This is a genomic window from Gordonia sp. CNJ-863 (genome assembly GCF_001942325.1).
In the GTDB taxonomy this organism is placed as follows: Bacteria; Actinomycetota; Actinomycetes; order Mycobacteriales; family Mycobacteriaceae; genus Gordonia; species Gordonia alkanivorans.
This window is the reverse complement of sequence record NZ_MKKG01000066.1, coordinates 57672-219175: the sequence shown is the minus strand read 5'-3', so window position 1 is coordinate 219175 and position 161504 is coordinate 57672. Positions and strand designations below refer to the sequence as shown.

Annotated in this window: 130 protein-coding genes and 8 pseudogenes (1 of these 138 only partly in view); 74 read left to right on the top strand and 64 right to left on the bottom strand. The window is 67.7% G+C overall.

The genetic code is table 11. The features are described 5' to 3' along the window. From BJF87_RS26455 to BJF87_RS22660, 4 genes are all read left to right on the top strand, one after another. Window positions 1-8888 (top strand): non-ribosomal peptide synthetase (locus tag BJF87_RS26455; RefSeq protein WP_139319575.1); only part of this gene is annotated, 8888 nt, incomplete at its 5' end. Further along, window positions 8798-18124 carry an amino acid adenylation domain-containing protein gene (locus tag BJF87_RS27000; RefSeq protein ID WP_396246813.1) on the top strand — a complete coding sequence of 3109 codons (9327 nt, stop codon included), beginning with the start codon at window positions 8798-8800 and terminating at the stop codon, window positions 18122-18124. The genes BJF87_RS26455 and BJF87_RS27000, both read left to right, overlap by 91 nt. Before the next feature lie 69 nt (window positions 18125-18193). Next, entirely contained in the window at window positions 18194-18421 is a 228-nt protein-coding gene (locus BJF87_RS22665; RefSeq protein WP_075863961.1) for an MbtH family protein, read from the top strand. Between the two features lie 287 nt (window positions 18422-18708). Next, window positions 18709-19023, top strand: coding sequence for a hypothetical protein (locus tag BJF87_RS22660; protein ID WP_075863960.1), 315 nt, complete (start codon window positions 18709-18711; stop codon window positions 19021-19023). 142 nt (window positions 19024-19165) lie between these two features. Here the strand turns inward: BJF87_RS22660 and BJF87_RS22655 are convergent, their stop codons facing one another. Together BJF87_RS22655 and BJF87_RS22650 are read right to left on the bottom strand one after the other, a co-directional pair. Then, window positions 19166-19819: a DUF4190 domain-containing protein gene (locus BJF87_RS22655; protein ID WP_075863958.1), complete on the bottom strand. Its 654-nt coding sequence runs from the start codon at window positions 19817-19819 to the stop codon at window positions 19166-19168. A 79-nt stretch (window positions 19820-19898) separates the two neighbouring features. Next, window positions 19899-20417, bottom strand: a complete 519-nt coding sequence (locus BJF87_RS22650; protein ID WP_075863957.1) for a DUF4878 domain-containing protein — start codon at window positions 20415-20417, stop codon at window positions 19899-19901. A 155-nt stretch (window positions 20418-20572) separates the two neighbouring features. Between BJF87_RS22650 and BJF87_RS22645 the strand changes: the two genes are divergently transcribed. Together BJF87_RS22645 and BJF87_RS22640 are read left to right on the top strand one after the other, a co-directional pair. Continuing rightward, on the top strand, window positions 20573-21649 hold the full coding sequence (locus BJF87_RS22645; RefSeq protein WP_075863956.1) for an LLM class flavin-dependent oxidoreductase: 1077 nt from the start codon (window positions 20573-20575) through the stop codon (window positions 21647-21649). A 154-nt stretch (window positions 21650-21803) separates the two neighbouring features. Continuing rightward, entirely contained in the window at window positions 21804-22643 is an 840-nt protein-coding gene (locus BJF87_RS22640) for a glycosyltransferase family 2 protein (protein ID WP_075863972.1), read from the top strand. 18 nt (window positions 22644-22661) lie between these two features. On the opposite strand, the gene BJF87_RS22635 is transcribed toward BJF87_RS22640, so the two are convergent. Continuing rightward, window positions 22662-23669, bottom strand: a complete 1008-nt coding sequence (locus BJF87_RS22635; RefSeq protein WP_075863971.1) for a pirin family protein — start codon at window positions 23667-23669, stop codon at window positions 22662-22664. 46 nt (window positions 23670-23715) lie between these two features. Further along, entirely contained in the window at window positions 23716-24471 is a 756-nt protein-coding gene (locus BJF87_RS22630) for an acetoacetate decarboxylase family protein (protein WP_075863955.1), read from the bottom strand. Between the two features lie 420 nt (window positions 24472-24891). On the opposite strand from BJF87_RS22630, the gene BJF87_RS22625 reads away from it, so the two are divergent. Together BJF87_RS22625 and BJF87_RS22620 are read left to right on the top strand one after the other, a co-directional pair. Further along, on the top strand, window positions 24892-25542 hold the full coding sequence (locus tag BJF87_RS22625; protein ID WP_035755171.1) for a LuxR C-terminal-related transcriptional regulator: 651 nt from the start codon (window positions 24892-24894) through the stop codon (window positions 25540-25542). Window positions 25543-25767: 225 nt separating this feature from the next. After that, complete coding sequence (locus BJF87_RS22620) at window positions 25768-26145, top strand: LuxR C-terminal-related transcriptional regulator (protein ID WP_035754971.1); 378 nt, start codon at window positions 25768-25770, stop codon at window positions 26143-26145. Between the two features lie 44 nt (window positions 26146-26189). On the opposite strand, the gene BJF87_RS22615 is transcribed toward BJF87_RS22620, so the two are convergent. From BJF87_RS22615 to BJF87_RS22585, 7 genes and pseudogenes are all read right to left on the bottom strand, one after another. Continuing rightward, window positions 26190-27194 carry an alpha/beta hydrolase family protein gene (locus BJF87_RS22615; RefSeq protein WP_075863954.1) on the bottom strand — a complete coding sequence of 335 codons (1005 nt, stop codon included), beginning with the start codon at window positions 27192-27194 and terminating at the stop codon, window positions 26190-26192. A gap of 124 nt (window positions 27195-27318) precedes the next feature. Then, the gene (locus BJF87_RS22610; RefSeq protein ID WP_035754977.1) at window positions 27319-28143 is read right to left on the bottom strand and encodes an anti-sigma factor; all 825 of its coding nucleotides are present in this window, start codon (window positions 28141-28143) and stop codon (window positions 27319-27321) included. Beyond that, window positions 28136-28744 (bottom strand): ECF RNA polymerase sigma factor SigK, encoded by a 609-nt coding sequence (gene sigK, locus BJF87_RS22605; RefSeq protein ID WP_035755173.1) that lies wholly within the window; start codon window positions 28742-28744, stop codon window positions 28136-28138. Before sigK ends, BJF87_RS22610 begins: the two co-directional genes overlap by 8 nt. Window positions 28745-28791: 47 nt before the next feature. Next, window positions 28792-29573, bottom strand: a pseudogene (locus BJF87_RS22600) (ABC transporter permease). Next, window positions 29563-30788, bottom strand: a pseudogene (locus tag BJF87_RS22595) (ATP-binding cassette domain-containing protein). The pseudogenes BJF87_RS22600 and BJF87_RS22595 overlap by 11 nt, the downstream one beginning before the upstream one ends. After that, a complete protein-coding gene (locus tag BJF87_RS22590) occupies window positions 30766-31023 on the bottom strand; it encodes an MbtH family protein (RefSeq protein ID WP_035754988.1) in 258 nt (85 codons plus the stop codon). The pseudogene BJF87_RS22595 and the gene BJF87_RS22590 overlap by 23 nt, the downstream one beginning before the upstream one ends. Beyond that, window positions 31023-44812: pseudogene (locus BJF87_RS22585) on the bottom strand (amino acid adenylation domain-containing protein). Before BJF87_RS22585 ends, BJF87_RS22590 begins: the two are co-directional and overlap by 1 nt. 571 nt (window positions 44813-45383) lie before the next feature. Between BJF87_RS22585 and rplN the strand changes: the two are divergent. The 4 genes from rplN to BJF87_RS22565 are packed head-to-tail and all read left to right on the top strand — an operon-like array spanning window position 45384 to window position 46863. Beyond that, window positions 45384-45752, top strand: coding sequence for a 50S ribosomal protein L14 (gene rplN, locus BJF87_RS22580; protein ID WP_005197644.1), 369 nt, complete (start codon window positions 45384-45386; stop codon window positions 45750-45752). A gap of 2 nt (window positions 45753-45754) precedes the next feature. Further along, entirely contained in the window at window positions 45755-46072 is a 318-nt protein-coding gene (gene rplX / locus BJF87_RS22575) for a 50S ribosomal protein L24 (RefSeq protein WP_005197643.1), read from the top strand. Window position 46073: 1 nt separating this feature from the next. Then, window positions 46074-46676 (top strand): 50S ribosomal protein L5, encoded by a 603-nt coding sequence (gene rplE, locus BJF87_RS22570; protein WP_035754990.1) that lies wholly within the window; start codon window positions 46074-46076, stop codon window positions 46674-46676. A 1-nt stretch (window position 46677) separates the two neighbouring features. After that, on the top strand, window positions 46678-46863 hold the full coding sequence (locus BJF87_RS22565; protein ID WP_005197641.1) for a type Z 30S ribosomal protein S14: 186 nt from the start codon (window positions 46678-46680) through the stop codon (window positions 46861-46863). A gap of 349 nt (window positions 46864-47212) precedes the next feature. Here the strand turns inward: BJF87_RS22565 and BJF87_RS22555 are convergent, their stop codons facing one another. Next, window positions 47213-50632 (bottom strand): hypothetical protein, encoded by a 3420-nt coding sequence (locus tag BJF87_RS22555; protein WP_075863953.1) that lies wholly within the window; start codon window positions 50630-50632, stop codon window positions 47213-47215. A 375-nt stretch (window positions 50633-51007) separates the two neighbouring features. After that, the gene (locus BJF87_RS22550) at window positions 51008-51463 is read right to left on the bottom strand and encodes an SRPBCC family protein (RefSeq protein ID WP_075863952.1); all 456 of its coding nucleotides are present in this window, start codon (window positions 51461-51463) and stop codon (window positions 51008-51010) included. A 206-nt stretch (window positions 51464-51669) separates the two neighbouring features. Between BJF87_RS22550 and BJF87_RS22545 the strand changes: the two genes are divergently transcribed. Further along, window positions 51670-52527 (top strand): ParA family protein, encoded by an 858-nt coding sequence (locus tag BJF87_RS22545; protein WP_035754993.1) that lies wholly within the window; start codon window positions 51670-51672, stop codon window positions 52525-52527. Then, window positions 52524-53014, top strand: a pseudogene (locus tag BJF87_RS22540) (hypothetical protein). Before BJF87_RS22545 ends, BJF87_RS22540 begins: the two are co-directional and overlap by 4 nt. Window positions 53015-53044: 30 nt before the next feature. On the opposite strand, the gene BJF87_RS22535 reads toward BJF87_RS22540, so the two are convergent. Next, the gene (locus tag BJF87_RS22535; RefSeq protein WP_006360210.1) at window positions 53045-54454 is read right to left on the bottom strand and encodes an AIM24 family protein; all 1410 of its coding nucleotides are present in this window, start codon (window positions 54452-54454) and stop codon (window positions 53045-53047) included. A gap of 330 nt (window positions 54455-54784) precedes the next feature. Between BJF87_RS22535 and BJF87_RS26205 the strand changes: the two genes are divergently transcribed. Beyond that, window positions 54785-54925 carry a hypothetical protein gene (locus tag BJF87_RS26205; protein WP_158037581.1) on the top strand — a complete coding sequence of 47 codons (141 nt, stop codon included), beginning with the start codon at window positions 54785-54787 and terminating at the stop codon, window positions 54923-54925. A 17-nt stretch (window positions 54926-54942) separates the two neighbouring features. Here BJF87_RS26205 and BJF87_RS22530 read toward each other — a convergent pair whose 3' ends face one another. The 12 genes from BJF87_RS22530 to BJF87_RS22475 all read right to left on the bottom strand — a co-directional run bounded on the left by BJF87_RS22530 (window position 54943) and on the right by BJF87_RS22475 (window position 69266). Next, complete coding sequence (locus BJF87_RS22530; RefSeq protein ID WP_075863970.1) at window positions 54943-56424, bottom strand: sugar transferase; 1482 nt, start codon at window positions 56422-56424, stop codon at window positions 54943-54945. Between the two features lie 104 nt (window positions 56425-56528). Beyond that, window positions 56529-57212: a GAF domain-containing protein gene (locus BJF87_RS22525; protein WP_075863951.1), complete on the bottom strand. Its 684-nt coding sequence runs from the start codon at window positions 57210-57212 to the stop codon at window positions 56529-56531. Window positions 57213-57266: 54 nt separating this feature from the next. Beyond that, complete coding sequence (locus BJF87_RS22520; RefSeq protein ID WP_075863950.1) at window positions 57267-58475, bottom strand: lipase family protein; 1209 nt, start codon at window positions 58473-58475, stop codon at window positions 57267-57269. Then, window positions 58472-59737, bottom strand: coding sequence for a hypothetical protein (locus tag BJF87_RS22515; RefSeq protein ID WP_075863949.1), 1266 nt, complete (start codon window positions 59735-59737; stop codon window positions 58472-58474). The genes BJF87_RS22520 and BJF87_RS22515 overlap by 4 nt, the downstream gene beginning before the upstream one ends. Next, on the bottom strand, window positions 59724-60830 hold the full coding sequence (locus tag BJF87_RS22510) for a glycosyltransferase (protein WP_075863969.1): 1107 nt from the start codon (window positions 60828-60830) through the stop codon (window positions 59724-59726). Before BJF87_RS22510 ends, BJF87_RS22515 begins: the two co-directional genes overlap by 14 nt. Continuing rightward, on the bottom strand, window positions 60820-62265 hold the full coding sequence (locus BJF87_RS22505; RefSeq protein ID WP_075863948.1) for a hypothetical protein: 1446 nt from the start codon (window positions 62263-62265) through the stop codon (window positions 60820-60822). Before BJF87_RS22505 ends, BJF87_RS22510 begins: the two co-directional genes overlap by 11 nt. A gap of 112 nt (window positions 62266-62377) precedes the next feature. Further along, the gene (locus BJF87_RS22500) at window positions 62378-63475 is read right to left on the bottom strand and encodes a cellulase family glycosylhydrolase (RefSeq protein WP_075863947.1); all 1098 of its coding nucleotides are present in this window, start codon (window positions 63473-63475) and stop codon (window positions 62378-62380) included. A 53-nt stretch (window positions 63476-63528) separates the two neighbouring features. After that, window positions 63529-64623 (bottom strand): glycosyltransferase family 4 protein, encoded by a 1095-nt coding sequence (locus BJF87_RS22495; protein ID WP_075863946.1) that lies wholly within the window; start codon window positions 64621-64623, stop codon window positions 63529-63531. Next, a complete protein-coding gene (locus BJF87_RS22490; RefSeq protein ID WP_075863945.1) occupies window positions 64620-66146 on the bottom strand; it encodes an oligosaccharide flippase family protein in 1527 nt (508 codons plus the stop codon). Before BJF87_RS22490 ends, BJF87_RS22495 begins: the two co-directional genes overlap by 4 nt. Further along, complete coding sequence (locus BJF87_RS22485; protein WP_084813253.1) at window positions 66143-67108, bottom strand: glycosyltransferase family 1 protein; 966 nt, start codon at window positions 67106-67108, stop codon at window positions 66143-66145. The genes BJF87_RS22490 and BJF87_RS22485 overlap by 4 nt, the downstream gene beginning before the upstream one ends. A gap of 32 nt (window positions 67109-67140) precedes the next feature. Beyond that, window positions 67141-68541 carry an O-antigen ligase gene (locus tag BJF87_RS22480; RefSeq protein ID WP_075863943.1) on the bottom strand — a complete coding sequence of 467 codons (1401 nt, stop codon included), beginning with the start codon at window positions 68539-68541 and terminating at the stop codon, window positions 67141-67143. Window positions 68542-68666: 125 nt separating this feature from the next. Continuing rightward, window positions 68667-69266, bottom strand: a complete 600-nt coding sequence (locus BJF87_RS22475) for a DUF4262 domain-containing protein (protein ID WP_075863942.1) — start codon at window positions 69264-69266, stop codon at window positions 68667-68669. A gap of 132 nt (window positions 69267-69398) precedes the next feature. Here BJF87_RS22475 and BJF87_RS22470 point away from each other — a divergent pair, with 132 nt between their 5' ends. The 13 genes from BJF87_RS22470 (at window position 69399) to BJF87_RS22410 (ending at window position 80857) form a co-directional block, all read left to right on the top strand. Beyond that, window positions 69399-70124 carry an EthD domain-containing protein gene (locus BJF87_RS22470; protein WP_075863941.1) on the top strand — a complete coding sequence of 242 codons (726 nt, stop codon included), beginning with the start codon at window positions 69399-69401 and terminating at the stop codon, window positions 70122-70124. A 254-nt stretch (window positions 70125-70378) separates the two neighbouring features. Next, the gene (rpsH, locus tag BJF87_RS22465) at window positions 70379-70777 is read left to right on the top strand and encodes a 30S ribosomal protein S8 (protein WP_006360199.1); all 399 of its coding nucleotides are present in this window, start codon (window positions 70379-70381) and stop codon (window positions 70775-70777) included. A 13-nt stretch (window positions 70778-70790) separates the two neighbouring features. Continuing rightward, window positions 70791-71327, top strand: coding sequence for a 50S ribosomal protein L6 (gene rplF / locus BJF87_RS22460; RefSeq protein WP_006360198.1), 537 nt, complete (start codon window positions 70791-70793; stop codon window positions 71325-71327). A 3-nt stretch (window positions 71328-71330) separates the two neighbouring features. After that, a complete protein-coding gene (gene rplR, locus BJF87_RS22455; RefSeq protein WP_006360197.1) occupies window positions 71331-71735 on the top strand; it encodes a 50S ribosomal protein L18 in 405 nt (134 codons plus the stop codon). Between the two features lie 46 nt (window positions 71736-71781). Then, window positions 71782-72429 carry a 30S ribosomal protein S5 gene (rpsE, locus tag BJF87_RS22450; RefSeq protein ID WP_005197623.1) on the top strand — a complete coding sequence of 216 codons (648 nt, stop codon included), beginning with the start codon at window positions 71782-71784 and terminating at the stop codon, window positions 72427-72429. A 2-nt stretch (window positions 72430-72431) separates the two neighbouring features. After that, window positions 72432-72611: a 50S ribosomal protein L30 gene (rpmD, locus tag BJF87_RS22445; protein ID WP_005197622.1), complete on the top strand. Its 180-nt coding sequence runs from the start codon at window positions 72432-72434 to the stop codon at window positions 72609-72611. Window positions 72612-72614: 3 nt separating this feature from the next. After that, entirely contained in the window at window positions 72615-73055 is a 441-nt protein-coding gene (gene rplO, locus BJF87_RS22440; protein WP_006360196.1) for a 50S ribosomal protein L15, read from the top strand. Between the two features lie 200 nt (window positions 73056-73255). After that, window positions 73256-74584, top strand: a complete 1329-nt coding sequence (gene secY / locus BJF87_RS22435; RefSeq protein WP_035754997.1) for a preprotein translocase subunit SecY — start codon at window positions 73256-73258, stop codon at window positions 74582-74584. After that, window positions 74581-75135, top strand: a complete 555-nt coding sequence (locus tag BJF87_RS22430) for an adenylate kinase (protein ID WP_035754999.1) — start codon at window positions 74581-74583, stop codon at window positions 75133-75135. The genes secY and BJF87_RS22430 overlap by 4 nt, the downstream gene beginning before the upstream one ends. Window positions 75136-75157: 22 nt before the next feature. After that, complete coding sequence (gene map, locus BJF87_RS22425; protein ID WP_075863940.1) at window positions 75158-75952, top strand: type I methionyl aminopeptidase; 795 nt, start codon at window positions 75158-75160, stop codon at window positions 75950-75952. Window positions 75953-76138: 186 nt separating this feature from the next. Continuing rightward, on the top strand, window positions 76139-77128 hold the full coding sequence (locus BJF87_RS22420) for an aldo/keto reductase (protein ID WP_075863939.1): 990 nt from the start codon (window positions 76139-76141) through the stop codon (window positions 77126-77128). A gap of 262 nt (window positions 77129-77390) precedes the next feature. Next, complete coding sequence (locus BJF87_RS22415) at window positions 77391-78683, top strand: alpha/beta hydrolase family protein (RefSeq protein WP_075863938.1); 1293 nt, start codon at window positions 77391-77393, stop codon at window positions 78681-78683. Next, entirely contained in the window at window positions 78680-80857 is a 2178-nt protein-coding gene (locus BJF87_RS22410) for a bifunctional lysylphosphatidylglycerol flippase/synthetase MprF (protein ID WP_262339109.1), read from the top strand. Before BJF87_RS22415 ends, BJF87_RS22410 begins: the two co-directional genes overlap by 4 nt. A gap of 80 nt (window positions 80858-80937) precedes the next feature. Here the strand turns inward: BJF87_RS22410 and BJF87_RS22405 are convergent, their stop codons facing one another. Continuing rightward, on the bottom strand, window positions 80938-82365 hold the full coding sequence (locus BJF87_RS22405) for an alanine--tRNA ligase-related protein (RefSeq protein WP_075863966.1): 1428 nt from the start codon (window positions 82363-82365) through the stop codon (window positions 80938-80940). A 147-nt stretch (window positions 82366-82512) separates the two neighbouring features. On the opposite strand from BJF87_RS22405, the gene BJF87_RS26200 reads away from it, so the two are divergent. Next, window positions 82513-82662, top strand: a complete 150-nt coding sequence (locus tag BJF87_RS26200) for a hypothetical protein (RefSeq protein WP_158037579.1) — start codon at window positions 82513-82515, stop codon at window positions 82660-82662. Here the strand turns inward: BJF87_RS26200 and fdhD are convergent. The 5 genes from fdhD to BJF87_RS22380 form a co-directional block, all read right to left on the bottom strand. Next, entirely contained in the window at window positions 82652-83512 is an 861-nt protein-coding gene (gene fdhD, locus BJF87_RS22400; protein WP_075863937.1) for a formate dehydrogenase accessory sulfurtransferase FdhD, read from the bottom strand. The two genes, BJF87_RS26200 and fdhD, sit on opposite strands and share 11 nt — an antisense overlap. Before the next feature lie 16 nt (window positions 83513-83528). Continuing rightward, window positions 83529-83978, bottom strand: coding sequence for a D-aminoacyl-tRNA deacylase (dtd, locus tag BJF87_RS22395; protein WP_075863936.1), 450 nt, complete (start codon window positions 83976-83978; stop codon window positions 83529-83531). A gap of 54 nt (window positions 83979-84032) precedes the next feature. Continuing rightward, window positions 84033-84533 carry a hypothetical protein gene (locus BJF87_RS22390; protein ID WP_075863935.1) on the bottom strand — a complete coding sequence of 167 codons (501 nt, stop codon included), beginning with the start codon at window positions 84531-84533 and terminating at the stop codon, window positions 84033-84035. 146 nt (window positions 84534-84679) lie between these two features. Continuing rightward, window positions 84680-85423, bottom strand: a complete 744-nt coding sequence (locus tag BJF87_RS22385) for an SIMPL domain-containing protein (RefSeq protein WP_075863934.1) — start codon at window positions 85421-85423, stop codon at window positions 84680-84682. Then, window positions 85420-85812, bottom strand: coding sequence for a phage holin family protein (locus BJF87_RS22380; protein ID WP_006360182.1), 393 nt, complete (start codon window positions 85810-85812; stop codon window positions 85420-85422). The genes BJF87_RS22385 and BJF87_RS22380 overlap by 4 nt, the downstream gene beginning before the upstream one ends. Window positions 85813-86107: 295 nt before the next feature. Between BJF87_RS22380 and infA the strand changes: the two genes are divergently transcribed. The 8 genes from infA to truA all read left to right on the top strand — a co-directional run bounded on the left by infA (window position 86108) and on the right by truA (window position 90863). Beyond that, window positions 86108-86329, top strand: a complete 222-nt coding sequence (gene infA, locus BJF87_RS22375; protein WP_004023539.1) for a translation initiation factor IF-1 — start codon at window positions 86108-86110, stop codon at window positions 86327-86329. 119 nt (window positions 86330-86448) lie between these two features. After that, on the top strand, window positions 86449-86562 hold the full coding sequence (rpmJ, locus tag BJF87_RS22370; RefSeq protein ID WP_005207978.1) for a 50S ribosomal protein L36: 114 nt from the start codon (window positions 86449-86451) through the stop codon (window positions 86560-86562). Between the two features lie 210 nt (window positions 86563-86772). Further along, on the top strand, window positions 86773-87141 hold the full coding sequence (gene rpsM, locus BJF87_RS22365; protein ID WP_006360180.1) for a 30S ribosomal protein S13: 369 nt from the start codon (window positions 86773-86775) through the stop codon (window positions 87139-87141). After that, on the top strand, window positions 87141-87548 hold the full coding sequence (gene rpsK / locus BJF87_RS22360; RefSeq protein WP_004023536.1) for a 30S ribosomal protein S11: 408 nt from the start codon (window positions 87141-87143) through the stop codon (window positions 87546-87548). The genes rpsM and rpsK overlap by 1 nt, the downstream gene beginning before the upstream one ends. Window positions 87549-87572: 24 nt before the next feature. Further along, window positions 87573-88178, top strand: a complete 606-nt coding sequence (gene rpsD, locus BJF87_RS22355) for a 30S ribosomal protein S4 (RefSeq protein ID WP_006360179.1) — start codon at window positions 87573-87575, stop codon at window positions 88176-88178. Between the two features lie 89 nt (window positions 88179-88267). Next, window positions 88268-89320: a DNA-directed RNA polymerase subunit alpha gene (locus BJF87_RS22350; protein WP_005197582.1), complete on the top strand. Its 1053-nt coding sequence runs from the start codon at window positions 88268-88270 to the stop codon at window positions 89318-89320. A gap of 81 nt (window positions 89321-89401) precedes the next feature. Continuing rightward, a complete protein-coding gene (gene rplQ, locus BJF87_RS22345; RefSeq protein WP_006360178.1) occupies window positions 89402-89968 on the top strand; it encodes a 50S ribosomal protein L17 in 567 nt (188 codons plus the stop codon). A 19-nt stretch (window positions 89969-89987) separates the two neighbouring features. Continuing rightward, on the top strand, window positions 89988-90863 hold the full coding sequence (gene truA / locus BJF87_RS22340) for a tRNA pseudouridine(38-40) synthase TruA (RefSeq protein ID WP_075863964.1): 876 nt from the start codon (window positions 89988-89990) through the stop codon (window positions 90861-90863). Here the strand turns inward: truA and BJF87_RS22335 are convergent. The 3 genes from BJF87_RS22335 to BJF87_RS22325 all read right to left on the bottom strand — a co-directional run bounded on the left by BJF87_RS22335 (window position 90860) and on the right by BJF87_RS22325 (window position 93171). Beyond that, a complete protein-coding gene (locus BJF87_RS22335) occupies window positions 90860-91477 on the bottom strand; it encodes a TM2 domain-containing protein (RefSeq protein WP_075863933.1) in 618 nt (205 codons plus the stop codon). The genes truA and BJF87_RS22335 overlap by 4 nt on opposite strands. A gap of 68 nt (window positions 91478-91545) precedes the next feature. After that, the gene (locus BJF87_RS22330) at window positions 91546-92052 is read right to left on the bottom strand and encodes a hypothetical protein (RefSeq protein ID WP_006360175.1); all 507 of its coding nucleotides are present in this window, start codon (window positions 92050-92052) and stop codon (window positions 91546-91548) included. 48 nt (window positions 92053-92100) lie between these two features. Next, entirely contained in the window at window positions 92101-93171 is a 1071-nt protein-coding gene (locus BJF87_RS22325; RefSeq protein ID WP_006360174.1) for an alpha/beta fold hydrolase, read from the bottom strand. A 192-nt stretch (window positions 93172-93363) separates the two neighbouring features. Between BJF87_RS22325 and BJF87_RS22320 the strand changes: the two genes are divergently transcribed. Continuing rightward, the gene (locus BJF87_RS22320) at window positions 93364-94035 is read left to right on the top strand and encodes a DedA family protein (protein WP_006360173.1); all 672 of its coding nucleotides are present in this window, start codon (window positions 93364-93366) and stop codon (window positions 94033-94035) included. 9 nt (window positions 94036-94044) lie between these two features. Here the strand turns inward: BJF87_RS22320 and BJF87_RS22315 are convergent, their stop codons facing one another. Beyond that, the gene (locus BJF87_RS22315) at window positions 94045-95535 is read right to left on the bottom strand and encodes a MinD/ParA family protein (RefSeq protein WP_075863932.1); all 1491 of its coding nucleotides are present in this window, start codon (window positions 95533-95535) and stop codon (window positions 94045-94047) included. 430 nt (window positions 95536-95965) lie between these two features. On the opposite strand from BJF87_RS22315, the gene BJF87_RS22310 reads away from it, so the two are divergent. The 13 genes and pseudogenes from BJF87_RS22310 (at window position 95966) to ahcY (ending at window position 106592) form a co-directional block, all read left to right on the top strand. Then, window positions 95966-96352 carry a hypothetical protein gene (locus BJF87_RS22310; protein ID WP_075863931.1) on the top strand — a complete coding sequence of 129 codons (387 nt, stop codon included), beginning with the start codon at window positions 95966-95968 and terminating at the stop codon, window positions 96350-96352. Window positions 96353-96360: 8 nt separating this feature from the next. Continuing rightward, window positions 96361-96675 (top strand): YbaB/EbfC family nucleoid-associated protein, encoded by a 315-nt coding sequence (locus tag BJF87_RS22305; RefSeq protein WP_006360170.1) that lies wholly within the window; start codon window positions 96361-96363, stop codon window positions 96673-96675. A 57-nt stretch (window positions 96676-96732) separates the two neighbouring features. Then, window positions 96733-97041 (top strand): type VII secretion target, encoded by a 309-nt coding sequence (locus tag BJF87_RS22300; RefSeq protein WP_035755030.1) that lies wholly within the window; start codon window positions 96733-96735, stop codon window positions 97039-97041. After that, complete coding sequence (locus BJF87_RS22295) at window positions 97038-98381, top strand: hypothetical protein (protein WP_075863930.1); 1344 nt, start codon at window positions 97038-97040, stop codon at window positions 98379-98381. The genes BJF87_RS22300 and BJF87_RS22295 overlap by 4 nt, the downstream gene beginning before the upstream one ends. Next, on the top strand, window positions 98378-98689 hold the full coding sequence (locus tag BJF87_RS22290) for a PE family protein (RefSeq protein ID WP_006360167.1): 312 nt from the start codon (window positions 98378-98380) through the stop codon (window positions 98687-98689). The genes BJF87_RS22295 and BJF87_RS22290 overlap by 4 nt, the downstream gene beginning before the upstream one ends. A gap of 85 nt (window positions 98690-98774) precedes the next feature. Further along, on the top strand, window positions 98775-99839 hold the full coding sequence (locus tag BJF87_RS22285; RefSeq protein WP_035755035.1) for a PPE domain-containing protein: 1065 nt from the start codon (window positions 98775-98777) through the stop codon (window positions 99837-99839). Then, entirely contained in the window at window positions 99836-100642 is an 807-nt protein-coding gene (locus BJF87_RS22280) for an ESX secretion-associated protein EspG (RefSeq protein ID WP_035755037.1), read from the top strand. Before BJF87_RS22285 ends, BJF87_RS22280 begins: the two co-directional genes overlap by 4 nt. Window positions 100643-100760: 118 nt before the next feature. Beyond that, complete coding sequence (locus BJF87_RS22275; RefSeq protein ID WP_006360164.1) at window positions 100761-101075, top strand: WXG100 family type VII secretion target; 315 nt, start codon at window positions 100761-100763, stop codon at window positions 101073-101075. A 31-nt stretch (window positions 101076-101106) separates the two neighbouring features. Continuing rightward, entirely contained in the window at window positions 101107-101403 is a 297-nt protein-coding gene (locus BJF87_RS22270) for a WXG100 family type VII secretion target (protein ID WP_005197550.1), read from the top strand. 203 nt (window positions 101404-101606) lie between these two features. Continuing rightward, the gene (locus BJF87_RS22265; RefSeq protein WP_006360162.1) at window positions 101607-103184 is read left to right on the top strand and encodes a sodium-dependent transporter; all 1578 of its coding nucleotides are present in this window, start codon (window positions 101607-101609) and stop codon (window positions 103182-103184) included. After that, window positions 103184-103363, top strand: coding sequence for a methionine/alanine import family NSS transporter small subunit (locus BJF87_RS22260; protein WP_035755039.1), 180 nt, complete (start codon window positions 103184-103186; stop codon window positions 103361-103363). Before BJF87_RS22265 ends, BJF87_RS22260 begins: the two co-directional genes overlap by 1 nt. Window positions 103364-103487: 124 nt before the next feature. Beyond that, window positions 103488-105026 carry an amino acid permease gene (locus tag BJF87_RS22255; protein WP_035755041.1) on the top strand — a complete coding sequence of 513 codons (1539 nt, stop codon included), beginning with the start codon at window positions 103488-103490 and terminating at the stop codon, window positions 105024-105026. 91 nt (window positions 105027-105117) lie between these two features. Further along, window positions 105118-106592, top strand: a pseudogene (gene ahcY, locus BJF87_RS22250) (adenosylhomocysteinase). Between the two features lie 114 nt (window positions 106593-106706). On the opposite strand, the gene BJF87_RS22245 reads toward ahcY, so the two are convergent. After that, window positions 106707-107456, bottom strand: a complete 750-nt coding sequence (locus tag BJF87_RS22245) for a hypothetical protein (protein ID WP_075863929.1) — start codon at window positions 107454-107456, stop codon at window positions 106707-106709. A gap of 129 nt (window positions 107457-107585) precedes the next feature. After that, on the bottom strand, window positions 107586-108218 hold the full coding sequence (locus BJF87_RS22240) for a dTMP kinase (protein ID WP_075863928.1): 633 nt from the start codon (window positions 108216-108218) through the stop codon (window positions 107586-107588). Between the two features lie 98 nt (window positions 108219-108316). Between BJF87_RS22240 and mtrA the strand changes: the two genes are divergently transcribed. From mtrA to lpqB, 3 genes are read left to right on the top strand one after another with little or no spacing between them, the layout of a single operon-like run. After that, complete coding sequence (gene mtrA, locus BJF87_RS22235; RefSeq protein WP_004023513.1) at window positions 108317-108994, top strand: MtrAB system response regulator MtrA; 678 nt, start codon at window positions 108317-108319, stop codon at window positions 108992-108994. Next, window positions 108991-110661 carry an MtrAB system histidine kinase MtrB gene (gene mtrB, locus BJF87_RS22230; protein WP_075863927.1) on the top strand — a complete coding sequence of 557 codons (1671 nt, stop codon included), beginning with the start codon at window positions 108991-108993 and terminating at the stop codon, window positions 110659-110661. The genes mtrA and mtrB overlap by 4 nt, the downstream gene beginning before the upstream one ends. Further along, window positions 110658-112421, top strand: a complete 1764-nt coding sequence (gene lpqB / locus BJF87_RS22225) for an MtrAB system accessory lipoprotein LpqB (RefSeq protein WP_075863926.1) — start codon at window positions 110658-110660, stop codon at window positions 112419-112421. The genes mtrB and lpqB overlap by 4 nt, the downstream gene beginning before the upstream one ends. Window positions 112422-112443: 22 nt before the next feature. On the opposite strand, the gene BJF87_RS22220 is transcribed toward lpqB, so the two are convergent. Then, a complete protein-coding gene (locus tag BJF87_RS22220; protein ID WP_035755051.1) occupies window positions 112444-113112 on the bottom strand; it encodes a ComF family protein in 669 nt (222 codons plus the stop codon). Window positions 113113-113496: 384 nt separating this feature from the next. Between BJF87_RS22220 and hpf the strand changes: the two genes are divergently transcribed. The 9 genes and pseudogenes from hpf (at window position 113497) to BJF87_RS22175 (ending at window position 125393) form a co-directional block, all read left to right on the top strand. Continuing rightward, entirely contained in the window at window positions 113497-114318 is an 822-nt protein-coding gene (hpf, locus tag BJF87_RS22215) for a ribosome hibernation-promoting factor, HPF/YfiA family (protein WP_035755053.1), read from the top strand. Between the two features lie 175 nt (window positions 114319-114493). After that, a pseudogene (gene secA, locus BJF87_RS22210) lies at window positions 114494-117312 on the top strand (preprotein translocase subunit SecA). Window positions 117313-117366: 54 nt separating this feature from the next. Next, window positions 117367-117972, top strand: coding sequence for an Rv3235 family protein (locus tag BJF87_RS22205; RefSeq protein ID WP_035755057.1), 606 nt, complete (start codon window positions 117367-117369; stop codon window positions 117970-117972). A gap of 48 nt (window positions 117973-118020) precedes the next feature. Continuing rightward, window positions 118021-119496: a wax ester/triacylglycerol synthase domain-containing protein gene (locus BJF87_RS22200; protein ID WP_075863925.1), complete on the top strand. Its 1476-nt coding sequence runs from the start codon at window positions 118021-118023 to the stop codon at window positions 119494-119496. 78 nt (window positions 119497-119574) lie between these two features. Continuing rightward, the gene (locus tag BJF87_RS22195) at window positions 119575-120141 is read left to right on the top strand and encodes a DUF6912 family protein (RefSeq protein WP_006360149.1); all 567 of its coding nucleotides are present in this window, start codon (window positions 119575-119577) and stop codon (window positions 120139-120141) included. A gap of 81 nt (window positions 120142-120222) precedes the next feature. Continuing rightward, entirely contained in the window at window positions 120223-121338 is a 1116-nt protein-coding gene (locus tag BJF87_RS22190) for a ferredoxin reductase (RefSeq protein WP_035755061.1), read from the top strand. A gap of 108 nt (window positions 121339-121446) precedes the next feature. Further along, a pseudogene (locus tag BJF87_RS22185) lies at window positions 121447-122564 on the top strand (GNAT family N-acetyltransferase). 234 nt (window positions 122565-122798) lie between these two features. Beyond that, on the top strand, window positions 122799-124127 hold the full coding sequence (locus BJF87_RS22180; protein ID WP_075863924.1) for a fatty acid desaturase: 1329 nt from the start codon (window positions 122799-122801) through the stop codon (window positions 124125-124127). 69 nt (window positions 124128-124196) lie between these two features. After that, window positions 124197-125393 (top strand): acyl-CoA desaturase, encoded by a 1197-nt coding sequence (locus BJF87_RS22175; protein ID WP_075863923.1) that lies wholly within the window; start codon window positions 124197-124199, stop codon window positions 125391-125393. On the opposite strand, the gene rsgA is transcribed toward BJF87_RS22175, so the two are convergent. The 4 genes from rsgA to BJF87_RS22155 are packed head-to-tail and all read right to left on the bottom strand — an operon-like array spanning window position 125347 to window position 128324. Then, window positions 125347-126390, bottom strand: coding sequence for a ribosome small subunit-dependent GTPase A (gene rsgA / locus BJF87_RS22170; protein WP_006360144.1), 1044 nt, complete (start codon window positions 126388-126390; stop codon window positions 125347-125349). The genes BJF87_RS22175 and rsgA overlap by 47 nt on opposite strands. Then, window positions 126387-127652 (bottom strand): 3-phosphoshikimate 1-carboxyvinyltransferase, encoded by a 1266-nt coding sequence (gene aroA / locus BJF87_RS22165; protein WP_075863922.1) that lies wholly within the window; start codon window positions 127650-127652, stop codon window positions 126387-126389. The genes rsgA and aroA overlap by 4 nt, the downstream gene beginning before the upstream one ends. Window positions 127653-127709: 57 nt before the next feature. Next, a complete protein-coding gene (locus tag BJF87_RS22160) occupies window positions 127710-128093 on the bottom strand; it encodes a VOC family protein (protein ID WP_006360142.1) in 384 nt (127 codons plus the stop codon). Then, a complete protein-coding gene (locus BJF87_RS22155; protein ID WP_006360141.1) occupies window positions 128094-128324 on the bottom strand; it encodes a hypothetical protein in 231 nt (76 codons plus the stop codon). Between the two features lie 185 nt (window positions 128325-128509). Here BJF87_RS22155 and BJF87_RS22150 point away from each other — a divergent pair, with 185 nt between their 5' ends. Beyond that, window positions 128510-128881 (top strand): cupin domain-containing protein, encoded by a 372-nt coding sequence (locus tag BJF87_RS22150; protein ID WP_035755066.1) that lies wholly within the window; start codon window positions 128510-128512, stop codon window positions 128879-128881. 174 nt (window positions 128882-129055) lie between these two features. Beyond that, a complete protein-coding gene (locus BJF87_RS22145; RefSeq protein WP_075863921.1) occupies window positions 129056-129544 on the top strand; it encodes an NUDIX domain-containing protein in 489 nt (162 codons plus the stop codon). A gap of 138 nt (window positions 129545-129682) precedes the next feature. On the opposite strand, the gene BJF87_RS22140 is transcribed toward BJF87_RS22145, so the two are convergent. From BJF87_RS22140 to BJF87_RS22055, 18 genes are all read right to left on the bottom strand, one after another. After that, a complete protein-coding gene (locus BJF87_RS22140) occupies window positions 129683-130300 on the bottom strand; it encodes a TetR/AcrR family transcriptional regulator (protein ID WP_035755070.1) in 618 nt (205 codons plus the stop codon). A gap of 22 nt (window positions 130301-130322) precedes the next feature. Next, window positions 130323-132170 carry an FAD-dependent oxidoreductase gene (locus BJF87_RS22135; RefSeq protein ID WP_006360137.1) on the bottom strand — a complete coding sequence of 616 codons (1848 nt, stop codon included), beginning with the start codon at window positions 132168-132170 and terminating at the stop codon, window positions 130323-130325. A 138-nt stretch (window positions 132171-132308) separates the two neighbouring features. After that, window positions 132309-133847 (bottom strand): PH domain-containing protein, encoded by a 1539-nt coding sequence (locus tag BJF87_RS22130; RefSeq protein WP_006360136.1) that lies wholly within the window; start codon window positions 133845-133847, stop codon window positions 132309-132311. Then, on the bottom strand, window positions 133834-134352 hold the full coding sequence (locus BJF87_RS22125) for a PH domain-containing protein (protein ID WP_006360135.1): 519 nt from the start codon (window positions 134350-134352) through the stop codon (window positions 133834-133836). Before BJF87_RS22125 ends, BJF87_RS22130 begins: the two co-directional genes overlap by 14 nt. A 53-nt stretch (window positions 134353-134405) precedes the next feature. Beyond that, window positions 134406-135167 (bottom strand): SDR family NAD(P)-dependent oxidoreductase, encoded by a 762-nt coding sequence (locus BJF87_RS22120; RefSeq protein WP_075863920.1) that lies wholly within the window; start codon window positions 135165-135167, stop codon window positions 134406-134408. A gap of 68 nt (window positions 135168-135235) precedes the next feature. Further along, window positions 135236-137050, bottom strand: coding sequence for an acyl-CoA dehydrogenase (locus tag BJF87_RS22115; RefSeq protein ID WP_075863919.1), 1815 nt, complete (start codon window positions 137048-137050; stop codon window positions 135236-135238). Window positions 137051-137378: 328 nt separating this feature from the next. Next, window positions 137379-139160, bottom strand: coding sequence for a sigma-54-dependent Fis family transcriptional regulator (locus tag BJF87_RS22110; protein ID WP_075863918.1), 1782 nt, complete (start codon window positions 139158-139160; stop codon window positions 137379-137381). Window positions 139161-139401: 241 nt separating this feature from the next. Continuing rightward, entirely contained in the window at window positions 139402-141057 is a 1656-nt protein-coding gene (gene groL / locus BJF87_RS22105; RefSeq protein ID WP_075863917.1) for a chaperonin GroEL, read from the bottom strand. Between the two features lie 46 nt (window positions 141058-141103). After that, window positions 141104-142129 carry an NAD(P)-dependent alcohol dehydrogenase gene (locus BJF87_RS22100; RefSeq protein ID WP_075863916.1) on the bottom strand — a complete coding sequence of 342 codons (1026 nt, stop codon included), beginning with the start codon at window positions 142127-142129 and terminating at the stop codon, window positions 141104-141106. Window positions 142130-142132: 3 nt separating this feature from the next. Further along, on the bottom strand, window positions 142133-142933 hold the full coding sequence (locus tag BJF87_RS22095) for an iron-sulfur cluster assembly protein (protein ID WP_035755079.1): 801 nt from the start codon (window positions 142931-142933) through the stop codon (window positions 142133-142135). Continuing rightward, entirely contained in the window at window positions 142930-143976 is a 1047-nt protein-coding gene (locus BJF87_RS22090) for an amidohydrolase family protein (RefSeq protein WP_035755081.1), read from the bottom strand. The genes BJF87_RS22095 and BJF87_RS22090 overlap by 4 nt, the downstream gene beginning before the upstream one ends. Before the next feature lie 160 nt (window positions 143977-144136). Then, window positions 144137-144475 carry a propane 2-monooxygenase effector subunit MimD gene (gene mimD / locus BJF87_RS22085; RefSeq protein ID WP_187346536.1) on the bottom strand — a complete coding sequence of 113 codons (339 nt, stop codon included), beginning with the start codon at window positions 144473-144475 and terminating at the stop codon, window positions 144137-144139. 5 nt (window positions 144476-144480) lie between these two features. Next, on the bottom strand, window positions 144481-145599 hold the full coding sequence (locus BJF87_RS22080) for an aromatic/alkene monooxygenase hydroxylase subunit beta (RefSeq protein WP_035755085.1): 1119 nt from the start codon (window positions 145597-145599) through the stop codon (window positions 144481-144483). 30 nt (window positions 145600-145629) lie between these two features. Then, window positions 145630-146670 (bottom strand): 2Fe-2S iron-sulfur cluster-binding protein, encoded by a 1041-nt coding sequence (locus BJF87_RS22075; protein WP_035755087.1) that lies wholly within the window; start codon window positions 146668-146670, stop codon window positions 145630-145632. Between the two features lie 136 nt (window positions 146671-146806). Next, window positions 146807-148444, bottom strand: coding sequence for an aromatic/alkene/methane monooxygenase hydroxylase/oxygenase subunit alpha (locus BJF87_RS22070; protein WP_035755187.1), 1638 nt, complete (start codon window positions 148442-148444; stop codon window positions 146807-146809). A 188-nt stretch (window positions 148445-148632) separates the two neighbouring features. Then, window positions 148633-149772 carry a LuxR C-terminal-related transcriptional regulator gene (locus tag BJF87_RS22065; protein WP_075863914.1) on the bottom strand — a complete coding sequence of 380 codons (1140 nt, stop codon included), beginning with the start codon at window positions 149770-149772 and terminating at the stop codon, window positions 148633-148635. 32 nt (window positions 149773-149804) lie between these two features. After that, window positions 149805-151187: an FAD-binding oxidoreductase gene (locus BJF87_RS22060; RefSeq protein WP_075863913.1), complete on the bottom strand. Its 1383-nt coding sequence runs from the start codon at window positions 151185-151187 to the stop codon at window positions 149805-149807. Window positions 151188-151610: 423 nt separating this feature from the next. Beyond that, the gene (locus BJF87_RS22055; RefSeq protein WP_035755095.1) at window positions 151611-152804 is read right to left on the bottom strand and encodes an aminotransferase class I/II-fold pyridoxal phosphate-dependent enzyme; all 1194 of its coding nucleotides are present in this window, start codon (window positions 152802-152804) and stop codon (window positions 151611-151613) included. Window positions 152805-152864: 60 nt separating this feature from the next. Here BJF87_RS22055 and BJF87_RS22050 point away from each other — a divergent pair, with 60 nt between their 5' ends. After that, entirely contained in the window at window positions 152865-153338 is a 474-nt protein-coding gene (locus BJF87_RS22050) for an NUDIX domain-containing protein (RefSeq protein ID WP_006360120.1), read from the top strand. On the opposite strand, the pseudogene BJF87_RS22045 reads toward BJF87_RS22050, so the two are convergent. Further along, window positions 153335-154312: pseudogene (locus BJF87_RS22045) on the bottom strand (IS481 family transposase). The gene BJF87_RS22050 and the pseudogene BJF87_RS22045 sit on opposite strands and share 4 nt — an antisense overlap. Window positions 154313-154509: 197 nt before the next feature. Between BJF87_RS22045 and BJF87_RS22040 the strand changes: the two are divergent. Then, window positions 154510-154704 carry a hypothetical protein gene (locus BJF87_RS22040; protein WP_075863912.1) on the top strand — a complete coding sequence of 65 codons (195 nt, stop codon included), beginning with the start codon at window positions 154510-154512 and terminating at the stop codon, window positions 154702-154704. A gap of 18 nt (window positions 154705-154722) precedes the next feature. Here BJF87_RS22040 and BJF87_RS26985 read toward each other — a convergent pair whose 3' ends face one another. Beyond that, window positions 154723-155049 (bottom strand): hypothetical protein, encoded by a 327-nt coding sequence (locus tag BJF87_RS26985; protein ID WP_262339100.1) that lies wholly within the window; start codon window positions 155047-155049, stop codon window positions 154723-154725. A 29-nt stretch (window positions 155050-155078) separates the two neighbouring features. After that, window positions 155079-155360, bottom strand: coding sequence for a hypothetical protein (locus BJF87_RS26980; RefSeq protein ID WP_262339099.1), 282 nt, complete (start codon window positions 155358-155360; stop codon window positions 155079-155081). Between the two features lie 353 nt (window positions 155361-155713). On the opposite strand from BJF87_RS26980, the gene BJF87_RS22030 reads away from it, so the two are divergent. The 7 genes from BJF87_RS22030 to malQ form a co-directional block, all read left to right on the top strand. Then, on the top strand, window positions 155714-157087 hold the full coding sequence (locus BJF87_RS22030; protein WP_075863911.1) for an oxygenase MpaB family protein: 1374 nt from the start codon (window positions 155714-155716) through the stop codon (window positions 157085-157087). Window positions 157088-157184: 97 nt separating this feature from the next. Then, window positions 157185-158051: a ParA family protein gene (locus BJF87_RS22025; RefSeq protein ID WP_075863910.1), complete on the top strand. Its 867-nt coding sequence runs from the start codon at window positions 157185-157187 to the stop codon at window positions 158049-158051. Between the two features lie 119 nt (window positions 158052-158170). Next, complete coding sequence (locus BJF87_RS22020; RefSeq protein WP_081724863.1) at window positions 158171-158620, top strand: lipoprotein LpqH; 450 nt, start codon at window positions 158171-158173, stop codon at window positions 158618-158620. Window positions 158621-158826: 206 nt separating this feature from the next. Further along, window positions 158827-159102: a GlsB/YeaQ/YmgE family stress response membrane protein gene (locus BJF87_RS22015; protein WP_035755099.1), complete on the top strand. Its 276-nt coding sequence runs from the start codon at window positions 158827-158829 to the stop codon at window positions 159100-159102. 127 nt (window positions 159103-159229) lie between these two features. Continuing rightward, window positions 159230-159883 carry an NAD(P)H-binding protein gene (locus tag BJF87_RS22010; RefSeq protein ID WP_006360113.1) on the top strand — a complete coding sequence of 218 codons (654 nt, stop codon included), beginning with the start codon at window positions 159230-159232 and terminating at the stop codon, window positions 159881-159883. A gap of 4 nt (window positions 159884-159887) precedes the next feature. Next, window positions 159888-161306, top strand: a complete 1419-nt coding sequence (locus BJF87_RS22005; protein ID WP_006360112.1) for an FAD-binding oxidoreductase — start codon at window positions 159888-159890, stop codon at window positions 161304-161306. A gap of 12 nt (window positions 161307-161318) precedes the next feature. Then, window positions 161319-161504, top strand: partial view of a 4-alpha-glucanotransferase gene (gene malQ, locus BJF87_RS22000; RefSeq protein ID WP_084813249.1) — the 5' end (the start) only. 1989 nt of this gene lie beyond the right edge of the window; only the first 186 of its 2175 coding nucleotides appear in the window; the start codon lies at window positions 161319-161321; its stop codon lies off the right edge, out of view.

The window sequence follows — 161504 nt, the reverse complement described above, 5'->3', positions numbered from 1 at the left end:
TGCCGTTGTCGTTTGCGCAGCGGCGGATGTGGTTCATCAATCAGTTCGATGCGTCTTCGGGTGCGTACAACATCGTGGCCGGGTTGCGTTTGACCGGTGACCTCGACACCGACGCCCTGCGCGCAGCGGTCGGTGACGTCATCGAACGTCACGAAGTGCTGCGCACCACGTATCCATCGGTGGACGGCCAACCGGTGCAGCAGATCTGGCCCGTCGACCGGGCGCGCCCCGCGCTGGATTGGGCCGACGAGACCGATCTCGACGCGCTGTACGCCTCTGCGGCGCGAGGTTTCGATGTCACCGCGGATCTCCCGGTACGGGTTCGTTTGCTCCGGGAGGCAGCCGACCGTCACGTCTTGGTGGTGGTGCTTCATCACATCGCCGGTGACGCCGAGTCCATTCGGCCGCTGGTCACCGACGTCGTCGTCGCGTACGACGCGCGCCGACGCGGTGAGACCCCGCAGCTGGCCCCACTGGCGATCCAGTTCGCCGACTTCGCCGTCTGGCAACGCGACGTCCTCGGCGATGCCGACGACCCGTCGTCGATCGTCGGACGGCAGGCCGGCTACTGGCAGGACCAGCTGGCCGGCTCACCCGACGTGATCGACCTCCCTGCCGACCGTCCGCGTCCGCGGGTTGCGTCGATGGGCGGCGCGTCGGTTCCGTTCGAACTACCCGCCGACGTGGTGACACGAGTCATCTCGGTGGCGCGTGAGCGCGGCATCACTCCCTTCATGGTTCTCCACGGAGCCCTCGCCGCCCTGATCTCTCGCCTCGCTGCGGTGGACGACATTACGATCGCGACCCCGGTCGCGGGGCGCGGCCGTCCGGAACTCGACCCTCTCGTGGGCATGTTCGTCAACACCCTCGTCCTGCGCACCGGCGTCGAGCCGTCGATGACGTTCGACCGTCTGCTCGACGATGTGCGCCGGGTGGACCTCGACGCTTACGCGAACGCCGACGTACCGTTCGAATACCTCGTCGAGAAACTGAACCCGGTCCGCTCGCAGGCCTTCGCGCCGCTCGCCCAGATATTGCTCAACGTCCTCGACGACACCGACGAACCGGTGTCGCTGGCCGGATTGCACATCGCACCGATGCAGACCGGCGACCGACCCAGTCAGTACGACCTCACCGTCGAGGTCCTGCAGGGCGCGGAAAGCTCGGCGTGGAGTGGCGTCATCCGCTACGCGACCGACCTGTTCGACCCGGCCACCGTCGGCACCTTTGCCGACCGGCTGCTCCGAACCGTCGAGACCCTGGTCGCGCGGCCTGACTCCGCGATCGGCGATGCCCCAGTCTTCGGCGACGTCGACTCGGAGGTCTCGGCCTGGTCCACCGGCGACCGGGTTCCGCTGCCCACCGCAGTGCTGCCGGATCTGCTCGCAGCCCAGGTGGCACCGAACGCACGGCGTACCGCACTCGTGTCCGGCGACCGCGAGATGAGCTACCGAGAGTTCGGTGCGCGTGTCGCGGAGACCGCGCGGGAGCTCATCGCGCGGGGAGTCGGACCAGACGTGGCCGTCGCGGTGTCCATTCCGCGTTCGGTCGAGATGCTCGTCGCCGTTCACGCCATCGTCACCGCCGGCGGACACTATGTGCCGGTCGACGTCGACGCGCCCGAGGACCGCGCTCGCTACATGCTCGAGACCGCCGACACGCGGCTTCTGCTGGTGGCCGCCGACGCACCGGTCTGGTCCGGTACCACCGACGTGGATCGCATCGTGATCGACTGTTCCTCCGAGGTGGACGTCGCGACGCCGGCGGTCACGGACGACGAGCGTGTCGCCCCATTGAGACCAGCGTCGGCCGCCTACACCATCTTCACGTCCGGATCGACCGGACGTCCGAAGGGTGTGACGGTCTCCCATGAGGCGATCGTGAATCGTCTGCAGTGGATGCAGTCCCGGTACGCCCTCAATGCGGCAGACGCGGTCCTGCAGAAGACCCCGTACACCTTCGACGTGTCGGTGTGGGAGTTGTTCTGGCCGTTGCTGACCGGCGCGCGACTCGTGATCGCCGAGCCCGATGGACACCGCGACCCGATGTACCTCGCCTCACTGATCGCGACGCAGCGGGTCACGACCCTGCACTTCGTGCCGTCCATGCTGTCGACCTTCGCCGACGTTCTCGCAGGCCAGGACTCCGCGGATCTCCGTTCGGTGCGGCAGGTCTTCACCTCCGGCGAGGCGCTCGCCCCGGCGGTGGCGGGGACCGCACTCGAGTTGCTGGCCGGAGCGAGCCTGCACAACCTGTACGGTCCGACCGAGGCTGCGGTGGATGTCACCGCGCACGAGGTGTTCGCCGGTGATCCGGCGATACCGATCGGTGCCCCGGTGTGGAATACGAGCGTCCACGTCCTCGATGCACGCCTGCGCCCGGTCCCGATCGGGGTGGCAGGTGAGCTGTACCTCGGTGGCGTTCAGCTGGCGCGCGGCTACGCCGGCCGTCCGGATCTCACCGCCGACAGGTTCGTCGCAGCACCTTCGGGTGCCCCCGGGCAGCGGCTCTACCGCACAGGTGACCTCGTTCGGTGGGCACGCGAGGGGGAACTGGAGTACTTGGGGCGCACCGACTTCCAGGTCAAGCTTCGTGGTCAGCGGATCGAACTGGGCGAGATCGAGGCTGTGCTTGCCTCCGCGCCCGGGGTGGTGAACGCCGCAGCCGCGGTGGTGTCGGCTCATGGTGGCGAACAGCTCGTCGGCTACGTCTCCGTTGCCGGGGCGGTCGATCTGGACGCCGTCAAGACGGTTGCAGCCGAGCATCTCCCGGAGTTCATGCGACCCACCGCATGGGTGGTGCTGGACGAGATGCCGCTGACCACTTCGGGCAAGATCGATCGAAAGGTGTTGCCCGCGCCGGTCTTCGAGGCCGCGGAGTACGTGGGCCCCGAAGACGAGAAGGAGTCTGCGATCGCCGCGGTGGTCGCCGACGTGCTCGGGGTCGAGAAGGTCAGCGTTGTCGAGTCGTTCTTCGACCTGGGCGGCAACTCGCTCTCTGCGACCCGGGTCGCCGCGCGGGCCGGTGAGATCTTCGGTGTCAATCTCGGAGTGCGAACGATCTTCGACGCGCCATCGGTGCGTGAGCTCGCCGCCGCGGTGTCCGAGCAGGATGCGGCGCTCGCACCCATCGTCGCAGTGGACCCGCGACCGGAACGGATACCGCTGTCCTTCGCCCAGCGACGCATGTGGCTGGTCAACCAGTTCGACACGGATTCGGCTGCCTACAACATCCCGACCGTGCTGCGTCTTACCGGTGACCTCGACACCGACGCTCTGCACGCGGCGATCGTCGGTGTGGTCCGCAGGCACGAAGTCCTGCACACGTCATTCCCGGCCGTCGACGGCGAGCCGTACCAGAAGATCGGACGCGCATCGACGATCGCAGCCCGGTTGGACTGGGACGTCGTGGACTCCGAGGAGGAGATCGCCGGGGCCGTCGACCGCGGATTCGACGTCGCCAAGCAGTGGCCGATCCGGATCCGGTTGTGGCAGGTCGACGACGGCGAACACATCCTCGCGATCGTCGTGCACCACATCGCCTTCGACGGCGAATCGATGGGCCCGTTCGTCTCCGATCTCGTCGCGGCGTATCTCGCCGAGATCGAAGAGCGCGACCCCGACCTCGCCCCGTTGGAGGTCCAGTTCGCCGATTTCGCGATCTGGCAGCACACCGTGCTCGGGGCGTTCGACGACCCGTCGTCGACCGTCGGCGGACAGCTCGACTTCTGGAGGAGTGCGCTGGCCGGGCTCCCGGACCTGGTGGAGTTGCCCACCGACCGTCCCCGGCCGGCAGTCGCCACCCGGCAGGGTGATCGGGTCGAGATGTCGATCCCCGCGGAGATCGCCGACCAGATCGGCAAACGGGCCACCGAACTCGGTGTGACACCGTTCATGGTGGTGCACGCGGCGTTGGCCGCCATGGTCGCCAGATTGTCGGCGAACGACGACATCGCCATCGGCACACCCGTCGCGGGCCGCGGCCAGGCGGTGCTCGATCCGCTCGTCGGCATGTTCGTCAACACCCTCGTCCTGCGTACCCAGGTCGACTCGGGGGCGTCGTTCGCCGATCTGCTGGACCGTGCGCGCGCAGCCGATGTCGAGGCGATGTCGAACGCCGACGTCCCCTTCGAAGTGGTCGTCGACGCGCTCCGGCCGACACGATCGGATGCGTTCGCGCCGTTCACCCAGATCTGGCTCACGTTCGACCAGACTGCTCTGCCCGAGCTGGCCGGTTCAGATCTTGCGGCTGGGGAGATAGCCGGCCTGCAGGTCGCGCCGGTCATCACCGGCTCGGTCCCGGCCCGCGTCGATCTGCTGGTCGGAGTCGTGCCCGGCGAGGGCGACTGGCGTATCGCGCTGCTGTACGCCACCGACCTGTTCGAGGCGACCACCGTGCTGACCTTCGGCGACTATCTCGTCGGAATCCTCGAGGCGGCACTGGCGGATCCGTCGGTGGCAGTGGGTGACCTCCCCCTGCGGGCGCGGGACCACGGTGGCCCCGCGGCGGCCCAGGCGCCGGAGTCCTCCTCGGTCGCCGGAGGCGCCGGCTACCGGGTACTCGATCCGCTGGAGGGCACAGACCCAGAGGTACTCGCCGTCAGCGGTCCGAGCACCGCACCGGTCCTGCTGCGGGAGATCTTCGCCGAGGCCGCCACGACCTGGGGACCACGCCAGGCAGTCGTCGACGCAGAGGGAGCGACCCTCACGTACGCGCAGCTCGACGCAGAGTCCAACCGGCTGGCCCGATGGCTGCTACGCCGCGGGGTCGGGACCGAGACCCTGGTCGCCCTCGCCATCGGCCGCTCCGCCCGGTTGTTGACCGCGATCTGGGCGGTGGCCAAGACCGGTGGCGCATATGTGCCCATCGATCCCGACTATCCGTCCGAGCGGGTCGCGGCGATGGTCGAGGACTCCGGAGCCGTTCTCGGCCTCAGCGTCTCAGGGTCCGGCGAGCTGCCGCGGGGCCGGTTCGGCAGCTGGGAGCGTCTCGACGATCCCGGCGTCGTCGCCGAGATCGAGACGATGAGCGCCGATCCGATCGTCGATGAGGAACGGCCGACACCGACGCGGGTGCACAACACCGCCTACGTGATCTTCACGTCGGGATCGACCGGGCGGCCGAAGGGTGTCGTCGTCACCCACACCGGTCTCGCGAACTTCGCCGCCGAGGAACGGAAGCGTTCCAGCGCAGACGAATACAGTCGCGTGCTGGGCTTCGCGTCGCCGAGCTTCGATGCGTCGGTGCTGGAGTACCTGCTGGCGACCGTCAGCGGTGGTGTCCTGATCTACCGTCCGAGCGAGGCGGTCGGCGGGCCGGAGCTGCAGGACTTCATGATGCGGCAGGCGGTCACCCATACGTTCTTGACGCCGACGGTCCTGTCCACGTTGCAGTCCACGGCGCTGCCGGCCCTGCGCGTCGTCTACGCCGGCGGCGAAGCGGTGCCTCAGGCACTCAAGGACGACTGGGCGACGATGCGTCGGATCCAGAACCTGTACGGCCCGACCGAGACCACCATCGGTGTCACCATCAGCGAGCCGATGCATATCGGTGCGCCGGTGTACCTGGGCCGTCCGATCGACGGCGTCGGGCTGCTGGTCCTCGACAACCGGCTCAAGCCTGTGCCCGTCGGAGTGCCCGGTGAGCTGTACGTCGTCGGACACGCCATCTCGCGTGGCTACCTGGACCACCCGGCGCTGACCGCGGTGCGGTTCGTCGCCAATCCGTACGGGATTCCCGGGGACCGCATGTACCGGACCGGTGACGTCGTGCGGTGGCGCAAGGACGACTCCGGCCAGGTCGTACTCGAGTACTCGGGCCGCAGCGACGACCAGGTCAAGCTGCGCGGTCTACGCATCGAACTCGGGGAGATCGAGAGCACGCTGACCTCGCACCGTGCCGTGGACTCCGCGGTGGTGGTCGGGGTCGGCGGGTCGGTGGCAACGGCGCTGGCCGCATACGTGGTCGGCGACCGCGACTCGATCGATGTGACCGAACTGCGGACACACCTGTCCGAACGGCTACCGGCGCACATGGTTCCGGCGTCGATCACGGTGCTTGACTCTCTGCCGCTGACACCGGTCGGCAAGCTCGACAAGGCCGCACTCCCAGAGCCGGTCATCGAGGTGGGGGAGTACGTCGCCCCGGCCGACGATGCCGAAGCCCATGTCGCCGCGGTATTCGCCGATGTGCTCGGCGTGGAACAGGTGTCGGTCACCGACTCGTTCTTCGATCTCGGGGGCAATTCTCTGTCGGCGACCAGGGTCGTCGCCCGTGTCAGCGAACGCCTCGGCCGGCCGGTCTCCGCGCGTGACCTGTTCGATGCGCCGAGCGTGCGTGCCCTGGTGGCCGGCACCGCTGGACGTGACGCCTCGGGTCGCGAACCCCTGGTCGCGGGTCCGCGCCCGGTCCGCATCCCGCTGTCCTACGCCCAGCAGAGAATGTGGTTCATCAACCAGTTCGACACCACCTCACCGGCGTACAACGTGCCCGTCGCATTGCGGGTGGCCGGTGACCTCGACCTCGACGCGCTGCATGCCGCGGTCACCGACACGGTGGCACGACACGAGGTGCTGCGCACCGTCTTCCCCGCCGAGGACGGCACCCCTCACCAGCAGGTGCTCGACGTGGATGAGGCCGCCCGACGCCTGGACTGGCGGACGGCCGGGAGCGCCGACGACATACGTGCCGCTGCCGTCGAGGGTTTCGACGTCAAGCGCGATCTGCCCATCCGGGTCCGGGTGGCCGAGGTCGACGCCGGCGACCACCTGGTGCTCCTCGTGACCCATCACATCGCCTCGGACGGCGAGTCGGCCCCCGTCCTCGCCCGCGATCTGGTCACCGCATACGCCGCCCGGGTCAGCGGCCGGGCACCGGAATGGCGGGCCCTCCCGGTGCAGTACGCGGACTTCGCCCTGTGGCAGCGCCGGGTTCTCGGAGACCCGGACGACCCCTCTTCCGTTCTCGCGGCACAGATCGAATACTGGCGGGGGCGCCTCGTCGACCTGCCTGAGGTGTTGCCCCTGCCCACCGACCGCCCACGGCCGCCGGTGTTCGATCCGACCGCGGGCCGGGTCGACTTCACCATCGAGCCCGCGGTCATGGGCGCGGTGGGTGAACTCGCCGGTGCCGTCGGCGGGACACCGTTCATGGTCGTCCACGCCGCGCTCGCCGCGACCCTCGCACGCGTGGCCGGGACCGACGACATCGCGGTCGGCGCGGCCGTCGCCGGACGTGGCGAGGCCGCACTCGACGAGATGGTGGGCATGTTCGTGAACACGGTGGTGTTGCGAACCGTCGTCGACTCTGCGGAGTCTGTCCGCGACTTGCTCGCCCGCGTTCGGCAGGAGGATCTCGACGCGTTCGCGCACGCCGATGTGCCATTCGAGCAGATCGTCGAAGCGATTGCGCCGCAACGATCCACCGCGCATGCACCGCTCTTCCAGGTCGGCTTCAACTATCTCGTGGAATCCGACCAGGAAGACATCGCCGAGGCACTCACGTCGTTCGGGGTGGGCTTCGAGGAAGCCGCCGCCCCCGCGACGAAGTTCGACCTCGCCTTCGCTTTCACCGAACGTGCCGGTGAGTCCGACGCCCGGGAACTCCGCGGTGAGGTCTCCTTCGCCGCCACACTTTTCGACACGGATACCGTCGACCGTTTCGTCGGTGTGCTCCGCCTGGTCCTGGCCGCGATGACTGCGGATCCGGACCGACCGGTCGGGGAGATCGCCATCGTCGACGACGAGACACGCGCTCGGCTGGCGCCTGTGGCCCTCGCCCGTACCGAGGGTGTCCAACCGGCCACCTTGACCGACATGCTCGCCGCGCGAGACCTCGACCTCGATCGCCCCGCGGTGATCGAGGGGGACCGGGTCATGACCTACCCTGAGTTCGAGGCGGTGACCAACAGGTTCGCCCGAGAACTCATCGAACGTGGCGTCGGTTCGGAAATTCCCGTAGCAGTTGGCATCTCGCGGTCCATGGAGTCGGTGATCGCGGTGTGGTCGGTCATCAAGGCCGGCGGCGCCCACCTTCCGGTGGATCCGCGGCACCCCGCCGACCGGATTCGTCACATGCTCACCGATTCGCGGGTGTCGGTCGGTGTGACCGTCGCGGGCGACGCGGCGTCCTTCCGTGGGCTGACCGACACCGACTGGGTGGTGCTGGACGATCCCGCGACCGGCGCCCGGATAGCGGGTCGGTCGGATGCCCCGATCGCCGACGGTGAACGCCTGGCGGCGGTTCGCCTCGACAACCTCGCCTATCTCATCTACACCTCGGGATCGACCGGGCGGCCCAAGGCCGTGGCGGTTTCCCACCGCGGCATCGCCGACCTCCTCTCCCGGCAGCTCACGGTGTCCGGGAAGGGGCCCGACGTGCGGGTGCTGCACGTGGCGTCACCGAGTTTCGACGCTGCGTTCTTCGAGTTGATGTGGGGTTACCTACCCGGTTTCACGACCGTGATCGCGCCGGCGGATGCCTATGCCGGCGAACCTCTGGCAGAGGTGGTCACGGCGGGCGGCGTCACCGACATGGTTGTCACGCCGTCCGTTCTCGGGACCCTGTACCCAGAGTTGATTCCCACGGTCCGTCACCTCCTGACCGCAGGCGAGCCCTGCCCGCCTGAGCTGGTGGCCCGCTTCGCGAACCTGAGTCCGATCTGGAACTTCTACGGTCCCGCCGAGGCCACGGTGCTGTCCACCGTCGGCGCGATGGTGCCGGACCGTCCGATCACGATCGGGCGCCCGATCCCCGGCTTCGCGTGGTGCTCCTCGACAATCGTCTGCAGCCCGTTCCCGTGGGAGTCGTCGGCGAAATCTACGTCATCGCCGATGGCGTCGGCCGCGGATACCTCCATCGACCCGATCTCACGGCCGCGCGCTTCGTAGCCGCGCCGTTCGCGTCCCCCGGCACACGCATGTACCGGACGGGCGACCTCGCTCGCTGGACCGTCGACCACGAACTTCTCTACGCAGGACGCTCGGACTTCCAGGTCAAGATCAACGGTCAGCGAGTCGAGCTGGGGGAGATCGACGCCGCGCTGAGCGAGGAGCCGGGAGTCGATCAGGCGTTCACGCTCGGGATGGACAGTCCGACGGGGACCAAGCGCCTCATCGGCTACGTGGTGACCACGGAGCCTGCCGCCTTCGACGCCGAAGCCGCGCGGAAGCGACTGGCCGGGCGGCTCGCGGAATACATGGTGCCGTCGGCGATCGTGGCAATGGACGAGGTTCCACTCACGCCGACGGGCAAGCTCGACCGGACGGGTTTGCCGGTCCCGGGAATCGTCGACAACGACACCTTCGAGTCCCCGGCCACCCCGACCGAACAGGTCCTTGCCGACGTCTTCTCGATGGTCCTGGGTGACCCCCAGATCTCGGTTACCCGTTCGTTCTTCGAACTGGGCGGCGACAGCATCATGTCCATCCAGTTGTCCTCGCTACTCCGTGCCGCTGGACTGACCGTCACCCCGCGGGACATCTTCGAGTACCGCACGGTCCGGGCCCTGGCCGCTGTCGCCCGTAGTGGTGAGGGCGAAGTCCTCGCCGAATTGCCTGGTGGCGCAACCGGTCCGGTTACCGCGCCCCCGATGGCGCACTGGTTGCTCGAGCATGCCGCCACCCTCGCCGACATTGCCGACTTCTCCCAGTCGGCGGTACTGGCCCTACCCGACGTGTTCACCGAAGAACAACTCGCCCAAGTCATCTCGGCGGTCGTCGCCCACCATCCGATGTTGTCGGCGACGTTCGCGGTTGACGACGACGGCGTGCCGGTCCTGACCGCGGGCGGGCCGTTCGACGCGACAGCCGCGATCAGCATGATGGAGACCTCGGCACGACCCGGCGAGACAGAGTTCACTTCCACCGTGCTCGATGCCCACCGGCAGGCCCTCGGCCGACTCGATCCTGCGACCGGCACGATGGCGCAGTTCGTCGCGCTCCGGCCCACCGATGGGGAGAACGGCCGTCTACTCGTCGTGGTCCACCACCTGGCCGTGGACGCGGTCTCCTGGCAGGTGCTCGTCACCGATCTCGCCACTGCATGGGCTCAGGTGGCCGCCGGTGCGGTCGTGGAACTGCAGCCGGTTGGCACGTCGTTCCGCCGGTGGGCGGACGTACTCGCCGGCCTCGCCGACTCGAGCGACGCCGACCGGGCGTTCTGGAGCCGCCAGCTGCCCGCGGGGCCGCAGGCGTGGGCACCCCTCGATCGTGCCCGGGACAGGATGTCTACCGTCCGGAGCCTGGCCGTCGAGGTTCCCGCGGATGTCGCCGAACCGTTGCTCGTCGACGTACCGGCCGCCTTCCGATCGGCCGTCGACGACGCACTGATCGCAGCCCTCGCCGTCGCCGTCGGTGCGTCGGGAGAACTCGGGTCGGTACCGGTGCTGCTCGAAGGACACGGTCGGGAGGAGGAGGTCGCGCCGGGCGCGGATCTCGCCCGCACCGTCGGCTGGTTCACCTCGATCATGCCGATCGAAGTCGACGTGGCCGGCAGTACTCCCGCTGACGCCGCGGCACTGGTCCAGCGTGTCAAGGCGGTCAAGGAGACACGCCGGTCCATGCCTGCCCGGGGCCTGTCCTTCGGCTCCGCCCGCTACCTCGACCCCGCGTCGGGTCTGCGCGACCGGCCGCTACCCGAGGTGAGCTTCAACTACTTCGGCAACACCGCGGCGGCGGTGGAGAACGGTGACCTGGTCCCGTTCACCCCGGTGCCCGAGCGCTACAGCCTCCCGCCGACCGCATCGGGGGCGATGGCGGTCTCCGCGGTGCTCTCGGTGAACGTGTCGACGATCGTCGTCGACGGACGCCGAGTGCTGCACGCCGAACTCACCTTCCCGTCGGCGGTCCTCGACGACGCCGAGGTGACCGAGATCGCCGGTCGCTGGCTCGAGGCACTGCGGACTCTCGTCGGCTGGGTCGGCGACGGCGGCGTCCCGGGCCGGACTCCGTCGGATGTCTTGGCTCCCGGGCTGACCCAGGCGGAGGTCGACGATCTCACCGCACGTTTCGGCGACGCCGAGATCTGGCCGCTGTCCCCGCTCCAGCGCGGACTCTTCTATCAGGCCGAGCTGGCAGCGGAATACGAAGCGGCGGACGTGTACGTCACCCAGGCCACGCTGTCACTGCACGGGACGCTCGAGCCGGACCGGATGCGTCACGCGAGTCGACTGTTGCTCGCACGCCATGCGATCCTCCGGTCGGCCTACGTGCGCACGAACGCCGGAACCGTCGTCGCAGTGGTCCCGCCTGAGGTCGAGCCCGAGTGGTCGGTGGTCGATCTGCGCGATGTCTCCGCCGCCGAACTCGACGACCGCCGGAACGCGGTGGCCGACGCGGAGCGGGAATCGCGGTTCGAGATGGCGCGGCCCGGACTCATCCGCTTCGCGCTGATCGCCGAACCGGGCGACCGTCACAGCCTGGTGATCACCAACCATCACATCCTCCTCGACGGGTGGTCGGGACCGCTGGTGCTCACCGATCTCCTCGTCGCCTACTTCACCGGGTCGATCCTGACCGCGTCTGATGCGTCAGGTTACGACGCATTCCTGCGATGGTTGGGCCATCGCGATCGCGACGCCGGACTGGCGGCCTGGCGCGAGACCCTTGCCGGGGTAGAGGGTCCGACACTCGTCGCCCCGACACAGATGTCGCCGGAGCAGCGGCCCCTTCCGCGCGATCTCGCGGTCGAGCTCGACGCGGCGGCGGCAGCGTCGCTGACCGAGCTAGCACGTACGCGAGAGTTGACCCTGTCCGTGGTGCTGCAGACCGCGTGGGCGGTCCTGTTGTCGCGTATGACGGGGCAGCGGTCGGTGGTGTTCGGCGAGACCGTCTCCGGCCGGCCCGCCGATCTCGACGGTGCCGAGGCCATCGTGGGGCTGTTCATCAACACCCTGCCGGTCGCCGTCGACGTCGACCCCCGCGCAACGGTTGCCGACGTCATGGGACGGCTACAGCGCGCGAAGACCGCGGTGCTGGACCACCACCACATCGGACTCGCCGAGATCGCCGCGGCGATCGGGGAGAGCGCTCTCTTCGACACCCTGACGGTGTACGAGTCCTATCCGGTCGATACGTCGAGCGCGGCGGACGCCGTCGCAGGCGGTGAACTCGAGGTCCGCGGTGTGTCCGGGCGCGACGCGACGCATTACCCGCTGACCCTCGCCGCGGCGCCGTCGGCGGGTGGTCTCACGCTGACACTGAAGTACCTGCCGGACGTGTTCGACGAGCCGACCGTCGCCGGCTTCGCCGCGGTCGTCCGTCGGCTACTGGGATCGTTCGCCGCCGACCCCGAGCGCATCATCGGGCAGATCGAGTTGCTCGACGCCGAGGCGATGACCGCACGGCTCGCGGTCACGGGTGCGACGCCGGCCCCGGTGCTCACCCTCCCCGAGATGCTGAGTGGCTCCGCGGCTCGCCATGCGTCGTCGACCGCAGTGATCTACGACGGCAGTGCACTGACCTATGCCCGCGTCGACGAACTGAGCAACTCCCTGGCCAGGATGCTGATCGAGCGCGGTGTCCGCGTGGAATCAATGGTGTTGTCGGCCTTCTCCAGGTCCGACCTGATGTACATCGCGATGTGGGCGGTGGCCAAGGCCGGCGGGGTCCTCACGCCCATCGACCCGAAGTACCCCAGCGATCGGGTGCGGATGGTCGTCGAGGACAGCGGTGCGGCACTCGGCCTGGCCGAGGCCGCGAGCGTCGAGTCGCTCCCGGCCGGACCCGAGTGGATCGTCATCGACCACGCTGCCCTGCAGACGATCTCGAACCGGTGGCCGTCCGATCCGGTCACCGACGCCGACCGTGGGGCGCCGATCCGCCCGCACAACGCCGCGTACGCGATCTTCACCTCTGGTTCCACCGGACGCCCGAAGGGTGTCATGGTCAGCCACACCGGCTTGCGCAACGTCGCCGACGGTCTACGCGACAAGCACCGTTCGGGCCCCTCGTCGCGGTGGCTGGCAGTCAGCTCACCGGCCTTCGACGCCACGATGCTCGAGGTACTGGGCGCGTTCCCGAACGGAGCCACCCTGGTGGTGTCACCGGCGGACACCTACGGCGGACCGGAGCTGACGCGTTTCGTCGACGAGCACCGAACCACTCACGCGTTCCTCGTCCCCAGTGTCGCGGCGACCATGCCCGATGTCGCCGATGGTGTACTCACGAACCTCATGCTCGGGGGCGAAGCGGTGCCCGAGACCGAGGTCGCCCGGTGGGTCACACCGGATGGCGGGCGCACCCTGTACAACGGGTACGGCCCCACCGAGACCACGATCATCGCGATAACTGCTCGCGATCTCCGGCCAGGTGCGCGTGTGGTGATCGGCGATCCGATGCCCGGTGTCGCCCCTCGGGTCCTCGACGAGTCCCTGCACCCGGTCCCGGTCGGCATGGCGGGCGAGCTCTATCTGGCGGGGCCGGAGTTGTCGCGCGGCTACGTCAACCAGAGCGGGCTGACCGCCGAGCGATTCGTGGCGGACCCCTACGGCGAACCGGGGTCGCGGATGTATCGCACCGGCGATCTCGTCAAGTGGCGGTCTGACGATCAACTCGAGTATGTGGGTCGCACGGACTTCCAGGTGAAGGTCCGCGGTCTGCGTATCGAGACCGGCGAGGTCGAGTCGGCGCTGTTGCGAGTCGAGGAGGTGACCGCGGCGGCAGTCATCGCCGTCGAGCGCCCGGCGGGCACCGCACTGGCCGGTTATGTCACGCTCTCCGGCGGGGTCGACAAGACGCCGGGGCAGATCCTGTCCGAATTGGGGGCACTGTTGCCCGCCTACATGGTCCCCTCGAGTCTGATGGTGCTCGAACGGATTCCGCTGAACCCGATCGGCAAGGCCGACCGCCGGGCTCTCCCGGAACCCGAGTTCGCCTCCACCGAGACGGTGGCGCCGCGGAACCCGTCGGAGGAGGCGATCGCCGCAGTTTTCCGCGAGGTCCTCGCGGTCGACGATGTGTCGGTGACGGCGTCGTTCTTCGACCTGGGTGGTAACTCCCTGTCGGCGACCCGGGTCGCCGGACGGCTGTCGGAACTGGTGGACCGTCGAGTCGGGGTGCGCGATCTCTTCGATCATCCGTCGGTTGCCGAACTCGCCCGGCATCTGCCCCCGCCGGACGGAACCGGTGTCGCGCCGATCGTCGCAGGGCCACGGCCTGAACGTGTTCCCCTGTCACTGGCGCAGCAGCGCATGTGGTTCATCAATCAGCTCGACACCACGTCGCCGGCGTACAACATCCCGACCGGACTGCGTCTGCGGGGGCCGCTCGACGTCGACGCCCTGCAGGCCGCGCTCGGCGACGTCGTCGAGCGCCACGAGGTGCTGCGGACGACTTATCCGTCGATCGACGGCGACCCGGTCCAGGCGATTGCCGAACCGCGAGACGCCCTGCGCGATCTCGATTTCGCCGTGGTCGAATCCCAGGAGGAACTGATCGCCGCCGCGACGCGAGGTTTCGACGTGACAGTCGACTCCCCGTTACGGGTGCGCCTGTTCGCCGAGACCTCGGACGGGCGATCGCATCTGCTGGCCGTGGTCGTCCATCACATCGCTGCCGACGGTGAGTCCATGGGACCGTTCGTGCGCGACCTCGTGGTCGCCTACGAGTCGCGCCGCACCGGATCGGAGCCGAACTGGGCGCCGCTGCCGGTGCAGTTCGCCGACGTCGCGCTCTGGCAACGCGCCGTCCTCGGGTCCGTCGACGATCGCCGATCCGTTCTGGGACGACAGCTCGACTACTGGGTCGAGCACCTCGCCGGCATTCCGGACGTCATCGACATCCCCACGGACCGCCCGCGTCCCGCCGTCGCCTCGCAGCGCGGGGCCCTCGTGGAATTCGAGGTGCCGCCCGCCGTCGCGGACAGGACGGCACAAACCGCGCGACTCCTCGGTGTGACACCGTTCATGGTGGTTCACGCAGCGCTCGCCGTGCTGCTGTCGCGACTGTCGGCAGACGACGACATCGCCATCGGCACGCCGGTCGCGGGTCGTGGCCGGCGGGAGATCGACGACCTCGTCGGAATGTTCGTGAACACCCTGGTTCTGCGCACTGAGGTGAGGCCGGGAACGACTTTCGCCGAGCTGGTCGACCAGGTCCGCACGACCGACCTCGACGCGTTCGCCAACTCCGACGTGCCGTTCGAGTATCTCGTGGAGAAGCTCAACCCCGTCCGGTCACAGTCGTTCGCGCCTCTGTCCCAGGTGATGCTGACATTCGGTCAGCCCTCGCCGTCCGCGCCGGACGCCGACGTGGACGGGGACGACCTGACTGTCGAACCGGTGGCCCCGGCCGACTATCCGGCTCAAGTCGACCTCACCTTCGGGATCACGACGGCGGGATCGGGCGATCCTTGGCACGGATCCCTGATCTACGCCACCGACCTCTTCGACGCCGCGACGGCCGAGCGCATGGCTGACCAGTTGGTACGGGTACTCGACAGCGCCACGGTGGATCCCGGCCTCGCGGTCGGCGACGTTCCGGTCTTCGACCAGGACACCGCGCAGGTGGCCGAGTGGGAATCTGGACCCGACGTGTCGGTGGCGCCCGCAGTGCTACCCGATCTCGTCGGACGACAGATCGCCGCCACCCCGGACGCGACCGCCCTGGTGGTGGAGGGCCGGGAGGTCTCTTACGCTGAGTTCGGTGGACGCGTGGCCCGTCTGGCGCGAACCCTGATCGAGCGGGGTGTCGGGCCAGACGTGCCGGTGGCAGTCGCGATTCCGAGATCGGTCGAGCTCCTGGTCGCCGTGCACGCCGTAGTCGCCGCGGGCGGACACTACGTCCCGATCGACGTGGATGCGCCGGCGGATCGGCTGCGCCATATCGCGACGACCGCAGGGGTGCGACTGGCCCTGGTGGCCGGCGCAGGAGAGCAGCTCCCAGACCTCGATCTGGACCGTGTCGTCGTCGACTGTGACGAGCCCGTCGGACGCCATGCACCCCGTTGGGTGTCGGCCGAGGAGCGCACCGGCGTCCTGCTACCGGACCACCTCGCCTACACCCTCTTCACCTCCGGCTCGACCGGGCGTCCCAAGGGTGTCGCGGTCTCGCACGCGGCGATCGTCAACCGCCTGGAGTGGATGCAGGGCGCCTTCCCGATCGCCGGTGACGACGTGGTGCTGCAGAAGACCCCGGTGACGTTCGATGTGTCGGTGTGGGAGCTCTTCTGGCCGTTGATGACCGGCGCCCGACTGGTCATCGCACGCCCGGACGGGCATCGGGATCCGCACTATCTGGCCCAGGTGATCGCCGACCAGGCGGTGTCGACCCTGCACTTCGTCCCGTCCATGCTCTCGACATTCCTCGAGGTGATCGGGCCGGACGGCGTCGGACGTCTCGACTCCGTTCGGCGGCTGTTCACTTCCGGTGAGGCGTTGCCGGTGTCCGTGGCCGCGGACGCGTCGACGAGGCTGCCGGAGGTGAGCGTGCACAACCTCTACGGGCCCACCGAGGCAGCGGTGGACGTCACCCATCACCCGGTGTCGGCGGGCGACACCGTCATCCCGATCGGCGTACCGGTGTGGAACACGACGGTGCGGGTTCTGGATGCGCGATTGCGTCCGGTACCCGTCGGGGTCAACGGTGAGCTGTACCTCGGAGGTGTGCAGTTGGCTCGTGCCTACTCGAGTCGCGCCGATCTGACGGCCGACCGCTTCGTCGCCGATCCGTTCGGTGCCCCGGGCGCACGTCTCTATCGCACGGGCGACCTCGTCCGGTGGAACGAAGGCGGGCAGTTGGAGTACCTGGGCCGCACCGATTTCCAGGTCAAGCTACGTGGTCAGCGCATCGAACTCGGTGAGATCGAGTCGGTCGCCGCATCGGCTCCGGGCGTCGCGCACGCGGTCGCGGCGGTCGTGGAGGCAGCCGGCGAAGAGCGCCTGGTGGGTTATGTCGCCGGGGCGGACCCCGCAGCCGTCGATCTGGACGTCGTCAAGGACGTCGTGGCCCGGGGCCTACCCGAGTACATGAGGCCCACTGCATGGGTCGTCCTCGAGGAGATGCCCCTCAGCGCGGCGGGCAAGATCGACCGGAAGGCTCTCCCGCAGCCTGTTGTAAAGCCGGCGGAATACGTGCCGCCGGCAGACGAGACCGAGTCGCTCATCGCCGAGGTCGTCGGCGAGGTTCTGGGGATCGAACGCGTGAGCGTGACCGAGTCGTTCTTCGACCTCGGTGGCAACTCCTTGTCGGCGGCGCGCGTCATCGGACGATTGCGTGAAAAGACCGGTCGTGCGGTCGATCTCGCGTGGCTCTTCGCAGACCCGACCGTGAGAGGTCTCGCCAGCCGTGTGCTCGCAGATCTCCGGGCCGAATCGTCGGCCGCGCTGACCGGTGACATCGTGATCCCGCTACGGGCCGAGGGACGGGGTGCGCCACTCTTCTGTGTGCATCCTGCAGGCGGTCTGGCGTGGTTCTACGGCGGTCTGGCGCCATATGTGGCGGACCGGCCGATCTACGGCGTACAGGACCCGCACGTGGTGACGGGTGAGGAACCTGCCGATTCGGTCGTGGAGATGGCGCGTCGTTATCTGAGCGAGATCCGCGCGGTGCAACCGACCGGCCCGTACCACCTGCTCGGTTGGTCTCTCGGTGGTGTGATCGCCCAGGAGATCGCGGTGCAGATCCAGGCGTCCGGAGAGACCGTCGGGCTCGTCGCGCTCATGGACGCGGCCCCGTCGGTGGCCGATCTCGCCCGCGATGATCGCACGGAGTCCGAGCCTGATGTGGCCGAACTGCTCGGGGCATGGCGGACACTGTTCGATCTGGAACCCGCCGACGGAGGGGAGGCGACGCCGGAACAGGTCGCCGAGCTGATCCGGACCCAGCTGCGGGCCACCGGACTGCTCGACGACGATCAGATCGACCGGATCATGACGAGCTTCCGCGTCGCCGACACCGTAATGGCCGAACACACGCCGTCGGCGCTGTCGGGTGACGTCGTCGTGTTCACCGCCATCGCCGACAAGGAGAATCCCGCCCGGGTGGCGGCGAGTTGGCGACCTTACGTCAGCGGCGACGTCGTGAACCACGACGTCGACGTCCCCCATCTCGGCATGGCCGATGGAGCGGCCCTCGCCCTGATCGGTCCGTTGTTGGACAAGGCACTTCGGATCTTGCCGGCACAGTGACCAGAAATGAGACCCTGGTGACAGAGTCTCGAGCAGAACGACCGAACCCAAAAGTGAAAGGACAAGACCATGACCAACCCATTCGACGACGAGAACGGTCGCTTCTACGTGCTCGTCAACGACGAGAACCAGCATTCGCTGTGGCCGACCTTCGCGGACATCCCAGCCGGATGGACCAAGGTGTTTGGCGAGGACAGTCGCGCTGCGTGCCTCGAGTACGTCGAGCAGAACTGGACGGACCTCCGGCCGAAGAGCCTCATCGAGGCCATGGAAGCGGACAAGGGCGCCGGTTCCTAAACCGCTTTGTCCGGTATCGATCTACCGGAATGTCGGGACGATCGCGCGTGAATAACAAGTTAACCAACGATTCGCAGTGCACTACCGTAACTAGAACCCCACCAGTAACATGAAGTTGCATTTTCCTCGCAGATTTGCTTGTGGAATGTGCCACAGATGCTGAAGTAGGAGTCCTCAAATTCTTTGAGGTAGGGCACACTGTGTGGAAGGGCCGCAACGTACCAACGTCTGGGGAGGCGAGGACGCCGCGGTCACGCCGAAGTGGCGGGGGGAAAGGTAGTTTGACCATGGACGATCTGCTGCACGACATTCAGAATCGTGGTGCGATCACGCCGCATCTCACTGCGGTGCGGTTGGGCGACAAGGCGCTCTCGTACGGGGAGCTCGCTGACAGTATCGAGGACTACGACACGGTGCTTGCCGACCAGGGCATGTCTCACACCGCTGCGTTTTACGCGGCGCTGATGCACTGCGTGCCCGCGCTTGCCGACATCGAGCCCGCCGAGGCCCGGCTGCAGGTGATCGGTGAGGTTCAGGCATGGCTCGGGCGTGAGCGCGGGGAGGTCGCCAGCGTGCGCCCCCGCCTTCGCGCTGTCAGCTAGGCCCACAGCACGCAACGTCTCGACGACGAGACCCGCCCGGTGACACCGGGCGGGTCTCGTCGTCTGGGACTACGTTCGTTTTGCGACGATTCGCGGGAATCTGTATTTGCGGGTGCGGGTGCTGCGAACTGGCGGTGTCGGTTCAAAGACCGAAAATCAGTGCCAGGACCAAAATGATCGGCCCGCCGACGACGACACTTCCGGCGCCACAGACGATTCCGGTGACCGCGCGACCGGTGCCTCTACGTGTCGCGGGTGCACGGCTGACCTGTCTGATCCCCACGATGCCGGCGACGATCGCGACCATTCCGAGAATTGCCCCGAGTCCGAGGACGAGGGTCATCGGAACCGCGATCAAACCGGTTGTCAGCGCCAGCGATGCGGCGGGCGCTACCGTACGGCGTACCGTCGGCGACGAATACGGCAACGGTCGGAAAGCGGGAGCCGGCCGGAAATCGATGATCGACACCGGCCGGCGAGTCGACGGTCGGGCGGGTCCGCTCGAGGTGATGCCGAGAACGGGGTTCTGGTCGGCGGAGATCTGCAGGTCCCAGAAGTCGCCCACTGGCGGGAGTGCGGCGTGGTCCGCCGGTGCCGGGCGCACACGCGGCTCTACGCGTGTGACGGGCCGCGGCGAGGGCCCAGGTGTCTGATGTTCGGCAGGAGGCGCGGCCTCTGCTGCGGAGTCTGACGCCGCGGGAAGTGAGTTGTCGTCGAGATCGTTGACCGCGGGCCATCGGTCATGACGTTCGGTGATCGCCGGTGGGAACGGCTGGGTGGGAATGTCGACGCGCACGGCACCTCCTCGCTCGACGGCTCGCTGGACGGGCCGTACCGGGGCGAGTCTACCGGCGAGGAGGAAGTGCCTGCCGGTGTCAGCGTCCGGTGGCCATTCCGGCGAGCTGGGTGACGGCGTCGGCGCTGAGCTTCCAGCCGCCGTCGGCGTCGACATAGGTGAGCTTGATGTCGACCGGGGCCGGGGCATGCGGGCTGGCGACCGAGACCATGGCGACGGCCTGCTTGTCGCCGTCCTTCGAGACGTCCTTCACGGTGTAGACCTCAGGGGTGTAGCCGGCGACCGACGAACCCTTCGCGAAGGCGATGACCGCAGCCTTGGTGGCGGGCTCCGAGGTGTCGACGACGGTGTCGATCTCGTCGGCAGGTGTCGCCGGGTCGACGGCCTTGCGCAGAATGTCCTGGGCCCTCGAGTCGCTGAGGCCGGTCACCTCGTCGATCGCGTCACCGGCGGCGGTGGAGACCTCGGACGCGGCGGACTCAACTGCAGTCGACACCTTGCTGGTGGCCTCGTCCACGTCCTCAGATGAGCAGGCGGTGGCAACGAACAGCGCGGACCCGGCCATGGCGATGGCGGCGACGGACTTCCGGATCTTCATTGATTCCCCTTCATGCGACGCCTCCGCGGATCGGCACCGCGGAGTAGTGAGCCAACACTAACCCAGCGCTGAGACGGAATTAATCGGACCGCGGTCCGGTTATGCTGGGCGAGGCTGCCAGAGCAGCAGGATCGGCACGCAACGGGAGGCGCGACATGCAGTTCGGAATCTTCAGCGTCAGCGACATCACGACGGACCCCACCACGGGCAGGACCCCCTCCGAGAACGAACGGATCAAGGCGATCGTCGAGATCGCCAAGAAAGCCGAGGACATCGGCCTCGACGTGTTCGCCATCGGGGAGCACCACAACGAGCCGTTCTTCTCGTCCTCGCCGACGACGACCCTCGCCTACATCGCCGCGCAGACACAGCGTCTGCAGCTCAGTACGGCGACCACACTCATCACCACCAACGACCCGGTGAAGATCGCCGAGGACTTCGCCATGTTGCAGCACCTCGCCGACGGGCGCGTCGACCTGATGCTCGGGCGCGGGAACACCGGACCGGTGTACCCGTGGTTCGGTCAGGACATCCGCCAGGGCATCCCGCTCGCGATCGAGAACTACCACCTGCTCCACCGTCTGTGGACCGAGGACGTGGTCGACTGGGAGGGCCGGTTCCGTACCCCGCTCACGTCGTTCACCTCGATCCCGCGCCCGCTAGACGGCGTCGCGCCGTTCGTGTGGCACGGATCGATCCGCAGTCCGGAGATCGCCGAGCAGGCCGCGTATTACGGCGACGGCTTCTTCGCCAACAACATCTTCTGGCCAAAGGAACACTTCCAGCGGCTCATCGCCTTCTACCGCGAGCGGTATGAGCACCACGGACATGGCAAGGCCCATCAGGCCATCGTCGGCCTGGGCGGGCAGTTCTTCATCAGACCGCGCTCGCAGGACGCAGTGCGCGAGTTCCGGCCGTACTTCGACAACGCACCCGTCTACGGTCACGGCCCGTCGCTCAAGGAATTCACGTCGCAGACCCCGCTGACGGTGGGCAGCCCCGCCGAATTCGTCGACAAGACGCTGTCGTTCCGCGAGAGCTTCGGGGACTACCAGCGACAGCTGTTCCTCGTCGACCATGCGGGCCTGCCATTGAAGGTTGTCCTCGAGCAGCTCGACCTGCTCGGCGAGGTCCTGCCCGAGCTGCGCGAGGGGTTCGCTCAGGGTAGGCTCGCCGACGTTCCCGACGCGCCGACACACGCGTCGCTGGTGGCCGCGCGCTCACGAGTATGAGACTCGCCGCTCCCTATAGGCAGCTGGGTATGCCGAGTCTACCCGGACATTGTGCCTGGTCCGGAATCCTCCGCCTCGCCTAAGCCTCTCGAACTTGGTAAGGTTCGCTAAGGAGGGGAGGTCCGAAAAGCGGGATTTGCGACTGGAGACCAGGATGCCGAAGCTGAGTGTGATCATTCCCGTCCTCGACGAAGAAGATGCCATCGGACCCTGTCTGGAGGCCATAGCTGCTCAGACCTATCCGGTGGACGAGTGTGTCGTCGTTGACAACAACTGCACGGACCGCACGATCGAGATCGCGCGAACCTTCGAAAATCGCCTACCCCTCAGGATCGTGGCGGAGAAGCGGGCTGGAGTTGCCTGGGCTCGTGAGCGAGGTTTCGAAGTTGCCATCGGTGACCTGTTGGGGCGCATCGACGCCGACACCCGTCTAGAACCCAACTGGGCGCAAACCGTCGTGGATTTCTTCGAACAGCGACCGGATGTCGCGGCGGCGTCGGGCGCTACGTATCCGTATGACGTCCCATTTGCCGGCTGGTTTGAGCGCAGAGTCAGGCGCATGGCGGATGCGGATCGCGGACGCGAACGAGAAAACTTATACGGCGCGAACATGGTCGTCCGCCGGGAAGATTGGGATTCGACCCGTGCCTTGCAGCTCCTCGAGACCGACTTGCTCGAGGACGTCGATCTCTGTCTGGCGTTCAAGAAGAAAGGCAAGGTCATGTGGTGGCTACCCTCGCTGGTTGCCTCGCAGTCCTATCGTCGGGTGAAATCTTCGCCGATGGCCAGCCTTCGATACGCTCTGGCGGCGCCGCGCACATACCTGCGTCACCGCGAGTACAAGACTGCTGCTGTGATCACCGGTCTCATGCCGATCTCTCTGATAGTCGGGTGGTCGTTCTGGATCGTGCTGCTGCCTTACGACATCAAGACCCAGACCTGGCACTGGCGCAATGTATTCGCCGGCCAGGGACGGGTTCTGCCGATGGACTGATCGGCCGAGCCGCGCCCGTCAGGCGCGGCCCGGCGTGTTCGTCCGTGGCCGCAGCCGCGAGTGCGGCAGTGTGGGCGCGGGAAGGTGCTGGATGTCTCCGTCGTATCCCTGTACCTGTCCGAACCGTTCGCTGTGGGCCATCCACTCCTCGCGGAATCCGACGATCTCCTCATGCGTGCGACCGATGAAGTTCCACCACATCACGATGTCCTCGCCGAACGGGGTGCCGCCGAGGAGGATCACGCGGGCCACGTCGTCGGAGACGTTGGTGAGCGTCAGTCGCGACGCTCCCACTCCGACGTAGCCGAGTTCGGTGCGCTGTAGGGGAGGGGTGCCGGTGTCGGCGACCTCGATCGTCCCGGCGTCGACGAGGATGCCGTGTTCGAAGGCGGGATCGACGTCGAGGTCGAGGGTGGCGCCGGGCGCGAAGTCGAGCTGGGCGCCGAGCAGTGGCGTGAACGTGTGCACCGGTGACCGGGCGCCGAGCAGCTCGCCGAGGAACACCTTGGCCGTGACCCCGTCGAGCACGATGTCGTCCGGGCGGTGATGGGCGAAATCCCGTGGGGTGTCGACGGCATCGGCGGGAAGCGCGGTCCACAGCTGCACCCCGTGCAGGACCGTGGTCTCCGGCGTCGACACCTCGGTGTGGGCGATGCCGTGTCCCGCGGTCATCAGGTTGATCTCGCCGGGGCGGACCATCGCGTGGTTGCCCATCGTGTCGCGATGCTCGACCTCGCCGGTGAACAGCCAGCTGACCGTCTGCAGGCCGGTGTGCGGATGCGGTGGTACGTCCATCCCGCCGGTACTCGCCACGTCGTCGGGTCCGTAGTGGTCGACGAAGCACCACGCGCCGATGAGTGACCGCGACCGTTGGGGGAGGGTCCGGTGAACGGTCATCGCGCGCGGACCGCCGAGGGGTACGTCGCGTGCGGTGAGCACCTCGAGGCGAAGGTGCCCGGACCCGGTCGCACTCTCGGCGTCGGTCCGGCATTCGACCTCGGCCGGCTGGGTTTCCAGATTGCTCATGATGGCCATTCTCCCCGGCGTCGGGGATCGCGGTGCCCGGAAAGACTCAGACGACGGTCGGGTTCTCGAATCGCATGGTGATCTTCTCCACCGAGCTGGTCATCAGTGCGTGCCGGCCGAGTCGGAGTGAGCGGAGTTCGGCGGCGATCGGGTGGTCGCCGAGCGTGAGGCTCGCCCCGCCGAGGCGCGTGCGGGTCCCGCTCACCGATGTCAGCCGCCAGGGGGTGAGCCGGGTGACACCGTCGAGCTGGGAGTAGGCGTGCAGGACGGTGTCGGCGGTCGTGTCCGGGACCTTGATCCCCGGTTTGATCCGCAGATCCGCGATCAGCGCGCCGTCGGCCTCGAGTCGGCCGTGCCGGGCCGACGAGGTGTGGTCGACGTCGAACTCGGCCAGGGTCTTGGGGAAGCCCCAGATCCCGCGCCCGGCCGCGAGGGTGAAGTCGCCGTCCACCGGGAGTCGGTGCACGAGGGCACGTGCGTCGCTCTTGGCGAGAGAGCGGAGCGCCCGAAGAGGCGAGGTCGGGGGTTGCGAGGGGTCGTCGACGAGGAAACAGACACCGAACTCGTTGTACGGCCCGAGGTCGCCGTCGACGTAGTCGACGAAGACCAGCATGCACATCGCTCGTCCCGGTCGGATGCGCAGCGGACGCAGGGTGCCGGGCCGGGCGGACTCGCTGTCGATCGCTCGCTGGACCGCGGCCGCGTCGGCGGTGAAGCCCGCGACGAAACACTGCGCATGCCGGATCTCGACGGGCATGGTCACCGTGGTGCCGAGGATGTCGTGGGACGAGGGTGCGGTCACCGGTACTCCTTCTACTGCTCTGACGTGGGGTCTGCTGGAACAGATCGATGCAAGAATAGAACGTGTTCTAGTCTTGCACGGCCAGGGTGCGGGGGCGTCGGAGAAGGCGGATGTCCCCCATCCTGTGGACACCGAAGGCGACGAAACGAGACGGATTGTCGCAGGTCCGGGCCGAAAAACGGCCGGTGTCCGACTTGTCGTATACGGTTCGCCTCGTGTGCGGACGCGCCACACTGTGTAATTGCTGAGAGACGGTGAACGCCGCACGGTGAGCCGACGAAAGGGGGCGTCGTCGATGCCCGAGGGTAACGTCGCATCGCCGCACCGAACGGGTGCCGCACCGAGCCGGATGTCGACAGCGAGGTGCGCACGGTGACGGCGAACGATGTGGTGGCGGAGGATCGTGTCATCCGGGTGGGGATGATCGACGATCACCGCTCGCCGATCTGGGGGATCGAGCGGGTGTTGGACCCGGTCGACGACATCTCGCTGGCATGCTCGGCGTCCACGGTCGCGGGCGTGCTCGCGGGGATGCCACTCGACGTCGTGCTGCTCGATCTGCGCCTCGACGACGGCACCACACCCAGAGAGAACGTCAACACGCTCTCCGCGGCCGGTGTCGCCACGGTCGTGTACACATCCGGTGAGCATCCGGCGCTCCTGCGTTCGGCAGCCCGGGCGGGCGCTCTCGGAGTGGTACTGAAGTCGGCCGAGGAGTCCGTCATCATCGACGCGATCCGCGCGGCCGCCAAGGGGCGGGCGGTCCTGACCACCGAGTGGGCCGCGGCCATCGACGGTGACCCCGAACTGGCCGCGGTCGATCTGTCGCCGCAACTGCAGAAGGTGCTGGCGCTGTACGCGTCGGGGGAGACCTCTTCTCGGGTGGGAGCGGCCCTCGGGGTGTCCGCGGAGACGGTGAACGAGTACCTCAAACGAATTCGTCAGAAGTATGCAGACGCCGGCAGGCCGACCCGGACGAAGGTCGACCTGTTCAAGCGTGCGGTGGAGGACGGCTGGCTCCCGGTGCCCCAACGGCACCGGAGTCGTGGCGCTTCGGATCGTCGACAATAGGTCGATCCGGATCGGGCCCAGGGACTGTCCGGTTCGGAATCAGTAGGCAGACAAGGGGAATGGTGGGGAATCAGTGGGCGATCGGCGCCGGAACAGTAGGAGTCCCCATTTCTGGGTCTACCGGGCGACCGACAGCAGCACTACTTTCAGATCATTGGGAATTACGCGTGGAGCGTGCGGCGTCGGGGGACGTGGGCGATGCGCCAGAAATTAGGGGATGGACCAGTGACGGCCACTTCAGAGTTCTACCGAACCGCACAGTCCCGGGGGGCCGTGGACCAGCGCCGTGTCGGCTCGCCGGAGTCGATGCTCCACAACGGGATCACCCGGCTTTCGGATTACCGCCCGGCCGTCGACCGTGCACCGGCGGCGCTGCCGCGGCCGAGCCTGTCCGACCGCGAGGTCGAGGTTCTGCTCGGCTGGCTCGCTGCCGAGTCGAAGGAAGAGGCGGCCGCCCGGCTCTTCATCTCGGCGTCGACCGTGAGTACCCACCTCGCACGAATCCGTGCCAAGTACACCGCGGTCGGCCGTCCGGCCCCGACGAAGACGCACCTCTTCGCCCGCGCCCTGCAAGACGGATACACCAGCCTCGATCGCTGGTGACCGACCCGTCACACGCGCGGCCTGCGGTGATCCCGGAACGGGGGTCAGCGCAGGTCGCGCGCCAGTTTCGGCCAGGTTGCGTACAGGTCGTCCTGCCAGTAGCCCCACGAGTGGGTACCGGTGGGACGTAGATTCACCTGGACCGGCAGCCCGAGTGCGCGCATCCGCTGCACCATCTGACGGGTACAGATGTCGATGGCGACCTCGATGCCGCCACCCACGACGGCCTGGTTGACCAGGTCGAAGGCGCTGCCGTCGATACTCGGATCCCCGAGCTGCTCGTGCGAACCGGGCAGGCCGGTCCCGCTGGTCATGTACACCTTGGTCCCCCGCAGCTTCTCGGCGTTGAGGTATGGGTCGTTCGCACGCCACCCCGGTCCGCTCAGCGGGCCCCACATGTTGACCATGTTCGCCCCGCCACGATCCTCGACGACCATCCGGATGTACTGCTGTCCGGCCGGATCACTCGTCCGGGCACAGCCGCTGAACGCGGCCACGGATCGGTAGAGCCCCGGGGCGGCGATGGCCAGATTGAGCACCGAGGTCCCCGCCATCGAGATACCTGCGATGGCGTTCGCGCCGGTGGTCGGGAACTCCTCGTCGATGATCGGCGGGAGTTCCTCGGTCAGGAACGTCTGCCACTTGTTGCGGCCGAGTACCGGATCGTCACGCTGCCAGTCCGTGTAATACGAGAAGGCGCCGCCGATCGGCGTCACCACGTAGGCGTTCTTGTCGGCGAAGTACTTCTTGTATGTTGTCCGGGCGTCCCAGGTCGCCGAGTCCTCGCCGCCGCCGGCCCCGTTGAGCAGGTACAGAACCGGAGCCGGTCGAGACCGGTCGCGTGGCGTGAGGACGGTCACCGCGACCGACCGGTCCATCGCCGCCGAGTGCACCAACAGCGTCGTCTGCTGGGGGTCGTCGACGTAGCGGTCGATGACCCGCGATCCGGGTTCCGCGCCGGCGGGTGATGCGGATACGAAGCCGTGCGCGGCGAGTAGCACCGTCACCGTCAACAGAACCGTCCGGAACCGTCCGCCGTTCACGCCCACCGCGCCCCACCTGTCTTCTCTGATTCATCCCACCTCTGCCGACGCAGGACGCGCCGGCCGGCGAAATGGCCCCGCCGTCAGTGTAGGCATCGTTCGCAGGCGTACTCGGCGATACGGCCTCGGCTCAGAGACGGACCTGGGCCAGGATCGGCGTGGTCGGCTGCGGGGAACCGCCCGCGGGCTCGATGGTCACCGCCAGCACCTGGGCGTCGCCGAGCCCGTCGACGACGACCGGTTCGGTGTCGCCACCGGGGATCAGACCGGCCGGGACCGGTTTCTCCGCTCCGCCGACCAGCCAGAGCTGAAAAGTGCTGTCCGGTGAGATCGGACGGCCCGGATCCCGGATGAGGGTCACCGCGCGGCCGGCGGTCTCGGAGGTGATGACGGTGATCGTGCCGCGGTCGTCCGCCAGGGGTTCGGCGGTGATGGTCGCATCACCGGCCGCGAGAACGGTGAGGACCTCCTGCTGCGTCTCGCCGACCGAGGTCGCGGCGGGCGAGGGTTCCGGTGCCGTGGTGCGGCCGATCAGGACGCCGGCGCCGAGAGCGACGACGACGGTCACCGCGGCGGCGGCGAGCACGGCCGTCGTCCGCTGTGGACCCTGTCGGCGTCCGCCGATGGGCACGGGCTCAGGAATCGGAGGCGGTGTCGGCGCATCGAATCCGGCGGCCCCGTCGAAGACGTGGGTCAGTACCCGACCCCGAAGGCCGGAAGGCGTCTCGAGTGCGTACGTGCTCGAGAATCCGGCCATCGCGGTGTGGATCTCGACGATCCGGTCCTCATAGGCCGATCGTGCGTCCGGCGGGAGCGCGGCGAGTTCCCGTTCCGCGCGGAGGGTCTCCTCCGGAGTCAGAGCGGAAACGGCATACAGCTCGATGTGATCGTCGAGCCAGGCAGACATGCGGTCATCGGGATCCGTGTCAGTGGTTGTCATGGTCAGTTCAGACATCCTCCTGCGTCCCCAAGCACTGTTTCAGGCGGCGTAGGCCGTCCCTGATGCGTGACTTGATGGTGGGCAAGGGGGTCTCGGTCTGCTCTGCCACCTCCGGATAGGTCAGACCGCCGAAGTAGGACATCTCGATGGAGCTTCGTTGCAGTTCCGTGAGCTCGCCGAGGCACGTCCGTAGCGTACGCGCCTCGTCGGCGTGGACAACCACCTCGAGCGGAATGTTGCGTGGAGTTTCCACCGAGGCAGCGCCGTAGTCGGACATCCGTTCCTGCTGGAGTTGCTCGGTGCGCACGCGATCGACGGCGCGACGATGGGCGATGGTCATCATCCAGGTGAGGACCGACCCCCGGGCGGCGTGGTACTGGCCCGCCTTCTGCCAGTACTGCAGGTAGGCCTCCTGCACGATCTCCTCCGCGTATTCGCGGTCGCGGACGACGCGGAACGCGAGCCCGTAGATGCGCGAACTCGTCAGGTCGTACAGACGCGTGAACGCGGCACGGTCCCCGGTGGAAGCCGATTCGAGAAGATCGCGCAACAAACGAGATTCGTGTCCACGTCCGTGGTCCGCATCGGGGGTCGCGCTGCCGTCGTCCGATGTCACCTCTTCACCGTAACCGGAATGGCCGGGAGTTCTCCGGCGATCCGCGATCACCGGTTTGCTGACCTTCGGTAAAGGACAAGGGACACAGGGACGCACACGGCCAGGATGACCAACGACGAGCCCACCGCATACCCCACGGCATGGTCGGCGACCCACCCGGTCGCGGTCGGGAACATCGGTGGTGCCTCGTTCCCGAACAGCTGACGGCAGGCGGTCGCGACGGCGGTCACCGGGTTCCATTCCGCGATGGTCCGCAGGGGTCCGGGGAGGCTCTGCGCGGAGATGAACGCGCTCGACAGGAATGTCACCGGGAACATCCAGAGAAAGCCTATGCTCTGTGCCGCTTCGACATTCGGCGCCGCCAGGCCGCTCACGGCACCGACCCAGCCATCGCGATGGCGAAGAGTCCGATGATGCCGAAGGCGATTGCGGCGTCGGCGGCGCTGCCGTAGATCCGCCAACCGATGGCCAGTCCGCAGGCGACCATCACCGCCAGTCCGACGGCGCCCAGGAGCATGTCCGAGGTGACCCGGCCGCTGATGACGCCCAGTCGGGTCATCGGCAGTGAGCGGAGGCGGTCGATGATCCCGTCCGAGGTGTCGTTCGCCAGGCCGACAGTGGTGAAAGCGGCATTGAACACGACGGTCTGCGTGAAGATCCCCGCCATCAGGAACTCGCGGTACGAGCTACCGCCGAAGGTCGCGCCGAAGACATAGGCGAAGAGGAAGACGAACATCAGCGGCTGGATCGTCGCGCTGATGAGAAGTGTCGGTATACGTTTGACGGTCAGTAGATTTCGTTCGACCAGTACTGCGGTGTCAGTGAACACGGGCTCGCTCCGATCGGCTGGGCGGAATGTCGGTTACGTCCGCGTCGGTGTCGTCTGTTCCGATGACAGGTCCGGCAAGACCGTCGACTGCCTTGCCATCTATGTCCGGTTCGGCGACCGTGAGGTACGAATCTGTTGGTGCGTCGGTGATCTGGTCGACAGTTGGAGGTTCGGTATGCCCCCGATCGGTGAGTGTCAGGAAGACATCGTCGAGCGTGGGTGTCGAGACGGATGCGTCGACGACCACGATGCCGGCCGTGGACAGCGCCCGGACCGCGGCGACCGCACTGCGGGTGCCGTCGTCGACGGGAACGGACCAGCGCACGGAATCGATGCCGATGTCACCGTCCGCGCCCGATTCGAGGCGTTCTGCCGGTCCGACGCCGATGTCGGTGAGGGATGCCGAGACCCGCGCGTCCGCGTCGTCCGTATGGGGGACAACGACTTCGACGGTGAGTATTGATCCACCGGTGGCGGACTTCAGCTCCGCTGCGCTTCCCTGGGCCCGGATCGTGCCGTGGTCGATGACGGTGATCTCGTCGGCGAGGGCGTCGGCCTCCTCGAGGTACTGCGTCGTCAGCAGGACCGTCGCGCCCGAGCTGACCTGCTCGGCGATGACCTCCCACATCTGGCGTCGGCCGCGCGGGTCGAGTCCGGTCGTCGGTTCGTCGAGGATCACCAGTGAGGGGCGATTGATGAGGCGCCGGCGAGATCAAGGCGACGCCGCATCCCGCCCGAGTAGGTCCGCATCGGTCGGTCCGCGGCATCCGCGAGGTTCAGCTCCGCGATCAGTTCGCGGGCACGTTCCGATGCCACCGCACGTGGTTGCCCGTACAACTGACCGACCATGCGCAGATTCTCGAAACCGGTCAGGTTCCCGTCCACGGCGGCGTACTGGCCGGACACCCCGACGATCTTCCGGACCGCGCCGGGATCGGCGATGGCATCGATGCCGTCAACGATGACCGAGCCCTCGTCGGGGGTCATCAGCGTCGCCACCGCGCGGACCGTGGTCGTCTTGCCCGCGCCGTTGGGGCCGAGGAGCGCGTGCACGGTTCCGGTGGGGACCGAGAGATCCAGGCCGTTCAGGGCGTGGACCCGCGGGCCGCGGCCGAACAATCCGGTGCGGAAGGTCTTCTGCAGCCCGCGGAGCTCCAGCGCATACGGTGACGCCCCACGGTCAGGGGTGTTGTCAGCGATACTGTGTCGCCCCACGGGTGACCTCGCTTCCCTTGTCCTGTGCACTTTCCATCGTCCGGATCAGGCTGGCGGGCCGCATGTCTCGCCAGTTCTGTTCGACGTACTCGAGGCATTCGTCGTGACCGGACGGGCCGAAGACGGTCCGCCAGCCGTCAGGCACGGGTGCGAACTCCGGCCACAGCGAGTGTTGGTTCTCGTGGTTGACGAGCACCCGGAAGACTCCGTCGGTGTCGTCGAAGGGATTGGTCATCACTTCTCCTGTCGTGTGGCGGACGCCGGTTCTCCCGGCGATACACCAATGGCATGTACCCAGTCGGACACGTGCTCGGGCAACATCATTCGTGCGTGCGTGCTGTGCGACTCGATCTCGACGACCCGTCCGGTCACCTTCGAGTACCAGGCCTCGACGGCGGGCGCGCCGGGCTGGGGGTCGACGGTGGCGGTGACGAAGGTCAGGTCCCCGTCGTAGACACGCGGCCGCCACCTCTCCGCCAGCGGTGAGGCGTGGCGGAACACCTCGTGGACCGTGCCAGGGTCTCCCGCGTGAGACCACCGAGCGCTCCGCCCACCGAGGAGATGATGCGGTGGGCATCGGCTACCGTGAGTTCGTCTGTGCCGGAGAACTCTTCGCTGTCGATGTTGAGACCGAACTCGCGCATCAGGTCGGTGATCGACGCCTCCGCGTCGAGGTCCGGCCGCTCGGAGATGACGTAACTGTCGAGCACGACGAGCCGGGCGACCTCGTCGCCGGCCTCGCGCAGCTGAACCGCCATCTCGTGCGCGATCAGTCCGCCGAGCGACCACCCGACGAGGTGGTACGGACCCTCCGGTGAGACGGTCCGGATCTGCGCCACGTATTCCGCGGCGAGGTCGCCGATCGAGCGTGGGCAGCGCTTCCCGGACAGTGCCGGATGCTGCAGTCCGTACAACGCCCGGCCGGCGGGCAGGTGGGGCAGGAGCGAGGTGAAGCTCCAGGACAGCCCGATCGCCGGATGGACGACGAACAGAGGTGGCTCGCCGGGATTCTCCGTGGTGTCACCGCGTTGCCGACGCAGCGGCAGGAGCACGTCCAGCCCCGCAGTGCCGGACAGTTCCGACGGATCGGTCGGCGCCGCCCCGTCGATCCCCAGTGCCGCAGCGAGTTCCGCCGGGCTCGGCGCGCCGAACAGTGACTGCGCGGACACCTGGCGGCCGGTCCGTTCGGTCAGGCGTGCGGTGACGGCGGTGGCCAGCAGGGAATTGCCCCCGAGGTCGAAGAAGCCGTCGTCGGCCCCGATCGTGTCCGGGGCGACTTCCAGGACCTCGGCGAAGACCTGCGCGATCGTCGTCTCCCCACCCGGGGTTGGTGCCCGACGGGTGGCGTCATCGGTGGGTGCGGGCAGCGCCTTGCGGTCGAGCTTGCCGGTGGGGGTCAGCGGGATGGAGTCGAGCAGCGTCACCGAGGTCGGCACCATGTGCCGGGGGAGCCGGCGACTCACGCGGCGTCGGAGATCGGCGGGTTCCGGGGCGGCTCCGTCGGTCGCGGTGACGTAGCTCCGCAGCGTCGCCGCCGCACCGGTCCCGTCGACGAGGGTCACCGCGAAGTCGACATCCGGCTCGGTCGTCAGGGCGTCGTCGATCTCGCCGAGCTCGATCCGGAAGCCGCGGACCTGCACCTGGGTGTCGCCGCGGCCCACATAGACCAGTCGCCCGTCCTCGGTCCAGCGGACCAGGTCGCCGGTGCGGTACATCCGACGCCCGGCGAAGCGCGGGCCGGTGACCATCGGTGCCGGCACGAAACGGGTCGAGGTCAGGCCCGGCCGGCGATGGTAACCACGCGTGATCTGCGGTCCCATGAGGTAGAGCTCGCCGACCACCCCGGCCGGGACCGGATGGAGACGCTCGTCGAGGACGAGCGCGCCCACTCCGTTGTTCGGCCTGCCGATCGTCAATTGACGGTTGGGCGTGAGGGATTCGCTGCCGGTGATGATGATCGTGGTCTCGGTCGGACCGTACACGTTGATCAGGGTGCGTCCGGGAGCCCAGCGCCGGACCAGGTCGGCGCCGTAGTCCTCACCGCCGACGGCGAGCGCCCGCAACGAGGGCACCGCGGCCGGCGACATGCTCGCCACGGCCGCGGGCGTGATGAACGCATGGGTGACCTGCGCAGAGTCGATGACGTCGCTGAGGGCCTCACCGCCGTAGACCTGCGGACCGACGATGACCAACGGCGCCGAACCGGCAAGGGCGAGCAGCATTTCCAGGACCGACGCATCGAAGCTGGGCGACGCGAAGTGCAGCACCCGCGACATCGGACCCGGGGCCATCCGGTGGGCGAGTTCGTCGTGCACCGGACGCAGCCCGGAATGCGGCACGAGCACACCCTTGGGTCGTCCGGTCGAACCGGACGTGTAGATGATGTAGGCGAGCTGATCGGGCCGGATCGTCGAGCCGCGTTCGGAATCGGTGATCGGCGAGGGTGACGAGTGCTGCAGCCGGGTCATCGTCGACGCGTCGTCGAGAACCAGCAGCGGTGTCGGATCCCCGGCCATCCCGGCGGCGATGGATTCGCCGGCCGCCGCGGTCGTCACGACGAGCCGTGCACCACTGTCGCCGAGCATATGGGCGATCCGGTCGGCGGGATAGGTGGGGTCGATCGGCACATAGGCCGCGCCGGTCTTCACGATGGCCCAGATCGCCACGAGGGACTCGATCGACCGCTGCACGGCCATTGCGACTACGTGTTCGGCGTCCGCGGCGCCGACGCCGCGACCCAGCAGGACGCGGGCCAACCGGTTCGAACGGGCGTCGAGCTCTGCGTAGGTGATGGTTTCGGGTGACTCCGGCGAGCCCGCCATCGCCGCCACACCATCGGGGTTGCGTTGCACGGCCTGCGCGAACAACCGGTCGAGCGTGGTCGGCATCTGCGCCGGACGTCCGAGTGATGGTGTGCGCTCGGCGATCTCGAGCGGGTCGGTGATCCGGATGTCACCGATCGGGCGGCCCGGGTCACCCAGCATGCCGCGTACGACCCGCATCAGGCGCGTGGCCAGGAGTTCGGCATCCTGTCGGCGATATCGAGCGGTGTCGTAGGTGACCTGGAGGGCGGCGTCGCCGTCGCGTATGCCGGTGATCGTGAACTGAAGGTCGAATTTCGCTTCCGGGGAATCGAATTCGGCGATCGATGCGCGGAGTCCGGCATCCATCTCGATGGTCGCCGCCGGCAGGCCGTCGGCCGGAACCCCGGTGTTCCCGGCCGTGTAGTCGTGGACCGACAGCGCGACCTGGAACAGCGGATGCCGTCCGGGGGTGCGCGGCGGGTTCAGCGACGCGACGATGTCGTCGAACGGCAGGCCGCGGTGGTCGAGTGCGTCGACGTCGGCGTCGCGAACCCGGCGGACGAGTCCGGCGACCGTGTCGGCCGCCGCCAGACGCGTCCGCAGCGGCACGACGTTGACGAACATGCCCACCACACCGCTGTAGTCGTGGTCGGTGTCGTGGCCGATGCGATTCGCGACCGGGCTGCCGACGACCAGATCGTTGCCGAGGCCGAGCCGGTGCAGCAGGATCGCCAGCGCCGTGTGCAGCACCGAGAACGGCGTGGTCGACTGCTCACGGGCGAAGGCGACCAGGCCCGCTCGCGTGTGTGCCGGAAGCCCGAGACTCACCGAGCCCGCTCCGGACTCGGATGGCTGTGCGTCATCCGTCGGCGGCGCGACGGTGGTCTCCGCCGGGGCATCGGCGAGGGTCTCCTCCCAGAAGCGGAGGTCGTGGGCGAGGCTCTCGGCGTCGGCACTCTCGACCGCGTGGTCGCGGTAGTCGACGTCGGCCGGGGGCCAGTTCTCGGTACGGCCGCGTCGACGTTCGCCGTAGGCACGGGTGAGGTCGGCCACGAGGATCGGCAGCGACGCGCCGTCGGCCGCGATGTGATGCAGGACGAGAACGAGTACATGTTCGGTCTCCGCACTCGCGGCCGCGCTGTCCGAGACGAGTGCTGCGGTGATCGGCGCGTGTCGGGCGAGATTCATGGGCCGGGTTGCGTGCCGGGCGATCTCGGCGGCGACGTCGGTCGTCCGCTGCACGGTGAGGTCCCCCACCACTGCCTCCGGGTCGTCGAGCACGCGACCCATGGGGCCGTGCTCGCCGGGTTCGAAGACCGTGCGCAGGCTCGTGTGCCGGGCCACGATGTCGACGAGTGCGCCGCGCAGGGCCGGCACGTCGAGTTCTCCGCGGAGGTGCAGCACGAAAGGCATCAGGTACTCGGTGGACTCCGGGTTCGCGGTGGCCATCGAGTGGAGCCGGCGCTGGACGGGCGCCAGCGGGAACCGCTCGGGTCGGACCGGAATGCGTTCGGATGCGTCGGATGAACCGGCGTCGGCCGCGGCCGGTGCACTTACGTTCCAACCCTCCGGGAGCGTGAGCAGCGGCGCCAGCGATTCGGGTGTCGGATGGTCGAAGACGTCGCGGACCCGGAGCCGTTCGCCGACGTGGACCCGGTTGATCCGGCTGACAAGGGTGGTCGCCTGCAGCGACGTGCCACCGAGGAGGAAGAAGTCGTCAGTGGCGCCGACCTCGTCGGGACGGAGATCGAGAACGTCGGCGAGGATGTGCGTCAGCGTGGTCTCGGCGAGAGAACGCGGAGCCCGTCCCGTCGACGACAGTGCTGTCGTGGCGGGATCGGGGAGAGCGCGATGATCGAGTTTTCCGTTGCGGGTCAACGGGATCGAGTCGAGCACGACGATCGCGGACGGGACCATGTGACGCGGGAGTCGCTGCCTGACGGTGTCGAGTATGGCTGCGATGTCCGGCGCGTCGGCCGGGTCGGTGAGGGTGACGTACCCGACGAGCACGGAGTCGGCCCCCTGCCCGCGGACGATCGTCGTCGCGAAGTCGACACCCTCGGCTGCTCCGAGCGCGGCGGTGACCTCGTCGAGTTCGATACGGAAACCGCGCACCTTGACCTGGTTGTCGCTGCGGCCGTGGTAGATCAGCGATCCGTCGGCGTCGCGCCGGACGATGTCACCGGTGCGGTACATGACGGTGCCGGAGCCGTCGGGTCGGGCGACGAAACGGGCGGCGGTCGGGCCGCGCCGGTCGAGATAGCCACGGGCGACCCCGGGGCCGCTGATGTACAGCTCACCGGGGACGTGATCGGGCACCGGGCGCAGGCGATGGTCGAGGACCAGTGCGGTGCAGTCGACGACCGGGGTGCCGATGGTGATCGGCGTTCCCGGACGGAGCGGCTCCGACATGACGGCGACGATCGTGGTCTCGGTCGGGCCGTAGGAGTTGATGTAGCTGCGGTCGGCTCCCCAGCGCGCCACCAGCTCCGGCGTGGAGGCCTCGCCTCCGACACCGAGTGTGCGCAGCGCAGGGAGTGGATGCGGCGCGGCGGTGGCCAGCGCAGCCGGGGTGATGAACGCGTGGGTGACCGCGTGGTCGTCGAGGAAGTCGACGAGTTCGTCGCCGCCGTAGATCGTCGACGGGACGATCACCATCGTCGCGCCGACCTCGAACGCCAGGAGGAACTCGAGCATCGCGGCGTCGAAGGCGGGGGAGGCGAAGTGCAGCGTGCGGTCTCCGGGCGCCACCCGGTAGCGATCGCGTTGCGCTGCACCGAATGCAGCCAGGCCGCGGTGGGTCACGCTGACGCCCTTGGGTTTTCCGGTGGACCCGGAGGTGTAGACCACATAGGCGAGCGAGTCGACGTGGCGCGGACCCGCGAGCGAGTCGGCATCCGGGGTCGGGTGCTCCCACGGGACAGCCAACATGCCGGGGGAGGCCCACCAGATCTCCTGCGGCACATCCGCGAACCGGTCCGCGGTCGTGATGCCCAGCCTCGCCCCGGAGTCGGCGATCATGTGGGCGATCCGGTCGGCGGGGTATCGGGTGTCGACGGGGAGGATCGCGGCCCCGCTCTTGGCGATCGCCCAGGTCGCGATCACCGACTCGATGCTGCGATCGAGTGCGACGGCGACGACGTCGTCGGTGCCCACCTCGAAGGCCTGCAGATTGTGCGCCCAGATCGTCGAGATCTCGTCGATCTCGGCGTAGGTCAGACTGCGATCGGAGTCCTCGACGGCCACCTGGTCGGGACACCGGCGTGCGGTGGCCGTGATGATGTCGGCGAGGTGACGCGGCGTGATCGTGGGCTCGGCGTTGGGTTGCCGGGCCGCGATCGCCGTCGTCGCCAAGGGGAGATCGTCGAGGGGGACGTCGGGATGTGCCGTCGCGGCGTCGGCGAGTTCGGCGAACATCCGGGCCAGGGCCTCGACGCGACCGCGGGTGTGGACGTCGGTGGCATAGGTGAACCGCGCACGCCCGTCCCGGATGCGGAGCTCGAGATCGAAACGGGCCACGCCGGTGTCGATCTCGTCGGCGTCGATGCGGAGGTCGGAGATCCCGGAGTCGCCGTCGAGCGGACCGGATGTCCCGATGCCGGTGGAGGCGTCGCTCGTCTGGGCGTCGAAGGCGAGCGCGATCTGGAAGATCGGATGCCGGCCGGTACGAGGCGGATTGACCATCGAGACAATCCGCTCGAACGGCATGTCGGACTGCGACAGCGCCTCGAGGTCACGGTGTCGAACGGAGTCGAGCAGCGCCGTGAAGCTCTCGCGACCGTCCACCGGTGTCCTCAGGACCACCGAGTTCACGAACATCCCGACGACGTCGGCGAGACGGGGGTCGTTGCGCCCGGCGACCGGAGTGCCGATGACGATGTCGGAGGCCGCGCCGCCGACATGGGTGGCCGGATCGGCGTGCAGACGGTGGAGCAGCGCCGCGAACAGCGCGTGCACACTCATGAATTCGGTTGCGCGGCCCGGGGAGACGGCCATCAGCCGGCGACGGATCTCGGCGCCGAACTCGACCTCGACGACCTCGGCACGTCGCGTCTGTCCGGTCGGGGCATCGGGGATCAGGATGGGCCCCGCGTCGACCCCGTCGAGTTCGCGCCGCCACCATTCCGCGAGCTCACCGTGATCGGCGAGGTTCTCGGCCTGCCACCGCAGGTAGTCGAGGTAGTCGATCGCGGTGTCGGGTCGGTCGGTACCGGTCGCGTCACCGCGACCGAGTTCGGCGTAGGTGCGGGTGATGTCGCGGTGAAGCGGGATCATCGACCATCCGTCGGCGGCGATGTGGTGGATGACGATCGACAGCCGGTGGTGCATGGCGTCGCCGTCGATCCGGTGCAACGCGGTCCGCAGCGGGAGGTCGGCGGTCAGGTCGAACGGGCGGCCGGCGAGAGCACGGGCCAGGTCCGGCCACTGCGCCTCGGTGGTGTCGGTGACCGCGAGGTCGAGAGTGACCGCGTCGGCGGGGCACACGTCGAGAACAGGCCTGCCGTCGAGATCGGGATAGACGGTTCGCAGCATCACGTGACGGTCGACGGTCCGCCGGATCGCGGTGGCGAGCGCGTCGACGTCGAGCCGGCCCCGGAGGTCGAGCGCGAACGCGATGGCGTAACCGGCTGTCGCCGAGCCATCTCCATCAGCGACCTCGCCGATGGCGAGCTGGTTGAGGAACCAGAGCTGCTGCTGGGCCGGGCCGGGCTCGACGGGCGCGTCGGGGTCGTGCACGAGACGGGGGATACGCGTCTCGTCTGTGTCCGGCCGGCCGGTCTCCCGCCCGGGCACGAGCCGCGCGATGGCGGCGACGGTCGAATTGTCGAAGACCTCACGTACCGGTATCCGGTGTCCGGTCAGGTGCTCGAGCGCGCCGACGATCTGGGTCGCCAGCAGCGAGTTCCCGCCGAGGTCGAAGAAGTCGTGGTGACGGCCGACGGTACCGGGTTCGAGGTCGAGGCGTTCGGTGACGAGGTCGGCCACCGTCTGCTCGATCGGTGTGATCGGTGCGACGTACACGACGCCGGTGTTCGCCGGCAGGGTCTCCGGTGCGGGCAGCGCGCGCAGGTCGACCTTGCCGATCGGTGTCGTCGGGATCTCGTCGAGTTCGACGATCGTCGACGGGATCATGTGCCGCGGAAGGCGATCCGACAAACGCTCACGCACGTCGGACGCCGTGTCGGAGGTCCCGTTCGTCATCGTCACATACGAGACGAGATGAGCGCGGTCGCCCTCGCCGTGGGTGGTCGTGACCGCCGCACGCACCGCGGCGTCGGCGACGAGCACGGCGTCGATCTCGCCGAGTTCGACACGGTGGCCGCGGACCTTGGTCTGATGGTCGGCGCGACCACGGAACTCGAGCTCGTGATCGGACGTCCAACGCACCAGGTCGCCGGTACGGTACATCCGCTCGCCCGGATCACCGAACGGGTTGGCGATGAACCTCTTCGAGGTCAGCGGCCGCACCCCGTGATACCCGCGGGCGAGATGCTCACCGGCGATGTACAACTCGCCGACCGCGCCGGGGGCGACCGGCTGCAGACGTTCGTCGAGCACGAGCGCGGAGACACCACGGATGGGCCGTCCGATGGTCAGCGTCCGGTAGTCGGGTTCGATCGGCGACGACACGGCGGCGACGACCGTGGTCTCCGTCGGGCCGTAGGCGTTGAACAACCGTGGCCCGCTCGACCACGTACGCACCACCGCCGGGTTCGGATGCTCGCCGCCGATCACGAGGGCCTCGAGTTCGGGGACGTCGTCGGGCGACATGGTGGTGAGCACGGACGGGGTCAGGAAGGCATGGGTGACATGGCCTTCCCGCATCAGCTCGGCCAGTTCGGCGCCGCCGACGATGCCCGGCGGGATGATGTGCATCGTCGAACCGGCCGCGATGGCCATCAGGATCTCGAGCACCGACGCGTCGAAACTGGGCGAGGCCATGTGCATGGTCTGGCTGTCGGGGGTGATCCGGTACTGCGTGACCTGCTGCGCCGCGAAGTCCGCGAGACCGCGATGACTGACCACCACGCCCTTGGGCGTGCCGGTGGTGCCGGACGTGTAGATCAGGTAGGCGGGCTGGTCGACGTCGAGCGGGCTCGGGCGTTCGGCGGACGACACCGGCGCGGCGGACTTCTGGCGCACCGCCGCGATGACCTCACCGTCGTCGAGAGCGAGAGTCTGCGGGAGATGCCCGGGGTTGCTTGAGGATTCGTCGGCCAGTGCCGGCCGCGGGTCGGCGGACCGGTCGGTCAGGAGGAGGCAGGAACCGGAGTCGGCGAGCATGTGCGCGATACGCGCCGCCGGGTAGGCCGGGTCGACGGGCACCCACGCGGCTCCCGACCGGGTCACCGCCCACATGGCGATCATCCAGTCCACGCCACGGGGGAGCGCCACCGCGACATGACGTTCGGGTCCGGCGCCCCGTTCGATCAGCAGTCGCGCGAGCCGGTTCGACGCGGCGTCGAGATCCCGATACGTCAGCGACCGGGTGCCGTCGGTGATGGCGACCCGATTCAGGGAGGAGGCGGCGGCCGTGGACAGCAGCGTCGTCAGATGTTCCACGGGTCGGCGGCCCTCACCGACCGCGGGCACGAGATCGAGTCGCTCGTGCAGGTCGAGGACCGGGAGGTCGCCGACCGCCGAGCGTGGCTGGGCGGTGGCCGCCTGGAGCAGGCGGTCGAGCCGTGACGAGAGCGCGGTGACCGTGGACCGGTCGAACAGTGCGGTGGTATAAGCGATCTCGAGACCGATTCCGGCGGGCTCCCCGTCGGTGTCCTGCACCTCGGTGAAGGTCAGCTGGAGGTCGAAGGTGGTGTGGCCGGTGTCGACCCGCGACGCGGTGGCCGCGAGGCCGGCGAAGTCGAGGCGGATGGCCGAACGGTCCTCCAGCGCGAGGGACACCTGGAAGAACGGATGGACATGCGACGACCGGTCCGGGTTCAGTTCGGTGACGAGACGGTCGAAGGGCAGTCCGGCGTTGTCGAAGGCGTTCAGGTCGACGTCGCGCACATGCGTCAGCAGGTCGACGAAACCGGCGTCCTTGTCGACCTTCGTGCGCAGTGCCAGCGTGTTGACGAACATGCCGACGAGGCCGTCGAGGTCGGCGTCGCCCCGGCCGGCGACGGGAGTTCCGACGACGACGTCCGACGATCGGGACAGCGACCGCAGCAGGGCGGCCACGGCGGCGTGCAACACCATGAACACGGTGGAACCGGTGTCGGCGGCCAGTTCTCGGATGGCGCGGTGTGTGTCGGTCGAGACCGTGTGGGTCACCGACGCGCCCGATGCGTCACCACGGCCGGTGCGCGGGCGGTCGAGCGGCAGATCGGTCTCGCCGGGGGCGTCCGCGAGTGTGGCGCGCCAGAAGTCGAGTTCGGCGGTGGCGTCGGCACTCTCGGACAGCCAGGCATGGCGATCGGCACTGACCTGCGAGTAGGTGACGGGCAGTGCCGCCCAGTCGGGGTCGTTGCCTTCCCGCCGGGCGCGATAGGCCGTCGCCAGGTCGCCGGCGAGGGGTGCCAGTGACCATCCGTCCGCGGCGATGTGGTGGACCACCACGGTGAGACGGTGGTCGTCGTCGGAGGTACGGACGAGTCGCGCACGGATCGGCAGGTCGGCGCCCAGATCGAAGGTCTGCGCGGCGAACTCGCGGTCGGGGAGATCGCGCACGTCCTCCGTCCGCAGGACCGGCAGGTCGACGGTCACCGTGTCCGGCGATCGTGGCGACATGAAGGCGATGCCGGCCTTTTCGACGACGACGCTGCGCAGCGGTTCGTGGCGGACGATGACGTCGGTGAGGGCCTGCCGCAGGGCGTCGGTGTCGAGGGAGCCGACGAGTCTGACGGTGAAGGGCATGTTGTAGGTGGCCGCGCCGGCCGGATCGAGGCGGGTGGCGAGCCACAGCCGGTGCTGTGCCGGTGACAGGGGCACCGGTGAGTAGGCGAGGACGGGCGAACCGGTGCGAGGGGAGGTGGTCCCCGGGGAATCGTCGACTCCGACACCCAGTTCGGTGAGTGCGTCGACGATCCCGCCGATGTCCTCGGCGTCGAAGATCGTGCGGATACCGATGCGCCGGCCGGTCGCCTTCGACAGACGGGAAGCCACCCGGGTCGCGGACAGCGAGGAGCCGCCGATCGCGAAGAAGTCGTCGCGCAACGAGATCGGTGAGCTCCCCGTCGGATCGGGGTCCAGTCCCAGGACATCGGCGACGGTGCGCACGACGAACCGGTCGAGGGCGGTTTCCGGGGCGACGAACTCGCGGTCGGTGCGGAGTTCCGGCCGGGGGAGCGCCCGGCGGTCGAGTTTGCCGTTCGCGGTGGTCGGGAGCTCGTCGAGCACCATGACCACCGTCGGGATCATGTGCCCGGGCAGGGCTGATGCCAGTTCGGTCCGGAGCTCGCGGGTGTGCAGGTCGGCGGCGCCGCTGACGTAGCCGACGAGGACGGGTCCGTCGGCGACGAGATCGTCGCGGACGAGGACACCCGCGGCAGCGACTCCGTGCAGAGAGCCCAGCGCCGACTCGATCTCGCCGAGTTCCACCCGCTGGCCGCGGATCTTCACCTGGGAGTCGGTGCGTCCCAGGTACTCCAGTTCACCGTCGTCGTTCATGCGGACCAGATCGCCGGTGCGGTAGAGACGTTCGCCGCTTCCGTCGGGGGAGGCGATGAAGCGCGCTGCGGTGAGGTCGGGCCGCGCCCGGTAGCCGCGGGCGAGCTGGACGCCGCCGAGGTACAGCTCGCCGACCGCGCCGGGCGGCTGCGGACGCAAGCGGTGGTCGAGGACGTGGACGCCGGTGTTCCACACCGGTCGGCCGATGGGCACGACCGGGACGTCCGCACGGCAGGCGTCGTGGTGGGTGACGTCGATGGCCGCCTCGGTGGGGCCGTAGAGATTGTGGATCGGTGCAGAGGTGAGTGCCGCGGTCGCACCGACCGTGCCCGGCGTCAGTGCCTCGCCGCTGGTGAAGATCTGGCGCAGCGACCCCAGGGTCGTCGTGGCCCGCCGGTGTGCACCGCCAGGGGTGTCGGCGTCGGCGGAGAGGGCCGCCGAGAACGCGGTGAGCATCGACGGGACGAAATGCACCGTGGTGATGCGGTGTTCGTCGATCACGTCGCGGAGATACCAGGGGTCGCGGTGTCCGTCGGCGGATGGCACGACGAGGGCGGCCCCGGTGACGAACGGCCAGAAGAATTCCCAGACCGATACGTCGAAGGTGGCCGGGGTCTTCTGCAGTACGCGGTCGGATCCGTTGAGGGGATACCGCGCCTGCATCCATCCGAGCCGGTTGACGATCGCCCGGTGGGTGATCGCCACGCCCTTGGGCTTGCCGGTGGAGCCGGAGGTGAACAACAGGTAGGCGGTGTTGTCGGGGCCGGCGACCGTCACCGGGTCTCGTCGGTCGGGGTTCGCGCGCAACTCGGCCAGGCTCGCCTCGCCGATGATCAGATCGGGGGCTGCCACCGCCAGGATGTGCTCGAGACGGTCGGCCGGCTCATCCGGGTCGACCGGGACGAAGGCCGCGCCCGCCCGGACGACGGCGTGCAGAGCCAGCACCTGATCGAGGCCGCGTCGGAGCTGGACGGCAACAACGCTTTCCGCTCCGATGCCGCGATCTTGAAGCGCCGCTGCCAGTGATCGCGTTCGTCGGGCGAACTCGGCGTGGGAGAGAGGGCTGGACTCGGCCGGATCGCGTGGGTGCGCCGCGACGAGGACCGGCGCCTCGGGGTGGGCCGCCGCGGCCTCGTCCAGCAGGTCGACGAGCGTGCGCTCGCCGAGCTCGACATGTGCACCGGTGGTGCGCTGGGGCAACTCCGCGGCTTCACACTCGCGCAGCACGCTGACATGCGACACCGTGGTCTCGGGCGTGGCGGTGACGAGGGCTTCGAGGAACTCGACGAGTCGGCGGTGATGGGTGACGATCTCGTCGTCGGAGTAGATGTTCGGATTCGCCTCGAGGTCGACGCTCATGCCGCCGTCGAGGCTGTCATAGACGTTCACCGACAGGTCCTCGATCGGGCCGGTGGACAACACGTTCAGCTCGCCGTGCACGGGCCCGAAGTCGATGTGCTGGAAGAACAGCATCACGTTGACCAGCGGTCCGAAGAACCCGCGGCGCGCCCCGGCGGCCCCCAGGATGTCCGCGACGATGTCCTCGTGGCGGAACTTCTGGTGCCGCACGGCGTTCTTGATCTCTGCGTTCACCGAGGCCAGCAGATCGGCGACGGTGGCATCGTCGTCGAGAACGACGCGTAGGGGTACGACATTGGAGATGAGGCCCGCAGAGGTGCGCAGAATGTCCCGGTCGCGCGCCGCGACCGGAAGACTGAGGACGGCCTCGTCACGGTCGGTGAACCGGGCGACATAGGCGGCGACAGCGGCGGTGATGACCGATGCCGGCCGCACCCGGTGGGCCCGTACCAGGGAGCGGATGCGGTTGACCAGGTCGTCGGCGAGCACTGCGGATCTGACCGTCGACAACGGGGCCGCCGGACCGGAACGCCTGGTCAGAGTGGCCGACTCGGGCAGATCGGCCAGATGCTGCGACCAGTACTCGCGATCGGCGAGGAACTTCTCCGACGCACGGTAGGCGACGTCCATCGCGGCGATCTCGGCCATCGTCGCGGTGTCTGCCAGTGGAGGCGGGGCATCGTTGACGATTGCGGTGTAGTGCGACGAGACGCGGAGCATCAGGTACATGGCGGCATAGCCGTCGTACCCGATGTGATGCCCGCGGCAGTACCAGATCGAATGTCCCGGACCGATTTTGAGGAGATGTGTGTCGAGGAGGGGGTCGGAGAACATGTCCGGACTCTTCGACCGGTGGTCGTCGATCCAGGCCAGCGCGGCTGCACGCGGGTCCGCGGCGTCGCTGAAATCCTGTGTGCCGACGACCAATCGGCGCGACCGGTCGATGGTCAGGGTCGGTTCGGCGTCATCCGCCGGGGTCAGCCGCAGCATGGAGGCTTCGGTCTCCAGCTCGGTCAGCGTCGTCGCGCGCTGGAGGATCTCGGGATCGATGTCCACCGGAGCGCCGTCGGAACCCGAAGTGTCGCCGCGGAACTCGATGTACGCGTCGATCGTCAGCGGCACATCGGGTTCGAGCTGCTGGGCGTAGAAGATGCCGCGCTGGGCGGCTGTCATCCGAATCGTGGGGTCGGGGTCGGGGTCGGACGTGCTCTCGATATGTCTGGTGTGCCGGATCGTGTCTTCAGTGGTCACGCATGCCTCCCCTGTGGACGGGCGCCTGGCAGCCGAGAGCCGAAGTCGTGAGAAGGCCAGGTCGCGCGTGTCGTGCTGGACGTCGGAACCCCGATGGCGTGAACACTGTGGTCACGCTCGGGTCGAAGCAGATCCCCCCGGACTCGTCACACTTGTCGGGTGCCCCGCCGGCCGCAGGTCTGCTTCCTGCGCTCCGGACGGAGAAGCCGTACTGATCGCTCGCGGTTTGAATCGCTCAGTGCGGGCTGGTCTCGTCCCATGGGTGCTTCGTGTGGCGCACCGGGCCAGATGGGTCCGGTTCGGAAAAGATTTGCCCGCTTCGGGTGGTTGCCAACCGTCTGACGGGGGTCCGCAGCACGGATTTGGCTCCCACCTGCACGTTCCCCTACACTTGTGGGGTTGCCTGCGGCACTGCTGTGTCGCGAATCGGCTCACGAACCCACTGGGCGAAGCGTCCAGGTGTCACAGCCTGGAGGAAACCCCAGGCAGGCGTGTGTTCGGTGGCAACGGACCGTGTGCGTCGGGTCGGAAATCCGCCGTACATAAGAAGCCAGGTCAAGGAGACTAACGAGTGATTCAGCAGGAATCTCGCCTGCGGGTCGCCGACAACACCGGTGCCAAGGAAATCTTGTGCATCCGCGTGCTCGGCGGTTCCTCGCGGCGCTACGCCGGCATTGGTGACGTCATCGTCGCCACTGTCAAGGACGCCATCCCCGGCGGCAACGTCAAAAAGGGTGAGGTCGTCAAGGCCGTCATCGTGCGCACCACCAAGGAGCGCCGTCGTCCGGATGGCAGCTACATCCGCTTCGACGAGAACGCCGCCGTCATCCTCAAGGGTGAGAGCGACCCCCGCGGTACCCGCATCTTCGGCCCGGTCGGCCGCGAGCTGCGTGAGAAGAAGTTCATGAAGATCGTGTCGCTGGCACCGGAGGTGATCTGAGCATGAAGGTTCACAAGGGTGACACCGTGATCGTCATCTCGGGCAAGGACAAGGGCGCGAAGGGCAAGGTCATCCAGGCCTTCCCGAAGACCCAGCGTGTCCTCGTCGAGGGCGTCAACCGAATCAAGAAGCACACCGCCGCGTCGGCCAACGAGCGCGGTGCCTCCTCCGGCGGCATCGTGACCCAGGAAGCCTCGATCCACGTCTCGAACGTGATGGTCGTCGATTCCGACGGCAACCCGACCCGCGTCGGCTACCGCGTCGACGAAGAGACCGGCAAGAAGGTCCGGATCTCGCGCAAGAGCGGGAAGGACATCTGACATGACCTCTACCGAAATCGAGAACGGCTCCGCCGGGACCAAGATCCAGCCGCGCCTGAAGACTCGCTACCGCGAGGAGATCAAGGGCCAGCTGAACGAGCAGTTCGAGTACCCCAATGTGATGCTGATCCCCGGCGTCGTGAAGGTCGTCGTGAACATGGGCGTCGGCGACGCCGCCCGTGACGCGAAGCTGATCAACGGCGCTGTCGAGGACCTGGCCAAGATCACCGGTCAGCGTCCGGAGATCCGCCGCGCTCGCAAGTCCATCGCGCAGTTCAAGCTGCGTGAGGGTATGCCGATCGGCGCCCGCGCGACCCTGCGCGGCGACCGCATGTGGGAGTTCCTGGACCGCCTCGTGTCCATCGCACTCCCGCGTATCCGCGACTTCCGCGGTCTGTCGGACCAGCAGTTCGACGGCAACGGCAACTACACGTTCGGTCTGAACGAGCAGTCGATGTTCCACGAGATCAACATCGACAACATCGACCGCCCGCGGGGTATGGACATCACCGTCGTGACGTCTGCCCGCACGGACGAGGAAGGCCGCGCGCTGCTGCGTGCCCTGGGCTTCCCGTTCAAGGACAACAACGTTAAGGACAACTGACATGGCAAAGAAGGCTCTGGTCAACAAGGCCAACAAGAAGCCCAAGTTCGCCGTGCGGGGCTACACCCGATGCAACAAGTGCGGTCGTCCGCACTCGGTGTTCCGCAAGTTCGGCCTGTGCCGAATCTGCCTGCGCGAGATGGCGCACGCGGGCGAGCTCCCGGGCGTGCAGAAGTCCAGCTGGTGACTTTCACCCGAGGCTGACGCTTTGACGAACGGCCCCACCTCTTCGCGGAGGTGGGGCCGTTTGGCGTCGATGGGTCATCGATGGTCTGGAACTCCGTGTCCTTGTAGGTGTCGACGCGGGTGAACTCTCCTCGCCAGTCCACCGTGCGGCCGAGGACGCTTCTTGCCTTTCCACTGTGCGCCGACCGCGACCGGATCGTCGGAGAGCGGGGTGATCTCCACGGTGCCGGGAAGATATGCGGCAGATGTTCTCTGGGGCGGTGGAGTACTCCCAGGCGGTTTCGACGGGTTGCTCGATGAGGACGGATGCGCTCGCTTAGAGCATGATTGAACCTGAATGGACGCGTGCTCTAGGTCGCCCGTTCCGGTGTGGACTGTTGGCGCGCAGTCTCTCCGGTCGTTTCAAGGGAGTCGACCGGCATGAGCGGGATGCTCACCGAGATCACCGTCGACGAGCCGTGTTCATCGGAGACGAGAACGGCGAAATCGTGGGTGGTCGGCCCCGGCGTCGCTCGTCGTTGGTCCTCCGTCGGCGTGAAAACGAATGTGCCACTGCCGGAATTGAGCGCCACCTGGGTGTCCGTGGTCAGGTAGCTCAGGGCGCAGGAAGCGCAGGCCGCGTCGGCCACCGACCCCGACACGGTGCCGGTATCCGGGTCGACGTCGTCAATGGTCGGGGTGACGTCGAACACCATGGCCGCGGCGGGATCGGCGGCGTGGCGCCCGCCGCCGTTCGCCATCTGAAGCGGGCGGATCGTCGTGGCGCCGGCATCGCCGGTGAGCAGGATGACGTCGTCGTCGAGCGTGAGGACGGGCCCGTGCGTCGAGTGGCCGTAGAACTCACCGGCCTCGACGGCCGGGCCGTCGGGGTGGAAGACCACCAGAGTCGTCTTCGGCCAACGGGTTTCGGGACAGAAGCGGGTGAGCGGCAGGTATGTGCGGCCGTCGTGTGCGATCGCCGGGGGGCCGGCCGGTTCGCCGACGACGGGCGCGGACACCGCGGTCGCGGAGTCGGGGTGTACGACGGCGAGGGAGATCAGTGGGTCCCCACTCGCCGGGTCGGTGGTGAGCATCGGAAGATGGGCGGCGCCGTGTCGGTCGAAGTGAACCGAGACGGGGGTCCCGTCGACGCGCGTATCGCCCGTCGTGCCGTCTCCGCAGATGACCGTCACGGTGGTGATGTCCTCGCCGTCCGGCGTGAGGGTCGTCGCCGTGAGGAAGACGGTGCCGCTCTCGTCGGCCCGGACCCATGCCTGCCCGATGCCCGCGGTCATCACCCTGGATTCACCGTTCGGCGAGATCCCGACGACGGTGTTCTCCCCGGTGAGGGTATTCGCCAGCGGGAGGTAGAGATGGTCGTCGGGTCCGGCGACGGCGTCGGAGTCGCTGGTGCCGGGAAGGACCACGGACCATCTGCGCCCACCGGAGTGCGCCGCGGTGACATGGACCGAATCGGGTGACCGGGAGACCACGTAGACGGCGGATTCGGTGGGGACCACAGAGGCCACCCGGCCGGGTATCCCATCGACGGTGTTCAGTGAACCGTCGGCGGCGCGAATCGCGAGCGTGGCGACCGGCGCGCCCGGATCGCCGTGATGACGAACGAAGTACAGCGAGTCGCCGCGCCGGGCCCAGATGTCGCCGCCCTCACCGTCGAACACCTGCCCGACGAGTGACAGTCCACCGGGGCCGGCTTCGTGGAGACGGGTTCCGTCGGCGTCCGACGTCGAGACGAACACCTTCCCCGACGGGGGCAGGATGAGCCGGCTGTCGGCGCCGGGAACGCGAGACAGAGTCGACGCGATGCCGTCGAGGCCCAGAGCGGTGAGATAGGTGTACGTCCGGCCGTGGTCGTCGGGCCAGGTGGTCAGCAGATAGCCGACGCCCGCCTCGTCGAACCCGAGGTGATCCGCGGGTAGGCCGAGGATCGGGTCCGTGGTCGACGCGGCCCCGGTCGGATCGATCCGGGTGATCCGAACCGATGTCCGGATGGTGCCGTCGGAGAATTCCGTGAGCTCGGTGAGCTGATGGGCCCGACCGTCGGGGCCGAGGACGACGCCGCGGTCGGGCTCGGTGGGAGAACCCGCGATGGGGACCGACGTCACCGTCATGGTCTTCGGTCGGACCACGGAGACCTGTGTGCACCCGTCCCCGCGCTGGGTGGTCACGAAGGCGACGTCCTCGTGCCCGACGACGACCTCGTCGATCTGGCAACCCGGCACGGTCACCTGCCCGAGCGAGTACGGGCTCGTGATGGGCAGGGCGACCGTGATCGGAGTCGTACCCCCGCGGCCGTTGTCGGCGGTGATCATGACGGAGTCGAATCGTACCGATTCCGGGGCTCCCGGCGCGCTGGCCGCGATGCGCGCCTGCAGGGCGGGCGTGTAGGTGTAGGCGCCGGTCGGTGCGTCGTAGCTGAACATGCTGCCGCTTGCGGTGCGGAAGGTGCGGTCGCCGGTGGGCGTGACGCCGTGCAGCGTCGTCGGGATCGGGTTCCCGTCCGGATCGGTGAATCTCAACGAGCCGTGCAGGATGCCGGTCGGGGCCGGTGTGAGAACCGGTTCGGCATGTGTTCGGTCCGGCACCGGGATCGTTGATGTCGGACCGTCCGCAGTGATCGTCACCGCCGCCGAGATGCGCTTGCGGCTGAGGAGTGCGGAACCGAAGACGAGGCCGCCGACGAGAGCGAACTGCGGGACGGGACCGGTCGTGTCCGGACCGTCGGCCGCGGTCAGGAACTGGTCCGGATCGCTCACCAGTCCGAATGTGTAAGGGGTGGCAGGGGATTCGGTGGATGCCACCGGTCCCTGGGTGCCGAAACGCCGTATCCACCACAGGAGCGTCCACGGCGCCGGGCTGGCCGCGCCGGTGCTTCCGCCGCCGAGGATGTTGATCCCCAGGAATGTGAGGATCCCGATGGCGCCGGTCCTGGCCGGCTGCGGGGCCACGGCGACCGGCGGGGTGGAGGTCTTGAGGAGGGGAGCCCAGGGAGGCGGATCACCGGATGGCGACACGTTCCGGCCGAACTGGGATCGGGTGACGTCGACGGCTCGAGCGGCGAGGGCGGTGTCCCCGGGCCGCGGGCCGTCGGCTGCGGGCGGTGGCGTGGTGTCGGCACCGGTGCGGTCGGGCCCGTCGGGCTGGGCCGGAACGGGTTTCTTGGAGATGTCGACATCGAGGGAGGTGCGGTTCGGGGTGGAGTCGGAGGAGGACTCCGGGGCGGGCTCGGTCTCCACGGCGGCCGGCGGCACAGCCGCCTCGCCCGCTGATGATCCCTCGCTCTGGATGGTCGGATCGGGGTACACCGGGAGGATGTCGTTCTCCGCGGTGGGGCCCGAAGGTTCGCCCGTGGGATCGCCGGGGTCGGAATCCGGGATCGTACCGGTATCGGTTCCGGATGCGGGCCCGCCATCCCCGGAATCACCATCGCCGGACCTGGTGCTGCCCGACCCCGAGTCGCTGCCGCCGGAACCGCTGCCGCCCGACCCGCTACCGCTGCCGCCGGAGCCGCTACCGCTTCCGCTGGAATCGCTGCCGCCGGAGTCTCCACCGCCCGAGCCACTGCCGCTGCCGCCGGAGTCACCCCCGCTGGAGTCACCACCGCCCGAGTCGCCGCCGGAACCCGGGGCGTCGACGCTGTGTGATCCGACGCCGAAGGGGCTCGGTTCGGCTGTCGCGGGGGCTTGGCCTCCCCAGTAGAGGGCCAGTCCCACGGCAGCTGCAACCGCGAGCGCCCGGACTCGGCGGGGTCGCGCAGTGGTCATGGTCATCTTCGGAGGACCTTCGATACGAAGCAGCACATTGACCGCGAACGACGACGGGTGAGGACATCACCACCGCGGACACAGTCGATGCCTCTGACGGTAGCCGTTGGTGGTCGCGATCACTAACACTTCGTCGGACGATTCATCCGGCCGGATTCCAGCGGGTGATCGACGGTCGCACGGACCCTCGAGGGCCCCAGAACGGGTGACATCCGGGTTGTGCTGTTGTGCAGCGCTTCCGGTGCCGGTCCGGCCCCCGGGTTCGGGTCGTCGGCGGCGAGATGATCCGTCGTCCGGATTCACCTCGGTCATTCGTGCGAGGTGAAAACCGTCCGACCGGACGACAGTCGTGTCGTGCCCTCCCGGCGGGGGTCCAGTGGTTCAGCGCCGTGCCGCCCACTCGTCGACGAGGCGCGGCAGCCTGCGGGCGCTCGCCGCGAGCGACCGCTGGAAGGCGCGGATGGCCAATGCGTCGGCGACCCTGCCGACCGCCCCGCCCCCGACGCCGTCGTTGTGGACGCGGTAGGTGACACGTACCCCGTCGCGGGCGTCGTCGAATGTCGCGGAGATGGTGAACCCGAACGGCGACTCGGTGGAGGTGAACTCGGTCCCCTGCGCAGGGTCGACGCGGGTGAACTCGCCGACCCATTCGACCGTGCGTCCCAGAGCCCTCATCTGGCCCTTCCACGTGGTGCCGACGCGAGTGGGGCCCTCCGACACCGACGCGATGCCGACGACGCCCGGCGTGAGCGCCGCGACGTGTTCCGGGACCAGGCAGTACTCCCAGACCGTGTCGGCCGGCAGCTTGATCACGACGGAGGCGGAGGCTTCGGGCATCGTCGAACTCCTGCGGTGGTGGCGGTGTGTGGCATCGACGTTACCCACGCCCCGGGATTCCGACGCGAGAGAGCGGATATGGTGCGCATTTCGCCACGGGAGGGGGTGTTAAGCTCTCACGCCGGGGCGGCTGATCAGTGCGATGGGACGACCCGTTTCCCTGCCTACTGCCGACGCATGACCGCAGGGAAGGCGGAGATTCTTCGATGGCCAAAGTGATCGCGACGATCAGCTTGAAGGGCGGGGTCGGCAAGACCACGGTGACCGCGGGGCTGGCCGAATACATGTCGGCGGAGTTCGGTCAGCGGGTGCTGCTCATCGACCTCGACTCACAGATCAATCTGACCACCATGATGATCAGCGAGGAGCGCTGGCTCGAGCTGAACACCAACGGTCGGACGCTCGCCACACTGTTCTCCGATGCGGTCAAGGGCACCCGGTACTTCCGGCTCGACGAGGCCGTCGAGCGGGGTGTCTCACCGGTGAAGAAGGTGAACTCCGTGGACCTCCTCGCGTCGTCGCTGGACCTCATCGAGGTCCAGGAGGACCTGAGTGCGCTGCGCGTCGAGGGGCGGGTGCCCAACGGTGGCACCGGCTTCCTCCGCGAGGCGATCGAACCGGTCCTCGACTTCTACGACTATGTGCTGATCGACTGCCCGCCCAACATCGGGCCCATCACCCTGAACGGCCTGGCCGCCGCGGACGCCTACATCATTCCCACCATCCCGGATGTGTTGTCCACGTACGGAATCCCACAGATCCAGACCCGGGTGCGGAAGATCGGCCACGAGATCGGCCGGACCATCGTCGAGCTCGGTGTGGTGATCACGAAGTACAAGGCGAACTCGGCCGTGCACCGGTCGACAGCGATGCGCCTGCGCCGTGACCCCACCATTCAACATGTGCTGCCCAGTTACATCAACGAGGCGAATTCCGTTGCCGCAGCTGCGGAGTTCACGTCGTACGGGACGCTTCGGGTCAAATACGGCAATCAAGGACAGTTCGACCAGTTCCGTGGCCTGACCATGGACGTGATGACCGAGGCGCAGGAGAAGATCCGATGAGTTCCGACGACACCCGCCGGCGCATGGAGTACCAGCCGTCGGCGGTGCGCTCGCGCAATTGGACGCGAAGAATCCACAGGCCGCACAGCTGATCGCGGGGCTGGTCACCGTGATCATCGCCGAGGCCGAGCGGTCCTCGCGTTTCGCTTCCGCGCTCACCGGAGTGGTCGACGCGCTTCGTCCGGTCGACATCGCGCTCGACGGCGCTCCCGTGGCGGCGCCGCGGAAGCGGGCGGCGGCGCCGAAGAAGCGGGTGACACGTCAACCGGGCGCGTTCGATCCGTTCGTCGTCTACCGCGAGGGCGGTGGCCAGGAACTGTCGGCGCGACTCGGCGAGCTGACCCTCGACCAGCTCCGGGACATCATCGCCGAGCAGGAGCTCGACACCCGCAAAGAGACGAGCCGTAAGCGCAAGCCCGAGGTGCTCGTCTCGTGGATCGTCGAGCGCGTCGAAGCGTCCGAGAACAAGGGGAGCGTCTTCCGGTAGTCGGCGTACGCCGGTAGGCGATCGCCGGGCTCAGCGGCCCAGGATGCCGCCCAGTACCCCGCCGGCGCCCGAGCCCGCGGCCCCACCACCGCCGGTGCCGCCGATGAACCCGCCCGGCGGCAACTCCGACGGCTGCACGACGACGAAGCCCTGGCCGGAGAACGCGAGGGTGAAGCGTTCGCCGGTGCTGCGTCCCATCAGGGTGCCGAGGTTGAACGAATCGTTGGACTTCACCGAGGTGCGCAGGCTCGACGACCAGGCGACCGCGGCCTGCGGGTCGGCGTAGGTCGCGGCGTCGACGTTGAGGACCACCGGTGTGCCGTCGGTGGTGATGGCGATACGTCCGCGGCCGGTGAACACGCAGTTGTACAGGCCCGCGTTGCTCATCGCGCCCGCGCCCTGGACGCGCTGGATGTCGTAGCGAAGGGTCGAGTCGAAGGCGAGGACATTGGCGCCGTTGATGGTGAGGCCGTCGGTGCCGTCGAGGTCGATCAGATGGACGTCGGACGCGGCGTTGGCGAGGAACAGGTCGCCGCGACCGGTGACCTTCATCAGGGGGACGCCCTCGCCGGTCATCGCCTGACGCATCATCCGGCCCAGACCGCCGGACCCGAGTGCTTCGAAGTGGAGATCACCCTGGTAGGCGACCATCGAACCGGTGCGGGCCATGACCTCACCCGAGAGGCCGACGCGGCACATCTTGCTGCCCTGCTTCTGGATTCCCTGGCCGCTGACCTCGGCGTGGGACGGGGCGAACAGATCGCTGTGCATGGGGACTCCCGAGGGTTGGGTCGTGACCGGAGGGTGGGGCGGGGTGGCCGGCGGCGGTGCGGCCGGAGGCGGTGATTGTGGTTGTGGGACCGGCTGATTCGTCGGCGGCCACGGCTGCGGATCGGTTACCCGCGGTGGCTGACCGGGAGGCGGCGGCGGTGCCGGATCGTCCTCGACGTCGATGCCGAACGCGGACACCAGACCGGCGAGCCCTGCGTCGTAACCCTGGCCGACGGCACGAACTTTCCAGGTATCGTTGCGGCGGTAGATCTCGAGGCAGACCACGGCGGCCTCGCTGGTGAGACCCGTCGGCGTGAAGCCGAGTTCCTCGCCGCCGCCGCTCAGGGTCGCGGTCAGTGCGCCGGCGGTCGCGAAGGTGGACGGGCCGGTGCCGTCCAGGCTCGCGGCGACGACGACCGTCGTGATGTCGCGGGGTAGGGCTGCGGTGTCGACGGTGACGATGTCGACCGCACCCGACGAGCGATAGCCGACACCCGGGCCGGTGGGCTGGTTGTAGAAGATCAGATCGGCGTCGGACCGGACGCGACCGGCATCGGTGAGCAGGATCGCCGAGGTGTTGACCGGCGATGCCGAACGCACCGACACCGTCACGGCCGACGACGGCAACGGACGGTTCTCTCCGGCGGACAGCGTGAGCACGTTGTCCATTGTGCCAAGGCGGACCCGCGCGGCAGTTGCTTGTATACCGACTGAACTCTCGTCAGGCAGTCGCGCGGGGCAACTCGACCACCTCGTCCTCGGTCGGCGGGCGCTCTCACGGCGAGGACAACGTGAAGCGGACTCACGCGCAGCACCTTTTCCGCACCCGGTGATCGACGGAGGTTCGGTGATCTCGACGCCGCGGAAAATCAGTGGCGCCGAGGTGCGGTGACACCTCACCATGTTCAGCAACAAGACGTCCACGACGGAGTTCCGTGGCGATTCAACGCTGCCGCAGCGCTATTCGCGTCTGTGGCGAACGACGGTGAGGAGGCCGCCATGGCCACGGTACTTCTGGCGATCGCGTGCGGCCTCGTCCTGCCCGCGATCATCCTCGGCACGGTTCTCGTCGTCGCCGGTGACGGCCGCCGGAGGGTGAGGGACCGCGAGGCGTACGACACCCGGCGGCCGACCCTCTGACGGTCAGCGGGCGACGATCACTCCGCCCGCTTGAGCACTGCCAGCACCGTCAGCAAAAGGATCTTCACGTCGAGCCAGAGGGACCAGTTCTCGATGTAGTAGTTGTCCCATTCGGCGCGGTCGGCGATCGAGGTCTGGCCACGGAGGCCGTGGACCTGCGCCCAGCCGGTCACGCCGGCCTTGACGCGGTGCCGCTCACCGTAGCGGCGGATCTGGACCTCGAACAGTGACACGTACTCGGGGCGCTCGGGTCGGGGACCGACGAGACTCATCTCGCCGCGGAACACGTTGAGCAGCTGGGGCAGTTCGTCCATCGACGTCGACCGCATGATCTTGCCGATCCAGGTGCGGCGGTCCACCCCCTCGACGCCGCCGGGGGCGCTTCCGGCCACGGGCCGGAACTTCTCCGCCTCCGGGTCCTCGGGGCGCATCGACCGGAACTTGAGGCAGTCGAATACGCGGCCATCGCGTCCGACGCGGGGCTGGGCGAAGAAGATCGGTCCCGGCGAGCTCAGCCGGACCAGCAGCATGAGGGTCAGGAACAACGGCGCGATCGCGGTCAGGAGGAGCGCGGCGATCACGCGGTCGCCGATGTGCTTCACCCGGAACTGCCAACCGCGCGGATTGGTGTGGGGGACGGACATCAGAGGCAGGCCGCCGATGTGATCGACGCGGCTGCGGCGGCCAACGACGTCGAACATGCGCGGGACGATCCACACCTTGACGCCGTGCCGGTGCGCGATGCGCACCGACGCAGTCAGACGTTCGACGTTGGTGACCGCGAAGGCCACGACGAGGATTTCGGCACCGGTCGCACGGATCGCGTCGTCGAGGTCGTCGACACCGCCGAGATGAGGGATCTCGGATACCCGCTCGTCGCGATCACGTGCGGGTGCGCCGGCCGCGAGGACCCCGACCGGCTTCAGCCCGTGCTCTGGGTTCACGACCATCCGTCCCACCACCTGCTCGGTGACCGGGCCGTCGCCGATGATCAGCGTGGGAGCCATGAGATGGCCGTGCCGACGCAGACCCCGCTGGGTGAGGTCCCGGATGAGGCGTCCGAACGGAACCCAGAACAGTGCGGACACCCAGAGTTTGGTGACTGCGGCTCCCGGACGGTCGTCGAGTCCCGACAACAGCATCCAACACAGCAGGATCATCGCGGCGACTGTACAACCGGTCATCACCTTGCCGAACTCGTCGAGGAATCGGCGGTTGAGCCCGCGGCGGTAGGTCTTCCGGAATCCGAAGATCCCCACGAGTATCAACGGATACAGGCCGATGGTCCACAGCGGGGGATACGCGGGCTGACGGTTGACGATCCAGAGGATCGCCACTCCGGTAGCCACGGTGGCAGACACGAGGTCGATCGAGATGGTGACAATCGTGCTCAGCGGATCGTCGCGGATGAGATCACCAAGGGAACGCCGTGAGTCCGGTCGGTTCGGCGATCGCGACCTCGTGCGCGTGATCTCGACCTCGGGGGTGCGGGTCGCCAAGTTCACTCCATCCAGATGAACGGCCCCCCGGGTCTCCTGGATTGTAAAGGTGGCTAACAAATACTCGCGAGTCGGCCCGCCGACGAGCAGCGACTCACGCTGCCTCAGCTCCCGAAGACGGCTTCGCGCACGAGGATCGACAGATCCGACATGAGTGCGATGTCCGTCGAGGACCAGTGGTGCGGTTCGGTGTCCCAGGCGCAGAAGACACCGATCACGTGGTCGGCATCGTCGCGTACGGGAATTCCCAGGTACGACGCCACTTCGCCGGAGCAGGCGGTCGGGTGGTCGGAAAGCATTGGATGATCGGCGATGTCATCGATGACCAGCGTCGAACCGCTCACCACCGGGTAGACGCACAACGAGTTCGTCAGCGGCCGCGCGTGCTGGGTGCTGGTCTCGCCGGAACTCCAGGCGATCGAGGCATGCGTCTGGCCGTCCGCGGTGATCACGTTCAGCGCTGCGCAGGACACCCCCAGCGCATCGATGGTGAGGCTGATCGCCTGGTCGACCGCGGGATGCGACTTCTCGTCGAGCAGACCGCTCTCGTCGATCGCACGCACCCGGTCCGGATCGGACAGCAACTCGTGCAGCGCGGCGGCCGTGCCCGGGTCGGTGCCGCGGATGGCCTCGAGCAGTGCGATGAGTGCCGAGTCGCCGGGTGTGCTCAGGATCGCCGACAGCCGTTGCGCCGACATCTCCTCGTCGGGTTCCGGCAGTCCCGGGGTTCCCTGCCCCGTCGTCTCCGGTGCGTTGCCCTCGAACTCGCCGTCAGGGGTAGAACTCATGACACTTCTCCACTTCGCTGTCCGCGCCGTAACTCCCCCGACGGCGCGTGAAGATCATCGACAACTGTCACGGACCGAACGTCCTTCCGACACGGCCTCGACCCAGTCGGCTGTTGACGACCCGACGTCGAGGATGCCGTGCGACTGCCCGTCGACGACCACGGTCGTGATTAGATCACCTTCCCCGCATGCCTGCTCGACCGCACGCTCGGTCCAGGACGGCAGGATCACCGTGTCGGCGGAGCTGTAGACGACCATCATGGGGGCGCTTGCCCGGCCCTGCGGCAGGCTCGCCTCGCCCAGCCACCCGCGGAGGCGATCGGTCGCGGCGTCGTCGATGGGGCGGTAGTCGGCCGGTGTCGTGCGCTTGACGACGTCCTGTTTCTGCACGATCGCGGTGTCGCTGCATTCGAGGAAGGTTCCGAGCGTGTCACGGATGGGGCCGCGGAGATAGTCGTCGATGTCGAGCTCCGGGTGAACGGTCCCGAGGCCGGTCAGGATGAGCGGGAGGAAGGCGATCTGGTTCGGGGTGAGGGTGCCGGCCGCCATCGCATCCGCGATCGGACGGATGTCGAGTGCAGGACTCATGCTGATGGTTCCTTTCAGCTCGAGGCCGTTGCCGTAGGTGCCGGCGATCTCGTTGGCCCGGAACACGGCGTGACCGCCCTGAGAGACGCCGAAACCCCACCACTCGTCCGTGGCGTCGGGAACCAGCGAGCGCACGGCCCGCACCGAGTCGATGATGTTGCGAGCGGCGGCGGTCGGCTCGAGATACGCGTGGGAACCCGGGGTGCCGAGACCCCGATAGTCGGTCTGTACCACCACGAAACCCAGTTCGAGGAGGTTGGCGACGAGGTCGACGGTGCCGAGCAGGTTGCGGTAGAACGACGGCGCGCATTCGGTGGAGATGCCGGTGGTCGGGTGGCCCACCGCGATGACCGGCCACCCGCCGGCCGGGGCCGTTCCCCGCGGCACGAAGGCCGCCGCCGACACCGGGACGACGTCGTCTGTCGCGGGATCCTCGGAGAGATAGCGGAAACGCAGCGACCGCTCGGCGAGCTTGCCCAGGGCCGGGTACTCGCTGGTCTCGGTGGCGGTGCCGACGACGTCACCGGGGGCCGGGACCCGCGACGAGTCGGCGGGATCGGGCGACGAACACGCTGCCGAGGTGACGACGATCAGTCCCGTGAGGAACAGCAGGGTCGACGTGACCGCCGGGTGTCTGGGTCGTTCCGTCCGCGGTCGCCGTCCCGGGCGCCTCATGACCGGGTTCTCGTGGTCGGGTTCATCACCCGCCGGAACAGTGCCACCGGGTCGTCGCACAGTGTCCGATGTGCGGCCTCGATGACGGCGCGGTCGACGAATGCCTCGTAGAACGTGGTGGTGAAGGACCGGGTGCCGTCGACGTCGCTGACGAAAGTCGTTGCCGCGTCGGGGCCGTCGGGTTCGAGAGAGGCATAGAGGTGATGGGAGGACGCCTGCGGGTCCCACTCGACGTCGCCGAACACCCCGATCCGCCCCATGTCGCTGACCGACAGACGGAGACGATCCGGTACGGCCGCGATGTCGGGACCCGTCGACGGCCCGCCTGCCTGTGGGCGGAGGAGGCCGCGGAGTTCGCCCGCGCCGAGGATCGCGACCGGCCACCCCGATCGGGTGACCTCGCGGATTCGGTCGCCGATCTCGACCGGTGTCGCCGAATCCGGGAAACGAAGGGGGATACCGACGGCGAGGTTGCCGTGATCGTTCGCGTGCGCGGGATCGAGGTAGCGTCGGCAGTCGAACAGCACCTGGGTGCGCGGGTCGACGCGGACCTCCTCGGCGGCAACTGCGGCACGCCAGAGGGCGACGGTGACAGCGGCCGAGGACACCTTCATCCCGCCGGCCGCGACCGCATCACGCAGCGCGCCGACGCGGTCGGCGGACATCGAGGTGGCCACGACGCGTCGCGTCGAACGCCACCCGGAGAGTTCGCGGCGCGGACCCTCGGACGCATCGGGGGCGTTGGCCGTCCGCAGCCGCGCGACCTCGCGCAGGCGTGCCGGGTGGCGCAGCAGCTGACGGTATGCGGCGTGCCAGGCGGAACCCGCGGGCAGAGACCGTTCCAGGTTCGGCGCCATCGCCGAGCCGTCGCGGCCGGCCAATCCGGCGATCTGTTCGAGACTCGACCGGCCGTCGCCGATCCCGTGGCTCTGGTCGAGGATCAACCAGCGGCCGCCCAGCAGGTACTCGACGGTGCCCGCCGGTCCCGTGCGTGCGCGCAGACGCGTCAGGATCTCGCCGGGGGAGAGGTCGGCGAGGTCGGGGCGCTCGACCACAGGTCGTGGCGTCACGTCGTGGATCCAGCGTGCCGATGACGGGTCGGGAACGACGGTGAGGCGCGAGGTCGGGGTCATGGCGGGAGCGAGGCGCGCGCGGACCCGATCGGCGTCGAGCGGTGTCAGCGGCCCGGTCACCGAGATCGACCGGGAGGCGGCGAGGGCGCGGTCGAGGATGGTCGCGCGAGTTGCGTCAGATCGCCGCACCGACGACCTCCCGCATCTGCTCGCGGAACCGCTCGCGACGGAAACGTTCGGCCCACGAACGGATCTCGGTGCGGTCGTAATCGTCGACCCGGAAGTCGCGCAGCGAACCGGCGAGTCGCTCGACGACCTCGTCATCGGTCCCCGGTTCGATGAGCTGTCCGGTCGATCCGGGCACGACGGTGTCGAGGGCGCCTCCCTCACCGAGGGCGATGACCGGTGTCCCGGTGGCCATGGCCTCGACCGGCACGATCCCGAAGTCCTCGATCCCCGGCATCAACACGGCGCGCGCACTTCGGTGCAGGTTGAGCAGGGTGTCGTTCGAGACGCGACCGAGGAAGGTGGTCTTCGGTCCGGCCAGTTCGCGGCATTGCTGCATCGCCCGGCCGTCGCCGACGACCACGAGGCGGACGTCGGCGCGCGCCGCGGCCGCGATCGCGAGGTCGGGTCGCTTGTACGGCACCAGACGCCCGGCGAGCAGGTAGAAGTCCTCGCGTGGCACGGCGGGGTCGGGGGTGAACCCGTCGAGATCAACGGGTGGGTGCACGACCATCGCATCACGGTCCCAGTGTTCGCGGATGCGCGCCGCGACGGCCGACGAGTTGGCCACCACGGTGTGGAGCCGGGGTGCGGCGTCGACCTCGCACCGGCGCGCCACGACCGACAGCGCCGACAGGATCGCCGCCCCGGCCGCCCCACCGCCCTCGCCTGCGCGGAGAGACGGATCCCATGCCCATCGGGCGGGGCTGTGCACATAGGCGATGACCGGGGCCTCGGTGGCGAGCACCGCCTGCGTCGCGAATGCGTGATGGCTCACCACGACCGCAGACGCGTCGCGAAGCGGCATGCGACGAAAAGCCCACGGCATCAGCGGCAGCAGCGGCGCGTAGCTGCGTTCGCCGAGTAGGCGGTAGCCGCGGTTGAGTGGGGTGGTGATCGGTGGGTCGGCGAGACCGGCCGGGATGCCCTCCGCCCGGGCGATCGGTGCGTGCACCTCGACTTTCGGCCACGTCGCCGCCAGCTGTTCGACGACGTGCTCCGAACCCGCTATCTCGGTGAGCCGCTCGTGCACGACGGCGATGTGGTCACCGGGCATGGTGGCGCGCATTCCGTGGCGAGGTGTCGAGCGGGGAAGCGTCGAGCGGCGAGACCCGGAAACGTTCGGGGTCGAACGGTGTTCGGTCGGCGCGACTGTGTGCGGGTGTGCGGGTCAGGTGTCCGGGCACCTCGGCGGTGGTCGGGACGTCACCACTCGGGAACGGATCGCGGATGCCGTTGGCCGGACCGCGCTCACCGGGGACACCGAAGTACCCTTCCGGCGAGTCGTGCGTCGGGATCCGGGTCGTTCTGCCGTGCGCCGCGGCAGCCCGGACGACGAGGTGCCGGGTGACGCCGACCTCGGCGAGCTGCGCCAGTGTTTGCTCGGCGAGAGCGCAGTCGGTGCTGCCGGAGGAGATGGCCACGACGGCGAGGGCGAGGTCGGAGGTGTCGACGCGGTTCCACCAGGCTTCGGTGAGGGGGAGGCGCTCGATCTGTATCGGCTGACCCGAGCCGTTGTCGGTGGGCGGGGCCAGTCCGTGCAGGAGACGGTCCGGATCGATCTGGTCGCCGGTCAGGATCAGTGCGACCTGGGCTCGGCGGTGCCGCTGGGTGAGCGCCGGCAAGAGCGTCGCGGGCAGGCCGGGCTCGGGCCCCTCGTCGTAGGAGAGATGTGCCCCGTACTTGTGGGCGATCCGCCGGGCCCAGATGGGGTTCGGTTCACGGCCGATGCGTCCCCTTACGAGCACGAGGATCTCCGCGGCCAGGATGGCGGCCACGATCGCGGCGACCGCACCTTCTTGCGTCGGGTTCGGGGTCACCGGCGTTTCACCGGCCGGCGGTGCGGCGAGGATCGTGAGGTTGTCGGTCGACGAGTTCTGCAGGCGGGTCAGCTGTGAGTTGAGATCCGCGAGCATGGCATTGGACTCCGCCTTGGAGTCGCCGCGGTCGGGCAGCGCCTGGTTGCGTGCCCGTTCGGCGGTGATCTGGGCGCGCATCTCGTCGACCGCCCGGCTGATGTCGCGGGCGTGGTTGGACACCGCGGCCGACGAGATCGCGGACACCATCGCCCGGGCGACCTCCTCGGCCTGTTCGGATGACGGCGCGGTCGCCGTGAACAGCAACAACGACGGCGTCGTGCCCGGCCCGGTCGTGACGTGCTCGCGGAGTTCGGCGGTGTCCCAGTCGGTTTCCACCTGGGTCAGCACCTGGCGGAGGACGTTCTCGTCGGTCGACAGGGCGATGAACGGCGCCCGCATCTGCTCGATGTAGGCGTCGCCGGGGATGATGTCGCTCGCCGGGGTGATCTCGGCGACGACGGTTGCCGAATACTCCTTCGAGACCAGCACGGTACGCAGCCCGAAGACGCACACTCCGATGAACAGACCGATGAGGATCGCGGGGACGGCGACACGGGCGAGGTCGCGGAAGTGGCCGAGAAGGTCGACCGACGGGGGTGCGTCGCGACGTCTGGAATCCAGACTGGAGGTCACACATCTCTCCTGTGGTGTTGGTGCCCCCCGGCTGTTCGTCCCCCGGATGATCCTGCGCCCGGCGAAGTCAGTTCACCTTAGCTAACGATCGGCGGGGTCGTGAGGTGCCCGCCTACCGAGACTCCAGAAACGTGTACGCCTGCTTCGGAGACCAGTCGCGGCGGACGACTCCGAAGTTGTGCTCCAGGTTGTTCGGATCGGTACCCGCGTCCCGCAACGAGTACACGAAGAGCGGTCCCAGCCATGGCGCGTCGTTCTGGGCGCCGATCGCGATCTGGATGCTCTGCGCCTGAACTGCCTCGGACACCGAGTTCGTCCCGGTCCCGGTGGGTGCGCCGAACTCGGTCATCCAGATCTTCTTGTTGCCGTCGCCCGCCGCGACCATCACGTCGCGCATGTCCCACATGCGTGCCGCGGTGCTCCAAGCCGCTGCGGCCGGGTCGTTGGGGAGTGCCGGGTAGGTGTAGGGATGCACGCTCAAAGCATCGAGTGAGCTGTTGAATCCGCCCTGGTAGAGGCTGCGTACAAAGGTCAGCGGCGCGATGTCGCGTCCGTTGTCGGTGCCTGGGGCGAGTCCGCCGGAGATCACCGCCGCACCGGGAACCGCGCGCTTGATGGCGGTGTACGACGCGGCGAGGAGCCGGCCATACTCGGAGGCGTTGGACCGGGGCAGCCAATAGTGGGCGAGGTTGGGCTCGTTCCAGATCTCCCACACCGAGATCGACTGCGAGTACCGTTGCGCGGCGGCCGCGGCGAAGGAGGCGAAGACATTGGGGTCGGCGGGCCGGTAGTGGCTGTTGCGCGGGAAGTCGAGGGGGCGCGCGGCCCACAGCGGCGTGTAGGTGGCCAGGCCCACCGGGCACATGCCGTGAGCGACGATCGCGTTTACGACCCGGTCGATGGGGGCCCAATTGCGCTGACCGCGTACCGGTTCGACCACCGACCAGTCGACGTCGAGGCGCACCGCCCACATGTCCAGTTCCTTGGCGACCGACAGTTCGCGGTTCAGGTCGGCGTCGGAGGCCGCGAGCAGCGATGCCCCGGGTGACGTCGCGACCTTGTGGTCGCCGTTCGACAACGCGCACGACGCCGGTGCGGAATGGGCGTCGCTGCGCGCCCAGACGAGGCTCGCGAGGGTGGCGACGACGATGCAGGCGCACGCCAGGAGGGAACGGGTGGTGTTCCGGCGTCGGGCCAGGGAGCGGTTCATGGGCAACCTATCTAGGGAAGAGTGCAGAGCTCGCCATCGGTTTCCTGCCCCCATCAGGACGACAACTCGTCGAGCATAAGGGGCAATGTGACGGATTTGTCGTGTTCGGTGCCTATTCGGCACCGAGCTTCTCGGGCAAGAGATTCGCGGAGGTCCGGGTCGGCGAGCACCCGGGTGATCGCGTCGGCCAGCGCGACCGGATCGGACGGCGGGACGAGGATTCCCGCGCCGCCGCGCAGGAACTCGGTGGTGCCGCCGTGATCGGTGCCGATCACCGGTTTGCCAAAGGCCATCGCCTCGAGCACCGACAGGGGCCCGGCCTCCGGTGTGATGCTCGCCGAGACGACGACGTCCCAGCGGGTGAGTGCGGTCCGGGGATCGGTGTGACCGAGGAACCGTACGCGCCCGGCCAGATCGGGTCGTGAGGCCCGCTCGTGGAGGGATGCGACGTGGTCGGCGTCGCCGGGAAAGGAGTCACCGGCGAACTCGAGTTCGACGCCCGGCAGAGCGGCGACGGCCTCGAGGAGCACGGCATGGCCCTTCCACGGGGTGAGCAGCGCGAGGATTCCGGCGACGGGCGGATCGTGCAGTTCCGTTGCCAGTGCGGGCACCGGCCATACGACGCCGTTGTGCGCGACGACGGTCGGCAGACCGAGATCGGTCAGGGGTCGCGCCGTCGCCTCCGAGACCGCCACCGCACGCCGGATCACCGGGGCGCTGACGCGCACGACAGCACGCTGACGTCCGGAGGAGAGGGTGTCGTGGACCAGCCACGACACCCCGCCGGACGGCCGCGCCAGCCGGGCCGAGGGCAGGGCGAACAGCGAGTTGACGACGATCGTGGCGTGGCCTCGGGTGCGGCGTCGCAGGACTCGGCCGGCTCGGAGCCAGTCGAGGAGGAGACGAGATGCACCCACCAGGCGGTGGAGGCCGCGTTCACCGCTGAGCCCGAGAGGTGGGATCGACACATGCTCTACGTCTGCCGGGAGGCGACCGACAAGAGGACCGTCGGGACAGACGACCGTCACGCGCCGTCCGCGGTCGCGGGCGACCCCGATCAGGTCGAGCATGACCCTCTCTGCCCCGGACACCTGGCCGGTGTGGGCGACGAACACGAGAGTGTCGGTGTTCGAACGTATCTCGGTCATCGGACCACCTTCGCGTGACGGCCGGGCGGTGAACCAACCCGCTTGAGCAGTGCCACACCGGGCGCGGCGACGATCAGTGCGGCCAGCACGGACACCACGGGCCAGGGCACGTGATCGGCGGCCCACACGCCGCCGGCACACACTGCGGCAGTGAGGATCGCCAACGTGATGAGCGAACCGACCGGGAGTGGTTCGGTGACCGGCAGTGTCCGGGCGACGACCACCCACAACGCCACGGCGCACACGCCGAAGGTGATGACGGACGTGATCGCCGCACCGGTGTAGGAGTAGCGCGGGATCAGCACCACATTGAGGACCACGTTCAGCGCGAGCCCGGCGACCGCGATCCACGGATAGCGTTTGGCGAATCCGGTGGAGGCGAGGACGAAGATCCCCAGCACCACGAAGGACATGATCGCCGCGCCCAGCACCAGGAACCGCGCGGCGTCGGCGCCCTCGACGAAGCGGCGACCGTAGAGCAGTTCGATGATCGCCTCGGCACTCGGCCAGAACGCCGCCACCGCAACGGCACCGGCCGCACCGAAGGCGACCGCGGCGGTTCGGCAGCGCTCGCGGAACTCGCCGGGGCGGTGCGGCCAGGCCGCGACCAGCAGAGTGCTGATCGGGCCGACGGCGGCGAGGATCAGCGTGTCCATGATGTCGGAGAACTTGTAGCCGATGCTGTAGATGCCCACCGCGTCGAGCGAGTCGAGCAGGCTCAGCAACAGGACGTCGATCTTCTGCAGCGCGATGGTCAGGGCGAACCCGATCGCCAGGGGGAGGGCATCGGTGAGCATCGGCTTCCACCGCGACCATTCGATCACCCGGGACGGCCGCAGTCCCGACGAGCGGCGTGCGATCCCGACGACCTTGACGATCAGCGCGAAGACCTCGTTGGCGACGGGCGCGAGGACGAACACCAGCAGCCACGGTGCGGCAAACGCGGCCGCGATGGTGATCGCGAGTTGCAGGACCTGGCCCAGGCTCTCGGCGATCGCGGTGAGCACCAGGCGATGGCGGCTCTGGAAGATGACCGTCAATGCCTGTCCGGGAGTGGCGAACACGACGACGAGTCCGGCGATCGCAGTCGCCCGGATGACCTCGCCCGGGTACTGCAGTACCACCACGTAGAGGACGGCGAGCACGTATCCGACGAGCCCGAGGAGGAGCCGCAACGCGATGAACGCCGACGAGGTCCGGGCGACGTCCTCGGCGTCGTCGGAGATGAGACGGGCCATCACGGCCCGGCCCACCCCGAGGTCGGTGAAGATCGCGGTCAGTCCGAGGAGCGCGAACACGAACGAGTAGCTGCCCCAGTCCTCCGGGGACAGCGTGCGCGCGATGATGACGCTGCCCGCCCACCCGAGGCCGGCGATCACGATGCGGCTCAGCAGCATCGCCGCGGTGGCGCGTGTCGCCGCCCGCGTGTCCGATGCCGGGTGGAGATCGGGTTCGGGTGGGGTCATCGCCAACCGCTCGACCTCGAGATCGGAGGGCAGCGGCCCGGTGACGTCCGGGCTCACGGTGACGCTCCCGACGGCGGGGCCGGGGCGGGCAGATCGAGGCCGGCCGCGCGATACGCCTCGACCGTGCGACGTGCGGTGGTGTCCCAGCTCAGCGATGCCCCGACCCGGGTGCCTGCTTCCACCAGCGCGCGTCGGGTCTCGGGGTCCCGGACGAGGGGTTCCAGAGCACGGACCCAGTCGTCCTCGTCATGTCGTCCGACGAGCACGGCACCGTCGCCGACGACCTGGGGAAGTGCACCGACGGCGCTCGCGACGACGGCGCCGCCACATGCCATCGCCTCCACCGGCGGTAGTCCGTAGCCCTCGTAGAACGACGCATAGGCGGTCACGGTGGCTGCGGCGTAGAGCCCGGGGAGGTCTTCGGCGTCGACGTAGCCGAGACCGATCGCCGACGACGGGGCGTCGGGACCGGTCGACCCGGCGCCTCCCAGAACGCAGGCGATGTCGAGCCGGCGGGCGGCGGCCGCGACCAGGGCCACGTTCTTCCGCGGTTCGACGGTGCCGATCTGCAGGATGAAGCGTTCGGGCAGTTCATATTTGGTGCGGACCCGGTCGATGTCCGCGGCCGCGGGCGGGCGCGCCCAGTCCGCGGGCGCGAGTTCGGTGACATGGGCGTCACGCCCGCAGACGTCGTGGATGCGTTCGGCGGTGAACTCGGAGACCGCGATCAGGACGTCGGCCCGCCGCAACGTGGTGCGGACCAGAACGGATTCGCCCGCCGCGCGGAAGCGGCTCGACGCCGACGGCATGTCCAACACCGACAGATCGTGCACCGTCGCCATGGTCGTCGTCGGCCCCGCGACGGGAAGGTCGACGTCCAATCCGTGGAACACCCCACCGCGCCGGGTCGGCAGCACACCGTGGATCGCGCGTCGGACGCCATCGGTCACCGGCCGGCGCAACGGGGTGATCGACGCGGGCAACTCGCCGGTGGCGTCCTCTTGGACGACCGCGGCCAGCGGGGTGTCACCGAGTTGGGCAGGCAGCACCCTCAGTAGTTCGCGGATGTAGGTCTGGACGCCGCTTCCCCCGGGTCGAAGTGCAAGCGCACCGTATGTGATTCGTGTTGTGCAGTCGCGCATCCCACAGCTCCCAACAGCATCCAGAAGTAGAAGTCGAGCGGAAAGATCTCGAAATAGGTGGCCACCAGACTGGCCGCCATCGCCGCGATGATCGAGGCGCTGACGCCCAGGACGAATGCCCCGTCCGGGTCGGGGAGCCGGCGCGCGGACTGCACGCACCAGATCATCGCCGTCACGATCATCGCAAGGAACAGCCAGAGCCCGATCGGTCCGAGTTCCAGCAGGACCTTCACGTAGTAGTTGTCGGGCTGATAGTTCGACGACATGCCCTGGACCGTTCCACCCGCGCCGGCGGTGACCGTCTGCGTGTTCTCACCACGGGCCGCCGACATCGCATCTGCCGCCGACCCGCTGGAACCGAGACCGCGACCGAGCGGGTGCACCCCGATGCTGGCGAAGATCTCGCTCCATCCCGACCCGCGCTGGCTCAGGCTGCTCGACGAGAAGAACACCTTCGCGATCGAGGGCGGCAGGAACGGCAAGGACACCAGGGCGAGCGCGGTGATCGCGAGCATCGGCGCGATGAGGCGCCGGAATCGCAACGCCGCCAGCCAGATCACGCCGACGGCGAGACCGAGGATCGCCGCGCGGACCACCGAGGTGGCCATCGTGATCGCCATGACCGGCCAGAAAGCGAGGAACAGCTGATTGCGGCGGCGGCTCGTGTCGGACAGCGCCACCGCGCCGCCGACCAGCAGGGCCATGGTGACGAACAGTCCGAACCCGAAGGGCTGGTTGAACGTGGAGAACGTGCGGAACAACGGTCCGCTCGAGCGGACCTGCTCACCGTAGGTGTAACCGAGTTCGACGAGCCTTGCCGGACCGACGATCTGCTGTCCGATGCCCACCAGGGTGGTGATCACGCCGAGCGTCATGATGATCGACACCAGGCGATCGCGGTCCTGGGCGTCGAACGGTGTCAGCCACAGCGCGAGCACCACGAACAGATAGAAGAAGGTCACCTTGACGCCGTAGATCCCGACGGGCCCGTAGACCCACGCCGCCGAGATCAGTCCGAGGCCCACCAGGCCGGTCGCCGCGGGCCACCACGGCATGTGAAGAGGCGGACCCGTTCGTGTGGACGGACGGAGACGACGGTTCGCTGCGCAGATCAGCGTGACGGCGAGGATGCCTTCCTTCCAGGCCCCCGCGATCCCCGGGACGGGTGCGATGTCGAGTAGACCGTCGAGCGGGGTCAACGCGGCGAGCAGCAGGAGACCACGCTGCGGGCGCTGGCAGATGGCGGCGATGACGACTCCGCCGAAGACGGCGGCACACAGCACGGCGAGTACGACGGGCAGGTGCTGCACGCGCTATCCGCCTTCCTCGTGCCCCCGCCGGTCGTTACCCCCGGTGAACAATGTTGACACCTCGACGCCCGGTTGTCCGTGGCAACCCCGCGAAGCGCGTGGCACCACGGACAACCGGAGACGCCTCAGTGCCCCGAGATCCGGCGGCCCCGGCGGGGGCGGGTTCGGTCGGGTCCCGACTCGGTGGTGATCACGTGGGCGGCCCGTCGCGCGTGCGCCGAGAGATCCGGAATCCCCTTCACCGGCTGGTGCATCGGCAGCAGGATGTAGCCCTCCTCCCAGGGGAACCGGCCGTACTCGTCGGGCCAGACCACCTGCAGCGTCGGGTAATCGGGGAACAGCAGGTTGGCGAGGATGAGTTCGTCCTTGTCGACCTGCTCGATGAGTCGCACCGACACCGCGACCGTCTGCAGCCGGATGTCGGACTGGTCCGCGACGAGATCGCGCCAGTCCTCGCGGTGGAGGAGATCGCCGAGCTCGTTCAGGATGTGATGCGCGGTGAGCGGGTCGACGCCGTAGATGGCCAGTTCGGGGATCGCGTGCAACGAGAGCCCGGCGGTGTAGGAGAAGCCGCAGTCGGTCTCGCGACTGTTCGCCTCGGGAGATCCTTCGCCGACGGAGGTCACCTGCCATCCACACCGGCGGATGGTGTCGATGGTCGAGCGGATGACGGGATTGGGATGCCACCGGGGCAGACCTCGGATCGCGGCAGCGTGGTCTGACATGGATCGCTCCTTTGTTCGAAGGGTGACGACATGACACCACGGGGGTCCGACAAGTTCCGGTGCGGAGATATCTCGACGTCGGGAGTGGCGAACCGCGCCTGCCGGGACCCCGGCATCCGTTAGCGTGCCCGCATGACGAAGGTGATGGTCGCGCTGCGTGCACCCGGGCCCGGTGTCGAACTGCCCGGTGCCGACCTGCTCGGTGTCGAACTGCTCGGTGTCGAACTGCTCGGGGCAGGTTTCCGGCGGACGTGCGAACGGTCGGGTGCGCGTCGCGTGCAGGTGAACATCTCCGACGACGCGGTCACCGGTGCCATGCGGATCTCCGAACTCGACCCGCCGATCGAGGCGGTCGTCAGTCTGTGGGACGCCGACGTGGACATCGTGCTGGCCGCCCTCGGCGAGTTCGCGACCGTGGTCGGTGCCTGGCGGGTGGCCGAACGTGCACCGCTCGATCCCGACCTACCCGCCGACGGCACGCGCGTCGACGCCCTCGCCAATGTCGCCTTCCTGCGTCGGCCGGCGGGGCTCGACCCGCAGGAGTGGCGTCGGATCTGGCTCGAGGAGCACACGACCGTGGCCATCGAGACCCAGGCGACGTTCGGCTACTACCAGAACGTCGTCGAAGACGCGCTCACACCGGAGACACCGCAGGTGGACGGCATCGTCGAAGAACTCTTCCCGATGGCCGCGGTCAGCGACCTCCATGCGTTCTACGGAAGCGGGGGAGACCGGGCGGAGCTCGAGCACCGCATGACCCGGATGCTCACCAGCGTCGGGAGATTCGGCGCCGACCGACACCTCGACGTGGTGCCGACGTCGCGCCACGACCTCGTGCTCGAGGTGCCCGCCCGGTAGTGTCCGACGAGGCGGTTGCCGGACGCGATTTGGGTCTGGCCAGCAGATTCCCTACACTAGACCGGTTGCCTGTGCACCTCAGGTGCCCGGGACACAACTGAATAGTCTCCGGTGCCGGCGAAAAGCCAAGGGCACCGGCGGCGAGAACCTTCAGAGAAACTATCCACTTCGTGGAAGGCCCACCGCAGGTCAGGGGAGATTTCCCCGGATCGGCGCTGTATGGGAACCGCCACGAGAAAGGTTGACGGTCACCCATGACCATGACTGACCCGATCGCAGACTTCTTGACACGTCTGCGCAACGCCAACTCGGCGTACCACGACGAGGTGAAACTCCCGTCGTCGAAGATCAAGGTGAACATCGCCGAGATTCTCAAGCGTGAGGGCTACATCACCGACTACCGCATCGAGGATGCGGAGGTCGGCAAGAGCCTCATCGTCTCCCTGAAGTACGGCCCGAGCCGTGAGCGCTCCATCGCTGGACTGCGCCGCGTGTCGAAGCCGGGCCTCCGGATCTATGCAAAGTCCACCAACCTGCCCAAGGTGCTGGGCGGCCTCGGCGTGGCCATCATCTCCACGTCGTCGGGTCTGCTCACCGATCGCCAGGCAGCCAACCAGGGCGTGGGCGGCGAAGTCCTCGCCTACGTCTGGTAGGGGAGGGAACGACATGTCGCGTATCGGAAAGAACCCCATCGAGATCCCCGCGGGCGTCGACGTCACCGTCGACGGACAGCGCGTGGCCGTGAAGGGCCCCAAGGGCGAGCTCTCGCTCACCGTCTCGGAGCCCATCGAGGTCGCCAAGGAAGACAACACCATCGTTGTCACCCGCCCCAACGACGAGCGTCGCAGCCGCGCGCTGCACGGCCTGAGCCGTTCGCTGATCAACAACCTGGTCATCGGCGTCACGCAGGGCTACACCACGAAGATGGAGATCTTCGGTGTCGGCTACCGCGTCCAGGCGAAGGGCAAGGACCTCGAGTTCGCCCTCGGTTACAGCCATCCCGTGCCGATCGAGGCCCCCGAAGGCATCACCTTCGCAGTGGAGTCCCCGACCAAGTTCTCGGTCACGGGTATCGACAAGCAGCAAGTCGGCCAGATCTCGGCGAACATCCGCCGCCTGCGTCGTCCGGACCCCTACAAGGGCAAGGGCATTCGCTACGAGGGTGAGCAGATCCGTCGCAAGGTCGGAAAGACGGGTAAGTAAGCCATGAGTGACACAGCTACCAAGACCAGCCGTAAGCCCCTCGGCAAGGACGTGTCGACGCGTCGTCGCAAGGCGACCGTCAACCGGCACTTCCGTCTCCGCAAGAAGGTCAGCGGAACCCCGGCTCGCCCGCGTCTCGCGGTCAAGCGCAGCTCGCGCCACATCCACGTGCAGCTCATCGACGACCTGGCCGGCAAGACGCTGGCCGCCGCGTCGTCGATCGAGGCCGACGTGCGCGCGGCAGGCGGCGACAAGTCGGCCCAGGCCCGCAAGGTCGGCGAGCTCATCGCCGCCCGTGCCAAGGCTGCCGGCGTCGAGGCCGTCGTGTTCGACCGCGGTGGCAAGGACTACCACGGCCGTATCGCCGCGCTCGCGGATGCCGCCCGTGAGGGAGGCCTGAGCTTCTGATGACCATCTTCACCAGCTACACCCACAACACCGGAGGGAACCTCTGATGCCCGGACGTCAGCGTGACGGCGGAAACGGACCCGCCGGTAACGACAACAATCAGAACAACGCAGGTGGCGGCAACGACCGTCGCGGCGGTGGCCGCGGAGACCGTCGCGATCGCGGCGGCCGCGACCAGGACCGCAACCAGCTCGAGCGCGTGGTGACCATCAACCGCGTCTCGAAGGTGGTCAAGGGTGGACGTCGTTTCTCGTTCACCGCTCTCGTGGTCGTCGGCGACGGCCAGGGCATGGTCGGCGTCGGCTACGGCAAGGCCAAGGAAGTTCCGGCTGCGATCCAGAAGGGCGTCGAAGAGGCTCGCAAGAACTTCTTCCGCGTGCCGCTGATCGGTGGCACCGTGACCCACCCGGTTCAGGGTGAGGCTGCTGCCGGCGTCGTCATGCTTCGCCCGGCCAGCCCCGGTACCGGTGTGATCGCCGGTGGCGCGGTGCGTGCCGTGCTCGAGTGCGCGGGCGTCCACGACGTTCTCGCCAAGAGCCTCGGCTCCGACAACGCCATCAACGTCGTCCACGCCACCGTGGCGGCACTGAAGATGCTGCAGCGTCCCGAAGAGGTCGCGGCCCGTCGTGGCCTGCCGATCGAGGACGTCGCCCCGGCGGGTATGCTGCGCGCTCGAGCGGGACAGGGAGTCTGATCATGGCCGAGCTGAAGATCACCCAGGTCAAGGGCACCATCGGTACCAAGAAGAACCAGCGTGACAGCCTGCGGACCCTCGGACTGAAGGGCATCCGCCAGACCGTCACCCGCGAGGACACGCCGATCAACCGCGGCCTCATCAACGCGGTTCGTCACCTCGTGACAGTCGAAGAGGTTTAAGCAATGACCATCAAACTCCATCACCTTCGCCCCGCACCGGGGTCGAAGACCGACAAGACCCGCGTGGGTCGCGGTGAGGGGTCCAAGGGTAAGACCGCGGGCCGCGGCACCAAGGGCACCAAGGCACGTAAGAACGTGCCCGCCGGCTTCGAGGGTGGCCAGATGCCGATCCACATGCGGCTGCCGAAGCTCAAGGGCTTCACCAACCGCAACCGGGTCGAGTACCAGGTCGTCAACGTCGGCGACATCGCGCGTCTCTTCCCGCAGGGCGGCACCATCGGCGTCGACGAGCTCGTCGCCGCGGGCGCTGTGCGCAAGAACCAGTTGGTGAAGGTGCTCGGCGACGGAGAGCTCTCCGTCAAGGTCGACATCACCGCCGACAAGTTCACCGCCTCCGCCAAGGAGAAGATCGCCGCTGCCGGAGGCAGCGTCACCGAACTCTGACGGAACAAACCCGCGGTCGGGCGGCAGCTACGCTGCCGCCCGACCGGGGCGTTTCGGCGTCACTGTTAGAGTTTCAGACGTTGTCTGCCGCATCCGCAAGATCGCCGCATCCCGAACATTGTCGATTGCCGAGCACACGGGGATCGGGTCGTGACCGACCCGGAAGATTGCCCTCGCGTGGTCGTTCCTAGGAGGAGTTAGTGCTTTCCCCCCTCTTCGCGGCCATACGGACGCCGGACCTGAGGAAGAAGATCCTCTTCGTTCTCGGCATCATCATCCTGTATCGCCTCGGCGCGACCGTGCCGTCGCCCGGCGTGGACTACCAGGCCGTCCGGGCCTGTCTGGACGAGGTCTCGGCCGGTGAGTCGAGCTCGGTCTACTCCCTGATCAACCTGTTCTCCGGCGGCGCGCTGCTGCAGCTGTCGGTGTTCGCGATCGGCATCATGCCGTACATCACGGCGTCGATCATCGTCCAGCTGCTCACGGTGGTCATCCCACGGTTCGAGCAGCTCCGCAAGGAAGGTCAGGCCGGCCAGGCCAAGATGACGCAGTACACGCGTTATCTCGCCGTGGCCCTGGCGCTCCTCCAGTCGACCGGCATCGTCGCCCTCGCCGATCGCGGTCAGCTCCTCCCGCAGTCCTGTGCGACCAGCGGTGAGGTCCTCAACGACTCCAGCATCTTCGGTCTGATGATCATCGTGCTCGTCATGACCGCCGGCGCCTGTGTGGTCATGTGGTTCGGCGAGCTCATCACCGAGCGCGGTATCGGCAACGGCATGTCGCTGCTGATCTTCGCCGGTATCGCCGCCCGTATCCCGGCCGAGGGTCGCACCATCCTCAACACCCGCGGCGGACTCGTCTTCGCCCTGGTGTGTGTCGCCGCACTGATCATCGTCGCGGGCGTGGTCTTCATCGAGCAGGGCCAGCGCCGCATCCCCGTGCAGTACGCCAAGCGCATGGTCGGCCGCAAGATGTACGGCGGCTCGTCGACCTACCTGCCGCTGAAGGTCAACCAGGCCGGCGTCATCCCGGTCATCTTCGCCTCGTCGCTGCTGTACCTGCCGCAGCTGATCGTCGAACTGACGCGCAGCCCGGACGGCACCCAGTCGACCTGGCAGGAATACGTCACCAAGTACCTGACCGATCCCAGCAACGGGGTCTACATCGCGGTCTACTTCCTGATGATCATCTTCTTCACGTACTTCTACGTGGCGGTGACGTTCAATCCGGAGGAACGCGCCGACGAGATGAAGAAGTACGGTGGCTTCATCCCGGGTATCCGGCCGGGCGCCCCGACCGCGGAGTACCTGGGTTACGTGCTCAGCCGCATCACTCTCCCGGGTTCGATCTACCTCGGTATCATCGCGGTCCTGCCGAACCTCTTCCTCGAGATCGGTAACAGCGGCAACGTCCAGAACCTGCCGTTCGGCGGCACGGCCGTACTGATCATGGTCGGTGTGGGCCTGGACACGATGAAACAGATCAACAGTCAGTTGATGCAACGCAAGTACGAAGGATTCCTCAAGTGAGACTCGTAATTCTCGGCCCGCCCGGAGCAGGCAAAGGCACGCAGGCTGAACTGCTGAGCGAAGCCCTCGGCATCCCGCACATCTCCACTGGTGATCTGTTCCGCGCCAACATCTCCCAGGGCACCCCGGTCGGTATCGAGGCCAAGAAGTACCTCGACGCCGGCAACCTGGTCCCGTCCGAGATCACCGTCGACATGGTCCGTGCCCGGGTGGGCGAACCTGATGCGGCCAAGGGCTTCATCCTCGACGGCTTCCCGCGTTCGACCGAGCAGGCCGACGCACTCAAGGAGATCCTCGCGAACCTCGACGCCTCGCTGGACGGCGTGCTGTCCTTCGTCGTCGACACCGACGTCGTCGTGGAGCGCATGCTGGCCCGCGGTCGCGCCGACGACACCGAAGAGGTCATCCGCAACCGGATGGACGTCTACACCAAGGAGACCTCGCCGCTGCTCGCGTACTACGGCGACCAGGTCAAGACGATCGACGCGGTGGGCGACATCCAGGATGTCCACCAGCGTGTGCTGAGCGCCCTCGGCGCCGGCGTCAACTGACATCCCGAGACTGCGTCCGCTGATGGGTTTTCGCAAACGCAAGCGCGTTCCGTTCCGCTCCGCCGGCGAACTGGATGCGATGGCAGCAGCGGGCGCAGTCGTCGGATCGGCCCTCGTGGCCGTCCGCGCCGCCGCGAAGGCGGGGGTGAGCACCCTCGACCTCGACGAGGTCGCGGAGACCGTGATCCGCGAGGCCGGGGCAGTTCCCTCGTTCAAGGGCTACAACGGTTTCCCCGGATCGATCTGCAGCTCGGTCAACGACGTCGTGGTCCACGGGATCCCGTCGTCCGATGTCGTTCTCGCCGAGGGTGATCTGGTGTCGATCGACTGCGGTGCGGTTCTCGACGGCTGGCACGGCGACTCGGCTTGGACCTTCGGCGTCGGTGAACTGTCGCAGGCTGACACCGAACTCTCCGAGGCCACCCGGCTGTCGATGGAGGCGGGTATCGCCGCCATGGTCGACGGCGCGCGCCTCACCGACATCTCCCACGCGATCGAACTCGGCACCCGCGCCGCCGAGAAGAAGTTCAATCGTCCGTTCGGCATCGTCGACGGCTACGGCGGCCACGGGATCGGCCGTGAGATGCACATGGATCCCTTCCTCGCGAACGAGGGCGAGCCGGGCAAGGGCCCGCTGCTGGTGATCGGGTCGACCCTCGCCATCGAGCCGATGCTGACCCTCGGCACCGTGGAAACCACCGTCCTGGAGGACGACTGGACCGTCGTCACCGACGACGGATCCCGGGCAGCGCACTGGGAACACACCGTCGCGGTCACCGCGGACGGTCCGCGGATTCTGACTCCGCGACCCGAATGATGTTCTAGGCCCGACCTCCTAGTTCCGCTGCAGAGTAAGAATCTGCCGTGCCTCGAAGTCCTGCTGCGCGGCCGGCATGGCGAAGAATGATTGATTGCGGCGGTGTCACTCGTCTCTGGTCATGACCTCGGCGAGTGGACCTGCCAGGCAGATGGCGAGTGTCGAGCAGAGGAGAGTTCGAAGAAGATGGCCACAGTGGAACTCGGCGACGGACTGACGGTTTCAGCCCTCGGATTCGGTGGCATGTCGCTGACCGACGTCTATGGCGCGGTGTCGGATGACGATGCCCTGCGCACCCTCACGCATGCGGTCGACAGCGGCGTGACGTTCATCGATACCGCGAACGTGTACGGGGACGGCCGAAGCGAGACCACGATCGGCAGGTTGCTCAAGACCCGCCGCGACGAGGTTCAGCTCGCCACCAAGTTCGGCATCGTCGGTCAGGGCGGCGTCGGGCAGCGCGGAGTCCGCGGTGACCGAGAGTATGTGCGCGAGCAGGTCGAACTCAGCCTGGCACGACTCGGCACCGATCGCATCGACCTGTACTACCAGCACCGCGTCGATCCGGTCGTCCCGATCGAGGAGACCATCGGCGCGGTCAAGGAACTGGTCGAAGAGGGCAAGGTCCTGCACATCGGTCTGTCCGAGGCGACCGGTGACGAGATCCGCCGCGCGGTCAGTGTGCACCCGATCGCCGCCATCCAGTCCGAGTGGAGCGTCGTCTCCCGAGACGTCGAACGCTTCGTGGTACCCGCGGCCCGCGAGCACGGCGTCGGTTTCGTCTCCTACTCGACGCTGGGCCGTAAGTGGCTGGCCGGGCTCCTGGACCACAACGATCTGGTCGAAGGCGATGTGCGCCTGAACATCTCGCGCTACACGCCCACCAACCTGGCGTACAACAAGCCGATCCTCGAGGAGTTTCTGCAGATCGCCGACGAGGTCGGTGTCACCGGTGCACAGCTGGCGCTGGCCTGGTTCTACACCAAGGGTCGCGAGTTCGATCTCCCCGTCGTCTCGATCCCGGGTTCCCGGTTCGCCGAGCGTGTCTCGGAGAACCTGGCCGGCGTCGACGTCGAACTGACCGCGCAGCAGGTCGAGCGACTGGATACGTTGGCCGCCCGGATTCGCGGTCATCGGTCCGCTCAGCCGCAGTTGGTGTCGTCCGCACGCGAGTGACCCGCGACCGCACCACTGCGGGGTGAGTATCGGTCGCCTTCAGGGTGAACGTCGAATTGGTGTCGTGGTGAACGCGTCTCAAATTCGATGTGTCGAACTACAGACAGCCGCGTCACTCCTGCCTTACGATTTCCCTTGTCTCGCAAGAGAGCGAGGGGGATGCGCCGGTTGGGGTGCCCTTGATACGTTCGATCCGTATGTCCTCCACTAGGGTTTCCTCGGCTGTGGCCGCACGCCCGAGTCCAGGTGACGGAGGTGCGGAGTGGTCCTGTCGGCGTCGTTGTCCATCGTCAGTGGACCGGTACCAGTCGTCGTCACCGTCCTCGGTGTGATCGGTTTCCTGTGGCTCATCTTCTATCCGTCGGTCCGCTATCTCCTGATCGTCGTCCCGGTCTCGATCGCGGTCGCCGTCGGCGGCACGCTGTTGGCGCACTACCTGGTCGAGGATGTGTTGCGTCCGTTTCCGGAGGCGATCGAGACCGGTGTCTACATCTCGAGTTGTGTTGCCGCCCTTGCGCTGATTCTCGGGGTGGCCCGATTCGTGGCCGGTCACGGATGGTTGCAGAAGCTGATCACCGTGCTCGCCGGACTGTTCGCGGTGCTGATGGCGTTGTCGCAGATCAACGTCACCTTCGCCTACTATCCGACAGTTGATGCGCTGCTGGGTCATTCGGGTGCGCGGTCGGTGACGCTCGAGGAACTCGACGACGACTCACTGATCGTGGTGCCGATCGACAAATGGCGGGCACCGCAGAACATCCCGAGCGGGGGGCGGATCCTGACGGCGCCCATCCCCGGAACCAAGTCCGGATTCACGGCACGTCCCGCGAAGATGTATCTGCCGCCGGCTGCTCTCACCTCGCCGACACCGCGGTTGCCGGTGCTGCTCCTGCTGGCGGGTCAGCCGGGCGCCCCGGACGACTGGCTGCTCGGCGGTCAGCTGGTCGCCACGATGGACGCGTACGCAGCAGAGCACAACGGCCTGAGCCCAATCGTCGTCGTCGCCGACGGGACCGGATCGACGATGGCCAACCCGATCTGTGTGGACTCCAAGCCGGGCAACGTCGCGACCTATCTGTCGCAAGACGTGCCGGACTGGGTCGCGGCCAACCTCAAACTCGCGAACACGGACAGCAGGTCGTGGGCGGTCGGTGGCTTGTCCTACGGCGGAACGTGCGCGCTGCAACTCGCGACGAACTATCCGGACGTCTATCCGACGTTCCTCAACCTGTCGGGTCAGATCGAACCGTCCCTGGGGTCGCGTCAGCAGACCATCGACACGGCGTTCGACGGCGACGAGGCTGCGTTCAAGGCGGTCAATCCGATGGATCTGATGGTCACGCGGCAGTATCCCGACACGGCCGGTGCGTTCGTCGTCGGACGAGATGACGCGATGTACCGCGCCGGTCTCAAAGAGGTGTTCGAAGCTGCGCGGCGTGCCGGTATGGACGTGCATTTCAGCGAGGTGCCCGGTGGGCACAGCTTTGCGGTGTGGTCGGTGGGCCTGCGTCAGGAGATGCCATGGCTCGGTAAACGATTGGGGATTCCGGAATGAGCGCACCCGTTGTCGAGACAGAGCGAGACGACGCCGACGGCCCCCGCGAGAGTGCGGTGCTGAACAAACTCAAGGCGTACGCGGCGGTGCTGATGCGGCTACCGTTCACCCTCGCGTTGTGGCTGACCGTCTTCGGTCTGGCGCTCTTCACGGGGTCGTTGTGGAGTCACGCGGCTCGGAAGTCCTGGTACCACGACGTCGCTTTCGGGGTCCCGGCGTTGGAGGACGGCAAGTGGTGGACCATCGTCACCTCGTCGTTCTTCGAGCCGAGCCCGGGCAAGTTCGTGCTCGCGCTGATCTTCATCGCGGTCGGAATCGGTTGGGCCGAATACCGGTTGGGCACTGCGCGGGTCGCGGTGGTGGCATTCGGTGGCAAGATCGTCACCGAGTTGATCACGGTCGGTCTGGTCTGGTTTTTCAGCCGCGATTTCACTTCGTGGGAGTGGGTCGAACGCCTGTCGCACGTGCACAGCGCGAGCGCGATCACGATGGTCGTGGCGGCGGTGGCGGTGGCGACGGCCACGCTCCGCTCACCCTGGCGCCTACGCATCCGGGTCGCCCTCGGGGCTGTCGTGGCGATCGCTTTCCTGTTCGAGGGCACGTTCAGCACGGTCCAGTATGTGATCGCGGTACTCATCATGCTGCCGGTGGGCGAACGGTGGTTCAGTACCGCCGAGCACGGCTATCTGCCACGTACCCGTCGCGAGGTGCGCATGCTGGGCTGTGCGGGCCTGCTCGTCATCGCGGGCGCGAACCTGCTGGTGTTCTTCTTCCCGGGTAGCGGGCCCCTCGGGCCCACCGACGCCAACGACGAGTCCACCTTCACGATGATCATCGGCCTGGTGATCAACCTGCTGATCGCCGACCAGTTGCGTCGAGGTCGGCGGTGGGCCTGGTGGGTTGCGGTGGTCTACGGACTAATCAACGTGGTTGCGACCATCGCGGTGGTGGCGTTGGTCGCCTTCACCGACTTCGCCGCCGAGGGGGGCGTCACCGTAGGCACCACTCTGCTGTGGGTGGTGGTCCTGGCGATTCTGCTGCCGGGACGGTTCGCCTTCCGGGTGCCGTGGCGGACCCGACTGACCGGCGACGTCGACGGCGATCCGCTGGAACGGGTCAAGGACCTGCTGCACACCCACGGCGGCGGCACGATGTCGTGGATGATCACCTGGCCCGGCAACAACTACCTGTTCCCGGCGGGCGGCCCCGGTGCGGGTGGACCGTCGGGTGTGGTGGCCTATCAGCACCACATGGGAACGCTGCTGGCACTGTCGGATCCGGTGTGTGCGCCGCAGGATCGTCGGGCGGCGGTCCAGGACTTCATCGACAAGGCCGAACACAGCGGCAAGGTGCCCTGCTGGTTCTCGGTCGGTGCCGAGACGGCCCAGATCGCCGAAGAGCTCGGCTGGCGGAGCCTCCAGATCGCCGAGGACACCATCATCGACCTGCCGAATCTGGCCTTCAAGGGCAAGTCGTGGCAGCACGTGCGGTCGGCACTGAACAAGGCGACGAAGGAGAACATCAGCTTCCGCCTGGTGACCCTGGCCGACGAACCGTTCGGCATCCGTTCACAGGTGCGCGCGATCTCCGAGGAGTGGGTGGGGGACAAGGGGCTTCCCGAGATGGGCTTCACCCTCGGCAGCGTCGACGAGGCGATGGACCCGGAAGTCCGTGTCGCGCTTGCCGTCGACGAGGCGGGCGATGTCCACGGCGTGTTGTCCTGGTTGCCGGTGTACGCGGCGTCCGGCGCCGACGGTGCGTCGGTACCTGCCGGAACCGTGCGCGGTTGGACGCTCGACGTGATGCGGCGTCGTACCGACGGATTCGGCCCGGTGATCGAATATCTCATCGCCTCGTCCGCGACGGCGTTCAAAGAGGAAGGCGCGCTGTTCGTCTCGTTGTCGGGCGCACCGCTCGCGCGGAGCGGCGACTCGGTCGAAGAGGGGATGGACCGCCTGCTCGACAGTCTGGGAGCCGCGATGGAGCCCTTCTATGGTTTCCGGTCGCTGCACGCGTTCAAGAAGAAGTTCAGCCCGCGCTACGAGCCGGTGTACCTGGCCTTCCGGGACGAGAGTGACCTGCCCCGTATCGGTCTGGCCATCTCGCGGGCCTACCTCCCCGACGCGACCCCCGGACAACTCGTCCGACTCGCCGCCTCGGGCAAGGGCAACTGACCGTCGACCGGGCACCACCTGTTCCCTGAGGTGCGAGGAGCGCAGCGACGAGCCTCGAAGGGCCCGCCGACCGGGCAGAGTCAGTCGTGCGCGCCGAGTTCGGTCGCCGTCTGGGACCGTAGACGCTGTTCCTCACGGAGCGCATCGAACTCGGCACGCCAGTCGGTGGTGAGTGTCAGCCCCTGACGCCCGGCCTCTTCGGTGCTGAGTTCGACGGGGAAGCCGAACGTGTCGCTGAGGGTGAAGAAGTCGGCTCCGGTGATGGGGCGGGCTTCTTTGACGATGTGCCGCAGCTCGCGTAGACCCTTGCTGAGCGTGCGACGGAAGGCGCGCTCTTCCTTCTGCAGGACTTTGACGATGGTGTCGCGCTGCTCGCCGACCTCGGGATAGGCGTCGGAGTAGATGTCGGCGATCACCTCGACGAGTGGTGTCAGCACGTTGTTCTCGACGCCCAGTTCGGTGGCGAAGCGGGTCGCCCGGCGCAGCAGCCGACGCATGACATAGCCGGCTTCGCGGTTCGAAGGGGTGACACCGTCGGCAGCCAGGAAGACCGCTCCACGAACATGGTCGGTGACGATGCGCATGGCGTGGGTGGTGTCTTCGTAGCTCGTCCCCGAGAGTTCCTGGAGTTTCTCGATGATCGGCCACAGCAGGCTGACGCGGAAGACGTCGGGGCTGTCGATCGACGCCGCGGCGATGCGTTCGAGGCCGCCGCCGAAATCGACATTGCGATTGGGGAGTTCGGCAAACGACACGGCGCCGGGGGCGTCGGACTCGGCGCGGCGGTACTGCATGAACACCGAGTTGCCGATCTCCATGTACTGGCCGCCGTCGGAATTCTGGTGTGGGAAGCGACCGTACGTGGTGTCGTGTTCGACCTGCGGGAAATAGTAGAAGACCTCGGAATCGGGTCCGCCGGGGTCGCCGACCGGCATCGCCTCGGGGCCGCCGGCCCGGGACCACCAGTTCTTGTCCTGATAGAACGCAATTCGTGCGCCCTGGTTACCGACCTCGTTGCCGTGTTCCTCGGTGATGAGGTCGACCCGGTCGTAGGAGACGCCCGCGGCCTTGAAGAGTTCGGTCCAGATATCGGCGCTCTCCTCATCGCGCGGTATGCCGTTCTCCGGGTCACCGGCGAAGACGGTCACGTAGATCCGGTTGGGATCCAGGCCGACGACGTCGACCAGGAACGACCAGAACATCGGGATCTGCTCGGCCTTGAAATAGCTTCCCAGGCTCCAGTTTCCGAGCATCTCGAAGAACGTGGTGTGGCGGTTGTCGCCGACCTCGTCGATGTCCTGCGCTCGAACGCAGGGCTGGACGTCGGCGAGCATCGTGCCGGCCGGGTGTGGTTCACCGAGCAGGTACCCCAGTAGCGGTTGCATCCCGGATCCGGTGAACAGCGTCGTCGGATCGTTGTGTGGGACCAGGGATGCGCGGTCGATGAGGGCATGTCCACGCTCGGCCATCATGGCGAGGTAGGCCGAACGGATCTGCTGAGCGTCCATGACCCGCATTGTGCGGTCCGGCCTGGTGATGTGGGCCGTGATTCGGCAAGGTGGGCACGGTTCTGCCGATGCTCCGCTCACCGTTTCCGCTCCCGCTCACCCGATTTCGGTGAGCGGGAACGGATCGTGTGAGCGGCCCGCTGATCCGTGGCACATCTACGGCCGGGCGTCGCGGTGTGGTCGGTGCTCGCGGTGGTCGAGTACGCATACCGTCTCTGGATGACGACCGAGGACCCGGAAGTCTCGTTGCTGAACCATATCGACGCCGCGATCGCGGCATCCGCGTTCAGCGACTGACGGTCTGGGGGCGGTCAGCCCGCGCGCCGACGACCCGATCCGCCCGCGTGTAGACGACCATCGACTCGCCGCGGGAGAACCCGATCAGGGTGATGCCGAAGTCGTCGGCGAGGTCGGCGGCCAGGGACGAGGGTGCGGACACCGCGCTCAGCATCGGGATACCCGCCATCGCCGCCTTCTGTACCAGCTCGAAGCTGGCGCGACCCGAGACCTGAAGAACGGTGCCGGACAGGGGAAGTCGGTCGGCGAGGACGGCCCAGCCGATGACCTTGTCGACGGCGTTGTGCCGGCCGACGTCCTCGCGGACGACGAGCAGTTCGCCGTCGGCGTCGAAGAGTGCCGCTGCGTGCAGCCCGCCGGTCTTGTCGAAGACATCCTGCTCGGCGCGGAGACGGTCGGGGAGGCCGAGCAACGTGTCGACGTCGACCGTCAGCGTGTCCGCGGCCGGATCGTGAGCGGACGCGGTGTGGACGGATTCGATGCTGTCCTTGCCGCACACTCCACAGGCGCTCGTCATGGTGTTGCGACGGGCGACGCCGGGTGCGGGCGGCGGAACGTGGGGGGCGAGGGAGACGTCGACGACGTTGTAGGTGTTGGCGCCGGTCGAGTCGGTGCCCGCGCAGTACCGGGCCGTCGAGTAGTCGCCGCCCGCGGTGATGACGCCTTCGGAGACGAGGTAGCCGGCCACGAGCTCGAAGTCGCTGCCGGGGGTGCGCATGGTGACGCTCAGCGGCTGACCGCCCACGCGGATCTCCAGTGGCTCCTCGACGGCCAGGGTGTCGGCGCGTTGCGTTGGGGCCGCATCGCGTCGGATGCGGGTGACGCGGCGTCGTGCGGTTACTCGTCCCACGCTTCGACCTTAGTCCTCAGACGTCGAGGATCAGGGTGACCGGCCCGTCGTTGACCAGGCTCACCTGCATGTTCGCCCCGAACCGTCCGGTGGCGACGGTGGCCCCGGCGTCGCGCAGGGCAGCGGCGACCGCGTCGACGAGCGGCTCGGCCACCGGGCTCGGGGCGGCGGCGTTCCACGACGGCCGGCGTCCCTTGGCGGTGTTGGCGTACAGGGTGAACTGGCTGATGACCAGGATCGGTGCGTCGATGTCGGCGGCCGCCTTCTCGGGTCCGTCGTCGCCGTTGAAGATCCGCAGGCGCCAGATCTTGTCGGCGAGCCTCGCGGCGTGGTCGGGGGTGTCGTCGTGGGTGGCGCCGACGAGGGCGACGATGCCGGACCCGCCGGCCGGGATGTCGAGTTCGCCGGCGATCTCACCGTCGACGGTCACGCGGGCTTCACTTACTCGCTGGATGACGGCTCGCACCGACCCAGGATGCCAGGCTGAATGGTCCCTTACCGGAGCAGGTGGGCGACGGGGCTACTTGATCTCGATGTCGCCGTCGAACTCGTAAGGAGTCGCCGCGGGCTTACATCCGCTGAACGAACCGGTTGGTGCAGGACCGTTCACCCCGACCTTGCTCGGATCGCCCTTTCGCACCGTGATCTGCACGGCGAGCGCGTCCTGCAACGGGGCGGGGATCAGATTCGGGTCGGTCGCGCTGATGGGATAGACCAGGGACGCGGTGTCGCCGTCGGTGTGGATGCAGGTGATCGGTCCCTTGACCTTGAACGGCAGGGGATTGTCGTCGTCGCCGGCCAGCAGCGTGGCTTCGTAGGTGCCGGTGGTCTTACCCTCCGCGTTCGTGGCGCCCACGGCCTTGATCGCGAGGAGGTCGAGGTCTGCGATCTCGAGTTCGCCCTCGATCATCAGCGACTTGGTCTGAGCGGCATCGGCCGGTGCCGAGACCGCCAGTGTTGCGAACACTGCGGCGGCCGCCAGGGCGGTGGTGCTGAGAGCGCGTGCTCGGAAACCCGTCATGACTATCTCCTTCGGTCGACCGTGGTCGGGTACCCAGGGGCGGACCCTGAAAACCATCCCCGAAGTACGCCCTCCACAGACCGTCCGACGACACTGTGCCGCCGGCGGCGCTGCCGAGGGTGCCTCTGAGGGGCGCTTCTCAGCGCTCAGTTGAGCCCGAAGGTCACCGTGACCGTGAAGGTCAGCTCCTGCTCGCCGGGCTCGATGGGCACGGGCGACGCGGCGACGTCGCGCTCGAAGGTGCCGGGAGAGGCGGGCTGTTCCTGACCGCTGGTCGTCTCCTTGATGGTCAGCACCTTGCCGAGTGAGTCGTCGGCAAGCGAGGCGTACTGCTCGGCGCGGCCGCGGGCGTCGTCGAACGCCGCTTCCCGGGCCTCCTTGAGGAGCTGCGAGTCGTCGTCGATGGTGAAGGAGACGTTGCTGATCCGGGTGTTGTCGCCGCCCGCGGTGGCGGCTGCGCTCAGGACCGTGGAGGCTTTGGAGATGTCGCGGATCGTGACGCGGATGGAGTTGGTCGCCATGTAGCCGCTGATCTGACTGCTGCCACCGGGGGCGGGACTGGAGTACTGCGGGGTCACCGACACCTGCTGGGTGGCGACGTCCTTGCGTTCCACGCCTGCGTCGACGACGGAATCGGTCACCGCGCGCACCTTCTCGCTCGTCTCGTTCAGTGCGGTCGTCACGTCGCCCGCGGTCGCCTCGACGCCGATGTCGGCGCGAAGGGTGTCCGGCGCGCCGCTGACCTGTCCGGTGCCGACGACGGTGACCGACCGCTGTTGGTCGACGGCGCCGTCGCTGCCGCACGCCGCGAGCGTGAGGGCCAGCGCCGGGACGACGGCCACGACCCCGATGCGCCGGAGGCCCTTCAGGGTCCTCGTCACCGTGCTCATCGGTCCACCGGGTCCCGCATCAGCAGCCCGAGCAGCCAGCCGACGACCGACACGACGATCGCGCCGAAGATCGCCGACCAGAAGAAGTCGTCGACCTCGAGACCCCAGTGCGTGGTGTTCCGGGTGATCCAGGCGGTGATCTCGAGCATCAGCGCATTGATCACGATGTGGATGAGCCCCAGCGTCAAGATGTAGAAGGGGATCGAGATGATCTGCACGATCGGCTTCACCAACGCATTGAGGACGCCGAAGATGACCGCCACGACCAGCGCGATCCCGACCTTCTCTGCAGTCGTCGACCCGCCTACGAACTCGATTCCCGGGACGATCAGAGTCGCCACCCACAACGCCACCGCGGTGCACACGGTGCGGACCAGAAATGCCAGCATGCGCAACAGTCTGCCAGTACGACCGTGCCGGAAACGTCCGTCTGATGTGCGAGTCGGGCGGAATGCGGTGGCCGACCGGCACGCATTTGGACTGTTCCCGCAGTTCGCGTAACATAGATCGTCGGTGCGTCTCGCGTGCCCGCATCCGCGTGTCCCCACGCGGATCGGAGCGCTCGCACCGGGTGTTGGTCCTCGCCGAGCGGTGACCACACCTTAACGGACAAACACTGATTCAACCGGGCCAACGACGCAGCACCACCCGGGTGTCGCGGAAACGGCCAGGATCGCGGAGGAAATGGCGAAGAAAGACGGGGCCATCGAGGTCGAGGGTCGAGTGATCGAACCCCTGCCCAATGCGATGTTTCGCATTGAGCTGGAGAACGGTCATAAGGTTCTCGCCCACATCAGCGGCAAGATGCGGCAGCACTATATCCGCATCCTGCCCGAGGACCGGGTCGTCGTGGAACTCTCGCCCTACGACCTTGCTCGTGGGCGAATCGTGTACCGCTACAAATAAGACTTTCCCGGCCTCGCCGGGAGAAGACTTCCCGGACATCCGTCTGGGAGGAGACCGACACCCACGTGTACGGCCGTGTTCAGGCGTGCGCGCGGGCGAGCCGAGCAGGAGAGATTGACGTGAAGGTTCAGCCGAGCGTCAAGCCGATCTGCGAGAAGTGCAAGGTGATCCGCCGCAACGGTCGGGTCATGGTGATCTGCGAGAACCTGCGTCACAAGCAGCGTCAGGGCTGATCACGCGCACCCTCCGGGTCGCTTGAGTCAGAACAACTGAATACAGACAACTGAAGATCAGAAGACCTCTCAGCACCAGCGGCGACAGACGCGTCACCGCCTACCTCCGGATCAGAGGCCGGAGCCCACGAGGCCGGACACACGGTTCGGCACCAGCTCGCGGGACGGACTGGGAGAAGACCTCTGGAAATCGAAAAGGAAATCCGCCACATGGCACGTGTTGCTGGTGTGGATCTCCCCCGCGAAAAGCGGCTGGAGATTGCACTGACCTACATCTACGGAGTTGGACGCACCACCTCCAAGGAGATCCTCGCGGGAACGGGCCTCAGCCCCGACCTCCGGGCGAAGGATCTCACCGACGCAGACGTCTCGAAGCTGCGTGAGTACATCGAAGCCTCGGTGAAGGTCGAGGGTGACCTGCGTCGCGAGGTGCAGGCCGATATCCGACGCAAGATCGAGATCGGCTGCTACCAGGGTCTGCGCCACCGTCGTGGCCTGCCCGTCCGCGGACAGCGCACCAAGACCAATGCCCGCACTCGTAAGGGCCCGAAGAAGACCATCGCCGGGAAGAAGAAGTAATGCCTCCGAAGTCACGTAGCGCAGGCCCCAAGAAGGGCACCCGCCGTCGCGATAAGAAGAACGTCCCGCACGGCCACGCGCACATCAAGTCGACGTTCAACAACACCATCGTGTCGATCAGCGATCCCAGCGGAAACATCATCAGCTGGGCGTCGTCGGGCCACGTCGGTTTCAAGGGCTCGCGCAAGAGCACCCCGTTCGCGGCTCAGCTCGCGGCCGAGAACGCTGCGCGCAAGGCCCAGGAGCACGGCGTCAAGAAGGTCGACGTTTTCGTCAAGGGACCGGGTTCGGGTCGCGAGACCGCGATCCGCTCCCTGCAGGCAGCCGGCCTCGAGGTCGGCACCATTTCCGATGTCACCCCGCAGCCGCACAACGGTTGCCGTCCGCCCAAGCGGCGTCGGGTCTAGTCGGGAAAGGGAGGAACAGAGAAAATGGCTCGTTATACCGGCCCCGCAACAAAGAAGTCTCGTCGCCTTCGCGTCGACCTGATCGGTGGTGACGCCGCATTCGAGCGTCGCCCCTACCCGCCCGGCCAGCACGGCCGCTCGCGGATCAAGGAGAGCGAGTACCTGCTCCAGCTGCAGGAGAAGCAGAAGGCGCGCTTCACCTACGGAGTGATGGAGAAGCAGTTCCGTCGCTACTTCGAGGAAGCCAATCGTCGCAGCGGCAAGACCGGTGACGAACTGCTGAAGCTCCTCGAGACCCGTCTCGACAACGTCGTGTACCGCTCGGGCATCGCACGGACCCGTCGTCAGGCCCGCCAGCTGGTCAGCCACGGCCACTTCACCGTCAACGGTGTGAAGGTCGACGTCCCCAGCTACCGCGTCAGCCAGTACGACATCATCGACGTCCGTCCGAAGTCGCTGCAGACCGTCCCGTTCCAGATCGCCAAGGAGCTCGTCGGCGATCGTCCGGTCCCGGGCTGGCTCCAGGTCGTGCCCTCGACCCTGCGTATCCTCGTGCACTCCGTGCCCGAGCGCGCTCAGATCGAGGTCCCGCTGACCGAACAGCTCATCGTCGAGTTCTACTCCAAGTAGACGCTCGAGCAAGACCAGCCCGACAGCTACCTGCTGTTCGGTTCACTTTCGAGGTCGTCATATAGCGGGCGGCCAAAGGAGAAAACGAAATGCTCATCTCACAGCGACCCACCCTCACCGAGGAAGTCATCGCCGAGAACCGGTCGAAGTTCGTCATCGAACCGCTCGAGCCGGGCTTCGGTTACACCCTCGGTAACTCGCTGCGTCGTACCCTGCTCAGTTCGATCCCGGGTGCTGCCATCACCAGCATCCGCATCGACGGAGTGCTCCACGAGTTCACCACCGTCCCCGGGGTCAAGGAAGACGTCACCGACATCATCCTGAACCTCAAGGGCCTCGTGGTCTCCTCGGACGAGGACGAGCCGGTCACCATGTACGTGCGCAAGCAGGGTCCGGGCACCGTCACCGGCGCCGACATCGTGCCCCCGGCCGGTGTCACCGTGCACAACCCCGATCTGCACATCGCCACCCTGAACGACAAGGGCAAGCTCGAGATCGAGCTCGTCGTCGAGCGGGGCCGCGGCTATGTGCCGGCCGTGCAGAACAAGGCGTCGGGTGCCGAGATCGGCCGTATCCCGGTCGACTCGATCTACTCGCCGGTGCTCAAGGTGACCTACAAGGTCGAGGCCACCCGTGTCGAGCAGCGCACCGACTTCGATCGGCTCGTGCTCGACGTGGAGACCAAGAACTCGATCAGCGCGCGTGACGCGCTGGCGTCGGCGGGCAAGACCCTGGTGGAGCTCTTCGGGCTCGCCCGGGAGCTCAACGTCGAGGCCGAGGGCATCGAGATCGGACCGTCTCCGGCGGAGGCCGACCACATCGCGTCGTTCAGCCTGCCGATCGAGGATCTCGAGCTGACCGTCCGTTCGTACAACTGCCTCAAGCGCGAGGGTGTTCACACCGTCGGCGAGCTGGTTGCCCGGACCGAGTCGGATCTGCTCGACATCCGCAACTTCGGCCAGAAGTCGATCGACGAGGTCAAGGTCAAGCTGCACGCACTCGGCCTGTCCCTCAAGGACAGCCCGGCCAGCTTCGATCCGTCGCAGGTCGCCGGATACGACCCCGCCACCGGTACGTGGTCGGAAGACGCGTCGTTCGACGCCGATTCCGGTGAGGATTTCGCCGAAACCGAACAGCTCTAGTCGCCTCCGGCGGCGGCTGTCACGCTCGCCCAAACCCTGACTTCCCGCTCGAGTGATCGGGAGTCCTCCTAGGAGAAGACAATGCCCAAGCCCACCAAGGGACGCCGCCTCGGCGGGTCGGCCAGCCACCAGAAAGCGATGCTGGCGAACCTCGCCACCTCGCTCTTCGAGCACGGCCGCATCACCACCACCGAGGCCAAGGCCAAGCGCCTGCGCCCGTACGCGGAGAAGATCATCACCCACGCCAAGGCCGGCAAGCTGGCCAACCGCCGTGAGGTGCTGAAGGACATCCGCAACAAGGACGTCGTGCACACGCTGTTCGACGAGATCGGCCCGTTCTTCGCCGATCGCAACGGTGGATACACCCGCATCATCAAGACGCTGCCGCGCAAGGGTGACAACGCCCCCATGGCCGTGATCGAGCTGGTTCGCGAGACCACCGCGTCGAGCGAGGCGTCGCGCGCGACCCGTGTCGCCGCGTCCAAGAAGGCCGAGGAGAACGTGGTGGAGGCCGTCGAGGCCGACGCCACCGACGCCGAGGTCGCCAACGCCGACGCTGTCGCCGAGGCCGTCGACGACGAGTCGACCGCTGCCACCGCCGTCGAGGCGGAAGAGGCGACCACCGACGCAGACGACGACAAGAAGTAGTCGACTGAGTCGAGAACTGCTGACCGAACCCGTCGGCCCGGATTCCGGTGCCGGCGGGTTCTGTCGTCTGCGCTTCGACCTCGGCTACGACGGCACCGATTTCGCCGGGTGGGCACGGCAGATCGGGCAGCGCAGTGTATGCGAGGAACTCGAGACCAGGTTGTCGACGATCCTGCGGGTCCCGGTCCGGCTGACGGTGGCCGGGCGGACCGACGCCGGTGTGCACGCCACGGGGCAAGTCGCACACGCCGTCGTCCCGCGGTCGGCGTTGGAGACGCGGTCGATCGCCGGGGACCCGTCGACGCTGGTCGGCCGGCTGGCGAAGATGTGTCCGGACGACATCCGGGTGAAAGAGGTCCGGGTGGTCCCGGACGCGTTCGATGCGCGTTTCTCCGCGCTACGGCGCCACTACCGCTATCGGCTCGACGACTCGCGGTGGCGGCCGGAACCCGTGGTCGCGCGGACGACTGCGACCTGGCGCCGCCCGCTCGACGTCGACGCGATGAACGCCGCGTCGACGGAACTCCTGGGGCTGAACGACTTCGCCGCCTTCTGCCGGCGGCGGGAGGGTGCGACGACGATCCGGGACCTGCAGCGCTTCTCGTGGACGCGTGACGCGGACGGCGTGCTCGTCGGTGAGGTCAGCGCGGATGCGTTCTGCTGGTCTATGGTGCGGTCGCTGGTGGGTGCCGTCGCCAGCGTCGGCGACGGCCGGCGGAGCGTCGACTGGTGCAGTGCGTTGCTCGCGGAGAAGGCGCGCAGTTCGCAGGTGCCGGTGGCCGAGGCCAGGGGACTGTGCCTGGTCGGCGTGGACTATCCCGCCGACGACGAACTCGCCGCCCGCAACACGGTGACCCGCGACGTGCGCGGGGCCACCGGTTGCTGCGGAGGCTAGTTAGCGAGCTTGAGGCCGTTCTTGTCCCGGACACTTCCGGTCAGCATCATGATGCCGTCGACGAGGGCCCAGATCGCCACACCGAAGATCAGCACGAATCCGATCAGGAAGATCGCGGTGATGTAGCCGATGATCGTCAGGCCGAGCTGGATGCCGCCGATGGTGTTGTCGCCGATGTAGAAACGGCCGACACCGAGCGTGCCCAGGAAGATCTGCAGCAGACCCGCCACGAGCTTCGACTTGTCCGACAACGGTTCGCCGGTCGCGGGGTCGCGGCCGTACGGCGCGCTCGGATCCGGTGCTCCGGGATAGCCGTAGCCGGCCGGTGCACCGTACGGGGGTGCACCGTACTGCGGGGCGTCGTACTGGGGTGCGCCGTACTGCTGCCCGCCCCCGTACTGCGGCGGGGTGCCGTACTGCTGCTGGGCCTCGTATCCCTGCGGTGTCCCGTATCCCTGTGAGGCATTGTCGGGTGTCCCGGAGGGCGGCGGCGCGTATCCCGCGTTCGGGTCGGTGCCGTAGGTGGGGGTGCCCGGCTGGGAGGTGTCCGCGGGCGGGGGTTGTTTCACGAACGGGTCGTACGGCTTGTCGCCGGGGTTCTCCGGGCTGGTCATCGGTCGGTCCTCCTCGGTGGGTCCTGCGTGGTGTCGTCGGGTCGGTGTGGTCGTGTCGGGTCGTGCGGTCAGGCCATCGCGGCAAGGGTGCGGGCGTAGTTGACGCGACCCGAGACGTCACCCATGGTGACCGGCGAATACGCCGGGATGTTGGTGACGTGCAGGAAGCCGCCCGCGCCGCGCACGGTCACCTGGATGTATCCGGTGGTACTGCGTTCCTTCATCAGCAGGAACAGCAGGCTGAGAAAGCACACCATGAAGAAGCCCACGATGGCCAGTACCAGCCCCGTCTGTGACATCCGTTCGGTCGACACGGACATGTCGGTGACGATCCACTGCGTACCGGCGATGGGGCAGGTACCCGACGGCGTGATGACGAAGTTCTGGGTGCACGTGATGTCGCCGATGACGACGAGCGGCTGCTCGGGGACCGGTGCGCCGCCGTACTGATACGGTGCCGGATTCGCTTGTGGCGCACCGTACCCGGGCACGGCGAAACCGGGGCTCGAGTCGTACTCGGAAGGTTGGTGGCCGAACGGCGTCGTACCGTCCGGCCCGTCGCCCGGGTGGGTCATGGACTCATGGTTGCACAGACCTGTGACGGAGGACGGCGGTGCGCCGACTCAGGTCGCGTTGCGCTCGTCCTCGAAGGCCTCCATGACGATCTCGAGTGTGTCCTCGTCGTCGATGAAGTCCTGCGGATGCGCGCCCTCGGACAGCAGATGCCGCCAGTTCAGCGGATCGAACACGATGGGGTCGTGCCGCGACAGGAAGTCGATGACCACCCGGCAGAACCGTTCCGGGTCGTCGCGGAACGGGAAATGTCCTGCGCCTTCGAATGTTTCGAGTTCCGAGTGGGGGATCGCGGAGTGGGCGAGTTCGGCGTGGTGATAGGGGATGACGATGTCCTCGTCGCCCCAGATCAGCAGGACCGGGAGTCGTTCGGTGAGGTAACAGCGGTCGAGCATGGTGACCGACTGTCCGCGCCAGTCGACGACGGCCCGCAGGGTTCGCAGGAACGCCGCGTAGGCGGTTGGGTCGGCGAGATCGCCGAGGACGCGCATGAGGTCCTCATGGTCGGCGAGAAGGCGTTTGGGTGTGGCGGTCACCGGTGCGAACGGGAGCACCGGGGCGGCCGCGACGGCCTTGGCCGCGACTCGCAGTCCCGGCACGACGCCCGGAATCCGCAGCGCGGACAGGGCCTGGTGCACGACGGGCAGCGAGATGAGGCGCAGGGCAGGATTGACCTCCCGCGTCACCCCGCCGGCCGCGACGAGGACGAGACGCTCGACGAATCGCGGGAACTGGTAGCAGAACTGCATGGCCACGCCGCCGCCGAGGGAGTGACCGACGACGGTGACCTTGGTGTGGCCCAGGACGACCAGCAGATCGCGCATCCCGTTGGCGAACGCGGGGACGGAGTAGTCGGCGCGCGGCTTGTCGGAGCGGCCGTGGCCGAGGAGGTCCGGCGCGATGACCGTGTAGCGCTGCGCCAGGATCGGGATGACCTCGTCCCACGTCGACGAATTGTCGCCGATCCCGTGGATGAGCAGGAGCGCCGGACCGCTGCCGGCGATCCGGTAGGCGCGGCGGTAACCGTGGATCGTGTGATATTCGATGCGAACGTCGGTGTCCGAAACAGGACGCAGGGCCGGAGCCGGTGGCTTCGACGGACCGGGGGTCCTCGACGGCATTGTGGTTCCCCCTTCTTGCTCGAGGTGCGCTGCTTACGGTCGAGTAAACCCCACCTGCGTGGAGTTCGCGCGTCGGCGGTCGGGTGGGACGGATGACCCGACCGGCCGTCCCCGGCGACGCCACCGCGGCCCGCGGGGTCGTTCGGTCGGATCACCGCTCTCACCTGCGCGAACCGTTTACTGTGGGCCCTGATGAATCCGTTCGACGTCGAGTCCTTCGTGGCCACCGGTGGCCTGATCGGTTTGTGCGTCCTCGTCTTCGTCGAGACCGGGTTGCTGATCGGCGTGATCTTCCCCGGGGACTCGCTCCTGTTCACCGCGGGTGTGTTCGCCGCGCAGCCGGACCCGTTCGCGCCGGTCTGGCTGGTGGTCCCCTTGGTGGCGCTCGCGGCGATCGCCGGGGACCAGTGCGGCTACTTCATCGGTCGCCGCCTGGGACGCAGCGTCGTCGAGGGTCGGATGATGCAGCGCATCGGGCCGCAGTACGTGACGCGGACCAACGCCTTCTTCGACCGATTCGGGCCGTTGACGGTGTTCTTCGGCCGGTTCATCGGCATCGTCCGCACGCTGGTGCCCCTCACCGCGGGCTTCAGCGGGATGCCCTACCGCGCGTTCACGTTCTTCAGCGTCCTGGGCAGCTTCGCGTGGGCGGGCGGGATCATCGTGGCCGGGTACCTGCTCGGCAACGTGCCGATCATCCGCGACAACATCGAGATCCTGATCATCGCGTCGGTACTCACGGTGGTGGTGCCGATGTCCGTCCACGCCGCGCGACGCTGGCGGGCGACGAGACGCCGGCAGGGCGTCGTCGCCGCAATGGACGTGACACCGCCCGAGGATGAGGCGCCGCCGGAGGAGCGCTGATCCGGCGGTCTACCCGAGGTACGGCTCTTCCCGCGGCAGCGTGGTGCCCGAGAAGTCGTCGGCGATGGTGGCCGCGAGTTCGACGAACGACCGCTTGGCGGCCTTCGACATCAGTTCGAGGTCGACGTCGGCGCCCTCGGCGAGATGGTCGTCGAACGGGATCTTGTGGACCGCACGGCACCTGGTGAGGAAGTGCTGACCGAGTTGGTCGGTGTCGATGGTCGACGACCCCGGACGCGACGAACTCAGCACGACGACGGCCCGCGACACGAGGTGACCGAAGCCGTGGGCCTCGAGCCAGTCCAGGGTGGCGCCGGCACTGCGTGCGCCGTCGAGCGCCGGTGAGCTGACGAGGATGATCGTGTTCGCGAGGTCGAGGACACCGTTCATCGCCGAGTGGCTCAGACCGGTGCCGCAGTCGGTGATGATGATGTTGTAGAACCGCTGCAGGATGGTGACGACCCCGCGGTACTCGTCCTCGTTGAACGCCTCGGCCATCGCCGGATCGCGTTCGGAGGCAAGTACTTCCAGTCGGCTAGGGGCCTGCGACGTGTGGGCCCGGACATCGGAGTAGCGGTACACGTTCTGGTCGGCGAGCAGGTCGCGGACCGTCGAACGCGTCTGCTGCGGGATACGTTGCGCGAGCGTGCCGAGGTCGGGGTTGGCGTCGACGGCGATCACCCGGTCCCCGCGCAGGGAGGCGAAGGTCGAGCCGAGACCGACGGTGGTCGTGGTCTTTCCGACGCCGCCCTTCAGCGACAGCACCGCGATGCGGTAGTCGCCGCGCACGGGTCGGTTCACCCGTTCGAGCAGCTGCTGGTAGGCGATGTCGCCCTGCGACTCACCGGGATTGATGGCACCGGCCGACATGGTGTGGACGGCGCGCCGCCAGCCGCGACTCGGTGCGCGTCGGGCTTTGCGGATCAGTGCGACCTCGTCCAGCGACGGACCACCCAGCGGCGGACCGTAACCTGCGGGCGCCTGCTGGGCCGCATACGCGGGTGCGGGTCCGGGGCCCGGACCGAACGGTCCCGGCGGCATCTGGCCGTTCCCGACCGGCGGACCGGCGGGATGTGCGGGGCCGGGAGCCCCGGTCTGCGGGAACGGTGGCGGCTGGTGAGTCGCCGGCGGGGGTGTGTGGTCGAACGTGGGCATGGGTCCCGGCCCGAACGGCGGGCCGGCGGGCGGCGTGTGGAAGTCCAGTCCTCGAGGCGTGTCGGGGAAACGGGCGGGTTCCGGAGCCGGCGGCGTGTGGGCACCGGCGGTTGCTTCCTCCGGTGGGCGCGGTGCATCGGGGCGCGGCGCCGGAACGGGATTCGGCGGCGCGATGCCGGGGGCCGGCGGGAAATCCGTCTCCCGGTCGTCGTTCGCGGGAGTCCGAGGCGCCGACGGTGGCTGCGGAGCCGGTGTCGGCTCCTGCGGAGGCGGCGCGAACTGCAGCCACGGGGGCGGTGCCGGCGCATCGGCGCCGTCGGGCGTCGTCGAGTTCTCGTACGTCATCGGGGAATCCTCTGGTTTTGCGGCCGGGCCGACCTGGCGAGCCGTGATCTGTGCGCGAGCATGATCACCGGCAGCATGCGAGGATCGATGAGGCATCGATCCTCGGTGCGATCTGCTTGCACTCTGACCGACTCCGGCAGCGTCGACGAGAGTCTACCCAAGGGTATGAGAGGATTTCGGACGAGCTCCACAGTTCATCTCACACTCTCGCTTCTACATACCGAATTCGGCGTGTGGTGGCGTTGATCGAGTTGTGGCAGGATCAGGCACTTGAACCCCAGGTGCGAGGCGGGGCGGCACCGTGGTCGTGGCTGGTCGACGACCCGGTGAACCGGCATCTGGGGGAGGCGGTTTCATCGAACGGGAATTCGATGGAACCGGGAGGAACCCCGTCTGCGTCTAAATCGGCGTGAAGGGGGGTTCGGCTTCTATGAGCTACACCGAAGGGGCGGCAGCGCATTCCGACGATGCGCGCACCGGCGACGATCCGTGGGCCGTCGTCCACCAGTTCTCGCAAGCGCGTTCGAGGTCGGGCGGTATCGCCGTCCGGACCACGGCCCAAGGCCTGCCGGTGGCCGTGCACATCGCCTCCACCGAACTCGACAAGCATCCGGAACTGTTGGCCGCCGACATCCTGCGCCTCTGCAAGCAGTCCGCGATGTCGGCCGGAATCCGGTTGCGCGAGAACCTGCTCGCGGCCGGGGTGGATCGCGATCTCGTCAACGAGATGAAGCTGCCGCAGCCCGAGGACCTGGCCGCGGCCGAAGAACGTGACGACGAGGAAGCCGACGCCATGACGTCGTGGTTGCGGCGATGAGTTGGGCGATGGACGAACTCGAGGCACGTGCCGCCCGTCAGCTGGACGGCCTGCGGTCCTTCCAGGAGAACCTCGAGGCGATCGCGGTGACGGTGACCTCGGCCGACGGCTTGGTGACGGTCGAGGTGGACGCCAAGGGCGCCCTGGTCGACCTCCGACTCGCACACGGCGCGAACGAACTGGGCGCCACCCGGCTCGGTGAGCAGATCGTGGCGACGTCGGCTCTTGCCGCACAACGGGTCTACGCGCGGGTGGCATCGGTGACCGAGGATTTCAACGAATCATTCGGCGACATGCTCGGCGCGCGTCCGGCGGGTGAATGACGTGAACCGGCCGACAGACGGTCGATCGACAGGACTTGCACTCACAAGGGGGTTGCGATGACGAACGTGAAAGTGACATACGAGGCGCTCGAAGGCTTCGCGGCGACGAATGCGGCGATGGCTTCCGCAATCGGGACGGCCGGGTCGATCGACGCCGCCGCCAACACTGCCGCAATGGTCCCGGTCTTCGGCCTCATCGGGCAGGAGTTCCTCGCGTCGTTCATCTTCGCGCAGGCCAACCATCTGATGTCGGTCGGGCAGCTCGCCGCGGTACACGCCGCGACCGCCGCCTCCACCGTCGCGGGTCTCGCCGAGTACGAAGGCACCGATGCCGCGACCGCTGCGGCGATCCGTTCGGTGCTGTGACCCCGTTCCCTCCGTTGCCGGGCCCGTTGCCCGGCGTCCCGGATGTACCTGCGCTCAGTCACATGACCGTGCAGGAGATGATCGATGCCAGTCCGCTGGGACCGATTCTCGATCGCACGGTCGCGGATGTGCTCGGGGGCCTTGGGCTTCCCCCGCTGCCGGTACTGCCGCCGTTGCCGCCGATGCCCGGGCTGCCGCCGATGCAGCCGCCCGATCTCGACATGTTCATCAAGCCGATCACCGATCTGCTCGGTGGTTTCGGCAGTGGTGACCTGAGCGGCGCCGGCTTCGACCCGACGATCATCTTCGACAGCCTCACCAAGGTGCTCGAGACGTCGATGACGATGGGGCAGAGCGCACTCAAGCTCGCCGATCAGCTGTGGGCGGGTCAGGGTGCGGTCGGTGCGGCCACCAAGACCGCCGAGGCCGGAACCAACAGCACTGCCCTGGCCGCGCAGGGGTCCGGGATCTCGATCGACACCAAGATGGCTGCCGCCATCGTCGCCAAGGGGCTGGCCGTGGTGCAGGGCATCGTCGCGGCGACGGTCGCCAAGATCTCGGCTCTGGTGCCGGTCATCATGAGCCCGGCGATCGCGGTCGGACTCAGTACCGCCGCCGTCGTCGCCGGGGCCGGGCTCGAGCTGGCCACCGCGGCGGTCGCCGTGACCCGGGCCGAACTGCTCGCCCCCACGACCGCCATGACCGCCAACGGTGCGCCGGTCGCGATCACCGGCGCACCGACCGCGGGTGCAGGGCAATCACCCTTCGCCCTGGCCGGCTCGGTCCTCGACGTGGTCTCCCCGGCGGTGTCGACGGCCACCGAACTGCCGTCCACGCTCATGCAGCCGATCAGCAAGATGCTCAGCGTCAATCCGGATTCGGCGATCGTCGCGCCCGCCGGGAGCCCGCTCACCAAGGCCAAGGGTGCCGGAGGCGGCGGCGGAGGTGGAGGCGGCGGCGGTGGCGGCGGCGGAATCGCCGGCGTGATGACGCCGCTGAGCGCCTCCCGGCCGACGGTGCCGACCGGCTTCGGCGGCGGCGAACCCTCCCTGGGATCGTCGGCGGCCCCGCGTGTCTCGACCACGCCCGCGGCGATGCCGATGGGCGGCGCCCCGATGGGTGCGGCCGGCGCCGGTGCACGCGGGGCGGGCGCCTCCGAAGGCCAGCACAGCGTGCCGGACTACCTCGTGACCGAGGACAACGGGCGTGCGGTGGTCGGTGACGACCCCGAGGTCGCACCGGCGGTCATCGGCCACGAAGAGGCGGCCGAGGCCGATTCGGGTCCCGACATCGAACTGCGGCTGGGCGTGCCCGGTCTGACACGAAACGAGGAAGCATGAGCAACGCACAACTTCGCGTCGAACCGGCCGAGTTGATCTCGGCTGCAGTCGATCTCGACAAGATCGCGGATCGGCTCGAGCTGGCGCTGAACGGTGCGGGGCCGAAGCTCACCGTCGACGCCCAGGGGCGCGACGAGGTGTCGACCGCAACCGCGGCCAGCTTTACGACGGTCGCCCGGGAGTTCGAAAAAGACACCGCCGGCGGCGTTCTCGAGCTCCGCAAGATCGCCGCGCTGCTACGGGCGCAGGCCTCCGGCTTCCTCGAAGGCGAGGCCGAGGCGGCCGCCGCCTTCAAGCTCCAGGTGTGATCCGACACAACTGACCGCTGCCGCCGCTGCGGCAGCCCGACTCGGACATCGCATCAGACTCGTCGCCCAGCAGAGGGGAGGGACCATGACCAGCACGACCGGAGCCGGCTTCACCGGCGTCAACTGGGACTCACGTACCAGTGAACAACTGGCCGCCGACCTTGGCGCCGGGCCGGGGCCCGCGCCCCTGGTGGAAGCGGGGGCCGCGTGGGCGTCACTCGCGACCGAGATCGGCGAAGCCGGGATCGAATACGCGGCGGTAATCGGACGGCTGGGCGTGCACTGGCAATCCGCGCACACCAGTGCAGCGTTCGAGAAACTGACGAAGCTCGCGCCGTGGTTCGCCGAGACCGCCACCGAGGCCGCCGAGAACGCCGTCCGTGCGGAGGCGCAGGCCGCGGCCACCACTGTCGCGCGCCTGAACATGCCCAACCTCGCCGAGGTCGAGGTGGTGGAGAAGTTCCACGAGATCGCCACCACCGCAACGGCTGTCGCCCCCATCATCGCCGGGGCCGCGGCCGAGGCCGAACGCGCGATGACTCAGCAACGCATGCGCGCCGCTCGCGTCATGCAGACGTACGAGAATGCGACGGAGCCGGTGGGCACGCCGTGGCCGTCCTCCCGCCGGGCGCCCGACCTGGTGTCCGGAGAAGCCCTCGCATCGGAGGAGGCCGCCGCGGCCCGTGCCGCCGCCCCGCCCACGGTCACACCTCCGGTGACACCGGCCATGCCGCCGATGTTGGGTGCGATGCCCGGGGTGTATGCGCCGCCCGCCGAAAAGCTCCGGTATGCGCCGACTGTCGTGGCGAGTGCGGTATCCCCGTCCGCCACCCCTGTTTCGGCACCCACGAGTTCGACCACCACGCCGGGGCCCGGCGTGCCGCCACCGATGGCACCCGGGATGGCGGCGACCGGTGATCGCGGTGCCACGATCCGCGGTGTCGCCGTCGAATCCGAGGCGGCGCCCACCGACGAAAGCCTGGCCCGCGCGTCGGACAGCCTCGACGCGCCGCTGACGTGGGCGGACATCGAGACCTCCGATCGTCCTGCGGCCTACTATGTCTCGGCGTCGGACGCCGAGTCTCCGAAGGTCGATCCGCGGTACCTCTCGGAGAAGCTGCTGCTCGGGAACCCGGGGGACCCCGCATGATGGTGACGACCCACGACGCCCCCGTTGCGCTCGACGCGGCCGTGCTGCGCCGACTCGGCGATCGTTTCGGCGTGCAGACCTGGCCGGTCGTCCTCGACATGCCCGTCGGCGCCGCGGACGAGACCGCACAGCGTCTGGCCGACCGCGAGAGCGATGCCGCCATCGCCGCCCTCGACCTGGTGGACCACGACGAACCCGTGCCGTGGCTGGCCACCGTCCTCCGCGTCCTGTCGCGGCCCGAACGCGAGATCGAGATGCGCGGCTTCACCGAGACCGGCGTGCGACGGATTTGCCTGGCCCGCAGGGGTTATGAGCACATTCTGGCCGAACGTGCGGGCGACCGGCTCGACCTGGCCGTCGTCGAGGTCGCCGACCTCGATGCCGTGGCCGACCTCCTGCGTTCCCGGTTCGACGACGCCACCGCGTGCGAGTTCACGTCGTTCTCGGTTCCCACCGACGACCTGGTCGACGGTCTCGGACGCAGCGGATCGGCCACCGAGATCACCGACGCGTTGTACACGCTCGGCGCGCCGCTGTCCGATGCCGTCGTCATCTCCTCGGCATTCGCGTCCTGCCGGGTGCGCACCGAGATCGTCGCCTCTGCGAACGAGGACGGACGATTCTCCCAATCTTCTGGGGCCCTGGCCGTTTTCGACACCGCCCGGGGGCGGATCGTGTCGAGTCCCAGCAAGTCTCCGGACGGTCGGGTGTGGACCACCCTCTCGCCGGGTTCGGGTCATCGGATCGCGCAGGCCGTGCGCCTGCTGATCGAGACCCTCCCGGACGGGACGTGGTCGACGTGATCGGGGTCGGGGGATCTCGCGGTCCATACCTCCGCGGGAGACAACTGTCAGCGGTATCTGTGTCACGGATACCAACGGGGGCATCGCCAAACGGTGCCGTTACACAGGAGGAGAACTCATGCTGAATCTGCCGGGAGCAGGCGGCGCCGGAGTGAAGGTCGATGTCGCGGAGGGTCAGGCCACCGCAGCGGCGGTCGGCGGGATCGTCGCGGACATGAAGGAGACGATCGGGGTGATCCAGAAGCACGCTGCGAACACCACCCCGACGTGGCAGGGCAAGGCGGGTGCGGCTTTCGACGGCACGCACACCGACTGGAACAAGGAAGCCAACACGCTCAACCAGCTTCTCGATCAGATCAAGGCGCAGATGACCAACGGCTTCGCCGGTTACGAAGACCAGGACTCGGCTGCCGCCGGGCACTTCGGCGTCTGACCTTCCCACCCTCTCTTCGAAAGGCACTCTCATGACCATCAATTACGACTTCGCGGCCCTGGGCGACCTGAGCAGTGGGCTCGGCCGCGCCTTCCAGCAGCTCGACGACCAGAACACGCAGCTGAAGAACCAGGTCGCCGCGCTCGACGGCAACTGGAACTCGGCGCAGGCGAAGGCCGCCTACCTCGAGGCCCAGGCGAACTTCGACCGTGCCTTCGCACAGTCGCGCGAGCGTCTCATGGCGCTGCAGAACGGCGTCACCAACGCCAGCCGCACCATGTCCGACACCGACTCCTCCATCGCGAGCGGCTTCCGTTCGCTCGCCTGAGTGAGCTGAATCGACGGGGACTCCGCGGTCACACGCGGGGTCCCTGTCGTCGTCTGTCCGAATGACGCGGTGTCCGCCCGTGGGCGTTTCGACAGGCCGACCACAACCTCCGCGGGCGAGGGGATGAGTGCGATAGCGTCAGCACCTGACAGTCCCCGGGGCACCCGTGTCCCGCGGACTCAGCGTTCGATGAGGAGGTAGCAGTGACGTCTGCGAAAGCCGCTGGAGGAAACCGGGAGACCTTCACTCGGAACTCCGGATTCATCTTCGCCGCGATCGGTTCCGCGGTGGGGCTCGGCAACATCTGGCGCTTCCCGGGCGTCGCCTACGAGAGCGGCGGAGGGGCCTTTCTCATCCCGTACCTCGTCGCGCTGCTGACCGCGGGAATCCCGGTGCTGTTCCTCGACTATGCGGTCGGCCATCGCTTCCGCGGGACGGCGCCGCTGTCGTTCCGGCGGATCAAGAAACCGGTCGAGGCGCTCGGTTGGTTCCAGACCGGCCTGCTGTTCGTCATCAGCGTCTACTACGCGGCGGTCATCGCCTGGGCGCTCAGCTACTTCTTCTTCTCGTTCAACCAGAGCTGGGGCGATGATCCGGCCGCCTTCTTCACCGGCGAGTACCTGAAGGTCGGTGATCCGGGGGTCTCCACGACGATCGTCGGCGGAGTCGCGCTCCCGCTGATCGTGGTGTGGCTCGCGGTTCTCGCGGTGCTGCTGCTCGGTGTCGCGAACGGCATCGAGAAGGTCAACATCGTCTTCATCCCGCTGCTGTTCGTCGGGTTCGCCGGACTGGTGATCCGCGCGGTCACGCTGCCCGGTGCCGTCGATGGCCTCAACGCACTGTTCACCCCGCACTGGGAGGCGCTGAAAGACCTCGACGTGTGGATCGCGGCGTACAGCCAGATCTTCTTCTCGTTGTCGATCGCATTCGGCATCATGATCGCCTACGCGTCGTTCCAGCGGCGGAAGGCGAACATGACGAGCTCCGGGCTCGTCGTCGCGTTCGCCAACTCCTCCTTCGAGATCCTGGCCGGCATCGGCGTGTTCTCTGCGCTCGGATTCCTCGCCTACCAGCAGCAGGTCGCGGTGTCCGATCTGGAAGGGCTCACCGGCCCGATCCTGTCGTTCGTGACGTTCCCGGCCGTCATCTCCGAGATGCCCGGCGCGGCGTTCTTCGGCGCGCTGTTCTTCGGCTCGCTGGTGATCGCCGGCTTCACGTCGCTGATCTCGCTGATGATCGGTGTCTCCGCGGGCATCCAGGAGAAGTGGGGTCTCTCGCGCACCAAGGCCGCGGTCGGTGTGTCGGTGGTGTGCGGTCTCATCTCGATCGGGCTGTTCTCCACCACCTCGGGTCTCATCGCCCTCGACACCGTCGACATGTTCGCCAACAACGTCGGCGTGGTCTCCTCGGCCATCCTGATGACGATCATCCTGATCTGGGTGCTGCGGCGCGGCGACATGTTGCGCAACCACCTGAACGCGGTGTCGACGTTCAAGGTCGGCAGGATCTGGCTGGGACTCGTCGGCGTCGTCGCACCGATCTTCCTGACGATCATGCTCGTCCAGAAGGTGTGGTCGGTGATCGACGAGGGATACGAGGGATACCCGACCTGGTACATCAGCGTCTTCGGTTGGGGCACAATCGCTCTGGTGATCGTCGCGGCGGTCGGTCTGTCCCTGCCGTCGTGGAAGGGTCGCGACGATCCCGACTTCTTGCCGTGGCCGCCACTACCCGAAGGCGTTCGCGGAACCGACCACAAGGCCAGTAAGGAGACAGTCTGATGAGTGGGATCGCCATCGTCATGCTCCTCATCTCCATCGGAATCGTGTGGGGAGGGCTGGTCGCGAGCGTCATCTTCCTGAACCGTCACCCCGAGGTCGACGGTCTCCACGAGGACCCCGATCTCGTGCGGGACGACGAGGAGCGCGCGGCGCAACCGCACCCGTTCCGCGACACCTGATCCGCAACCGCTCCACCTCTCGGCGCACGTCGCCCTCGATGCGAGCGCGACGTCCGATGAACCGTCTGTCCGAGATAGCCTGGAAAGATCGCGGGGCGCGCGACCCTCGGCCCGAGGAGGCACGATGAGTAACCCGTTCAAGCGCGTCAAGTCGGTCGAGCAGTCGATCAGCGACACGGACGAACCGGACACCAAACTCCGCAGAGACCTCACCGCGTGGGATCTCACCGTCTTCGGTGTGGCGGTTGTCGTCGGCGCCGGTATCTTCACGCTCACCGCACGCACGGCGGGCAATCTGGCCGGCCCGTCGGTGTCGGTGGCGTTCGTGCTGGCCGCGATCGCGTGCGCACTCGCGGCGCTCTGTTACGCCGAGTTCGCCTCGACCGTGCCTGTCGCCGGTAGTGCCTACACCTTCTCGTTCGCCACCTTCGGTGAGTTCGTCGCATGGGTGATCGGGTGGGATCTGATCCTCGAGTTCGCTCTCGCTGCGTCCGTGGTCGCGAAGGGCTGGTCGCTCTACCTGGGCAACATCCTCGGATCGGCGGCATCGGTCGAGCTCACCGACTCGATCAGCTTCGACTGGGGCGCGGTGCTGCTGATCGCGGTGCTGACCGTCCTGCTCGCGCTCGGCACCAAGCTGTCGTCTCGGGTGTCGCTGGTCGTCACCACCATCAAGGTCTTCGTCGTCTTGCTGGTCATCGTGGTCGGCGCGTTCTACATCAAGCTGAAGAACTACGACCCGTACGTGCCGCCCGCCGCTCCGCCGGCCGAGGGCGACACCGGCCTCCACCAGACACTGTTCTCGGCGATCACCGGCGCAGAGGGCAGTACCTTCGGCTGGTACGGCCTCCTGGCGGCGGCCTCGCTGGTGTTCTTCGCCTTCATCGGTTTCGACGTCGTGGCCACGACCGCGGAGGAGACGAAGAACCCGCAGAAGGCGATGCCGCGCGGCATCCTCGGATCTCTGGCCATCGTGACGGTCCTCTACGTCGCGGTCAGTCTTGTCGTGTCCGGGATGGTCCCCTACCCGGAACTGGCCGACAAGACAGATCCGGTGACCGGCGAGGTCACCGGGTCCACCCTCACCACGGCATTCGAGGCGAACGGTGTCACGTGGGCGGGCTGGGTGATCGATCTCGGTGCGCTCGCCGGCCTGACCACGGTTGTGATGGTGCTGCTGCTCGGCCAGACCCGCGTCGGGTTCGCGATGGCGCGCGACGGACTGCTGCCCAGATCGCTGGCACACACCGGCAAGCGCGGTACTCCGGTGCGCTTCACGGTCGTCGTAGGCGTCGTCTCGGGTGTGCTCGCGGCGTTCTTCCCGATGGGCACCCTCGAGGAGATGGTCAACATCGGAACCCTGTTCGCGTTCGTGCTGGTGAGTGTCGGGGTCATCGTCCTCCGCCGAACCCGGCCCGATCTCGAACGTGGGTTCCGGGTGCCCCTCGTGCCGTTCATCCCGATTCTGTCGATCCTGGCCTGCCTGTGGCTGATGCTGAACCTGTCCGTGGAAACCTGGATCCGGTTCGTGATCTGGATGGTGCTGGGTGTGGTCGTGTACTTCGCCTACGGCTACCGCAACTCGGTCTTCGCCCGGCGGGAGCGCGGTGAGGAGGTCGGAACGGCGGAAGTCGCGGCCGGGGAAACCGGGCCCGACACCTGACCATGGGCTCGGCGGGCATGGTCCGATAGCCTGGATCGAACGCACAGATCGCTGCACACGCGGCGCACGAAGCGAACGACAAGGGGATCAGATGACGACTGCTCAGGACGAGCTGAAGGCCGACAGCCGCAACGGGATCGACTACAAGGTGGCCGACTTGTCCCTGGCGGACTTCGGCCGCAAGGAGATCGAGCTCGCCGAGCACGAGATGCCCGGACTCATGGAACTGCGTCGTGAGAACGCAGATGTCTTGCCGCTCAAGGGTGCTCGAATCTCCGGATCGTTGCACATGACCGTGCAGACCGCCGTGCTGATCGAGACACTCGTCGCGCTCGGCGCCGAGGTCCGCTGGGCGTCGTGCAACATCTTCTCGACCCAGGATCACGCGGCTGCGGCCGTCGTCGTGGGTCCGCACGGCACCCCGGACGAGCCCAAGGGCGTCCCGGTCTTCGCCTGGAAGGGCGAGACCCTCGAGGAATACTGGTGGGCGGCCGAGCAGATGCTGACCTGGCCCGAGGCGGACAAGCCGGCCAACATGATCCTCGACGACGGCGGCGACGCCACCATGCTGGTGCTGCGCGGTGCCGAGTTCGAGAAGGCCGGCGTGGTGCCGCCGACCGAGGACGATCACCCGGCCGAGTACAAGTCTTCCTCGAGCTGCTCCGCGAGCGCTTCGAGACCGACAAGAACAAGTGGACCACCATCGCCGAGTCGGTTCAGGGCGTGACCGAGGAGACCACCACCGGCGTGCTGCGGCTCTACCAGTTCGCCGCTGCCGGTGAGCTGACGTTCCCCGCGATCAACGTCAACGACTCGGTCACCAAGTCGAAGTTCGACAACAAGTACGGCACCCGCCACTCGCTGATCGACGGGATCAACCGCGGCACCGACGTTCTCATCGGTGGCAAGAAGGTCCTTATCTGCGGTTACGGCGACGTCGGCAAGGGCTGCGCGGAGTCGCTGGCCGGCCAGGGCGCCCGCGTCCAGGTCACCGAGATCGACCCGATCAACGCGCTGCAGGCCCTCATGGACGGCTACGACGTGGTCACCGTCGAGGACGCGATCGGCAACGCCGACATCGTGATCACCTCCACGGGCAACCTGGGCATCATCACCCTCGACCACATGCGGCAGATGAAGCACCAGGCGATCCTGGGCAACATCGGCCACTTCGACAACGAGATCGACATGGCCGGCCTCGAGCGTTCGGGCGCCAAGCGCATCACCGTCAAGCCGCAGGTCGACCAGTGGATCTTCGAGAGCGGCAAGTCGATCATCGTCCTGAGCGAGGGTCGTCTGCTCAACCTCGGCAACGCGACCGGCCACCCGTCGTTCGTGATGAGCAACAGCTTCTCGAACCAGGTGATCGCGCAGATCGAGCTGTGGACCAAGAACGACGAGTACGACAACGAGGTCTACCGCCTGCCCAAGCATCTCGACGAGAAGGTCGCGCGCATCCATGTCGAGGCACTCGGCGGCAAGCTGACCAAGCTCACCAAGGAGCAGGCCGAGTACATCGGCGTCGACGTCGAGGGTCCGTACAAGCCGGAGCACTACCGCTACTGAGGTAACCGCTCACGCAAACCCGCCCTTTTTCGGCAGACCCACCACACCCTCAGCGGGCGTGGAAATGTCGAAAAAGGGCGGGTTTCAGGCGTTTTCGGGTCAGGCTGCCAGCCGTCAAGCCCCGATGTCGGGTTCGGCGTCGGGGCAATAGATCCACGAGCCGCGTTCCTTGAGGAACCGCTCCTTGGACTTCCCGGATTCGGTACGGCTGCTGCCCTTTTCGAGATGCGACACGACCTCGGACTGGGCGACGTCGCCGTCGAAGACCGTCTCGAGGAATCCGTCGAGCACGATCATGCCGTCCTCGGCGGGCGGCGGGCCGGTGATGCGCTCCCGCGACTGCGTGCAGACCGCGGCCTTCATGCGTACGACGTCGCGTGCGTTTCGAGCTGACACGTAGTTCTGCAGGGCAGCGCGGATCTGGGAAAGCGCTGCGTAGTCGGCGGATTCGGGGTCGGAGTCGGTGCTCGTCGATCCACCCGGAGAGGTGCTCGAACCTGTCGCGACAGAGGAATCCTCCGGTCCGGACGACGTCACGACCAGGGTGACGACGAGGGCGACCAGGGCGATGACGGCGACGCCGCCGGTGATCCAGGCGACGATCGCGCCGGTGTTGCGCTCGGGCGGCGGGGGACCGCCGGGAGGGCCTCCGTAGCCGCCGCCCGGGGCATAGGGCCCGGGTCTCTGGACGCCGTAGGGCGGCGGGGCTCCGTACGGGCCGTAGGGAGGTCGCGGCTGCGACGCGGGCGGGAACTGCCCGGAATACGGCCGCTGTCCACCGGGGCCGGGCCCCTGGGGGTACCCGGGCCGACCGGGCCCGAACGGTGGCGGTGGGCCACCGGGTGGTGGCGGCTGATAGGTCATTCGACCCCCTCCCCAGTCATTGATCCAGGCTAGCGAAGAGCCTTGACGACGGCAGAGCCCGGTCGGCGGGGCGGCGTACGTCCGAATGACGCCCGTCGGGTGACTTGCGGTCGACGGATCGGTCGGAGGTCAGCGGGTCAGGAGGTCGGCCAGCGCGGCGATGTCCTCGCCGTCGTACCGGAGCCACGGGGACGTCCAGTCGGCCTCGGCGAGTTGGCGATACACCGCGTCGACGCGGCGCTGCAGGTCGCTGTCGCGTTCGTAGGCATCGCGTGCCCGGCTCGCGTCGCCGGCGGCCCGGCTCTCGGCCCGCTGCATGGCCACCTCGGCGGGCACCCCCAGCAGGACGTGGCGGTCGGGGACCGGCATGCCGAACCGTCCGTACTCGAGGTCGGCGACCCACCACACGACTTCGCCGTCGGCGTCCTGTTCCAGGCGACCGGCGTTGTAGGCCGCGTTCGACGCGACGTAGCGGTCGAGGATGACGATGTCGTTCGATCCGGTCGCCGCGGTGATGTCCGCGACGGCGTCGGCCCGGTCGAGGGCGAAGAGCAGCGCCATGGCGTACACGCTGTCCCGGAGATCGCCGTGCGAACCGTGAAGTGCCTCCGAGGCGATGTCGGCGGTCGCCGACTGCCCGTAGCGCGGGAAGGTGAACGTCGCGACCCGCAGGCCCGACGCCGTCCAGCGCTCGACCAGACCGGTCACCAAGGTGTTCTTACCGGCGCCGTCGAGCCCCTCCACCGCTATCAACTGACCCACGCGGAGGAGTCTATGGGGTGGGACGAATCGGGCGAGAACGTACGCCTCCGGCGCGTCATTCACCACGCTTTCATCACGATGGTGTCACCATTGGACACATGAAGCCTCGCATCCTCGTCGTCGACGACGACGCCGCTCTCGCCGAGATGCTGACGATCGTGTTGCGCGGCGAGGGTTTCGAACCCTTCGTGGTCGGTGACGGTACCCAGGCACTCACCGCGGTGCGGGAGATCCGCCCCGACCTGGTGCTGCTCGACCTCATGCTCCCGGGCATGAACGGCATCGACGTGTGCCGTGTGCTGCGTGCCGACTCCGGCGTCCCGATCGTCATGCTGACCGCGAAGTCAGACACCGTCGACGTCGTGCTGGGTCTCGAATCCGGCGCCGACGACTACATGGTCAAGCCGTTCAAGCCGAAGGAGCTCGTCGCCCGTGTGCGCGCCCGCCTGCGCCGCACCGACGAGGAACCGGCCGAGCTGCTGTCGATCGGCCCGGTGGAGATCGACGTGCCCGCGCACAAGGTCACCCGCGACGGTGTGCCGATCTCGCTGACCCCGCTCGAGTTCGACCTGCTGGTCGCGCTCGCTCGCAAGCCGCGGCAGGTCTTCACCCGCGACGTGCTCCTCGAGCAGGTGTGGGGCTACCGTCATCCGGCGGACACTAGACTCGTGAACGTGCATGTCCAGCGTCTGCGCGCGAAGGTCGAAACCGACCCGGAGAACCCTGAGGTCGTCCTGACTGTGAGGGGGGTCGGCTACAAGGCCGGCCCGCCGTGATCGGTCGATCTCGACGACGGGTCAACAGCACTTTCGGGCGTTTCACCCGCGCTGCCGGCGCTGTCGGACGTGCCTTCGGGCACATCTGGCGGCGCTCGTTGCAGCTACGGGTCGTGGCGTCGACGTTGTTGCTGTCGGTCGTTGTGCTGCTCATTCTCGGTTTCGTGCTGGTCTCCCAGATCACCGACCGCCTTCTCGACGTGAAGCTGGCCGCGGCCACCGAGGAGATCGACCGTGCCCGTATCTCGGTGGAACGCGACCTGTCCAGCGGCGCCGGCAACATGTCGGTGCAGAACCGGCTGCGTCAGACGCGATCGCTGCTCACCGACCGTGATGCCGACACCGGGCAGGCGTCCGGCACGGTCGGCGCCTTCGACACCGTGCTGCTCGTCCCCGGCGCGTCCGAGAGCAGTGCTGCCAGCGGTGTCGGCCCGACCGCCGAGGTGCCGTCGAACCTGCGGGACATGGTCCGCGGCGGCCAGGTGGCCTACCAGTACACCCAGGTGCCCGATGGTTCCGGCGGACAGGCGCCGGCCCTGATCGTGGGTACCCCCACCAACGCCTCGGTGCCGGGGCTCGAGCTGTATCTGGTGTTCCCGCTGACCGCGGAACAGAACACCGTCGACCTCGTCCGCGGCACCCTGCTGACCGGCAGCATCGTCCTGCTGGGTCTGCTCGCGGCCATCGCCTGGCTGGTCTCCCGGCAGGTCGTCATCCCGGTGCGGTCCGCCTCCCGGATCGCTGTCCGATTCGCCGACGGCCGTCTCAAGGAGCGCATGCCCGTTCGCGGCGAGGACGACATGGCCCGTCTCGCGATGTCGTTCAACGACATGGCCGAGAGCCTGTCGAAGCAGATCACCCACCTCGAGGAGTTCGGCGGCCTGCAGCGCCAGTTCACCTCCGACGTCAGCCACGAGCTGCGGACGCCGCTGACGACCGTGCGGATGGCCTCGGACGTGCTCTACGAAGGCCGCGACGATCTCGATCCGGTAAGGAAGCGTTCGGTCGAGCTGCTGGACAAGGAACTCGACCGGTTCGAGACCCTGCTCAACGAACTGCTGGAGATATCCCGGCACGACGCCGGTATGGCCGAGCTGGCGGCGGAACGGATGGACATGGCCATCCCGATCGACGGCGCGCTGGCCACCGTCCGGCACCTGGCCGAGGAGACCGGGACCGAGCTCGTCCTCGACCTGCCCGCCGAACCGGTGCTCGCCGAGATCGATCCGCGCCGCGTCGAGCGGATTCTGCGGAACCTGCTCGCCAACGCGATCGACCACGGGGAACGGAAACCGGTGACACTCACGATGCGGTCCGACGGCGATGCCGTCGCCATCACGGTCCGCGACCAGGGCATCGGGTTGCGGCCGGGGGAGGAGAAGCTGGTGTTCAACCGGTTCTGGCGTTCGGACCCGTCGCGGTTCCGGCGCTCCGGCGGCACCGGTCTCGGACTGGCCATCAGCATCGAGGACGCCCGCCTGCATCAGGGCAGACTCGAGGCGTGGGGCGAGCCCGGCAAGGGCGCCTGCTTCCGGCTGACGCTGCCCCTCGTCCGCGGCCACAAGGTGCTCGGTTCGCCCCTGCCGCTGAAGTCCGTCGGCTCGGCACCCCGGGCCGCCGCCAAGGCGAGTGGCCGCCCACCAGGCGTGGAGGCTGGTACCGAATGAGCGTCGTACGTCGTCCGGAGCACCCACGGCGGAGTGTTCTGGGGTTCCTGATCGCCGTCGCGACGGCGACCGTGGCGATGGTCGTGGTGTCGGCGTGCGGGTCGATCCCGAACGACTCGTCCCCGCAGCCCATCAAGTCCTTCCAGCGCGAGGGTGCCACCAACGCGGCCCCGGTGCCCCAGGCCGACATGGACCCGGAGGCCCTCGTCCGGGCGTTCCTCAAGTCCACGGTCGATCCCGACTCCGGCCATGACGCCGCCCGCGCCTTCCTGACCCCGGTGGCCTCGCAGCAGTGGGACGATCGTGGCGACGCACTGATCCTCGACGAGATCAGCATCTTCGTCGATCAACGCAACGAGGACTCCGTGCGTATGCGGCTGACCGGCGACAACGTCGGAACGCTCAAGTCCGACGGTCAGTTGCTGCCCGCGTCAGGGCGGGTCGAGACCAGCATCAGCCTGACCCGGCAGGGTGACCAGTGGCGCATCGACGGGCCGCTGCCGAACGGGGCGATGATCGACCGCGACCAGTTCGACAACACGTACCGTCCGGTTTCGCTCTACTTCTCCGACCGCACCGGCCGACGACTGGTCCCGGACCCGCGCTGGTTCTATGCCGGGCAGGCGACCGAACCGACGGCGCTGGTCAACCGGCTCATCGCCGGGCCTGCCGCCGATCTGTCCGCGGCGGTCGACAGCGGATTCCCCGGCGGTGCGGCGCTGCGCGGACCCGTCGTGGGCCTGGCCGGCGGCGGGGTCCGCGTCGATCTCAACGGCATCGGCAACGCGTCGAGCCGGGATCGCACGGTGCTGGCGGCACAGATCGTCTGGACCCTCGACGGCGCCGACATCTCGGGCCCGTACGTGATCGACGCCGACGGCGCGCCACTCGCCGCCGAACGCGCGTCGGGATGGCAGCCCGCGGACCTGCGCTCCTTCGATCCGAACGCGGTGCCGTCCACCGACGTCGGCCTCAACGTCGTGACCGGTGGCGCGTTGCGCGCGGTGACCGATACCGCGACCGTCCCGGTGCGCGGACCGCTCGGGTCCTCCCGCGACGTGCGGGCGGCGACGATCTCCGACAACGGCGCGCGGGTCGCCGCGGTCCGGACGGCGGGCGATCGCAGGCTCGAGTGCGTGATCGGGGACTACGGCGGCGACGTCGGACCGATCGTCAGCGGGGTGTCCATCACCCGCCCGTCCTTCGGCGCCGACGAGAACGCCGTGTGGGTGGTCGTCGACGGCAAGCCGGTGCAGTGGCAGCGCGACGACGACGGCACCCAGACCGTCCCCGTCGAGGCGTCGTCGATCCCGACCGTGGCTCGCGGGGCGATCACCGAGATGCAGATCGCCCCGGACGGCGTCCGTGCCGCCCTCGTCGTCGGTGGGCAGATCGTCTTCGCCGTGCTGTCGACGAACGCCGAGGGGCAGGTGTCGTTGACCAGCCCGCGGATCGCGGCCTACAACATCGGCAACCGTGCGGTGTCCCTGGACTGGGCATCGCCGACGATGCTGGTCATCGCGCGTGAAGCGCCCGAGTCCCCGGTGGTCCAGCTGTCGATCAACGGCACCCCGGCGGTCGGCCTGCTCAGCGGCAACGTGTCCCCGCCGGTGCGGGCCGTGGTGGCGAACTCCTCGACCATCTACGTCGGGGACCAGCGCGGAGTGATGCGCCTCGGCAGCAACAACGGGCAGCCCGACCAGTATTGGACCGAGGTCGAGCCGGCCATGGTCGCCGGGGCGATCCCGGTCCTGCCCTGATGTCGCAGAGGCCGAACTCTCCCTAGGCGGCGGCCAGTACGACGACCGCCGCGACCCCGATGCCGGCCGAGCGCAGGACGCGCACCGACTCCGCCGCGGTGGCCCCGGTGGTCAGCACGTCGTCGATCAGGAGCGCCGCGCCACCGGGCGGTGGACGCGGACCGGTGCGGACACGGACCGCGCCTGCGAGATTGCGCGCGCGTGCCCGGGCGTCGAGCCCGGCGGAGTCGCGGGCGGTCGTCGCGGTCACCAGCAGCGGCGCCACGAACACGCGGGAGCCCAGCAGTGGTGCGGCGTGTTCGGCGATCGCGGTGACCCGGTCGCCGCCGCGGCGTCGGGCGCTCATCCGGCGGGTCGGTGCGGGGATCAGAGCCAGGCGGTCGGCGTCGGGAAGCTCGCCCCATCCGGCAAGCACCCGTACCGCGTGGGCGAGTGCCGCACCCAGGGGTGGGATCAGATCACGGCGGTCGTGTTCCTTGACGGCGATGATCCCGTTCCGGTGCGAACCCCGGTAGCGGCCGAGGGCCCACACCGGGACACCCGGCGAGATGCGCGGACGGGCGGCGACGGGGGCGTCGTGCCAGGCGGCCTCGCAGCGGGTGCACCACGGTGTCCCGGGCCGCCCGCACCCGCCGCACAGCACGGGAACGACCAGATCCGCCGCCGCGGCCGGCACCTGACGCCAGGTCATGCCCCGACCCTAGGCACGGAGCCCGCATACCCGGTGTGGTCGTCGGAGGCTGTGGAGGGATCCGCTCTGTTCGGTGAGTTGTCCGAGTCCTTCGCATCACCGCACGCGGGTCCTCGGTCCCCACTTGTCCCGACATACCCGACGCGGCGATCCAAAACGTGGCCGATACCCGAACTTGCGACTACGGTCTTGGGTACATCGGGTTGCCGGGAGGACAGTTGAGTCCCCGCGCCGGAACGACCGATTTTCGGGAGGTGTTGCCCCTGTCGATGAGTGCCAGCTGTCAGCTGGCATGGACAAATCCTCAGCGTCGGCCAAATCATCAGTGCGACAACAGATCACGATGACCCCACCGCCGCCGGGAACAATTCAGGAGGTAGTTGAATGTCCACAGTCATCCATCGCAAAGGCCAGCGCGAGCCCAAACTCGCAGACCCCAGGCCGACCGTGGAGCAGGGCCTCGAGCCCAACCACCAACCCGCCCAGACCGAGTCCGACGACCAGGAGTTCGCGTTCGTCCGTCCACCGGGAACGGTGGAGTCCGACGAACCCGCCGAGCCCATCGCCAAGGTCGTGTTCAGCGGCCGGAACGTCGAGATACCCGACCATTACCGCATCTACGTCGGCGACAAGCTCGCCCGCCTCGAGCGTTTCGATCCGACGATCTACCGATTCGACGTCGAGCTGAACCACGAACGCAACCGGAGACAGTCCAAGGTCTGTCAGCAGGTGGAGATCACCGCGACGGGTAAGGGGCCGATCGTCCGTGCGCAGGCCTGCGGTGAGAACTTCTACGCCGCCCTGGAGCATGCACTCGACAAGGTCGAGTCGCGGCTGCGGCGAGTGAAGGACCGTCGGCGCGTGCACTACGGCAACCGGCGCCCACAGTCGGTGGCCGAGGCCACCGAGGTCGGAGCGCCGCTGCTGCGCGACAACCAGTTGACCGTGGAGGGGCACGTCGGCGACCCCGGCATGCTCGAGGCCACCGAACGCGGGGAGTGGGACGACGGCGTCGACGAGTACATCCCAGGTCAGATCGTCCGCGTCAAGGAGCACACCGCGGTACCGATGACCGTCGACGACGCGCTCTACGAGATGGAACTCGTCGGGCACGACTTCTTCCTGTTCCACGACAAGGAGAGCGACAAGCCGTCGGTGGTCTACCGCAGGCATGCCTTCGACTACGGCCTCATCCGCCTGACATGAACACGGGCTGAGCGGTTCCGGACGGCCGCGGACGAATCCGAACGATGAAGTCGTCTCGGTTACGTGCCGGTCGATCAGGGTCTGCTCAGCTCACCTCGCTACCATGGGATCCGGTCTGTGCGTTCGCACGGGCCGGATTCCGTGTGTTTTCTACAGGTGAGGGACTCGATCCACGGTGCTGAACAAGCTGTTGCGTGTCGGCGAAGGCCGCATGGTCAAGCGACTCGACGCTATCGCGTCGCACGTCGAGGCGCTGTCCGACGAGTTCGAGGCGCTCTCCGACGCCGAACTGCGAGCCAAGACAGACGAGTTCAAGAAACGTATCGCCGATGGTGCGACGCTCGACGAACTGCTGCCCGAGGCCTTCGCGACGGCCCGCGAGGCGGCCTGGCGCGTGCTGGACCAGAAACACTTCCACGTCCAGATCATGGGTGGCGCGGCGCTGCACTACGGCAACATCGCCGAGATGAAGACCGGTGAGGGCAAGACCCTCACCTGTGTCCTCCCGGCGTACCTCAACGCGCTGTCCGACGAGGGCGTCCACGTCGTCACCGTCAACGACTACCTCGCCAAGCGCGACTCGGAGTGGATGGGACGCGTCCACCGCTTCCTCGGCCTCGAGACCGCAGTGATCCTCACCGGGATGTCCTCGGCCGCCCGCCGCGAGGCCTACGCCGCCGACATCACCTACGGCACCAACAACGAGTTCGGCTTCGACTACCTGCGCGACAACATGGCGCACTCGCTCGCCGACCTCGTCCAGCGCGGCCACGCCTACGCGATCGTCGACGAGGTCGACTCGATCCTCATCGACGAGGCCCGCACCCCGCTGATCATCTCCGGCCCCGCCGAAGGGTCGAGCAAGTGGTACACCGAGTTCGCGCGTATCGCGCCGCTGCTCGAGAAGGATGTCCACTACGAGGTCGACATCAAGAAGAAGACGATCGGCGTGCACGAGGCCGGCGTCGAGTTCGTCGAGGACCGCCTCGGCATCGACAACCTGTACGAGGCGGCCAACTCGCCCCTGGTCAGCTACCTGAACAACGCGATCAAGGTCAAGGAGCTCTTCCAGCGCGACAAGGACTACATCGTCCGCAACGGAGACGTCCTGATCGTCGACGAGTTCACCGGTCGTGTGCTCGACGGCCGACGCTTCAACGAGGGCCTGCATCAGGCGATCGAGGCCAAGGAAGGCGTGGAGATCAAGGCCGAGAACCAGACTCTCGCCACGATCACCCTGCAGAACTACTTCCGACTGTACGACAAGTTGTCGGGCATGACCGGTACCGCCGAGACCGAGGCCGCCGAGTTCGACCAGATCTACAAGCTCGGTGTGCTGCCGATCCCGACCAACCGGCCGATGGTCCGCAAGGACCAGGGCGACCTGATCTACAAGACCGAAGAGGCGAAGTTCGCCGCGGTCGTCGACGACATCGTCGAGCGTCACGAGATCGGCCAGCCGGTGCTGATCGGTACCACCAGCGTCGAGCGCTCGGAGTACCTGTCTCGTCAGCTGAAGAAGCGCGAGATCCCGCACAGCGTCCTGAACGCCAAGTTCCACGAGCAGGAAGCCCAGATCATCGCCGAGGCGGGCCGCCTCGGGGCGGTCACGGTGGCCACCAACATGGCCGGCCGAGGTACCGACGTGGTGCTCGGCGGCAACCCGGACATCATTGCCGACACCCGCCTGCGCAAGGCCGGACTCGACCCGGTGAACACCCCGGACGAGTACGAGGCCGCGTGGGACGAGGCCATCGAGGTCGCGCGCACCGAGGCCGCCGAGGAGGCCGAGGCCGTGCGCAAGGCCGGTGGTCTGTACGTGCTCGGCACCGAGCGCCACGAATCCCGCCGTATCGACAACCAGCTGCGCGGCCGTTCGGGTCGTCAGGGCGATCCCGGTGAGTCGCGGTTCTACCTGTCCGTCGCCGACGAACTGATGCGCCGCTTCAACGGCGGTGCGCTCGAGGCGATCATGAGCCGTCTGCCCGACGACGTGCCGATCGAGGCCAAGATGGTCACCAAGGCCATCCGTAGCGCTCAGACCCAGGTCGAGCAGCAGAACTTCGAGATGCGCAAGAACGTCCTCAAGTACGACGAGGTCATGAACGAGCAGCGCAAGATCATCTACGCCGAGCGCCGCCAGATCCTCGAGGGCGAAGATCACCACGAGCAGGTCAAGCAGATGATCGACGACGTGGTCAGCGCCTACGTCGAGGGCGCGACCGCAGAGGCTACGCCGAGGACTGGGATCTCGACGAGCTGTGGACCGCGCTGCGCACCCTGTACCCGATCGAACTCGACCCCAAAGAGGTCGTCAACGAGACGGAATACGGTGAGCGCGAAGACATCTCGGCCGAAGAGCTGCGCGAGACCCTGGTCGCCGACGCGAAGGCCGCCTACGACAAGCGCGAGAAGGCGATCGACGAGATCGCGGGCGAAGGCGCCATGCGCCAGCTCGAGCGCAGCGTCCTGCTCAGCGTCCTCGACCGCAAGTGGCGCGACCACCTGTACGAGATGGACTACCTGCGCGAGGGCATCCACCTGCGGTCGATGGCGCAGCGCGACCCGGTGGTCGAGTACCAGCGCGAGGGCTTCGACATGTTCACCGGCATGCTCGAGGGTCTCAAAGAGGAAGCACTCGGCATCCTCTTCAACGCCCAGGTGCAGACCGAGCAGCCGGCACCGCAGGCGCCGCTGCCCACCGCCGCCGACCTGCGTGCCGCGGTCGGTGCAGGTGCGCCCGCGCCCGCGCCGGCGGCCGACTCCGGTGCGCAGGTGCCCGCAGCGCTGCGTGGTTCCGGGGCCTCCGGCGGCGATGTGCCGATGACGTTCTCCGGACCCGACGAGGGTGGTGGCACGGTCGTCCACTCCGAGGAGGAGGAACTGGCCGGTGCCGCCGACTCGGCCAGTCGGCGCGAGCGCCGCGCGGCCGCGCGGGCGAACACCAAGGGCAGCCGTCCGAAGCCGCCGAAGGCCAAGAAACAGCGCCGCTGAAAAAAATCCGGGAGAAAGCGGAACCCGACAGGGGAGTGGCTGCGTCCAATCTCCATGCAAACACTCACCTCCGCTCCTCCCGTCTCCACACGGACGACGCGGGTTCGGGTACTGCCCGCCCCGACGTATGAGCCGGCCGGCCCCGGTGCGATGGGTGCCGGGGCGGTCGGTTCCGGGACGGTGCGCGCCGTGTTCCCGGGGCCGCGTCCCGATGCGGGACCGTCACGCAAGACCCTGACCGCCGCGGTGGAGGCCCGGCGGTTCACCGTCGCCACGTCGCGACTGCTGTTCGAGGTGATCGACCGTCGACGAGGGATCGCGCACCTCGGTGACTCCGTGTCGCCGTCGATCGTCGATCAGGTGGCGGCGCTGGTTCGTCACGACGCCTTCCGTGTGGCCGAAATCGCCGGTGCCCCTGGAGGTCCACCCGCTCGCGGTACGGTCCTCCAGCGCGTGCACGTCCAGTTGTGCGACACCAGTGCTGCCGAGGTGTTCGGCTCCTACCTCAGCGGTGGCCGCGTCCGAGCCTTCGCCGGGCGCGTGGAGCGCAAGCCGCGCCGTGTGCGCGGGAACGATCCGCGGCCCGGCGGCGCCGGCGCGCGAACCGGTCTCGGCCAGGTCGAATACCGCTGGCAGCTCGTGGCGCTCGAGTTCTGCTGAGCCCGTCGAGTCCGGCCCCGACGCAGCCGAACGGCTAGGATCGGCGGCGTGGTGAACCGTTTGTCGCCGCGCGACGCGATGTACTACTTCCTCGACGATTCCCGGTCGACGACGCATCTCGGGGCGTTGCTGGTCGTGGACCCCTGTGCCGGCGAGGGGAAGAAGTCCGGCGACCCGACGCCCGGGGAGAACGGCACAGCTTCGGCGACCCGTCGACCCGCGCTCGACTACCAGTCGCTGGTGTCGCTGGTCGAGAACCGGCTCCAGCTGGCGCCCCGGTACCGGCAGGTGGTCCGCGAGGTCACGCTCGGACTGGCCCGCCCGGTGTGGGTCGACGACCGGGATTTCGACATCAACTTCCATATCCGGCGCTCTGGGTTGCCGCGGCCGGGTGGTCCCGCGGACCTCGCCGAGCTCATCTCCCGGGTGATGTCCCGGCCGTTGGATCGCACCCGACCGCTGTGGGAGATGTACCTGATCGAGGGCCTGGCCGACGGCAGGCTCGCGATCCTGACCAAGTCGCACCGGTGCCTGATCGACTCTTCGGGCGATCCGGAGATCAGCGAGGTCATCTGCGACCTCACCGACGAGCCGGAGCAGCTGCCCGAGGAACTGTGGATGCCCGGGTCGCCGCCGGGATCGGCGAACCTGGTCGTGGGTGCACTCGCCGAGGCGATGGCCCGTCCGGGCGATCTCGTCGAGACCATGGTGCACGGCAACGGCCTGGTCTCCGAGGTGCGCTCGGTGGTCGGCAGAACCGTCCGTCGGGCCGGTGACGTCGTCGGCCAGCTCACCGACTCCGCTCCCCGCAGCCCACTCAACAACACGGGCACGACCACCCGCACCTTCACCACGGCGTCGGCGCCGCGGCGCGACTGCGCCAAGATCGCCGAACACCACAACTGCACCGTCAACGACGTGGAACTCGCCATCATCTCGGGGGTGGTGCGGCGATGGATGCTGTCCGTCGACCCGGCGGCGGTGCCTGCCGACACCGTCCGCGTGGTGATCCCGCTGTCGCCGCGGGACCCCGGGGTGGAGGTCGAGGCGGGGGCCGAACCGGGCTGGATCAACCTCGGCAAACCGAGCTTCGTGACGGACCTGCCTGTCGGGGAGTCGAATCCGACGGTGCGTCTCGCCCAGGTGGCGGGCCTCGCCGAGCGTTATGCGCAGTCGTCGCGGCGGATGAGCACGGGCCCGAGCCCGCTGTTCCCGGAGCTGGGTATGGTGCCCTTCGCCGACTTCAGCTCCCGCGCGTTCCGGTCGCTCGACAGTCGCGCGTACAACGTCCCGGTGGCGATGAGCACTTCCCCGGTCGCCGACCGGTTCGTGCTCGGCGTGCCGGTCCGCGAGATCTTCTACATCCCGGTTCTCGTCTCGCAGCGGGCGCTTGCGGTCAGCGTCGTCGAATACGGTGACCGGCTGCAGTTCTCGTTCATGGCCGACCGCGGGGTCATTTCCGACCTGCCCGTGCTGGCGGATTACGTCACCGAGTCCTTCGAGGAGTTGCTGATCACCGACTGAGTCGGGGACGCGGCTAAGGTGAGCGGGTACCGCAATCGGACCGCCAGGAGCGGGGGTCGTTATGAGAGCGATGGTCGAATGAGGGTCTACCTGCCGGCGACGTTGGCAATGCTGATGGAGCTCAATTCCGATGGCGAGTTCCGTCCGATCGGCGGAACCGGGTTCGCGTTGACCCCGGCTCTGCGCGAGGCGTTCGTCGCGGGCGACGACGAGGAGCTCTCGGAGGTCGCGATGCGCGAGGCCGCGCGGGCGTCGCTGCGTCTCCTGGCCGGGGAGGCGCCGGAATCCGGCGACGCCGAGGCCGAGCGCGATCTCGCCGCCGACGAGGCGCTGACGAAGCCGGGCGTGACCCCTTCGCTGCCGCCGCGCCGCGTGGTCGTCGCCGCCGACGTCGAGGACGTCAAACTCCGTCCCGATCTCGACGATGCGGTGGTCAAGGTCGGCGGGACGATCCCGCTCTCGGCGGTCGCCTCGGTCCACGTCGACGTGAAGGAGGCGGAGGACAAGGTTCGCGCCGCTGTCGTCGTCATCGATGCCGCCGACATGGGTGACCTGGACGCCGAACTGGCCGTCGGCGACATCGAGGACTTCGACCTCGCCTGGTACGCCACCCAGGAGCTGCCGTTTCTCCTCGAACTGCTCTGAAACTCGTGTGAGATCCTGGATGGCGCTAACCTACGGTTGCGTAGGTTAGAGTGTTCGGAGACGTTGAAGGCGGTGTGTGAGTTGGGTCTGCTCGAGCGATTCGAAGAACCGGTGGCCGGGGTCGCGGCGCGTAGCCGCGGTGCGCAGTGGGTTCGTGCGGCGGTCACCCGCATCACGACGCCGTTGCTCCCCGACGACTACCTGCATCTCGCCAACCCGCTGTGGTCGGCCCGTGAGCTGCGGGGCAAGGTCATCTCGGTGAGGGGGGAGACCGAGGACACCGCAACGATCCGGATCCGTCCGGGCTGGGGATTCTCGTTCGACTACGCGCCCGGCCAGTACGTCGGTATCGGCGTGCTGATCGACGGTCGATGGACGTGGCGTTCGTACTCGCTCACCTCGACCCCCGACGCGTCGGCGAACGACAAGACCATCGCGATCACCGTCAAGGCGATGCCGGAGGGTTTCCTGTCGACCCACCTCGTGAACGGCCTGACGCCGGGCACCGTGGTCCGTCTCGCCGCGCCCCGCGGCGAGTTCGTCCTGCCCGACCCGCTGCCGGAGAAGATCCTGTTCGCGACGGCCGGCAGTGGCCTCACCCCGATCATCTCGATGCTGCGCACGGTCAGACAGCGGAAGCAGAACACCGATATCAGGCTGATCCATTCGACGCCCTCCGAGGCCGACCTGCTGTTCGCCGACGAACTCGAGGCGATGGCGTCGTCGGGTCTCGTCGACCTGCACGTGCAGTACACCCGCACCGACGGACAGGTCACCCCGGAGTCGCTGCCGAGTCTGTGTCCCGACTGGCGCGAACGTCAGACCTGGGCATGTGGACCGGCGGGATTCCTCGACGGCCTGCATCGCCTCTACTCCGACGCCGACCTGGACGAGCGGCTGCACATCGAGCGGTTCGCCCTCGAACGCGGTGTGGTGGGTGCCCAGGGCGGCACGGTGACGTTCAAGCGCTCGGGCAAGACCGCCGAGGTCGACGGCGCGACCACCCTTCTGGAGGCCGGGGAGGCCGCGGGCACGATCATGCCGTTCGGCTGCCGGATGGGCATCTGCCAGAGCTGCGTGGTGATGCTCGACAAGGGCTGCGTGCGAGATCTGCGGTCCGGCGTCGAACACGTCGAGGGTGAGCGTATCCAGACGTGCGTCAGTGCGGCCGCCGGGGATTGCACGCTGGACGTCTGACCTGGCTGTTCGTCTATGACCCGGCGATGCCCGGGAACTGCCGGTACGCTCGAAAACGTGCTTGGTCACAGTGCTGGGACCCGTCCCGTTCGGCCCGAGGGCTGACCGGTGAAAGCCGCGGTCCGGATTCCCGAAAACGTCCCCGTTCTCACCGACGGCGGGGTGACACTGCGGCCTCATGAGCCCCGAGATCTCGATCGCATGGTCGAGCTCGCGGCCGATCCGGCCATGATGCGGTGGACACCCGTCCCGGCGCCCTACAGTCGCGCCGCCGCCGAGAGATTCGCCCTCGACTATGCGCCCAGGTCCTGGGCGGACGGCTCCCGCATGTTGTGGGCCGTCGAGTTCGACGGCAGGTTCGTCGGCACCGTCGACCTCGCCGGGGAGGGCCCGCTCAGCAGGCTCAGTTACGACCTCCATCCCGACGCCCGCGGCTGGGGCGTGATGAAACGCGCCGTCCTGCTCGCGGTCGACTATGCCTTCACCGAGGCCGGCAAGGAGGTCGTCCGCTGGACGACGGTCGCCGGCAACATCGACGCGTTGCGCGTCGCGCACTCCTGCGGATTCCGACTCGACGCCGCGGTCCCGGACGGGGTCGAGGTCCGCGGCCACATCCGTGACGCGTGGGTCGGCTCGCTGCGAGCAGACGACGCACGGGAGCCGCAGACCGAGTGGCGCACCGACGTCTTCGAGACCGAGCGGTTCCGCCTCCGGCCCCTCGCGGAGCACGACGACCCACGCATCCGCGAGACCCTCGACGACCCGACCTCCCGCAAGTACCTCTTCGCGCGGCCCGACCCGCTGGAGCTCGAACACGCGGCGGCCGAACGTCTGCGCAAGTGGTGGACCGCTGCGCAGGGCGTCACCTGTACGTGGGCCGTCGCCGACCTCGAGACCGACGACTACCTGGCGACATCACCCTCCTGCACATCGACGAGGTCACCGGCGCCGAGGCCGGCTTCTACACCCATCCCGAAGCGCGCGGGAAAGGCGTGCTGGCAGAAGCGTTTCCGGCGTCCGTGCGCTATGCGTTCGAGAAGTTCGGTTTCCGGCGGCTGACGCTGTTCGCCGCCGACAGCAACGAGGGCAGCAAGAAGCTCGCCCGCGCAGCCGGTTTCCGCGAGGTCAGCAGGCAGAAGCTCGCCGCCCGCTCCGACGGTGTCTTCGAGGATCTCATCGGCTTCGAGCTGTTCGTCGACGACTACCGTGAGGCCGCGGACAGCTGATCCCGCCGGTTTCCGCCGGTTGAGCCCACCCTGCCGGTTGAGCCTGTCGAACCCCCCCGCGCAAAAAACCGTGCCGTCAGGGCGGCTCACCGCTGGACACACCCGCGCCCCGTAACCTACGCTTGCGTAAGTTACGGAAACGTAAGGGTCGGAAGATCCGGCGTGAGCCGGTCGGTGTAGAGGTCGTCGTCGACCCCCACCGAGACCCATCCCACCTGCGAAGGGACCACACGTATGGCGATCACGGACATCCCCGAATACGCACACCTGTCCGAGGCGGACGTCGAGGCACTCGGCGCCGAGCTCGATGCGATCCGCGCGGAGGTCGAGGCCAGCCGGGGTGAACGTGACGCCCGCTATCTCCGCAACACCATCCGCTTCCAGCGTGGCCTCGAGCTCGCCGGACGCGCACTGCTCTTCGGCTCCACCAAGAAGTCGCTCTGGTGGGCCGGCGCTGGTGCGCTCGGCGTGGCGAAGATCGTCGAGAACATGGAGCTCGGGCACAACGTGATGCACGGGCAGTGGGACTGGATGAACGATCCCGAGGTGCACAGCTCGACGTGGGAGTGGGACAACACCGACCCGTCGGCGCACTGGAAGCACACCCACAACTACATCCATCACAAGTACACGAACGTGCTGGGCATGGATGACGACGTGGGCTACGGCCTGCTGCGCGTCACCCGCGACCAGCGCTGGCGTCCGTTCAACTACGGCAATCTCGTCTACAACACGATCCTGGCTCTGGCGTTCCAGTACGGCGTCGCCGTGCAGCACCTCGAGCTGGGCAAGAAGCGTCGGACCCCCGAGGCGAAGGCACAGTACAAGCGCGACGTCGCCGACGTGCTGTCGAAGATCGGCAAGCAGGTCGCCAAGGACTACCTCGCCTACCCGGCGCTGGTCAGTGCGACCACCGGGCACAAGGTCGGGTACGTCAACGCCTACCGCAAGGCGGCCACCGCGACCGCGCTCGGCAACGTCATCCGCAACGTGTGGAGCAACGCCGTCATCTTCTGCGGGCACTTCCCCGACGGTGCGGAGAAGTTCACCAAGCAGGACATCGACAGCGAGTCCCAGGCCGAGTGGTACCTGCGCCAGATGCTGGGCAGCGCCAACTTCGACTCCGGTTTCGTTCTCGCGTTCATGAGCGGCAACCTGTCGTACCAGATCGAGCATCACATCTTCCCGGACCTGCCGAGCAACCGGTACGCCGAGATCGCGGTGAAGGTGCGCGCGCTGTGCGACAAGTACGACCTGCCCTACACCTCGGGTCCGTTCCCGGTGCAGTACGCCAAGACGTGGCGGACCATCGCCAAACTGTCGCTGCCGGACAAGTACCTCAAGGCGACCGCCGACGACGCGCCGGAGACCGCGTCGGAGCGCCGCTTCAAGCAGGGGCTGCCCGAGGGTGCCCGGCTTCGGGCCACCATCGACGAGCAGACCGGTACCCGTCGCGGACTGCGCTCGGCCATCGCCGGGCTGCGTGAGCGTCGTCGCGCCGGTCGCGGACGTGCCGTGGTGACGCCGCTGCGTGCGACGCGTGACGACGAGGCCGCCGCCTGATCGGCGATGGCGGGTGGTCGGACCCCGCGCCGGGGCAGGGAATCGAAAAGGTCGGCATAATGGGGCTCAATGGCCATCACTGACATCAATGAGTACGCGCATCTGACCGACGCCGACGTGGAGGCGCTGGGTGCCGAACTCGACACCCTTCGCCGCGAGATCGAGGCGGATCGGGGGATGCGTGACGTCAAGTACCTGCGACGCACGATCCTGGCGCACCGCGCGCTCGAGGTGACCGGACGCGTCGCGCTGCTCGGCAGCCGCTCGCGGCCGCTCTGGCTGCTCGGTACCGGCGCGCTCGCTCTCTCGAAGATCATCGAGAACATGGAGCTCGGGCACAACGTGATGCACGGGCAGTGGGACTGGATGAACGACCCGGAGGTCCACTCGACCACCTGGGAATGGGACATGGTGTGCGCCTCGCCGCACTGGAAGCATTCCCACAACTACATCCATCACAAGTACACCAACGTTCTCGACATGGACCACGACGTCGGTTACAAGACGTTGCGCGTCACCCGGGACGATCCGTGGGAGCCCAAGCTGCTTCTGCAGCCGTTGACCAACGTCGTGCTCGCGGCGCTGTTCGAGTGGGGGATCGGGCTGCACGACCTGGATCTGAAGGACGTCATCTCGGGTGCCAAGCCCAAGGAGATCGCGAGACCGCAGCTCAAGTTGTTCGCCCGTAAGGTCGGCAAGCAGATCGTGAAGGATTACGTGTTGTTCCCGGCGTTGTCCGGTCCGAACTTCACACACACGCTGACGGCGAACCTCACCGCGAACCTGATCCGCAACCTGTGGGCCTATGTGGTGATCTTCTGTGGCCACTTCCCTGATGGCGCAGAGAAGTTCACGGTCGAGTCCCTCGAGAACGAGACACAGGGGCAGTGGTATCTGCGGCAGATGCTCGGGACGGCGAATTTCGACGCCGGGCCGGCGATGGCCTTCTTCAGCGGTAACCTCTGCTACCAGATCGAGCATCATCTCTATCCGGATCTGCCGAGCAACCGCTACGCCGAGATCGCCGTTCGGGTCCGAGCGCTGTGCGACAAGTACGACCTGCCCTACACCACGGGTCCGCTTGCGGTGCAGTACTTCCAGACGCTGCGCACGATCAACAAGCTGTCGCTGCCCGATCGGTTCCTCCGTGCGACCTCCGACGATGCGCCGGAGACGGCGTCGGAGAAGCGCTTTGCCGGGATGCCGCGGGCAACCGGCCTCAAGGCCGCGATTCGGGAGCTTCGGGCGCGGCGTCGTCGGCGCTGAGTCCGCCGCCGACCGCGACGAGTAGGTGTCGCACGGCCATCGCGCGACGATAGGAGTGTCCCCCGAGTCCGTCGAGTTTGCACTCCGGATCTGCCGGCGGGCCGAGATGTGTACAGCCCCTGGGGCATTCGGCGATGGCATCCTGGAGATCGTCGAAGGCGGCAACGATGTCGTCGGCTCCGACGTGGGCGAGTCCGAACGACCGGATTCCGGGGGTGTCGACGACCCAACCGCGCGGGACACTGTCGCCGGGTAGCGGCAAGGCGACCGACTGGGTCGAGGTGTGCCGCCCCTTACCCACCCCGGACACCACGCCGGTTGCTCGATAGGCATCGGGCACAAGACGATTGACGAGCGTCGACTTGCCGACACCGGAGTGTCCGATGAATGCGGTGATACGGCCCCGGAGCGTCGCGAGGATCTCGTCGAGCGGATCGTCGCGCCCGGCCCGGATGACGGGAAGCTCGAGGTCGGCGAAGGCGGCGGTGAACTCGGTCGGGTCGGCGAGGTCGGATTTCGTCAGGCACAGGATGGGGGACAGGCCGCCGACGTAGGCCGCCGCCAGCGCGCGTTCGACGAATCCGGTACGGGGTGGCGGGTCGGCCATCGCGGTGACGATCAGCAACTGGTCGGCGTTGGCGACCACGATCCGTTCGTACGGATCCGAGTCATCGGCGGTGCGGCGCAACACACTTCGACGCTCGGCGACACGCACGATCCGCGCCAGGGTGTCGGGCTTTCCGGAGAGATCACCGACCACCGACACGTCGTCACCGACGACGATGGGGGTCCGGCCCAGCTCTCGCGCGCGCATCGTCACGACGCGACGGTCAGGATCGCCGCCGAGGACGACACCCCAGCGGCCGCGATCGACCGACACGACCATGCCCTGCTCGGCGTCGTCGTGGGACGGGCGGGTCTTGGTGCGAGGACGGGTGCCCTTGCCGGGACGAACCCTCACATCGGATTCGTCGTAACTCGCCGCCCGGCGGCTCAATGGTGCCCGATCATCTGCTGCCACATACCGGGGAAGTCGGGCAGCGTCTTGCTCGTCGTCTCGATGTCGTCGACCACGACGCCGGGGGTCACGAGTCCGATGATGGCGCCGGCAGTGGCCATGCGGTGATCGGCGTAGGACTCCCAGGTCCCGCCGTGCAGGCTCGTCCCGGTGATCCGGAGACCGTCCTCGGTCTGGGCGCAGGTCCCTCCGAGCCGGGTGATCTCGGCGGTGAGGGCCGCCAGCCGGTCGGTCTCGTGACCGCGCAGGTGGGCGATGCCGCTCAGCTCGGATTCGCCGTCGGCAAGAGCGCACAGGGCGGCGATGGTCGGCGTCAGCTCACCGATGTCGCGCAGGTCGAGGTTCACACCCTTCAGCACGGCGGGGCCGCGGACGGTCAGCATGCCGTCGAGGTGCTCGACGGTGCATCCCATCGCGGCCAGGACGTCGGCGATGCGGGCGCCGGGCTGCGTGGTGACCGCCGGCCAGTACGGCACGCGGACCTCTCCGCCGGTCACCGCGGCGGCGGCCAGGAACGCGGCCGCATTCGACAGGTCGGGTTCGACGGTCCAGTCGACGGCCCGGATCGGACCGGGCGACACGCGCCAGACATCGGGTTCGGAGGTGTCGACCTCGACGCCGGCGGTTGCCAGCATCTCGACGGTCATGTCGATGTGCGGCGTCGACGGGACGGGCGGTCCGACGTGGCGGATGACCAGCCCTTCGTCAAACCGGGCCGCCGACAACAGCAGACCCGAGACGAACTGCGAAGACCCCGACGCGTCGATGGTGACCTCGCCACCGCGCACCCGCCCGGTGCCGTCGATGGTGAAGGGCAGGCGATCTCCCTCGATCGCCACCCCGAGCCCGCGTAGGGCGTCGAGGATCGTGGTCTGCGGCCGCACGCGGGCCTGCGGGTCGCCGTCGAAGCGCACCGGGCCGGCGGCCAGCGCGCCGAGCGGCGGCAGGAACCGCATCACCGTTCCGGCGAGACCGCAGTCGATGTCGGCGCCATGAAGCGGCCCGGGGGTCAGGGAGACGGTGGTCTCCGCAGCGGGGTCGATGCGCACCTGCACACCGAGTGCCTCCAGAGCGCCCAGCATGAGGTTGGTGTCGCGGCTGCGGAGGGTTCCGCGGACGGTCGACGGGCCGTCGGCGAGCGCGGCGAGGACCAGCGCGCGGTTGGTGATGGACTTGGAACCGGGCAGCTCGACGGTTGCGTTCAGGCCGCTCGCGCAGGTGGGCGCGTTCCAGGAACTCATGCGATCCAGTTTGTCATGCCCGGTCCTGCCGGTTTCATCACCGCCGACGCCCTCCGGCTAGCGGGTGTCCTTGCGCAGCGGGTGATCGTCGGGGATCTCCACGACGATGATCCGGCGTCCGTCGGGGTCGTCGGCATGCATCTCGATCAAGCCCCACGGTTCGGTGCGCGGTCCGCGTGTGACGCTCACCCCACGGTCGCGGAACTGCTTCTCGGTGGCCTCGGCGTCGCGCACCTGCAGCCAGAGCGCCGCGTTGCTCGACGGGTCCGGCGCGTCGGTCTTCATGTGCGAGGAGATCTCGATGAGCCCGTTACCGGCGAAGAACACGATGCCGCCGGGGTACTCGCGGTGAACCGGTAGGCCCAGCTGCTCACGGTAGAAGGCCTGCAGGCGTTCGGGGTCGGGCGAGAGCAGCAGCACCCGGCTGGACAAGACCTCCATCTATTGCCCCTCGGTGCTTCCGTCGGAGCCGCCCACCGCGTGGCCGCGGTTGTGGTCGGCGTGGCCGGCGGCCTCGTATGCCGCACGTTCACGGACCAGCCGGTCGGTCTCGCCGATCGGGGTCGAATCGCCGAAGGCGAAGGCCGACGCGTGCGGCCATTCGTGCGGCACGTCGGGGTCGACGATGCGGTCGTCGGGAGCCGATTCCTCGGGGTCGAGTCTGGAGGCCATGCGTACAACGATATGCCGATTCCGGCGAGGTCGGGGCGGTGTCCGGTCTCCGTCCCCGGCGTGTCTCGGACGCGGCGCCCCGCATGCCCTCACCAGCGCCGGATCGTGCGCCGACCGCGACCGAACCGCAAGCTCGGGTTCGTAGCGTCAGAGGTGCCCGTCGATGTCGACCCGTAGGAGGAATCATGACCGGCACCGAACATCGCACCGAACACCGCGACTTCGCCGAACCCGACGAGGTCCGCACCTTCGGCCACGGCCGGATGAGCGTGCTCAACGTCGGGGATTCCGAGATCGGTCGACTGGAGTTGCAGCCCGGCTGGCGATGGTCGGTCGACGTCAAACCGGTCGCCGGCACCGAACTCTGCGAGGCCCCGCATTTCCAGTACCACGTGGCCGGAACGCTGCACATCGTGATGGCCGACGGCACCGAGTTCGATGCCGGGCCCGGACAGATCACGTCACTGCCGTCCGGCCACGACGCGTGGGTGGTCGGCGACGAGCCGGTGGTCACCGTCGACTTCTACGGGGCGAGCAACTACGCCAAGCCTCACTGACGGTCATGCCTGACGAGGTGTTCCACACTGCTGGTCTCCACGGAGCCTCGACGCGGTCTTCTATGTCCTGGCGGGTCTGGCCCTGGTGGGCGCGGCTCTGACGCTTCTGGTTCCCGACATCTCTGGGAAGGCGCGCATGTGGGCGCCGGCGGTGTTTGGCGCGAAGATGTATCGGTGACCGTTTCCAAGACTCGACGCAGCGCGGGGGTCCTGCTGTTCCGGCGCGCTGATTCGGGCGGCGTCGAACTCCTCCTCGCTCATCCCGGCGGCCCGATCTGGGCCCGCAAGCCCGACGAGGGGTCATGGTCGATTCCGAAGGGTCTGCTCGATGCCGACGAGTCGGAGTGGGATGCGGCGCGACGCGAGTACCTCGAGGAGATCGGCAGCCCGGTGCCCGACGGCCCGCACATCGACCTCGGCGAGGTGAAACTCAAGAGCGGGAAGGTCGTGATCGGGTTCGCGGTCGAAGGCGATCTCGACGTGACGACCGTCGTCAGCAACGCCTTCGAGATGGCGTGGCCGCCGCGGTCGGGCCGCATGCAGTCGTTCCCGGAGATCGACCGCGCCGAGTGGTTCGACCCCGAGACCGCGAAGAAGAAGCTCAACCCCGCGCAGGCGGTGTTCGTCGACAGGTTGCTCGACGCCCTCCCGACCGGCGGCTGAGTAGCCGAAGTGCTTGCGAGTCGACCTTCCCGCGTGACTGATTCCTTCCCGCTCGCCGGCTGGCGCCCGCGGGAAGGAGACGATGCCGCGGGACGGAAACGATTGAGCGGGAACAGGTAGGCGGGGGTGGCCCCCGCCTCAGCCCTCCATCAGGTAGATCCGCGTCAGGTCCTTCCACAGCCGCAGGTGCGGATCGGTGGCGGGGTCGCGGCGATCGATCAGGTAGGTCGTCGCTGCACCGCGCATGCTCGTGAACAGGATCGGGTAGAGGTCGGCATACCGCGGCGACGACGTCAGGTCCGGTCCGAGGAAACCGGCGACCGCCTCGCGTACGGTCTTGCCGATCTCGCGTTCGGTCGGCAGCAGCGCGGTGCGCAGGTTCTCGTTGGTGCGGGCGGCGACCCACAGTTCCATCGATGCCACGAAGTACGGCTGATGGAACGTCGACCATCCGACGTCGGTGGCCAGCGAGATGCGGGCGATCGGGTCGTCGGGCCAATCCACGCGGCTGGGCAGCTCTTCGATTCGTGTCTTGGCCAGATGCCCGACCGCCGCCATCAGCAACGCATCACGCGACGGATAGTGGTGCAGCAGCCGCCCGCGGCTCACCCCGGCCTCATTCTGGATGGCGACGGTGCTGGCACCGGAGTAGCCGCGATCGACGAGCACGCGGATCGCCGCGTCGAGGATGCGGGTGCGTGTCACGCCGGATCGTTGCTGGACGGCGGGACGCGCGGCACCGGGGGAGGTGGTCACCTCCGGATCCTAGATCGACTGCTCACACGTCGAGGATGTGTGGGAGACCGGCTCGATAACGGTCACGGTCGATCTGCTTGAGAGGATCGAGCATCGGCAGCTCCCACAGCGGGAACAGCGTCGCGTCCTGCGCGGGACTGTCGGCCGCGGCGATGATCGCGTTGGTCACCCGCCGGCCGGATTCGTTGGCGCCCTCCATCGTGGCGAGGTCGATGTTGCTGCGGACGTGGTCGCCGCCGATGAACAGGTTCGGGATCTTCGTGTGGGCGTTCGGACGGTGCGCGTACGACCCGGCGGTGTTGACCATCAGTGGGGTCGCGTTGGCGATGGTCGGCGACCACGTGATCCCCGGATCCAGCGACCACGTCACGATGTCCGCGGAGCGCAGGATCTTCCGTCCGCCGGCGTTCATGGCCCGGCTCATCTGCGCCCACACCTCTCGGGCGATCTCCTGTTCGGTGCACTGCTTGGCAGGCTTGCCGTACAGGATCCCGGGCTTCTCCCACTCCGAGATGTCAATGGACAAGCAATCTTTCACACGACCGTCGCCGTACTTGCGGGAGAAGTCGACCTTCCACGGTGGTGCCTGGTACAGGCCGGTCAGCGCCCACGGGGTTCCAAGCGCCGCGATGTGGCCGGGCGGCAACTCCGACCGCCGGGACAGGAAGTACTGGATACCCACCATCCAGTCGTCCTGGAGTCGATGGATACCAGCGAGTGTCGGGTCGGCGGAGACCAACTGCGGTGACAGCAGCGGCTTGAGCCGGTCGATCGGCATGGCCGCTACGTACCAGTCGGATTCGACGGTCGTGCCGGTGGTCAATCGGGCGCCGGTGATGCGGCCGCGGGCGACGTCCAGCTGCGCCAGGCCCGCCCCCATCACGAAGCGGACGCCTCGACTCCGCAGATGGGCGACCCACGGGTCGATCCACGCATGGTTGGTGGGCCGGTTGAGGATTCGGTCGACGTCGCCGATCACCAGACCGGACTGGTACTGGGGTATCAGGCCGCTGGCGGCGGTGGTCAGTGCCAGGCCGATCTGCCCGATGGTGCGCGCCGACGCAGAGTCGGGTTTCGCGGCCACCAGGGCACGGGTCAGGGCGCCCACGAGGTACCGCTGATAGGCTCGCGACTTGCCCTTCGCCTTCACGAACTGCATCCAGGACTGGTTCTCCCACTGTCCGATCCGACGCTCGGTGCAGCTCGTCGCGATCACCAGTTCACGTGAGACGAAGTAGGCGAGTTCGGTCAGCGGGACGTCGACGACGAACTTCAGCCCGGTCATCATCGCGTTGCGCAGGTTCTCCAGGGTGACGATCTCCGGCGCGTGGTCGACGAGACCCAGCAGCGATGCCGGTGCCGTCGTCGGGGCGTAACCGGATTCGTCGAAAGCGATGGTCGCCGATTCGACGCTGATCAGGTGTTGGTCGCGGACGTTGCTGCGGCCCAACGGGATTCGTTCCATCATCTCCGGCACGTGCTGATAGCAGCTGGGGAAGAAGCGGAAACCGTGCTCGCCGGGCAGGGCCAGACGACCTCCGCTCGCGGTGCCGGGTACATCGTGGCTGCGGGCCTTGCCGCCGAGGTATGCGGGTTCGTAGACGGTCACCGCGAAGCCGCGCTCGACGAGCTCGTGCGCCGCGGCGAGTCCGGACATCCCGCCGCCGAAGACGGCGACGTCGCGACCACGACCACGCCCGCTGCGCGGTACCGCTCCTGCCGACGGTACGTGGGCGTGGGGGAGTGCTGTTGCGGTACCGGCGAGGACGGCCGCGGCCGCCGATCCCCGCAGAACCGTGCGGCGGGAGAAGCCCTCTCGGGCTGCCCCGCCACCGGAAGTGCTCGCCGGGAATTGCTGGTCATCCGACATTGTCCGACCCTCCATCGACCCCAGAACAGTCAGTGCTGACTCATCTGGTTGTGATGTCTACCACAGGCCGCAACGGCGTCGGACGGATTTGGGAAAACGTCTCAGTCGATCGTCCCGGTTGCCTCCGCGGGCGCCGGATCAGGATCGGAGGAACGGCGCCACCCAGTCGGGTGTCACGTCGGCGGTGATCGCCGCGGCGGTCGCCTCGTCGACGTCGACGAGCGAATAGTGCTCGGAACCGGCGGCGGTCGCGAGGATCAGCGTGCAGACCCCGGTCCGGCGCTGGAAGACCGACGACCTGCTCGCCCAGCCGATGACCCCATCGCGGTCGACGACGATCCGCTGCCGGGCGACCGTCGGGGGTGCGATGACGACCGAACGGGTGGTGAGGCGGTGGCCGAGGTGTCGGGCCCGGACGACGGCGAGGCCGATCGAACCCGCGAGCGCAAGCACCCCCACCGCGATCCAGGGGACGGGGATCGCACCGGCGGCGACCGCGATCGAGATCCCGGCGAGGATCACCAGACCCGCGAGGAAGCCCCGGTTGAGGCGTCGGATGAAGGCGACGCGGCCGTGTCCGGTCAGCCCGGCGGTGAGTTCGGAGCGTTCGTGGGTGACCAGGTCGGCCACCCGCATCGCCTCGGAGATCGGTGCCGGCGGCAGCAGCAGCGGATGCTTGGTCGCCCCGGTCGCGATCGCCTGCAGACGAGCGCCCTTCAGTGGGCGCATCAGGATCGGCTCGGTCAGATGGCTACCCCGGATGCGCTTCTCGTCGAAGCTGATTGCGTTGGTGGTCAGCAGTCCGCGTTCGGTGCGCAGCGTGCCGTCGGGATGCCGGGTGAGCCGGAAGTCCCAGTAGCTCAGGACGTATCCGACCACCGACAGGACGGAGCCGACGAGGATCACCGCCACCACGGCCACGGCGATGACGAGTGCGAGCGGGATCGACCGCACGGTGTCCAAGGCGTCGCGCGCGAGTCCGACCCCCTCGTCGAACATGCCTGCGTCGTTGGCGATCTGGACGCCGATGCCGACGACCGCCGCGGCGATCGCGAGACCGCCCATCGAGAACGGGGAGTACCGCAGCCAGGCGTTCTGGAAGCTGGTCAGCACCTCGGGTGCCGCCGACGGTGTTTCCGGAGCGAGATGCTCATCCGATGCTGCTGCGGCAGAACGGGTACCCGCCGTCGGCATCAGGTCGTCGTGCAGGGCCCGTGCTTCGGGGAGGGTGACGGCGCGGAGTTTGACCTGCGACGCCTGTTCGTCGCCGCCGGTGCCGATGGTGACCTTCTGCAGGTTCAGCACGCGGTGGACGAGGGACGCGGTGAGGTCGACGCTGCGGATGCGGTCACGCCGGGCGGTGGCGACCTTCTTGGTGATCAGCCCGCTCCGGACCCGGACGTGTTCCGCGGTCACCTGATAGAAGGTGGTCAACCACGGCACCACCGTCACCAGCGGCACGAGCACGACGGTGGCGATCAGGGTCAACAGGGGCGCGCTTCGGCCGGCGAAGACAAGTGCGATGAGGACGGGGATCAGCGAGGGGAGTGATTCGACGACGGTCACCGCCATCATCCACGGAGACTGTCGATGCCACTCGTCCGGCGCATCGATGTGCAGACCCGACGCAGGGGTGGGCGGCGGCACGACGCCGGGCTGCGGCTCAGGTTGCGTCATCGGTGAACGCCTGGGTGCGAATGGTCAGGTCGGACGCGGTTGCGCGCGCCAGTTCGGCGTCGAGGCCCTCGATGTGGATCGTGCCCGCCGACGACGCCGTGGTCACCGTGAGCTTGCCCAGCTTCAGCAGCTGCTCGAGAGGTCCGGCCTCGGTGTCGACGACCTGGATGCGCGCGATCGGGATGATCACCCGGTGCCGAACGAACCAGCCCGACTGGGCGTACACCGCATCCTCGCTGACCTCCCAGCGGTGAAAACGGTACCGCCACAACGGGACCACGGTCGTGTAGAACACGGTCAGCAGGGCCAGGGCGATCGCGGCGAGCGTTGCACCCCACCGTGCGTCGGGGACGACGACCGCGACCACGATGGCCGCGATGGTGGCCGGCACACCCAGGATCAGCGGACCGACGCGCCACAGGGTCTTGGCACGCGGATCGACCTGGTTGACCGGCTCACGCAGGGTGGGATGCAGCGGATTGTCGGGAGCGGGTGCGGATTCCATTGCGACCAGTCTAGGGCCGCCCCGCCGCCGACCGCGGCAATCGCGTGCCGCTTCTAGGTGATCGTGACGCCACCGTCGACCGCGAGGGTCTGGCCGGTGACGTAGCCGGCGGCCGCCGACGACAGCCAGATCGCGGTGGCGGCGAGCTCTTCGCCGTGGCCGGTGCGGCCCAGGACGACCCGCGGCATCTGCGAGTCGAGGTAGCCGGGCCGGTAGGTGTCGGTCATCTCGCTCTCGAAGAAGCCGGGCGCGATGGCGTTGACCCGGATGCCCTTGCGGGTGCCCCACTGCTGGGCGAGGTCCCGGGTGAGGCCGATGACGCCGGCCTTGCTCGCGGCGTAGGCCGCCTGCGGCAACCCGGCGGTGGTGATGCCGAGGATCGACGAGATGTTGACGATCGCACTTCCCGGCTGCATCACCCGGCCGCACGACTGCGCCATCCAGTAGGAACCGTTGAGGTTGACGTCGATGACGTCCCGGAACTGCTCGGGGGTCTCACGGGTGGCCGGGTAGGCGGTGCCGACGCCGGCATTGTTGATGAGGACGTCGACCTTGCCGAAGGTCTCCATCGCCGCGTCGACGACGCGCTGGCACTGTTCGGGGTCGGAGACGTCGGCGGGAACGACGAGCGCCTTGCGGCCCAGCGCTTCCACGGCGGCGGCGGTGTCGGCGAGCTTCTCCGCCCGACGCGCGGCGAGTACGACGTCGGCGCCGGCTTCGGCGAAGCCGCGGGCGAAGGAGACACCGAGTCCCGACGAAGCGCCGGTCACGATGACCACCTTGCCGGTGGTGTCGAACAGATCCATCACGGACATCGTTGTCTCCCTTGCATGTTCTCAGGTGACTACGGCGCATCGGCGCCGCGTCGTGATCGGTGGTGAGGTCAGAACCAGGACGGTTCGACGTCGAGGGTGGTGCGGTCCAGAGCGGTCAGGAGGTCGAGCTGCGGGCCGGTCTTCGGTAGTTCATACCGGAAGAAGTACTGGGCTGCAGCGCGTTTGCCGTCGTAGAAGTCGCCGGACCGGCCGTCCGCGGCGAGGAGTTGTTCGAGCCACATCCAGGCGATGACGATGTGGCCGGCGGCCTCGAGATAGAGCGTCGCGTTGGCGAGCGCGAGCTTCGGATCGCCCGACGACCAGATGTGCGCGGTCACCTTGACGAGTCGGTCGACGATCGACTGCAACGCATCGGCGTACCCGGCGGCAGCCGGCACCTCGAGCGCACGTCCGACGGTCGCACCGATGGTCTCGGCGAGCAGTGCCAAACCGGCACCGCCCCGCATGATCACCTTTCGGCCCAGCAGGTCGAGGCCGTGGATGCCGTGTGCCCCTTCGTGGATGGGGTTGAGACGGTTGTCGCGGTAGTACTGCTCGACATCGAACTCGCGGGTGTAGCCGTAGCCGCCGAGTACCTGGATCGCCAGGCTGTTGGCCTCCAGGCACCACTGCGACGGCCAGCTCTTGGCGATCGGGGTCAGCACCTCGAGCAGCAGGTCGATACGGGCGCGCTCCTCGGCGTCGGCGGCCGTCGCGGCCTGGTCGACGAGAACGCTGCAGTACAGCTCGAATGCGAGTGCGCCTTCGACGTAGGACTTCTGGGCCAGCAGCATGCGCCGGACGTCGGCGTGTTCGATGATCGGTACCGGCTTGGTCGACGGGTCCTTCTGGTCGACCGGGCGGCCCTGCGTGCGCACTTTCGCATACTCCAGAGACGCCTGGTATCCGGCGTAACCCAGTGCGGTGGCGAGGAATCCGACTCCGATACGTGCCTCGTTCATCATGTGGAACATGTAGGAGAGGCCGCGGTGCTCCTCGCCGACCAGGAATCCCACAGCGCCGGGAGCGGAGCGAGCGGGCTGAGTGTCTACAGCACCCGGCGTGGAGTCGGGGGAGAAGGTGCCGTCGCCGAAGTTGAGCAGGCAATTGGTGGTCGCGCGGTTGCCCATCTTGTGGTTGAGGCCGACCAGGGCGATGTCGTTGCGGGTGCCGTCCGGCAGGAACTTCGGGACGATGAACAGCGAGATCCCCTTGACGCCGGGACCGCTTCCGGGGGCCTTCGCGAGTACGAGGTGCACGATGTTCTCGGTGAGTTCGTGGTCCCCGGCCGAGATCCACATCTTGGTCCCGGTGATCCGATACGTGCCGTCGGCGGCCGGTTCGGCCTTGGTGGTGATGTCGGCCAGCGACGAACCGGCCTGCGGCTCGGACAGGCACATCGTCCCGGAGAAGCGGCCCTCGACGAGTGGTCGGACCCAGGTGTCGCGTTGTTCGGGGGTCGCGTACTCGGCTAGCAGGTTGGCGTTGCCGACGGTGAGGAAGTTGTAGGACGACATGGCCGCGTTCGCCGCCTGGAACCACACCGCCGACGCCTGCCGGATGACGGTCGGCAATTGCATGCCGCCGAGTTCCTCGTCGAACGAGGCGGCGATGAGACCGGCCTTGCGGAACTCGGCGAGACCCGACACCACCTCGTCGGGGAGGACGACCTTGCCGTCGTCGCCGATGTACGGCTCGTTCGCGTCGCCGATCTTGTTGGCCGGGGCGAAGCACTTCATCGCGAGGTCGGCGCTGAGTTCGAGGACGGCGTCGAAGGTGTCGCGCGAATGTGCCGCGAAGCGGTCCCGTGACGTCAGGGCTTCGACGTCGAGCCATTCGTACAGCAGGAACTCGAGATCCCGCCGGGACATGGGTGTGGCCATCGCACTTCCTCGTGATCGGACCGCCGTTGTGGTGCCCGTCTCACAGACACCCGTTCATCATGCATCTACCGATCGTCCGCTCGGTAGCCGACCCTCTTTCGAGGGCTCGCGTGGTCTCTCGTTCAGCCATCGCTGATCGGTTGTTACGAGTATCACACCTTGTCACGTTTGCTTGTAAGGGTGCGTGGTCCCGTGATGGACTACGGACGATTCACGATCGTGAATAACTTCGGTTATGGCGTGAATGCGCAGATCACGGGAACGGTGCCATTCGGCGGGGGTGGCATCGTTCCGATCTGCCGCCGCCGATCCGCCCCCCGGGCAGTCATCACATGTCGATGCCGAATTCCTTGATCTTGCGATAGATCGTCGCGCGGGAGATGCCGAGTGCGTTGGCGGCCGCGACCTTGTTCTGGCCGTTCTCCTCCAGGCTCCGCACGATCGCGTCCCGTTCGAGTGCCTCGATCCGCGTGAGGGTGTGCCGGCTCTGGGCGCGATACATCGGCGGAAGATGCTGTGCGGTGATCGTCCCCGACCGATGGTGGGTCACCACATCCCGCAGTGCCTGGCGTAGCTCCGCGACGTTCCCCGGCCACGTGTACTTGCTCAGCTGCCGCATGGCGTCCGGCGCGACGTCGAGTTCCCGTCCACGGGTCAGCTGCCGCAGGATCGTCGGGACCAGCACCTGAAGATCCTCGATGCGGTGGCGCAGCGGCGGTACCTCGATCGTGTGCGAGAAGAACGGCAGGAGGGTCGCACCAAGGGTGGGCGTCGCGTCGCCGGCGCTGAGGGTCATCCCGAGCCAGCCCGCGTGCTCTCGTCCCTGCATCACCTCGGCGACGTCGAACAGCATGTCGTCGTCGAACTCGTCGACATCGCGCAGGATGACCGCGAATCCCTCCGTGTCGATCTCGGCGGCGAAGCTGTCGAGCGCGTCGGTGTCCTGGAAGTCCCCGGCGGCGTATACGCGGATGCTGCCCCGCCGATACTGTCCTGCTGCTGCGCGGAGCACCGCCGACCGTCCCGAACCCCGTTCGCCCGAGACCACGATCCAGTGGCCGGCTCCGACATGCTGGGCGATGCGGTCGGATGCCTGCCGCCATGATGAACTGCGGCCGACGATCCCGGGCAACACCGAGGCCTTCGATGGACGTCTCTGGGGTGGGGCAGTGGCCGAATCCATCAGGTGCACATGGAAAACCGCGATGCCCCCCGTTGCGTCGGAGAACTCGGGGACCATCGCCAGTCGTAGCGAACGGCCGCTGGGCAGCGTGTTCACTCGTCGCCCCGCGGCGATGTCGACCGTCTGGTCTACTGCGAGCTCGAGCATCGACACCTGATCCTGCGGGTCGATGCTCTGGCGGAGGCGTCGGTTCATCAGCACGACGTCGGCGGCGATGGCGAGGACCATCATCTGAGGCGCGCGTCGGCAGGTTGCGAGATAGGCAGAGAGGAGCCGGGATTCGCGTTCGCTGGCGTTGGCGAGCATCTGCTGTTCGATCTGGACGGTCGCCGACTTGGCCAGGGACAGAAGCAGGGAGCCGCCCTCCTCGACCCACCCGGTGAGGTCGAGGGCGCCGACGATGCCGCCGGAGAAGGGATTTCGGATCGGCACGCCGGCACAACTGAGCCGAGTGAGGCACCCGGCATAGTGTTCGGCGCCCGAGACGAGGGTGGCCTGCCGGGTCTCGAGGGCGGTGCCGATGCCATTGGTACCGGCGTGCTCCTCGCTGTAGCTGTAACCGGGGGCGAGCGACACTGCGTCGAGTTGGCCGAGGAGTTCGTCGCTGCCGGCGGCGCGGGACAGGATCACCCCGTCCGGCGAGGTGAGGATGATGCTCACGGGTTCCGACGACAGGTCGGTGGCGAGTTGGTGCAGCACCGGTCGGGCCGCGGTCATGAGCGGACTGTCGGTGTTGGGCTCTCGCACGAACGGGAGTTCCAAGCGGTCCGTCTGGACGTTGAATGAACGCGAGCGGCGCCACGAGGTCGAGATCGCGTCTCGGACCGCGCCGGTCAGGCGGTCGTCGACGGCACCGTCGTCGTTGAGGAATCGCTCACGCGCGTGGGCGACGGGCACACGAGACTGGTCTGTGGGCTTGGGCTTCACCGGGACCGTAACTCCCTACTGTGATGTAGGTCTCATACCAGGGGCAGTCTATCGGACAGGGAATGTTCACGGGCGTGAACATGCAGGTGTGTTCTTTCGGGTCCGCACTGGTCAGCGGCGCATACGGACATGCGGAAGTGGGCCGGTCGCGATCCACGCCGAGAACAATCTGCGATCGCGACCGGCCCCCGTCGCCGCTGCAGCGACGACGTCCCCGCCGGGGTCTTCGGGGGAGGGCGGACTAGTAGATGTTGGAGGGCCGCACCATCCCTTCGGCGAGATCACCGAATCCGGGGGCCTCGATCGCTCCCGGGTGCGTCGTCAGGACCTCCTCGACGACCGCGGTCTCGGTGGTGATCAACAAGGCAGCGATCGAGGCGGCGCTCTCCAGTGCGGCCTTGGTGACCTTGGTCGGGTCGATGACGCCCTCGTCGAACATGTCGCCGTATTCGCCTGTCATGGCGTTGAATCCGTGGCCGAGGGGCAGGCCGCTCACGACCTTGACCACTTCCTCGCCGTCGAAGCCGGCGTTGGTGGCGATCCAGAACAGCGGTTCGGCCATCGACCTGCGGACGACGTCGATGCCCGCCCCTTCGTCACCACCGACGTCGCCGAGTGCGTCGAGCACCCGATGTGCCTGGGCCAGCGCGGTTCCGCCGCCGGAGACGATGCCGTCCTCGACCGCCGCCCGCGTCGCGGCCAGTGCGTCCTCGACGCGGAGCATGCGCTCCTTGAGTTCGACGCTGGTCACGCCGCCCACTCGGATGACGGCCACCCGTCCCGTGAGCCGGGCGATCCGGAGCTCGAGGCTGTCCCGGTCGGCGTCGATCCGCGCACGTGCGTGCTGCGCCTCGAGTTGCGCGACCCGCGCATCGACGAGGGTCTGATCGCCGCGCGCTCCGACGATCGTGGTGGAGTCCTCGGTGACGGTGACCCGGTCGCATTGGCCGAGATGTTCGAGGGAGACCTCGTGCAGCTCGAGGCCGGTGTCCTTGGCGATGACGTGACCGCCGAGTGCGACGGCGAGATCCTCGAGTTCGGCGACACGGCGGTGACCGAAGCCGGGTGCGCGGACCACCACCGACTGCATCGTCTTGTGCATGTTGCCGCCGACGAGCAGCTGCAGTGCGGGACCGTCCACGTCCTCAGCGAGCACGACCAGCGGACGATCGGCGCGTTTGGCCGCCTCGATGCTCGGCATGATCTCCTGCACCGAGGTGATCTTCTTGTTGGTCAGCAACACCACCGGGTTGTCCAGAACCGCCTCCATCCGTTCGGGATTGGTGACCATGTACCCCGAGATGTAGCCGTGGTCGAACTCGATGCCGTCGACGACATCCACCGACAGGCCCAGGGTGTCGCTCTCCTCGGTGGTGATCACACCGTTGCGGCCGACGTACTCGACCGCGGCGGCGATGGCCGAACCGATGACCTCGTCGTCACTCGCGGCCAGGGTCGCGATGCGTTCGAGATCGCTGCGGCCACCGAGGGCGACGGACTGTTCGGACAGGGCATCGATCACCGTGGTGATCGCCCGCTCGATACCTCGGCGCACCCGCATGGGATTGGCGCCCTGCTCGACGGCGCGTAGACCTTCGCGAACCATGGCCTGCGCCAACACGGTTGCGGTGGTGGTGCCGTCACCGACAACCCCGTTGGTCTTCATCGCCACTTCCTTGACCAGCTGTGCGCCCATGTTGGCGAACGGATCACGCAACTGGATCTCGCGGGCGATGGTCACCCCGTCGTTGGTGATGGTCGGTGGGCCGGTGAGCTTCTCGAGGACCGCGTTGCGGCCCTTCGGTCCCAATGTCACCTTGACCGCGTCGGCGAGTGCGTTCACTCCTCGCTCGAGCCGCAGTCGCGCTTCGGCGTTGTAGCGCAACTCCTTGGCCATGGTCGTCCTGCCTTTCTGTGGTGTTCTCGGCTGAAAAATCGAAGGGTCAGGGCACGAGGATCGCGCGACCGCGCACGCGGCCGGCGTCGAGATCGTCCAGTGCCTGCTGGAAATCGGCGAGGGCGTAGGTGCTGGTGTGCAGCTTCACCTTTCCCCGGGCGGCGAGGTCCATCAGCTCGCCGAGATCGTTGTAGGAACCGACCAGGTTGCCGATGAAGTTGATCTCGGTGGAGATCACGTCGATGGTGGGGACGTCGATGTTCTCGCCGTAACCGACCACGAAGAAGCTGCCGGCGCGGCGCAGCATCGCGGTGCCCTCGGCGGTCGCCCCGCCCTCGCCGACGAAGTCGAGCACGGCCTCGGCACCGTGTCCGTCCGTCAGGTCGAGGACCTGTTGCACATGTGTTCCGTCGGCGACGATGCCGATCTCGGCGCCCACCTCCTTGGCCAGTTCCACCGCATCCGGATTCCGGTCGACGACCACGATCCGGAGTGCGGAGATCGCGGCCAACACCTGGATTCCGATGTGTCCCAGACCTCCTGCGCCGATGACCACGCAGGTGTCGCCGGGCCGCGTCATCCGCGCGACCTTGGCGGCCGCGTGGTAGGCGGTGAGGCCGGCATCGGCCAGCGCCGCCACGTCGGCGGGTTCGAGGGAGTCGTCGATCTTCACGACGCTGCGTGCGGTCGTCTTGAGGAACTCCGCGTAACCGCCGTCGGTGTCGATGCCGGGGAACCGGCTGTTCTCGCAGTGGACGTCGTCGCCGAACCGGCAGGCCCGACAGAGTCCACAGGTGATCAGCGGATGCAGGATCACCTTGTCCCCGACGGCGACGTTGGTCACCGCGTCGCCGATGGCCTCGACCCAGCCGGCGTTCTCGTGGCCGATCGTGTAGGGAAGGGCGACACCGCTCTTCGCCTCCCACTGGCCCTCGAGGATGTGCAGGTCGGTGCGGCAGACGCCGGCACCGCCGATCCGGACGATGACGTCGTGCGGCCCGGTGATCTCGGGGGCCGGGACCTCGTTGAGTTGCAGCTTGTCGTGATAGCCGACGACCTGGACTGCGCGCATGGTTTACTCCTGTTCGCTTCGAGGGTGTGCGCGAAGGCTTTCGCGGAGGTTGGTGATGACGGGGCCGCTGGCCCCGTCGCATTCGTCGTCGTCGGCGTAGCGGGTGGCGAGCAGACCGCGACAGAAGTGGCTGTTGCCCTCCATCGAGATGCGAACGGACCGTGCGAATCTCAACCGCATCGGGATCTGGTCGGCCGGCAGCGCGTGCCCCTCCTCGTCGACGACGACGAGGCTGTTGGGGCAGATGCTGAGGCCCAGCTCCATCCGGCGTCGCAGGAGCGCAGCCTTGTGGTGACCGCGCGGTACATCCCGCAGCGCCAGCCGATCCACGTCGGCCACGGCGACCCGACCTGCAGCGATCTCGGCGGCCACGCATCGTTCCATCGCGGCGGTGTGCGCCTTGCGCTGGAAGGTCAGGCGCAGCTCGTCGAGGCTGTCGAGGGCCTCGACGCCGAAGGTGCCCTTGTATCCGGCACGGGCGTCGAGTCCGGCGTTGATCTTGTCGCTGTCGTGATGATCGTCCAGCAGCACCCGGACCTGCCCGATGCCGTTGACGCCCTCGAGCGCGTCGAGTGCATCCGACCCCATCAGGTAGGCGAAGTTGGGTGAACAGAACGACGTCGGGAGTCGTAGGTGGACGGTCACACCCGCCTCGTCGATCAGGATCGACCGCACGAACCTCAGTTCGGTGATCGGCTGGTCGAGTTCGGGATCGAGGACGGTGTCGAGCGCGGCGAGGACGTCGCGCTCGAGGTCCGTCGCGGCATCGGCGACATAACCGGGGGGAGGTGCGATCGCGGTCATGCCGTCACCGCATCCTTCGCGCCGGCGGCCACCTCGGCTTCCGGATCGGCCGCGCTGGTCGGCAGTCTGAGTTCCTCGGGGACCTCGATGTGCGGGTAGAGGGCGGCCGCGTTGAGGCCGAGGATCTTCTTCTTCTGTTCGACGGTGATCGGGGCGTATTCGGTCATGTCCTCCGGGATCTGGAAGTCGACGAACCGCTCGACGAGCCACTGCGGCGTCCATAGCGCGTAATCGCTGGCGAAGAGGATCTTGTCCTCACCGATCCAGTAGAGGAGTTCGCCGATGATCTGTGCGAAGTAGCGGGGACGGGTGTGGATGAACGGGATGGCCACGGCCAGCCCGCCGAACACGTTGGACTCCTGGGTGGCGATCCAGCAGAAGTCCTCGAGCCGCGGCAGACCGACGTGCTCGATGATGAAGTTCAGGTCGAGGTAGTCGGTGGCCACCTTGTCGACGTCGGCCACGTCGAAGGCGTCGCGGTCCAGCGGGCGGATCGTCGGACCCTTGTGGATGTGGACGTTCTTGATGCCGAGCTTGATGCATTCCTCGAGATAGCGACGCGACCACGCGTCGTCGAGCTTGTATCCCCGTGAGTCGCCGAACCATTCGGCGGTGTAGAGTTTGACGCCCTTGAGATTCATGTTCTCGGCGTCCTTGCGGAGCTGCTCCAGACCGGCCTCGCCGTGACGCGGATCGTAGGCGTGGTTGTAGGTGAGCAGTTTCGGGTTGTCCTCGCACAGCTTCAGCGAGTCGTCGACCTGGGCGAAACCGTTGACGTAGAAGTCCTTCAGGATCGTCGCCTGGAAGATCGCGTGGTCGGCCGGTCCCTCCTCGAACAGGTCGCGCATGAGCCGGTCGGGGCCGTAGTAGGTGTAGGTGTCGTAGTCCCAGACCTCTTCTTCCGGGCTGAGATTGCGGTGGTAGTCGTAGAAACAATCGATGAACTGCTTGCCGTGGATGTTGCGCTGGTTGGATTCACGGCCGTCCCAGAGGTGGACGTGCGCGTCGACGATGAAGTATTTGTCGCCATTCTTCTCGTACATCGATGACTCCTTGATCGTTCTCGGTGGAAGCGGGCTGCATCCGTTGGGGTGGCGGGGATCGAGAGTTGTTGTCGGCGGGGAGATGTCGTTCTCTCTGGGTACGTCTGGCGCCGGGTGTGGTCGCCGGCGGCCACGACGCAGATCGGGGGTGGGCCTCGACTCAGCTGGACGCGGTGAGATCGAACCCGATGAACTCGGCGGCGTCCTCGGGGCTCGCGAACAGGAAGGTCCGGTCGTCGAGGTGCACCATCCGTCCGTAGTGGGTGGAGCTGATCTCCTCGAAGACAGAGCCGTCGAACTCCTGGCCCAGGGCGTCGGTGAGTTCGTCGTAGTCGAACTCGAGCCGGTTGACCCCGTCGACGCGGATCATCGACGGATACTCGGTGAGTTCGACGCCTTTCTTGGCGCCCATCACGTCGGCGACCACGCGTCCGACGGGGGTGTTCATCAGGGTGACGCCGCACATGTTGGAGAACTCGGTCTGTGCGCCGAATTGCATGCTGCTCACTGGTTCAACTCCTCGGGGATGTCGACTTCGATGGATTTGAGGACGTCGCGGAACTTCTCGGTCGCCGCCTCGAGGCTCGTGGCGAAGGTGACCGACTTGTCCGCCGGCTGCGACCAGATCGGCTGCAGCCCACGCGCCGCGTCGAGACAGCGCGGCACCCACTCCGACAACCACTGCCCGAACAGTTCGCGATTGGCGGCGCCGAACTGTTCGTCGCGAGAGAGCATCTGGAACAGGGCCCGGGTGTAGTTCAGGTCGCGGTCGTAGTCGTACTCGCCGGTGCCGACGATCGTCGGGGTGATGTAGTCGCCGTTGCGAGCGGCGACCTGCATGACCAGTTCGGTGCGGAACAGTGACCCGACGAGTTGCTCGAACACGATGTTGGTGCAGAACAACAATTTCGCCCAGTCGCCGATCGCGGTCAGTCGTTCGACGGCTTCCCTCGTGGGCTGCCACTCCGGCGCGGACTGCCACACCTCTTTGTGCGCCGATCCGTCGAAGGCCTCCTCGGCCTCGGCGAGATCCAGGTTGAACAGCGCGAGGTCCTGGGCGAAGCGGAGCTTGTGCGCCGCGCTCACCGCGACCGCGTTGTTGATCATGTTGGTCGGTCCCGACCGCTGGATCGAGGTGAAGACGTGCAGCCCCATGCCACTCTCGGCATGCATCCAGGCGCCGAGGTTGCGCTCGATGAACTTGAGCCACGAGGGATTCCAGCTGTCGTACACGCGGGCCCGCTTGGCGTTCTGCAGACACAGGTCGACCTGGTGGACCACCGCCGAGTTGTTGCGGTAGATGGTCTGTTCCCACTCTTCGTTGGGGTCGAGGAAGGCGTGCCAGTTGCCGGACTTCGCCTCCGTCCACTCCTGCGGATAACCGCCGGGACCGTTGCCGAAGCCGTAGATCCAGCCCTGGGTCAGGTGACGTTCCGGGTCGGGCTGCACGTCGACGGTGACATCCTCGTAGACCGTCGCCCGCTTCTTGGCCGGCTGATAGTAGCTGTACCTGCGGCTCTTGCTGCTCGGGAATTCCTTGGCGCCGGCTTCGGCGTCGGTGAATTCGATGGTCGGGAAACTACGTTCGCGCTGTGGTGATTTCGGCGCGGTCGGTGCGGACATACCTTTCGTTCCTCCTCGTTCAGGCGACTTCTAGTCGAAAGCCGGGCTGGTGAACTTGTCGTAGAAGATCTGGTCCCGGGGGACCGAATGCTGGTCGGCGAGAGCGAGTGCCGCATCGACCATGGGTGGGGGGCCGCAGAAGTACACCTCCGTTCGGGCGAGATCTGATTCGTGTTCGGCGACGATGTCGGTGACATTGCCCTGTGCCACCTCGACCCCGTCGGGTGCGCCGTCGGCGGACTCCGACAGGCAGGCGAGGAACCGGAAGTCGGCGATCTTGTCGCCGAGCGCGGCGATCTCGTCGAGATAGAACAGATCCGCCGGGGTCCGGGCACCGTAGTAGAAGCGCACCGGCCGGTTCAGGCCGGTCTCGCTGATGTGACGCAGCAGCGAGAGCAACGGAGCCATCCCGGCTCCGCCACCGATACAGATGATCGGCAGCACATGGCCGTTGCGCAGCGTGCACGACCCGTACGGACCGTTGATCATGATCTCGTCACCGGGCGCCAGCCCCTTCTCGAGGAGGCCGGCGAAGAGACCACCCGGATACTTCTTGATCAGGAACTCCAGCTTGTCCGGGGTGGCCTGGGTGGTTGCGATCGAGAAGGAGCGCTTCTCGTCGGTACCGGGGACCGAGAGGTCCACGTACTGGCCGGGTTTGAACTCGAAGGTCTCGGGTTCGACCACGTCGAGGCGCAGTGACACGATGTCCTTGGTCACCGGTTCGATGGCGGTGACCCGGGTGCGGACGTCCTGGATCGGTGCGCCCCCGAGCAACTCCTCCTCGTCGAAGTTGAGCAGTTCGATCTCGCAGTCGCTGTAGGCGTAGGACCGGCAGAGCAGCACATAACCCTCCGCCTCCTCCGCCTCGTTGCAGGCGAAGGTGGAGTAGTCGTCCATCTGGACGTCGCCGTCGAGCATGTACGACTTACACGCCGAGCACCGGCCTTCGCGGCACCCGTGCATCAGGTGGATACCCTGCCGGAACGCGGCGTCGAGGATGGACTCGTCCTCGGTGACCTCCATCTCGATGTCGACGGGGGCGAAGTTGATGCGATGTGTGTCGGCCACGGAAACTCCTGTCTGAAAGGGGGAGATGCTGCGCTCCTCAGGGAGCTGGGGGAGGCGACGGCTTGCGGTCGTCACCGCTCCCTGAGGAGCGAGCTTGCGAGCGACCCTGCGGAGGGGCGCGCTCACCTGCGTGCCGTCAGGCCGGCACGGCCCCATTGGGATTCGCGCGATACGCCGCGATGTGCGCATCCCGCTCCGCGTCGGACATCTCGTTCAGCAACACGTTGGGACTGTTGAAGACGTTGCCGCGGACGTCGTCGAGCGTCCACATCTTCTTGGGGTCCAGGTCGAGGTGCGGCTGCGGGATGAGGGTCTTGCCGTCGTCGCGGACGTAACCCAGGTTCTCGATGATGTCGGCGAGATCCTTGCCGTGATGCAGGGTCTCCCATTCGCGGAACCCGGTGAGCCGTCCCATGTTCGGGGTGTCCCGGCCGTCGTACTGATCGCGGAAGGCGACCGCGTCGGTCCAGTGGCAGGTCTCCGAGCAGTAGGTGCGCCACTGGTCGTCGACCTTGTCGACCACCATGTCCTCACGGATCAGGCAGGGCACCATGCAGGTCCAGCAGCGGTGCGGGTACTCGTAGCCGACGTCCTCGAAGGCGATCGGCTTGTTGCGGCCCGGGTAGGCCAGGCGGTTGTAGTTCTCCCACCACTTGCCGAACTTGTTGTACCAGCCGGGGTACTTCTCCTCGAACCACTCGAAGTCCTTGTCGGTCATGGCGTCGATGCGCCAGTAGTTGACCGGCCAGCCGGTGGCGAAGAAGCGTGCCACCTCGTGGACGTAGTGCTTGTTGGTGATCCGGTTCCAGGCCTCCTCGACCAGATCGTGTGGGATGGTGAGTCCGTACTTCTCCAGCGGCAGAAGGTAACTGCGGTAGTAGTCGTCGTAGATCCACCGGCGCCACATCTCCGCGTAGCTCTCGCGGTCCTTGCGGCGGTCCTTGGTGCCGTACTCGATGAAGGTGCCGATCGCGGCGTCGACGACGCAGTGGTTGTTCCACCAGGCGTACCGCAGATCACGTTCCAGCAGAGGGCGATTGCGCTCGTCGGCGAGCGCCATCAACAGGATCGAGTAACCGTTGGAGATGTGCCGCGACTCGTCGGACTGCACCGAGTGGAAGACGGTGGGGAGCAGATAGTCGCCGTTGGCGGCGGCTTCGTCGGGCATCGCGACGAACAGCGTGTTGGTGAAGGCGGTTTCGGCGACCACGGTGAGGTAGATGTTGGCGGCGGTGATGGCGTCGCCGGTGATGAACCCCTCGCCGAACTGGCGGCCGATGGTGCCGGCGTAGTTGTTGGCGAAGGCCTTCTCGGTGATGTCGAAGCCGGCCGGGTCGATGTAGTTGTTCATGTACAGCTTCTTGAGGTTCATCTGGATCGTCGAATGACGGACCTCGTCGATCATCTGCACGGCCAGCCCGTTGTGGATCTCGGGGTTGGGGACCGCGTCGATCGCCATCGGCATCGCGCGGGCGGCCGAGATCTCGGGGAACGGGATGATCGACAGGAACAGCTTCTGCCATTCCAGCCACCGTTCCTGGACCTGCCGGAACATGTTGCCGCGGATCGCGCCGTCCATGGCGCCGTATACGCGGTTGTCCTTCTCCTCCTCCATCGGGAAGTACGACCGCATGATCTGCTTCAGCGGGTCCTTCTTGGGTGCCTTCTCGAAGGTGTAGTCGGTTCCGAATCGGGTTGCCGGGGTCGCGAAGGTGGGTTCCCAGGACAACTCGGTGATCTTCGCATGTGCTTTGGTCAAGCTCTGCCTGCTCAAAGTGCGCCTCCTCTTAGAGGGAGCCGACGGGTGTGCCGGCCCGTATGAACTGGAGCGACTTCGATACAACCGTGTGAGCCAGGTAACAAACGTCTCACTGTGAGACGACCGACCGAGTCAGGTGGTCTGCGGACGGAAAAGGAGGGTCCGCGATGCGGACCCTCCGGGAAAGTGCAGGTGAGTTGTGGTTACTCGGCCGACGCGTAGGAGCCGGACGGCGTCAGCGGATCGTTGAGACGCTGTGCGTACTGGTCGAAATAGACGCGGGCGATCAATTCGCGACGGCTCCGGACCCCGGCCTTGTCGAAGATCGACTTCAGGTGATCCTGCACCGTGTACGCCGACACGTGCAGGGTGGCGGCGATGTCCTTGGTGGCGACGTTCTGCAACACCATCTGGGTCACGTCACGCTCACGCGCGGTGAGCCCGAAGGCTTCGACGACCAGGGGGATGATCTCCGGCGGGCGCGCCTCCTCGATCGTGACGACGACCTCGCCCGGACGGCCGTCGGCCGAGGACAGCGGGGATGCGTTGATGACGAGCCACATTCCCGACCGGCCGCGGACCCGCAGACGCGGCGGTACCTGCGTCTCGCCTGCGCCGTAGCGTCGTGCGGCACCGATCAGGCCGTAGATGGGGTTGGCCGCCGCTGCACTGTTCGGTCCGGCGGCGAGGTCGTCGATGCGCTCCTGGCTGCCGGCGCTCATCTGCACGATCTCGTTGTTGCGATCGATGATCAGCACGGCGGGTCCGCTGGTGATCGAGGGGCGCTGTTCGGCGACGACCGTGCTGAGCAATCCGATCCGAACCCCGTGGGCGAGCGTCTGGGACAGCGAGCCGAGGAAGTCGATCTCGTCCTCGGTGAACGGTCGGCAGCCCGCTCCGCTGCGGAACATCGCGATCCCGGCCCACACCCGGTCCCCGTCGCGGAGCACGACGCGCGCCTCGTCGTGGAAGCAGTACTCCGGGATCATGAGTTGCGTCATGCGTTCGGACTGCTGGGTCCGGCCCCGGGTCAGGAGGTTGAGGCCGACGGCATCGCGCTTCTGCGCCACCAGTTCTCGGTAACTGGAGGGCTCGACCTGCCCGTACTCGAGGAGACCCCATTGAGGGTCCTTGTGGTCCTGACCGAGCAGGTCCCCGTACTTGCGGGCGGAGGTCAGCATCACGGTGTTGGGGTCGAAGGTGCCGATGCAGGCGGCATCGACGGGGACCGCACGGCGCAACGAATCCACGGTTTCCGCGAAGAAGTCGTCGAGGCCGAGGCCGGCGTGCGCCACGACTTCGATGTCGCGGCGCACGCGCTCGGCGGTCAGGCTCGATGTCATTCCGCAATCATGTTCCTGAGCTGCACCGATGTCTATCCCACAAAGCTGGGATCATCCACCCGGAGGACCCCGGTCGGATCATGACGGCGGCGGATCGTCTCCAGGCGTACCCGCTGCTCGGGTGTCCAGAGCTGCTCGCGTTCGGCGGCACCGAGTCCGCAGAAGTTCAGCAGCGCACCCGCCGACCACGGTGAGACGGCCCGGGTGACCGCCGTCAGATGCGATCCGACCTGGTCGCCGAGGGGGCCGGCGGGCACACCGATCGCGATGACGTTGAAGGCGCCGTGGCGTCCGGCGACCGCGTTGGGAACGCGCTGCGGCCGCGTCAGTGCACCGCCCATCAGACGGACCTCGACGATGGCCAGGGGGCTCGCGACGTGCGGTCCGGCGACCTCGAGGAGGGCGTCGACGGCCGCAGCGGGGAACTCGCGCAGGATGCTGCCGCGCTCGGCGGACGGCATCGGGCCGGGCGGGTCCATGTGAACGGCGTCGAGAGCGGCGGTCGGCAGCACGTCGATGTTCTCGAGAAGAATGGGGCCCGCCGAGCGCATCGGGGCGAGAAGCGCTGCCGCGGCGGCCGGGTCGCCGGTGTGGGTGTAGCGGACGTGCACCGCGAGCCGGCCCTGCAGCGGGGCAGGCAGGCCGGGATCCGGCGGGAGGCGCAGGATCGCGACCGAGGTACCGGCCTCCTCCGGGAGGGTCGGCGCCCACTCACGCCAGGCGTGGAGCACGTCGGCCGCCGCCGGGCCGGCGAAGAAGATGCCGCCGCCGTAGACGGTGGGGAGTTCGAAGAGATCGAACTCGATGGCGGTGACGATACCGAAGCCGTCGCGTCCACCGAGGATCGCCCAGTACAGGTCCGAACCGGCCGAGGGGTCGACCGTTCGGATGATCCCGTCCGCGGTCACCAGTTCGATCGATCGGACATGGTCTGCAGCCCAACCGAATCGGCGTCCGAGCGGGCTGAGGCCGCCGCCGAGGTGGTAGCCGACCACACCGACCGACGACGACGAGCCGGCGAGGCCGGTCAGTCCGTGGGGCGCGGTCGCCGCGGCGAGGTCACGCCAGCGGACGCCGGCACCGACGCGGGCGGTCCTGGCAACCGGGTCGACGTCGATGTCGGTCATCCGTGAGGTGGTGATGACAACGGTGCCGCGCCCCTCGATCGGGGCCCCGTGTCCGGTGGCCCGGGCGCCGACCCGAAGTCCGTTGGCCCGCGCGTATCGCACTGCGGTGGCGACGTCTTCGGCGCCGGTCGCGCCGACGACGACCTGGGCGGCAGGGATGGTCACCAGGTTGAAGCCGGTCAGTTCGGCGGTGTAACCGTCGTCGGTCGGCGTCAGGACGGGGCCCGCGACGGTGGTGACGAGCGCGTCGAGGTCGGTGAAATCGATCGGTTCGGAGGTGATGGACACAGTCTTGTTCCTTCGCGGGTCGGTGATCGGAGCGGATGGTGGCGCAGGGTCGGGTGCGGTGATCCGTACCGCGGGTCCCGATGTCTTCATGACACTCAGAGTCGCTGAGCACCTTTTGTTCCCGCCATCCCTCGAACACCGGAGATGTTGCGGCGGAACCTCTGGAACCGGTGGGCCCCCAGATATCTGGGGGTCGGCGTCGTCGGGTTCAGCCGGCCGGCCCGGCGTGATGCCGGAACTGACCGACGACGCCGAATTCACCCGGGATTCGCGGCCGTCCGCTCGCGCAGGACCGTGCCCGCCTTCTCCGCGATCCGCTTCGGGTCCACGGTGTCGAGATCGCCGGTACTCATGGCGACGTCGCCCGGGCTCGAAGAGCGTTGCAGGCCATGCACTTTCCGCGGGGTCGACGTCAGCCGCGGATCATGCGGGGTTTCCGGCCCGCACGAAGGCCCCGAGCCGATCGACCGCGAGAGCGAGATCCTCGGTCGACGCCGCATAGGACAGCCGGACAAAGCGATCGGCCCCGGCGAATCCGAAATCCTTTCCCGGCGTGAGGGCGACGTGCGCCTCGCGTAGGGCGCGGTCGCAGAACTCCGCCGAACTCAGCCCGGTCGAACTCACGTCGAGGTAGACGTAGAACGCCCCGTCGGGGACGACCGGTACGTCGAGCCCGATCCGCGCGAGTCCGTCGATGACGAGATCCCGGCGGCGTGCGAACTCGCGCCGGTTGTCCTCGGCGACGGCCAGGGACTCCGGGGTGAAGCAGGCCAGCGCGGCGTACTGGGACGGGGTGGGCGGGCAGACGTAGAAGTTCTGCGCGAGCCGCTCGATGACCCCGACCAGCTCGTCGGGCACGATGCACCAGCCCAGACGCCAGCCGGTCATGCCGAAGTACTTGGAGAAGCTGTTGATCACGACCGTCTCGGCCGTACCCGGGGTGTCGGTGGCGAGAATGCTGCGCGGTGCCCGCCCGTCCGGATCGGGGTCGGACAGACCGAGGTAGATCTCGTCGACGATGGACCAGCCGCCGCGGGCGGCGACGAGATCGGTCATCGTGACCAGCTCGTCGTAGGGCATCGAGGTGCCGGTGGGATTCGACGGGGTGGCGACGATGACACCGCGGGTGGTGTCGGTCCAGGCCCGTTCGACGTCATCGGTGGTCAACTGGAACCGCGCCTGCGCGGTGGTCTCGATCAGGTCGACCCGCGCACCGAAGGCGTGGGCGAACTGGCGGTTGCACGGGTAGGAGGGATCCCCGATGATCACCCCGTCGCCGGGATCGATGAGCGCGGCGCACGACATGAGCAGAGCGGCCGAGGCACCGGATGTGACGGCGACCCGTCGAGGGTCGACATCCGCACCGAAGTGGTGCCCGTAGAAGCCCGCGATCGCGGCCCGCAGCTCCGGGAGTCCGAGTGCACCGGTGTACGCCAGCGGCCGGCCGTCGCTGACCTCCCGGGCCGCCGTGAGAACCGCGGGCGGCGGTCCGAAATCGGGTTCGCCGATGTTGAGCTTGACCACGTGGTGGCCCTGCGCTTCCAACTCGGCCGCATTCCGCGCAAACTCCATCGCATAGAACGGGGCGATCCCTTCGGCCCGTCGGGAGATCTTCATGAGTCACATTGTGCGCGCCGCCGCGACGCGCCCCGATGCATGGGCGTGCAGGATGTGAGGATGCCCATCCCTGACTTCATCCGCGACCTGCGTGCCCATGTCGGTCACCGCGAACTCTGGCTGTCGGGTGTCAGCGTGGTCGTCCGTGACGCCGACGGCCGCCTGCTGCTCACCCGGCGCGTCGACAACGGACAGTGGGCGGTCGTGTCCGGGGTGCTCGAACCCGGGGAGGAGCCCGCCCGCGCGGCGCTGCGCGAGGTCGCCGAGGAGACCGCCGTGACCGCTGAGATCATCCGTCTGACCAGCATCGACGTCACTCCGCTGATCACCTACCCCAACGGCGACCAGACGCGCTACCTCGACGTCTGTTTCCTCGCGAGGTACGTCGACGGCGAACCGCATGCGGCCGACGACGAGAACTCCGACGTCGCCTGGTTCGCGCCCGACGAACTGCCCGACAACCTGACCGACACCTCGCGACTGCGGATCTCCAAGGCCCTGAACGGCAATCCCGAGGCCTGGTTCCAGCGCTAGGTGTAAGACCCGGGCAGGTTGTGAACGTGTAGGCGTTCGATCGGGGTGAGTCCGCCGATGCCGGTGTGGGCTCGGTGGTGATTGTAGTGGTGTAGCCAGTCGTCGTAGGTGTCCGAGCGGGCGGTCTCTGAGCTGTAGAACTCGGCGTAGGCCCATTCCGAGGCCAGGGTGCGGTTGAATCGTTCGACCTTGCCATTGGTTTGCGGACGGTAGGGACGGGTCTTCTTGTGCTGGATCTCGGCGCCGAGTGATTCTGCGAAAACCTTTGAGCGGTAACAGGCGCCGTTGTCGGTCATCACTCGTCGCACAGTGATGCCGTGCGCTTGGAAGAAGGCCTTGGCGCGGTCCCAGAACTGCGCGGCGGTCTCTTTGCGTTCGTCGGTGAGGATCTCGGAGTATGCCAGCCGGGAATGGTCATCGACGGCGTGGTGCAAGTACGCGTACCCCGGGCGGTGTTTCTTGTTGTGCCGGTTACCGATCGTGCGCCCGAGTTTGCGGTGCCCACCGCCTTCGGGGATGCGGCCGAGTTACTTGATGTCGATGTGGACCAGGTCGCCGGGAGCGTCGTGTTCGTAGCGTCGTGGCGGGGTCCGGCGTACCGGAAGTCCGGTGGCCTGGTCGAGGTGACGCAACAGCGGCATTCGATACCGGCGCAACACCGCCTCAACGGTCGATTTCGCCAGCCGCAGGTGCGCAGCGATTCGTGCAGCGCCCCAGCGACGCAGGAACCGCAACTTGATGATTCGACGTTCACGGCGCACAGGGAGCTGATGGGGTGACCGGTAGGGGCGACTGGACCGATCTGCCATGCCGGCCTCACCGGTCTGCCGGTAGCGGTCGGCCCACTTCTTGGCGGTCGCTGGGGAGCAGTTGAACCGTTCGGCGGCCCGTCGTAGAGGCCAACCCTGGTCGACGACGCACTGAGCCAGGGCCAGACGGCCACGTTCGGCGAGAAAGGCATTACGGTGGGTCATGAGGGCCTCTTGGTGATCGGCGTGTGTGTGGTAACCACATCGATACCGGAGGCCCTCACCTGTTGACCGGCACCACGCCGTTCACAACCTCCCCAAGAGTTACAGCTAGGGACGGACCTCAGGGATGTCCCTGAACTTCGCCCCATATACCGTCTGACCTGTGGCCTTTTCGCGTGTTACGGGCGGAGACTCGGGGCATGAGCACATCAACGAATTCAGGAACCACGTTCTGGAAGGTCCTCGGGATCATCGCGGTCGTCCTCATCGCGCTGGCGGTGATCGGACCGCTCCTCGAGGGTCTCTTCTGGATCGCACTCATCGGGCTGGCCCTCTACGGCGGGTACATGCTGTTCCGCTCGAAGTCCAAGGACGATCACCCGACTCCGCTGTGACGCAGCGTCGGTGAGCGATCAGAACCTCGGCAGCGGGTAGCAGGCCCACGGGGCGCAGATCTGCTCGGGGATGTCGATGTTCGGGAAACCCGGGACGGTCGGCCTGGCAGGTGCCTCCGACTCGGGTGCCGGCGCCGTCGGCCCGGCACCCGGAACGCTGACGCGGATCGGCGCCGCCGCCGTCGGGGTCATGTTGGTCAGCGGCGGGTTGGTTCCCCAGAACTGTTCCCGGGCGGAGCCCGGCGGCAGGGTGATGGTGGCGCAACCCCAGTAGATGTCGTAGGTCCCGTCGGGGATCGTCGTGGACCCCGTGAGCGTCGGCGGGGTGCCCGCGGTGGCCCTCATCGGCACGTTCTTCGACGCGCCTGGCGAGATCAGGCGCCGAGTTCTTCCGGGGTCTGGTAACCGAAAACCACGCCCGACGCGGCGGGGGAGGTATTGGCCTTGACGCCGAAGATCTCGCAGCCGATCCGCTTGTTCGCATTGTTGGAGACCTTGAGGGTGATCGTGTTGCCGGCCAACGACGGCGAGACGGTGACATCGGCCGGGGCTGCTGACGCGGACGGTGCCAGTGCGGTGGCGAGCGCCACGGCGGCGGCGAATCCCATTCCAGCGGAGAGCTTTCGGAGACGAGTGGTCCGGGGGCGAGTGGTCATGACGGTCCTTCCCTCGCGGAATTCGTGCGGCCGCGGCCGGTGATCTGCGGGTACTTCCTGAAACGAAGGGAATGCGGATCGGTGCGTGTTTCCGGATTCCACGAAATGTGCCGATGGTGTCCGCTCGGTCTCGGCGAGAATGTTCGGCGACGTCATTCTTGCAGATATCGACAATGTCGGCAGAACGGGGTCGATGCGAATCCGGGATTCTGCGCGCGTGTCGACGCGGGTCCCGAGGAGTCGGGCAGCCGGCTCGAGTTGACGATTCGCCGTGTGAAGTCCGCCGCCCACGAGGTAAGTTGGCTAACCAAGATAACTAAGTTGATTGACCTCGGACCGTACGGAGCGCCACCTTGACCGTCCTCGATGATCACCTCGATGCCCTCGCCCCGCCCCCTGCGCCGGACGCCCCGGTGGATCCTGTGCTGGGACGCCCGCTCCGGCCGGCCCCGGCGCTGCGGCCGAAGTTCAATCCGGACTGGACGCCGGCTCGTCATCGACTCCTCGACGGCTGGGTCGACGTACAGGACCGACTACCCGAGACCGAGGGCATCGTCGCCCGCGCGAAGGACCACCTCTGGGTCGGCGACCCGGAGATGGATGCGGTGGTTCAGATGTTCCGCAGGCTGCCCCCGCGAACCGGCCGGCAGATGTTCGAAGACGCCCTCGACAACGGTCTGGACACCATCGACAGTCCACCTGAGGAGCTCGTCGCGCTCTTCGATCACATCGACAATCCGCCGGCCTGGATCACCAAGGATCGTGTCGATCGTGGCGCGATCGTCGCGAACGGGGTGAGCCCGGCAGGCAAGGCGTCGCTGATCTTCCTCAACACCCTGGCCACCGTGCAGGGCGGTTCGGTGGGTGATGCGGTCGGAACCATGGGGCGCATGCAGCGCAACATGATCAACCGGTCGCTGGAGTCCGCCGAATTCTGGTTGCACCTGCCGGCTCCCGGCGCGCTGGATCGCTTCGGCACGGCGTTCAAGAACGCCGTCCGGGTGCGGCTGATGCACGCACAGGCTCGTGTCATGCTGCGCAAGAAGTGGGGCGAGGAGTGGGTCGCCCAGCATGGCGTGCCGATCTCCAACGCCGAGATGTCCGGTGGGATACCGTCGTTCGGTGTCGCCAACCTCATGTACGACATCAACTACGGTCGCCACTACGACTACCGAGACCTCGAGGATCTCAACATCTTCTGGTCGTACATCGGACACATCATGGGCATCCGTGAGGCGATGATCCCACGCACGTTCGGCGAAGCGGTTGAACTGCTGGACTACGGCTATGCGGTGATGGAGCCGCCGTCGGAGTTCTCCGAGGCGCTCAACGACGTCTCCGAGATGATGCTGAACACTCTCATGAACAAGGTGCAGATTCCGCTGATCGACCCACAGGTGAAGTCGGCGATCCATCAGACGCTGCACGGCCTGTACTTCTTCATCGGCGGGACGTTCCTCGGGCGCCGCATCACGGGTACCCCCGAGCCGACCCGGATCGGACGGATCGCACCGAAACTCATCACCGCGCAGGCGAAGCTCGCGAATCTGGACCGGCGCATCCCCGGCTACTGGAAGCGGGCCGACAAGCGTCGCGCCAACGGCGACACCTACTGGGCCGTCATGCACGACGCCTTCACCAAGCTGGCCGCCGAGCAGGACGGCGGGCGCGGTCCGACCTTCGCCCACCACGACAAGCCGGTCGAGGCCCTCGGCAAGGCCGGCTGAGAGGATCGTGCAAGACCGGTCGAGAGTCGCTGCGGCGCGAGTGCCACCCGGTTAGTCTGATTCGCGACGCAGGCCCACCGACCAGACCGGGGATCCCATGCCGACGGTGATCGCGACCATCAGTCTCAAGGGCGGGGTCGGGAAGACCACGCTCACGGCCGGCCTCGCCGATTTCCTCGCCGGCGTCTTCGGCAAGAAGGTGCTCCTCGTCGATCTCGACGCCCAGACCAACCTCACGACGATGACGATCGGGGAGGACGGCTGGGAGGCCTGTAATGCCCGCGGGCACACCGTCGCGACCCTGTTCGCCGACGTTCTCGACGGCACCCGGCGGTTCGACCTGGAGAGCACCGTCCAACGGGACGTCTCGTCGATCGATGGGCTCGCGGGGATCGATCTCCTCCCGTCCTCGCTCGATCTGATCGACCTGCAGGAGGAGATGAGCGCGCGCCGAGTCGCCGCCGACGACCATCTCGCCGCCGTCGAGGTGCTGCGAGGCGCGTTGGCCCCGATCATGTCTCGCTACGACTACGTCCTCATCGACTGTCCGCCGAACGTCGGTCCGTTCAGCCTCAACGGATTGTTCATGGCCAGTGGATATCTCATCCCGACGATCCCGGACGTGTTGTCCACGTACGCGATTCCGCACATTCAGCGACAGGTCGCGGACTTCGGTGCCGAGATCGGCCGCACCATCGTCGAACTGGGTGTCGTCATCACCAAGTACCGGGCGTCGTCGTCGCTGCACCGCGACACCGTCCACCGGCTCCGGCGTGATCCGACGATCCAGAACATCCTGCCCGCATATCTCCACGAGGCCAACGCGATCGGCGCGGCCGCGGACCACACGCGGTGGCCGGGTCTGCACGCGAAGTACGGCTATCACGGGCACTACGAACAGTTCCGCGATCTGACGCGTGCGGTGATGATCGAGGCCGACGCGAAACTGCAGTCGATCGCCTGAGACCCACTGCGGTGCCGAAGGTCCCGAGATTCAGACATTTCTGTGCCAATGCGCAGCTCACGGGCTAGATTCTTCTCAGTCCGCCAGTCGGCGGCGTTCACGACTGCCCAGGAGTTCTCATGATGAACAAGGTGCACATCGCTTCAGTCCTCGGCGCGGCGGCACTGGCCGTCGCCGCAACCGCATGCGGCTCGGACGACTCGGGTTCCGGGAGTGCCGACGCGGAGGCCAAGGTGACCGTCGACGGCCAGGAGGTGGAACTGGCGGACAAGACCGTCGGCTGCACCGATGCCGCCGGAAAGGTGACGATCGGAATCGGTTCCGGGTCGGGCACCTCGGGCGTCGGCGTCGTGCTGTCGTCGGGGGATTCGCCGGAGGTCGAGTCGGTCGGGCTCGGTTCCGTGGACGGCGTGACGCTCGGTTATCAGAAGGGTGTGGGTGAGGGCAGCGCCGAGGTCGACAAGGACGGCTCCACCTACAAGATCACCGGCGAGGCGTCGGGGGTCGATCTCGCCAACCCGACCGAGAAGGTGACCAAGTCCTACGAGATCGAGGTGACCTGCCCCTGAATCCGACGACGCTGCAGGTCGAACGGCCCTACCGGCGGATAAGGTCTCGGCATGACCGTCGTACCGGTCTCGATGTGCACACAGATCCACGCGCGCAGGTTTGGTCCTGAGGTTCCTGGGTACTTTGAGTCCTGTAGCAAATCGCACGATCTGGACGATTCGGACGATTTACGCACGCAGGATCAACAACTACCTAGGAGGCAGACATGCTGGGAATTGGCATCATTGCGTGGATCATCATCGGTGGTCTGGCCGGCTGGATCGCCAGCAAGATCATGAAGACCGATGCGCAGCAGGGGATCATCCTCAACATCATCGTCGGTGTCGTAGGCGGTCTCCTCGGCGGCTTCTTGCTGCAGCTCTTCGGCGTCGACGTCGAGGGCGCCGGATGGATCTTCAGCTTCATCACCTGCTTGATCGGCGCTTGCGTCTTGCTGTTCCTGGTCAAGCTCGTGACCGGGCGCGGCCGGACCCGCGTCTGATCGCAGCACCCACCGCGAACCCCGCCCCGGTTTCCGACGCACCTCGCGTTCGGGCCGGGGCGGTGTCGTTCGTGGATGGGTACGTTGGAGAAGAACGAGTGACGTCGACCGCGAAAGTGAGCAACCAGTGACCCGAGTGGCCATCATCGGCGGACACGGCAAGATCGCGCTGCGCCTGGCGAAGATCCTGACCGACCGAGGCGATCAGGTGACCTCGATCATCCGAAACCCAGAACACGCGCAGGACGTCGCGGAGACCGGCGCGGTACCCGTCGTCGCCGATGTGGAGACCCTCGACACGACCGGGATCGCCACGGCGATCTCCGAACACGACGCCGTGGTCTGGTCGGCGGGCGCAGGTGGGGGTGAGCCGGCACGGACCTACGCCGTCGACCGGGACGCCGCGATCCGCTCGATGGACGCCGCGGCGAAGGTAGGAATCCACCGGTACGTCATGGTCTCCTACTTCGGTGCCGGTCCCGATCACGGCGTGCCCGAGGACAATTCGTTCCACGCGTATGCCGAGGCCAAAGCGGCCGCCGACACCTATCTGAAGTCGGGCGACCTCGACTGGACGATCCTCGGACCGAGCAAACTCACCGACGAGCCGGGGACGGGCAAGATCGCCATCGGCGGCACGCGCGGCGGTGGCGACGAGGTCAGTCGCGACAACGTGGCCGCGGTCGCCGCAGCGGTTCTCGCACGACCCGAGACGGTGCACAAGGTCATCGAGTTCAACGACGGGCCCACGCCGGTCGTCGACGCGGTCGCACAGGTCTGACGCCGTGTCCGCGCATGCGGACGCCCTGCTGACACAGTTGCGCGCGGTGGTCGGCGCGGGCAACGTGCTCACCGATCCCGAGTCCATCGAGGGTTTCCTCGTCGACTGGACCGGCCGGTACCGGGGTGAGGCGGATGCGGTGGTGCGGCCGCGTACCACCGAGGAGGTCTCCCGGGTCGTCGGCGAGTGCGCCTCCATCGGCGCCCGAATCTGCGTGCAGGGCGGGAACACCGGACTCGTGGGTGGCTCGGTGCCGCCACCACGCAACGACACCGGACGGCCGGTGATCGTGTTGTCGACGGCCCGTATGACCGACATCGACGAGGTAGACGCGGTCGGCCGCTGCGTGGGTGCCCAGGCCGGTGCCACCGTCGACGCCATCGACGGCAAGGCCGCCGAGGCCGGCTTGGCCTTCCCCGTCGACCTGGCCTCCCGCGAGTCGGCCACCGCGGGCGGGGTGGTCTCGACGAATGCCGGCGGCATCCGCATGATCCGCCGTGGCAACACCCGTTCCCAGGTCCTCGGGATCGAGGCGGTCCTCGCCGACGGCCGCGTCCTGCGCCGGTGGACCTCGCTGGTGAAAGACAATGTGGGATACGACCTCCCGGCGCTCCTCGCCGGTAGCGAGGGCACCCTTGCGGTCATCACGCGCGTGCTGTTCAAACTCGTCGTGCCGCCGTCGACTGCGACCGTCGCAGTGGCCGCGGTCGAACACGTCGAGGATGCGATCGGACTGATCGCCGCCGCGTCGTCGCGCGGCCTCACCGTCGAGGCCGCCGAACTCATGACCGAGGCCGGCATCGAACTGGTGCACGAACACGGACACCGTCGGCCGACGGCGACACCCGGGCCCTTCTATGTCCTCCTCGAGGTGTCCGGGGTCGGCGACATCGAGACGACGATGGCCGAATTGCTCGGCGACACCGGCGGACTCGTCGACGCCGTCCTCGAACCGGCGCCCGCTCGAGCACTCTGGGGCGCACGCGAGAGCCACACCGAGACGATTGCCCGGTCGAGTACGACGCCGGTCGTCAAACTCGACATCTCCGTACCCATCCGCGCATTGCCGGAGACCTTCGCCGAACTGGCCGAGGTCGGTGCGGCAAGCGACTTCCCCTGTCGCCCGATCCTTTTCGGCCACGTGGGTGACGGAAACATCCACGTGAACCTGCTCGACGTCCCAGAAGAACACGCCGAAACCGTCACCGGCCGGGTCTTCGGAGTAGTCGCGGCCAACGGCGGGTCCATCAGCGCCGAACACGGCATCGGCCGCGCCAAGACTGCCTGGACGCACCTCGGCCGGTCCGACGTCGACCTCGACACCATGCGAGCGGTCAAGGCGGCCTTCGACCCACAGGGGTTGCTGAATCCGGGTGTCATCCTCGGTACCGGCGCACGCAGCGCGGACCCGCCCGAATCCTGAGACGATGGCGAGGTGGCTGACGTGATCCCGGAGAGATTGACCGAACTGGCGCATCGTCACGGTGTGGCCACCAGCTATGTGGGCTGGGACCAAGAGACCCACGAGGTGAGTACGGAGACGCTGGTCGCCGTCCTCACCGCCCTCGACGTCCCTGCGGACTCACCCGAGGCGATCGAGGAGTCGATCCGCGCGGTCGAC

Bases quoted from the DNA above. Each gene is read 5' to 3' on its own strand.
- BJF87_RS22100 (WP_075863916.1), bottom strand. From the start codon at position 142,129: ATGCGCGCAGTCCAGGTCGTCGGCTATCACGACAAGCTGCAACTCAAC.
- BJF87_RS22305 (WP_006360170.1), top strand. From the start codon at position 96,361: ATGGACGAACTCGAGGCACGTGCCGCCCGTCAGCTGGACGGCCTGCGG.
- rplR (WP_006360197.1), top strand. From the start codon at position 71,331: ATGAGTGACACAGCTACCAAGACCAGCCGTAAGCCCCTCGGCAAGGAC.
- BJF87_RS22405 (WP_075863966.1), bottom strand. From the start codon at position 82,365: ATGGACGCTCAGCAGATCCGTTCGGCCTACCTCGCCATGATGGCCGAG.
- BJF87_RS22555 (WP_075863953.1), bottom strand. From the start codon at position 50,632: ATGACCATGACCACTGCGCGACCCCGCCGAGTCCGGGCGCTCGCGGTT.
- aroA (WP_075863922.1), bottom strand. From the start codon at position 127,652: ATGAGTTCCTGGAACGCGCCCACCTGCGCGAGCGGCCTGAACGCAACC.
- BJF87_RS22290 (WP_006360167.1), top strand. From the start codon at position 98,378: ATGAGCAACGCACAACTTCGCGTCGAACCGGCCGAGTTGATCTCGGCT.
- BJF87_RS22635 (WP_075863971.1), bottom strand. From the start codon at position 23,669: ATGAGCAATCTGGAAACCCAGCCGGCCGAGGTCGAATGCCGGACCGAC.
- BJF87_RS22660 (WP_075863960.1), top strand. From the start codon at position 18,709: ATGGACGATCTGCTGCACGACATTCAGAATCGTGGTGCGATCACGCCG.
- BJF87_RS22510 (WP_075863969.1), bottom strand. From the start codon at position 60,830: ATGCCCGGTGACCACATCGCCGTCGTGCACGAGCGGCTCACCGAGATA.
- BJF87_RS22410 (WP_262339109.1), top strand. From the start codon at position 78,680: ATGAGCGCACCCGTTGTCGAGACAGAGCGAGACGACGCCGACGGCCCC.
- BJF87_RS22055 (WP_035755095.1), bottom strand. From the start codon at position 152,804: ATGAAGATCTCCCGACGGGCCGAAGGGATCGCCCCGTTCTATGCGATG.
- BJF87_RS22650 (WP_075863957.1), bottom strand. From the start codon at position 20,417: ATGAAGATCCGGAAGTCCGTCGCCGCCATCGCCATGGCCGGGTCCGCG.
- groL (WP_075863917.1), bottom strand. From the start codon at position 141,057: ATGGCCAAGGAGTTGCGCTACAACGCCGAAGCGCGACTGCGGCTCGAG.
- BJF87_RS22470 (WP_075863941.1), top strand. From the start codon at position 69,399: ATGACGAAGGTGATGGTCGCGCTGCGTGCACCCGGGCCCGGTGTCGAA.
- BJF87_RS22500 (WP_075863947.1), bottom strand. From the start codon at position 63,475: ATGAACCGCTCCCTGGCCCGACGCCGGAACACCACCCGTTCCCTCCTG.
- BJF87_RS22135 (WP_006360137.1), bottom strand. From the start codon at position 132,170: ATGTCGGATGACCAGCAATTCCCGGCGAGCACTTCCGGTGGCGGGGCA.
- rplE (WP_035754990.1), top strand. From the start codon at position 46,074: ATGACCTCTACCGAAATCGAGAACGGCTCCGCCGGGACCAAGATCCAG.
- BJF87_RS22545 (WP_035754993.1), top strand. From the start codon at position 51,670: ATGGCCAAAGTGATCGCGACGATCAGCTTGAAGGGCGGGGTCGGCAAG.
- BJF87_RS22325 (WP_006360174.1), bottom strand. From the start codon at position 93,171: ATGCCGTCGAGGACCCCCGGTCCGTCGAAGCCACCGGCTCCGGCCCTG.
- BJF87_RS22090 (WP_035755081.1), bottom strand. From the start codon at position 143,976: ATGTACGAGAAGAATGGCGACAAATACTTCATCGTCGACGCGCACGTC.
- BJF87_RS22640 (WP_075863972.1), top strand. From the start codon at position 21,804: ATGCCGAAGCTGAGTGTGATCATTCCCGTCCTCGACGAAGAAGATGCC.
- BJF87_RS26205 (WP_158037581.1), top strand. From the start codon at position 54,785: ATGGCCACGGTACTTCTGGCGATCGCGTGCGGCCTCGTCCTGCCCGCG.
- BJF87_RS26980 (WP_262339099.1), bottom strand. From the start codon at position 155,360: ATGACCACTCGCCCCCGGACCACTCGTCTCCGAAAGCTCTCCGCTGGA.
- BJF87_RS22565 (WP_005197641.1), top strand. From the start codon at position 46,678: ATGGCAAAGAAGGCTCTGGTCAACAAGGCCAACAAGAAGCCCAAGTTC.
- BJF87_RS22270 (WP_005197550.1), top strand. From the start codon at position 101,107: ATGACCATCAATTACGACTTCGCGGCCCTGGGCGACCTGAGCAGTGGG.
- BJF87_RS22625 (WP_035755171.1), top strand. From the start codon at position 24,892: ATGATCGACGATCACCGCTCGCCGATCTGGGGGATCGAGCGGGTGTTG.
- BJF87_RS22020 (WP_081724863.1), top strand. From the start codon at position 158,171: ATGATGAACAAGGTGCACATCGCTTCAGTCCTCGGCGCGGCGGCACTG.
- rplX (WP_005197643.1), top strand. From the start codon at position 45,755: ATGAAGGTTCACAAGGGTGACACCGTGATCGTCATCTCGGGCAAGGAC.
- BJF87_RS22065 (WP_075863914.1), bottom strand. From the start codon at position 149,772: ATGACATCGAGCCTGACCGCCGAGCGCGTGCGCCGCGACATCGAAGTC.
- BJF87_RS22520 (WP_075863950.1), bottom strand. From the start codon at position 58,475: ATGAGGCGCCCGGGACGGCGACCGCGGACGGAACGACCCAGACACCCG.
- BJF87_RS22120 (WP_075863920.1), bottom strand. From the start codon at position 135,167: ATGTCCGTGATGGATCTGTTCGACACCACCGGCAAGGTGGTCATCGTG.
- BJF87_RS22175 (WP_075863923.1), top strand. From the start codon at position 124,197: ATGGCCATCACTGACATCAATGAGTACGCGCATCTGACCGACGCCGAC.
- BJF87_RS22380 (WP_006360182.1), bottom strand. From the start codon at position 85,812: ATGCTGGCATTTCTGGTCCGCACCGTGTGCACCGCGGTGGCGTTGTGG.
- BJF87_RS22260 (WP_035755039.1), top strand. From the start codon at position 103,184: ATGAGTGGGATCGCCATCGTCATGCTCCTCATCTCCATCGGAATCGTG.
- BJF87_RS22155 (WP_006360141.1), bottom strand. From the start codon at position 128,324: ATGGCCTCCAGACTCGACCCCGAGGAATCGGCTCCCGACGACCGCATC.
- BJF87_RS22220 (WP_035755051.1), bottom strand. From the start codon at position 113,112: ATGACCTGGCGTCAGGTGCCGGCCGCGGCGGCGGATCTGGTCGTTCCC.
- BJF87_RS22025 (WP_075863910.1), top strand. From the start codon at position 157,185: ATGCCGACGGTGATCGCGACCATCAGTCTCAAGGGCGGGGTCGGGAAG.
- BJF87_RS22150 (WP_035755066.1), top strand. From the start codon at position 128,510: ATGACCGGCACCGAACATCGCACCGAACACCGCGACTTCGCCGAACCC.
- BJF87_RS22610 (WP_035754977.1), bottom strand. From the start codon at position 28,143: ATGTCTGAACTGACCATGACAACCACTGACACGGATCCCGATGACCGC.
- rpsM (WP_006360180.1), top strand. From the start codon at position 86,773: ATGGCACGTGTTGCTGGTGTGGATCTCCCCCGCGAAAAGCGGCTGGAG.
- rpsH (WP_006360199.1), top strand. From the start codon at position 70,379: ATGACCATGACTGACCCGATCGCAGACTTCTTGACACGTCTGCGCAAC.
- rpsE (WP_005197623.1), top strand. From the start codon at position 71,782: ATGCCCGGACGTCAGCGTGACGGCGGAAACGGACCCGCCGGTAACGAC.
- BJF87_RS22390 (WP_075863935.1), bottom strand. From the start codon at position 84,533: ATGACGGGTTTCCGAGCACGCGCTCTCAGCACCACCGCCCTGGCGGCC.
- BJF87_RS22275 (WP_006360164.1), top strand. From the start codon at position 100,761: ATGCTGAATCTGCCGGGAGCAGGCGGCGCCGGAGTGAAGGTCGATGTC.
- BJF87_RS22310 (WP_075863931.1), top strand. From the start codon at position 95,966: ATGAGCTACACCGAAGGGGCGGCAGCGCATTCCGACGATGCGCGCACC.
- BJF87_RS22050 (WP_006360120.1), top strand. From the start codon at position 152,865: ATGCCCATCCCTGACTTCATCCGCGACCTGCGTGCCCATGTCGGTCAC.
- BJF87_RS22495 (WP_075863946.1), bottom strand. From the start codon at position 64,623: ATGACCGAGATACGTTCGAACACCGACACTCTCGTGTTCGTCGCCCAC.
- BJF87_RS22645 (WP_075863956.1), top strand. From the start codon at position 20,573: ATGCAGTTCGGAATCTTCAGCGTCAGCGACATCACGACGGACCCCACC.
- BJF87_RS22195 (WP_006360149.1), top strand. From the start codon at position 119,575: ATGAGGGTCTACCTGCCGGCGACGTTGGCAATGCTGATGGAGCTCAAT.
- BJF87_RS22080 (WP_035755085.1), bottom strand. From the start codon at position 145,599: ATGTCCGCACCGACCGCGCCGAAATCACCACAGCGCGAACGTAGTTTC.
- BJF87_RS22040 (WP_075863912.1), top strand. From the start codon at position 154,510: ATGAGCACATCAACGAATTCAGGAACCACGTTCTGGAAGGTCCTCGGG.
- infA (WP_004023539.1), top strand. From the start codon at position 86,108: ATGGCGAAGAAAGACGGGGCCATCGAGGTCGAGGGTCGAGTGATCGAA.
- BJF87_RS22300 (WP_035755030.1), top strand. From the start codon at position 96,733: ATGACGAACGTGAAAGTGACATACGAGGCGCTCGAAGGCTTCGCGGCG.
- rpmD (WP_005197622.1), top strand. From the start codon at position 72,432: ATGGCCGAGCTGAAGATCACCCAGGTCAAGGGCACCATCGGTACCAAG.
- rplQ (WP_006360178.1), top strand. From the start codon at position 89,402: ATGCCCAAGCCCACCAAGGGACGCCGCCTCGGCGGGTCGGCCAGCCAC.
- BJF87_RS22330 (WP_006360175.1), bottom strand. From the start codon at position 92,052: ATGACCCACCCGGGCGACGGGCCGGACGGTACGACGCCGTTCGGCCAC.
- rpsK (WP_004023536.1), top strand. From the start codon at position 87,141: ATGCCTCCGAAGTCACGTAGCGCAGGCCCCAAGAAGGGCACCCGCCGT.
- BJF87_RS22130 (WP_006360136.1), bottom strand. From the start codon at position 133,847: ATGACGCAACCTGAGCCGCAGCCCGGCGTCGTGCCGCCGCCCACCCCT.
- BJF87_RS22665 (WP_075863961.1), top strand. From the start codon at position 18,194: ATGACCAACCCATTCGACGACGAGAACGGTCGCTTCTACGTGCTCGTC.
- BJF87_RS22160 (WP_006360142.1), bottom strand. From the start codon at position 128,093: ATGGAGGTCTTGTCCAGCCGGGTGCTGCTGCTCTCGCCCGACCCCGAA.
- BJF87_RS22095 (WP_035755079.1), bottom strand. From the start codon at position 142,933: ATGACCGCGATCGCACCTCCCCCCGGTTATGTCGCCGATGCCGCGACG.
- BJF87_RS22475 (WP_075863942.1), bottom strand. From the start codon at position 69,266: ATGTCAGACCACGCTGCCGCGATCCGAGGTCTGCCCCGGTGGCATCCC.
- BJF87_RS22335 (WP_075863933.1), bottom strand. From the start codon at position 91,477: ATGACCAGCCCGGAGAACCCCGGCGACAAGCCGTACGACCCGTTCGTG.
- map (WP_075863940.1), top strand. From the start codon at position 75,158: ATGGGTTTTCGCAAACGCAAGCGCGTTCCGTTCCGCTCCGCCGGCGAA.
- mtrA (WP_004023513.1), top strand. From the start codon at position 108,317: ATGAAGCCTCGCATCCTCGTCGTCGACGACGACGCCGCTCTCGCCGAG.
- BJF87_RS22535 (WP_006360210.1), bottom strand. From the start codon at position 54,454: ATGGACAACGTGCTCACGCTGTCCGCCGGAGAGAACCGTCCGTTGCCG.
- BJF87_RS22550 (WP_075863952.1), bottom strand. From the start codon at position 51,463: ATGCCCGAAGCCTCCGCCTCCGTCGTGATCAAGCTGCCGGCCGACACG.
- BJF87_RS22315 (WP_075863932.1), bottom strand. From the start codon at position 95,535: ATGACGTACGAGAACTCGACGACGCCCGACGGCGCCGATGCGCCGGCA.
- rpsD (WP_006360179.1), top strand. From the start codon at position 87,573: ATGGCTCGTTATACCGGCCCCGCAACAAAGAAGTCTCGTCGCCTTCGC.
- rplF (WP_006360198.1), top strand. From the start codon at position 70,791: ATGTCGCGTATCGGAAAGAACCCCATCGAGATCCCCGCGGGCGTCGAC.
- hpf (WP_035755053.1), top strand. From the start codon at position 113,497: ATGTCCACAGTCATCCATCGCAAAGGCCAGCGCGAGCCCAAACTCGCA.
- BJF87_RS22115 (WP_075863919.1), bottom strand. From the start codon at position 137,050: ATGGCCACACCCATGTCCCGGCGGGATCTCGAGTTCCTGCTGTACGAA.
- mimD (WP_187346536.1), bottom strand. From the start codon at position 144,475: ATGCAATTCGGCGCACAGACCGAGTTCTCCAACATGTGCGGCGTCACC.
- lpqB (WP_075863926.1), top strand. From the start codon at position 110,658: ATGAGCGTCGTACGTCGTCCGGAGCACCCACGGCGGAGTGTTCTGGGG.
- BJF87_RS22280 (WP_035755037.1), top strand. From the start codon at position 99,836: ATGATGGTGACGACCCACGACGCCCCCGTTGCGCTCGACGCGGCCGTG.
- rplO (WP_006360196.1), top strand. From the start codon at position 72,615: ATGACCATCAAACTCCATCACCTTCGCCCCGCACCGGGGTCGAAGACC.
- BJF87_RS22015 (WP_035755099.1), top strand. From the start codon at position 158,827: ATGCTGGGAATTGGCATCATTGCGTGGATCATCATCGGTGGTCTGGCC.
- BJF87_RS22245 (WP_075863929.1), bottom strand. From the start codon at position 107,456: ATGACCTATCAGCCGCCACCACCCGGTGGCCCACCGCCACCGTTCGGG.
- BJF87_RS22180 (WP_075863924.1), top strand. From the start codon at position 122,799: ATGGCGATCACGGACATCCCCGAATACGCACACCTGTCCGAGGCGGAC.
- BJF87_RS22125 (WP_006360135.1), bottom strand. From the start codon at position 134,352: ATGGAATCCGCACCCGCTCCCGACAATCCGCTGCATCCCACCCTGCGT.
- BJF87_RS22420 (WP_075863939.1), top strand. From the start codon at position 76,139: ATGGCCACAGTGGAACTCGGCGACGGACTGACGGTTTCAGCCCTCGGA.
- BJF87_RS22320 (WP_006360173.1), top strand. From the start codon at position 93,364: ATGAATCCGTTCGACGTCGAGTCCTTCGTGGCCACCGGTGGCCTGATC.
- BJF87_RS22205 (WP_035755057.1), top strand. From the start codon at position 117,367: ATGCAAACACTCACCTCCGCTCCTCCCGTCTCCACACGGACGACGCGG.
- BJF87_RS22350 (WP_005197582.1), top strand. From the start codon at position 88,268: ATGCTCATCTCACAGCGACCCACCCTCACCGAGGAAGTCATCGCCGAG.
- BJF87_RS22255 (WP_035755041.1), top strand. From the start codon at position 103,488: ATGAGTAACCCGTTCAAGCGCGTCAAGTCGGTCGAGCAGTCGATCAGC.
- BJF87_RS22385 (WP_075863934.1), bottom strand. From the start codon at position 85,423: ATGAGCACGGTGACGAGGACCCTGAAGGGCCTCCGGCGCATCGGGGTC.
- BJF87_RS22285 (WP_035755035.1), top strand. From the start codon at position 98,775: ATGACCAGCACGACCGGAGCCGGCTTCACCGGCGTCAACTGGGACTCA.
- BJF87_RS22590 (WP_035754988.1), bottom strand. From the start codon at position 31,023: ATGACCAATCCCTTCGACGACACCGACGGAGTCTTCCGGGTGCTCGTC.
- BJF87_RS22525 (WP_075863951.1), bottom strand. From the start codon at position 57,212: ATGAGTTCTACCCCTGACGGCGAGTTCGAGGGCAACGCACCGGAGACG.
- BJF87_RS26985 (WP_262339100.1), bottom strand. From the start codon at position 155,049: ATGAGGGCCACCGCGGGCACCCCGCCGACGCTCACGGGGTCCACGACG.